At 62.1% G+C, this 226,243-nt stretch carries 219 protein-coding genes, 2 tRNA genes and 1 other RNA gene (2 of these 222 only partly in view); 102 read left to right on the plus strand and 120 right to left on the minus strand.

Features of this window, described 5'->3' with window-relative positions:
- Positions 1 to 1,215 carry the 3' portion of an HAL/PAL/TAL family ammonia-lyase gene (locus LAC81_RS14950; protein ID WP_223725430.1) on the plus strand. 267 nt of this gene lie to the left of the window's left edge, so only the last 1,215 of its 1,482 coding nucleotides appear in the window; its start codon lies off the left edge, out of view; the stop codon is at positions 1,213 to 1,215.
- On the plus strand, positions 1,212 to 1,787 hold the full coding sequence (locus tag LAC81_RS14955; RefSeq protein ID WP_223725431.1) for a HutD family protein: 576 nt from the start codon (positions 1,212 to 1,214) through the stop codon (positions 1,785 to 1,787). Before LAC81_RS14950 ends, LAC81_RS14955 begins: the two co-directional genes overlap by 4 nt.
- 21 nt (positions 1,788 to 1,808) lie before the next feature.
- Here LAC81_RS14955 and LAC81_RS14960 read toward each other — a convergent pair whose 3' ends face one another.
- Positions 1,809 to 2,249 (minus strand): acetyltransferase, encoded by a 441-nt coding sequence (locus LAC81_RS14960; RefSeq protein WP_223725432.1) that lies wholly within the window; start codon positions 2,247 to 2,249, stop codon positions 1,809 to 1,811.
- Between the two features lie 313 nt (positions 2,250 to 2,562).
- On the opposite strand from LAC81_RS14960, the gene LAC81_RS14965 reads away from it, so the two are divergent.
- Complete coding sequence (locus LAC81_RS14965) at positions 2,563 to 2,721, plus strand: hypothetical protein (protein ID WP_162768803.1); 159 nt, start codon at positions 2,563 to 2,565, stop codon at positions 2,719 to 2,721.
- An 84-nt stretch (positions 2,722 to 2,805) separates the two neighbouring features.
- Here LAC81_RS14965 and LAC81_RS14970 read toward each other — a convergent pair whose 3' ends face one another.
- Positions 2,806 to 3,741, minus strand: coding sequence for a hypothetical protein (locus tag LAC81_RS14970; protein ID WP_223725433.1), 936 nt, complete (start codon positions 3,739 to 3,741; stop codon positions 2,806 to 2,808).
- Positions 3,742 to 3,873: 132 nt separating this feature from the next.
- Between LAC81_RS14970 and LAC81_RS14975 the strand changes: the two genes are divergently transcribed.
- Complete coding sequence (locus LAC81_RS14975) at positions 3,874 to 4,287, plus strand: hypothetical protein (RefSeq protein ID WP_223725434.1); 414 nt, start codon at positions 3,874 to 3,876, stop codon at positions 4,285 to 4,287.
- A gap of 46 nt (positions 4,288 to 4,333) precedes the next feature.
- Here LAC81_RS14975 and LAC81_RS14980 read toward each other — a convergent pair whose 3' ends face one another.
- Positions 4,334 to 4,546 carry a hypothetical protein gene (locus tag LAC81_RS14980; RefSeq protein ID WP_223725435.1) on the minus strand — a complete coding sequence of 71 codons (213 nt, stop codon included), beginning with the start codon at positions 4,544 to 4,546 and terminating at the stop codon, positions 4,334 to 4,336.
- A gap of 307 nt (positions 4,547 to 4,853) precedes the next feature.
- Here LAC81_RS14980 and LAC81_RS14985 point away from each other — a divergent pair, with 307 nt between their 5' ends.
- Positions 4,854 to 5,672 (plus strand): toll/interleukin-1 receptor domain-containing protein, encoded by an 819-nt coding sequence (locus tag LAC81_RS14985; RefSeq protein ID WP_223725436.1) that lies wholly within the window; start codon positions 4,854 to 4,856, stop codon positions 5,670 to 5,672.
- Positions 5,673 to 5,741: 69 nt separating this feature from the next.
- Here LAC81_RS14985 and LAC81_RS14990 read toward each other — a convergent pair whose 3' ends face one another.
- Complete coding sequence (locus LAC81_RS14990; RefSeq protein WP_223725437.1) at positions 5,742 to 6,404, minus strand: hypothetical protein; 663 nt, start codon at positions 6,402 to 6,404, stop codon at positions 5,742 to 5,744.
- A 171-nt stretch (positions 6,405 to 6,575) separates the two neighbouring features.
- Between LAC81_RS14990 and LAC81_RS14995 the strand changes: the two genes are divergently transcribed.
- Positions 6,576 to 7,331 carry a hypothetical protein gene (locus tag LAC81_RS14995; protein ID WP_223725438.1) on the plus strand — a complete coding sequence of 252 codons (756 nt, stop codon included), beginning with the start codon at positions 6,576 to 6,578 and terminating at the stop codon, positions 7,329 to 7,331.
- Between the two features lie 134 nt (positions 7,332 to 7,465).
- On the opposite strand, the gene ligD (LAC81_RS15000) is transcribed toward LAC81_RS14995, so the two are convergent.
- Positions 7,466 to 8,461, minus strand: coding sequence for a non-homologous end-joining DNA ligase (gene ligD / locus LAC81_RS15000; protein WP_223725439.1), 996 nt, complete (start codon positions 8,459 to 8,461; stop codon positions 7,466 to 7,468).
- A 93-nt stretch (positions 8,462 to 8,554) separates the two neighbouring features.
- On the opposite strand from ligD (LAC81_RS15000), the gene LAC81_RS15005 reads away from it, so the two are divergent.
- The gene (locus LAC81_RS15005; RefSeq protein WP_223725440.1) at positions 8,555 to 8,941 is read left to right on the plus strand and encodes a hypothetical protein; all 387 of its coding nucleotides are present in this window, start codon (positions 8,555 to 8,557) and stop codon (positions 8,939 to 8,941) included.
- Between the two features lie 6 nt (positions 8,942 to 8,947).
- Here LAC81_RS15005 and LAC81_RS15010 read toward each other — a convergent pair whose 3' ends face one another.
- The 4 genes from LAC81_RS15010 to LAC81_RS15025 form a co-directional block, all read right to left on the minus strand.
- Complete coding sequence (locus tag LAC81_RS15010; RefSeq protein WP_223725441.1) at positions 8,948 to 9,319, minus strand: DUF1515 family protein; 372 nt, start codon at positions 9,317 to 9,319, stop codon at positions 8,948 to 8,950.
- Positions 9,319 to 9,558 (minus strand): hypothetical protein, encoded by a 240-nt coding sequence (locus tag LAC81_RS15015; RefSeq protein ID WP_223725442.1) that lies wholly within the window; start codon positions 9,556 to 9,558, stop codon positions 9,319 to 9,321. The genes LAC81_RS15010 and LAC81_RS15015 overlap by 1 nt, the downstream gene beginning before the upstream one ends.
- A 120-nt stretch (positions 9,559 to 9,678) precedes the next feature.
- Entirely contained in the window at positions 9,679 to 10,047 is a 369-nt protein-coding gene (locus LAC81_RS15020) for a DUF6527 family protein (RefSeq protein ID WP_223725443.1), read from the minus strand.
- Entirely contained in the window at positions 10,047 to 11,021 is a 975-nt protein-coding gene (locus LAC81_RS15025; RefSeq protein ID WP_223725444.1) for a peptidoglycan-binding protein, read from the minus strand. The genes LAC81_RS15020 and LAC81_RS15025 overlap by 1 nt, the downstream gene beginning before the upstream one ends.
- A 163-nt stretch (positions 11,022 to 11,184) precedes the next feature.
- Between LAC81_RS15025 and LAC81_RS15030 the strand changes: the two genes are divergently transcribed.
- The 3 genes from LAC81_RS15030 to LAC81_RS38425 are packed head-to-tail and all read left to right on the plus strand — an operon-like array spanning position 11,185 to position 12,881.
- On the plus strand, positions 11,185 to 11,436 hold the full coding sequence (locus LAC81_RS15030; protein ID WP_223725445.1) for a hypothetical protein: 252 nt from the start codon (positions 11,185 to 11,187) through the stop codon (positions 11,434 to 11,436).
- Positions 11,426 to 12,241 (plus strand): class I SAM-dependent methyltransferase, encoded by an 816-nt coding sequence (locus LAC81_RS15035; RefSeq protein ID WP_223725446.1) that lies wholly within the window; start codon positions 11,426 to 11,428, stop codon positions 12,239 to 12,241. The genes LAC81_RS15030 and LAC81_RS15035 overlap by 11 nt, the downstream gene beginning before the upstream one ends.
- Before the next feature lie 10 nt (positions 12,242 to 12,251).
- The gene (locus LAC81_RS38425; RefSeq protein ID WP_273700179.1) at positions 12,252 to 12,881 is read left to right on the plus strand and encodes a CatB-related O-acetyltransferase; all 630 of its coding nucleotides are present in this window, start codon (positions 12,252 to 12,254) and stop codon (positions 12,879 to 12,881) included.
- A 6-nt stretch (positions 12,882 to 12,887) separates the two neighbouring features.
- Here LAC81_RS38425 and LAC81_RS15045 read toward each other — a convergent pair whose 3' ends face one another.
- From LAC81_RS15045 to LAC81_RS15210, 34 genes are all read right to left on the minus strand, one after another.
- Complete coding sequence (locus tag LAC81_RS15045) at positions 12,888 to 13,178, minus strand: hypothetical protein (protein WP_223725447.1); 291 nt, start codon at positions 13,176 to 13,178, stop codon at positions 12,888 to 12,890.
- Between the two features lie 13 nt (positions 13,179 to 13,191).
- Positions 13,192 to 15,285 (minus strand): hypothetical protein, encoded by a 2,094-nt coding sequence (locus LAC81_RS15050; protein WP_223725448.1) that lies wholly within the window; start codon positions 15,283 to 15,285, stop codon positions 13,192 to 13,194.
- A 76-nt stretch (positions 15,286 to 15,361) separates the two neighbouring features.
- Positions 15,362 to 16,717: a glycine-rich domain-containing protein gene (locus LAC81_RS15055; protein ID WP_223725449.1), complete on the minus strand. Its 1,356-nt coding sequence runs from the start codon at positions 16,715 to 16,717 to the stop codon at positions 15,362 to 15,364.
- Between the two features lie 17 nt (positions 16,718 to 16,734).
- Positions 16,735 to 17,517 (minus strand): putative phage tail protein, encoded by a 783-nt coding sequence (locus LAC81_RS15060; protein ID WP_223725450.1) that lies wholly within the window; start codon positions 17,515 to 17,517, stop codon positions 16,735 to 16,737.
- Positions 17,507 to 18,589, minus strand: coding sequence for a baseplate J/gp47 family protein (locus LAC81_RS15065; RefSeq protein WP_223725451.1), 1,083 nt, complete (start codon positions 18,587 to 18,589; stop codon positions 17,507 to 17,509). Before LAC81_RS15065 ends, LAC81_RS15060 begins: the two co-directional genes overlap by 11 nt.
- A 26-nt stretch (positions 18,590 to 18,615) precedes the next feature.
- The gene (locus tag LAC81_RS15070; RefSeq protein WP_223725452.1) at positions 18,616 to 19,152 is read right to left on the minus strand and encodes a phage GP46 family protein; all 537 of its coding nucleotides are present in this window, start codon (positions 19,150 to 19,152) and stop codon (positions 18,616 to 18,618) included.
- A gap of 3 nt (positions 19,153 to 19,155) precedes the next feature.
- Positions 19,156 to 19,641, minus strand: coding sequence for a hypothetical protein (locus LAC81_RS15075; RefSeq protein ID WP_223725453.1), 486 nt, complete (start codon positions 19,639 to 19,641; stop codon positions 19,156 to 19,158).
- Positions 19,638 to 20,702, minus strand: a complete 1,065-nt coding sequence (locus LAC81_RS15080) for a phage baseplate assembly protein (protein ID WP_223725454.1) — start codon at positions 20,700 to 20,702, stop codon at positions 19,638 to 19,640. Before LAC81_RS15080 ends, LAC81_RS15075 begins: the two co-directional genes overlap by 4 nt.
- A gap of 1 nt (position 20,703) precedes the next feature.
- Positions 20,704 to 21,786 carry a DNA circularization N-terminal domain-containing protein gene (locus LAC81_RS15085; protein WP_223725455.1) on the minus strand — a complete coding sequence of 361 codons (1,083 nt, stop codon included), beginning with the start codon at positions 21,784 to 21,786 and terminating at the stop codon, positions 20,704 to 20,706.
- A 9-nt stretch (positions 21,787 to 21,795) separates the two neighbouring features.
- Positions 21,796 to 23,571 (minus strand): phage tail tape measure protein, encoded by a 1,776-nt coding sequence (locus LAC81_RS15090; RefSeq protein ID WP_223725456.1) that lies wholly within the window; start codon positions 23,569 to 23,571, stop codon positions 21,796 to 21,798.
- A gap of 58 nt (positions 23,572 to 23,629) precedes the next feature.
- Positions 23,630 to 24,004 carry a hypothetical protein gene (locus tag LAC81_RS15095; RefSeq protein WP_223725457.1) on the minus strand — a complete coding sequence of 125 codons (375 nt, stop codon included), beginning with the start codon at positions 24,002 to 24,004 and terminating at the stop codon, positions 23,630 to 23,632.
- A gap of 5 nt (positions 24,005 to 24,009) precedes the next feature.
- Positions 24,010 to 24,384: a phage tail tube protein gene (locus LAC81_RS15100; protein WP_223725458.1), complete on the minus strand. Its 375-nt coding sequence runs from the start codon at positions 24,382 to 24,384 to the stop codon at positions 24,010 to 24,012.
- Between the two features lie 27 nt (positions 24,385 to 24,411).
- The gene (locus LAC81_RS15105) at positions 24,412 to 25,890 is read right to left on the minus strand and encodes a hypothetical protein (protein WP_223725459.1); all 1,479 of its coding nucleotides are present in this window, start codon (positions 25,888 to 25,890) and stop codon (positions 24,412 to 24,414) included.
- The gene (locus tag LAC81_RS15110) at positions 25,880 to 26,047 is read right to left on the minus strand and encodes a hypothetical protein (protein ID WP_223725460.1); all 168 of its coding nucleotides are present in this window, start codon (positions 26,045 to 26,047) and stop codon (positions 25,880 to 25,882) included. Before LAC81_RS15110 ends, LAC81_RS15105 begins: the two co-directional genes overlap by 11 nt.
- A 33-nt stretch (positions 26,048 to 26,080) precedes the next feature.
- Positions 26,081 to 26,806 carry a hypothetical protein gene (locus LAC81_RS15115; RefSeq protein WP_223725461.1) on the minus strand — a complete coding sequence of 242 codons (726 nt, stop codon included), beginning with the start codon at positions 26,804 to 26,806 and terminating at the stop codon, positions 26,081 to 26,083.
- Between the two features lie 2 nt (positions 26,807 to 26,808).
- Positions 26,809 to 27,228 (minus strand): hypothetical protein, encoded by a 420-nt coding sequence (locus tag LAC81_RS15120; RefSeq protein ID WP_223725462.1) that lies wholly within the window; start codon positions 27,226 to 27,228, stop codon positions 26,809 to 26,811.
- Between the two features lie 2 nt (positions 27,229 to 27,230).
- The gene (locus LAC81_RS15125; RefSeq protein WP_223725463.1) at positions 27,231 to 27,566 is read right to left on the minus strand and encodes a DUF2190 family protein; all 336 of its coding nucleotides are present in this window, start codon (positions 27,564 to 27,566) and stop codon (positions 27,231 to 27,233) included.
- Between the two features lie 62 nt (positions 27,567 to 27,628).
- Positions 27,629 to 29,131: a hypothetical protein gene (locus tag LAC81_RS15130; RefSeq protein ID WP_223725464.1), complete on the minus strand. Its 1,503-nt coding sequence runs from the start codon at positions 29,129 to 29,131 to the stop codon at positions 27,629 to 27,631.
- A 69-nt stretch (positions 29,132 to 29,200) separates the two neighbouring features.
- Entirely contained in the window at positions 29,201 to 29,830 is a 630-nt protein-coding gene (locus LAC81_RS15135) for an HK97 family phage prohead protease (RefSeq protein WP_223725465.1), read from the minus strand.
- A gap of 11 nt (positions 29,831 to 29,841) precedes the next feature.
- Complete coding sequence (locus LAC81_RS15140; RefSeq protein ID WP_223725466.1) at positions 29,842 to 31,314, minus strand: phage portal protein; 1,473 nt, start codon at positions 31,312 to 31,314, stop codon at positions 29,842 to 29,844.
- Entirely contained in the window at positions 31,314 to 31,523 is a 210-nt protein-coding gene (locus tag LAC81_RS15145; protein WP_223725467.1) for a phage head-tail joining protein, read from the minus strand. The genes LAC81_RS15140 and LAC81_RS15145 overlap by 1 nt, the downstream gene beginning before the upstream one ends.
- Positions 31,524 to 31,532: 9 nt before the next feature.
- Positions 31,533 to 33,566 (minus strand): phage terminase large subunit family protein, encoded by a 2,034-nt coding sequence (locus LAC81_RS15150; RefSeq protein WP_223725468.1) that lies wholly within the window; start codon positions 33,564 to 33,566, stop codon positions 31,533 to 31,535.
- Positions 33,566 to 34,195, minus strand: coding sequence for a winged helix-turn-helix domain-containing protein (locus LAC81_RS15155; protein WP_223725469.1), 630 nt, complete (start codon positions 34,193 to 34,195; stop codon positions 33,566 to 33,568). Before LAC81_RS15155 ends, LAC81_RS15150 begins: the two co-directional genes overlap by 1 nt.
- A 136-nt stretch (positions 34,196 to 34,331) precedes the next feature.
- On the minus strand, positions 34,332 to 34,868 hold the full coding sequence (locus LAC81_RS15160; protein WP_223725470.1) for a hypothetical protein: 537 nt from the start codon (positions 34,866 to 34,868) through the stop codon (positions 34,332 to 34,334).
- A gap of 202 nt (positions 34,869 to 35,070) precedes the next feature.
- Positions 35,071 to 35,730: a transcription termination/antitermination protein NusG gene (gene nusG / locus LAC81_RS15165; protein WP_223725471.1), complete on the minus strand. Its 660-nt coding sequence runs from the start codon at positions 35,728 to 35,730 to the stop codon at positions 35,071 to 35,073.
- Positions 35,714 to 36,961 (minus strand): helix-turn-helix domain-containing protein, encoded by a 1,248-nt coding sequence (locus LAC81_RS15170; protein ID WP_223725472.1) that lies wholly within the window; start codon positions 36,959 to 36,961, stop codon positions 35,714 to 35,716. Before LAC81_RS15170 ends, nusG begins: the two co-directional genes overlap by 17 nt.
- Positions 36,958 to 37,665: a hypothetical protein gene (locus tag LAC81_RS15175; RefSeq protein ID WP_223725473.1), complete on the minus strand. Its 708-nt coding sequence runs from the start codon at positions 37,663 to 37,665 to the stop codon at positions 36,958 to 36,960. Before LAC81_RS15175 ends, LAC81_RS15170 begins: the two co-directional genes overlap by 4 nt.
- Positions 37,662 to 37,955: a hypothetical protein gene (locus LAC81_RS15180; RefSeq protein ID WP_223725474.1), complete on the minus strand. Its 294-nt coding sequence runs from the start codon at positions 37,953 to 37,955 to the stop codon at positions 37,662 to 37,664. Before LAC81_RS15180 ends, LAC81_RS15175 begins: the two co-directional genes overlap by 4 nt.
- On the minus strand, positions 37,952 to 38,623 hold the full coding sequence (locus tag LAC81_RS15185) for a hypothetical protein (protein WP_223725475.1): 672 nt from the start codon (positions 38,621 to 38,623) through the stop codon (positions 37,952 to 37,954). The genes LAC81_RS15180 and LAC81_RS15185 overlap by 4 nt, the downstream gene beginning before the upstream one ends.
- Positions 38,620 to 39,159 (minus strand): hypothetical protein, encoded by a 540-nt coding sequence (locus tag LAC81_RS15190; protein WP_223725476.1) that lies wholly within the window; start codon positions 39,157 to 39,159, stop codon positions 38,620 to 38,622. Before LAC81_RS15190 ends, LAC81_RS15185 begins: the two co-directional genes overlap by 4 nt.
- Positions 39,159 to 40,517 (minus strand): SAM-dependent methyltransferase, encoded by a 1,359-nt coding sequence (locus tag LAC81_RS15195; protein ID WP_223725477.1) that lies wholly within the window; start codon positions 40,515 to 40,517, stop codon positions 39,159 to 39,161. Before LAC81_RS15195 ends, LAC81_RS15190 begins: the two co-directional genes overlap by 1 nt.
- Positions 40,517 to 40,747: a hypothetical protein gene (locus LAC81_RS15200; RefSeq protein WP_223725478.1), complete on the minus strand. Its 231-nt coding sequence runs from the start codon at positions 40,745 to 40,747 to the stop codon at positions 40,517 to 40,519. The genes LAC81_RS15195 and LAC81_RS15200 overlap by 1 nt, the downstream gene beginning before the upstream one ends.
- A gap of 2 nt (positions 40,748 to 40,749) precedes the next feature.
- Positions 40,750 to 41,232 carry a hypothetical protein gene (locus tag LAC81_RS15205; protein WP_223725479.1) on the minus strand — a complete coding sequence of 161 codons (483 nt, stop codon included), beginning with the start codon at positions 41,230 to 41,232 and terminating at the stop codon, positions 40,750 to 40,752.
- A gap of 234 nt (positions 41,233 to 41,466) precedes the next feature.
- On the minus strand, positions 41,467 to 41,724 hold the full coding sequence (locus tag LAC81_RS15210; protein ID WP_223725480.1) for a carph-isopro domain-containing protein: 258 nt from the start codon (positions 41,722 to 41,724) through the stop codon (positions 41,467 to 41,469).
- Here LAC81_RS15210 and LAC81_RS15215 point away from each other — a divergent pair.
- Positions 41,723 to 42,520: a LexA family transcriptional regulator gene (locus LAC81_RS15215; protein WP_223725481.1), complete on the plus strand. Its 798-nt coding sequence runs from the start codon at positions 41,723 to 41,725 to the stop codon at positions 42,518 to 42,520. The genes LAC81_RS15210 and LAC81_RS15215 overlap by 2 nt on opposite strands.
- Here the strand turns inward: LAC81_RS15215 and LAC81_RS15220 are convergent.
- Positions 42,517 to 42,819 (minus strand): hypothetical protein, encoded by a 303-nt coding sequence (locus tag LAC81_RS15220; RefSeq protein WP_223725482.1) that lies wholly within the window; start codon positions 42,817 to 42,819, stop codon positions 42,517 to 42,519. The two genes, LAC81_RS15215 and LAC81_RS15220, sit on opposite strands and share 4 nt — an antisense overlap.
- Before the next feature lie 377 nt (positions 42,820 to 43,196).
- Between LAC81_RS15220 and LAC81_RS15225 the strand changes: the two genes are divergently transcribed.
- The 11 genes from LAC81_RS15225 to LAC81_RS15275 all read left to right on the plus strand — a co-directional run bounded on the left by LAC81_RS15225 (position 43,197) and on the right by LAC81_RS15275 (position 49,496).
- Complete coding sequence (locus tag LAC81_RS15225) at positions 43,197 to 43,418, plus strand: hypothetical protein (protein WP_223725483.1); 222 nt, start codon at positions 43,197 to 43,199, stop codon at positions 43,416 to 43,418.
- 3 nt (positions 43,419 to 43,421) lie between these two features.
- The gene (locus LAC81_RS15230; RefSeq protein ID WP_223725484.1) at positions 43,422 to 43,610 is read left to right on the plus strand and encodes a hypothetical protein; all 189 of its coding nucleotides are present in this window, start codon (positions 43,422 to 43,424) and stop codon (positions 43,608 to 43,610) included.
- 18 nt (positions 43,611 to 43,628) lie between these two features.
- On the plus strand, positions 43,629 to 43,979 hold the full coding sequence (locus LAC81_RS15235) for a hypothetical protein (protein WP_223725485.1): 351 nt from the start codon (positions 43,629 to 43,631) through the stop codon (positions 43,977 to 43,979).
- Positions 43,980 to 44,015: 36 nt separating this feature from the next.
- Positions 44,016 to 44,927, plus strand: coding sequence for a DUF2303 family protein (locus LAC81_RS15240; RefSeq protein WP_223725486.1), 912 nt, complete (start codon positions 44,016 to 44,018; stop codon positions 44,925 to 44,927).
- Positions 44,928 to 44,999: 72 nt separating this feature from the next.
- A complete protein-coding gene (locus LAC81_RS15245) occupies positions 45,000 to 45,338 on the plus strand; it encodes a hypothetical protein (RefSeq protein WP_223725487.1) in 339 nt (112 codons plus the stop codon).
- Positions 45,335 to 45,679 carry a hypothetical protein gene (locus LAC81_RS15250; protein ID WP_223725488.1) on the plus strand — a complete coding sequence of 115 codons (345 nt, stop codon included), beginning with the start codon at positions 45,335 to 45,337 and terminating at the stop codon, positions 45,677 to 45,679. The genes LAC81_RS15245 and LAC81_RS15250 overlap by 4 nt, the downstream gene beginning before the upstream one ends.
- Positions 45,672 to 46,868, plus strand: coding sequence for a phage Gp37/Gp68 family protein (locus LAC81_RS15255; protein WP_223725489.1), 1,197 nt, complete (start codon positions 45,672 to 45,674; stop codon positions 46,866 to 46,868). The genes LAC81_RS15250 and LAC81_RS15255 overlap by 8 nt, the downstream gene beginning before the upstream one ends.
- Complete coding sequence (locus LAC81_RS15260) at positions 46,861 to 47,028, plus strand: hypothetical protein (protein ID WP_223725490.1); 168 nt, start codon at positions 46,861 to 46,863, stop codon at positions 47,026 to 47,028. The genes LAC81_RS15255 and LAC81_RS15260 overlap by 8 nt, the downstream gene beginning before the upstream one ends.
- Positions 47,025 to 47,360 carry a cell division protein FtsQ/DivIB gene (locus LAC81_RS15265; RefSeq protein ID WP_223725491.1) on the plus strand — a complete coding sequence of 112 codons (336 nt, stop codon included), beginning with the start codon at positions 47,025 to 47,027 and terminating at the stop codon, positions 47,358 to 47,360. The genes LAC81_RS15260 and LAC81_RS15265 overlap by 4 nt, the downstream gene beginning before the upstream one ends.
- Positions 47,360 to 47,779, plus strand: a complete 420-nt coding sequence (locus LAC81_RS15270) for an ASCH domain-containing protein (protein WP_223725492.1) — start codon at positions 47,360 to 47,362, stop codon at positions 47,777 to 47,779. Before LAC81_RS15265 ends, LAC81_RS15270 begins: the two co-directional genes overlap by 1 nt.
- Positions 47,780 to 47,882: 103 nt before the next feature.
- A complete protein-coding gene (locus LAC81_RS15275; protein WP_223727834.1) occupies positions 47,883 to 49,496 on the plus strand; it encodes a recombinase family protein in 1,614 nt (537 codons plus the stop codon).
- Here the strand turns inward: LAC81_RS15275 and LAC81_RS15280 are convergent.
- The 3 genes from LAC81_RS15280 to LAC81_RS15290 all read right to left on the minus strand — a co-directional run bounded on the left by LAC81_RS15280 (position 49,453) and on the right by LAC81_RS15290 (position 51,858).
- Positions 49,453 to 49,529, minus strand: a tRNA-Met gene (locus LAC81_RS15280). The genes LAC81_RS15275 and LAC81_RS15280 overlap by 44 nt on opposite strands.
- 135 nt (positions 49,530 to 49,664) lie before the next feature.
- Positions 49,665 to 50,918 carry a tRNA 2-thiouridine(34) synthase MnmA gene (gene mnmA, locus LAC81_RS15285; RefSeq protein ID WP_223725493.1) on the minus strand — a complete coding sequence of 418 codons (1,254 nt, stop codon included), beginning with the start codon at positions 50,916 to 50,918 and terminating at the stop codon, positions 49,665 to 49,667.
- Between the two features lie 190 nt (positions 50,919 to 51,108).
- Entirely contained in the window at positions 51,109 to 51,858 is a 750-nt protein-coding gene (locus LAC81_RS15290; protein ID WP_223725494.1) for a helix-turn-helix transcriptional regulator, read from the minus strand.
- Positions 51,859 to 52,338: 480 nt separating this feature from the next.
- Between LAC81_RS15290 and LAC81_RS15295 the strand changes: the two genes are divergently transcribed.
- Together LAC81_RS15295 and LAC81_RS15300 are read left to right on the plus strand one after the other, a co-directional pair.
- Positions 52,339 to 52,614, plus strand: coding sequence for a DUF1153 domain-containing protein (locus LAC81_RS15295; RefSeq protein WP_003527546.1), 276 nt, complete (start codon positions 52,339 to 52,341; stop codon positions 52,612 to 52,614).
- Positions 52,615 to 52,817: 203 nt separating this feature from the next.
- The gene (locus tag LAC81_RS15300) at positions 52,818 to 53,099 is read left to right on the plus strand and encodes a GNAT family N-acetyltransferase (protein WP_223725495.1); all 282 of its coding nucleotides are present in this window, start codon (positions 52,818 to 52,820) and stop codon (positions 53,097 to 53,099) included.
- A 297-nt stretch (positions 53,100 to 53,396) separates the two neighbouring features.
- On the opposite strand, the gene LAC81_RS15305 is transcribed toward LAC81_RS15300, so the two are convergent.
- Entirely contained in the window at positions 53,397 to 53,747 is a 351-nt protein-coding gene (locus tag LAC81_RS15305; protein ID WP_034806460.1) for a flagellar export protein FliJ, read from the minus strand.
- Between the two features lie 441 nt (positions 53,748 to 54,188).
- On the opposite strand from LAC81_RS15305, the gene ctrA reads away from it, so the two are divergent.
- Positions 54,189 to 54,890: a response regulator transcription factor CtrA gene (gene ctrA, locus LAC81_RS15310; protein ID WP_025424706.1), complete on the plus strand. Its 702-nt coding sequence runs from the start codon at positions 54,189 to 54,191 to the stop codon at positions 54,888 to 54,890.
- Between the two features lie 289 nt (positions 54,891 to 55,179).
- Here ctrA and LAC81_RS15315 read toward each other — a convergent pair whose 3' ends face one another.
- Positions 55,180 to 55,542: a response regulator gene (locus tag LAC81_RS15315; protein WP_113538666.1), complete on the minus strand. Its 363-nt coding sequence runs from the start codon at positions 55,540 to 55,542 to the stop codon at positions 55,180 to 55,182.
- 259 nt (positions 55,543 to 55,801) lie between these two features.
- Positions 55,802 to 56,446, minus strand: a complete 645-nt coding sequence (chpT, locus tag LAC81_RS15320; protein ID WP_223725496.1) for a histidine phosphotransferase ChpT — start codon at positions 56,444 to 56,446, stop codon at positions 55,802 to 55,804.
- A gap of 275 nt (positions 56,447 to 56,721) precedes the next feature.
- Here chpT and LAC81_RS15325 point away from each other — a divergent pair, with 275 nt between their 5' ends.
- Both LAC81_RS15325 and LAC81_RS15330 read left to right on the plus strand, forming a co-directional pair.
- Positions 56,722 to 57,312, plus strand: a complete 591-nt coding sequence (locus LAC81_RS15325) for a DUF1134 domain-containing protein (protein ID WP_223725497.1) — start codon at positions 56,722 to 56,724, stop codon at positions 57,310 to 57,312.
- Between the two features lie 158 nt (positions 57,313 to 57,470).
- Positions 57,471 to 58,637 (plus strand): hypothetical protein, encoded by a 1,167-nt coding sequence (locus LAC81_RS15330; RefSeq protein WP_223725498.1) that lies wholly within the window; start codon positions 57,471 to 57,473, stop codon positions 58,635 to 58,637.
- 98 nt (positions 58,638 to 58,735) lie between these two features.
- On the opposite strand, the gene LAC81_RS15335 is transcribed toward LAC81_RS15330, so the two are convergent.
- Complete coding sequence (locus LAC81_RS15335) at positions 58,736 to 59,572, minus strand: TrmH family RNA methyltransferase (protein WP_223725499.1); 837 nt, start codon at positions 59,570 to 59,572, stop codon at positions 58,736 to 58,738.
- A 4-nt stretch (positions 59,573 to 59,576) separates the two neighbouring features.
- Positions 59,577 to 59,960 (minus strand): hypothetical protein, encoded by a 384-nt coding sequence (locus tag LAC81_RS15340; RefSeq protein WP_223725500.1) that lies wholly within the window; start codon positions 59,958 to 59,960, stop codon positions 59,577 to 59,579.
- Positions 59,961 to 59,989: 29 nt separating this feature from the next.
- On the opposite strand from LAC81_RS15340, the gene LAC81_RS15345 reads away from it, so the two are divergent.
- Both LAC81_RS15345 and rpoH read left to right on the plus strand, forming a co-directional pair.
- On the plus strand, positions 59,990 to 61,018 hold the full coding sequence (locus LAC81_RS15345; RefSeq protein ID WP_223725501.1) for an RluA family pseudouridine synthase: 1,029 nt from the start codon (positions 59,990 to 59,992) through the stop codon (positions 61,016 to 61,018).
- A gap of 213 nt (positions 61,019 to 61,231) precedes the next feature.
- Positions 61,232 to 62,137, plus strand: a complete 906-nt coding sequence (rpoH, locus tag LAC81_RS15350; RefSeq protein WP_113538660.1) for an RNA polymerase sigma factor RpoH — start codon at positions 61,232 to 61,234, stop codon at positions 62,135 to 62,137.
- A 139-nt stretch (positions 62,138 to 62,276) separates the two neighbouring features.
- Here the strand turns inward: rpoH and LAC81_RS15355 are convergent, their stop codons facing one another.
- The 3 genes from LAC81_RS15355 to LAC81_RS15365 all read right to left on the minus strand — a co-directional run bounded on the left by LAC81_RS15355 (position 62,277) and on the right by LAC81_RS15365 (position 67,818).
- Positions 62,277 to 63,974, minus strand: a complete 1,698-nt coding sequence (locus LAC81_RS15355; protein ID WP_223725502.1) for a hypothetical protein — start codon at positions 63,972 to 63,974, stop codon at positions 62,277 to 62,279.
- A gap of 163 nt (positions 63,975 to 64,137) precedes the next feature.
- Positions 64,138 to 66,456 (minus strand): hypothetical protein, encoded by a 2,319-nt coding sequence (locus LAC81_RS15360; protein ID WP_223725503.1) that lies wholly within the window; start codon positions 66,454 to 66,456, stop codon positions 64,138 to 64,140.
- Between the two features lie 63 nt (positions 66,457 to 66,519).
- The gene (locus tag LAC81_RS15365) at positions 66,520 to 67,818 is read right to left on the minus strand and encodes an adenylosuccinate synthase (protein WP_113538658.1); all 1,299 of its coding nucleotides are present in this window, start codon (positions 67,816 to 67,818) and stop codon (positions 66,520 to 66,522) included.
- Between the two features lie 206 nt (positions 67,819 to 68,024).
- Between LAC81_RS15365 and LAC81_RS15370 the strand changes: the two genes are divergently transcribed.
- Complete coding sequence (locus LAC81_RS15370; RefSeq protein ID WP_223725504.1) at positions 68,025 to 68,906, plus strand: DMT family transporter; 882 nt, start codon at positions 68,025 to 68,027, stop codon at positions 68,904 to 68,906.
- A gap of 126 nt (positions 68,907 to 69,032) precedes the next feature.
- Positions 69,033 to 70,844 (plus strand): methyl-accepting chemotaxis protein, encoded by a 1,812-nt coding sequence (locus LAC81_RS15375; protein WP_223725505.1) that lies wholly within the window; start codon positions 69,033 to 69,035, stop codon positions 70,842 to 70,844.
- Between the two features lie 58 nt (positions 70,845 to 70,902).
- Here the strand turns inward: LAC81_RS15375 and LAC81_RS15380 are convergent, their stop codons facing one another.
- From LAC81_RS15380 to tolQ, 14 genes are all read right to left on the minus strand, one after another.
- Positions 70,903 to 71,409 carry a GNAT family N-acetyltransferase gene (locus tag LAC81_RS15380; protein ID WP_223725506.1) on the minus strand — a complete coding sequence of 169 codons (507 nt, stop codon included), beginning with the start codon at positions 71,407 to 71,409 and terminating at the stop codon, positions 70,903 to 70,905.
- A gap of 118 nt (positions 71,410 to 71,527) precedes the next feature.
- Complete coding sequence (gene serA / locus LAC81_RS15385; RefSeq protein WP_113538654.1) at positions 71,528 to 73,123, minus strand: phosphoglycerate dehydrogenase; 1,596 nt, start codon at positions 73,121 to 73,123, stop codon at positions 71,528 to 71,530.
- 133 nt (positions 73,124 to 73,256) lie between these two features.
- A complete protein-coding gene (locus LAC81_RS15390; protein WP_223725507.1) occupies positions 73,257 to 74,435 on the minus strand; it encodes a phosphoserine transaminase in 1,179 nt (392 codons plus the stop codon).
- Between the two features lie 255 nt (positions 74,436 to 74,690).
- Positions 74,691 to 75,524 (minus strand): outer membrane protein, encoded by an 834-nt coding sequence (locus LAC81_RS15395; protein WP_223725508.1) that lies wholly within the window; start codon positions 75,522 to 75,524, stop codon positions 74,691 to 74,693.
- Between the two features lie 188 nt (positions 75,525 to 75,712).
- On the minus strand, positions 75,713 to 76,537 hold the full coding sequence (locus LAC81_RS15400) for an outer membrane protein (protein ID WP_223725509.1): 825 nt from the start codon (positions 76,535 to 76,537) through the stop codon (positions 75,713 to 75,715).
- 366 nt (positions 76,538 to 76,903) lie between these two features.
- A complete protein-coding gene (gene glmM / locus LAC81_RS15405) occupies positions 76,904 to 78,256 on the minus strand; it encodes a phosphoglucosamine mutase (protein WP_223725510.1) in 1,353 nt (450 codons plus the stop codon).
- Positions 78,257 to 78,571: 315 nt separating this feature from the next.
- Entirely contained in the window at positions 78,572 to 80,515 is a 1,944-nt protein-coding gene (gene ftsH, locus LAC81_RS15410; RefSeq protein ID WP_113538650.1) for an ATP-dependent zinc metalloprotease FtsH, read from the minus strand.
- 101 nt (positions 80,516 to 80,616) lie between these two features.
- Positions 80,617 to 81,957, minus strand: a complete 1,341-nt coding sequence (tilS, locus tag LAC81_RS15415) for a tRNA lysidine(34) synthetase TilS (RefSeq protein WP_223725511.1) — start codon at positions 81,955 to 81,957, stop codon at positions 80,617 to 80,619.
- Positions 81,947 to 82,987: a tol-pal system protein YbgF gene (ybgF, locus tag LAC81_RS15420; protein WP_113538648.1), complete on the minus strand. Its 1,041-nt coding sequence runs from the start codon at positions 82,985 to 82,987 to the stop codon at positions 81,947 to 81,949. The genes tilS and ybgF overlap by 11 nt, the downstream gene beginning before the upstream one ends.
- A gap of 239 nt (positions 82,988 to 83,226) precedes the next feature.
- The gene (pal, locus tag LAC81_RS15425; RefSeq protein WP_113538647.1) at positions 83,227 to 83,760 is read right to left on the minus strand and encodes a peptidoglycan-associated lipoprotein Pal; all 534 of its coding nucleotides are present in this window, start codon (positions 83,758 to 83,760) and stop codon (positions 83,227 to 83,229) included.
- A gap of 182 nt (positions 83,761 to 83,942) precedes the next feature.
- The gene (gene tolB / locus LAC81_RS15430) at positions 83,943 to 85,253 is read right to left on the minus strand and encodes a Tol-Pal system beta propeller repeat protein TolB (RefSeq protein ID WP_223725512.1); all 1,311 of its coding nucleotides are present in this window, start codon (positions 85,251 to 85,253) and stop codon (positions 83,943 to 83,945) included.
- Positions 85,254 to 85,332: 79 nt separating this feature from the next.
- Positions 85,333 to 86,415, minus strand: coding sequence for a cell envelope integrity protein TolA (locus tag LAC81_RS15435; protein WP_223725513.1), 1,083 nt, complete (start codon positions 86,413 to 86,415; stop codon positions 85,333 to 85,335).
- Between the two features lie 9 nt (positions 86,416 to 86,424).
- Positions 86,425 to 86,877 carry a protein TolR gene (gene tolR / locus LAC81_RS15440; RefSeq protein ID WP_112807350.1) on the minus strand — a complete coding sequence of 151 codons (453 nt, stop codon included), beginning with the start codon at positions 86,875 to 86,877 and terminating at the stop codon, positions 86,425 to 86,427.
- A 27-nt stretch (positions 86,878 to 86,904) separates the two neighbouring features.
- Positions 86,905 to 87,627 (minus strand): protein TolQ, encoded by a 723-nt coding sequence (tolQ, locus tag LAC81_RS15445; RefSeq protein WP_113538644.1) that lies wholly within the window; start codon positions 87,625 to 87,627, stop codon positions 86,905 to 86,907.
- 295 nt (positions 87,628 to 87,922) lie between these two features.
- Between tolQ and LAC81_RS15450 the strand changes: the two genes are divergently transcribed.
- Positions 87,923 to 88,231, plus strand: a complete 309-nt coding sequence (locus tag LAC81_RS15450; RefSeq protein WP_223727835.1) for a hypothetical protein — start codon at positions 87,923 to 87,925, stop codon at positions 88,229 to 88,231.
- Complete coding sequence (gene ligD / locus LAC81_RS15455) at positions 88,231 to 89,856, plus strand: non-homologous end-joining DNA ligase (RefSeq protein ID WP_223725514.1); 1,626 nt, start codon at positions 88,231 to 88,233, stop codon at positions 89,854 to 89,856. Before LAC81_RS15450 ends, ligD (LAC81_RS15455) begins: the two co-directional genes overlap by 1 nt.
- A 26-nt stretch (positions 89,857 to 89,882) precedes the next feature.
- Here the strand turns inward: ligD (LAC81_RS15455) and ybgC are convergent, their stop codons facing one another.
- On the minus strand, positions 89,883 to 90,338 hold the full coding sequence (ybgC, locus tag LAC81_RS15460; RefSeq protein WP_223725515.1) for a tol-pal system-associated acyl-CoA thioesterase: 456 nt from the start codon (positions 90,336 to 90,338) through the stop codon (positions 89,883 to 89,885).
- A gap of 124 nt (positions 90,339 to 90,462) precedes the next feature.
- Between ybgC and LAC81_RS15465 the strand changes: the two genes are divergently transcribed.
- The 3 genes from LAC81_RS15465 to LAC81_RS15475 are packed head-to-tail and all read left to right on the plus strand — an operon-like array spanning position 90,463 to position 93,427.
- Positions 90,463 to 91,683 (plus strand): NAD-dependent epimerase/dehydratase family protein, encoded by a 1,221-nt coding sequence (locus LAC81_RS15465; RefSeq protein ID WP_223725516.1) that lies wholly within the window; start codon positions 90,463 to 90,465, stop codon positions 91,681 to 91,683.
- Positions 91,680 to 92,540: a glycosyltransferase gene (locus LAC81_RS15470; protein ID WP_223725517.1), complete on the plus strand. Its 861-nt coding sequence runs from the start codon at positions 91,680 to 91,682 to the stop codon at positions 92,538 to 92,540. The genes LAC81_RS15465 and LAC81_RS15470 overlap by 4 nt, the downstream gene beginning before the upstream one ends.
- Positions 92,537 to 93,427 (plus strand): NAD-dependent epimerase/dehydratase family protein, encoded by an 891-nt coding sequence (locus tag LAC81_RS15475; protein ID WP_223725518.1) that lies wholly within the window; start codon positions 92,537 to 92,539, stop codon positions 93,425 to 93,427. Before LAC81_RS15470 ends, LAC81_RS15475 begins: the two co-directional genes overlap by 4 nt.
- 94 nt (positions 93,428 to 93,521) lie before the next feature.
- On the opposite strand, the gene LAC81_RS15480 is transcribed toward LAC81_RS15475, so the two are convergent.
- The 5 genes from LAC81_RS15480 to ruvC form a co-directional block, all read right to left on the minus strand.
- Positions 93,522 to 94,187 (minus strand): hypothetical protein, encoded by a 666-nt coding sequence (locus tag LAC81_RS15480; RefSeq protein WP_223725519.1) that lies wholly within the window; start codon positions 94,185 to 94,187, stop codon positions 93,522 to 93,524.
- 472 nt (positions 94,188 to 94,659) lie between these two features.
- Positions 94,660 to 95,562: a metallophosphoesterase gene (locus LAC81_RS15485; RefSeq protein ID WP_223725520.1), complete on the minus strand. Its 903-nt coding sequence runs from the start codon at positions 95,560 to 95,562 to the stop codon at positions 94,660 to 94,662.
- A complete protein-coding gene (gene ruvB, locus LAC81_RS15490) occupies positions 95,563 to 96,603 on the minus strand; it encodes a Holliday junction branch migration DNA helicase RuvB (RefSeq protein WP_065375272.1) in 1,041 nt (346 codons plus the stop codon).
- A gap of 94 nt (positions 96,604 to 96,697) precedes the next feature.
- Positions 96,698 to 97,315 (minus strand): Holliday junction branch migration protein RuvA, encoded by a 618-nt coding sequence (ruvA, locus tag LAC81_RS15495; RefSeq protein ID WP_223725521.1) that lies wholly within the window; start codon positions 97,313 to 97,315, stop codon positions 96,698 to 96,700.
- Between the two features lie 116 nt (positions 97,316 to 97,431).
- Positions 97,432 to 97,944: a crossover junction endodeoxyribonuclease RuvC gene (ruvC, locus tag LAC81_RS15500; protein WP_223725522.1), complete on the minus strand. Its 513-nt coding sequence runs from the start codon at positions 97,942 to 97,944 to the stop codon at positions 97,432 to 97,434.
- 170 nt (positions 97,945 to 98,114) lie between these two features.
- Here ruvC and LAC81_RS15505 point away from each other — a divergent pair, with 170 nt between their 5' ends.
- A complete protein-coding gene (locus LAC81_RS15505; RefSeq protein WP_223725523.1) occupies positions 98,115 to 99,116 on the plus strand; it encodes an LLM class flavin-dependent oxidoreductase in 1,002 nt (333 codons plus the stop codon).
- Positions 99,117 to 99,125: 9 nt separating this feature from the next.
- Here the strand turns inward: LAC81_RS15505 and LAC81_RS15510 are convergent, their stop codons facing one another.
- The 8 genes from LAC81_RS15510 to LAC81_RS15545 all read right to left on the minus strand — a co-directional run bounded on the left by LAC81_RS15510 (position 99,126) and on the right by LAC81_RS15545 (position 108,881).
- Positions 99,126 to 99,755: an HAD hydrolase-like protein gene (locus tag LAC81_RS15510; RefSeq protein WP_223725524.1), complete on the minus strand. Its 630-nt coding sequence runs from the start codon at positions 99,753 to 99,755 to the stop codon at positions 99,126 to 99,128.
- A 165-nt stretch (positions 99,756 to 99,920) separates the two neighbouring features.
- Entirely contained in the window at positions 99,921 to 100,667 is a 747-nt protein-coding gene (locus tag LAC81_RS15515; protein ID WP_043625539.1) for a YebC/PmpR family DNA-binding transcriptional regulator, read from the minus strand.
- An 84-nt stretch (positions 100,668 to 100,751) separates the two neighbouring features.
- Positions 100,752 to 101,234: a hypothetical protein gene (locus LAC81_RS15520; protein WP_223725525.1), complete on the minus strand. Its 483-nt coding sequence runs from the start codon at positions 101,232 to 101,234 to the stop codon at positions 100,752 to 100,754.
- Between the two features lie 17 nt (positions 101,235 to 101,251).
- Positions 101,252 to 102,085, minus strand: coding sequence for an MBL fold metallo-hydrolase (locus LAC81_RS15525; protein ID WP_223727836.1), 834 nt, complete (start codon positions 102,083 to 102,085; stop codon positions 101,252 to 101,254).
- 278 nt (positions 102,086 to 102,363) lie between these two features.
- Entirely contained in the window at positions 102,364 to 105,543 is a 3,180-nt protein-coding gene (locus LAC81_RS15530; RefSeq protein ID WP_223725526.1) for an efflux RND transporter permease subunit, read from the minus strand.
- Positions 105,540 to 106,694 (minus strand): efflux RND transporter periplasmic adaptor subunit, encoded by a 1,155-nt coding sequence (locus LAC81_RS15535; protein WP_223725527.1) that lies wholly within the window; start codon positions 106,692 to 106,694, stop codon positions 105,540 to 105,542. The genes LAC81_RS15530 and LAC81_RS15535 overlap by 4 nt, the downstream gene beginning before the upstream one ends.
- 576 nt (positions 106,695 to 107,270) lie before the next feature.
- Entirely contained in the window at positions 107,271 to 108,095 is an 825-nt protein-coding gene (locus LAC81_RS15540) for a TIGR00282 family metallophosphoesterase (protein WP_034806196.1), read from the minus strand.
- Between the two features lie 213 nt (positions 108,096 to 108,308).
- Complete coding sequence (locus tag LAC81_RS15545) at positions 108,309 to 108,881, minus strand: 5-formyltetrahydrofolate cyclo-ligase (protein WP_223725528.1); 573 nt, start codon at positions 108,879 to 108,881, stop codon at positions 108,309 to 108,311.
- Between the two features lie 360 nt (positions 108,882 to 109,241).
- Here LAC81_RS15545 and LAC81_RS15550 point away from each other — a divergent pair, with 360 nt between their 5' ends.
- On the plus strand, positions 109,242 to 109,451 hold the full coding sequence (locus LAC81_RS15550) for a transcriptional regulator (protein ID WP_223725529.1): 210 nt from the start codon (positions 109,242 to 109,244) through the stop codon (positions 109,449 to 109,451).
- Positions 109,452 to 109,471: 20 nt separating this feature from the next.
- On the opposite strand, the gene LAC81_RS15555 is transcribed toward LAC81_RS15550, so the two are convergent.
- A complete protein-coding gene (locus LAC81_RS15555) occupies positions 109,472 to 109,690 on the minus strand; it encodes a hypothetical protein (RefSeq protein WP_223725530.1) in 219 nt (72 codons plus the stop codon).
- A 111-nt stretch (positions 109,691 to 109,801) separates the two neighbouring features.
- Here LAC81_RS15555 and LAC81_RS15560 point away from each other — a divergent pair, with 111 nt between their 5' ends.
- Complete coding sequence (locus tag LAC81_RS15560) at positions 109,802 to 110,671, plus strand: LysR family transcriptional regulator (protein WP_223725531.1); 870 nt, start codon at positions 109,802 to 109,804, stop codon at positions 110,669 to 110,671.
- Between the two features lie 22 nt (positions 110,672 to 110,693).
- Here the strand turns inward: LAC81_RS15560 and ssrS are convergent.
- The 3 genes from ssrS to LAC81_RS15575 form a co-directional block, all read right to left on the minus strand.
- Positions 110,694 to 110,851: non-coding RNA, 6S RNA (gene ssrS, locus LAC81_RS15565), on the minus strand.
- A gap of 56 nt (positions 110,852 to 110,907) precedes the next feature.
- Positions 110,908 to 111,285, minus strand: a complete 378-nt coding sequence (locus LAC81_RS15570; protein ID WP_223725532.1) for a cell division protein ZapA — start codon at positions 111,283 to 111,285, stop codon at positions 110,908 to 110,910.
- Positions 111,286 to 111,296: 11 nt separating this feature from the next.
- The gene (locus tag LAC81_RS15575) at positions 111,297 to 111,566 is read right to left on the minus strand and encodes a DUF4164 domain-containing protein (RefSeq protein ID WP_065375262.1); all 270 of its coding nucleotides are present in this window, start codon (positions 111,564 to 111,566) and stop codon (positions 111,297 to 111,299) included.
- 339 nt (positions 111,567 to 111,905) lie between these two features.
- Here LAC81_RS15575 and tkt point away from each other — a divergent pair, with 339 nt between their 5' ends.
- The 6 genes from tkt (at position 111,906) to LAC81_RS15605 (ending at position 119,189) form a co-directional block, all read left to right on the plus strand.
- Positions 111,906 to 113,888, plus strand: coding sequence for a transketolase (gene tkt / locus LAC81_RS15580; RefSeq protein WP_223725533.1), 1,983 nt, complete (start codon positions 111,906 to 111,908; stop codon positions 113,886 to 113,888).
- Between the two features lie 72 nt (positions 113,889 to 113,960).
- Positions 113,961 to 114,971, plus strand: coding sequence for a type I glyceraldehyde-3-phosphate dehydrogenase (gap, locus tag LAC81_RS15585; protein WP_223725534.1), 1,011 nt, complete (start codon positions 113,961 to 113,963; stop codon positions 114,969 to 114,971).
- Positions 114,972 to 114,976: 5 nt separating this feature from the next.
- Positions 114,977 to 115,567, plus strand: coding sequence for a putative glycolipid-binding domain-containing protein (locus tag LAC81_RS15590; RefSeq protein ID WP_223725535.1), 591 nt, complete (start codon positions 114,977 to 114,979; stop codon positions 115,565 to 115,567).
- Positions 115,567 to 116,763 (plus strand): phosphoglycerate kinase, encoded by a 1,197-nt coding sequence (locus LAC81_RS15595; protein WP_223725536.1) that lies wholly within the window; start codon positions 115,567 to 115,569, stop codon positions 116,761 to 116,763. Before LAC81_RS15590 ends, LAC81_RS15595 begins: the two co-directional genes overlap by 1 nt.
- A gap of 241 nt (positions 116,764 to 117,004) precedes the next feature.
- Positions 117,005 to 118,030 (plus strand): class I fructose-bisphosphate aldolase, encoded by a 1,026-nt coding sequence (locus LAC81_RS15600; protein ID WP_223725537.1) that lies wholly within the window; start codon positions 117,005 to 117,007, stop codon positions 118,028 to 118,030.
- 229 nt (positions 118,031 to 118,259) lie between these two features.
- Positions 118,260 to 119,189, plus strand: coding sequence for a PhzF family phenazine biosynthesis protein (locus LAC81_RS15605; RefSeq protein ID WP_223725538.1), 930 nt, complete (start codon positions 118,260 to 118,262; stop codon positions 119,187 to 119,189).
- Between the two features lie 111 nt (positions 119,190 to 119,300).
- On the opposite strand, the gene LAC81_RS15610 is transcribed toward LAC81_RS15605, so the two are convergent.
- Positions 119,301 to 119,843: a TetR/AcrR family transcriptional regulator gene (locus tag LAC81_RS15610; RefSeq protein ID WP_223725539.1), complete on the minus strand. Its 543-nt coding sequence runs from the start codon at positions 119,841 to 119,843 to the stop codon at positions 119,301 to 119,303.
- A gap of 104 nt (positions 119,844 to 119,947) precedes the next feature.
- Between LAC81_RS15610 and LAC81_RS15615 the strand changes: the two genes are divergently transcribed.
- Complete coding sequence (locus LAC81_RS15615) at positions 119,948 to 121,462, plus strand: MFS transporter (protein ID WP_223725540.1); 1,515 nt, start codon at positions 119,948 to 119,950, stop codon at positions 121,460 to 121,462.
- Positions 121,463 to 121,493: 31 nt separating this feature from the next.
- On the opposite strand, the gene LAC81_RS15620 is transcribed toward LAC81_RS15615, so the two are convergent.
- Together LAC81_RS15620 and LAC81_RS15625 are read right to left on the minus strand one after the other, a co-directional pair.
- Positions 121,494 to 123,434 (minus strand): tetratricopeptide repeat protein, encoded by a 1,941-nt coding sequence (locus LAC81_RS15620; protein WP_223725541.1) that lies wholly within the window; start codon positions 123,432 to 123,434, stop codon positions 121,494 to 121,496.
- 111 nt (positions 123,435 to 123,545) lie between these two features.
- A complete protein-coding gene (locus LAC81_RS15625; RefSeq protein ID WP_113540881.1) occupies positions 123,546 to 123,701 on the minus strand; it encodes a hypothetical protein in 156 nt (51 codons plus the stop codon).
- A gap of 305 nt (positions 123,702 to 124,006) precedes the next feature.
- On the opposite strand from LAC81_RS15625, the gene LAC81_RS15630 reads away from it, so the two are divergent.
- The 3 genes from LAC81_RS15630 to LAC81_RS15640 all read left to right on the plus strand — a co-directional run bounded on the left by LAC81_RS15630 (position 124,007) and on the right by LAC81_RS15640 (position 126,356).
- Positions 124,007 to 125,308 carry an MFS transporter gene (locus LAC81_RS15630; protein ID WP_113540904.1) on the plus strand — a complete coding sequence of 434 codons (1,302 nt, stop codon included), beginning with the start codon at positions 124,007 to 124,009 and terminating at the stop codon, positions 125,306 to 125,308.
- Entirely contained in the window at positions 125,295 to 125,483 is a 189-nt protein-coding gene (locus LAC81_RS15635; protein ID WP_113540880.1) for a DUF1192 domain-containing protein, read from the plus strand. Before LAC81_RS15630 ends, LAC81_RS15635 begins: the two co-directional genes overlap by 14 nt.
- A 354-nt stretch (positions 125,484 to 125,837) precedes the next feature.
- Positions 125,838 to 126,356, plus strand: coding sequence for a DUF1465 family protein (locus tag LAC81_RS15640; RefSeq protein WP_223725542.1), 519 nt, complete (start codon positions 125,838 to 125,840; stop codon positions 126,354 to 126,356).
- 67 nt (positions 126,357 to 126,423) lie between these two features.
- Here the strand turns inward: LAC81_RS15640 and LAC81_RS15645 are convergent, their stop codons facing one another.
- Positions 126,424 to 127,638: an MFS transporter gene (locus LAC81_RS15645; RefSeq protein ID WP_223725543.1), complete on the minus strand. Its 1,215-nt coding sequence runs from the start codon at positions 127,636 to 127,638 to the stop codon at positions 126,424 to 126,426.
- A 238-nt stretch (positions 127,639 to 127,876) separates the two neighbouring features.
- On the opposite strand from LAC81_RS15645, the gene LAC81_RS15650 reads away from it, so the two are divergent.
- Positions 127,877 to 129,388, plus strand: a complete 1,512-nt coding sequence (locus tag LAC81_RS15650; protein WP_223725544.1) for a winged helix-turn-helix domain-containing tetratricopeptide repeat protein — start codon at positions 127,877 to 127,879, stop codon at positions 129,386 to 129,388.
- A gap of 83 nt (positions 129,389 to 129,471) precedes the next feature.
- Here the strand turns inward: LAC81_RS15650 and rpmE are convergent, their stop codons facing one another.
- Positions 129,472 to 129,693, minus strand: coding sequence for a 50S ribosomal protein L31 (gene rpmE / locus LAC81_RS15655; protein ID WP_034806140.1), 222 nt, complete (start codon positions 129,691 to 129,693; stop codon positions 129,472 to 129,474).
- Between the two features lie 110 nt (positions 129,694 to 129,803).
- Here rpmE and LAC81_RS15660 point away from each other — a divergent pair, with 110 nt between their 5' ends.
- Positions 129,804 to 131,702 (plus strand): ABC transporter transmembrane domain-containing protein, encoded by a 1,899-nt coding sequence (locus LAC81_RS15660; protein WP_419195780.1) that lies wholly within the window; start codon positions 129,804 to 129,806, stop codon positions 131,700 to 131,702.
- 238 nt (positions 131,703 to 131,940) lie between these two features.
- Complete coding sequence (locus tag LAC81_RS15665; protein ID WP_223725546.1) at positions 131,941 to 132,933, plus strand: Bug family tripartite tricarboxylate transporter substrate binding protein; 993 nt, start codon at positions 131,941 to 131,943, stop codon at positions 132,931 to 132,933.
- Positions 132,934 to 133,157: 224 nt separating this feature from the next.
- On the opposite strand, the gene LAC81_RS15670 is transcribed toward LAC81_RS15665, so the two are convergent.
- The 6 genes from LAC81_RS15670 to LAC81_RS15695 all read right to left on the minus strand — a co-directional run bounded on the left by LAC81_RS15670 (position 133,158) and on the right by LAC81_RS15695 (position 140,272).
- Complete coding sequence (locus LAC81_RS15670) at positions 133,158 to 134,804, minus strand: FAD-binding dehydrogenase (protein WP_223725547.1); 1,647 nt, start codon at positions 134,802 to 134,804, stop codon at positions 133,158 to 133,160.
- 151 nt (positions 134,805 to 134,955) lie between these two features.
- A complete protein-coding gene (locus tag LAC81_RS15675) occupies positions 134,956 to 135,987 on the minus strand; it encodes a peptidoglycan -binding protein (protein ID WP_223725548.1) in 1,032 nt (343 codons plus the stop codon).
- Positions 135,988 to 135,990: 3 nt separating this feature from the next.
- Complete coding sequence (locus LAC81_RS15680; RefSeq protein WP_223725549.1) at positions 135,991 to 137,091, minus strand: flagellar motor protein MotA; 1,101 nt, start codon at positions 137,089 to 137,091, stop codon at positions 135,991 to 135,993.
- A gap of 256 nt (positions 137,092 to 137,347) precedes the next feature.
- Positions 137,348 to 138,148, minus strand: coding sequence for an inositol monophosphatase family protein (locus LAC81_RS15685; RefSeq protein WP_113540871.1), 801 nt, complete (start codon positions 138,146 to 138,148; stop codon positions 137,348 to 137,350).
- A 315-nt stretch (positions 138,149 to 138,463) separates the two neighbouring features.
- Positions 138,464 to 139,615: a tetratricopeptide repeat protein gene (locus LAC81_RS15690; RefSeq protein ID WP_223725550.1), complete on the minus strand. Its 1,152-nt coding sequence runs from the start codon at positions 139,613 to 139,615 to the stop codon at positions 138,464 to 138,466.
- 9 nt (positions 139,616 to 139,624) lie between these two features.
- The gene (locus LAC81_RS15695) at positions 139,625 to 140,272 is read right to left on the minus strand and encodes a thiamine phosphate synthase (protein ID WP_223725551.1); all 648 of its coding nucleotides are present in this window, start codon (positions 140,270 to 140,272) and stop codon (positions 139,625 to 139,627) included.
- A gap of 107 nt (positions 140,273 to 140,379) precedes the next feature.
- Here LAC81_RS15695 and LAC81_RS15700 point away from each other — a divergent pair, with 107 nt between their 5' ends.
- Complete coding sequence (locus tag LAC81_RS15700; protein WP_223725552.1) at positions 140,380 to 141,159, plus strand: sulfite exporter TauE/SafE family protein; 780 nt, start codon at positions 140,380 to 140,382, stop codon at positions 141,157 to 141,159.
- Positions 141,160 to 141,260: 101 nt separating this feature from the next.
- Entirely contained in the window at positions 141,261 to 141,521 is a 261-nt protein-coding gene (locus LAC81_RS15705; protein WP_057254652.1) for an ArsR/SmtB family transcription factor, read from the plus strand.
- A 161-nt stretch (positions 141,522 to 141,682) separates the two neighbouring features.
- Here the strand turns inward: LAC81_RS15705 and LAC81_RS15710 are convergent, their stop codons facing one another.
- Positions 141,683 to 141,856, minus strand: a complete 174-nt coding sequence (locus LAC81_RS15710) for a YdcH family protein (protein ID WP_113540867.1) — start codon at positions 141,854 to 141,856, stop codon at positions 141,683 to 141,685.
- A gap of 213 nt (positions 141,857 to 142,069) precedes the next feature.
- Here LAC81_RS15710 and LAC81_RS15715 point away from each other — a divergent pair, with 213 nt between their 5' ends.
- The 6 genes from LAC81_RS15715 (at position 142,070) to LAC81_RS15740 (ending at position 146,419) form a co-directional block, all read left to right on the plus strand.
- Positions 142,070 to 142,273: a YdcH family protein gene (locus tag LAC81_RS15715; RefSeq protein ID WP_057254651.1), complete on the plus strand. Its 204-nt coding sequence runs from the start codon at positions 142,070 to 142,072 to the stop codon at positions 142,271 to 142,273.
- A gap of 53 nt (positions 142,274 to 142,326) precedes the next feature.
- Positions 142,327 to 142,791 (plus strand): 5-(carboxyamino)imidazole ribonucleotide mutase, encoded by a 465-nt coding sequence (gene purE / locus LAC81_RS15720; RefSeq protein ID WP_162768953.1) that lies wholly within the window; start codon positions 142,327 to 142,329, stop codon positions 142,789 to 142,791.
- Positions 142,788 to 143,843 carry a 5-(carboxyamino)imidazole ribonucleotide synthase gene (locus LAC81_RS15725; RefSeq protein WP_223725553.1) on the plus strand — a complete coding sequence of 352 codons (1,056 nt, stop codon included), beginning with the start codon at positions 142,788 to 142,790 and terminating at the stop codon, positions 143,841 to 143,843. The genes purE and LAC81_RS15725 overlap by 4 nt, the downstream gene beginning before the upstream one ends.
- Before the next feature lie 171 nt (positions 143,844 to 144,014).
- Positions 144,015 to 144,140, plus strand: coding sequence for a type B 50S ribosomal protein L36 (gene ykgO / locus LAC81_RS15730; protein ID WP_034806120.1), 126 nt, complete (start codon positions 144,015 to 144,017; stop codon positions 144,138 to 144,140).
- A 74-nt stretch (positions 144,141 to 144,214) separates the two neighbouring features.
- Positions 144,215 to 144,829 carry a hypothetical protein gene (locus LAC81_RS15735; protein WP_223725554.1) on the plus strand — a complete coding sequence of 205 codons (615 nt, stop codon included), beginning with the start codon at positions 144,215 to 144,217 and terminating at the stop codon, positions 144,827 to 144,829.
- Positions 144,830 to 145,402: 573 nt separating this feature from the next.
- The gene (locus tag LAC81_RS15740; protein ID WP_223727837.1) at positions 145,403 to 146,419 is read left to right on the plus strand and encodes an alpha/beta fold hydrolase; all 1,017 of its coding nucleotides are present in this window, start codon (positions 145,403 to 145,405) and stop codon (positions 146,417 to 146,419) included.
- A 27-nt stretch (positions 146,420 to 146,446) separates the two neighbouring features.
- Here LAC81_RS15740 and pyk read toward each other — a convergent pair whose 3' ends face one another.
- Together pyk and LAC81_RS15750 are read right to left on the minus strand one after the other, a co-directional pair.
- Positions 146,447 to 147,886 (minus strand): pyruvate kinase, encoded by a 1,440-nt coding sequence (pyk, locus tag LAC81_RS15745; RefSeq protein ID WP_223725555.1) that lies wholly within the window; start codon positions 147,884 to 147,886, stop codon positions 146,447 to 146,449.
- A complete protein-coding gene (locus LAC81_RS15750) occupies positions 147,886 to 148,362 on the minus strand; it encodes a DUF1036 domain-containing protein (RefSeq protein ID WP_113540860.1) in 477 nt (158 codons plus the stop codon). Before LAC81_RS15750 ends, pyk begins: the two co-directional genes overlap by 1 nt.
- 193 nt (positions 148,363 to 148,555) lie before the next feature.
- Here LAC81_RS15750 and LAC81_RS15755 point away from each other — a divergent pair, with 193 nt between their 5' ends.
- The 3 genes from LAC81_RS15755 to LAC81_RS15765 all read left to right on the plus strand — a co-directional run bounded on the left by LAC81_RS15755 (position 148,556) and on the right by LAC81_RS15765 (position 150,086).
- Entirely contained in the window at positions 148,556 to 149,344 is a 789-nt protein-coding gene (locus LAC81_RS15755) for an N-formylglutamate amidohydrolase (protein WP_223725556.1), read from the plus strand.
- Positions 149,345 to 149,390: 46 nt separating this feature from the next.
- Positions 149,391 to 149,696 (plus strand): DUF1244 domain-containing protein, encoded by a 306-nt coding sequence (locus LAC81_RS15760; protein WP_223725557.1) that lies wholly within the window; start codon positions 149,391 to 149,393, stop codon positions 149,694 to 149,696.
- A 126-nt stretch (positions 149,697 to 149,822) separates the two neighbouring features.
- Positions 149,823 to 150,086, plus strand: a complete 264-nt coding sequence (locus tag LAC81_RS15765) for a DUF2312 domain-containing protein (RefSeq protein ID WP_034806111.1) — start codon at positions 149,823 to 149,825, stop codon at positions 150,084 to 150,086.
- A gap of 163 nt (positions 150,087 to 150,249) precedes the next feature.
- On the opposite strand, the gene LAC81_RS15770 is transcribed toward LAC81_RS15765, so the two are convergent.
- Positions 150,250 to 152,097, minus strand: a complete 1,848-nt coding sequence (locus LAC81_RS15770; protein ID WP_223725558.1) for a DUF882 domain-containing protein — start codon at positions 152,095 to 152,097, stop codon at positions 150,250 to 150,252.
- Between the two features lie 180 nt (positions 152,098 to 152,277).
- Complete coding sequence (locus LAC81_RS15775; RefSeq protein ID WP_113540856.1) at positions 152,278 to 153,822, minus strand: sigma-54-dependent transcriptional regulator; 1,545 nt, start codon at positions 153,820 to 153,822, stop codon at positions 152,278 to 152,280.
- Between the two features lie 189 nt (positions 153,823 to 154,011).
- Between LAC81_RS15775 and LAC81_RS15780 the strand changes: the two genes are divergently transcribed.
- From LAC81_RS15780 to LAC81_RS15790, 3 genes are read left to right on the plus strand one after another with little or no spacing between them, the layout of a single operon-like run.
- Positions 154,012 to 155,871, plus strand: a complete 1,860-nt coding sequence (locus LAC81_RS15780) for a M3 family oligoendopeptidase (RefSeq protein WP_223725559.1) — start codon at positions 154,012 to 154,014, stop codon at positions 155,869 to 155,871.
- Between the two features lie 45 nt (positions 155,872 to 155,916).
- Positions 155,917 to 157,116, plus strand: coding sequence for an aminodeoxychorismate synthase component I (locus LAC81_RS15785; RefSeq protein WP_223725560.1), 1,200 nt, complete (start codon positions 155,917 to 155,919; stop codon positions 157,114 to 157,116).
- Positions 157,113 to 157,745 carry an aminotransferase class IV family protein gene (locus LAC81_RS15790; RefSeq protein WP_223725561.1) on the plus strand — a complete coding sequence of 211 codons (633 nt, stop codon included), beginning with the start codon at positions 157,113 to 157,115 and terminating at the stop codon, positions 157,743 to 157,745. Before LAC81_RS15785 ends, LAC81_RS15790 begins: the two co-directional genes overlap by 4 nt.
- Here LAC81_RS15790 and LAC81_RS15795 read toward each other — a convergent pair.
- Positions 157,710 to 158,660, minus strand: coding sequence for a GGDEF domain-containing protein (locus LAC81_RS15795; RefSeq protein ID WP_223725562.1), 951 nt, complete (start codon positions 158,658 to 158,660; stop codon positions 157,710 to 157,712). The genes LAC81_RS15790 and LAC81_RS15795 overlap by 36 nt on opposite strands.
- Positions 158,661 to 159,174: 514 nt before the next feature.
- Here LAC81_RS15795 and LAC81_RS15800 point away from each other — a divergent pair.
- The 7 genes from LAC81_RS15800 (at position 159,175) to LAC81_RS15830 (ending at position 167,747) form a co-directional block, all read left to right on the plus strand.
- Positions 159,175 to 160,626, plus strand: coding sequence for a homospermidine synthase (locus tag LAC81_RS15800; protein WP_113540851.1), 1,452 nt, complete (start codon positions 159,175 to 159,177; stop codon positions 160,624 to 160,626).
- A gap of 173 nt (positions 160,627 to 160,799) precedes the next feature.
- The gene (gene omp10 / locus LAC81_RS15805; RefSeq protein ID WP_223725563.1) at positions 160,800 to 161,168 is read left to right on the plus strand and encodes an outer membrane lipoprotein Omp10; all 369 of its coding nucleotides are present in this window, start codon (positions 160,800 to 160,802) and stop codon (positions 161,166 to 161,168) included.
- Between the two features lie 314 nt (positions 161,169 to 161,482).
- The gene (locus LAC81_RS15810) at positions 161,483 to 163,369 is read left to right on the plus strand and encodes a 5'-nucleotidase C-terminal domain-containing protein (RefSeq protein WP_223725564.1); all 1,887 of its coding nucleotides are present in this window, start codon (positions 161,483 to 161,485) and stop codon (positions 163,367 to 163,369) included.
- A gap of 146 nt (positions 163,370 to 163,515) precedes the next feature.
- Positions 163,516 to 164,535 carry a ferrochelatase gene (hemH, locus tag LAC81_RS15815; protein ID WP_223727838.1) on the plus strand — a complete coding sequence of 340 codons (1,020 nt, stop codon included), beginning with the start codon at positions 163,516 to 163,518 and terminating at the stop codon, positions 164,533 to 164,535.
- 196 nt (positions 164,536 to 164,731) lie between these two features.
- Positions 164,732 to 165,730, plus strand: a complete 999-nt coding sequence (locus LAC81_RS15820; RefSeq protein WP_223725565.1) for an SPFH domain-containing protein — start codon at positions 164,732 to 164,734, stop codon at positions 165,728 to 165,730.
- Positions 165,731 to 165,733: 3 nt separating this feature from the next.
- Positions 165,734 to 166,192 carry an NfeD family protein gene (locus tag LAC81_RS15825; protein WP_223725566.1) on the plus strand — a complete coding sequence of 153 codons (459 nt, stop codon included), beginning with the start codon at positions 165,734 to 165,736 and terminating at the stop codon, positions 166,190 to 166,192.
- Between the two features lie 109 nt (positions 166,193 to 166,301).
- Positions 166,302 to 167,747, plus strand: a complete 1,446-nt coding sequence (locus tag LAC81_RS15830) for an outer membrane beta-barrel protein (RefSeq protein ID WP_223725567.1) — start codon at positions 166,302 to 166,304, stop codon at positions 167,745 to 167,747.
- A 128-nt stretch (positions 167,748 to 167,875) separates the two neighbouring features.
- Here LAC81_RS15830 and galU read toward each other — a convergent pair whose 3' ends face one another.
- Complete coding sequence (gene galU, locus LAC81_RS15835) at positions 167,876 to 168,763, minus strand: UTP--glucose-1-phosphate uridylyltransferase GalU (protein WP_113541196.1); 888 nt, start codon at positions 168,761 to 168,763, stop codon at positions 167,876 to 167,878.
- 396 nt (positions 168,764 to 169,159) lie between these two features.
- Between galU and LAC81_RS15840 the strand changes: the two genes are divergently transcribed.
- Together LAC81_RS15840 and LAC81_RS15845 are read left to right on the plus strand one after the other, a co-directional pair.
- Positions 169,160 to 170,380 carry a lytic murein transglycosylase gene (locus LAC81_RS15840; RefSeq protein WP_113541195.1) on the plus strand — a complete coding sequence of 407 codons (1,221 nt, stop codon included), beginning with the start codon at positions 169,160 to 169,162 and terminating at the stop codon, positions 170,378 to 170,380.
- A 135-nt stretch (positions 170,381 to 170,515) separates the two neighbouring features.
- Positions 170,516 to 171,769, plus strand: a complete 1,254-nt coding sequence (locus LAC81_RS15845; RefSeq protein WP_223725568.1) for a DUF459 domain-containing protein — start codon at positions 170,516 to 170,518, stop codon at positions 171,767 to 171,769.
- A 94-nt stretch (positions 171,770 to 171,863) separates the two neighbouring features.
- Here LAC81_RS15845 and LAC81_RS15850 read toward each other — a convergent pair whose 3' ends face one another.
- Positions 171,864 to 173,321, minus strand: coding sequence for a glutamate synthase subunit beta (locus LAC81_RS15850; protein ID WP_113541194.1), 1,458 nt, complete (start codon positions 173,319 to 173,321; stop codon positions 171,864 to 171,866).
- Positions 173,322 to 173,429: 108 nt separating this feature from the next.
- Positions 173,430 to 178,154 carry a glutamate synthase large subunit gene (gene gltB / locus LAC81_RS15855; protein WP_223725569.1) on the minus strand — a complete coding sequence of 1,575 codons (4,725 nt, stop codon included), beginning with the start codon at positions 178,152 to 178,154 and terminating at the stop codon, positions 173,430 to 173,432.
- Positions 178,155 to 178,709: 555 nt separating this feature from the next.
- On the opposite strand from gltB, the gene LAC81_RS15860 reads away from it, so the two are divergent.
- Positions 178,710 to 179,756 carry a threonine aldolase family protein gene (locus LAC81_RS15860; protein ID WP_223725570.1) on the plus strand — a complete coding sequence of 349 codons (1,047 nt, stop codon included), beginning with the start codon at positions 178,710 to 178,712 and terminating at the stop codon, positions 179,754 to 179,756.
- Positions 179,757 to 179,829: 73 nt separating this feature from the next.
- Here LAC81_RS15860 and LAC81_RS15865 read toward each other — a convergent pair whose 3' ends face one another.
- On the minus strand, positions 179,830 to 180,687 hold the full coding sequence (locus tag LAC81_RS15865) for a LysR substrate-binding domain-containing protein (RefSeq protein WP_223725571.1): 858 nt from the start codon (positions 180,685 to 180,687) through the stop codon (positions 179,830 to 179,832).
- 97 nt (positions 180,688 to 180,784) lie between these two features.
- Here LAC81_RS15865 and LAC81_RS15870 point away from each other — a divergent pair, with 97 nt between their 5' ends.
- Positions 180,785 to 181,774, plus strand: coding sequence for a bile acid:sodium symporter family protein (locus LAC81_RS15870; protein WP_223727839.1), 990 nt, complete (start codon positions 180,785 to 180,787; stop codon positions 181,772 to 181,774).
- A 74-nt stretch (positions 181,775 to 181,848) separates the two neighbouring features.
- On the opposite strand, the gene LAC81_RS15875 is transcribed toward LAC81_RS15870, so the two are convergent.
- On the minus strand, positions 181,849 to 182,310 hold the full coding sequence (locus tag LAC81_RS15875) for an Hsp20 family protein (protein ID WP_223725572.1): 462 nt from the start codon (positions 182,308 to 182,310) through the stop codon (positions 181,849 to 181,851).
- Positions 182,311 to 182,699: 389 nt separating this feature from the next.
- Here LAC81_RS15875 and LAC81_RS15880 point away from each other — a divergent pair, with 389 nt between their 5' ends.
- The gene (locus tag LAC81_RS15880) at positions 182,700 to 183,665 is read left to right on the plus strand and encodes an alpha/beta fold hydrolase (protein WP_223725573.1); all 966 of its coding nucleotides are present in this window, start codon (positions 182,700 to 182,702) and stop codon (positions 183,663 to 183,665) included.
- A gap of 72 nt (positions 183,666 to 183,737) precedes the next feature.
- On the opposite strand, the gene hisN is transcribed toward LAC81_RS15880, so the two are convergent.
- Positions 183,738 to 184,511 (minus strand): histidinol-phosphatase, encoded by a 774-nt coding sequence (gene hisN, locus LAC81_RS15885; RefSeq protein ID WP_223725574.1) that lies wholly within the window; start codon positions 184,509 to 184,511, stop codon positions 183,738 to 183,740.
- A gap of 419 nt (positions 184,512 to 184,930) precedes the next feature.
- Positions 184,931 to 185,812 (minus strand): N-formylglutamate amidohydrolase, encoded by an 882-nt coding sequence (locus LAC81_RS15890; RefSeq protein ID WP_113541186.1) that lies wholly within the window; start codon positions 185,810 to 185,812, stop codon positions 184,931 to 184,933.
- 198 nt (positions 185,813 to 186,010) lie between these two features.
- Between LAC81_RS15890 and cpdR1 the strand changes: the two genes are divergently transcribed.
- From cpdR1 to LAC81_RS15905, 3 genes are all read left to right on the plus strand, one after another.
- Entirely contained in the window at positions 186,011 to 186,376 is a 366-nt protein-coding gene (cpdR1, locus tag LAC81_RS15895) for a response regulator CpdR1 (RefSeq protein WP_034786813.1), read from the plus strand.
- 262 nt (positions 186,377 to 186,638) lie between these two features.
- Positions 186,639 to 186,713 (plus strand) — tRNA-Val (locus LAC81_RS15900).
- Between the two features lie 270 nt (positions 186,714 to 186,983).
- Entirely contained in the window at positions 186,984 to 187,676 is a 693-nt protein-coding gene (locus LAC81_RS15905; protein WP_223725575.1) for an alpha/beta fold hydrolase, read from the plus strand.
- Positions 187,677 to 187,810: 134 nt separating this feature from the next.
- Here LAC81_RS15905 and LAC81_RS15910 read toward each other — a convergent pair whose 3' ends face one another.
- The 6 genes from LAC81_RS15910 to LAC81_RS15935 form a co-directional block, all read right to left on the minus strand.
- Entirely contained in the window at positions 187,811 to 188,491 is a 681-nt protein-coding gene (locus tag LAC81_RS15910) for a peroxiredoxin-like family protein (RefSeq protein WP_113541184.1), read from the minus strand.
- A 129-nt stretch (positions 188,492 to 188,620) separates the two neighbouring features.
- The gene (locus tag LAC81_RS15915) at positions 188,621 to 191,896 is read right to left on the minus strand and encodes an adenylate/guanylate cyclase domain-containing protein (RefSeq protein ID WP_223725576.1); all 3,276 of its coding nucleotides are present in this window, start codon (positions 191,894 to 191,896) and stop codon (positions 188,621 to 188,623) included.
- 223 nt (positions 191,897 to 192,119) lie between these two features.
- Positions 192,120 to 192,380 carry a hypothetical protein gene (locus LAC81_RS15920; protein ID WP_223725577.1) on the minus strand — a complete coding sequence of 87 codons (261 nt, stop codon included), beginning with the start codon at positions 192,378 to 192,380 and terminating at the stop codon, positions 192,120 to 192,122.
- 33 nt (positions 192,381 to 192,413) lie between these two features.
- Complete coding sequence (locus LAC81_RS15925; protein ID WP_223725578.1) at positions 192,414 to 192,602, minus strand: hypothetical protein; 189 nt, start codon at positions 192,600 to 192,602, stop codon at positions 192,414 to 192,416.
- A gap of 108 nt (positions 192,603 to 192,710) precedes the next feature.
- On the minus strand, positions 192,711 to 193,646 hold the full coding sequence (gene dapA / locus LAC81_RS15930; RefSeq protein WP_223725579.1) for a 4-hydroxy-tetrahydrodipicolinate synthase: 936 nt from the start codon (positions 193,644 to 193,646) through the stop codon (positions 192,711 to 192,713).
- Between the two features lie 11 nt (positions 193,647 to 193,657).
- Entirely contained in the window at positions 193,658 to 194,152 is a 495-nt protein-coding gene (locus LAC81_RS15935) for a hypothetical protein (RefSeq protein ID WP_223725580.1), read from the minus strand.
- A 301-nt stretch (positions 194,153 to 194,453) separates the two neighbouring features.
- Here LAC81_RS15935 and ilvD point away from each other — a divergent pair, with 301 nt between their 5' ends.
- Positions 194,454 to 196,292, plus strand: coding sequence for a dihydroxy-acid dehydratase (gene ilvD, locus LAC81_RS15940; RefSeq protein WP_223725581.1), 1,839 nt, complete (start codon positions 194,454 to 194,456; stop codon positions 196,290 to 196,292).
- A gap of 159 nt (positions 196,293 to 196,451) precedes the next feature.
- A complete protein-coding gene (locus tag LAC81_RS15945) occupies positions 196,452 to 196,880 on the plus strand; it encodes a lipocalin-like domain-containing protein (RefSeq protein WP_223725582.1) in 429 nt (142 codons plus the stop codon).
- 21 nt (positions 196,881 to 196,901) lie between these two features.
- Here LAC81_RS15945 and LAC81_RS15950 read toward each other — a convergent pair whose 3' ends face one another.
- Complete coding sequence (locus tag LAC81_RS15950; protein WP_223725583.1) at positions 196,902 to 197,306, minus strand: GFA family protein; 405 nt, start codon at positions 197,304 to 197,306, stop codon at positions 196,902 to 196,904.
- 363 nt (positions 197,307 to 197,669) lie between these two features.
- Here LAC81_RS15950 and LAC81_RS15955 point away from each other — a divergent pair, with 363 nt between their 5' ends.
- Positions 197,670 to 198,143 (plus strand): MarR family winged helix-turn-helix transcriptional regulator, encoded by a 474-nt coding sequence (locus LAC81_RS15955; RefSeq protein ID WP_223725584.1) that lies wholly within the window; start codon positions 197,670 to 197,672, stop codon positions 198,141 to 198,143.
- Positions 198,144 to 198,154: 11 nt separating this feature from the next.
- Here LAC81_RS15955 and LAC81_RS15960 read toward each other — a convergent pair whose 3' ends face one another.
- Positions 198,155 to 198,601 (minus strand): MarR family winged helix-turn-helix transcriptional regulator, encoded by a 447-nt coding sequence (locus tag LAC81_RS15960; protein WP_223725585.1) that lies wholly within the window; start codon positions 198,599 to 198,601, stop codon positions 198,155 to 198,157.
- Between the two features lie 61 nt (positions 198,602 to 198,662).
- On the opposite strand from LAC81_RS15960, the gene LAC81_RS15965 reads away from it, so the two are divergent.
- The 4 genes from LAC81_RS15965 (at position 198,663) to LAC81_RS15980 (ending at position 202,976) form a co-directional block, all read left to right on the plus strand.
- Positions 198,663 to 199,391 carry a DUF899 domain-containing protein gene (locus LAC81_RS15965; RefSeq protein ID WP_223725586.1) on the plus strand — a complete coding sequence of 243 codons (729 nt, stop codon included), beginning with the start codon at positions 198,663 to 198,665 and terminating at the stop codon, positions 199,389 to 199,391.
- Positions 199,392 to 199,493: 102 nt separating this feature from the next.
- Positions 199,494 to 199,970, plus strand: a complete 477-nt coding sequence (locus tag LAC81_RS15970; RefSeq protein WP_223725587.1) for a DUF1579 domain-containing protein — start codon at positions 199,494 to 199,496, stop codon at positions 199,968 to 199,970.
- 121 nt (positions 199,971 to 200,091) lie between these two features.
- Positions 200,092 to 200,859, plus strand: coding sequence for a VOC family protein (locus LAC81_RS15975; RefSeq protein ID WP_223725588.1), 768 nt, complete (start codon positions 200,092 to 200,094; stop codon positions 200,857 to 200,859).
- A 299-nt stretch (positions 200,860 to 201,158) separates the two neighbouring features.
- The gene (locus tag LAC81_RS15980; protein ID WP_223725589.1) at positions 201,159 to 202,976 is read left to right on the plus strand and encodes a GGDEF domain-containing protein; all 1,818 of its coding nucleotides are present in this window, start codon (positions 201,159 to 201,161) and stop codon (positions 202,974 to 202,976) included.
- Here LAC81_RS15980 and LAC81_RS15985 read toward each other — a convergent pair.
- Positions 202,948 to 203,859, minus strand: coding sequence for a LysR family transcriptional regulator (locus LAC81_RS15985; protein ID WP_223725590.1), 912 nt, complete (start codon positions 203,857 to 203,859; stop codon positions 202,948 to 202,950). The two genes, LAC81_RS15980 and LAC81_RS15985, sit on opposite strands and share 29 nt — an antisense overlap.
- Positions 203,860 to 203,994: 135 nt before the next feature.
- Between LAC81_RS15985 and LAC81_RS15990 the strand changes: the two genes are divergently transcribed.
- The 14 genes from LAC81_RS15990 to nudI all read left to right on the plus strand — a co-directional run.
- On the plus strand, positions 203,995 to 205,029 hold the full coding sequence (locus LAC81_RS15990; RefSeq protein ID WP_223725591.1) for an aldo/keto reductase: 1,035 nt from the start codon (positions 203,995 to 203,997) through the stop codon (positions 205,027 to 205,029).
- Between the two features lie 161 nt (positions 205,030 to 205,190).
- A complete protein-coding gene (locus LAC81_RS15995) occupies positions 205,191 to 208,517 on the plus strand; it encodes a DUF2126 domain-containing protein (RefSeq protein WP_223725592.1) in 3,327 nt (1,108 codons plus the stop codon).
- Positions 208,518 to 210,926, plus strand: coding sequence for a circularly permuted type 2 ATP-grasp protein (locus LAC81_RS16000; RefSeq protein WP_223725593.1), 2,409 nt, complete (start codon positions 208,518 to 208,520; stop codon positions 210,924 to 210,926).
- A 10-nt stretch (positions 210,927 to 210,936) separates the two neighbouring features.
- Complete coding sequence (locus LAC81_RS16005; RefSeq protein WP_223725594.1) at positions 210,937 to 211,815, plus strand: transglutaminase family protein; 879 nt, start codon at positions 210,937 to 210,939, stop codon at positions 211,813 to 211,815.
- A 178-nt stretch (positions 211,816 to 211,993) separates the two neighbouring features.
- Positions 211,994 to 213,235 carry a TadE/TadG family type IV pilus assembly protein gene (locus tag LAC81_RS16010; RefSeq protein ID WP_223725595.1) on the plus strand — a complete coding sequence of 414 codons (1,242 nt, stop codon included), beginning with the start codon at positions 211,994 to 211,996 and terminating at the stop codon, positions 213,233 to 213,235.
- A gap of 222 nt (positions 213,236 to 213,457) precedes the next feature.
- Positions 213,458 to 215,920, plus strand: a complete 2,463-nt coding sequence (locus LAC81_RS16015; RefSeq protein WP_223727840.1) for a glycogen/starch/alpha-glucan phosphorylase — start codon at positions 213,458 to 213,460, stop codon at positions 215,918 to 215,920.
- The gene (gene glgB / locus LAC81_RS16020) at positions 215,917 to 218,127 is read left to right on the plus strand and encodes a 1,4-alpha-glucan branching protein GlgB (RefSeq protein ID WP_223725596.1); all 2,211 of its coding nucleotides are present in this window, start codon (positions 215,917 to 215,919) and stop codon (positions 218,125 to 218,127) included. The genes LAC81_RS16015 and glgB overlap by 4 nt, the downstream gene beginning before the upstream one ends.
- Positions 218,128 to 218,247: 120 nt before the next feature.
- The gene (glgC, locus tag LAC81_RS16025; protein ID WP_077959708.1) at positions 218,248 to 219,510 is read left to right on the plus strand and encodes a glucose-1-phosphate adenylyltransferase; all 1,263 of its coding nucleotides are present in this window, start codon (positions 218,248 to 218,250) and stop codon (positions 219,508 to 219,510) included.
- 10 nt (positions 219,511 to 219,520) lie between these two features.
- On the plus strand, positions 219,521 to 220,963 hold the full coding sequence (gene glgA, locus LAC81_RS16030) for a glycogen synthase GlgA (protein WP_223725597.1): 1,443 nt from the start codon (positions 219,521 to 219,523) through the stop codon (positions 220,961 to 220,963).
- Positions 220,964 to 220,969: 6 nt separating this feature from the next.
- Positions 220,970 to 222,598: an alpha-D-glucose phosphate-specific phosphoglucomutase gene (locus LAC81_RS16035; RefSeq protein WP_223725598.1), complete on the plus strand. Its 1,629-nt coding sequence runs from the start codon at positions 220,970 to 220,972 to the stop codon at positions 222,596 to 222,598.
- Positions 222,599 to 222,875: 277 nt separating this feature from the next.
- Positions 222,876 to 224,840, plus strand: coding sequence for a glycogen debranching protein GlgX (glgX, locus tag LAC81_RS16040; protein WP_223725599.1), 1,965 nt, complete (start codon positions 222,876 to 222,878; stop codon positions 224,838 to 224,840).
- A gap of 74 nt (positions 224,841 to 224,914) precedes the next feature.
- On the plus strand, positions 224,915 to 225,403 hold the full coding sequence (locus LAC81_RS16045) for a MaoC family dehydratase (protein WP_223725600.1): 489 nt from the start codon (positions 224,915 to 224,917) through the stop codon (positions 225,401 to 225,403).
- A 265-nt stretch (positions 225,404 to 225,668) separates the two neighbouring features.
- Positions 225,669 to 225,953: a GNAT family N-acetyltransferase gene (locus LAC81_RS16050; protein WP_235693176.1), complete on the plus strand. Its 285-nt coding sequence runs from the start codon at positions 225,669 to 225,671 to the stop codon at positions 225,951 to 225,953.
- Between the two features lie 143 nt (positions 225,954 to 226,096).
- Positions 226,097 to 226,243, plus strand: the 5' portion of a protein-coding gene (nudI, locus tag LAC81_RS16055) for a nucleoside triphosphatase NudI (RefSeq protein ID WP_223725601.1). Its footprint extends 291 nt past the window's final position; only the first 147 of its 438 coding nucleotides appear in the window; the start codon lies at positions 226,097 to 226,099; its stop codon lies off the right edge, out of view.

Raw genomic sequence — 226,243 nt, forward strand, 5'->3', positions numbered from 1 at the left:
CCGCTCGCCCGGCCGGAGGCCCGCGCGGTGATGGCTGCCCAGATCGCCAACTTCGCCCACGGCTATTCCGGCGTGCGCGTCGAAACGGTCGAGGCACTGCTTGCGCTCCTGAACGCCAACCTCATTCCCGACATCCCCTCGCGCGGCTCCGTCGGGTACCTCACCCATGCGGCGGCGATCGGCCTCGTGCTGATCGGCCACGGCACCGTCGATGACGGCAAAAGCAAGATCGGCGGCGCCGAGGCGCTGGCGCGAGTTAGGCTAAAGCCGCTCACGCTTGAGGCCAAGGAAGGCCTGAGCCTCGTCAACGGCACGCCCTGCGCGACCGGACTTGCGGCGCTGGCGCTGTCGCGCGCCGCCCGCCTGTTCGACTGGGCGGATGCGGCAGCGGCCATGACCTACGAAAACCTCGGCAGCCAGGCCAACGCCTTTGCCGCCGCCCCGCTGGCGCTTCGCCGCTCGAAGGGTCTCGAAGAGGTCGGAGCCTCGCTGCGCGATTTTCTCGCCGGCAGCCCGATGCTGGCAGAAACCGCCGGCACCCGCACGCAGGATCCCTTGAGCCTTCGCGCCGTGCCGCATGTGCATGGCGCTGCACGCGATGCGTTCGCCCAGGTCGCCGAAGTGGTCGATCGCGAACTTGCAAGCCTCACCGACAATCCGGCCGTGTCCGGCACGCCTGAGGCGCCGGAGGTGCATTCACAGGCGCACGCGGTGGGTGCTGCCCTTGGCCTTGCCATGGACAGCCTGGCGGTCGCCGTCGCCGAGGTCGCGGCCATTTCCGAGCGCCGGATCGACCGGCTGGTCAATCCGCTGGTAAGCCGCCTGCCGGCCTTTCTCGCCGGCGACAGCGGCGTTTCCTCCGGCTTCATGATCGCACAATACACGGCAGCTTCCCTTGCCGCCGAAAACCGGCGGCTGGCCGCACCCGCAAGCCTCGACGGCGGTATCACCTCGGCGCTGCAGGAGGATATCCTCACCCATGCGACGCCGGCGGCTTGGAAGACGCTTGCGATCGCCGACAATCTCGAAACGATCCTTTCGATCGAACTGCTCGCCGCGGCGCAAGCCTACGACCTGCAGCCAAGAGGTCGCGCGGCGCGCACCGATACGCTCTACCAGCGCATCCGCTCGAAAATCCCCGCTTATGCCGACGACCGTCCACTGAACGGTGATTTCGCCCGCATGCGCACCTTGATCGAAGAAAGCACGCCATGAAGATTCTGCGCGCCAGCAACCACAAGCGCATGCCCTGGAAGAACGGTGGCGGCGAGACGGTGGAGATCGCCGTCTTTCCTGAGAGAGCTTTGCTCGGCGATTTCGACTGGCGTGTGAGCATGGCGACGGTCGCCAGCGACGGCCCCTTCTCCAGTTTCCCCGGCATCGACCGTACGCTCGCGATCCTTGAGGGCAAGGGCATGCGGCTGATGATCGAGGGCCGCGAACCGGTCCTGATGACCGGCGAGACCGCGCCGCTCCCCTTCCCGGCCGACGTGGCAACCTCGGCGACGCTCGTCGACGGTCCGATCGTCGATCTCAATGTCATGACAAGGCGCGGCAAGCTCGCGCATGAGGTCCAGCGCCTGACGATCGACGCCCCCGGTACGATCGAGGGCTCCGTAGAAACGACGCTGCTTCTCTGCCACGCCGGCGCGCTGCGGCTGACCGTGGCCGGCGAAGAAAGCGATCTCGCACCGGGTGACGCGGCGACCCTTCAGGGCCCGGCCGCTATCACCGTCGAGCCGGCATCGACGTCCATTCTCTTCGTGATCCGCATCGACGAGGCCTGATCCGCCGTCGGTGCATCGGCCTTATCCGCGGCTGAGATGCAGCAATGGATAGGGCCGGCCGGCGTCGTCGACCGGCGAGCGTCCCACGATTTCAAACCTCAGGCGCTGGTAGAACCCGACGCCGGACGCGTTCTGCTCGTTGACGTCGACCGTCAACACCGGATGCAGCGATATCGCATGTTCGACGAGCCGCCGGCCGACGCCACGGCCGCGCGCATCGGCATGGACGAACAGCGAGTCGATCTGTGCCCCGCTCATACCCATGAAACCGAGCGACTGATCGTTCTCGTCAGCCGCAATCCAGAACTCGGCAGCCGGCAGATACTGGTCGCGAACCATCACCTCGATGGCAGCGAAGTCCTCCGGCGTCAGGAAATCATGGGTGGCGAGAACGGCGCTGCGCCAAATCTCGAAGGTGCGCGGAAAATCGTCGGGACGAGAGGGGCGAATGGAAATGGTCATGCAACAATCACTTTGGAAATGGGACGCCGATGGGAATGGCGGCACTTCAGGTTCGGCCGAAGCAGTGCGTGGGGCGCGCCAGAGGTGAGAATGTCCGAACTTGAATCCCGTCCGGCAACAAGCGCGCACCTTAATCGAGAGCGCGCCGATCGCAAGCCATTTGGCCAGTCGTGCTTTTGAGGCAACCCGGTTAAGTTTTCGGTAACCATATCTCATGTTCCCCGGGGAACAGCACAATTGACGCCACACGATAGTCTGCATGTCACGGTTCTTAACCACACATCAACGAACGCAGGGACTGGAGGACAAGGACATGATCAAAACCGCTTTCGGCGTCAACGTCACCGTACTGGTCTTCTCGATCACCGTGATCGCCATCATGCACTTCGCCCTGTCCCAATATCGCGCAGCCGAAATCGCCAACATCGACCTGCCGGACTACACGACGATCACGTCTTCGATCAGCAGGTAATCGTTTCGGTTTCCGACAGTTGCTTCGGGAAACGGCTCTCAACCCGTTGCGATGAGCGCCAGCTTCCGACCGCTACCGCAAAGCTCAATTTCCGCCGACGCAATCCCAGAGCCTTGCAACCGCGGCCGGCGCGCCTTTCAAGTCGACCCTGACCTCAGCGTTACCGAGACGGAGCATGAGTTGGACGCTTTGCTCGATTGGCGCCTGGAAGCCACCTTCCTCACTCCCGCTTCGCACGACCAGTTGCTGCGGCGTGAGAACCTCGACACTGACTGCGGAATAAGGCTTGCCATCGAAAAGCAATTCGGCGTTCGGAGGCGTCTCAGTCTTGAATGACCAGGCTTCGTTGTAAAATCCAAGATCAAATGCCTCGTTGACGTTCGCATAGACCATGAAGGTCGTCGCTCCATCGGTGTCTCGCGACATCACGCAGCCATTTGCGCTGTCGCCCTTCAGGCGCGCACCACTCCAAACGCCGAACTTGAAAGCGCGATCCGCGTCCTTGGCAGTCTCCTCGATCCCATAGTTCAGGAGCTTCGGCGGCGTGCCATCCGTCCTGAATTGCAGGACGTAGGCACCTTTCTCGGCATCAATACCTTCGCATTTGGTCGTCGCCGGCCCTTTAAACGGATTCTCGTAGAAACATCCACCGCTCACCTCTTTCGAGCTTATGGGCTCGCCGTCCTTGCCGCGGTTCACGATGACCTTGTCGACACTCTGCAGCTGGCTGTCGGCATTCGGCTTTTCACCTTCGATGCCGCTAAAGGTAATGGCGCCGCCAGAGCCGATATTCACGGTGAAGCCCGTCCGGCCAGTGCGGTAGATAGACTGGATAAGCCGACCGACGCAGGTTGCCGTCAGGTCTTCGCCGGCAACGACCAAACGCTCGCAGGTGCCGGTCACCGTCGCCACGCCAGTCAGGTCGCCCATGCCTTGCGCGGCGGCCGGCAGACCGACTAGGCCGCCCGCCATCACGGTTGCGGCCATCAGACCGGAACGGAGGCTGGCCGTCGCACGCATTCTCATCTCCATAAATCGCTCGAATATCCACGGTTGCAATTCAAGCTATAAAGCATTTGGCTGATCCGCCAGTGCCGTCAGCGCCCGTATGAAGTGGATTGAGCGATGGATTATGATACGGAACGCTGATCGATGAACCCGTGCTCGGAAGAAGCGCGAGCAGAACGTGCAGAAAGGCCAGACAAAATGACGGATCCGCAAAGCGAGCTGAAGCTCAGTGCCTTCAAGTTCCACGAACAGGCGGTCCGCGCATCCGTCGGCAGCAAACAGCTGACACTCGACGCCCTCGAACTCGGCGGAGAAATCTTGGTCGTTCTGACATGGCTCGGCAATTCCGAGAAGGGCATGCGCAAACCCGAATATGTCCTGCCCTTGAGCGCGGTGGCCCATCAGGAACTGGGCAACGACCCGGACGCAAAATACAAATGGGCCATCGCCACGCCGTTGCCCCAATCGCTTTTCGACGGCACCGCATCACGGCCGTTCAGAAGGCAGTTCGGAGTCAAGAGCGGGCCGGCTCTGACATTGCCGCTGGAAATCAAGTAACCGTGAAGTGGCACCAAAGCTGCCGGCATCGATGATTCTGAAGGCCCTATCTCGCCTTGGGTACGTCATTCGGGAATATGGCGTGAGCAAGAGGGATAAGCCATGCATCGACCAATGCCTCGCCTGTCTTCGTCATTTGCCATCGGTCGTTTTGCCAGATGAGATGACCTTCCGCTTCGAGAGCTTCCGATATGGTGCATCTGCGGCAAACCAAGCGCTTGAAGTAGATGTCGATTAGTCGGGAGAGTTGTGCTGTCATTTAGACCTCCAGTGTTGTCTGGAAGGTCTGATAGCGCTTGAAAGGTTGCCGTCGCCAATCGACGCCGAGGATCGCTTTTTTGTAGATCGAAAATTCTAAAAGCCGGTGTCAAAAAATCAGAAACGCGTGGCGCGCTACAGCGGCAACAATCAGAGGAAGAAATGGTAGCGGAGGACCGTCTCACGCCATCCCCCCGTTTCTCAATCAGGCGATTGGTCGCATGATTGGCGGTCCCGAGCGCGGCTTGAGTACCGGTACCGATTTCTGATAACTGGTGCCCAGTTGAGGCAACTCTGGGGAGGTACCGTTGACCGGCAAAGTGATTTTTCTATCCCATATTCATCAAGAGAGTAAGTTGGCAGTCGAATTCAAGACAGCCATCGAGGATGAATTCAGCGGGTTCGTAGACGTCTTTGTCTCTTCTGACGGCACATCGATTCCCGCGGGAGCAAATTTTCTCAATCGAATTGAGCAGGGTCTAGTTGCTTGCGTCGGCGCGATCTATCTTATCAGCCCGAATTCGGTAAATCGAAACTGGATAAACTTTGAACTTGGGGCAGTATGGATCCGGAATGCTATTGATATTGCCTCGGGGAAACAGCCAATTCCTGCAATACCGATCTGCCACTCTGGTATCAAACCTTCCGCTCTACCGATCCCCTTGAACAACCTCAACGCTATCGTTGGAACCGAAGCCTCCCAAATCGAAAGCGCATTTCGCTCACTACAGACAGCAGTTGGCGCCAAGGGAAGACTGAAAACCGACTTCGACGCGCTGGCCGCTGCGGCAATCTTGTTCGAGCGCAATTACACCCTTGGCGACAACATTGCGAAGATGATGGCGTTGGGAGTGGAGAAAAATCAGCGCAATGTTGCTATCGACTTCGCGAGATCCAACGCAAATTCTTCATCCATTACAATGAACTTTGCCGACCTGGATATGCCGAGCGTCGACGAGATAATCAGAATGGAAAAAGGCGTTCTCAAGGGTATTATTTCTACTAAGATTAATGGATCCGGGATCGGCTTTGGCTCGGCAGGAACACGTAATATCGCGAACTTAGAAGTATCGGTCGATCCGAAATTGATCATTGAATTTGCTGAGATGATCAGAAACGCAGCATAGGTAGCGTGGACCGCCATACGCGATCCCCCATATATTTCATTTGGCCGTTTCGACGCCTAGCTGACCAACTTACGGTGCGACTTGGATGGACCACTGATCCATCAGCGTAAACATGTTCGGACCCTCAATCCTGCGACGTAACGGCCGCTTGTTACGCCGATGAATCATTATGAGGTCGAGAGGAAAGCCTACCTCGATGGGATAGCTTGCCATCTTCTTAAGAGTCGTCTGGAACGCCCAAAGGTCAGCAGGAAGTCGATTGCCTTGAATTAGTGCTTGCGCTGTTTCAGTTGCGATCGCTTGCGCTACCTCGGTATTCGTACCGAGCCCTGTGACAAAGCCGGGCTCATCTTTAACTAGATACTGATCGAGCCCAGGGGCATTTACAAAATATGTCGGTCGCCTAGACTTGAACCCGGCGGCCAGGCTGAAGACGTTTTGTGGGGTGATACGCTCTGCAAGCGCCTGCGCAATGTAGCGCTCATTCACCTCTATCGAACCCTTGACGATAGCGTCATTTAGATCCTTCAGGTCACCAACCCGGGGCAACTTGGGCTCAATTTCATCATTCGCAGTCGAATACCCTCCAGTCGCCCATGCCGCACGATCTCGCCAGATGCGAATTTTGTCTACTGGCACTGATTTGATCTGCCGAGTCGCGACCGTGTGCGAGCGCGTATCGGCCGCCAAAACAACGGCATCGACACCCGTTACAGCCAATAGAATTGTCATCTTGTTCCTAAACTGCGCTGGTAACCGAAAGAAGCGTGCAACGCGACGCCTCAATCAGTCACCTTATATTTCTAGCCGGCAACCGTGCAAGGCGGAGCATGTCCCACATTGTCGTGCGGATGAGCTGATGGCAATGTACGCCTAACCAAAACAAAGTGGAGCGCGATAGCAATGCTGTTGGAATGGACGCGTCCAGGTACCTTCATCGGAAGCAGGCTCCGTCAAAAGACCGATATGGAGCACCGTCAGGATCGCGAAGCGCAGCAACACTTCCGTCGCATAGAAGAAAGCCTCATTGACGCGAATATTTGTATGAACTTTTACAAAGAAGCGGAGAGAAATAGCTGGGGGTCTGAAGCGGAAGCAGACCAACCGGCAGCCTCAAACGAGTTCGACGCCGAGCATGGTCCGGTCGCGTCTCACACTCAGGCGGGAAGTGAGCGATATGCCGAAGTACTCGCGGCATCAACACGGCGACGATGGGACGAAGGTCAGCTTCCTGATAGTCACAAGAATAGATTGGTCCATATTTATGCCCAAGCTTTCATATCCGCTATCGATATGTTCGGTCGACTCTTGGAGCAGACCATACCTCCAGACGGCAAGGAACAAGCGCTTTCTGAAATCGTGGACGAATTTAGGTCGAATCATCCTCACGTTCGTGGTGTTCGAAATACCATCCAGCACATGGATGAACGGTACAAAGGACTGAAGCGCGAAAGAGGTAGACTGTCGCCAATAAATCTTCAGGAGGGAATGCTAATGCTTTCTATGCCGACAAGCGAGACCTATGGTGGAACGATGGACAACGGCGCCTATGGTCAAGTGGAGATTTCCTTCTACACTCTTCTATCGATGCGTGACGCATTGATCAAACTGTACGACCTATACGAATGGGATCTACAGCCGCACCCTATGCCAGACTAATTGGCAAGCGATGTCATTGGCATAAATCTACACTAAGAATGGCAACCGGAGGCGGGCCACCTGAAGTGGCCGAAATCAATTACTTACGCGAAGGCTGGACACTCACATGTCCAGCCTTTTCATTATGTTTTTTCTCAAGAGTGTCCAGCCTCCGCGACCCTGATTTCATAGACTTCAGCCGGCCCTTCCATCTCCCGCACGCCCTTGAACGAAGGATGCCGGAGCTTTCCGTCTTGCGTCCACGCGCGATACTCGATGTCTGCGACGAGCATGGGCCGACAGAAGAACGGTCCCTTGCGAGCCAGCGTGACCGCCGGCTTGTCGGCAGGGATCGAATTGAGAACTTCGCGAAGCATCGCCGACTCCTGATAGGTCCAGCCTGTTCCGCACCCACCGACGTAGACGAACCCATCTTCCTTTCTCGCCGCCAGCAGCAGCCTGCCGATCGCTCCAGGCAAAGATGACGGCTCGTAACCGACGATCAGAAATGCATCTCGACGTACGCATTTGATCTTGAGCCACTCTGGCCGGCGACCTGACCGATAGGGCGCATCCCGACGCTTGGCGATGATGCCTTCGAGGCCGAGATCGCAAGCAACGCGGAAGAATTCCGCGCCATCGGCGTCGACCTCCTCAGAAAGGCGGATCGCCCCGTCGCGGCCGACCAGAAGCTGCTCGAGATGATGCCGGCGTTCGGCGTAAGGCAGCCTGCGCAGGTCGCGGCCGTCGAGATAGAGGAGATCGAAAGCGAAGAGGAGGATTTCGCCGGGGCCGTGCACACCCGGCCGGCGCCCGAGGGCGCGCTGCAGCAAGCCGAAGTCGGATCGGCCCTTCTCGTCGAGCACGACGGCCTCGCCGTCAATGATCGCAGTGGTGGCGCCAAGGGTTGGCGCATCTGCTGCAATGGAGGGGAAGCGGTCAGTCCAGTCATGGCCGCCGCGCGTCAGGATGTGGATCCGACCGGGCTCGATATGGAGCGCTGCGCGATAGCCGTCCCATTTCACCTCGAAAGCCCAAGCGGGGCCCGCGGGCGGCTTGTCGACCAGCGTTGCGACACAAGGATCTACGCGGATCGGCATCGGATCTGCCGTCAGCGCTGGAGGCGGTTTCTGCTTCACGGTTCTGGCCATGCGGCCATTAACGCACAGTTCCGCGAAATCGTCTCATTGACTCTTGCGCCAATGAGAACACATTAGGAACAAAATCCCATCGGAGCGGAGACCGTGACAGAAAAGATCGAACTCAAATATCGCTGGCGACGGCTGCCGGATGACCCGGAAACCCTCTTCCATGGCGACGACGGCGACCGTCGCATGGGCCGCGTCGAGAAAGGCGTCACTGGAAGCCACTATCTGTGGTTCATGAACTTCCAGCATGGTGTCAACGATCCCGCCATCGCCGTTACCTTGAACGGCGCCGCCGAGAGCGCGAGAGAAGCCGCAGCAGCCTGCGAGCGCTGCTATGAGGCCGTATTGAATGCCACATGGCCAGGAATGACGGTGGCACTGCGCGACCGCCTTCTGGGGCACGAGCAGGACATGAAGGATCGCAAGGCGCAGTGGGAAAGAGAGAAGCGCCGAGAGGAGATCGGCTTGACGGTTATCCGCTAGAAACGGTCAGACCTTTCCGATGATGACGAACACGATCCGCCGGATGGCCTCGGCGAAACTCACGCCCAGCGCCATAGCGGCAATACCGGTGACGCCGAGCGCGCCGATACCCATCAACTTCCAGCGCTTCACGTCGTCGGTAACTGGCTTCATCTCCGAGACGTCTTCCCCGATCGTGGCAACTGATGCCTCGACGTGTCCGACACGGTCGACAAGCTGATCCATGCGCTGATGCACGGCGGCGCGGCTGGTCGCCGCCTTGTCTTCCGCCCGCATCGATCCTTCTTCTAAACGCCGAATAGATTCCTGCAGGCTCCGCATGCCTGCCACCAGCTCGCCGAGCTGGCGATGTACTGCCGCATCTTCAGATGGCGCCATTAGCCCCGTACCCCGTGCCTCTCACATTCCGCCTTTGTCCAAACCGTCGCGGCGCAAACGCCGACGACGGTCCGGTCAATCTTCCGCTGATCTTCCGGCGTCGCCCCTCGCGCACCGATTAGATCAGTGCCGACCACCCGCCGCAGGCCGTCGACACTTGCCGGCGCGGAAGTCCCACAGCCCTGGAGGGCAAAGGTCAAAGCGAGAGCGGACATCGTCCGCAGTGCGACCAGCTTCATTGTTCTGCCTTTCGATGGAGGTTCTGACATCGTCGCCGCCTCGCCAGTAGATCCAGAGGAGAAAGCTGGCGACGGTTGCAAGCGCGGCTACAGCCGCAATAGCGCGTGGCGTAGTGAACATCACGCATCCTCCCAATCCGGGATCTCGACAGTCTGGCCGGCCAGTTCATGCGTGCAGTCGCCAAGAAACTGGATGCGGCCATCCGTCACGAAAGAGTGGCAGACCGAGCACTTGAATGGGGCCAGGCCATCAGGATGTTCGGCGTTGTAGGTACACCAGCAACTCTTGCCTTCCTGACCGGGCACATAGTGTCCGGAGCGGACCAAGACAGACGGCGTGAACGTCGGAAGTTCCGGGTCTCCGTTGTAACCCCAGCGTGGCCCAGGCCCTTCGCCGATACAGACCTGATGAGCGCCGTCGCAGCCAGGACACCAAAACATGAGCCGGCCGCCTTCGACGCTTCGGAGCTTTTTTGAGAGAGCAGCCATCACGCCATCCTCTCAACCTGTTTCGCGACCGCCTTCCGGTCGGCGTTCTTCCGCCAATAAAGGAAGCCGGCGATGCCGCCGAGAGCGAGGAGAAGGATCAGCAGGTTCTGCCAGGGAATCCCACCGATCGCGGTGAGGATCGACGCGCCGCCGCCGCTGACGGCCGGGACGATGACCTCTTTCGACTTCCACCACGGCGCATCGAGGCTCGGCGGCGTCACCGGGACGGGAACCGGTACCGGCTTCTCCTCGGTCACCGGCGCTACCTTAACCTCCGGCCTGGCAGCCTCGCCCGGTGTGAGCGCTACAAGCGCCTTGTGCATGGCGGATCGCGTCTTCGGGCCAACGTCGCCGTCAACATCGAGGCGCTGATCAGCCTGGAACTGCCGAACATTGTCGGCGCGATAACCGAGAAGGACGAGCGAGATCCGCGCGAGTCGGTCGAAGCGGTCGGCCAGACCATTCTTCCCACCGTTGATCTTCTTCGTGATCGTCTCGGCGTCGCCCTCATCGGCCCAACGGTTCAGTCCACGGGTGTCCCAGTAAAACAAGGGGACGAGCCCTTCCCAAGGGTCGGTGTTGACCGCTTCCGGATCCTTAACGAAGTCCGGGCAGGCCAAACCGGCAGCGCAGCACCAATCTCGGAACTGGCGATAGTTGTCCTTGCCGGTCAACTGCATGCCGGTACGGCCGCGATAGAGATAGCCGTCGCCATCCTTTTCCGGCGTGTTGCCGAGATCAGGGCGAGTGTCGTAACGCTGCTGCGCCGGCGTCGGCCCCCAGATTTCGCGATCGTACCTGAAGTCGCCGCTTTCGTGCATCAACTGCGCGAAGTACTGGGCGAGCCGGTGCGGTCGATCCATCCCGAACTTGCTGCCGTATTTGTCCAGAGCCACAAGCACGGACGCAAGGTTGCTCTCGTTCACTTTGCCCTTCGAGGCATCGCGAACCTGCTGAGCGGTGATGACATTCATCGGTTACTCCTGATTGTTGTTGGGGGGGGGTGGCAGGCAACGAGATTAGGCGACGGGAAGAGTTTTCCCCGGCCACGTGGCTCACCTTTGTTGTTTGAGATAGGCTCGTTGCCTACGGATTGAGGTCCGTGCTACGGGACAACCAGCCAAGGGAGGGAAAGAGATGTACGTAAAAGCACTCACACCTGAGGAAGAGGGCATGGAGCTAATCAACGAGACGCCGGAAGCTTTGCGCTACCGCGGCGCTGACGGACGAACTGCTACCGTGTTCAAGAGCCACGACATGGGGCCGTCTGAATACGACTATGATCCGAATAAGGCCGAAACCGCTCGCACTGCCTCTCCAAGCGATCAGCCGATCGTTTACGAAAATCACGACATGGGCCCATCGGCCGGAGACTATGATGCAAACTGAATTTTCTAAGCTTACGGATGACCAGTGGTTTGACAAAGTCATCGGCAAGGATGGCCCTGCCCTGTTCGGCCTTCCTGAAGATCGCATTCAGATCAGCACCACCGGGCGAGCCGGAGAACCAGTTCTCCGTGATGGTTTTCGGTTCTATCAGTTCGCCCGCAGGATGCTGCAGGAACATGGCAACGGTCTGAGTGAGGACACTGCCGTTATGGACTTTGGCTGCGCCTGGGGCCGTATCCTTCGGTTCTGGCCCCGCGATATCCAGGCGAAGAACCTCTTCGGCTTTGAAGTTCAAGAGCGCTTGCTGGACTACGCCCGCCAGCAAGTGCCGGCTGCAACGTACCGTGTCAGCCAGACGCGGCCGCCGCTTCCGAACAACGGCCAGAAATTTGACCTGATCTATGCGTTCTCGGTCTTTTCCCATCTGCCGGAAGCGCTGACCAACGAGTGGATCGAAGAGTTTTCCAAGGTGTTGAAGCCGGGCGGCATCGCATGCCTCACCACCCGACCGCGTGCTCACATCGAGATAGCCGGGACGGCTGCAAGCAAGGGCGCCCATTCGAGTTTCTATGCTGGCCTGATCACTGACAAAGACGAAGCTCTCGCCAGCTACGACAAGGGAAACTTCATCTTCTATCCGGCAGATGGTGGCGGCTCCCTCAGTGCTGCCGATTATGGCGAAGCCATCATCCCGCTAGCCTATGCCGAAGCCAACTGGTCTCAGCACCTTGAGGTATTGGGGTTCTTTGAGAGGTATTCGGAAACCTACCTCCAACCGTGCTTCGTGCTCAGAAAGCCGCGTTGAGTTTGTGTAAATGACCCCGAAAGCAGTATTCCCCGCCCACGCGGCAACCAAACTCCAGCTCGCCAAGGTTATCCCGCCCTACATGAAATTCGTGTGCGGCGATTACACATATGGAGCCCCGCGGCTCCTGACCACGAAGGACGACGCGCCCCGCATTCTGTCCATAGGCAACTACTGCAGCATTGCTGAGGAAGTGACGATGTTCGTCGGCCGATTTGGCATCCACAAGATGGAAACCCTGACAACGTTCCCGTTGGGAATGTCCCTGCCAGGCCATGATCTGAAGGCGCTCGGCGGACTGAACACCCAGAAGCTTCCCGACAACCTGGACCTGATCATCGGCAACGATGTCTGGATAGGCTATCGAGCGATCATAAAGGCAGGTGTTACGATCGGAACCGGCGCTGTGATTGGCGCCGGCGCCATCGTGACGAAGGACGTTGCCCCTTACTCGGTCGTTGCCGGCTCGCCAGCCCGCCACATCAAATATCGGCATGAGGAGCATATCCGAGCAGGTTTACTGGAGAGCGGATGGTGGGAATACACGCCTGACGAATTGGCCGGTATTTTGGGCGATGTAACCCTGAGCACCGACATGGAAAAGATAGTCAAGCGTTTGCGCGATCACAAAAACCCATAGGTAGGTCTATGCGCTTGGCGAAAACTCGCGGGTGAAGGCGTCGGGCTTGATCATTACCGGCTCCGCATTATCGCCAACAACGATCCAATCGTTGGGGCAGACGGTGGCAACGCCTTCCTTAGTGGAAATGTTGCCGTGATAGTGCATCGGCTTTCCGCACTGCGCGCAAGGCCACTCGCCGACAATCGCTGGGTTTCTGAACGGCAAAACTTCAACGCCACCTGGCGTTTCGTCGCCGACTTTAAACCAAGGCAGCGCATCAAAGACGCTGCTAGCTTTGTTTTGAAATTTCGCCATTGTCTTCCGTCCTTTAGAGGTTCTTAACGGCAACTTCGGCCGTAACTTGTAACGTGAGAGCGGCAGCTCCGGCGACCACGACGCGGAGTTCGCCGGAGATCTGCGAAGAAGACGTTGCAGTGACCATCAGACTATCCCACTGCAAGTTTGCGTCGAAAGCAATTCTGACGGCCTGAAACTGCACGTCCTTGACATCCGGCGTGAACGGCAGGCCGTGATTGAACGTAAACGTCTTCCGCCCTGTCGAAGCCACGTCAACCGCAGTCCCCAACGCGATCTTATTGTATGTTACTAAACCGAGAACATCGCGAACGCCGGTTCCAGTGCCGCTATCGACAAGGGCAGTTGTGACGGATAGCGCTTCCCCGCCAAGGATCTTGGCGGCAGTTACCCCGCCATCAACTCGAAAGCATGTCGTTGAGTTTCTGCCGATGCACCCAATAAGTTGCGTTCCGTCCGCATCCCATCCAGCCGACACATCCGCAATCAAGCGGTAATCGATATCGCAATCCCACATGAGATTACCCTGGTGGATCATGTTCGGCGCCGACGCCCTATGCCCTTCGGCCATACCTTTGCCTTGGGAATTAATAAGCCGGGCGCCCTTGCCGATTGTACGGAAGCAAACGGTTTCTGCATTGCGCCCATTACCAAGGACGCGGCAATTATCGACGATAGTCGGGTTGACGCTTTCGGCAAAATCAAGCGCGTATTGCGCCCGAATACCCACACGGGCGCCGGTAAACACATCAGTGTACTCGACATCGTTGTCGTTGACCCGCCAGCCGCCTCGCACGTCAATGCCCGATTGTGGCGAAAGGAAATCATTGCCGCCGTCGCCGCAATTGATAATTCGGACCCTTTCGATGACGTTGCCCTTCGAGAGAGTGGCAAAGTCTTTTGCGTCGAAACCATCCGCCTTGCAGCCGCTGATCGTCATGTCATGAACGTGGCAGTTCTTGAACCCGAGAGGCAAGCCATCGCCGCCTTCATAGGCAGCGCCGTAATAGGCTGAGTTGTAGATCCAACCTCCGCCCAATTCGACGTCTTCAGAACCAGTGAACGCGATAAAGCCCGCCGGGTGATCCTTATCGCCGGTGGCCGGTGTCTGGTTCGACCCGTTCATATCGATCTGCCATCCATTCCCAATCACCCGGGAATTGCGCACAGAGATAGCCGGGATAGGCACGCCAATACCGGACATGCTCAAATTGAACTGGCCTACCTGGATGGCGTGACAGTTTTCGCCGTTGCCAACCTTGAGCACCACACCTTGCCCGAGACGGAGTGTGATGTTGTCGTAAGGGATCCAGATCGCACGGCGGTTCGCCCACCAATTCGCATCGCTTTCGCTAAGCCCCGGATAGCTTGCAGATGGATAAGGATTGGTGTTCCCGAGAAGATAGGTGCCTGGTCGGTCAACCCGAACCTCGCCGCCGCCTCTCATGTGCTGCACTAAGATAGCGGCGTTGAATGCTGAAGAGTTGATGGCCGCCGCTGCACTTGTGGCCGCACCAAGCATCTCAGCAAAGATCACTGGCTCGTCGATCACCCAATAGCCGCCGTTCGTGCCATCCGTAGACTCATCAGGCATGAACCGATCAGTCGAGCGGAAATAGGACAGAGCCGGATAGGACCCGAGATTAGCAAGACTTTCGCGCCGGTAGTTGGCGCCACCGTTGCGGTTTGCCGTCGCATAGAACTGGGTACGCAGGCGCTTGTTCCTGGCCGCGATCGTCGCGCCTTGTGCGGTCGACACGTCAGCGAAGATGGCCCCAACCTGAATGTTGTCCTGAGCCGCGCCCTTGTCGTCGAGGTCCGCAAGGTTCTGAGGCTTCTGCATTGCGCCTTCGATCCGTGCGTCGTCGCCGGCTGCAACCGTACCCGTGCCCGTTCCGACGTCACCGGGTTGAAGCGCCGTCTCGGCCAGACTTCCTTGCTCGAGCGAAGCCGCACCGATGTTGGACCTTATCACGGATTTATCTTCATCCGAGAAATCCTGCGACGCATCAGAGCGCAGAAGGCCCAGCCCACCAAGCGCATCGACGAGCAAACTACGGTCGCCTCCGGGATATGCAAGATAATTGGTGAGAGGATTTTCTGACATCAGTTTCCGCCTTGGCGAGCTGTCGGAAGACGCTCGTCTATGTGTTCAACCAGAGAATTTTTGTTGGCGCAGAAGTTCAATATTCGATGACGACAAGCCCATTTGCGCCTGGTGCACCGGCATAAGACCCGGCCGACCCGCCATTGCCGCCGCCCCCAGGGAAGAGACCGGGGGCACCGACGCCTCCAATCGAGATCGTCGGCGACCCAGAGCCCATTCCCGCACTTCCACCTATGCCCGCCGCCGGCGTCGTCCCGACAAGGAATCCGATACCGGCGCTCGCTCCAGAGACAGAAAATGGCCCGGAGCCAGTGCCGCCGACTCCGGCTTGGCTCGTCTGGAGAGCGTTGTTCCCGGCGTAGCCTCTTCCGCCGCCCGTCGCGCTGATAAGGCCACCGAATGACGACGACCCACCATTCTGCCCATCCGTCGGCGTGGAGGCTCCACCCGCCCCCCCACTGCCGACCGTGACGGCGATAACCTGACCTGGAGTAACCTCGACGATACCTTCGGCATAGCCAGCGCCGCCGCCACCGCTGCCAGCGCCATTGGCGCCGAATGATCCACCCGCTCCACCGCCGCCGCCCCATACGCGCGCCTTGACGCGGTACACGTCGGCAGGAACAGTGAAGCTTCCGGACGCCGTAAACTGCTGGGTATTGCGGGCGGGAATGTTGGCCGGCGAGAAATTTGCGATCTGGAATTTTGCGCCATCGTAGACCAGCAGCGCGTCCTGTCCTGCAACCAGATCGTTAGCCCTGGTCGGGGCACCGTTGGCTCTCGCTATACTCTTTACGCCCGCTCCGAAGTTCGCCGTCGAAGCGCCGGTAACCGCATTGGCAACCTTGATGCTGTAAACGCTTCCCTGCTTGTACTCGCTTACAGCAGGAACAACGGATGCAACGATCGCGTTGGCACTGCCAGTGTCTGTCCCGACATGAACGAGCGTCTGCTCAGCAGGCAATGCATCGAGCAGCTGGAAAAACTCGCCATCATAAGAGAAGGCGACCAGATCGCCGTCAGACCATTCTCCCCCGGCAAGCGCGCCGCCGCCTCGCCGGACAATACCAACAACTGACAGCCCCGCTACCCGCAGCGTTGCAGGTCCAGTTGGAGCCAGGGACGCCAGCACAATCAGCGGCATGCCGACGATGTCAGAGTAAGATGACGGCGCAGGATTGAGAGTGACGACAATCGCGTTCGCAGTACCCGTTGCTTCTGCGAAGTTCATTTTCTGGCTCTGAATAGCCTTCGCCAGCTGCAGCAGATCCGCCGGCGCGAACCCGGATTGGCTGATGACATCGACGATTTCCCGCTGCGGATCTTCGATTGCCGCCGCTGGAGGCACGGACCCCCTGATCGCAGCCGCCGTATTTCGGTCGACGTAGGGCGCGTCCGCATCAGTGGAGCCAAAAGGCGCATGATATTTCATTGGTGTTCCTCAAAGCTTTAGATTGCACCGGATATCAGGTAGCGACCGTCACCATCGGTGAGGCGGTTGCCTTGCCCATCGATCAGGTATGCGAAGAAGGACAGCACCGGCGTTGTCCATGCCGGCGAGATGCGATTCAGGATGCAGAGCAAACGCTCCCCATCGCCGATATCGAACAAGGGATCGACGCTAAGTTCGCTTTCCCCGACGCGGAAATAATCGATGGCCAGATCAAAAACGCGCGCGATCCAGAAGGATTCCTGACGGATATCACCAAGGGTGTGTTCTCCGCCGCATTCCGAAAAGCCGCATTCAAACATAGCCGGCTCCTCGATCGAGATCGAAAAGCCATAGGAGCTCGCAATCCGGATGATGTCGCCAGGCGTGACCGTCGCCTGACTGAGGACTTTGGCTTCCAGCGCGCGAAGCCGTTCGGATCGTGTCGACGGCCCCTCAATGCACGTATCCGGAAGCCCGTACTCCGCCTCCCATTCCGGCAATAGATCAAATACACCACCACTCACGGTCGCTTCGCGCCAAAGCTGAAAGGCCCGGGCGTAGAGCCATTCGAATGAGTCGATCAGCACGCGAGTAAAGCGGGCGAGATTGCTATTCAGGCTCACCGCCTGACCGTCTGGCGATCCCCACGCCGCCCCCTGTGGCCAGAGCGATATCGCCGCCGAGACGAGATCATCGTTACTTGGCATTGACAGGCTGTCTTGGGGAGCAGGAACGGAGACCGGCTGAAGCCCGATCGAAGCAAGCGTCGTCACCGTGTTAAGAGCCGGGTCACGCGCCATAGGTCACGACCCCCAGAACCGGAAACTGCCCATCCGTGAGGACGATGTCGCCCGATGGAGCAAGCAGCGTATGCCGGTCTTCACCCGTGGTCTGGGAAATCGTCTCAGAAATCCACGACCGCGACAGGACGAACACGTTTGCCGGAATGCCAGGCCTGCACCGATCACGAAACATTGCCGTCAGGTTTTCGGAAATACGCGCCCGCAGCTCCTCCGTATCCACGGAAAGCCCGGATATGGTGATATCGACCGGTCGTGCGATCGGGGCCTGGGCAACGCTGTCGTCAACCCTGATCAGCCTTTGTGCATCGATCGCCGCCTGCACTGCATCGACGTCAGCAGGCAACGGGATCAGATTGGGGCGACCTTCGAAGAGAAAGAAGACGACAACGAAACCCGGTGACTGCGTATCCCGATAGGCCCAGGCTTTCGCGACTCCAGACACGGATAGTGCAATGCGTTCGTAATCAGTCAGCGTGCCACCACCTGGCGGGTTGCGCTTGCGCTGAAGTCCTCGCGTTCGCAGCGATTCATCGCTTTCGATGTCTGCACCACCGCCAATACCGCCAGCCGCCACAGCCCATTGCGTATCGAGATCGGGCCACAAACCAGGATCGGCAAGTGTCATTGCGCCGTCCGCATCACGATTGGCAGACGCTGCAAACTCGAGCGACGTCACCGCCAGACTTAGCTGTCCCCCGGCCGCCGCTGTCGCCGGCGCCGTCGAAACATAGGTGTTTCGACCAGACACAAAACGGATACCGGCGGGGTAGACGGTGCCCGCAAGCCCCAGTCCTTCAATCACACCAGACGCCGATGCCGCCGGCCGGCGATAGATACCGACATCTGATGCATGCAGAGCAAGATACGGACCGCTCGCGGTCGACAGAAACAACTGTCGCGCCAGCCAGCCCATCCGCAGTTCGAATTCGTGACTGATGCCCGCCAGCACCTTTCCGGTCACCGTCACGAAGTTGTTTGCCAGTGCCGAATCCGTGCCCGGCAGGTATTGTCGAAAGGCGCCACGAACGCGCGCAGAGGTCTCGCCGAGAGAGCGGATCGTCCAGGCCATGAAAATTCCTCGAATGAAGATGGGCGTCAGCGCGCCAAAGGACTGACGACGCCGTCGAGCTGCCGCCACATGATGTCGAACTTGCGCTCGTAGACGCGCGCACCATCCCGCCCGTAGAGAGAGGCGGTGTAGTCGACGCGGCTCGCTGTTCTATCAACCGAAACCTCGACCCCGACCGAGGCGACCGCACCCTGGTCGATGAGCGGCTGCAGCGCCTCGCGAACATAGTCTTCGACCACAGTCTCGATACCGTCGAAGATGCCACGACGGCGCAGAAGCCACAGGCGGGAGCCAAGCGGCTGCTCGTCATTCATCAGGTCGAAACTGTCACCGATCCAGCCGCGGTTGTCCTCACCATCCCGAAGCTCGCTAGCCTCGACGCGTCGATCAGTCTGAAGGTGGATGAGTACCTGCGTCGCCAGCCCCTGTTCGGCCCGCAGATCTCCGGGCGCTTCCGCGTGATCGAGAGGGTTGACGGCCAGATCTCCGGCCACGCCATCCCAGAGCAGGTCCGGCGAACGATACGGCTCTTGCTGTTCTTGGATGGGGACAATTCTGACCATGGATCACCCGCCCGCCGGTACAGAGGTCTGCGAGCCGCCCGGGGATACGCCGCCATGTCTATGCGTTTTATCCACCGGCACACCATCGTTCCAGATTCCGCCGCCGTACACCTTCAGGCCTTCGTCATCGATAACCACCGATACTCCACCCTTCCTGATCGTGAAGGACGATCCCGCAAGATCAAACGTGACCCCGTCGCCCATGACAAACTTGATGATGTTGCCGCTAGAATCGTAAAGCGCCGTGCCGCCCTGCGGCAAATCTTCCGGACGGCTGCCGGGGTTTTCGCCACCGATCAGAAAAGCCAGGTCTGGATTTTCCGGCATTGGAAACAACAAGCCCTTCGCGCCCTTGACGGGCATCGAGGCAAAGCCATGTGGCTCAATGCGATGAATAGAGGTCCATGCGTCTCCGAAGGCGCCCCGGCCGGAAGCAAACTGCTGTCCGCCACGCTCTTCAAGACGGCCATCGAATTCGAACCGCCTCATTCGTCCTCATACTCCGCTTCGATAATGCCCGGGGCTGCATAACCCGCCGAAGTCTTGCCGCGCGGGTTTTCACCGCCGAGCGCCCGAGGGTCTGCAAGCGACAGCGTCGCCCATGTCCGCTCACCCTGACTGAAGACCACACTCTTGATGATCATCTGCCCCTCGATCCCAAGCCAGTCGTCTTCAACCTGAATAAGCCAGTTCGGCGACCAGAGCTTGCCGCCATCGTCGCGCCAGCCGGTGACAAGAAGTGAGGCGGTTACACTGTTGCCGGCCGCGCGACGCGCTTGCCAGATCGCACGCTGACGCATCGCGTCAACAATGGCTTCGCCCTCGTAAGGCAGGATGAGCACGCGCTTGCGTGTCACGCCACTGTCCGTCACCTTCGTTTGCGGACGCAGTTGCTGCTTTTCGACGCCGGCACTTTGCTGACCGCGAACTCGGATTTCCGAGTATCGCCCCGCTTCCGTCAAGGAAGCACTGGAGCCAGGAAGGATGTTGACGCCGCGCTTCAGCGTCCCCGCATGGACGCCCTCCGGTTTCGTGGCGATCTTTAGCCGCCCCTTCGCGGTATCATAGATCAGCGCCCCACGGCCACGCGCTCTCCGCTCGATCGACGAGAATGCACTCTCCCCAAGCTGCAGTTTATGCCGAGGCTCAGGAGAAAACGCCGCTCCATCCGTCTCAATGCCAACCCCGTAGCTATCCAGCTCCTTGGCAATAGCAACGAGGTCCTTGTTCAGGATCTCCCCGCCATCATGAACGGCAGAGGCTTCGATCAGATCTATGGTTTTGGACACAAACGAGCAGGACAGACTGCGGTCTACTTCCCCATAGGACGAATTGACGTCGCGAACGAAACCCGTCAGCAACAGATCGCCGCTGGCGCGAATGGTTGTCGGAAGCCCCGGAACGACAGGAAGACCGCGCCCGACCAGAACGAAATCGCCGCTTGCCGTTCGGGATGCCTCTTCTGCCGAGACGTTGATCTCGATCGATTTCAGCGGTGGCAATCCATCGACGCTGACCTTCTCCAGTGGTCCTGAACTCGATGGGCGCATGTCAACTCTCCAGCGCGTCGAAAGCGATCGGCATCAGCATAGGCGTTCCGGATCTCGCTATGTCGACGACATCACCCGCACGATCCGCGCTGCCATAGAGGCGATAGGCCAGCACCGTCGAAGGCAGAGAGACACCAGTCTCCACCCTCACGACCGGCACGGCGTCGGCCGCCTGGTCAGATACGATCCGAACGGCAACTTCGACGAGCTGGGCAACAAACTGGTAAAGGTCGACCGCAATGGCGCCTTTCTCCGAAACCACCGCAAGGGCTGCCTCGCCGACAGATCTGATGCGGTTACGCGCAGCGCGCGCCTGCGGCCTTGTCACCCACGCGACACGTGGTGCTGCAATGCATAGACCTTGAGCAAGCAGGATACTCGCGGCATCAACCGTCGTCTGGTCACCGCCTTCGGGCAAGCGCAAGGTATCGAAGCCGGAAGGGTCGACGACGCTCTCCCCAACGATCCGCATGACGTCCATCGTTTCGCGGGCAAAACCAACGGTGCCAAGTTTGACGGCCGCCGCAATCTTCTGGCCGAGCGAAACGTTATCAAGATCATCAGTGACCAGCACCGAAACGGCCGACGTAAGCCAATCGGCAACAAAAGGAATGTCGGCAGATGCCGGGAAGATCGAGGCAAACACATCCGCCGCCGACCCAAGACGAGAGGCGACAACTGCACTCAGGTCACCGACACCAAGCACGCCGCCAGGCTGATTGGACAAAGGTATGACAGTGAAGTCGAAGGCGATATAGCCGCGCCGGTCACGCACTCGGCTCCTTCGGAAACCCTCGATATAGGCTAGCTGTCCAGCATCAATCGGCAGCACAAGCCGGCCAGGACCGGCAGCCAGACAGGCAGACGTAAGGCTCCGCGAGGCGCTGTCGCTGTCGTCACCAATCAGATAGGCCGTGACATCATAGGATGCAGTCGCAAGCCCCATCTCTTCGAGATAGGTGTATCGACCGCCGGCATACTCGTGCCGTGCGATCCGCTTTCCAGCGGAGAAGTCTTCCGCGTCGACCCAGAAGTCGACACCGCGGAAGCTCGCCTTGCGCAGCCGCACGGCCCAATCCTTCATGACAGTATCCTATTTGAAACTACCAGCCGGTCGCCCGGCGGAAGGCGGCATGCTGCGCCCCGTATCCGCATTCACTGCCGGCCGCTGACCGGGATTGGCGTAACTGCCCACCGCACTCATCTTCGAGGCCGCACTGGCGAGATCGCGCGCCGCATTGGCGATGGCAGCACCCACATCGTAGCCGGCAACCTTGAAGAAGGCCGCAGACTCCTCGATCGCCTTGCCGGCTTCCTTGCCGCCATCCGCGACGGCTGCCCCCGCCTCCTCCCCCTGACGCTTGAAGCCGAGGTCGATTTTCAAGGCAGCCTTGAAGTCTTCCTTACTCGGAACCGTGACCAGGTCGGAAAGCCCGAGGCCCGGCGCACTCGTCGGAGCGAACCCAGCTGGGATTGCATTCACCTTAGCGGCAACGGGGGTGCCCCGGCTGTGCCGGCCGACCGAAGGGTTATTAGCCTCGCGCTCGTACCGGCCCCTCTGATATTCTGCGATGGCGTCCTTGTTGCTGTAGCCGCCCTTGATCGCCATCTGCATTTTTTCGTCGTCGGAACTGGTCAGGCCCCACTTCGTCCGGTTCCAGAAACCGTTGACGCCGTTCTTCTCCAGCCCGGCATTCACCGCGGAATGATAGTCAAGTCTATCCGACATCCCGTTCAATGCTGCCGTGGCATCTGGCGCAATAGCGCTGCCGAACGAAGTCTTCAGACGCTCCCAGCTATTCGACATCTGGTCGATCGACGATTGCGTATCCGTCATCACGCGCTGCACGTCTCGCCACACAGCACCGTCGACTTCCGCTGAGTTCATCAGCTTCAAAAACCGCTCAAAGCTGTCCGTGCTGGTCATCAGCGACTGCATGCCAAGCCGGAATTCCTGGTCGGAGAACAACAACGGCAACTTGGAAAGGTCACCTTTGATTGCCTCCTTCGAGATCCGCACGAAGGCCGCCACGGCATCTTCACCGGCTTTTCGGGCCTCAGTCATCTCCTTGCGAAGGTTGATACCGAAGTCCTTGAACTTGTTTGCGGTCTCTTCGGAATACATCTTGCCGAAGATGTTCTGCGCCTGCGTCGCCGCCGAAGAAGCGTCGCCAGTATCCTCGCGGATGGTTTGCAGCATGGCGACCAGCTTTTTCAGGCCATCCTCACCCTCGTAACCCAGCGTCGCAAAGCTGTTTGCAAGGCCGGGAATGTATTGGGCCATATCCTTCAATTCGAACTGACCGGCCTTGCCGCCGACGACCATGACGTCGAAAGCCCGCTGCAGTTGCGCCGTCTCGATCTTCAGAGCGTCGGCAGCCTTCAGACCGGTATTGGCTATGTCCGCAGTCGCGGCACCCGACGCTTGCGCCGTCGCCAAAACGGACGGAAGAAAAGCCATTGCCTCTTCCAGAGATTTGCCGGACGAAACCAGCGTGTCGAGCGCCTCGATCGCGGGAGCAACGCTGTCGAACTTCAGATCCTTCGACACCTTTTGCGCCAAGGCGAAAGCGTCCGCCGTCTGCTTCGACGATGCGTCGGCCGTGATCCCGATCCGCGTCATTTGCCGCTCAAGTGCTGCGAAATCCGTCAGCGCAACCTTCGCCCCGTAGGCGATCGCTGCCGGCGCAGCATACCGAGCAATGGTCGCATACATCGCGGAGGTGGATCGCGCGAAGACGCCCTGCTGCCGGTTGAAGGCAGCAGCACGTTTGTTGATGCCATCCAGCTTGTCCGCGACGGACTTGTGCGCACTACCCGTCTTGTCGACGGCCGTGTACTTCAGTCGTGCTTCGATTTCGCGGTTCATGATCTACTCTTGAAAGCCAGAGCGCGACGAGACCACCAGGCGATCTCGCCGATTGTCATTAGCTGGACGCGGGCGGCGTCCCATCCGAGCCGGAAGACAAGGGTGTCGGCGACGCCGGCGAGGTTGTCGAGGCCACCCGCTTGGAGAAAAAACCGATGATCTCGTTTTGCAGATCGAGAGCGTCGCATGCTTCCAGCTGCGTGATGCAGCTGTAATCCGGGGAGCGCAAAAGCCGCTGCACATACTTGTCGACGACCGAGTGGTAGACGACAACCATGAAACCGCCAGCCCCGTTAGGCTGCCTTTCGGCAGGCTCTCCGAGGCCGTCGATGAAGATGTCCTGATAGACAGGGGCACGAAGCACAAGCTTGTCGAACGGCTCATGTCCGGGCACCTCGTACCTTTTCGAGAGAGGAACGGTCTTGTCTGCCATGGAGATCAGCCGCCCGTACGACGATAGGTGTCACCGACAATCGTCAGGCCGCTCACCTCGCCATTGATGCGGTTGTTTTCCGATTCCCCGGAAAAGAACGCGTCGATGAAGTGGTGCGTCACACCAGTCATCTCTTCCGTGATGACGATGTTCTGACGCGGCGCCTCCATCAGTGCGGCCAGATCAATGCCACTATCCTTGAAGGTCACGTTCGCACGCGGCGCGGTCGGGGTGCCGACACGATCGGTCGAACCATCCTGGTTGGTCACCGCCTCGATCGACTGGCGACCCGCCAGAACCGAGAAGGTGCCCCGCAACGAAAGCGGCACGCCGCCCGAAAGGCGAACCTGCATACGGCCGCCGAAATCCTTGCCTGCCATGGCTTATTTCTCCAGAGGTAAAAAGTGTCAGATTTCCGCGTAGACGCGAGCGAGGCCTGCGAAGATGTCGAGCGGGTTGGCCCGGTCCATCGGCAGGACGATATCAACGCGGCTGGGATTGTCCGCGTTGCGCACGACCGTGATCTGGTCGAGAGCATCCTGCCCCGCCTCGAGAACGCCGCGCCGCGAAAGCTGGATCGTTGAGTTCACCAGGTTGGCGCGGATGTCGTTCGGCCTGACCAGCGTCGGAAGGTTGGCCGGATTGTCGTCGACGATGGCCTTGTTCGAAAACTCATAGGCCAACTGCGCGCGATAGAACTTCAAGGCGTAGGTCGTCTGATAGATCGCCTGGATGTCGCGCAGCGCCGTATCCGGCACGCCGTTCGTCGTCTGCTGCTGCGTCACCGCCTTGTCGATCGTGACGTTGCCGGAAACATCGACCTTCCACGTTGAAACGCCGTTCGTCACCAGGCTGTTGCGCGTCGCGTAATCGGGCCAGTAGTCACGGTCGCGCGGCGCGATCATATCGACAAGCACCAGGCCAGACTGGTTTGCCGAGACCCGGCCATCCGAACCGCCATCGAGATACGATGCAATGGCGCCGACATAGGCCGACACGAACTCGTAGTCCGGCCGCGCCATGGTCACCAGCACCGGGATCAGCGAAACATGCCAGCTGTCCTTCGCGAGCGCCGAGGTGACGATCTCGCTCACCGTGCCGCTCTTCGGATAAAACACATGGCCATAGAGCTGCTGCAGGTACGACCAGCGGCCCTGTGCATTGTCGTGAAACGTGTCGAGCCGCGTCCGGTTCGTATCGTCACCAAAGGCCGAGACGACGATCTCAAAGGGATTGTCGCCCATGCCCGCCAGAACCGCCGAGACATCCGGCGTTCCGGCGCCGGCGGTCGAAGTGGCAAAGGTCAGAACGCCCTTGAAGGCGTTGATGCCCTCAAGCATCGGCAAGTAGATGTCGATGCCGGACGCATAGGCGCCCTTGTGTCGAGCCGTCAGGGTGACAACGTTTGTGGCAACCGTGGCCGTGAACGGCAGCGAGATTTTCGTGACCGGGTTGATGTAGGCGTTGATGGCTGCAGCGATTGCCGACGCAACGGCATTGGCCGTATCGCCTGCCGCGATGCTGATCGAGACATCCTCACCCGCAATCGTCACCACACCCTGACCGCCTGCAGCAGGAACCACACCGACCGTGATCGTGCGCACTTCTGCGGTCGCACCTTCCTCGACACGACCAAGCCAGATTTCCTGCGCATTGGCATTGCGCCGCATGCGGATGAACATCGCTTCCAGCATGGAACCACGCCCTGCGAGGTAACGCGCCTGCTCGACACTCGCGCAGAGCGCGACGCCACCGGCAGCCAGAGCACCGGCTGCCAGGCCGAAGCCAAGAAGGATCGCCCGGTTCTCGGAGGAAAACTGCCCGCCGCTTTCGACATCGAAGGCAAGCAGGGGCGCGACAACGCCGCTCGGAATTTTAGTCGTCATTGGCATCGTCCTTCTTCTTCGCTGGCTTGGCAGCTATGAGATCGCCGTCTTTGACCATCCGGCGGTGAAACTGGGAAAGTTCGTCGATCGGCCGACCATCTTCGGGCCAGCCGCCGGGGATCGCGCGGCCGGGCGCCGCTACGTATTTCGTCGACATGAAATGCCTCCGCAAAAATGATGGGTGGAAAAATCAGGAGGAAAGGCTTGAGACGCCGACCGTTAGGTCTACGCGCTCTGTCACATGCGCTGTCCCGGCAATCTCCTGCAGAGCCTCCGGGCTCTCCGCCAGGAAGTAGGCGCCGAGCTGCTGCAGCTTGAGCTTCGCGTAGCTGCCATCCGGCAAGGTTGCCGCGACGCTGCGAATGGGCTCCGGCAATCCGCCATCCTCGCAATAGGTGTCTGGCGCGATCTCGATCGTATAGCGCAGCGTCATGCGCTGAAACCGCAGACCGAGATCCGGTACGGAAAAAGGCATCTCTTCAAGATTGACCACCCGCCGCACCAACCGGCGCCAGGCGACGCCCTTCTCGCTGAATTCCAGAAGGTAGCGAATGCGCGAGCAAAGCGCGGCCAACACGAGGCGCGCGGTCGGGTCGGTCCCGGCCATGGCGTCGGCAAATTCACCCTGATTGTCTTCCGCGACCACAGCCAATTCGACGACGATGTCGATTACCGCCTGCTGTTCGACATCGGAAAAATCCGTCAACTCACCGCGCGAGGTAATCCGGGCATCGTTGCCATGAACCGCAATGACTGGTGTAAAGTCCCGATCCCGGTCGATATCCTGCACCGGGATCTCGCGGCTGTCATAGACGAGATTTCCGGCCACGGTCGGAAACGCTTCCGTTCCCGCGATCGCCGCAGTCGGGCAGAGAATTTCCACGATCAGCAGCCGAAGCGCCTCAGGTGCCAACATGATCAGGGTTCCTCGTCGACCACGATCTGCGGCTTGGCGAGAGCCACGACCGCAAGCACGGTTCCAAGCCCATCAGGGTCGAAACTCGAAATGGAGTACCACGCATCATCCTCGTGCCGACGCATGAGGAAACCAGCTTTCAGCGCTTTCCCGTCGATGAGACGGATGGAAGCCTGGGCCTGCAGCGCACGGTGCATGATCCGCCGACCATCCGCCGAAGGTTGCGCCCGCCGGTCGGATTCCATCATCGTGTTCTCGAAGAACACGGCCGACGTCTCCCATGCGGCCGGATCGGCAAGCGCCACGGCCGGTGCGGCATTCACGCTACCGCCCCCGACCGGATAGATCGTGACGGCCTTGCCGTGCACCCGCTCGACGGTCTGGCGGCTCACCGCCGCCAGCCGATCAAACACATTACCCATCGTCAGACCGTCGTCGCGCCGAGCTTGACCGCAACGGTATCGGACGGGTTGGCCGCAGCTTCGACGGCGGTACCGAGAAGCGTGTTGCCCGAAGCCGTCTTGTTCACCACCTTGGCCGCGTTATCCCAATAGACCTTGTCGCCGATTGCGATTGCCAAGGCAGAAGTCTTGGGCATGCGGAAAACGCCGTTGGTCTGAAGCGCGAAGGTCACGCCCTCGGCCGCCGTGGACGAGGCCACACCGACGAGAGATCCAACGACGACCGCGGCGCCCGAGACGACACCACCGGCCGGCGCGGGGATGTCGATCGCATCCCCTGGCTGAATGAAGTTTTTCATAGTCCACATCCTCTTGATTTCAGGAGGGCCTCAAAGAGGCTCCGATGGAGAGTGACCGGGGCTTATGCCCCGGCGTTCTTGTAGCCGCCGCGGAAGTCGGTAGCGCCGCAACCGAAATCGTGCTCGACAGACATGGCGAAGCCCTGCTGCCCAAACGGCTCGTCGAACCTCACGCGCGGCGCCTCGTAACCGTCGAGGTAACCCCAGCGATAATTCGAGATGCCGGCGGCCGGGTCAGCAAACATGTGCCAGGCGTTGCCTTCGATCTGCGCTGTCTCGACCGGCTCCAGGCGTCCGGAGAAGATGTTGACGTTGGAAGCCGTTGCCGGCGTGATCGATGCCACCAGCTTTTCCGCCTCGGTGATCTTGTCGGGACCGACGAGAAGGATGCGTGCACGGTTCTCCAGCAGCGGATTTTTGTCGAGCGACTTCTGCTTCGACATAGCCGCGCGACCCAGGGCAACCGAGTCGACAGAGATCGCGGCAGCCGCGCCGGCCAGATTGGCATGGTCGGCATGGAACACGTCCTTGCCATCCGCGAGCTTTCCATTGAAAGCGCTGGCGTAGAAGGTCGTTTCCTCGAACAGAGCGACCGTCGAACCGTAGCTGCCGAGCAGTTCCGAGATCGCGCCGAGATCGTCGTTGATCAGCATCTGCCGCGTAATGCGCAGGGCGATCGCATAGCTGAATACCGAGATCTGTTCCTTGCCTTCCGAGAAGGTGCCGTACTTGATCTCGCCGTCTTCAGCGACCTTTTTCAGCATCGGGAAATCGCCGAGCTTGACCGAGGTATGCGGGCGGAAATCACGGAAATTCCGCTGGCGAGAGATCCGACGATAGGTCGGCTGCGCCAGAGCGTAACGCGCTTCGAGGGTTCGATTGACGGAACCTTCGAAGATCGCCGGAAAGTCCGACGTCGTGTGCGATGCACGCGTGTAGATCTCGTCGACCTGGCGGGCATTCAGCATCAAACCGCCACGGTAGCCGACGCATTCGGCAGCGATGTCGATCAGCCCGCGAGACATGTAGCCGCGAGCTGCTTCGCTCGGGCCGGCCTGCGGAACAGGAACGCCCATGCGATAGGCAAGGGCTTCGGTCATGGCCGAACGGCGCGTTTCCCGCTCGTCGAGAATAACGCGTGCCGGAGCCGTGGGGTTGGCGGAAGACCGTGCTGCGAGGTGTTCGAAAGCACGGACGCGAAAGTCCGCGACGCTGGATCCGTTGCGCAGCGCCTCGGAGATCGCATCATCAGCCATGCCAGCCTGGCGACCCAGCGCCAGAATTTCGGCAGAGCGCTGCCCTTCACCTGCAGGCGGTGTCTGGGTTGCCTGCGGTGCGGGCGCGGTCGGGAGCGGGGTGCCGGCGCGCTGGTCGAGACCTTCGAGTTCGGATTCGCGCTTGGCGATCTTTTCCTCGGTGTCGCCGATTTCCTTGAGGATGCCCTTGTGTTCATCCTCGATGGAGCGCGCCGCATCGGCCTCCATGCCGTCCTTTACTTCCGCCAGCTTGGCAGCGGCGCGAGCCTTGAGCTTGGCAAGGTGCTCCCGCAATTCTTTGAGGGTCATGATAATATCCTTATTCATGAAGCCGCGCCCCTGACGGCCGAAGATGGGGCAGATGGCGGTGCGGGATCGCTAGCGCGCCAATTGGTTTTGAGCGGCAGCCATGCGCATACGGATGCGCACGATCTCGCTCACATCAGCCGCGCCACCGATGACGCGGCAGGCAAATGTTTCTGAAGCATCGCCGCCAGAGCGAACCTGCGCGCCGGCGTCCGCAGGGATAGGGACAGCAGAGATTTCCCACGGCTCCCAATCGATCACCCGATGGATCGGGATTTGGCCGGCCCGCTCTTTCTTTTCGACAGCGTGAATGCGGTAGCCGACCGAGATGTTCGACACGACGCCTTCGACGATCTTGGCGACCCGATCCGCAGCGCCCGGCGCCTTGGAAAGCTGCACCTTCGCAACGCCGACGCCGTTCTCGATCTTTGCCGATCCACGGACAACCGAGCCAATCACATCGTCGAGGCTGTACTTTGAGTGCGTGTCGAGAAACGGCGCACCGCTGTTAAGACGACCGAGCCGGACACTCTTCGCGTTGACGATCAGCTCCTCGTCGAACTCGCCCTCGATCCAGGACACACGACGGAAGGTCGCCCCCGTAGTCCATACAACCTCGACCGTGTTCGCCGCTTCGTCGAACGAAGCCGAACGCACTTCCGCATCCCGAATGAGCTTCGGGAGCTGAATAACATTGCTCATGATGGGTGGCCTCACTCTTGCGGTGGCTGGTCGTTTCGGGGCGCCTGCCCGTTTTGTGGTCGACGCGGGTCGATATCGAGCACGATCTTGTTCTCGTCGGCGAAGGCGAAGAAAGACTTGAAGTCGGCAACCACCGTCCGCCAGTCATTGCCCCAGGCAGACACGAAGTCTTGCGGCGACAGTCGACCGGATCGAACCGCCAGAATATCGGCCTCAAGATCCTTCTTCGGATCGATGGGCTCGACCGCCGGCATAACCAGCCGGAACTGATAACCATCTTTCCGGCGAGGAATTCGACCCGAGAGAACGGCTCTGTCAGCGAAGCGACGCGCGACCGGCATACACAAACGTGGCCCGACAATATGCCACTGGATCTGCTCGACGAGCCGACGGAACTCGATCTTGCCAGCCCGAAGGCTCGAATAATTTGCCTGACGTAAATCTCCGGTCAGCTGGTCATAGGTGAGGCCGGCACCTGCGGCCATGGCCTGCATCCCAGCGATATAGGTCTCGGCAAAGGCAGACTGCGATGATGGGTTCGCAAATGCGATATCGGCCTCACCGATATCGGCGATCATGCCGGGCTCAATCTTCGTGATCTTCTGCCCTTTGTCGTCCTTGCTCGATGCAAGGACATTCATCCCGCCCGGCTGGCGCTTGATGAAGCCGGCAAAACTTGCCTGCGTGCGAGCCTGCACTATCGCCGCCTCCATGAGATCCTGTATCTCGTTGGCCGTTAGCAGGATCGGCGCAAACCAGCTGATACCGCGAACCTGCCCGAAACGCAGATGACGATAGAGATGGCAGACGTCACCCCAGTCGACGAGCGACGACCCCTCAACGGCAGAGGCGTAAGAATCGCCGGGATGTTCCCTGAAAAGCCAAAGGCCTTTGCGCCGCCCCCACTCCCCCAGCTCGACACCGAGGCGAACATTGCTCCCCGCAAAACGATCACGGGAGGTGTCGATGCTGTCGCCCTCAAGGCCCTGCAGTCGGAACGGCACAGTGCCGTCCGCCTCATTCATGGTGAGGTCGATCATGCGTGTGACGCAATCGCCACCCTCGACCATCGAACGAACCGTGAGCGCCTGGTGCGCGCCGAAATTCATCACCCCTTCAACGTCGCAGATTTCCTGCCATTCCCCGAAGGCGGAATTGAACGCCTTGTCGGCCCGGTCGCTGCCCGTATCGGCAACAACAAGGATGCCGGTCCCGACCACGTGCGAAGCCAAAACATCGAGAATGCGTGTGCCCATCCACTTGTCGCGGACAAAGGCGCGAGCCCTATTGCGAAGTGTGGAGAGCGCCCCGCCGACCTCGACATTCGCCGAGGTCGCACGCGCCCGCCAGGAGCGGTTACGGCGGCCAGCTTGCGCCGCGGCGTAATCTCGCTCCCGGTACTGATCAAGAACCGTCCGTGCAGCAGCACGCCGCACGCCAGATTCCGGGCTAAAGACCGAAACAAATTTATCCAGCAGGTTCATCAGTAGCCACTATCGTACTGGGCAAACATCACGTTGCTGCCGGTTTCGGGTGTGGTAAGTGCGTCACGGATTGCATCGCGTGCGGTCAGAAGTTCCTTGATCGAGTGGTACTCGACTTCGTGGGTCTGGAAGCGCACCCGCTTCGCACCCGTTGCAATCGCCGCCTCGATGGCGACGAGATCTGCTGCAGTCCAACTGGTCGTGGTCACGGGTTAACCTCAAAAATCGTAATCGCGATCCCCAAACTCATCAGGGTCACGGGTGCGGGTCATTGAGACGGCGGCACTATCGCCCTCCGAGACCTCATCGAGATCGTCGTTCTCAGCGACAGGTGTCGGCGCAACGGATGCTGCTGAAGCGGCCTGCGCGACGAGCGGAGCCGGCGCAAACAGATCCTGCGTAAACACCTGTTCGGGCACGCCGCGCATGGCGATGAGCCGCTGCCATTCGTCTGGCGTCATGCGCGCGATACCGAGATAATCACCCAGCGCCTCGCCATAGACTTCGCAGTCGAGCAGGTGGTTTTCATAACCGACGCGCGGTATCCACTTCTGGCGCGACCGGCCCTTGAACTTTTCGGTACCGAGATATTCGGACGTGATCTGCTTGAAGTAGATCTCATCCATCCAGTCGCCGAAATGACAGTATCCCGGCGGGTCGGCATCCTTGCCGGCGGCTCGACCCTCTTTCCGAAGGTTGGCGTAGAATGCACCCTTGATCGACCAGGTGCCCACACCCCAAAGCATCACGCCGTTGCGGATGCGCTTGCCGTTGAAGTTGATGTCCATCGCCTTCGGCTGCCCGATTGGCGGGCGGGACCATCCGTCGAGACCGTCGAGTGCGAACACACCGGCCTTGCCCCGACACCAGGTATAGACGACGTGGCTGCGGTAACCCGTGTCCACGCCGAAGGCATCGACCTTGCGGGTGCGGCCGAACGCGTCCGGCCATTCCTTGCTGCGCAGCTCTTCAAGTTTGAGGAAGGCGCCACCATGTGGATCGTCGGTCGCGCCCTCGATGTAGCCGGCATCGACACGCCAACTCTGGCGATCCGGCCCCCAGGCCTTGAACAGGTACCAGATCCCGTTCATCTGCACGTCGGCGGTACCGACAAACACGATGCCCTGCGCCGGAATATGCCCGCGCTTAAGCCCGGTTTCCCGCCGTTCCATCAGCCTGACATGATCGGGCGCGTCGCCCTTCATGTCGAAGGGCAGGCCGAGCGTCAGGTTGAAGAACGTCTTCAGCTTCTGCGGATCGCCGTTGCAGGCGACGAAACGTTCCGCGATCTTTTCCCACGGAACGAACGGCGATGTCAGCGCATCGAAATGGTAGGACGGATAAGCGCCTGGCCGGCTGGCCTCGGCGATCCACTTGCCTTTCCGATAGAGCGAAACCTTCTCATGGCTCTGCACGATCGAGCCGCAGCACGGTGTGGCGTAGTACGGGTCGTGCGGAAAGGCATCGTTGAACTTGAAGTAGCGGCGATCGAACTCAAACTTGAAATGCGCGCCACAGCCAGGGCACGGCATGTTCCAATACCGCTGGTCGCCGGCCATGAACTTGTCGTCGATCTTCGACGAGCCCTTGACCGTGGGCGTGGACACATAGGCCCGGAACCAATCGCCGGACGCCAGGAAGGATTCCTGACGCGCTTCGATCATGCCGAATGGGTCGCCCTGCCCGTCGAGATCGTCCGGATATTCGTCGATCTCGTCGCAGAAGGCTTTCTTGATCGTCGAAGATCGAAGGTCAGCCGCAGAATTGGCGATCGCCAGTTTCAGCGAGCCGCCGGGAAACCGCTTCGCCAGCGCGGTCGAGCCTTCGCCCGAACGGCTGGTTTGATCGCGCACCAGCTTCTTCAGCGCCTTTGACTGCTGCAGCATGACAGTCAGCTTCTCGCGGTTGAATTCCGCAAGCGCGTTCGTCGTCGGCTGCACGATCATCATGCGGCAGGGATCCTGCGCGATCGTGTAGGCTGCAGAACAGAGCAGCAGGGTTGTGAAGCCGGTCTGCGCCGACTTCCTCACCGCAATCTCGTTGTGCCCGCTCTCGACCATGGTCATGAGCAGCGGCTCGCGGATATGCGGGGTCAGGCTGTCATCCCAGGTGTCACCGCTGCGCGGTCCATCCGGCACGACCACATTGTTGCGGGCATATTGGACCGCGTCGACCTTTTCCGGCGGCATGATGGCAGCCGCCAGCGTGGCAGCGATTACTGCAACTGCCGAGCGCTTCAGCGCGATATGCATCAGTCGTCACCATCGAAATGAACGTTGATGTCGATGCCCTGCGCTTCGGCCCTCGACGCCTCGCCGGAAAGCTCAAGCAGATGCTCGGCAACAACCTTCCGCTGTTCTGCGATCTTGGTGCGCATCAGCCGGCGAAGGTGCGGCTCGCCTTTCCGCGAAGCCTCCATGATCTCGTCGATCCATTGCATCGGCATGCCGAGATCGCGCACGACATGGTCGCAAACCTTGATCAGCGCAGCCTCGATACCGTGCTCACCCTTGATCGGTACGACCTGCCCAGTCCGCTCGGCAAAATCCAGCGCCTTAAGGCGGGTCTCGTACTTGGCCTTCTCCGCCTGGGCGTCGCGCAGAGCACCGCCGTTACCTGAGGCTTCGTCGACAGACTTTTTCGTAGCGGCGCCGATCTCGCGCGCGGCGTCGCCGATCTGTCCGACGAGACGGTCGTATGTGGCAAGCTCGACCATCCGCAGACGGCCATTCTTACGGGTCGACAGCCGGCCTTCACTTTCGAGTTTTGCAACCTTCTCGCTTGCGGTCTGCCGGCTGATGCCCTTCAGCTTCGCCAGCTCGGAGACGCTGATCCAATGGCCTTCCGGCATCGCTTCCATCTGCTGGACGAGATCGCTCATGTCAGGTTGTCAGCCCCTTTGTCAGGGTTGTCAGGTCAGCTTTTTTGCCGCCGTCACTAGCGAAACTTCGGGGTCGCCCCGGCCCGCTTGGCGGGGGGTGGCGGGGAAGGACCCAAAGGGGGGTGGGGTGGCATGGTCACCGAGGGAGGAGGCGACCGACCTCATGAAGGAAGCGAGGTGCGAGGTGCTCGGCTATCAGCTCAGCCATGACTTCGAGGTAGACGTCCGGATTGTTGGTCACCGCATGCGCAGGGTTGGCACCGAACAACTCACGGATCGGCAACCTCTTGTCACCGACCCTTCGCATGACGCCTCGATGACCGCTCTTGAACCCAGCCAGAAAAGCTTGCTCGTAAGATCCGCGACCACGCACCGAAACGCCCTTGCGCGTTTGCCTTGCACCCAGCCGAAAGAGCGGTATCCACCCAGATTTCAGAACAACCTCGATCGAGTTGCCACCAGCGTTGTAGTAGGCCCGCGTCAGCTTGCTGACCATGTTGCGCGGCAAAGCCGTATGCTCGGCACTGCGATTAACAATCCTGGTTCTCGCCATCGACCGCATGCGCGTCATTGCGCGCGCCATGGCCTTGACCTTGATCTGCTCGGGCAGTCGATGAATGGCGCGGGAGAGCGCCAATACTTCCGATGTGTCCAGTCTCAGCTCAGCGGTCATACTCTTAGAACGCAAAAGGCGACCTTTCGGCCGCCTTCATCTGGTCATAGCTTTCGCACTGGCCTTGAGTCTATGTCCGCTTCGGGACCGTCAAGGCGTGGGGCTGACCGGTGTACCGACCTCAGGCTTTACGCCCCGCACTCTCATGCGTTCTCAGAGGCTCACTTCAGGATCATCAGCTTGTCCAATGGCGAAATGACTCTCACAACTTCCTCAGCAATGCAAGAGGCACCGTCACGGGCACCTCACGCCCCATGAACATGATGGCAATCACCACATCTCCACGCCCGTTGCGGTTCGGTGTCACCACGATTCCCTTCTGATCGCGGAAGTGCCCTTCGGTCACCCAGACCGGTTCTCCAGCCTTCAGAACGAGATCAACGGGACGCTCCCAATCATACACGCCACCACAAGCCAGAACGTTGAATCTGTTCACCTCCGCGTCGGTCAAACGCATAGGCTGCTCGCATCCACCGAGCACGTCGATGGCGTGTTCAACACCCTTCAAGCCAGCCAAATACTCAGGCACCGCCATCATCTGGACAAGCACGTAGCCGTGGATGACAGGCATCATCGAGCCCTCAATGACACGTCCACGACGCCGCAAATACGGCCCTTTGCGCATCGGCACCAGGGAGCGCACGCCCATCGCTTCAAGCGTTTTTTCCACCGACTTCTCTCGACCAGTCCAGACCCGGAGCGCAAACCACGGCGCGTAACCGCCATTGATTCGGTAATTCACGGTCAGAAGCGCGCCCTCGTCGAGCATGCTGTCTGTGATTCGGCGCATCCGTTCCTTGAAGCCTTCGGCCGAGCCAACCGCGATAGGAGCACCTTCGAACACGTTACGCTGCATGATCATCGCCCTTGCTCCTTACGGTGAGAAAATCGGAAATCTGGTCTCGGTAGCGGTCGACGGCCGAGGCAACGGCGCGGTCGAGATCCTCGTCGGCATCGAGCGCCGGGAAGTAGATCCAGTCAGGCAACCGACCATCGAAGAACGGCCAGCCGCGGCGTTTGTGTTCGCGTCGCCATGCTTCCATGCGGTCGGAATCGCGGTGCACCTGCTCGAAGCCCTTGGCCGGCTCCTCGATCGAGAGCGGGCACACCCAGCCCTGCCGGTCTCTGGCGCGCTCATGCATCGTGTTCACCGTCGGCCACCCGCTGCGCATGCGCTTCTCAGCCATGACGTCAGCGAGCGTCGTCTTGCCGTTGTCGATCTGGAGCTTGTCGAAAGCTGTCGGGCCCGCGATGGGACCGGTCGACGGGCACAGCAATTCGGCAATGCGGGTCGCATTCCAGAGCTTGCCGTAAGGGCCAGCCATGACGCTGGTCGGCTTATCCGCCTCAGCCGCCGATGGCACGTCCTGCCAAAGCTTTTCGCCGAAATAGGTCGAGGGCGCCGGCACGTGGGACTTCTTCTGCGCCTTGAGAAGCGCCAGCCAACGTGGAAAGCGTTCTGCAGCCTCGTGACGCTCATCTGCGGTCAGGAGATACCAGGCGCGGCGAGCCGGCTCTTTCGGCATTCCGGCGAAGCCCGGCCAATCCTTCACCAGCGCCCAGAAGGCCTTATCGATGACCGCCGAGCTTTCGGTCGGGCATTCCTGACCTTCCGCCTCGCGCTCGCCCTCTCTCAGATTCTTATAATCAGTTTTTGCTGAATCTAAGTTATTACTATGTGCCGATTTTGCCGGCGACGGCTCAGCCGTCGACGGTTTTGCCGTCGCCGGCAAATCAGTCTGCGGCAAAGATGCAACACTCTCTGAAACGCCGGCTGGCGGCATCACCTTCGGCTCATCGAAAATGACCAGCGACGAGGCGTCAAACTTGCCATTTTTCCGGTTCTGTTCTTCGCGTTCGGCATAGCCAAACTCGACCAGCTCGGCGATCATCTTGCGTGCCTTGTCGCGCCCGCAGCCGCCCTTCTTGATGATGTCGCCGATGACCACGGTCCAATTGTCCGGCTTCGAAAGCAGGTAGCCGAGCAGCCACCGCGCCTCCATGGAAAGCCTGGCATCTTCAAAGACATGGTTCGGTATCGCCGCATACCGCGCATTTCGCACGCCACGGCGAATGGTCGCCTCCTGGCTCATTCCGCCGCCTCCTGCATTGCATGCCCGCCCCATTGCTCCGCCATCGCCGCCGCGATGCCCGGATAGGTGACGGATCTCAGTTTCCAACGGTCAGGCCCCGGTGTTGCCCGGTGTACCTTTGACCACTGTTTGTGCTCTTCCGTGCCGGACGCTGGCGGCGTCAGGCGGGTCGCCGCCGCGAGCTTCGGAAGCCCGCGCAGATAGAAGGAAGTCGCCTTGAACGCCGGATCACCGAACCACCATGGCTGCACCGTCTGCGCCGGCTGCTGGTAGTTGCGGATGCGCTCTTTCGCGTATCGATGCATGACCGGGTTTTCGACTGCCACCCGCGCGATCGGCGCGTTCCAGCAATCCGAGAAGAGCGCGGCGCCTTCGTCGAGCAGCCGGTGCATGATGACGCGGCGCTCATCGATCGACAGGCCAGCCCATGCCAGCTTCTCGGCAGGGCTGGCCTCGTCCGGCGGGTTCTTCTGGACCGGATCGTTGAGCCAGCGAACACCGGAATTGCACAATCGGGTGCAGGGTGGATGCATGACGGCCAGCAGATCCCAGTCGTCGCCGAGCAAGTCGCGAACGTCACCGACAATGTGCCTGTTGCTGCCATCGTCGGCCGGCAACAGGTCACAAGACCACGCATCGTGCCCGAGAGCATCAAACGCACGCCGTACGACGCCGGACGTCTCGCAGCCGACAAGGACCCTCATACCGGCCTCCCGCGCGCCGCAACGCCGAGAACGATGCGCGCAGTTTCCCGCATCGAGCGCGTGGTTGCAGGCGCGAGGCCGTCGCTGCCGCGAACAGCGCATAGCGACGCAATCTCAGCTTCGAGATAGGCCAGACCCTCCGGGAAATTGGCTTTCACCAGCGCCTGGCGGATATGCACGCGCTCACGCGCCAGCACGTCGAGCGGCACAGCCAGCAGCCAGTGAGCACGTTCCGAATGATCGGTTGCGTCGAACAATTCCTCGACGATCGGGAGGAGAGCCGCCGTCATCGGCCGATCTCCTTTTCAACCCGCTTGGCAAGCACAGCGAGGTCGCGCGCCTTGGCGTCGAGATCGTCGAGCCGGCGTCGCAATGCCGCCCCTTCTTCGAAGTGCCGTTTCCGCAACTCCACCAACACCTGGCATTCGCGATCGAACTCCGCCTTTGCTTTCAGAAAGTCGTCGAGCAATGGGTTGGAGCCTTCCGCGCCGAAGAACTGGTCGCGGACCTCGCGCACCCACGCGAGCGGCACGTTGAGATCATCGGCCACGCGCTTATCGGTCCAGCCCGCGCTGTAGGCCTCGCCGGTATAGTGGTCCGAGATCTTGGCAAACACGATCTGCCGGTCGGCACGGCTCATCTCCGGCGGCGGTTCGGCCTTGAGCGGCACGACCGTTGCCACCGGCCCTTTCTGGGTCGTCGTCATCGTTGCGGTCTCCTCTGTGGTGGTGGCTCGTTTCCGGCATTCCGGGCAACGGTCCTTCCGGTCCGTCGTGCCCACCAGCCAGCCGTAGCTGCGGAAATGTGTCGGGATGGATTCAGGCGTGCGCCGCTTCACGCCGCGCTTCAGCGGATAGAAGCCGACGGCGCCGCAGGTGCAGCGGATGCGGTAGCCAAGCGCCGCATTGCCGGTATCGGTGGTGCCGATTCTGTCGACAGGGAACGTGCGCGCGCTCATGCCGGCCTCGCACGCATGTAGAGATCATAATCGCCTCGCAGCTTGCGGAACCGCGCCGCGCAGGACGCGTCATCGTCGAGCTGCTTTTTCGACTGGATATTGAGCAGGAACTTGAGGCGGGTATCGGCCTCATCGGCCGAGCGGACCGCTCCGCCTGCCCCTCGCCCTTCCAGGAAACGATGAAACGTCGGTTTGCCGCAGAGGATCGCGGCGACCTGGCTTGCAGGACGATTCGCCCGCGCGCGGCCCTCCAACTGCCCGCGAAGATCGAGCACCGTCGCCGCCGCGCGATCCTGCAACGACAAGAACAGCCGCAACAGTACAAGGCCGCTCGACAGCAACTCGAGTTCCGACGCCAAGGCGTCGGCATGAATGGTGCAGAGCGCGACGGCCTCTCCGGTCGAGCGCTTCGCGATAATGCGCGTCGCCGAGCCATCGACGTCGATCTCCCAATCGTCGCCCATCAGCCGGTCGGCGATATCGCGGAACCGGGCCAGTTGCGTCTTTTCGCGGGCGCGATCGGGAGAAACGGCCATCACTGGCTATCCTCCTCCTCGTCTTCCGGCACGGTGTCCGGGTTCCAGGTGTAGGCCCAATCGACCCGCTTGATGATGGTCGTGTCGCCATAGGTGCCGTCTTCCTGCAACTCCCAGACGCACCACATCGTGTTCATCTGGCTGGACGCCTTGTTTCCGTCCCAGCCGTCGCGGTGCATCATCGGCACCCGGCGCTTCATCACGTAGATCCGCGCCGGCGGGCACGTCTCCATGATGTAGTTGCGGTCAGGATCGTCGAACCCGGCGAGCACATTGAGATTGAGCAGGAGCGCCATCTTGCGCGGCTTGCGAACCCGCAGCGCATGCGCGATGCAGGAGTTCATGTCGTCGCCATAGGGCGGGTTCGAGACGATATCGTGCGACGGGCCTTCCGTTTCGCGATAATCGCCGATGTCCTGCACCACGCCGTCTTTCGTCGTCGTGCCATAGTCGACGAGATCGCCGAGAACGACGTCATAGCCTGCAGTTTCGAGCACGCGAACGATGGCGCCGCGACCGCAGAAAGGCTCATCAACGGTTGCGGAAAATTGCTCAAGCGCAAGTATTGCGCTAGTCGCTTCCTCTGCCGTCTCGTAAAGATTGTTCCCGCGCTCTTCCTTGGTCGCCGTCCTGGTGCCGATCGCGTGCTTCAGGTTCGCCCGCGTCGGCGCGAGACCGGCCGCAACACGCGCAGCGATGGCGCGTTCGGCGATGCCCGGCGTCTTTTCTTCCGCCGCCGCCAGCTTGCGGGCGTCGTGAATTTCCTGCCGGGTAAGTCCCGCTTCCGCCTGCTTGAAAATGTCGTCAGTTGCGACATTTTTCGGACGTCCCTTTTTGGACGCCTGCCCCGCCTGCTGCGCGGCGTCATAGGCCTTGGCAAGCTCGATCTTGCAGCGCGTTTCCATCAGCAACGCGTCGCCCTGGAGCTGCCGGAACTTCGGCACAAGCTCACGCGTGGCCGCATACTTGGCCGCGAAACGGGCTTCGGCTTGTGTCAGGTCATAGGCGCCATCGGCAATCACCAACGCGCGCTGGATATCACCTTCATCGAAGAGCCGGGCGGCAGTTTCCAGCATGGAAACGATCTGCGGGACCTGCGCCCGCTGCGGCATCTCGACGATAGCGGTGCTCGGCGCCGGTGCAGCGTCGAGCAACCCGAGCGAGCGAGCCGCGGCAAGACCGGTTTCCGTGGGGAAGCAAAGCGCAACGTCGGTGTCGTGCCGGCGCACGAAACCATGCTGGTGCAGCCGCTGAATGCGACGCTTGGCGCCGCCGTCCGGTGCCCGGTACTCACCGGTGGCGACCGCACGAAGGATGTCTTTCTGTTCGGGAGAGAGCGAGGCGACGATATCCAGCATCAGTCTGCCCTCATTATCCGGTCGAGGTAGTACTCGCCCGGCGCCGCAATGGCGAAGTGATGCGGAAGCACCGCATGGCGGCGCGCATAGCCGATCTGCACGAGCGCGCAGGCAGCCAGCTTGTCGCGCAGGCCGGTCGCCATCAGGTACTCGCCGTCAACCTGGTTGAGCCGGCGCAGGAACGAGCGCTGATCGGGCTTGAGCGGTGAAATGGTCGGAGCGCGGCGCATGGTCAGGCCTCCGCCGTCGCGGCTGCGACCCGTTCGAGCGCCCGGATCGCCTCAAGCGCCTCGCGGTGAATCGTCCGCTTTTCGAGCGCGTCATACTTGCCGTCAGCGCCGGCATCGATGATCGCCTTCGAGACATCCATGGTCTGCGAGAGGACGCGGTGCGCATCGAGTTCGGTAAGAGGCTTGACCCCTTCCCGCCCAGCCGAAGGCACGAGATCGAAACCCAGCATCTTCGCCGCTTCGGATAGGATGATCGGTGAGCCGGCCCGCAAGTCCGCCTCGACGGCAATGTCGATCGGGATCATCGACTGGCCGTGCTCATAGGAGCCATCCTGCCGGCGCTCGCCGAGAGTGGCATATTTGACGAGGCTGGAGACGGCGACACGCGTCAACAGCGCGAACGAAGTGACGCCACCACCCAGGCGGTAGCAGGCATCCGTTACGCCCTTCAGGGCAAGGATCTGTTGTTCGGAAATCAGGCGCACGAAAACACCCCACTGAAAGCAAGGAAAGAAAACCGGAGAAGGATTCGGTGAGTGACAGCGATCGCGCTGCTACCAATGGGCCATCAGATCAGGGAGGCCCGCATGGATAGGCAGATGCAAAGACAGAGACAGGGACGCGGCGTGCACGGGCAAAGCCACCGCGCCCCCGCCAGGTGGCAAGGCTCGCGGGAGGGAGGGCCACCGCGCTTCTCATGCCTTGCTTCAAAAACCGTTTCATTCCGCCGCCTCGATGAGGTTGAGAATCAACTCAGTGGGAACGGATCGAGCCGCACAGTTGGCCTCGTACAATTCAGCCGGGCCGTGCTCGGTGAGCGCGATAATGACAGGCCAGTGGCGGTCCGGGATGCCGGTCTTCGTCCACTTGTAAACGGCGTCCTTAGAGATATCGCCGCCCAAACGGACGATGGTCGAGGCGATCACCTCGGCGCCGCCCGCATCCTTAATAATCTGCCTTATCGAAATTGTGCTCATGCATGCACCAATAGTGGATTTTAAATCCAACTTCAAGGCACGCGAAATCCAGACCGGAAATTATTTCCGAACTTATGATGGCGGAATGACGATGACCTGGTGGAAACGACTTGATGAACGGCGAAAAGAACTCGGCTGGAATAAAGCCGAGCTATCCCGGCGTTCCGGCATCCCATACGACAACATCAACAAGTATCTGCGCGGCGACATCGACCAGCCACGCGGCGATGTTCTTGAAACGCTCGCAGAGACGGTCAAGCGACCCCTGTTGTGGTTGCGCGACGGCATCGACGCAGCGCAAAGCGAGCTTACCCTCGTGCCCGGCCGCATGGTGGCCGCGCCGGTTGTGGGCCGCGTCGAGGCCGGAGCATTTCGAGAAGTTGATCCTTTCGACCAGTCGGAACGGGAACTGATCTCCGTACCGCCGGATGAGCGGTTTCCCCATGCCCGCCAACTCGTCTTCGACGTAACTGGCGACTCCATGAACAACTTGCGGCCACGCCCGATCTTTGACGGCGACCGCGTGATTGCTGTCGCGTATGAAGACGTCGCCAGCGAGGCGGTGCTGCGAGATGGAATGGTTGTCGTGGTCGAACGAACTCGCGATGGCGGCCACACCCGCGAATGGTCTGTGAAGCAAGTGGAGATCTACGAAGGGCGAACAGAGTTTCACCCGCGATCCAACAACCCAAAGCATCGGCCAATCGTTGTAGAACGTGACGCCGAGGCCGACGACGGCACGCGGGTTGAAGTGATCGGCCTGGTTCGTCGAGTTCAGAATGACCTTGCGTTCTAAGCCGCAAAGCACATGCGCACGTCGAAAGAACTGCAGACCTTCCGCACTTCGGTAAGCAACCAGGTCGGCGGCTCGACGCACATGTAGCTGCGATTGTCGGCACCAATGAAGTTCATAACCGGATAGACGCCAAACCGCCCCTCACCATCCGCCGGCCCAATCATCGTGACCTTGAAGGAGTAGCCGGGAAAGTGCCGCTGCAGGTAGTCGATGAAGCGCTCCTTCGCCGGCATAATCTCATCGCCCCGCTCTCTTGGCGGCACGATGATGAACTCTGTGACTTCTCTTGGATTACGCATAGTTTTTCTCCTGGCTAACGCCGATCACTCGGCCGACTTGGCAATCGCAATGACGACAGCGGTAGAGGAGCGTGTCGAGAAACCCGCTCTCAGCCAACTCATCGGCATCGCACGGCGCATCGTCTACAGGCGGGATCTCGATCACCCGTGAAGTCTCTCTGAGGCAGTTGTCGCAACGGATGAAAAGACCGAAGACGCGCGGCTTATGCCGAAGTGCTACCGTCATGTTTGTTCTCCTTTGGTTCTCATAATCCAGAGAAACAGCCCTGAGTCGAGTCGAATTGCGAATATGGAAAATAAATCCAATTCACCAATTGACGGCTCTCCAAGTTGGATTTAATTTCCAGTTCGCAATGCAATTCCAACCGGAGACTGACATGCTCAAGAATCGCTTCGACAACGCCACCCCTGACCAGCTCACCGAGGCCATGGCGGACGCCATGCGGCGTCACGGCGACGGCTGCACCCGCAACCAACTGAAGTCTGACGGCTTCTCCAACGAGCAGATCGACCACTACGGCGACCGTGCCCGCGAACACGCCACGGCGCTCGCATCGAGCACGATCCGCGCCCGCGTTCCTGCCGCCAAGGCGGCCTAAGCCATGGCGCCGAAATCACGCCTCGCGGGAAATCGCTCGCGCTTCCCCTTCCCCAGCGCCGAACTCGAAGCAGCCGCAGCGAGGATCGAGCGCGCCGATCGCCAGAGCGAGTTCCTTGGCGGCGTGATCTTAGGCGTTCTCCTCACCTTCGCTCCCGTTGCCCTTGCCGCCGTCTGGCGCCTCGCGGCCTGACCCGAAAGGAAACCCCTCATGAAGAAGATCCGCGATTTCAGCCAGATCATCGGTCTGCTCGAAAACGGCCAACTCAACCCGGCGCTTTCGGCTGAAGTCGCCGACACCCTTGAGAAGCTCCACGACCTGTCAGAGGCCAGCAATGGCGCCGCAGTCAAAGGCTCTACCACGCTGAAAATCGACTTCAGCGTCAAGGACGGCATGGTGACCATCGCCACCGACTTCACCTCTAAGACACCAAAGCGCCCGCGCAAGAACTCCGTCTTCTGGGTGATCGAGGACGGCGCCCTTTCGACCGAGCATCCGCGCCAGCACGACATGTTCCCGCGGCCGGTCTCCTCCGAAGAACCGAGCCGCCAGAGCCAGTAAGCCCCTCACCCCTCCAACGCCACGAAAGGAAACACCGTGGAACAATTGGACAAAGGCGCGGTCGATGCCGTCGCCAAACTCGCCAAACTATCCGAGACCAAGGTCGTCTCGATCAGCCTGCCGGAAAAGATCAACGGCCTGCCGTCGTCGATCCCGGCCATTCTGCATGCCGACACAGGCAAGGCCACCGGCCTCTACGATCTTCTGGCACCCTGGCGCACCAAGCCCGAGCGCAAGGTCGGCACGGCCCGCGTCGAAACGCTCGAATCCTTCATCGAGCTGATCGACCGGCACAAGCAGGAAAACAGCGTCATCTTCGCCAAGACCGATTGGAAGGAACCGGCGCTGACCGCCGTCATCGACTATCACAGCGCCGATAGTCCGGATAACGGCAAGCACCGCATTCACTACCAGTTCCCGCTCTCCGAAGAATGGAAGGCGTGGCTCAAGGTCGACAGCAAGGGAATGGAGCAGGCGGTGTTCGCCGAGTTCATCGAAGACCACATCGCCGATCTTTCCTCGCCGGATCTCAACGAATCCGAGGATTTCGAGCGCATGTTCGGCGCAAATGTCGGCTTCCCGAATGATATAGTCATGCTGTCGCGCGGGCTGCAGATCAACGCCGAGACCCGCGTGAAGCAGGCAGTGAAGCTCCAGACCGGCGAAAGCCAGATCATGTTCGAGGAGGATCACAAGAACGCCAACGGTGAGCCGTTAACCGTTCCCGGCGTCTTCATCCTGCAGATCGCGCCGTTCTTCATGGGCGAAGCAAAGCGCATTCCGGTGCGCCTGCGCTACCGCCTGCGCGATGGCGCCCTCACCTGGATCTGCCAGCTTTACCGGCCCGACCGCTACATCACCGAACAGGTTCGCTCTGACCTGGACAAGGCCGCCGAGGAAACCGGCCTGCCGAAGTTCGAGGGCGCGCCGGAAATGTCCGCCGGCTAACGGCGCAGCAGGGCGGCTCCGGCCGCCCTCACCTCTTCTCACAATTGAACCTGACCGATTGAGGATAGAACCATGTCCGCAAGCAGCCTCCCCGTGCCCGCACGCACGAGGTCCTTTCCGCACAACCTCACCCCCGCCGATGTCGACAAGATTCGCCGCATGGTGCTTGCCGGCAACTCCACCGCCGAGATCGCAGCAACCTTCGGTACCACCGAACGCCGCGCCGAAGTGTTCCTCGGTATCCGCCGGCCCCGCTGGCTGCGCTACCGCGATGAAGGCCGCATCGAATTCATGCCCGGCAAGACCGTCTTCTATCGCTGGCGCTCGCGTGACGACGGCGGCCGCGACCTCCGCCCCTTCTCCGTCGCCGCCATCTCGATGCACCGCGACGCGCTGGAGAAGCGAACATGAGCGCCAAAAACGTCATCACGCTCTGGAAGCCAGAACCCGACGTCATCCTGCACCAGGCGCTCGGCAAGTGCGCCGAGGAGTGCGCCGAGCTTTCCCAGGCTCTGGCCCGCTGCTTGATCCAGGGCTTCCACGAAGCCGAACCGGTCACTCACAAACTCAACCGGACCCAGCTCTTTGAGGAAGTGGCCGACATCAAGGCGGCTCTCCGGTGGCTTTTTGAGGTCATCGACGAGCCTTTCAAAGGCGAATCCGAACGCGAACGGCGAAAATTCGACGGCTTCAAGCGCTGGCAAGCGATGCTTGAGGCTGAGATGAGCCCCGAGGAGCAAGCCCATGGCTGACGGCACCAAGATCGAATGGACGGATGCGACGTGGAACCCGGTCACCGGCTGTTCCGTCGTGTCCCCCGGCTGCACCAACTGCTATGCCATGAAGCTCGCCGGCACGCGGTTGAATAGCCACCCGAGCCGGGAAGGCTTGACCCGCGATACGAAGGGCGGCCCGGTCTGGACCGGCGAAGTGCGCTTCAACCCGCAATGGCTCGACGAGCCGCTACGTTGGAGGAAGCCGCGCATGATCTTCGTCTGCGCCCATGGCGACCTTTTCGCCGAGGGCGTGCCTGACGAGTGGATCGACCAGGTATTCGCCATCATGTCGCAGGCGCCGCAGCACACGTTTCAGGTGCTCACAAAGCGCCCAGAGCGTATGCGGAGCTATCTCACACGCCCCCGGCTTGAGCATCACCTTGTCAACGCGCTCTTGCCGCTCACGTTTCCCATGCCAGAGCCCGGCCGCTGGCCGCACCGGCCGCTTCCGAATGTCTGGCTCGGCGTCTCGGTCGAAGATCAGAAGCGCGCCGCCGAGCGCATTCCAATCTTGCTCGACACCCCCGCCGCTATCCGCTGGATCAGCGCCGAACCATTGCTCGGCCCCGTAGACCTCACGAGGATTGACCAACCGAACGGCGGGTTCGGCCCCTATTGGATCAACGCCCTCAAAGCCGGCGAGAGTGGGTGGTTTGCAGATGAGGCCGCAACGGTCAGAACCGAACCCGACCCGCTGGCTTTTTCTGGCCTTGCGTCTCTCGATTGGATTGTCGCGGGTGGCGAGAGTGGCTCCGACGCTCGGCCGATGCATCCCGTTTGGGCGCGTTCGCTGCGAGATCAGTGCGCAGCAGCCGGCGTGCCGTTCCTGTTCAAGCAATGGGGTAGTTGGAAACCCATTTGCGAAATGCCGGCTCACGAAGTCAACGGCTGCTACCGCAGCAACCGAAAGGCCTGCGCCGACGAGGATCAGGCCATCATTGACGAGATGCACGGCACAACCTGCCTCGTCGAACAAACCGTGCTGCATCATGATGCCAGTCGACACGACTACCTGTCGCCCGGAGCCTTCGCGGATCGACACTCGATGACGATGTACAACATCGGCAAGAAGGCCGCCGGGCGCCTCCTCGACGGTGACGAGCACAACGGCTTTCCGAACCGGAAAACGCGGCCTCAAGCCGGAGGAGAACTCTCCGATGTCTGAGCCGGCCACGCCCCTCCCCACCTTCCGCGTCTTCTTCCACGACGGAAAGACGTTCGACTTCGAGGCCGGCCACCCGCTGATTGCTGAGAAGAAAGCCCGCGCCGCCCATCCCGGCGGCTTCGTGAAGAAGGTCAAGATCCTAAAGGGAACCGCGAAATGACAGCAGCTCTGCTCGAAACAGCCGCCGCCTCTCATCTTTGGGAAGCCCTGATCACCGACGAGGGCGAGCCCTTCGCCGCCTTCATGCGGGGCCACGTCAACCCGTTCACGCTCGCGGGAGACGCCGAGGAGGCGATCATCAAAGCCTTCAACGATCTCTCGCCCGATTTCGCCGCCGACGTGAGCGAGATCCTCGAAAACGCGGGCGGCGCAGTCATTTCACAATTTTGGCTGCGCCCCCACGGAGAACCGTCCGATGAGCTGGCGTACTACGAGCTGGCCACCGCCGACCAGCGCCGCGCCTTCCCCGTGACCGGCGTGAGGTTTCAGTGATGGATAGCATCCCGCAGTTCGCCCTTTCCGTCCGCCAGCCGTGGGCATGGTGCATCCTGCACGCCGGCAAGGACATCGAGAACCGCTCCTGGGGAACCCGCGTGCGTGGCCCGATCGCCTTGCACGCCGCGAAGGGCCTGACGCAAGCCGAATTCGCTGATTGCCTGGAGACGATCCAGACCCTCAGCGAAGATGCACCATTTCCAGCGGGCATCACCATGCCCACGCTCGAGGAGCTACAGCGCGGCGGCATCGTCGGCGTCGTCGAGATCGTCGATTCGGTGCAGCAATCCTCCAGCCCGTGGTTTTTCGGAAAATACGGCTTCCGTCTCGCTAATCCCCGCCCCGTCGAGTTCGTGCCCGTGAAGGGCGCGCTCGGCTTCTTTGACTGGCGCAAGAACCTGGCGAAGGCGCGATGAAGTCGACCGTTGATCCGCAGCTGCTTGCATTCGTGCGCGCTTTGGCGAAAGCTGACGCCCGCCGAGACCGCCTGCGCGGATCGAATGTCCGCGAGGAAACAGAATGCAAAGAAGACGCGCCGCAATCTATGCCCGGTTCTCAACCGATCTGCAAAGCGAAAGGTCTGTCGACGACCAAATCGAACTGTGCCGCGAATTCGCGACACGGCAAGGCTACATCGTCGCCCGCTCCTACTTCGACAAAGCGCGTAGCGGCGCGTCGATCTTCGGACGAGACGGCCTACTCAGTCTCATGGACGATGCCCGCGAAGGTAAATTCGACGTTGTCGTCGTAGAAGCGCTCGACCGCCTCTCTCGCGACCAGGAGGATCTGGCCGGGCTGCATAAGCGCCTCACTTTTGCCGGCGTCGAGATCGTCGCGGTGCATGACGGCACGGCCGACGCGATCCAGGTTGGCATTCGTGGCCTAGTCTCAACCCTCTTTCTAGCCGATCTCAAAAACAAAATCCGCCGCGGCATGACCGGCGTCATTCGTGACGGCCGGCACGCCGGCGGCCGCGCCTACGGCTATCGCCCGACGCCCGGCCAGCCGGGAATGTTGCAAATCTTCGAACCGGAAGCCGAAATCGTGCGCCGGATCTTCGCGGAAACGCTCGGAGGTTCCTTGCCGAGGGAAATTGCAGCCGACCTCAACCGAGATGGCATCTCCCCACCTCGCGGCCTCAACTGGAATGCAAGCACGATTAGCGGCTCAGCGCAGCGCGGCAACGGCATCATTCGCAACCCGCTCTATTGCGGCCGGATCGTCTGGAACCGCATCCGAATGGTTCGTGACCCCGAGACCGGAAAGCGCGTGAGCCGGCCGAATGATAGCTCGGAGCATAGGGCGGCCGACGCGCCGCACCTGGCGATCGTCGACGTGATAACTTATGAGGAAGCACTGGCGACGCTGGAAGGCCGAGCAAAAAAGGCTCAAGGCGGCCAAGACACCAGACGCCCCAAGCGTCTGCTGTCTGGCTTGCTTCGCTGCGCGCACTGTGGCGGCGGCATGTCGATGCACGATCGCAGTGGCGATATCATCCGCATCCGTTGCAGCCGCTCGAAGGAGAGCGGCACTTGCGCCAATCAGCGCCGCTATAACCTCAACAAAATCGAAGCGGCAGTCATCTCAGGTCTTACCGATCAACTGCTGCATCCCGAACTGCTCGCCGAGTATGTTCGCGTCTATCACGAAGAGCGCCGCGACGAGGTCGCCAAGGCGGCCCGCGAGAGAACCAGCAACGAACGCCGGCTAGCTGATCTCCACGGGCAGCTTGAACGCCTTATGCAAGCGCTCGCCCGCGGCATCCTGCCGATCGAGGCCGTCGAGGGCCAGTACAAGCCGCTGCAGAATGAGAGAGATCGTGTCGCCGCCGAACTGGCGCTTATCCCCAGTGCGCCGGTGTTGGAGTTGCACCCGCACGCGGCGAATCAATATCGGAAAGCCGTCGAGAACCTCGCGGCCCGCCTGAACGAACTGGACCCCAAGGCAGACGCCGGCGCGCTCGCCGAGTTCCGCAGCCTAGTTGACAGCGTGATCGTGCATGATCGCAAAGACGGCGGCGTTGAAGTCGAGGTGATCGGCCATCTGTCGGCGCTCGTTGGCGCCAAGGCCGAGCTGCTGGGGGGACGGATGGTAGCGGAGGAGGGATTCGAACCCCCGACACAAGGATTATGATTCCTCTGCTCTAACCTACTGAGCTACTCCGCCGGGTACCGCGTCAAGGCTTCGAAGTGGAAGCCGTCTTGACTGGACGGGCGGCTTATACGGCCCGCTTCCGGCCAGTGTCAAGCCAAGTCTCCGGGAAAATGTGAAGTTTTCACAACGGCCCGGAAATCCACCGCTTCAGGCGGCGGCCTGGGCCGAAAGTAGTGCCCTCAAAGCGGCTTCCGCGCTTGCTTCACGCTCCGATTTGCGAATGAATCCGCCGCCATAGACGCGCGCGTCCTCGCCGACGCCGGAATAAAGCGCACAGGCCTGGCCAGGCGCGATGCCGGCTTCGCCTTCGGCGAGCTCGACATAGATGCCCTCGTCATCCTTCGCCAGCACGGCAGGCGCCGGCTGGCGGGTGGAGCGCACCTTGGCGAAACAGTCGAAGCCTGCGGCCGCCACGTCTTCGAGATCCTCGTCGCCCAGCCAGTTGACGTCGCGCAGGTAAACGCGGCGCGTTTCCAGCGCTTCCTTGGGGCCGACGATGACCCGACGCGAGCGGGCGTCGAGATAGACGACATAGAGCGGCTCGCCGGTCGCCACACCGATGCCGCGGCGCTGGCCGATCGTGTAGTGCAGGATGCCCTCATGCGTGCCGAGCACGCGGCCGTCGAGATGCACGATCTCGCCGGAGAGTGCTGCGTTCGGCTTCAGCTTCGAGACGATGTCGCTGTACTTGCCCTGGGGCACGAAACAGATGTCCTGGCTGTCGGCCTTCTGGGCGACGACGAGGCCCATCTCCTCTGCGAGCTTGCGGGTTTCTGCCTTGGATAGATGCCCCAAGGGGAAGCGCAGATAGTCGATCTGCTCCTGCGTCGTCGCAAAGAGGAAGTAGCTCTGGTCGCGGTCGGCATCCGTCGGGCGGTAGAGTGCCCGCTGGCCGGCGTAGCGCGGGTTCGGGCTCGGGCGCGAACGGATATAGTGGCCGGTCGCCAGCGCGTCGGCGCCGAGCTCCTTGGCTGTCGCCAAGAGATCGGCAAACTTGACCGTCTGGTTGCAGGCGACGCAAGGGATCGGCGTCTCGCCAGCAATATAGCTTTCGGCGAAGGGATTGATCACCGTTTCGCGGAAGCGCGCTTCGTAGTCGAGCACATAGTGCGGAATGCCGAGCGTTTCGCAGACGCGGCGTGCATCGTCGATGTCCTGGCCGGCGCAGCAGGAGCCGGCACGATGGACGGCGGCGCCATGATCATAGAGCTGCAGCGTGATACCGAGAACGTCGTAGCCCTCGCGTTTGAGCAGGCCAGCGACGACAGAACTGTCGACGCCGCCGGACATGGCAACAACGACACGCGTATCTTCGGGCTTGCGGTCAAAATCGAGACTGTTCACGGGATCCAATCCGGCCTTCGGGCGGCAACCTTGCGCCTGCCCTGTTTCACGCTTCATGCGATGCTTGGCCGAAAAACCCTCGGCTCACGGCATGCTCGGCTCTACGGCACCGCGCATCCTATGAGACGCACAAAGGCAGCCGTAGCACTTCCATTCCCGCGACATATAGAAACTTGTCCGTCCGGCGGCAAGGCCGGCCGCCAGACCGGCGAAAACGCGCGTCCTTAAGACGCGCCATGCTTCGGCGTCAGATCAGCTTCAGCCGCATGGCGCGGGCGATCGCCTGCATGCGGTTGACCGCATCGAGCTTGCGGGTCGCGCTCTTGAAATAGCTGCTGACCGTATAGGTCGAAATGCCCAGGATGATGGCGATCTCGTCGCTGCTCTTGCCGGCCGCTGCCCAGCGCAAGCATTCGACCTCGCGGCTCGACAGTTTCTCCCGTGCCGAACTGCCGGTGTCGAAGGTACGTTCGAGGCATTCGAAAAGCTGGACCAGTGTCAGATAGAGCGTCGCGCGTTCAACACCCACCGGGGCCTCGCGCCGGCCGGAGAGCATGGCGACGAAGGGATCGCCATTGCTGGTGTGCAGGAGCACGGCGAAGTGACGTGCCATCTCCGGATGGGCGTGCAGCCGGTGCACCATCGCCTCGTCCACCGGCTTTGCGACGACGTCCAGCAGTTCGGGCCCGCCGGTCACCGGCAGCTTCGTAAACCGCAGCCGCTCGACCAGCGTGCTCGACTGGAAGGTTTCGCAGGCATCGTATTGGCGCACCAGCTCCGACGGCCAGTTGCTGAGCACCAGCCGCTCGGAAAAGCGCTGCTGTTCGGCAAGCGGCATGCGCGCGATCATGAAATGACCAAAGCCATAGCGGGCGATCAGCCGCCGCATGAGATGCAGAAGTTCGTATTCGGTGCGGACGGCAGCCGTATCGACGTCCGAGAAAATGTCCGCCGTTTCAGCCTCGCGCAGCAAGGCCGGTTCGTTCGATTCCTTCATCTGCGATCACCACATCCCCAGGCGCCACCGCGCCCGGTCGAGAGAATACAAAAACGCCTCAGATCACCTGAAGCATGAACTTCACCCCGGCAAACGAAATACAGCCGCCGCTACCGGCCTGTCCGCGCAAGAAACGCGTCCGGTTGTGAAAACTATGACGATGCACCAAGAATGATTGCGGGAGCGCACATACGACGCTCATCCTTATTTCAGCGCCTCGTTACCAAAAATTTTAGTTAAAGTGAAATGTGGTAATTGCATGGCTCCCATGACAATTCCGGGATAATCCAGGCTCTTCTCAAAGCAATTCACAAGGATAGGCGCACAGCCCCATGAATTGACCCGGGGCGGATCATCGATATGGCGCCTCGCCGAAGTGTCTCAAATTATGAGCAAATTGTTACTTGCTGCTTAGGCAAATGTTAAATGTGGCAGGCTAAGGTCACGGTCATATGGTCTTGAGTTTGTGTAGAGAGTCCCATGACCGAAATGATGCGACCACGCGTAAAATATGTCATCGGCCCCGATGGCAGCCCTCTGACGATTGCGGATCTGCCGCCGGCCAATACCCGGCGCTGGGTGATCCGCCGCAAGGCAGAGGTTGTTGCCGCCGTGCGCGGTGGCCTTTTGAGCCTTGAGGAGGCGTGCGAACGCTATACCCTCACGGTGGAAGAATTCCTGTCCTGGCAGTCCTCGATCAACGATCATGGTCTTGCCGGCCTGCGCACCACTCGCATCCAGCAGTATCGCCACTAGTTCGCCCATTACAGGGCCATAGGTCGAGCGGCGGCTTCGGATTCCCCGGAGCCGCCGCCGTCGTTTTGCGTTCTGCGGCTGCTCGGATTGGTGCTTTTTCGGGAACAGTCTGTGTTTCCGGGATACCAGGTAGACGGATTCCGATTTCCGGAAATCTGCGCTAGCTTCCAGACAAAGAAACTGGTTCGCCAAGGAAGGCTGTCATGGAAATCGTACTCGAGGAAACTGGATCGCACGGCCGCTACTCGACCGTGGTCGAGGGGCACACCGGGGAAATGACCTATTCGCGGACGTCTCCCCAATTGATCATTGTCGATCACACCCTCGTTCCGGACGCCCTGCGCGGCAAGGGTGTCGGCCAGGCGCTTGCCAAACATGCAATCGAAGAAGCCCGCAAAGGCGGCTGGAAGATCATCCCGCTCTGCCCGTTCATGAAGGCGCAGGCGATGCGGCACCCCGAATGGCAGGACGTCATCCAGGGATGAGGCACGGCTGAGATCCGGCCTATCCTGATCTTCAACAAATTCAAACTGATCTCAAAATGAGATGACCCGCCCGAACGCCAAGGCGTCGGGCGGGTCTCTTCGTCTTGTCACGATCGTGCCGGATCGGGTCATGCCAAACGCATGACCCGACAAGGCTGGAAATATCTGCCCCGAAACGGGCGACCTGCCTGACCAGCGCACAAATTCCCCAGACCGGAACCGACCTGGGGTCAAACCGTCCGTTGGATCAAGGCGTTGCGGCTCCGCTGCGCCCGATCGAGGCGCAAGAGCCGCAGCTTATGCCCGCAGGCGGGTCGATGTGTCCCGCTCTTCGAGGGCCGCCGCCTTCGCGTATTCAGCCTGCACTTCTTCGAGCGCGAGTTCGGCAGCATCCTGCTGCGTCTTCAGTTCGCGAATGGAAACCTGAAGATTGTCGGCTCTCTGACGTGCGGCCTTGGCGAAGGTGGGATAGGCGAAGTGCTGGGGATCGGAGATACCCGACTTCTTTTCCTCGAAAATAATCTGATTTTCCAGATCCTTAGTCATCCGTTCGAACTCAGCCATCATCATCTGAAGCTGGTTCAGCTGACGCTGCTTCTCGCGGACCTGAAACTCCTTCAGGCGGACAAGGCTCTCACGTGCTTTCATACGCAATACTCCCGTGGATAACGAGACCCCGGTTACTGATTTGCCCGCAAGCCGGCCCGAACAGGACCGGAAACGAAAAATCTTCAGCGATATTAACAAAAGCCTACCGCTGGTAACCTTTCGTTTACGGGCATCGTTAATCATAGGCGTGATGATTTAAGGCTCCGTAAATGCTGAGGCACGAAATGTGACCGCCCTGGCATTAACGAGTCGGAAGAGTCAGATAGCGGGATTTCCTCATGTTTCACATGAGATTAGCCGTTCGGGATTCACGTTTGAAATCAGGAGACTGCTAAAAATATTTAACAATCTCGATACACCTTGCCAGAGGGAATCAGAATTTGTTAACCATTTGGTGGCAGCCTCCAAATCAGGCAACGACTGGATCCGTATCGCGTAAGGGTGCCACGACGACCTTGGGCGGCGGAAAAGGGGAAGAATATGCGGGTTCTATTAATTGAAGACGACAGTGCAACGGCTCAGAGCATTGAGCTGATGCTCAAGTCCGAGAGTTTTAACGTCTACACCACCGATCTCGGTGAAGAAGGCGTCGATCTCGGCAAACTTTATGACTATGACATCATCCTTCTCGACCTCAACCTGCCGGATATGTCCGGCTATGAAGTCTTGAGAACGCTGCGTCTTTCCAAGGTGAAGACCCCGATCCTGATTCTTTCCGGCATGGCTGGCATCGAAGACAAGGTCCGCGGCCTGGGCTTTGGCGCCGATGACTACATGACCAAGCCCTTCCACAAGGATGAGCTGGTTGCCCGTATTCACGCCATCGTCCGTCGTTCCAAGGGTCACGCCCAGTCGGTCATCTCCACCGGTGAGCTGATCGTCAACCTGGATGCCAAGACGGTCGAAGTCGGCGGACAACGCGTCCACCTGACCGGCAAGGAATACCAGATGCTCGAGCTGCTTTCACTGCGCAAGGGCACGACGCTGACCAAGGAAATGTTCCTGAACCACCTCTACGGCGGCATGGACGAGCCGGAACTGAAGATCATCGACGTCTTCATCTGCAAGCTGCGCAAGAAGCTTGCAAACGCTGCCGGCGGCGCCAACTACATCGAGACCGTCTGGGGCCGCGGCTACGTGCTGCGTGAGCCGGATGGCGCCGAGTACGCCGAAACTGCCTGATTTCCCGCCAGGGCTTGCACCGACCCCCGCATGATGCGGGCCCGACATTTGAGATTTTCACAGGACCCGCCAATTGAGGCGGGTTTTGTTTTTGGACGACCCGATCGCGCTGCGCAGCAGCGCTCTTCGAGCCTACGAGGCGTCCGGTCGCCGGCAATATTTACCCTCTCCTCTCCCGTCGCACCCAACGCCGCTCAACGCTTGGCCTGCGTTGGCGGCACCAGGCAACAAAAAAGCCGCGGCAAAGGCCACGGCTTCGTTTCATTTCGAAAGATCGGGGTAAGGCGGCTCAGGCCGCCATCGACTGGCTCGCGAAAACGCTGGTCAGGATCTTGCGGTCGAAAGGCTTCAGCAGGAAGTCGTCGGCGCCGGCACGCTTTCCGGCCATCATCTTCTTGAGATCCGCCTCGACGACACAGTAGTAGATCCGAACTGCCGGACCGTTCGGAAGCCGCCGGATGTTGCCGATGAGTTCGAGTGCGCCATCCAATCCGGCGTCAATGATCAGGATATTCGGGAGCTCTGCTTCGCAGCGGACAAGCGCCTCGAGGCTGTTCGATGCCTCGTAAACCATGAAGCCCATGCCGGACAGGATACGTTTCCCAACTTTCCGGACCACATCCGAGCCGTCGGCAATCATCAAGCGCCGCATGTCCTACTCCCTTCGCAACTTACCTATACGCGTACTCGCAGGCTGGAAACAACTCTATACAAATTTGGGAAAGAATTCGTTACGGAGCTTGCTTAACGGCGCCTTTCTTTGCCGACTCAACCATCTGAAAACATTAATTTTTCCAGAACTGGACGCAAGTGACGAGAAACGCGGCGCACGCGTACGGCCCCACGCCAAGACGCGGAGCCGCACGTTTTCAGGACTTGGATCGAAGTGCCTGTAGCCGAAAAATGAAACCTCAGGCTGCAACGCGGGTGGTGAAGATGATCTCTTCACCGGTCGATGCAACCTCGATCGTCATGCCGGCTTCCTCGCCGAGCAGCACGGTGTAATACGGCTGGATCGAATGCGCATCGACTGCTTCTTCCGGCGTGCCGCACAGGAGTTCCGTCAGTCTCGGCGGCACGCGCATCATGCGCCCCTTCGCGACCAGGGTGAAGACAGCGTCGAGTTCCGGGTTCTCGAGCGTCACGTCGATCGAACCGCCACGCGGGATCGCGCCGTAGGCGATGAGGAAGAGGTTCAGCAGCAGCTTGACCCGGTTCTTGGCGATGATCGCGCGCGGACCGTGCCAGTTGACCTCGGTCTTCTTCTCGGCAGCCGCAAAATCCTTGGCGGCCTTTTCCGCTTCGCCGGTGTCGATCGACGCACCAACCGAGCCGGAGGCGCCGAAAGCGAGACGGGCGAACTTCAGGCGAACCGATGCGTTCAGCGCGCTGGTCCGGATCAGGTCCATCGCATCCGCGTCGGCACCGCCTTCATCAAGCAGTTCCAGGCCGTTGTTGATGGCACCAACCGGCGAGATGATGTCGTGGCAAACGCGGCTGCACAGAAGCGCGGCCAGATCGGGTCCCGTCAATGTCAGGTTCGGATTCGTTGCCATCGTGTATCCTTATTGGTTCCGCCGGCCCACCGCTTGGGGGCACGCGCCATCGTGACGCCGGTAAAGCCTCACGCGAAAAGACGCAAGTCATGGGCTGCCCGGCGCAGCCGTTCATCAGTGGATCATAATGACACCACATTTGGTAAACCGATTGTTAAGACCATCGGTTCAAATTGCATGGAATTGGTCCAGACCCTTCACTGGCCGCACAGTGATCTGACTGGCGGCCGCTGCAAACCCGCAAGCGAGCAATTTCGCGCCTGACGGAGGAAACGATGCATCAGATCATGAAGGCAGCCACGCAGGCTTGCCGTGTTGTCCTGGCCACGATGTTCCTGGTCGCTGCTGCCCAATCGACGGCGCATGCCCAGTCCGCGAACAACAGCCAATATACGATGCAGGAAATCGTCGACGCCGGTCACGGCTTCTTCGGCGAAACCTCCGGCGGTCTGGCGAAGGTCGTCGAACGCGCCTTCGAGCGTTACGGCCTGCCCAACGGCTACATTCTCGGGCAGGAAGGCTCAGGCGCATTCATCGCCGGCCTCACCTACGGCGAAGGCGAACTCAACACCAAGAACGCCGGCCAGCATAGCGTCTTCTGGCAGGGCCCGTCGCTCGGTATCGACTGGGGCGGCCAGGGCAGCCGCGCCATGATGCTGGTCTACAATCTGCCGAGCGTGCCGGCCCTCTACAAGCGTTTCGGCGGTGTCTCCGGTTCGGCCTACGTCGTCGCCGGCGTCGGCATGACGGTTCTGACCGACGAGCAGATCGTCGTCGTTCCGATCCGCACCGGTATCGGCGCACGGCTCGGCGTCAACGTCGGTTACCTGAAGATGACCCAGACGCCCACCTGGAACCCCTTCTGAGGCACTGGTCGCGCTGGCGTGGGCAAAATCCCGCGCCAGACACTTGCAGCGCACGAAACGTCATGTTTAGTGCAAGGAAGCGGAAATGCGCAGCGCCTGCCGGACCGCGAGGTCCGGCAGGCGCTGCGGTTCCGATACAGTTTTGAAACGGCCAGCTCGTGATACAATTCGCGCTTCTCTTTGCCCTGGGCTTTCTGACGGCGATCATCATCGGTCTGCTGGTGGCCCCGGCGATCCACCGCCGCATCGTGCGGTTCGCCGAGGACCGCTTGAAGGCGACCATGCCGCTCAGCCCGCAGGAGGTGCGTGCGCAGAAGGATGCAGCCCGCGCGGCCTACGCCGCCGAAAATGCGCGCACGCAGCAGGCCCTCAAGCGCGAGCGCGACAAGGGCGTGGCGCTGATGCTGACCAACGAGAAGAGCTTGCAGGAGGCGCGGCGCCTGACCGGCGAGAATTCCGACCTGAACGCCCAGCTTGCCGACATGAACGTCGAAGCGGCAGATATGCGCTCCGCCATCCGGCAATTCGAACAGCGCCTGGAACGGATGAAGACAACGCTCGACGGCGTCGAGCGCGACAATGCCGCTAAAGCCGACGAAATACAGAAGCTCGGCGTGCACCTCGCCCATCATGGCGCCGAAATCGACAATCTCAAGATCACCCTGGCGGCGCGCGAGACCGAGGTCGAGCATCTGAAGAGCCGTATCGCCACCTTGCGCGACGAGCGAGAAGCCCTGCGCGGCGATCTCAAGGCCGAGACGACCCATTCCAAGGAAATGGAGCTTCGTCTTTCACATGACGAAACTCGGCTACACCGGTTGGAAGACAAGCTCGCGCGTGAGATGGCCACCAGTGCCGACCGCGAGAGTGCGCTGGAGCGACGCGCCGGCGAAATCGAACGACTGAAGACCAAAGTGAAGGATACCAACCAGGAAATGCGCGACGCAGCCAAGGCCCTGCGCGCCGCCGGCATCGCCTTCCCGCTGAGGAAGGAACGCCGTCCGGCCACCGAGCAATCGGGCAACCGTTCCGCGGCCGCCGTTGCGCCGGCAACCGAAATTCCAGGTTCTGCCACCGCCGACGATCTGCGCAACCGCGCTACCGCTCTTTCGGAGCGCCTGACCAATTCCAAAACTGCCGCCCATGACGACGCCCTGCGCGACGAGGTCGCGTCAATCGCTGCCGGCATGGTTGCGCTGACGGCAACGAACGAAGGCCCCTCCTCCCCCATTCTCAACCTGTTGGCCGGCGACGGGAACGAGGAAGCCACGACCAAGCGAGAGAGTTTGGCGAAACGGGCAAAGGACATCCTGCCGCGCGAATAGACGGCTAGACCGCCTTACGGTGGACGCTTGACGCGCGTCGGCCACCACTGGCGGGCAGGCGAGCCTCTTCCTGTCGCTCGAAGCTTGAGAACGCGGCGTCAGATCCGGCCGTTGATCAGCGCCACCTGGTGAAGGGCGATACCGGCTGCGGTCGAGACATTGAGACTGTCGAGGCCCGGGCGCTGGCGGATGCGCGCCGTGCGGATCGAGGTCAGCACCGATTGCGGCAGCCCCTCGCCTTCGGTTCCCATGAGAAGCGCGGTGCGCGCCGCCGGCGGGATCGCGCCAAGATCGGTTTGGCCGGCGGGCGAGAGCCCCCAGATCGCAAAGCCTGCCCCCTGCAGCCGTTCCAACATGGCAGCCACGGAGCCTTCGCGCGCGAAGGGAACGGTCAGCACCGAGCCGACGGAGACCCGGATCGCCTTGCGGTACATCGGATCGCAACTCGTCTCATCCATCAGCACGGCATCGACCCCAAAGGCCGCGGCGTTGCGGAAGAGAGCCCCCATGTTGTCGTGGTTGGAAATGCCGCAAGCCGCCAAAACGAGGCTCGACGTCGGCAAGGACGCGATCAATGCATCGCGGCCTGGCTCACCTTCGCGGCGACCGAGCGCCAGCACGCCCCGGTGCATGTTGAACCCGGCGATCGCGTCGAACACCCCCGCCCCCGCCACATAGACGGGCACCGTCGGCGGGAAGCGCTCAAGAATATCCTGAACGCCGGCCAGACGATTTTCGAGCAGCAGGATCGCCTCGGCGGCAAAACCGCGCCCGGCTTCGTGCGCCGCTGCCAGCATGCGCAACACCACCGTGCCTTCGGCGATGAAGCGGCCATGCCGCCCGGTCAGATCGCGCTCCTTGATCGAAACGAAGCCAGCAATCCGGGGATCGGCGGGGTCATCGATGCGCTGAACGGGCGGGAGGGCGCTCGACATACGGTCAGTTGGTCCTGACGGTAATGTCGGCGACGATGCGACCGGTGCCGATATCGAACACGATGGCACGCGGCTCCGATCCCGGAAGGTTGCCATAGAACAGCACCTGGGAGCCGGAGAGCGCCACGTTCGTCACCGTGAAGCCGGCGGGAAGTGCCGCGACCGCATTGACCGGTGCTTCGCTCGGAACGACGGCAGCGGCAGCCTGGACGGGTGCCTTGGCGTCCGTGCGCGTCAGCTTGTAGACAATCGTCCCAAGGACGGCCATAAGCATGACCAACATGACGCCGGCCGAGACGAGCTGAAGCTTCACCATCTTGCGGCGGACATTTTCCATGGCCGGATCTAGCGGCTTGTCTTCCTGGTCATCGGGCTCGATTGCGGTCATGGTTGGCCTTTTTTCGGATTTGGAACGGAATGAACGACCCCTTTAAACAAGCGACGGCCAATAGGAAAGTCCTGACGGCGGGCGAGGATGCCGCAGGACGCCTCGATTCGTTCCTGACCGACGCACTTTCGGGTGAATTCTCCCGCAACCGGATCAAGAGCCTGATCGAACAGGGCGCGGTGTCGATCAACGGCAAGCCGGTAACCGAACCGAAAAAGAAGGTGCATCCCGGCGACATCTTCGAGATGGACCTGCCCGAGCCGGAAGATCCGGAACCGAAGGGCGAAGACATCCCGCTCGACGTGCTCTACGAGGACGATCACCTGATCGTGCTTTGCAAGCCCGCCGGTCTCGTCGTGCATCCCGGCGCCGGCAACTGGACCGGCACACTGGTCAACGCGCTCATCCATCACTGCGGCAGCAGCCTGTCGGGCATCGGCGGCGTCAAGCGCCCGGGCATCGTCCATCGCCTCGACAAGGAGACGAGCGGCGTCATGGTGGTCGCCAAGAATGATGCCGCCCATCGCCATCTCTCCGAACAGTTTGCAGACCACGGTCGCACCGGCCCGCTCGAACGCGCCTACCGGGCCGTCGTCTGGGGGCGACCGCGGCAGCTGAAGGGAACGATCGACGCGCCGCTCGGACGGGCCGGCGACCGAACGAAACGCGCGGTCAAGCGCGAGGACAGCGACGACGCCCGCGAAGCCATTACCCACTATGAAGTCGTCGAGCGTTATCTCGAAAAACCCGACGGCACCTGCCTGGCATCAACGGTGGAATGCCACCTGGAAACGGGGCGCACGCACCAGATCCGCGTCCACATGGCGCATATCGGCCATCCGCTGATCGGCGATCCGGAGTATGGCGCTGCCTTCCGCACCAAGGCGAATTTGTTGCCGGATGCAGCCAAGGCCGTCGTCAATCAATTCCACCGCCAGGCCCTGCATGCCTTCATGCTGCAGTTCGAGCATCCGGCGACCGGCGAGACCATGCACTTCGAAGCACCCATGCCGGTCGACATGGAGCAACTGATCGAGGCCCTGCGCACCGAGGCGTGAGCCGGGCCCTTGAATTCCGGCAGTGGGATTCCAATCTAAGGTTCAGTCTCTGTTCGTGACATTCCCGTCGCCCGGCCTCACACATTGGTGAAACCGGACTCCTTGAATCATGCTTTCGCCGTACTTATTTTCTAGGCTCGTGGGGTCTTGACGAAGACCCACATGCCCGGCTTGCCGACCGGAGGCCGGAGACTATTAAGGGGGGTGCTTCATATGGCCCGAAACAATTTGCCAACCATTGCCGCTGGAGAAGGCGGCCTCAATCGTTATCTCGACGAAATCCGCAAGTTCCCGATGCTGGAGCCGCAGGAAGAGTACATGCTCGCCAAGCGGTACCAGGAACATGACGACCGCAAGGCGGCGCACAAGCTGGTGACCAGCCACCTTCGTCTCGTCGCCAAGATCGCGATGGGTTATCGCGGCTACGGCCTGCCGATCGGCGAAGTCGTATCCGAAGGCAATGTCGGCTTGATGCAAGCCGTCAAGAAATTCGAACCCGATCGCGGTTTCCGCCTCGCCACCTACGCCATGTGGTGGATCAAGGCGGCGATCCAGGAATATATCCTGCGCTCGTGGTCGCTGGTGAAAATGGGCACGACCGCCAACCAGAAGCGGCTGTTCTTCAACCTGCGTCGCCTCAAGGGCAAGATCCAGGCGCTCGATGAGGGCGACCTGAAGCCGGAACACGTCAAGGAAATCGCCACCACGCTCAAGGTGAGCGAGGATGAAGTGATCTCGATGAACCGCCGCCTTTCCGGCGACGCTTCGCTCAATGCCCCGATCAAGGCGAGCGAGGGTGACTCCGGCCAGTGGCAGGACTGGCTCGTCGACGACCACGACAACCAGGAAGAAATCCTGATCGAGCAGGACGAGCTTGAAAGCCGCAGGGCATTGCTCGCCAATGCGATGAAGGTGCTGAATGACCGCGAACGCCGCATCTTCGAGGCGCGCCGCCTGACGGAAGAGCCGCTGACGCTCGAAGATCTTTCGGCCGAATTCGATATCAGCCGCGAGCGCGTACGACAGATCGAGGTTCGTGCTTTCGAGAAGGTCCAGGACGCTGTGCGCAAGGCCGCCCTTGAGCGCGCCAATGCATTGCGGGTCGTCGAGGGCGCATAACGCTCTTCACGCCATGCGGGCGCTAATGCGCCCGTGTACAGAGCCAAACAAAAAACCCGGCGGATCGCTCCCCAGCCACTTACTTAAATGTGGAATCGACTTTCGGGTCGATTCCACATGATTTAGCTCTCTCTAAAATTCAGTCGAAATAGAGGATATCCTCGAAGCGAACTGGCCCCTTGGCGAGGCCCAAGCGCATGGCTGGTGTTTGGCCGTCCTTGCCCTTGGCGATGAAGTTGAAGTAGGTGCGGAAGATCACCAGGCACTTCTCGACCATGTCGGGGGAGTAGAACCCGTACAGGTACCATTTTCGCGCCGCACGCCTCGGATACGACGGCGCTCGTTCCAGCCCGGCGATGCTGCGGCGGACCTGCATGAAGAACCTGTCGACCTGGTGGAGCGAGACATCGTGGAGCACCCTTGCGATCTGCAGGCCAGTCCGTCTGCCGTCGTCCGTTAGCAGGCGGACGCGCTTTCCGGGTTCTGACTTGTTGATGTACGGGTAATCGACCTCGGTGGTCCTGAGGTGCTCGCTTCGCTCCGAGGTGCTCATCCGATCCAGCCCGCTAATCTGCAGGAAGAATGTCAGCCAAGCCACGAATGGATGAAGGAAGGGATAGGCCTCCTCGGCGAGCGCCTTGATCTTGTTGGCCGCCATCACCCGCTCGTTCTTCTCGTCGATGGTGGAATTCTTGTCGAACGACATAACCGCGACGTCGAGCTTGCGGGCCATGGCCTTGTCGACCCAGCCCGCCAGGACGGCGGTCGGGAGGCCGGGGTCAGCGTCGAGCGAAAAGTACACATGGTCGGCGCGGCCGAGCAGATGGCGGAGATATCGGAAGTGCCCTATTGCCAGATAATCGATGTGAACCATCGCCCCCTGCCTGGGTAGCTGGCGGTCTTCGGTCATGTGCTCTGGCGACTCCTGGTCCTCGCGGACTGGTCGAAACACGTTCGATGGAAGCGACAGGGCGCTGGCGTAATCCTCGAAGTTCCAAAGGCGGGCGTACTCCCGGAAGGCGGGCCGCTTCAGGAGATCGTCGCATTCCTCGACGAGCTGCTGGACCTCCAGCGTATTGAAACGTAGATCGAGCTGCGGGTGGCAGGCGAGGACGTATCCGGTGTTGAGGCAGCTCGTCACGATTGCCCGGAACTGGATCGTCTTGCGCATCGCCTTGGTCGGCCAGTTGACCATGTAGTCCTGCATGTCCGTGCAGAGACGCATGTCGCCCAGGTCCATCGTGGGAAGGCGACGCTCGCGGTCCGCGACGAACTTGGCGCACTGGCCGTGGATAAAATCGATCTTGTCGTAAACCGTCTTGATATTCAGGCCCGTGACCTGCGCGATCTTGGCAAGGGCGACCTTTGCGACGAGAAGCTGGAAGACGGTCTTGTTCTCGTGCGACTTCCGATGCCTTGCATGCCGCCTTGCCGCCGAAAAGGTCGTCCGGCATTCACGGCATCGGTATCGTGGGTCGCCGCTCGCGTTGGTGCCGTGGCGGTAGTATTCTCCGGGATGCGAATCAAGCGGCTTCGAGTGGTTCGAGCAGGTCTTCTTCGTGCACCTGTGGCCAAGAGGTGCGGCGAGCGACTGTAGGTGTCGGTCGAACTCCTCCCAAACGGCCTTGTTGCTTTTGACGATGGAGGACGTGCCGCATGTCGTGCACCTGAGGACAGCGTTATCGTCCCTCGCTGAAACCTTATACGGTGTCCGATTGTTGTCTGATCGGGATCGCCCTCGACCGTCCTCCAGCTCCGCTGCAACGCCGAAGTTTGGGCAGTGCGGATTTTTACAGAAGTTGACGTTCACTCCCTGGAAGGGGAGAGGCAGTCGCAAGCGTTTTTGGGTCTCCGAAAAAATCTCCGGCATACGCAATACCCCCGATAACCGGGGTTATAAGGGGTATTGCTGAAGACGGTCCTAACGATTCCACATTTAAGTAAGTGGCTGGGGATCGCTCCAGCCGGGTTTTTCTTTGCTCTTCGGATCTCTCTCCGGATTACTGGCTGTTGGTCGCCGCGTCCGTTGCCGGTGCGGCCGCCCAGGCGCGCAGCACCTGGTTGAAGGCGTCGGTTCCGCTCGGGCCCTTCTCCAGCGTCAGCAATGCGCGGCGCCCGTTCCTGTAGGTCAGCGGAATATCAATCCAACTGCGGCTGCGCAGCAACTCCGTGTTGTTGCCCATCGCGTCCTTCGAATCGTTCAGCGCGATCATATGGAAATCGTCGGTGATCTTGGCCGGAACGGCGATCAACGCATCGCCGCGGTCCTGCTCCGTACGCTTCATCGAAACGCGCTGTACGCTGTCGATCGCGCCGCCTTCGAAATTCGGAGGCAGCGAGAAGACGAATTCGATGACATGGCTTGCCGGCAACGACTCGTCAGCGTTGCGCTTGATCGTCATCAACGCAGTCAGGCCCCGGTCCGGAATGGTGATCTGCGCCTGGACGGCCGGTTCAGGCTTGGCGTCGCCGCCAGGCGATTCTTCCTTTACCGACCACGCAACGGTTCCCGGAATGGCCGTCGGCGAAGACTGGCCGAGACGCTCTTCGTAGAGGAACATCTTCTCGCCGTTGGCGATGGCAATCTCCGGCGTTGTCGGCTGGCCACCGGGCTGCGTGCCTGCTGCCTGCCCCGCCGTTCCACCCTGGGCAGTGGCTGCTTCCACAGGCTTGCTCGCCTCGGTCTGCTGCGCTACCGACTTGCCTTCCTGCGCGGCACCTTCGGCGCTCGCGACGGCAGGGCCATTGTCGACTTCGGATCCGTCACCCAGAAGCCGCTGCGTAAACTTCGTCGAATTGTTGTCCGGGACCGCCGTGTCGTCGTGCTGTACCGGTTGCTGCTGCGTCGTCTCGCCCTGGTTTGCTGGCGGAGGAGCGCTCTTTTCTGCCGGCGATCCTCCGATGTTTGAAACGGCCGAAGTAATCGATGCGACGATGCCCGAAAGCCAGGCGTTGCCGGCTTCCCGGTTCTTCCAATAGGCAAAACCGCCGCCGCCGAGCGCCAGCAGAACGAACGCAGCGATGGCGAGACGCTTGATGCTGAAGCGCGATGGTTTCGGCGTGGCCCGGTAAGATGCCGGTCGCGATGCCGCGGGCGCCGCTCCGTCGGCGCCACGATCCGGCTCGCGCGCAACGGTGGATGCCGCTGCACCCGCCGTCGCCGCAGCCGCGGCGCCCTCCAAGCCGAGCAGGTCGTCGATGTGGTCCCAGGCCGTGCCGGCACGGTCTTGCTGGCTCTGGGGAGCATCCGCAGCGGCAGCCTGTCCGGTCCTTTCGACGGGCCAGGACCAATCGGCAATCTCCGGCTCAACGCTCTTTTCGGTTCGCCGTTCCTCGAACGGCGCAAACGGGTCGTTGTCATCGAACGACCAATTACCTGCAGAAGCGGCCTTGGGGGCCTCGACCGGCGCCTCCTGCTGCGGTTCTTCGACCGGATGCATGCCCAGAAGCTCGGGCGTACCGGCCGGCTCATGCACGTCGCGCGCAGGCTCATGCGCCGGGACAGGTGCCGCTACCGGCGTTGCAGTGTCCCATTCCGGCAGATCCCATTCGGATACGGCCGGCTTATGTTCATCGACCGCCGGGGCCTCGTGCCACGTCGGCTCTTCGACCGGACGAGGCTCGTCGTCTACGGACGGCGGCGCGACGGTCTCTTCATATGTTTCAGCATAGGTTTCGACCGGAGCGGGCTCAGAATATTCCTCAGCCTCGTAGGCTGGGGCAACGGCGTGTGCCTCTTCGACGACGGGAGCGTTCGTCTCCTCGACCGGCACCTCGGTCGTTTCGATGTATTTAGCAACCGGTTCTTCTGCAGACGGTTCGGCTGGAGCTACCTCTCCGGCTTCGGCCTCGTGTTCGGCGTGCTGCGTCGGCTCCTGGTAGACCTCGGCACGGTGGTCGAGTTCCGTGCTGCTTACCGCTTCCGGTGCCGCTTCCTCAGCGGCTGCAACCGGCTCGCTTGCAGCAACCGGCTCGGGCTGCGCTTCGGGTTCGGGTTCGGGTTCGGGTTCGGGTTCGGGTTCGGAAACGGCTTCCTCGACTGGCGGCTCAACGGCTACGGCTTCGGACGTGTCCTCCACCGCCTCCGTTTCTTCGAGAGCCGGCAAGGCTTCGGCATATTCGCTGTCGACCTCGACGATGGCGTTTTCGAGTTTCGCCAACTGGCGATTGATCATGTCGTCCGACGGACGCGGGTTCATGTTTTCGAGTTGGCGGCGCACGGCCGCGCGCGCCTTCTCGTATACCCTGTCCCGCATTTCGGGTGTGTTTTCCGACAGGCCGTCAACGGTCCTGCGAATAACTGCAACAAAATCCGCCATTAGTACTTTCTCATACGCCCAGGTATGTCTTTGCGATCGCGACGCAATGTCATTTCGCCGACACTAGTCCTCAAAGGGGTCCGTCACAAGTATCGTGTCGTCCCGCTCCGGGCTGGTGGAAAGAAGAGCAACCGGCGCGCCGATCAGTTCTTCCACCTGGCGAACGTATTTGATCGCCTGTGCCGGAAGATCCGCCCAGCTGCGTGCGCCAACCGTCGATTCCTTCCAGCCTTCGAGTGTAACATACACTGGCTTTGCCGAAGCTTGCTGCGCCTGGCTTGCCGGCAGATGGTCGATCTGCTGTCCGTCCAGAGTATAACCGACGCAGATCTTCAGTTCGTCAAGACCGTCGAGCACATCGAGCTTGGTGAGCGCGATACCGGTGATGCCGTTGGCGGCGACCGACTGGCGCACCAGTGCGGCGTCGAACCAGCCGCAACGGCGCTTGCGACCCGTCACGGTGCCGAACTCATGACCCTTTTCGCCGAGGAACTGGCCGATTTCATCGGTGAGCTCGGTCGGGAACGGGCCTTCGCCGACGCGCGTCGTGTAGGCCTTGGTGATGCCGAGGATGTAGCCGAGCGAGCCCGGGCCCATGCCCGAACCGGCGGCAGCCTGGCCGGCAACCGTGTTCGACGAGGTGACGAACGGATAGGTGCCGTGGTCGATGTCGAGCAGCGTGCCCTGCGCACCTTCGAACAGGATGCGCGCGCCCTTGCGGCGGGCCTTGTCGAGCAGAACCCAGATGGTGTCCATGAACGGCAACACCTTGGCGGCAACAGAAGAAAGCTCCTGCATGATCGCATCGTGGCTGATCTCGGCTTCACCGAGCCCGCGACGCAGCGCGTTGTGGTGCGTCAGCAGGCGGTCGACCTTGGCCGGCAGGGTGTCAAGATCGGCGAGGTCCATGACGCGGATGGCGCGACGGCCGACCTTGTCTTCGTAGGCCGGGCCGATGCCGCGGCGCGTGGTGCCGATCTTGGTGCCGCTGTTGGAGGCCGCATCCTCGCGGATACCATCGAGTTCGCGGTGCAGCGACAGGATCAGCGTGGCGTTGTCGGCGATGCGCAGGTTGTCCGGCGTGATCGCGATGCCCTGCTTGCCGAGCTTGTCGATCTCGGCGATCAGCGCATGCGGATCGATGACGACGCCGTTGCCGATGACGGCAAGCTTGCCGGGACGGACGACGCCCGAGGGCAGGAGCGACAGCTTGTAGCTGACGCCGTCGATTACCAGCGTATGGCCGGCGTTGTGACCGCCCTGAAAGCGCACGACGATATCGGCGCGCTCGGAGAGCCAATCCACAATCTTGCCTTTGCCTTCGTCACCCCATTGGGAGCCGACCACTACGACGTTCGTCATAATTCTCTTCCTGTTCAGGCGCGCAAACGAGGCTGCGCTGTTCTCAAACCCGCGCATCTATACTGTGTTGTCATCTGGAAAGCGACCCCGTTGTGTCCGGCGTTCCGCCCTTTTTGCATGACAAGGCCGGGATTTAGCACCTATATCTTCGCCTTTCCCCGCCATCGCGGCAACAGGTCGCCCATCTCCACACAGGTCAGAGCATCGTGAATTCCAGGGCCTATTTCTATCTCTGCATCACCGCGCTCTTCTGGGGCGGCAATTCTGTCGCCGGCAAGATGGCGGTCGGACACGTGAGCCCGATGATGCTGACGACCTTGCGCTGGGTATTCGCTCTGATCGTCATCCTGGTGCTGATGACGCCGCAGATCCGCCGCGACTGGGACAAGATCCGCCAACATTGGCTGCAACTGCTCGCCTATGGTGCGATCGGCTTCACCACCTTCAATGCCCTACTCTACTCGGCGCTGAAATATACGAGCGCCATCAACGCCGTCATTCTCCAGGCCGGCATCCCGATGCTGATCTTCCTGTTCAACTTCGTCCTCTTCCGCACGAGGGCGTCGATCGCCCAGGTGATCGGCTTCACCGTTACCCTGATCGGCGTGCTGGTGACTGCCGCCCATGGCGACATTTCGAGCCTGCTGACGCTGGAGTTCAATTTCGGCGACGCCCTGATGATCGTCGCCTGCGTCGTCTATGCCGGCTACACGGTAGCGCTCCGCTACAAGCCGACGATGCATTGGCAGAGCTTCATTGCGGCACCGGCCTTCGGCGCGCTCCTCAGCGCCCTGCCGCTGCTCTTCTGGGAAATCGGCAGCGGCACGGCGGTCGTGCCAGACACCACCGGGTGGGTCATCGTTCTCTATGCGGCGATCTTCCCTTCGCTGATGTCACAGGTACTTTATGTCCGTGGCGTCGAGATGATCGGCGCGAACCGGGCGGGCCTGTTCATCAATGCTATCCCCGTTTTCGGAACGCTGCTTTCCGTTATGCTGATCGGCGAGACCTTCCATCTTTTCCATCTCGTCGCCCTCCTGCTGGTGCTTGGTGGTATCGCCGTTGCCGAGAGGGGTCGCCCGCGCTGAAGGGCTTCACGCCTGCCGGGCAAGCGTCGCGCGATGCAATCGCTAGAACTCGGGAGTTGGCTTAAGCCTTGGTTAGCAGATGAGTGTTTCTGTCCCCGCCAGGATATTCTCCCTGGGGCTAAGGCAGTGAAAAATATTAGAATTTCGACACGTATCTATTTATTGACGGCGATGGCGCTGGTCTTCATGGCAGCAGCCATGGCCTACAAGACGCAGGTTGCCAACTCCGAAGTCAGCGACGAGCGCCGGCAGATGCTGCGCAACGTCACGGAGGCAGCGATCTCCACGATCGCAAGCTTCGAGGAACAGGAACGCAGCGGCGCGCTGACCCGGGAAGAAGCCCAAAGCCGCGCCATTTCGGCGGTCATGGCCATGCGCTTCGGCCAGGACGGTTATTTCTTCATCAATAGCTTCGACGGCATGATGGTCGCCCATCCCCTTGCCAAGCAGCTCGTCGGCACCGACATCCGCGGCCTGAAGGACACCAACGGCAAGGCCTTCAACGTCGAACTCATCGCACTCTCCCAGAACCCGGGCAGTGGCATCGTAAACTATTATTGGGACAAGCCCGGCCACGAGGAACCGGTCGAGAAGTACTCCTACATCCAGGGCTTCAAGCCCTGGGGTTGGGGGGTGGGTACCGGCGTCTATGCCGACGATCTCGCTGCCAAATACAATGCGTCGCTGCTGATGACGATCATCACCACGGCGATCGCTGCGATCGCAACGCTTGCCGCCGCCATGGCGATCGGTCGCTCGATCAGCCGGCCGATCAACCGGCTGAAGGACGTCATGCTCGAAGTGTCGAACAACGACACCCGTTCGGAAGTTCCAGATACCGACCGCCGCGACGAAATCGGCCACATGGCGGATGCGCTTGTCGTGCTGCGCGCCTCGGTGATCGAACGCAACGCGCTCGAAGTTCGCCAGCGTGAGCAGCAAGTGGCACTCGACGGCGAGCGCAGCGCGAACGAGGAAATGCAGCAGGCAACCGCCCGCGTGCAGGCCCATGTCGTCAGCACCATTGGCGGCGCGCTGGAAAGGCTCGCGAGCGGCGACCTCACCACCAACGTGCCGGATCTTGGTTCCGACTACGAGAAGCTGCGCCAGGACTTCAACACCGCCGTTGCCGCGTTGCGCTCGACCGTGAGCGCAATCGCCGATTCCACCTCTGTCGTCACCGGCAATGCCAACGAGATAAGCCGGGCAGCCAACGACCTGTCGCAGCGCACGGAGCAGCAGGCGGCATCGCTCGAAGAAACGGCAGCCGCCCTCGACGAGATCACCTCTGCGGTCCAGAACTCCACCAACCGCGCCGAGGAAGCGACCCGCATGGTCGCCGAAGCCCGCCAGGGTGCGGCCGCCTCGAGCGAGGTCGTCCGTGACGCCATCCATGCGATGGGTCGCATCGAACATTCGTCCTCCAAGATCGGCGAAATCATCGGCGTGATCGACGACATCGCCTTCCAGACGAACCTGCTCGCACTGAATGCTGGCGTCGAGGCCGCGCGGGCGGGTGACGCTGGCAAGGGCTTTGCCGTGGTCGCGCAGGAGGTGCGTGAACTGGCACAGCGTTCGGCGACGGCTGCCAAGGAGATCAAGGGGCTCATCACCGCTTCCGGCGTCGAGGTTTCGGCCGGCGTACGTCTCGTCGAGGCGACCGGTTCGGCGCTCGGCGATATCGAACGCCGGGTCAACGAGATCAACGAGCGCATCGTCGCCATTGCGACCGCGGCGCGGGAACAGTCTGTCGGGTTGCGTGAAATCAACACCGCCGTCAACCAGATGGACCAGATGACTCAGCAGAACGCGGCCATGGTCGAGCAGACCTCGGCGGCGAGCCAAGCTCTGGCCGGCGAAAGCAACGTGCTGTCCGGTCGGCTTGCCCAGTTCACCGTCGATGAGAGAGAGTGGCGCCCGACTCGGCGGGCCGCCTGAACTCCCATCAATCAAGACAAAGAGAAATGGCGCCGGTTTCCGGCGCCATTTTCATTTCTCAGGCAAGCAGCCGCTCCATGTAGAGCGCTTCCTCGCCGTAGCTTGAGAGCTTCAGCGCCAGCCGTTCGTCCATGCGCACTTCAAACCCTTGCCTCTCCCAGAAGCCGCGGGATCCGTTGACCGAGACGAGCGACATCGACCGCAAGCCTTCCGTTCTGGCAGCATCTTCCAGAAAGGGAAGAATTCCGCCACCCGCTCCGGAGCCACGCATCTCCGGCAAGAGCGCGAGATCATGGATGTACCAGGTATCGGCGGCATCAGGAATCTCGCCGAGCATGGTGTTCAGCGACGGCGGCGCGCCGCGGAGCCAAGGATGGCTCAGCACGTAGCCGCGGGACTGCCCCTCTGCGTCGAGCATGAAGCAACCGGCAGGGCTAAGCGCGATGCGGTCAGCGAGCACGGCGTCGTCCTCGGGAAAGGCCTGGTGAACAACGAGCTGGATCTCCGACACGGAGGCAAGGTCAGGCAGGCTTGCCTCGCGCCAGTGGAATGTCATTTCGGTCATTTCTCGTCACATGCGTTCAAACAGGAAAACGCACCGGCGGTCAGCCGGTGCGTCCTCGCTATGTCCCGTGATTGGGTCGGCAAAGCGGCAGCCCGTGCTGCCGCTTGCTGGGCTGGCGTCAATCGATGTTGAAGACCAGCGGCTTTGCCTGGCGAATTGCCTGATTGGCGCGCAGCTTGTCAAGCACGGCCTCCGAAACCGCACCGTCGACATAGAGCAGCGCGATCGCGTCGCCGGCTTCCTTCTCGCGGCCGAGCTGGAAGTTCGCGATGTTGACGCCGGCATCGCCGAGCGTCGTGCCGATGAAGCCGATCATGCCGGGGACGTCGGTGTTGGTGATGTAGACCATGTGGCTACCGACATCCGCATCGAGGTTGATGCCCTTGATCTGGATGAAGCGCGGCTTGCCGTCCGAGAACACCGTACCGGCGACCGAACGCGTCTGGTTCGCCGTCTTCACCGTCAGCTTGATGTAGCCGTCGAAGACGCCGGTCTTGTCGCGCTTCACTTCGGACAGGATGATGCCCTTTTCCTTGATCATGACCGGCGCCGAAACCATGTTGACGTCGGCAACCTGCGGCCGGATGAGGCCGGCAAGCACGGCGCTCGTCAGCGCCTTGGTGTTCATACCTGCGGTCGAGCCGTCATAGAGGATCTCGATTTCCTTGATCGCGCTTTCGGTGACCTGGCCGACGAAGGCGCCGAGGACGTCGGCAAGCCGGATGAACGGCTTCAGGATTGGCGCTTCCTCAGCGGTGATCGACGGCATGTTGATGGCGTTGGAGACGGCACCCTTGACCAGGTAGTCCGACATCTGCTCGGCAACCTGCAGCGCCACGTTCTCCTGGGCTTCCGTGGTCGACGCGCCGAGATGCGGGGTGCAGACGACGTTCGGCAGGCCGAAGAGTGGGCTCTCGGTCGCGGGCTCGACTTCGAACACGTCGAAGCCAGCACCGGCGACGTGGCCCGACTTGATCGCTTCGGCAAGCGCCTTTTCATCGACGAGACCGCCGCGAGCGCAGTTGACGATGCGTACACCCGGCTTGGTCTTGGCGAGTGCCTCGGCGCTCAGGATGTTGCGGGTCTTGTCGGTCAGCGGCACGTGCAGGGTGATGAAATCAGCCTGGGCGAGCAGCTCGTCGAGCTCGACCTTGGTGACGCCCATTTCCTCGGCACGCTCCTTGGAAAGGAACGGGTCATAGGCGAGAACGTGCATCTTCAGGCCGATGGCGCGCGAGCAGACGATCGAGCCGATGTTGCCTGCGCCGATGACGCCGAGCGTCTTGCCGGTGATTTCGACACCCATGAAGCGGGACTTTTCCCACTTGCCGGCCTGCGTCGAGGTGTCGGCAGCCGGAAGCTGGCGGGCAACGGCAAAGAGCAGCGCGATCGCATGTTCGGCGGTCGTGATCGAATTGCCGAAGGGCGTGTTCATCACGATGATACCGCGACGCGAAGCGGCCGGGATATCGACATTGTCGACGCCGATGCCGGCGCGGCCGATGACCTTGAGGTTGGTCGCAGCCGCGATCAGCTTTTCGGTCGCCTTGGTGGCCGAGCGAATGGCGAGACCGTCGTAGTTGCCGATGATTTCGGCGAGCTTGTCCTTGTCCTTGCCGAGCTTCGGCTGGAAATCGACTTCGACGCCGCGATCGCGGAAGATCTGGACGGCGGTTTCCGACAGTTCGTCGGATACGAGAACGCGAGGTGCCATGGGAGGCCTCCTTAAAGATCAGGTCTGAATGGGAATGCGATTAGCCAGGCCTCGCCCCCCATCGGGAGCGAAGCGGATCACTCAAATCAGTGTGAGATGCGGGCGAAGTTCATTGTCCTCACCCCTTGTCCGATCAGGCCGCAGCCTGCGCCAGCGTTGCCTTCTGGGTCTCGAAGGCCCAGGTCAGCCAGGGCATCAGCGCCTTCATGTCGGCGGTCTCGATGGTGGCACCGGCCCAGATGCGAAGACCGGACGGTGCATCGCGGTAGTGGCCGATGTCGAAGGCAACGCCTTCCTTTTCGAGAAGGGCAACCACGCCCTTGGCAAAGGCTGCCTGTCCGTCGGCGTCGAGCGCGAGCACGTCCTTGTCGACGATCTTCAAGCAGACCGAGGTGTTGGAGCGGGTCTCGTCCTTGACCGCCAGGTTGGCGATCCAGTCATTGGCGGCAACAAACTCGAAGATCGCCTGCGCATTGGCATCAGCCCGAGCCATCAGGCCCTTGAGCCCACCGACCTGCTGCGCCCAGACGAGCGCATCGATATAGTCCTCGACGCAGAGCATCGACGGCGTGTTGATGGTTTCGCCAGTGAAGATGCCTTCGATCAGCTTGCCGCCCGAGGTCATGCGGAAGATCTTCGGCAGCGGCCAGGCCGGCACGTAGGTGAGCAGGCGTTCAACGGCGCGCGGCGACAGGATGATGACGCCATGGGCGCCTTCGCCGCCAAGAACCTTCTGCCAAGAGAAGGTGACGACATCGAGCTTGGCAAAGTCGAGGTTCTGCGCGAAGGCGGCAGAGGTGGCGTCGCAGATCGTCAGGCCCTTGCGGTCGGCCGGGATGAAATCGCCGTTCGGCACGCGCACGCCCGAGGTCGTGCCGTTCCAGGTGAAGACCACGTCGCGGTCGAAATCCACCTTGGAAAGATCGGGAAGCTCGCCGTAGCCGGCTTCGAACTTGCGAACGTCGGCGAGCTTCAGCTGCTTGACCACGTCGGTCACCCAGCCGGCGCCAAAGCTTTCCCAGGCGACCATGTCGACGCCGCGTTGACCGAGCAGGGACCAGAGCGCCATTTCGACGGCGCCGGTGTCGGAAGCGGGCACGATACCGATACGGTAGTCGGCCGGCACTTCAAGAATGTCACGGGTAAGATCGATGGCCTGCTTCAGCTTCGTCTTGCCGATCTTGGCGCGGTGCGAACGACCGAGCGGAGCATCGGAGAGAGCGTCGAGCGTCCAACCGGGGCGCTTCGAGCAAGGGCCAGAAGAGAAATGGGTATTGTTCGGACGGAGGTCCGGCTGTGCAGGCTTTGCCATGTGCTATCCTTCCAGATAGATAGCCCTTCGTTGGGGAAGGGTGTCCCGCCGTCGTCGATATTGTGAGCGGGACCGGAAGTCAAGCGCTTTGTCGCAATCGAGAAAATTTATGGCGTCGCGGGCAACATCTGCAAAAGTGGAACAATGCCCGCCGACCGATTGTTGCCGGGCGTCACTTTCTTCCGAGCAAGAGGCTGAGACATCAGGCGGATCAGCATGATCCGACTTCCGCCGAAACCGTGGCGCTTCAAAGCGTTAGAAGGAGAAGCGCAGGCCCGCGCGAATCTCGTGACGGGAAAGCCCGTCGTCGAAGCCCTTGTCACCGGTAGCGCCCACCAGAGCCTCGGCCCCGAAACCGAACATCTCACCATCGGCGATATGGGAGTAACGATAGCCGACATCGAGCTTCAGCTGGTCGCTGAGATCATAGGAGACGCCCGCCATCAGCGCATAGGTGAAACGCCAGCTGTCGCGTCCCTCGTAGGAGGCAGCGGTGGGCGAACCGGCGCAGGCGCCTCCACCGGCCACACAAGTGGCGCTTTCGACTGCCGTGTCCCAGTTGAGGCGCGTCGCGCCGATGCCGCCGCCGACATAGGGCGTGAAGCCGGCGAGCGTGCCGAAATCCATGTAGGCGTTCACCATCAACCCGAGGGCGGAATAATCGGCAGCGGTCGAGAAGGCGCAGGATGTCCCTGCCCCCTGCCCGGCGCACGGACTAGCAGACGCAGACGATCCGCTGAACCGGCCCTCGAAATAGTCGGCCGTCAGGTCGGCGCGGAACGTATCGGTAAACTGGTAACCGACGCCGAGCGAACCGGAGAACGGCTTGTCAAAACGCGCATTGTCGAAGGGAACGCTGTCGTAGCTCAGCGTGCCCGCATCGAAGGTGCGATAATAGGGATCGCCTTCGCCGCGCCAGGGCGCATAGCCGATATCGCCACGCAGGTAGATCCCGCCTGAACTGGCCGCTTCTTTTTCGATGGTGATCTCCGGGGCATTCAGCAGATCCTCGTCGGCCGCCAGCGCGGCGCCCGAAAGAAGCAGGCCGGCACCAAAAGCGGCTCCGCAGAACCCGTTTCGCCAATCCATGCCCATGCCCTTTCACCGCTGCTATTCGTGCGGGATGGAGCCATGCCGTCACCGCTTCGTTCAGCGTTAACTATTGGCAGTCAGTGGTTAACCCCTGGTTAACCATGCTTGTTAGGGAACAGGCAAAGATTGGTGACAACGAAAAGGCCACCCGAAGGTGGCCTTGGTATTTCCCCGAGACGATCCGATTACTTGTAGACGATCGGCGGCGGCTCGTAAGGCACTTCGCAGGTATTGCCGAAGGAATAGCGCAGACCGGCGCGCGCTTCGTGGATGTAGAAGCCGTCGTCGAAGCCCGGACCGCCGCCGTTGGCGTAGCCGAACATGTCGCCATCATCGACCTGGCGGAAGCGATAACCGATATCCGCCTTCAGGTTGCAGGTCAGGTCGATCGCGGTGCCGGCCATGAGGGCGTAGGTGAAGCGCCAGCTGTCTTTGCCACCATGATTGGTCGTCGGGTCGCATCGGGTGGGGTCGCCATCTACGCAGCTCGTGTTGCGCAGTCCGTCCCAACTCACACGCGTCGCACCGATACCGGCGCCGACGTACGGAGTGAAAGCACCGTAGGTGCCGATGTCGACATAGGCGTTGGCCATAAGGCTCCACGCGGAAACCGAGCTAATGTCTCGCGAAACGCAAGGCTCACCCGGGAAGAGCCCGCAGCCGCCGCTGGTCGAGCCGGCAAAGTCGCCGTTGCCCCAGTAGTCGGCCGTGATATCCGCACGCAGGTAGTTGTTGAACTGGTAACCGACACCGCCGCCGATCACCCAGGAATCATCGATATCGGCCGAATCGAAGTCCGCGATCGAGCCACTCGGCCCACCCTGGTAAAAATTCGCGCCGCGCAGATGGTTCCACGCATAGCCAACGTCACCGCGCAGATACCAACCGCTGGTCTGAATGACCTCGACGGGCTGCTCCGGCACCGGCTCCATAGGTTGGTAGACATCCGCAGCAAAAGCTGCCGTGCCGCTGAGCAAGATAGCCACAACGCCACTCAAAATTCTCTTCATGGCCCACTCCAATACATTCCGTTGCTTGGTTCACCATGAAACCGGTGCCCAAATCCCGATGTTGGTTATGGATAATGATGAGGAAAGGTTAAGTTCCGATTAACTACAAACGTTTACCGAGATTGTTAAGATACCAACCTATTCTTGTGGTTGCTGTGACGCGTTACTGTCCGCCCTGTAGTTCCCTTAAGGTGGAGCTAAATAAAGCGGCAAGACAGTGCGCTGGATCGCCTTTCAGAGCCAACAATTCTGCGGATCGGAATTCCAATCATGGGACAGCACGCCCCGCGCCCCCGATCGAGATGCAGACAAAAAAGAGGCCGGTGCGTCGCACCGGCCCTGGAGGGAAATCAATCGCTGAATGTGTCAGGCGGCGTTGCGCACGCTGCCGATGACGTTGACCAACTCGTCGACGATGCGTTCGATCTGGCCACGATCGTCACCTTCCGCCATCACGCGGATGAGTGGCTCCGTACCGGATGGCCGGATCAAGAGCCGGCCGGACTTGGCAAGCTCCGCTTCCGCGTCGGCGATCGCCTGACGCACCGTCGCGTCCTCAAGCGGCTTTCCGGCGGAAACGCGAACATTCTTCAGGACCTGCGGCACCGGTTCGAAGCGGTGGCACACTTCGCTCACCGGCTTGCCCTGGCGCTTGATCACCGCGAGGATCTGCAGAGCGGCCACAAGGCCATCGCCCGTCGTGCCGAAATCCGAAAGCACGATATGGCCGGACTGTTCACCGCCCACATTGAGGCCGTCCTGACGCATCTGCTCGACGACATAACGGTCGCCGACCTTCGTGCGCCGCAGATCGATGCCGCGCCCCCGAAGGTAGCGCTCGAGACCGAGATTGGACATGACGGTCGCCGCCACCGCACCGCCGCGCAACATGCCGTCTTCCGCCCAGCTGTCGGCGATCACAGCCATCAGCTGGTCGCCGTCGATCACCGTGCCGTTCTCGTCGACGATCAGCACACGATCGGCGTCGCCATCGAGCGCGATGCCGATGTCGGCGCGCACTTCATGGACCTTCTTCGACAGCGTGGCCGGATGGGTGGAACCACAATCAAGATTGATGTTGAGACCGTTCGGTTCCGTTCCGATGGTCACGACTTCCGCGCCCAGTTCCCAAAGGGCGGTCGGCGCCACCTTGTAGGCCGCGCCATTGGCGCAATCGACAGCGATCCGGAGCCCCTGCAGCGTGACGTCACGCGGCAGCGTGCGCTTGGCGTGTTCCAGATAGCGATAGATGTCACCATCGACGCGTTTCGCCCGGCCGATGTCTTCCGATTTCGCCAACTGCCCCGAAAGATCCTGGTCGAGCAGGGCTTCGATCTTCTGTTCAATGTCGTCGGAAAGCTTGTAGCCGTCGGGACCGAAAAGCTTGATGCCGTTGTCCTGGTAGGGATTGTGCGAAGCGGAGATCATCACGCCGATATCGGCGCGCAGCGAGCGGGTGAGCATCGCGACGCCCGGCGTCGGGATCGGCCCGAGCAGGAAGACGTCAAGACCGGCCGCCGTAAAGCCCGCCACCATCGCGTTCTCGAGCATGTAGCCTGAAAGGCGCGTATCCTTGCCGATCACCACGCGGTGGCGGTGAGCGCCATTGCGAAAGATCGTACCGACCGCGATGCCAACCCGCATCGCCAGGTCCGGTGTCATCGGAAACATGTTGGACTGGCCGCGGATGCCGTCGGTGCCGAAATACTTTCGCTTCATAAGAACTCCATCGTTCTGCCGGGTCAGTGCTGGTTTGGCCAGCTCCGCCTGTCTGCGTTTTGCGCGACTGGGTTTCATTGACCGGACCTCATTTCATGCTCTTGGATGCCGTCTGTCTGGCGACCGGCGTTCCGTTCAAGGGCAGCCATCGCAAACACGTCCTGTCTTCTTTGACACAAAAGCATCGGAAACGGCAGCGAGCGTAACATCAGAAATCATTACATCCCGTTACCAAATGCCAGACGCCAAGTCGGCAACCAAAAGCCGCCGCTCCACTTAAGGAACGGCGGCTCGGATGCATCTCTAATCGTCGCGCTATTGGGGCTGCGGCTCGAATCCGCCTTCGGATTCTTCGCCCTTGTTGCCCGCCGGGCCTTCCTTCTTGGAACCAGCCGAGGGAACGGCCGAGCCGCGATGCGGCGGCGTATCGTCGCCAAGGTCGCGTGCCGGCTTCTCGCCGCGGATCAGCGCCTTGATTTCTTCGCCGGTCAGCGTTTCGTATTCGAGCAGCCCTTCGGCAAGTGCCACGAACTCGTGGTTCTTCTCCGTCAGGATTTTGCGCGCGGTCTCGTAGGCCTCATCGATCAGACGACGGATTTCGTTGTCGATCTTCTGGGCGGTCGCTTCCGACACGTTCTTCTGCTGGGCAACGGAATGGCCGAGGAAGACTTCCTGCTGGTTTTCACCGTAGGAGACCTGGCCGAGCTGGTCGGAGAAGCCCCACTGGGTCACCATCGCGCGAGCAAGCTTCGTCGCCTGTTCGATGTCCGACGATGCGCCCGAGGTGATGTTCTCCTTGCCGAAGGTCAGTTCTTCGGCAACGCGTCCGCCCATCATGATGGCAAGGCGCGAGACCATCCACTTGTAGCTCATCGAGTAGCGGTCGCCTTCCGGCAACTGCATGACCATGCCAAGCGCCCGGCCACGCGGGATGATCGTTGCCTTGTGCAGCGGATCGGCCGAGGGAACGTTGAGCGCCAGGATCGCGTGACCGGCTTCGTGATAGGCGGTCAGCTTCTTTTCGGCTTCGGTCATGGCAGAGGAGCGACGCTCCGCGCCCATCATGATCTTGTCCTTGGCATCCTCGAACTCGAGCATGGTGACAAGACGCTTGTTGCGGCGAGCCGCCATCAGTGCCGCCTCGTTGACGAGGTTCATGAGGTCGGCACCGGAGAAGCCGGGCGTACCGCGGGCCAGCACCTTGAGGTCGACGTTCGGTGCCAGCGGCACGTTGCGCACATGCACCTTGAGGATGCGTTCGCGACCGTTGATATCCGGGTTCGGAACGACAACCTGCCGGTCGAAGCGGCCCGGACGCAGAAGCGCCGGATCGAGAACGTCGGGACGGTTGGTCGCGGCGATCAGGATGATGCCTTCGTTGGCTTCGAAGCCGTCCATCTCGACCAGCAACTGGTTGAGCGTCTGTTCGCGTTCGTCGTTACCGCCGCCGAGACCGGCGCCACGATGGCGACCGACGGCGTCGATTTCGTCGATGAAGATGATGCAGGGCGCATTCTTCTTGGCCTGTTCGAACATGTCGCGCACACGGCTGGCGCCAACGCCGACGAACATTTCGACGAAATCGGAACCGGAGATGGTGAAGAACGGCACGTTCGCTTCGCCTGCAACTGAGCGGGCAAGCAGCGTCTTACCGGTGCCCGGAGGGCCGACGAGCAGCACGCCGCGCGGAATGCGTCCGCCAAGACGCTGGAACTTCTGCGGGTCACGCAGGAATTCGACGATTTCCTCTAGATCCTGCTTGGCTTCATCAACGCCGGCGACATCGTCAAAAGTGACGCGGCCGTGCGCTTCCGTCAGGAGCTTGGCCTTGGATTTGCCGAAGCCCATGGCGCCACGCGAACCGCCCTGCATCTGCCGCATGAAGAACAGCCAGACGCCGAGGATCAGAAGCATCGGAAGCAGCGTGCCGATATAGCTCAGGAAACCGGACGAGCCGTCGGTTTCCGGGCGAACCGTGACCGTCACGTCCTTGGCTTCGAGGCGCTCGGTCAGCGCCGTATCGACTGAAGGCGCGTAGGTTTGGAAGGTAGCGCCGCTTTCGGAATAGCTGCCGATCACTTTCGAGCCGGTGATCACGACTTCCTTGACGCGGCTCGCATCCACGTCCTTGAGGAATTGCGAGAACGGAATCTCGCGCGAGCCGGTGCGCTCCGTCGGCTGCTGGAACATGCTGAACAACGCGATCAGCAGAAGCGCTATGATTGCCCAAAGGGCAAGATTACGAAAATTAGGGTTCATCGAACTCCCCGGAACCTGTCACGACCCACACATTTCGCCGGGCCGCTGTCTTGCTCCCTAACATAGGGTTCTGGCGACGCATTGCCAAGGCAAACCGCCGTCTACCATTCCATTTCTGTCAATAGATCGTGAACCGGTAGCGGCAGATAACGCTGGCGTCCGAACAATCCGGCGATGCTGTCTGCCATGATCCGGTCGAAACCCGGCAAAAAGGTGTCGTAGAGGCCGATCCGCGCCTCGATCATGGCGGATGCGACAATTTTGACGTCTTCGGAAACGATACGGGGCGCCGTGAGCGACGCACGACCGGCAACGCCTGGTGGCAGGCCTGCGGCAATAAGTCTCTGCTGTTGTGGTCCGCGACCGCCTTCCGCCGTCACCGTGAGGGGGACTCCACCAGGATTGCGGACCAGAAAGCGATCATCCCAGTTACCGGCTTGCCCTGTCTGCAATGTCAAATCTTCGACATCGCGCGCCTCGCGATAGAGATAGAGACCGGTCGAGCGCCGGTCGAAAACGACGCGCCCGGCGGTTAGCCGGCCCGCTGCCCCCTTCTCCAGGAACGCCGTCAGCCGCTCCGCCGTCTCGGCGGCAGGCAGATGCGCGCGGCCGCCGATCACGGTCGTCAGCGCGAGCAACGCCCTCTGCCAATCGATGTTCCGGCACTGGCCGGCCATCTGAGGCGCGATCTCAGCGACCAACCCCGCATGCACCCGCACATGCCGGTCCAGCAGTGTGGCGGCGGTGGCCGACGATTGCGCCCGGGACTGCGCGTCCCAAATGCCGGCACCGATCTTGGCCGATGACGCCAGCGAGGCCCGCGCGCGGACCCGCTCGAAGCGTGGGTTCACATTGCTCGGATCATCGAACCAGCCGACCTTCCGTTCGGTGAGAAAGGCGCGGATGGCCGTACGGTCGACCGCAAGGAAGGGTCGCAGTACCCAGATGCGTCGGTCATAGAGCGTGGCCCCGGCCATGCCCGCAGCGCCGGGCCCCTCCCCCCGCTGGGCTCGCATCAGGATCGTCTCACGCTGATCGTCGAGCGTGTGACCGGTGACGATTGTGGATGCTTCTAGACGCTGTGCGGCGGCGGCCAGCAAAGCGTAGCGTGCCTCGCGGGCCGCCGCCTGAATGCCGGAACTAGGTTTCGCACCGTCCCATCGGGCAGTGATATGCGGTACGCCCAGGCTCTCGCAAAACGCAGCGACACCGCGCGCCTCTCCGGCCGATTCCGGCCTCAGCGCATGATCGACCGTGCAGGCGGCCAGGGAAAATTCTGTGGGCTTGGTTGCCTCGATCGCCTCGTTGAGAGCGAGAAGCAGTCCCTTCGAGTCGCTCCCGCCGGAGACGGCCACGAGGATGCGTGCGGGTCTATCGAAGGAGGCAAGAAATCGTTTTGCCGTCTCGACAACGGCGATTGGCGGGTGGGCCTCAGCAGCCAAAGCGGCTCTGCTCGCTCGTCACCTTTGCCTTTACCGCCGGCGAAGCCTTCGGGTAACGCTTGTTGACCTCGCGCAGTGTCGCGCAGGCCGTTTCCTTGTTGTCGAGTGCGCCAAGCGACATGCCGAGCTTCAGCAGCATCTCCGGCGCCTTCGGCGACTTGCCGTGGGCCTGGTGTGCGTTCAGGAAGGTCTTGGCCGCATCACTATATTTGCCCTGCGAATACTGCGCCTCGCCCAACCAGAAGCTGGCGTCGGCCGCCTTGTCACCCTGCGGGAACGCTGCCAGATAATCGCCGAACTCCTGTTCCGCCGTGCCGTAGTCGCCCGAGAGGACATGGCCGTAGGCCGACTGGTAGAGATCACCAGGATTGTCGAGTGACGCCGTCTGCTGGTTGCCCGGATTGCCGTTCAGGCCGCCATCGTTGGCGGGCAGACCAGCACCGGCATCGACGCCGGGCGGTGTCGCATTTGCACCGGGTCGCGCATCGGTCGTGGTCGAGACCGGATTGCCGCTCTGGTCGAAGACGATCTGGCCGAGCGTGGTCGGCGGAGCGGCACCATTGGCGCCCTGGTCACCACCGGACGGAAGGCCGGAGGAAGCCATGTCGTTGCCGCCACCTGCCGGCGGTACGGCCTGGCTATCCGTCACCCCGGGGGTGACGGACGCCTGATCGCTGGTCTTCGGCGTCTGCAAAGCGCCGCTCTTCTTCGGGGAGGCCTTGCCACTTTCCAGATCCTGGAAGCGGAATTCGTTGTCCTCCTGGAACTTCCGGATCTGCTCCTGCATCTGCAGGAGCTGGAAGCTCATTTCTTCGATACGCCCGTTGAGCGAGCGGATCTGTTCCTCAAGCTGGCCAATCCGTGCGGTCTCGGCCGACTGTACCTTCACCACGGGCAGCTTCTGCTGCGCGCCGGCTTGAGCTTCAGTCGTTCGGGCCAGCAGCCCTGAAAGCGGCATGGCGTTCGCCGTCTGGCCCAGGCCCACAAGGGCCGTCAGACCGATCAGTCCCGCCACGACAAATCTCTTCATTTCATTTGTCCTGTTCGAATACCGGTTGTCCCACCCTTGAGCCGGGGCCCGCAATACATCTCGCCGAGTCAATTGGGTGATTGCCGCACAGTTTTCCAATTACCCTGAAAAAGCAACGGAGTTCGGCCAAAGTGTGGTAAAAAAGCAAAGGGCGGCTGAGAGCCGCCCTTTTAATTTAGCAGTCTGTGATCTTGCGATCACACGTGCAATCGGAGCCGTGCCGAAGCGCGGCCGCGAGATTACATGCCGGCACCACCGAGAACGGTAACTGCGCGACGGTTCTGCGACCAGCACGAGATGTCGTCGCAGACGGCGACCGGCTTTTCCTTGCCGTAGGAGATCGTCTTCATGCGGTTGGACGGAACGCCCTGGCTGATGAGGTAATCGCGGGTGGAGGCTGCACGGCGGGCGCCGAGTGCAAGGTTGTATTCGCGCGTGCCGCGTTCGTCGGCATGGCCTTCGATGGTGATCGCGTAGTTCGGGTACTTGGCGAGCCACTGAGCCTGACGGGCGAGCGTCTGCTGCGCGTCGGCACGGATCGAGGTGGAGTCGGTGTCGAAGAAGATGCGGTCGCCGACATTGACGGTGAAGTCCTGCTGCGAACCCGGCGTTGCGGCGCCCGCGCCGCCGAGGCCGAGCTCGTTGGCGTTGTTCGGCATGTTCTTCTTCGATGCACAGCCAGCGATGGCAAGCGTCATGACCAAAGCGATCATGACGGGGTTGCGAGCGATGGTCTGCATGCGGCCTACGGCCGGGGTGTCAATTCGGCTCATGCGCCGGTCTCCTTGGAAGTGTCTGAATTCACGGTTGCCAGACTGTAACCGGAAGCGGTTAATCGCTTTTCAACAGTTATGGTTAACAAATCGATAATTTCGGCTCGGCGCCTGCTAGACCAGCACTTTGCGGCGAGAAAGCGGCATCGTTGCCACATTTTCCCGCCGCAAATTGGATCAGCCTATTCGAGCAACGGCGACCAGGCCGGGTCGGAGGCGAAGCCCTGGGTCGGGATCTGCTGCTCGTTGTAACCACTCAGATCGATCGAATAGAGCTGCGGACCACCGGCGCCGGAGTTCTGGCGGAAGAACATCAGGACGCGGCCGTTCGGCGCCCAGGTGGGGCCTTCGTTGTGGAAGCCGGTCGTCAGGATGCGCTCGCCTGAACCGTCGGTCTTCATCACGCCGATCGAGAACTTGCCGCCCGACTGCTTGGTGAAGGCGATGAGGTCGCCGCGCGGAGACCAGACCGGCGTCGAATAGGAGCCGTCGCCGAAGGAGATGCGGCGCTGGCCGGAGCCGTCGGCGCCCATGACGTAGATTTGCTGGCGACCGCCGCGGTCGCTTTCAAAGGCGATCTGGCTACCATCCGGTGAATAGGACGGCGCCGTGTCGATCGCGGCCGTGTTGGTGAGGCGCGTCGTCGTGCGCGAGCGCAGGTCCATCGTATAGATATTGGCGTTGCCGTCCTGCTGAAGACTCATGATGACCCGCTGGCCATCCGGCGAGAAGCGCGGCGAGAAGGTCATGCCGGGGAAGTTGCCGACGACTTCACGCTGTCCGGTTTCCAGCTGCAGCAGGTAGACGCGCGGCTGCTGGTTTTCGAACGACATGTAGGTGACTTCCTGACGGTTCGGCGAGAAGCGCGGCGTCAGAACGATGTCGTTGGAATTGGTGAGCGCACGGGCGTTGAAGCCGTCCTGGTCCATGATCGCGAGCTGACGCTTGCGTGCGGTCTTCGGGCCACTTTCGGCGACATAGACGATACGCGTATCGAAATAGCCCTTTTCACCGGTGACGCTCTCATAGATGGCGTCGGCGATGATGTGGGCGACGCGGCGCCAGTTTTCCGGCTGGGTAAAGAACTGCTGGCCGGTCATCTGCTTGCTACCGAACGTATCCCACAGGCGGAACTCGGCCTTCAGCCTGCCGTCGCCTTCCTGCGTCACGCGGCCGGTGACGAGCGCCTGCGCATTGATGACCTTCCAGTCCTCGAAGCGCGGCGTGGCGTCAGGATTGCTGATCTTCTCGATGAAGGCGCCCTTGTTGATCGGCGCAAACAGGCCCGAGCGCTTCAGGTCGGCAGCGACCACATCAGAGATCTTCTGACCGAGTTCACCCTGAAGGAAATCGGTAATCGCGATCGGCAGGGGTTCGACATTACCCTTGTTGATGTTGATTTCGACGACGGCGTTCGCCGGTGTCGCCGCGACAACCGCGGCTAACATGCCCGCGGCCACCATCAGGGCACGGAAAAGAGAGACCTTGATCATTGAGACAAGCCTTTCAGCTTAATACGAAGGGTTTGTGCGGTAGTGTTGGCTATCCGGCATGGTTCCAATCCCGGCAGCTCTAGAGTGCGAATTCCGAGGGATCGAAGTTCAGCACGAGGGTATTCCATCCTTTTTCGCCATCATATTTTTCAGGTGGCAGGTTCTGTAGAGGCGACGAGCGACGGAGCGCGCGCAGCGTGCTGCTTTCGACAGCGCGGCGCGTTCCCTCAGGCCCGCCAGTTGCAGTGACCTCGGGCGTACCGACGATGTTGCCGGCCGGATCCAACTGCACCCGGATCGAGACGCGGACTTCCTGAACGCCGGTCAGGCCGGGCGTCAGCGACCAGTTGCCCTGGATCTGACCCTTGACGCCGTCGATCTCGTTGGCGCTGAGGCCCACGCCGATCGTCTTCTTGCCACCAAGAGCAGCCTCCTGCGTCGAGCGCTTTGCGCCGCCGGCAGACGGATCCTGTCGGTTGAGCAGGGCCGCGATCTCGTCGGCGTTGAATTTGCTATCTTCGGTGGAGGCCGCCTTCTTCTGTTCCTTCGGCGTTGCCTCGTTCTTGCGCTCCGGCGTCTTGGCGCTCTGGGCGGGCGGCTTTTCGACCTTCGGCTTCGCCGCCGGCGTCGGAACCTTCTCGGGCAGCGCTTCGGCTTCCGGGTTCTCGGCCGGCTTTTCTTCGGCCGGGGCCGGATCGGGCTTTGTCTCCGGCTTCACTTCCTGCTTGGGCTCCGGCAGCGCCGCGACTTCAGTCGCGGGTTCGGATGCCGGCTTGGTCTCCTCGACCTTCTTGATTTCCTGTTCAACCGGATCAGGCGTCGGCTCGGGCTTCTCGTTCTTTTGCGGAGAGGCCGTGGCTTCGCTCTTCGACGGCTTGGCGTTCGGCGTCGGCGGCGTCTTCAGGTCGGTATCGTTGTCGCCGACGTTCTCGGCGGGCTGGTTCGTCTCCGGCCGCTTGGTCGGCACCGGTGACGACGTCTCCTTCTTCGGAGCCTTCTTGTCGCCCTGCTGTACCTGCGTCATTTCCGAATAGGGAACGATGTCGACAGGCAGAGCCTCGACGTCGGCGACCTGGAAGTCAGCCGGGCTGCCGAGCGACACCATCGCCCAGGTCAGAACCAGGGCGTGGAGGACAGCAGATGTAGCGAGACTGCCCTTCATCGTGGACGATCACTTTTCCTGTTCTTGCAGCGTGACGAGGCCGAGGTTCTTGAAACCTGCAGCCGAGATGCGGGCCATGACCTTCATGACCGTGCCGTAGTCGGCGTTGGTGTCGCCACGCACATAGATGCGCTCGTTGTAGCCGGTGGTGGCGATCGCCTCGAGCTTCGGCACGACCTCATCGATCGCGATCGGCGTTTCCTGCAGGTAGATCTCGCCGGCCGGGTTGACCGAAACGGTGATCGGCTGCGTATCGGAATTGAGCGCCTTGGCCTGCGTTTCCGGCAGATCGATCGGCACACCGACCGTCATCATCGGTGCTGCCACCATGAAGATGATCAGCAGCACGAGCATGACGTCGACGAACGGCGTGACGTTGATTTCGCTCATTATGGCTTTCTTGCCGCCGCGACGACGACGACCGCCGCCCGAACCTTTGGCTCCGCCAACCGACATACCCATCAGCGTGGTCTCCGTATTCTCTGGCGATTACTGCGCGGCCTGGCGCGGGTTCTGCAGCTTCTCGTCGATCTGCCGCGACAGGATGCCAGAGAACTCGTCGGCGAAAGCTTCCATGCGTGCCGACAGCTTGCCGGCGTCTGCGGAGAACTTGTTGTAGGCGATAACCGCCGGGATAGCGGCGAGAAGGCCGATCGCGGTGGCGAGCAGCGCTTCGGCGATACCGGGCGCCACGACCGCGAGGTTGGTCGACTTCGAGCCGGCAATCGCCTGGAAGGAGGTCATGATACCGACGACCGTACCGAAGAGGCCGATGAAGGGGGCAGCCGAGCCGATCGTTGCAAGCGAGCCGAGGCGGGCCTCCAGCGATTCCGATTCCCGTGCGAGCGTCACGTCCATGGCGCGGTCGATACGCATCTGCAGGCCGATCGGCGACCGGGCCCCGCGCTCGAAGCTCTTCTTCCATTCGCGCATCGCGGAAACGAAGATCGCTCCCATGCCGGCGGTCTGCCTGTCGGCGAGCGTCCGGTAGAGTTCTTCCAGCGACTGGCCGGACCAGAACACCTGCTCGAAGCTGTCGAGCTGACGGCGCACGCGGCCGTAGTTCAGCGTCTTGTCGACAACGATCGCCCAGGTCCAGACCGAGGCGGCAATCAGCCCCAGCATGACCAGCTTCACGACAAAGCCCGCTTGCATGAACAGCGACCAGAGGGTCACATCGTGCGTCGCAGCGGCCAATCCAACCTGTTCCATCGTCTTCAGTCCCCGAATCCAAACACCCGGCAAGAGCGGTTCATGCTCGTGACCGGGTAGCCCAAACGTCCTGTTTGCAAGAGTGCCCGGCACCGCCGCAGATCGCACCATCGCGACCTTAATTAGCTTTAGGTTGCCTTCTTGCCGTCAATTTTGGTCAAAGGATGACGTGCACTGCACAAATCCTGATGCAGTGATTAAGACACCATTATGGTTAAGCAACCGTTACCGTGCTGTGTCTTTGCAGTATCACTTGGCTGCCGGAACTTACGTGGGCGAGGCACGTTTCTTCGCCATGGCCCAGCAGACGACACGACAGCGCGACAAACGCTCTTCCCCACCGCATTTCGATCCGCGGGACAGGCTGATCCTGGCGCTTTATGCCAAACTCAGGGCCGAGCGTGAGACTCGCGCGGCCCTGGAGGACGCGCTTGCCCACGGGGTGCTGTCGACAGACGTTCTTCAGGCAATCATCGCCGATCCGGTTCCAGTCGTTACAAGCGACGACATCGCCCATATCGAACGGGTCCTCGCCCGCGAGCCTCAACCGGCCGTACCCGTTGATAAGATTCCAACCCTCCGACGCCTGGGTGGGGGCGGGTGATGGCCGCACGCCGTGACCCGCTCGCCGAATACAATAAGCGCCGCGACTTCACCTTGACCCGCGAACCCAAAGGCAACCCCGGTCGCAACCACTCGGGCCGCAAGCGCTTCCTCGTGCAAAAGCACGACGCCACGCGTCTGCACTACGATTTCCGGTTGGAATGGGACGGCGTGCTGAAAAGCTGGGCGGTGACCCGCGGACCGAGCCTCAACCCGGAAGACAAGCGGCTTGCAGTCAGAACCGAAGATCATCCTCTTGCCTATGGCGATTTCGAAGGAACGATCCCAGAGAAGCAATATGGCGGCGGCACCGTCATGTTGTGGGACACCGGTTGGTGGGAGCCGGACGAGGATCCCAATCAGGGACTGCGCGACGGCAAGCTCACGTTCAATCTGCATGGCGAACGCATGCAGGGCGGATGGGCATTGGTGCGCATGCGCCCGCGACCGGGCGAAAAGCGCGAGAACTGGTTGCTGATCAAGGACGTTGACGACGTAGCCTCGCAGGATGGCGAGGCTTTGCTGGAGGATCACCAGACGAGTGTCGCCACCGGCCGCACCATGGACCAGATCGCCTCGGGAAAGGGCGAAACGAAGAAGCACGTCTGTGCCTCCAAAGAGGAGGACAAGGAGGGAAAGGCCGTGACAGCCGAAACGACGAAAGCTGCAACGAAACCTCAGGGCAAAGCGACAAAGCCGGCAAACGCGAAGCAAGCCTCGTCCGACGAAACCGTTCTCGGCGTGCGCATCACCCACCCGGACCGCATCCTGTTCGAGGGCCAAGCGATCAGCAAGCTGGACCTCGCCCGCTACTACGCGGTGGTTGCCGACCGCATGCTGCCCTATGCCGCCGAACGGCTCCTGTCGTTGGTGCGTGCCCCACAGGGCGTCAGTGGGCCACGCTTCTACCAGAAGCATGCAAGCGACGGATTTCCCGACGAGATCAAGGAAGTCGCGATCACGGAAGGCTCAGGCGAGACGGAAAACTACATGTATGTGCGCGATGCCAAGGGATTGGTCGCCGCTGTCCAGATGGGCACGCTGGAGTTGCATATATGGGGATCGCGCGTCGACAAGCTGGAAAGTCCCGATCGACTGGTCTTCGATCTTGATCCTGATGAAGGTCTCGACTTCGAACTGGTCAAGGGCGCGGCCATGGTCCTGCGCGATGCGCTCGATGAGATCGGGCTGAAATCGGCTCCCATGGTCACGGGCGGAAAGGGCATCCATGTCATCGTGCCGTTGACGGCACGCGTCAACTGGCCGCAAGCCAAGGCCTTTGCCAAAACCTTTGCGCAAGGTTTCGTCGATCGTGAACCCGACCGCTTCATCGCGACCATGTCGAAGGAAAAGCGCAAAGGACGCATCTTCATCGACTGGCTGAGGAATGAGCGCGGCGCGACCGCCATTGCCCCTTACTCGACCCGGGCGCGCGCCGACGGACCGGTCGCAACACCCGTCAGTTGGGACGAACTTGCCAATCTCAAGCCCGCCAACCGTTTCCACATCCCCGACATTCTCGAACGGATCGAAAACGGGACGGATCCCTGGCAGGACGTGGCAAAGGTTAGGCAGTCCCTGACCAGGAAGATCATGGACAAGCTCGGGGTGGACGAGCCGGACTGAGCCGTGTTTGCTGTAGTCGTGCCGGGCTAGCCGGCGCTCTCTTTTGCATGCTGGAACTTGTAGGCCAACGCCTCCGGCAGCCGCCGCGGCCGGCCCTGGCCGTTGATGACGGCGATGATCACCTTGGCGGCGATCAACAACTGCTCGCCGCGGCGGATTTCCTGTTGCAGCACCATCTTGGCGCCGCCGGCCTTCTCCGTGACCGTGGTGATCGTCAGGATATCGTCCATGCGCGCCGGCAGCTTGAAGTCGATCTCCATGCGATGCACGACAAAGACCAGGCCTTCGGTGTCGCCCTCGATCGCCAGCGTTGCCTGTTCGACGCCGAGCAGCCGCAGAAAATCCGTTCGGGCGCGCTCCATGAAATGCAGGTAGCGGGCGTGATAGACGACGCCGGAAAAATCGGTGTCTTCGTAATAGACGCGCTGGATCAGCCGATGGCCGCTTTCGGTCAGTTCGCCTGCGAGCGAAATCAGGGACATGCTCTTCTCCGACAAGAATTCCCGATTCCTGTGCAGGAACCAAATGCCATTTGCAAGCATTGCAGCGCTGTCACAATCCTATCCTATCACGTGACGGACTTCCTTTGCGATCAGGAGAACGTGCATGAAGATTGCAATTCTCGGCGGCGACGGTTTCGTCGGTTGGCCCACGGCCCTTCACCTGTCCGATGCCGGCCACGACGTCCATATCCTCGACAATCTCTCCCGCCGTTGGATCGATACGGAACTCGGCGTGCAATCGCTGACGCCGATGGATTCGATCCAGGAACGCACCCGCATCTGGCACGCCGAAACCGGCCGCCGCATCCATTTCAACCTGATCGATCTTGCCCGCGACTACGAACTGCTCAAGAACTGGCTCCACGAGCACCGCCCGGATGCGATCGTGCATTTTGCCGAGCAACGGGCCGCGCCCTATTCCATGAAGAGCGACCGCCACAAGAACTACACGGTCAACAACAACGTCAACGCCACCCACAATCTCCTGAATGCCCTGGTCGAGCTCGGGCTCGACGCACATCTCGTGCACCTCGGCACCATGGGAGTCTACGGCTACTCCACCGTCGGCGCGGCGATCCCCGAGGGATACCTGCCCGTCGGTATCGAAACGATGGGCGGCGAGACCGTCAGCCAGGAAATCCTCTATCCGTCCAATCCCGGCTCGATCTACCACATGACCAAGTGCCTGGATCAGTTGCTCTTCCAGTTCTATGCGAAGAACGATGGCCTGCGGATCACCGATCTGCACCAGGGCATCGTCTGGGGCACCCACACCGAGCAGACGCGCCGCCACCCGCAGTTGATCAACCGCTTCGACTATGACGGCGACTACGGCACCGTCTTGAACCGCTTCCTCATACAGGCGGCAATAGGCTATCCGCTGACCGTACACGGCACCGGCGGCCAGACGCGCGCCTTCATTCACATCCAGGATTCGGTCCGCTGCATCGAACTGGCGCTCCAGAACCCGCCGGCCCGCGGCAGCCGCGTCGAGATCTTCAACCAGATGACCGAGACCCACCGCGTGCGCGACCTCGCCGAAATGATTGCATCGATATCAGGCGCGCAGATCGCCTGGCTACCGAACCCGCGCAAGGAAGCGGCCGAGAACGAACTCGTCGTCCACAATGAGAAGTTCCTGGCACTCGGCCTCAACCCGACCCGGCTGCGGGACGGGTTGCTTACAGAAATCGTCGATGTCGCGAAGAAATTCGCCTATCGTGTCGATAGAACGCGCGTGCCGGCCGTCTCCGCCTGGACCAAGGACATCGCGCCGCTCATCAACCACGACCCAGAGGGCAAGCGGCTGAAATCCGTTTCATGACATCGACCGACCCATCGGAGGGGCTTAGCCCCTCCTCGCCGCCTTCCGCCGACCATGCCTACGTGACGCTCGTCACCAATACCGACTATGCGCTCGGCGCTCGCGCGCTCGCGCGCTCCATCCGGCTCACAGGCACCAGGGCGGATATCGTCGTGCTCCACACCGCCAGCGTTTCGATCGAAGCGCTGGCGCCGCTTGCAGAATTCCAATGCCGGCTGGTCGAGACCGACCTGTTGCCACTCTCCGACGCCTTTAACGAGCGTCATCAGCGCCGGAACGTGCATGAGAAGGCGCCCTTCACCAAGGGCCGCAAGCCGGAGTTTCACTCACCGCTCGACAATTTCTGCAAGCTCCGGCTCTGGCAGCTTAGCGAATACCGACGCTGCGTCTTCATCGACGCTGACGCGATCGTGCTCAAAAACATCGACCGGCTATTTGCCTACCCGGAATTCTCTGCCGCGCCCAATGTCTATGAAAGCCTCGCCGACTTTCACCGGCTGAATTCCGGCGTCTTCGTCGCTCAACCGTCGCGGACGACATTCGCGCAGATGCTCGCCCGCCTCGACGCCCCCGACGCCTTCTGGCCGCGCACCGACCAGACCTTCCTGCAGACTTTCTTCCCGGACTGGCACGGCCTGCCGGTAACGATGAACATGTTGCAATATGTCTGGTTCAACATGCCCGATCTCTGGGACTGGCGCTCGATCGGCGTGCTGCACTTCCAGTATGAAAAGCCCTGGGAGAAGGATCACCCCCGAGCCGAGATCCTGCAGCCGCTGATCGACCTCTGGTTCGCCTACTTGACCGGGAACGGCATTCCGGAAATCGCCTCCCTACCCAATCCGGCATGCCGATGAGCCGGGTACTTGTCTCCGGCGGCACCGGCTTCGTCGGCCGCTTCATCGTCGAGCACCTGGCCGACCACGGCTACGAGGTCGTCGTCGGGGCACGCACTCCGCCGGTAACCGGGCACTTCCGGGCCCCGACCGCATTTCAGCCGCTGGCACTCGATGCGACGCGCGATCAAGGTCCAGCCTTCGCGAATATCGACCATTTTGTCCACGCGGCCTTTGAACATGTGCCGGGACGCTACCGGGGTGGCGAAGGAAACGACCCCGAAGGCTTTCGCCTGGCCAATCTGGACGGCAGCCTTCGTCTCTTTCGGGAGGCGCGCACGAGCGGGGTGAAAACCTGCCTGTTTCTGTCGAGCCGTGCCGTCTACGGCGAGCAGATGCCGGGCCTGGAACTCATGGAAGAAACGCCGTGCCGGCCGGAAACGCTCTACGGCCGCCTCAAGCTCGAGGCTGAACAGGCGCTGGCCGCCATGTCCGGCCGGGAATTCAGGCCCGTCAACCTGCGGGTCACCGGTGTCTACGGCGAGACGCGCCCCGGCACCCGCCACAAGTGGCAGCAACTCTTCTCGGACTACCTCGCCGGACGCCCGGTCTTTCCGCGCGCGGGCACGGAGGTGCATGGCGACGATGTCGGCGCAGCGGTCCGATTGGCAATCGAAAGCCCGCGTGAACCTGCCGGGTGCGCGACCCTCAATGTCTCCGACGTGCTTGTCGAAAACCGCGCGCTCCTTGCCATTGTCAAGGAGATCACCGGCAGCACGCATGCCTTGCCGGATACAGCGCCCGTAGCGTGCTTCAATGCCATGGATACCCGAAGGCTGAGAGGAATGGGCTGGCAGCCGGGCGGAATCGAGCGGTTGCGGCGAACGATCGAAGCTCTGCTCGCCTGACATCATGCGGAAAGGCCCAGCGTCGCGGACGCCGGGCCTTTCTTGTCGCGCCGAAACCAGCGCCGATCGGGCAGTCGATCAGCTGCCGGGGCGGTCAGGCGACCGCGGGAAGTTCCATTTCCGGCTCAACGCGCGAAGAGGACCTGGCTCTCACTGCCGAGCCCGGTACGACGAAGAGCAGACTGTGCGCAAAGGCAATGGCTGCGGCGAGCAGCACCGCATAGGCCATCAGGATGGCAGTCATCGGTACAACGAAGTTGAGTTGCGGCAGCGCGCCGAGCATCAGCGGCACATACCAGGATGTGGCCGAGACGGCGCCGGAGACGAGGAAAACGCTGCGCTGCGTCGTCGACATGCCATCCATCAGCGACGAACCGATCTGCGCCTTCACCTTCGGCAGGATGACCGCGTGGATGAACGCACCGTTGATCGTCAGGATGGCGACGATGGTCATCTTCGCCCAGACTTTTTCGTTGCCGAGCTTGATCGGCTCGAAGAAGCCGTAATAGGCCAGGAAGCCGAAACCGGTGACCCAGAGGAGGATCAACCCCCAATTGACGATCTTCGACCCGAAGTGAAACACAGCGAAGTGCTCCGGTGACACCTTGCCCTTGATGAAGAAGCGCAGGATCATGAGGTCGAGAACGGTGGCGGCACCCAATCCGAGCGCAAGGCCGATGAAATGAAGGATGCGCAGGCCTGTTTTCAGTCCGATGACGAGATCCAGGCTCAGGGTATTAATCAGAAACGTGAGTCCCATTAGAAAAGTACCTTCCGATGTCGTTAGCATCACATGGGAACGGCACCCCCCACTAATTTGGCGCCTCTTCGTGTTCCCTCAGACCATGTGAAATAACGCTGAACGCAATACGCTTCCGTCTGTCCCTAGGCGGCATGTGATACTGTTACGCCCGTTGTCGCCTTAGACGCTAGTCCATACTTTGCCGCATTTTTGACACCTTTCAGCGTCTGCAAACTGGCCTTTGGACTAGGTCTGGCGTCGCCCGGGCTCTAGGTACGGGCGAAATCGGCTCAAAGCGCGGCATCGCTGTGGCGAGATTAAGAATATTGTAAAATAGTCACATTGAATACGAATTCGCAGATCGCAGCCGTTACCCCTTGAAACGGCCAGGCACATCACCAACGACGGAGACAGGCGACGCTTGGCCCGCCCCACGGCAACCCCGTCCGACAAGGGTGGCGGACACCCGTCGCGCACGGCGCGGGCGTGATTACCCGAGATCGATGACGACGATCTCCGGCGGGACGCCGAAACGGACAGGCGCGAGAGAGCAGCCGAGCCCGCCCGAGACAATCAGGTTGCGGTCGTCCTCGACCATATGGCCATAGGCGTAGCGATCGCCGAAGCGCGAAGGCACCACCGGCGCATAGCCGAGAAACCGTACCTGGCCACCGTGGGTATGACCCGACAGCGTCAGCGCGACCCGCGCGGGAACGCTCGGGAAGATGTCCGGCTCGTGGGCAAGCAGAATGACAGGATCACCGTCGGCCACCTGGGCAAGCGTGCCGTCGAGATCGTCGAGACCTGTCATGCGCTGGCGCTGCCACTTCTTGCCCGGCACCAGGGCAAGCTGGTCTTCGAGACCGGCAATCCAGAAGCCCTGCCCGTCCTTTTCAAGCCGGATCGCCCGATTGCTGTAGACGTTGATGCCGACATCCTGCAGCGCCTTGTGCCCGAAGGTCGGACCAGCGCCATTTCTCTGCGCCGTCTTGTCCTCCCACCAGTCGTGATTGCCCATGACGGCATGAACGCCGAGCGGTGCCGTGAGCGTGGCAAGCGCTTTCGACCATTCGCTGGAATGCACGTAGCTGGTGACGAAGTTCATACCGGCGACATAGTCGCCGAGGAGCACCGTGACATCGCCGCCGAGACTGTTGGCCTGGCGGCAAATCGAAGCGATGCGGCTCGCCGGCATCCACGGCTCGCAAGCATGGATATCCGTGAGCATGACGACACGAAGCTTTAGGCCGGGCGTCCAACCGGGCGGCGTCACCGCGTAACGGGTCACGCTCAGACGAGCCAGTGGTTCCACGGCAAAGGCGTAACCGCCGAGCGCCGCCATGCTGGCGATCCCGCCGCCGATCACTTTCAATAATCCGCGGCGTGTAATCATCTATTCGTCCTCGAGTGTCAGCCGAAACTGCGTCGCCTCGACCTCTTTCGGCGGGTTGAGGCCGATATGTTTCCAGGCATTCGCGGTCAAGATACGGCCGCGCGGTGTTCGCTGGATGAAGCCCTGCTGGATCAGGTAGGGCTCTATGATGTCTTCGATAGCATCGCGCGGTTCCGAGAGGCCAGCGGCGATAGTTTCGATGCCGACAGGACCGCCGGCGAAATTCTGCGCGATCATGAAGAGGTAGCGACGGTCGAGCTGGTCGAGCCCCATGTTGTCGACAAGCAGCCGCGTCAGCGCTTCGTCGGCAATCTGCTTGGTCACGGCTTCGGCGCGCGCCACTTCGGCGAAGTCGCGCACTCGGCGCAACAGCCGGCCGGCAATGCGCGGCGTGCCGCGGGCGCGGCGGGCGATTTCGCGCGCACCGTCGTCGGTCATGCCGAGGCCCATCAGCCTGGCGCCACGCCGGACGATCGATTCCAGTTCCTCGACCGTATAGAAATTGAGCCGCACCGGAATGCCGAAGCGGTCGCGAAGCGGCGTCGTCAAGAGACCGAGGCGGGTCGTCGCCGCCACCAGCGTGAATTTCGACAGGTCGATCTTCACCGAGCGCGCCGCCGGGCCCTCGCCGATGATGAGGTCGAGTTGGAAATCCTCCATCGCCGGATAGAGAATCTCTTCGACGGCAGGGTTGAGCCGGTGGATTTCGTCGATGAAGAGCACGTCACGCTCTTCGAGATTGGTGAGCAGGGCCGCAAGGTCGCCGGCCTTGGCGATGACCGGACCGGAAGTCGAGCGGAAATTGACCCCGAGCTCCTTGGCCATGATCTGCGCAAGCGTCGTCTTGCCGAGACCTGGCGGGCCGACGAAGAGCACGTGGTCCAGCGCCTCGCCGCGGTTCTTGGCCGCCTCGATGAAGATCTTCAGGTTGGCGCGCGCTTCCGCCTGGCCGGTAAACTCGTCCAGCGACTGCGGACGCATGGTCGCGTCGAGATCCTCACCGCGTTTTTCCGGCGTTATCAGACGTGCCGCGTCAGTCATGCATTCGTTCCAGTTGGTCGGTCGTCATGGCGCGGGCACCCACCGGTGTCCGGCCTCTTCCGTTCTGCCTTCTGCGCCCCGCCAAGGCAAGCGCTCATCGCGCCAGTTCCTTGAGGCCGAGGCGAATGAGCTTGGCGCTGTCGCCGCCCTCGCCGCCGTTCTTCAGCGCAGCCGCAACCGCATTGGCCGCCTGGTCACGCGAGTAGCCAAGATTGGTGAGTGCCGAGACAGCATCGGAGACCGGCGCGGACGCGACGCCGTCTCCAAGCTCTTGCTTGAGGCCGATCGACGACGACATTTCACCGGCAAAGGACGGCGCCTTGTTCTTGAGCTCGGTGACGATGCGCACCGCCACCTTCGGGCCGACGCCCGGGGCGCGCGAGACCGAAGTTTTGTCCTGCAGCGCAATGGCATTGGCCAGTTCGCCCGGCGTCAGGGTCGAGAGCACTGCGAGCGCCACTTTCGAGCCGACGCCCTGCACGCTCTGCAACAGCCGGAACCATTCCCGCTCCAGCGCAGTGAGGAAGCCGAAGAGCTTCAACTGATCCTCGCGCACATAGGTCTCGATGAACAGTATCGCCGCCTCGCCGGCGGAGCCAAGCTTGGACAGCGTGCGCGCCGAACAAAAGGCGACATAGCCTACGCCATGCACGTCGAGCACGACATGATCCTCGCCGATCTCGTCGATGGTACCCTTCAATTTGCCGATCATATGGCGTCTCTCGCGGTGGGGGATGGTCGCCCAGACCATCGGAAGATATCTTGTCTCCAGCGTCGCGCGTCTTTCAAGACGCGTAGGGTCGCCGTCATATTTTAGATCTACTGCAACTACGCCATCAATGCGGCGAGCCGGCTGGTAACAGATTGCCGGTTGTGGGCATGGCAGATGGCGATCGCCAACGCGTCCGCTGCATCGTTGCCCTTGAACTCGACCTTCGGCATCAGAACCCTGATCATCATGTGGATCTGCTGCTTCTCGCCATGGCCGACGCCGATCACCGCCTTCTTGACGGCGTTCGGCGCATATTCGGCAACTCTCAGGCCGGCACGCGCCGGCACCAGCATGGCAATGCCGCGCGCCTGGCCAAGTTTCAGCGTCGCGGTCGCGTCCTTGTTGACGAAGGTCTGCTCCACTGCCGCCTCGTGCGGCTGGTAGCTGTGCACCACCTCGGCAAGGCCGTCGTGCAGCTGGCAGAGTCGCGAGGCGAGATCCATGTCTCCATCGGAAGTGACCGTGCCCGAGGCCACGAAGCGCAGCGAATTGCCAAGCGTCTCGATGATGCCCCAGCCAGTGCGGCGCAAACCCGGATCGATGCCGATGATGCGAATCGTATTCTGCATGAAATTCACCCTATGATGCCAGTCTGGACGCTGCCAGCAAAAAGTGAACAAAACAAAAACATACACACAGGCGAGAGGACCCGCGGGGATTTCTTCGCTACCGCCCTTGGATTGAGGAAAATTGAGCTTACATAGCTTTCCATCAATTTCTCTCAATGAAGGCCCTTACCATGGCGACTTTCTCCGTCCTCGATCTCTCCCCGATCACGCAAGGCGGCAGTGTCGCCCAATCGCTCGAAAATTCGCGCCGGCTGGCCCAGGCTGCGGAGGAAAACGGCTATCAGCGCTTCTGGCTGGCAGAGCATCACGGCATGAAGGGCATAGCCAGTGCGGCGACCTCACTGGTGATCTCGCACGTGGCTGCTGCCACCAAGACAATCCGCGTCGGCTCCGGCGGCATCATGCTGCCCAACCACTCGCCGCTGGTGATCGCCGAACAGTTCGGCACGCTGGCAGCTCTTTATCCGGGTCGCATCGATCTCGGCCTCGGCCGCGCGCCCGGCACCGACATGCGCACCGCCCAGGCGCTTCGGCGCAACATGGAGGCGAGCGGCAACAATTTCCCGAACGACGTCGTCGAACTACAGGCGCTGCTCGGCCCGGTGGCCGAAGACCAGAAGATCATCGCCGTTCCGGGTGCCGATACCAATGTGCCGATCTGGCTGCTGGGCTCCAGCCATTTCAGCGCCCATCTCGCCGGCATGCTCGGCCTCCCCTTCGCCTTCGCTTCGCACTTCGCGCCAGACATGCTGCTCTCGGCGCTAGAGATCTACCGCGAACGCTTTACGCCGTCGGAAACACTCGAAAAGCCGCACGTCATGGTCGGCGTCATGGGTGTCGCCGCCGATACGGACGAGGAGGCGAACTACCTTTTCACCTCGATGCAGCAATCCTTTGTCGCGCTGCGTCGCAATGCGCGCGGGCAGTTCCCGCCGCCGGTCCAGTCGATGGATGGACTCTGGAGCTATGATGAAAAGATCTTCGTCGACCATTCGATGATGTATGCGGTGGTCGGCGGGCCAGAGACGATCCGCCGCAAGATCGCGACCTTCCTCGAGCAGACAAAAGCCGACGAGCTGATCATCTCCATGCCGATCTTCGACATGGACGCCCGCCTGAATTCGCTTCGCCTTTTCGCGGACGCGCAGAAGGAGCTCGCCAAGGCCGCCTGACGCTAGGGATCAGTTCACGCCGAAGGCCGGTGCGATCTCCTCTACGCTGGCGAAGAACCGATCCGGCCCGAGCTTCTGCAGGAAAGCCGGGTCGGCATAGCCCCAGGCCACGGCACCCGCGGCAATGCCGGCCTTGCGCGCCGCCTCGATGTCGCGCGCCTCGTCCCCGATCGCGAGGAACCGGGCGGGATTCAGGCCGGAGTATCGGATCGCCTTCTTGAAATGCTGCGCCTTGCCGAAGAGAGCGGCGCCGCATTCGAACAGGTCCACAGCGGCAGCTACTTCTCCGAGCGCAGCGCGAATGCCCTCTTCCGCGTTCGAACTGACGATGGCGATGCCGATACCGGCAGCCTTCAACCGCGCCAACAGCTCGGCAACGCCCGGAAACAGCCGGACGGAGGCGGCCTCGGCCGCCATGGCCCGGCGCATGAAGGTGGCAATCTGCGGCAACTTCCATACGGGCACGCCGAGATGCGCGATGATTTCGCGGTTGCCCATAGTTCTCAGCGACTGGAATTCCGCAATGGAAAGCTCCCGAAAGCCGTAGCAACGCGCAGCGCTGTTGCAGGCGGCCATGAAGCTCGCCGCCGTATCGGCCAGCGTGCCATCGAAATCGAAGATCGCGAACTGATAGGTCATCAGCGCCACATTAACGTTCAAGCGGAAACGCTGGAAGCGGGAAGACGCTCTCGAATCAAAGTGCTAGGGCGTATTTTGCGCGCTCGTCCCGGCGCACGACGCCCAAAGAAGAACCCGTGTCCTTTCGGACACGGGTGAATATTCCGGAACTTGCCGGGCGTCGGATCAGGCCGACAGCTTCGCCAGGATCTCGTCCGACACTTCAAAGTTCGAATAGACGTTCTGGACGTCGTCGTCGTCTTCAAGGATGTCGATGAGCTTCATCAGCGACTGCGCCTTTTCCTCGTCGACCGGAACGGTGTTCTGGGCCTTCCAGATCGCCTTGACCGTTTCGGCTTCGCCGAGCGTGTCTTCGAGCGCCTTGGAGACTTCGCCGATCGCCTCGAAGCCGCAGATGATCGTGTGACCGTCCTCGTCGGTGGTGACGTCGTCGGCACCTGCTTCGATCGCCGCGTCCATCACCTTGTCGGCGTCACCGACCGAAAGCTTGTAGGTGATCTCGCCGACACGGTCGAAGGAGAAGGAAACCGAACCGGTTTCACCGAGCGCACCGCCGGCCTTGGTGAAGGTCGAGCGCACGTTGGAGGCGGTACGGTTGCGGTTGTCGGTCAAGGCTTCGACGATGACGGCAACGCCACCGGGGCCGTAACCCTCGTAGCGGACTTCTTCGTAGTTCTCCGCGTCTCCGCCGGAGGCCTTCTTGATCGCCCGTTCGATGTTGTCCTTCGGCATCGACTGCGCCTTGGCGTTCTGGATCGCCAGGCGCAAGCGCGCGTTCATCGCCGGGTCGGGCATACCGGACTTGGCGGCAACCGTGATTTCGCGCGCGAGCTTGGAAAACATTTTCGAGCGCACCGCATCCTGACGGCCCTTGCGGTGCATGATGTTCTTGAACTGTGAATGGCCAGCCATGGCACCCTCTGCATGCATGATTATGTAGGAATGGGGCGCCTTATAGTTTTATTGCCGCTTTTCGTCCAGCCGGGGCGCGGCTTTTCAGTCGGCCGATACCTGCGCGCGGCTCAAGAGGAAGCTGTGTCCGTCATCGCGACGGCACGAAAGGCCGGTGCGTTCGGAGGCGCAGGAAAACGGCCCCCGCACCCAGCTTTGCCCATAGTCGAGCACCGGGCCGGAGGAACAACAGCTCGGATCGCCGACGGCGTGATCAAGCATGGCTGCACCCGTACGGCCCATTGTGGCCCGAACGTAATGCGGCGTGACGATATCGCAGGCAAGCTCGGGGCCGCCGTCGGCGGGCTGGTAGACCGGCGTGCCGCCGGCCGGCGTATAGACGCAGCCGATATTGCCCGAGGGCATCACGAACACCTCCTGCTTGCCCGCCGGTCGCACCGTGGTTTCAGGTGGGTTCTGCAGTTGTTGTCCTTCGGGAGAGGGCATGCGGGGCGGAGGCGCGCCGCCTGCCTCGGCAAGGGTCGACAGGGACAGGAAAAGCGAAACGCCAACTACAAGCAACTTCATCGGGCGATCCTGAAAGTTCAGACGCCCTGCAGAATATAAATCAGAGGTTTGCTTGGCAAGGAACGCAACGAGACTTTGACGCTGGCACTCTCCGCGAAGCGTTTGTCGTAGTCTTCGCCGAACATATCGAGGAAAGCATCGATTGGCGGGCCGCGGCGGTGCATCGGCAGGATCAACGACGAGCGCAGCCGGCTGACCACCCGGCTCATGCTTTCCGCCCCCATGGTCAGGCCACCATCGACAGGTACCATCACGACGTCGAGCCTGCCGATCTGGCGATAGTGGCTGTCGTCGAGTTCGTGGTGAAGATGCCCGAGATGGCCGATGCAGAGATCCGCCACCTCGAAGATGAAGATCGAGTTGCCGTCGTGCTCCATCCCGCCGGCGGCGCGAATATCGGTGGTGACGTTGCGAATGTAGGCGTCGCCAACCACGAGATCGTGACGGGCGGGCTTGCCGCTGTCGCCCCAGCCGTGCAGGACGTTCCTGATCGCCGGGTCGGGCGAAAGCGTGTAGTGGCTCGAATGCGCCTTGTTCATCGTTGCGACCGTCGGCGGCGCCGAGGGCGCGAACCAGCCATTGTAGTCGGTTGCGATCGACACGCCGCCGGGTGTCTCGATCAGGAAGGTGGAATGGCCGAGATAGGTTATCGTCACCTCGGCGACCGCCGCCTGTCTCTTGGCGGCAGCAGCGGGAGTGAAGCTGGCGAAGGTCGCCTGGGGTATAGCCTCTGCAATCGCCTGGCATTGGCTGGCGTGGCTTGGCGGTTGTTGCGCATGCGCGACCGAAGGCCAGAACGCATGAATGAGCCATATGGCGGCGAACGTGTAGACAAGGTACCGGAGCATCAGCCTTCACCTCTCTCACTTTGCTTGACCTCGGGCCTGAGAGCCGCGTGGAGTGAAGCCGTTGAACAGCGAATGGAAGCCTTTGCCTTCGCTCGGCCTGATGATGGCGTCACGGGCGGTGAGAGAATTGTTCAAGCTTTCGGCCTCGTCCAGTTACAAACGGCAGGCTCTGCTCACGTTTTCGTCACCGCGCCCAATTGCGAGCCGGGAAATGGCCCCTGTTCAACGGCAAATGCCCCGGCATTGCTACCGGGGCATCGCCACTTTCTAGGGGGCCTTCGCTACTCCGCCGGATGGGTGGCGGGCCCTGTCGCCACAACCGGTTTGCGCCGCCGGAACGACCTGAGCGCCACGTAAAAGACCGGCGTCAGGAACAGGCCGAGGAACGTCACGCCGAGCATGCCTGAGAACACCGCGGTGCCGAGCGACTGGCGCATTTCAGCACCCGGGCCGGTGGCGATCATCAGCGGCACCACGCCGAGGATGAAGGCAAAAGCGGTCATCAGGATCGGCCTGAGACGCAACTGGCTTGCCTCCACCGCCGCCTCGATCGGCGTCTTGCCTTCGTCCTCGCCTTGCCGCGCGAACTCGACGATCAGGATCGCGTTCTTGGCCGCAAGGCCGATCAGCACGATAAGCCCGATCTGGGTCAGCACGTTGTTGTCGAGGCCGCGGACGAACACGCCGACCAGCGCGGCGAGCACGCCGAGCGGTACGATCAGGATGATCGCCAGCGGCAGCACCCAGCTTTCGTACTGGGCCGACAGCGCCAGGAACACAAAGACCACCGACAGCGCGAAGATGAACACTGCAGTATTGCCGGTCTGCCGTTCCTGGAAAGCAAGCTCCGTCCATTCGAAGGTCGTGCCCTGCGGCAGGATCTGGGCGGCCAGTGCCTCCATCTTGTCGAGTGCAGTGCCCGTCGAGACGCCGATACCGGGGTTGCCCTGGATCGGAACAGACACATACATGTTATAGCGCTGAACCAGCGTCGGGCCGGCGGTGTCCTTGATTTCGACGAGCGTCCCCATCGGCACAAGCGCGCCGGTGGCGGAGCGAACCTTCAAGGCAAGGATGTCGTCACGCTCGATGCGGTACTGCTGATCGGCCTGCGCCCGTACCTGGTAGACACGGCCGAAGGCGTTGAAGTCGTTGACGTAGGAGGTGCCGAGGTTGATCGACAGCGCCTCGAAGATATTGGGGATCGGCACGTTGAGCGTACGCGCCTTGTCGCGATCGATCGCCAGGAAGTATTGCGGGCTCGAGGCCGAGAATGTGGTGAACACCCCGGTCAACCCCTCCGTCTGGTTGGCAGCACCCATCATCTGATAGGCGAGTCCCAGCGCCCGGCGCATGTCGGAGCCCTGGCGGTCCATGATCTGCATCTTGAAGCCGCCGGAGTTGCCGATGCCGCGCACCGAAGGCGGCGGCACGGCGATGATGAAGGCCTCCTGGATACTCTGCAGGCTGCCGTACAGCTGACCGATGATCTGGTTGGCGCCCTGCCCGTGCTTCAGTCGTTCCTCGAAGCTTTCGAAGGATGCGAAAACCACGCCCGAATTGGATGCGTTGGTGAAGGTCGCACCGTTGAAGCCGGCAAAGGCAACGGCACTCTTTACGCCGGGCACATCCTCGATGATCTTCGAGGCCCGCTTGACCACGGCATCGGTCCGGTCGAGCGAGGCCCCGTCCGGAAGCTGGATGACGACGATCGCATAGCCCTGGTCCATCGTCGGCACGAAGCCGCGCGGCACGATCTGCGCCATGTACCAGGTCGCTCCGAGCAGGCCGACGAAAACGATGAGGGCCGCGGCCAGCGCCGTCTTCGTCGAAACCAGCTTGCGCACGATAAAGGCGTAGCCTTCGGCCATGCGGTCGAAGCCGTTGTTGAAGCCGTTTGCCAGTGACCGGCCGAAACGCGTGATCGGATTGCGGCTCTCGTGGTGGCCGTTCTCATGCGGTTTTAGAAGAATCGCTGCCAGTGCGGGCGACAGCGTCAGCGAGTTGAAGGCGGAAATGACCGTTGCGACCGAGATCGTCACCGCGAACTGCAGATAGAACTGGCCGGCGATACCGGGGATGAAGGCCGTCGGCACGAAGACGGCGGTCAACACCAGCGAGATGGCGATGACCGCAGCCCCCACTTCGTCCATGGTCACATGCGAAGCCTCGCGCGGGGTCATGCCGCGCGCCAGATTTCGCTCGACGTTCTCCACCACCACGATCGCATCGTCGACGACGATACCGATCGCCAGCACCAGGCCGAACAGCGTCAGCATGTTCAGCGAGAAGCCGAAGGCGTAGAGGAAGGCGAAGGTGCCGACGAGCGACACCGGGATCGCGACGATCGGGATGATCGCCGTGCGCCAGGACTGCAGGAAGACGAGAACGACGATGGCGACGAGAATCGCCGCCTCGGCGATCGTCTTGTAGACCTCGTTGATCGATTCCGAGATGAACTCGGTCGGGTTGTAGACGATCCGGTATTCGAGGCCGTCGGGGAAATCCCGCGACACGTCGGTCATCACCTTCTGGATCTGCTCGGCGGCGTCGAGCGCATTGGTGCCCGGCCGCGAGAAGATGCCGAGCGCCACCGCCGGGCTACCGTCCAGATAGCTGTTGTTGACGTATTCGCGCGCGCCGAGCTCGATGCGGGCGACGTCCTGCAGCTGCACGAGGCGACCGGTTTCGGTGGCCTTGACGATGACGTAGCGGAATTGCCGCGCATCGCTGAAGCGGCCGTCCGTGGTGACGGTATACTGGAACGCGCTGTCACCCGGCGCCGGCGGACCACCGATCGAGCCGCCGGAGACCTGCACGTTCTGTTCGCGAAGCGCCTGCACGACATCGCCCGCCGTCATGCCATAGGCCGAAAGCTTTTCCGGATCGAGCCAGACGCGCAGTGCATATTCGCGCTCGCCGAACAGGATGACGTCGCCGACGCCGTCGAGCCGCACCAGCAGGTCGCGAATGCGCGTGCGTGCATAGTTCGAGACGTAGAGCTGGTCGTAACGTTCGGTCGGCGAGAGCAGATGCACGACCATCATCAGGTCGGGCGAACTCTTCGCCGTGGTGATGCCGATGCGCCGAACCTCTTCCGGCAGGCGTGGTTCGGCGATCGACACGCGGTTCTGCACCAGCACCTGCGCCTGGTCGAGATCGGTGCCGAGCTTGAAGGTGATTGTCAGCGCCATCGAACCATCGGCGGTCGAATAGGAGGACATGTAGAGCATGTTCTCGACGCCGTTGATTTCCTGTTCGAGCGGCGTTGCCACGGTATTGGCGACCGTGTCGGCGTCGGCGCCGGGATAGGCCGCCCGCACGACGATGGTCGGCGGGGCGATTTCCGGATACTGCGCCACCGGAAGCTGGAAATAGGCGATGCTGCCGACGATCAGGAGAACGATCGAAAGCACCGATGCGAAGATCGGTCGGTCGACGAAAAAGTGAGCGAACCTCATTGCGCCGTCCCCGCCGCTTGCGCCTCGGGGGGAAGCTGAACCATCTCGGGCTTCACCTTGGTGCCGGGGCGTGCCCGCATCAGGCCGTTGACGACGATGGTCTCATCACCGGTCATGCCTGAGCGGATGACGCGATAGCCGTGCAGCTTCGGTCCAAGGCGCACCGGCTTGGTCACCACCGATCCATCCCCGGTCACCTCGTAGACGATGCGCTCGTTCTGGTCGGCGCCGATCGCCTCGTCCGGAATGAGCACGGCCTTGTAGGTGTTCGAGCCTTCGATCTGCACGCGGCCGAAGAGACCCGGCTGCAGAACCAGCTTCGGGTTCTCAAGACGGGCACGCACGCGCATCGTGCCGCTCTGCGGATCAACACGGTTTTCGGCAAAGTCGAGCTTGCCCTTGAACGGTTCTTCATTGGAGTCGGCGATGGTGACCAGCACCTCCAGCGCACCGCCGCCTTCCTGCAACGCACTGCCACGTTCGCGCGCGACCCGCGCATAGGAAAGCAGCCGCCGCTCGTCGACGTCGAAATAGAAGTCGATCGGGTCGAGCGAGACGATCGTCGTCAGGACGGTCTGATCGGCCTGCACAAGGTTGCCCGGCGACAGCAGACGCCGGTCGACACGACCGCTCAGCGGTGCGGTGATTGTGGTGTAGTCGAGGTCGAGCTTGGCGCGCTCCACCGCCGCTTCTGCGCCGCGCACCAGCGCCTGCGCCGAAAGCAGTTCGCGGCGATGGTCGTCGAGCGTCGATATCGATAGCGTGCCGGTGCCCGTCAACGATTGCGTCCGCTTGAATTGCGCTTCTGCGAATTCCAGCGACGAGCGCGCCGATTCCAGCGTCGACTCGGCCTGGGACAAAGACGTGCGATAGGGGCGCTGGTCGATGACGAAGAGCTTGTCGCCCTTCTTCACCAGGGCGCCATCGGTGAAGTTGACCTCGTCGAGATAACCGCCGATGCGGGCGCGAACCTGCACCTCGTCGACCGGTTCGAACCGGCCGATGAATTCGTCGCTGTCGATCACGTCACGCACCACCGGCTTGGCGACGGTCACGACGGGCAATTGCGCGTCCTGCGCTTGGGCACCAACTGCGAAAAGAAGGGAAAGAGAAGCGCCGACGATCATCGGCAAATGCCACTTAGACAACATGCATGCCCTCCGAATGCACAAGACCATTCCACCGGTCGCGAGACCTCCTGAAATGACCTAACTCTTTGAAACCACACCACTCCTGACGAAATCGCCTCAGACGCCTTCCGGAGTCGCGCTATCATCGCGATGAACGGCCTTCCGGTGCACCATCGCGATCGCCTTGATTGCTCCAGAGCAAGACGTGGAGAGGAACGCTTCCCACCCGCATTGCGCTCTGCACAAATTCCCGGGCCGGCAGCGACCCAAGTCACAAAGTCATGCAAATCAAATGTTGCAGCGGTCTCCGCTCAGGGCCGGCGAACGCTGTTGGATCGAGATCGCCGGGCAGAGAGCACCTGCTCCCGATTGTCCGGTGACGGCAGCACAAGCCCGCAATCCATGACTGCGGACGGTATTCATTCTTGAAAACGCTCGAATGCATCACGCCCCGGCCCGGCGTGATTTCGCGATAACCTGCCATCATTTGATGGGGTTGTCACCTTGAAAAAAATCAATTCCCGGAAGGCGATACGTGGTGGAACGCGCTTCAACCAGAAGCGCGTTCGCCAGGCCGGAAATGCGGCTGGCTTCGCTTTAGGACCAGAAATCCGGGATCGTCTCGGCCAGTCTTGGGCCGAGGCGCAAAGGCGCGATCTTTTCGGCAAGACCGGTGCGATCGGAGATCTCGACGCCGAGGCCGCAGATGGTCGCGGGGCCAGAGGCCGCCTCGAAGCGTCCCTTCGGCATCTTCGAGATGAAGCGGTTGAGCGGCTCTTCCTTGTCCATGCCGAGCGAGGAATCGTAGTCGCCGCACATGCCGGCGTCGCTCATATAGGCGGTACCGCCGTTGAGGATCTGGTGATCGGCGGTCGGCACGTGTGTGTGCGTACCGACGACGAGGCTGGCGCGGCCGTCGACGAAATGGCCGAAGCACTGCTTTTCGCTGGTCGCTTCCGCATGGAAATCGAAGACGATCGCATCCGCCTGCTCGCCGAGCGGACAGGCGTCGAGGATCGCCTCAGCCGACTTGAAGGGATCATCGAGTTCCGGATGCATGAAGACGCGGCCCATGACATTGGCAACCAGAACGCGGGCGCCGTTGCGGGCAAAGAACAGGTTGGAACCGCGGCCGGGCGTGCCGGCCGGGTAGTTGGCCGGGCGAAGAAACTGGTCGTGCCGCTCGCAGAAGACCACCGCTTCCTTCTGGTCCCAGACGTGATTGCCCGTGGTCACCACGTCGGCACCGGCGTTGATCGTCTCGAGGAAGATGTCTTCGGTGATGCCGAAGCCGCCAGCGGCATTTTCGCCGTTGACGATGACGAAATCGAGCTTGAGGTCACCGATCAGTCCCGGAAGCCGCTCCCAGACCGCCGTGCGGCCCGTCTTGCCCACCATATCTCCCAGAAACAGAAGCCTCATGCTCGCTCAAATCCCACCAGGGCAGTTCCGGCGGAAGCGCGTCAGCGATCGTGGCGTCCGGACCTGCGTAAAACAAAGAGGTAGAGCGTCTACACGATCCTGACGCTGCAGGAAACGCCCAAGATCAATTCCAGTGATCCCGTGAAACGGCTCACCGTCTCGACCTTTGCGATATCAGAATGTTAGGCCATTCGGAGGTTTCGGCAAACGATCTTAGAAATGCCGAAACCCGCTCTCCGTGAGCACCGCATCGAGCGCCACATCGTGCGGTTCGGACGGCACCGATGCGACCTCCTGGCAATCGAACGCTATGCCGATCAGCTTTGGCAGGTGGCCCTTGTTGCGCAGCCGGTCGATGGCGCGGTCGTAAAAGCCGGCCCCATAGCCGATGCGGTGGCCGGTCGAATCGAAGGCGGAAAGCGGCACGAGCATGATATCAGGATCGACCTCCGGCGCCTCCGGACCAGGTCCGGTGGTGCCGAAACCCGTCGCGATGACATCGGCACCGTCGAGCAATTCGCGGAAAATGATCGTCCGTTTGTCCAAGACCGCGGGCAGGCAGAGCCGGGCGCCGCGCTGCTTCAGCCGCGCCATCAGCGGCCGGATGTCGACCTCGGAGCGGATCGGCCAGAAGCCGGAAACGACGTGCCCGGGGTCGAGCGCGATGACGTCGCCGGCGTGATCGGCCATGGTCAGGCTCGCTTCGATCCGCATCTCCTGCGACATTGCATCACGCAACGCCAGCCTCTCCTTGCGCAGAGCCGCCTTCAAATCCTTCGGTGACATCCGATCCTCTCCTGCCAGTTCACCGCATGCCATCGTCACCGGAGAAAATCACTTCCCGAAATGGCACAAGCTCCCCATCTGTCGCCGATTCCCGGGCCGGCTGCCAGTCTGTTTAGGCGATCGCACCTTTCTCCCTCCTACCAGCATCGCCGCATTTGCAACGGTTTGCGACAGTCATGCCGCCCTCTTCCCACTTCAGTACAGCATTAGCTTTCCATTCATCATGGGCAAGGGTTCTGCTTTCATGGAGCCTGGGGCACGTGCAAATAAGGACACGATTTCAAATAATTAGCAGGAACTAATGCCCGCGCTCGATGTAAGGACGCGATCCTGCAGGCAGCAGTGGAAAAGCCGACGTCCATGAAGGACCAGATGAACGAACTCGAACCCTTGGAACTGCGCTGTCTGACGCTCGCCGCCCGCGGTCGCACACGCCAGGACATGATGCGCGAGACAGACATTCCTCTCGACCGGATCGATCGGGCACTGGCGGATGCCATGCGCAAGTTGCAGGCGGGCAATCTCGCCGAAGCGGTGTTTCGCGCCGCCAGACTCGATCTCATCTCCTGATCCCGCACCAGAAAAATCGCTTACAGCAACCAGTGCGACCGGTAGACGCTTGCCAGACTTTCGCGCCGCATCATCCCGGCAGCCTCCTGACAGATCCCCGCATCGCGCAGGAGCGCCGGTCTGCCTGACGGCACATTCACCAGCGCCACAGGAAGCAGAAGGTCGCGGGACCATCGCGTCACGCGACGCCGCAGCGCGATGGAGGCTTCGGAGAAGGCGAAAACGGCAAGCACGCTCATGGGGTATGCCCTGCGCAAGATGATCGGATCACGCGATCTTCGTCCTTGCGTTGACATCTGACAAACGAATTGCAAGCATGGCTTCCATCAGAACTTCTGATGGTTACAGCCATGTCTCTTCCGCTCGACAGCGACCTGCTCCGAACCTTTCTTGCGGTGGTCGACACCGGCAACGTCACGCGCGCCGCCAATATTGTCGGGCGCACGCAATCCGCCGTCAGCATGCAGATCAAGAAACTCGAGGACATGCTCGGCGACACCCTGTTCGAGCGACACTCGCGTGGTGTCGTGCTGACACCGCAGGGATTGCGACTGCTCGACAATGCGAGACGCATCGTGACGCTGCTCGACGATACTTCTGCCGCGATGCGCCAGCCTGCCCTCGACGGCGCGGTCCGCATCGGCATTCCCGAGGAGTACATCAACTCTACCCTGCCGAAAGCGCTCGGAACCTTCGCCGCCATCCACCCCGGCGTCGAAGTCACCGTGCAGCAGGGCGCCTCCATGACCAACATCGCAGCACTGGAAGCCGGCGAAATCGATCTCGCCGTCGTCTTCGAGCCCGGCGGGCGGACGAAGAATGAAGTGCTGATGATGGACCCGACCGTCTGGGTGACCTCCGAGCAGCACCGCACCGACGAGCGGCGGCCTCTGCCGATCGCCACCTATACCTATCTGGAGGGCGGCTGGTGCGACGACCTCGCCCAGCGCAATCTCAGGAAATGCCGCCTTGAAAGCCGCGTCGCCTATGTCAGCCGCACGAGCGGCGGCCTGATGGCGGCCGTGGTGTCGGGCCTTGCCATTGCGCCGCTCGCTCGCAGCAGCATCCCGGCCGGGTGCCGCGAACTGACGGCCGATGACGGCTACGAGGTGATCGACCACTCGAACGTCGTGCTGCGGATATCGAAAGCTGGAAACGGCAAGGACCGGATCGTCGAGGCCATGGCCGATGCCATCAGGCGGGCCTTTGCCGGAGATTGAGCGGTCACATAAAGAGGGAGAGGTGCGATCCACACAACCGATGGATATTTTACGATCCCGGGTGCCTACAAAGTAGGTGGGCGCCATGTGTCCAGACCCACGAGCCCGGACAGGGACAGCTCCCTTGAGATCGAGTATGGCCCCGGGGATTGTGGTTCCTGTCGGGAAGCGCAGACCGCACCCGATATATAAAGTGTCTCGGTGCTTCGCGCCAGAGGCTTCCCGCCGAAACCTTGTCAGCCTGCCGGCGTCGTCGGTCGGCCGTTCAGCTTGGCGGCAATGCTGTGGATCTGTTGGGTGACTTCGCTGAGGGCGGAGGCCAGCGCTTCCTCGCTCTTCATCTGATCGGACATGGCGGCGTCGCGCCCGTTGGTCAGGTTGCCGACCTCGGTCTCGAGGTTCTTCAGCCGGCGATTGACCTCACTGAGTTCGTCCATGACCATGATGCCGGCCATGACGGTGAGGCGCAGATCGCCGATCTCGCCGAACTGGCTCTTGAGGTGCCCGACATACTGATCGAAATTGGTGGCAAGCTCGATCAGATGATCCTCCTGCCCCTCCTCGCAAGCCATCCGGTAGGCCTTGCCGTCGATCGATACTGTGACCTGCGCCATGTCGCTTGTTCCTAGCGGTCGAGCACCGCCCGAATGGTTTCCATCGCCGTCACGAGGCGACGGGAAACCTCGCGGTTGACCTCCTCGAGCCGATTTGCCCGGAACTGCGACTGATCGAGCTCCTGTGCGAGCCGCGAGCGGTCGGTGTTGACGCGCCGCACCTCGCTTTCGAACTCGCCGAAATCCCGTTCCCTGTCAAACCGACCGTCGATCGCATTCTCCAGGGACTGCACCGCGTTACGCAGTTCGTCGATCGCCGCTTTGACAGTCTTTGCCGGCATGTGTTCCGAATACCTCGCCCGTGAGGCCGAATCGCCCGAATCCCGTCCGCCGCTTCGGCTCGATCTTTTTTAAACCTATTACGTAAGTCTCAACAATGCCAAGCTCCGCAAACAACTACGGAAGCTGTGGATGGATTGCGTAGCCGGCTTTCTTCAACGGCGGTGCGAAAGCGTTGTTGCATTGCGGGACAAGGCCCGGAACAACCTGCCGTCAAATGGCCGCGGAAGGCCCGTATTTATTGACTCGCACGGCGCACCTGCTATGTGTCAGCCGCTTCTTGCGCGGTCTTTGGAGGATAGAGACCGTTCCCTGACCACCGAACGCAAAACGGAACAGTCATGATCTCTCGCGAAAAACACGACCGGATGGCAAATGCGATCCGATTCCTCTCCATGGATGCCGTCGAGAAGGCAAATTCCGGCCACCCTGGCCTGCCCATGGGCGCAGCCGACATAGCGACAGTCCTCTTTACGCGCTATCTGAGCTTCGACCCCAAGAACCCCTCCTGGCCGAACCGCGACCGCTTCGTGCTGTCGGCCGGCCACGGCTCGATGCTGCTCTATTCGCTGCTCTATTTGACGGGCTACGAAGACATCTCGATCGAAGAGATCAAGAATTTCCGCCAACTTGGCGCCCGCACCGCCGGCCACCCGGAATACGGCCACGCCGCCGGCATCGAGACGACCACGGGTCCGCTCGGCCAGGGCATTGCCAACGCTGTCGGCATGGCGATCGCAGAGCGCAAGCTGCGTGACGAATTCGGCTCCAACCTGATGGAGCACTATACCTATGTGCTCGCCGGTGACGGCTGCCTCATGGAAGGCATCAGCCAGGAAGCGATCTCGCTTGCCGGCCACCTGAAGCTCAACAAGCTGATCGTCTTCTGGGACGACAACAACATCTCGATCGACGGCCCGATCTCGATCGCCGACTCGACCGACCAGCACGCCCGCTTCCGCGCCAGCAACTGGAACACGATTGCCGTCGACGGCCACGACCCGGACGCGATTGCTGCAGCGATCGACCAGGCCCAGAAGTCCGACAAGCCGACGATGATCGCCTGCAAGACGACGATCGGCTTCGGCGCACCGAACAAGGCCGGCACCCACAAGGTCCACGGTTCGCCGCTCGGCGCCGAGGAAATCGCTGCCACCCGCAAGGCACTCGGCTGGGAAGCCGAAGCGTTCGTCGTTCCCTCCGACGTGCTCGACGCCTGGCGTCTGGCCGGCCTGCGCTCCACCAAGGCGCGCAAGGAATGGGAAGAGCGCCTCGAAAAGAGCGATGCCGAGAAGAAGGCCCAGTTCGTTCGCCGCTTCTCCGGCGAACTCGAAGGCCGTCTGTCCTCCGCCATCGACGACTACAAGAAGAAGCTCGCTGAGACCAAGCCGTCGCCGGCAACCCGCAAGGCTTCCGAAGACGCGCTCGAAGTCATCAACGGCGTTCTGGCCGAAACCATCGGCGGCTCGGCCGACCTGACCGGCTCGAACAACACCAAGACGAGCCAGACCAAGTCGATCACGCCGGACGATTTCTCCGGTCGCTATATCCACTGGGGCGTGCGCGAACACGGCATGGCCGCTGCCATGAACGGCATGGCGCTGCACGGCGGCGTCATCCCCTATTCCGGCGGCTTCCTGATCTTCTCGGACTATTGCCGTCCGTCGATCCGCCTTGCCGCGCTGATGGGCATCCGCGTCATCCATGTGCTGACGCATGACTCGATCGGCCTCGGCGAAGACGGCCCGACGCACCAGCCGGTCGAGCATATGGCAGCCCTTCGCGCCATCCCGACCCTTCTGATGTTCCGCCCGGCCGACGCCACGGAAACGGCAGAATGCTGGCAGCTCGCGCTCGAAAGCCACAACCGCCCGTCCGGAATCGCGCTGACGCGCCAGAACCTGATGGCCGTTCGCACCGAGTATGAAGAAGAGAACCTGTGCGCCCACGGCGCCTACGACCTGATCTCGGCCGCCGACGCCAAGGTCACGATCTTCGCGACCGGCTCGGAAGTCGAAATCGCCGTCAAGGCCTGCCAGACGCTGACCGCCAAGGGCATCTCGACCCGCGTTGTCTCCGTTCCCTGCTTCGAGCTTTTCGCCGAGCAGAGCGAAGATTACCAGCAGGCGATCATCGGCAACTCGCCGGTCAAGATCGCCGTCGAAGCCGGCATCCGTCAGGGCTGGGATCACTTCATCGGCAGCGATGGCACCTTCATCGGCATGTCGTCCTTCGGTGCCTCCGGTCCCTATAAGGAGCTTTACAAGCACTTCGGCATCACGCCCGAGGCGGTGGTTGCCGCGGCTGAAGCGAAGCTCGCCTGATCAATCTGCGGGGCGCGCCGAAAGGTGCGCCCCGCTTTTTTCGTACCACGTCAGTCAGACAGGGAGAGACCCATGACAGTGAAAGTCGCCATCAACGGTTTTGGCCGCATCGGCCGCAACGTGCTCCGCGCGATCGTCGAATCCGGCCGCACCGACATCGAAGTCGTTGCCATCAACGATCTCGGCCCCGTTGAGACCAACGCTCACCTGCTGCGCTACGATTCGATCCACGGTCGCTTCCCGGCCGAGGTCAAGGTCGAAGGCGACACGATCACCATCAACGGCGGCAAGCCGATCAAGGTGACCGCGATCAAGGATCCGGCAACGCTGCCGCACAAGGAACTCGGCATCGACATCGCGATGGAATGCACCGGCATCTTCACCGCCCGCGACAAGGCTGCAGCCCACCTGACGGCAGGCGCCAAGCGCGTCATCGTCTCGGCTCCGGCCGACGGCGCCGACCTGACGGTCGTCTACGGCGTCAACCACGACCAGCTGACCAAGGACCACCTGGTCATCTCCAACGCATCCTGCACGACGAACTGCCTGGTTCCGGTCGTCAAGGTCCTGAACGATGTCATCGGCATCAACCATGGCTTCATGACCACGATCCACTCCTACACCAACGACCAGCCGTCGCTCGACCAGATGCACAAGGATCTGTACCGCGCCCGCGCTGCCGCTCTGTCGATGATCCCGACCTCGACGGGTGCCGCCAAGGCCGTCGGCCTGGTTCTGCCGGAACTGAAGGGCAAGCTCGACGGCACGTCGATCCGCGTCCCGACCCCGAACGTCTCGGTCGTCGACTTCAAGTTCGTCGCCAAGCGCAACACCTCGGTCGAGGAAATCACCAACGCCATCAAGGCCGCCTCCAACGGCGCGCTGAAGGGCGTCCTTGGCTACACGGAAGAGCCGCTCGTTTCGCGCGACTTCAACCACGACAGCCACTCCTCGATCTTCGCGATCGACCAGACCAAGGTTGTCGAAGGCAACTTTGTACGTATCCTCACCTGGTACGACAACGAATGGGGCTTCTCGAACCGCATGGCCGACACGGCTGTCGCCTTCGCCAAGCTCATCTAACGCAGATGTTTCGCGCCCTTTCTTCAACAACGGTCCGCTGGCGTCCGCTTGAAGGAGAAGGGCTCGAACACCTGACGCTGACGCAAACCGAAACTACCGACGGCGCGATCATCCGCGCCGTTGGCGTTCTCATCGGCCACCGCGGCGGTACGCCCTACGGCGTACGCTACCGGATCGATTGCGACGAGGCCTGGCTGGTTCGCAAGTTCATGGTCGACACCACCGATGGCCGAAGCCTGCATCTGCGCTCGGATATTCCTGGCGAATGGGCGACGGCGCGCGGCACGCCCCTCCCCGAATTCGACGGCTGCATCGACATCGACCTCGCCGGCACGCCCTTCACCAACACGCTGCCGATCCGCCGGCTCGGCCTTACCCGCCAGTCCGGCACCGCCAGGCTGAAGATGCTCTACGTGCCGTTCGACACGTTCGAGCCCGTCGTCGACGGCCAGCACTACACCTGCCTCGAAGACTTCAGGCTCTATCGCTACGAGGCGGAGGACCGCAGCTTTGCCGCGGACCTGCCGGTAGATGAGGACGGCCTCGTCATCGATTACCCCACCCTTTTCCAGAGACTATCACCGGAGACTATCTGATGACTTTCAAGACCCTCGACGATCTGACCGACATCGCCGGCAAGCGCGTGCTGGTGCGCGTCGATCTCAACGTGCCGGTCAAGGACGGCGTGGTCACCGACGCGACCCGCATCGAGCGCGTCGCGCCGACCATCCGCGAATTGTCCGAGAAGGGCGCCAAGGTCATCCTGCTGGCCCATTTCGGCCGCCCGAAGGGTGAACCGGTCGCTGACATGTCGCTGAAGACGATCGCTCCGGCCGTCGAAGACGTGCTCGACCAGCGCGTTCACTTCGCCGCCGACTGCATCGGCGACAAGGCGAAGAACGCGATCGCCGAAATGAGCGACGGCGATGTGCTGCTGCTCGAAAACACCCGCTTCCACAAGGGCGAGGAGAAGAACGAAGCTGAGTTCGTCAAGGCGCTTGCCGCCAACGGCGACATTTATGTCAACGATGCCTTCTCGGCCGCCCACCGCGCCCATGCCTCGACCGAGGGCCTTGCCCACCACCTGCCGGCCTATGCCGGCCGCACCATGCAAGCCGAACTCGAGGCGCTCGAAAAGGGCCTCGGCCAGCCGAAGCGCCCGGTCGTTGCCATCGTCGGCGGCGCCAAGGTCTCGACCAAGATCGACCTGCTGCAGAACCTCGTGACCAAGGTCGACGCGCTCGTCATCGGCGGTGGCATGGCCAACACCTTCATCGCTGCCAAGGGCATCAATGTCGGCAAGTCGCTCTGCGAGCATGACCTCGCCGACACCGCCAAGGCGATCATCGCTGCCGCCGACAAGGCCGGCTGCGCCATCGTGTTGCCGGAAGACGGCGTCATCGCCCGCGAATTCAAGGCCGGTGCCGACAACGAAGTGGTCGATATCAGCGCCATCCCTGCCGATGCCATGGTTCTCGACGTCGGTCCGAAGTCGATCGCAGCCGTCAATGACTGGATCTCCAAGGCCGAAACGCTCGTCTGGAACGGCCCGCTCGGCGCCTTCGAGATCGCCCCCTTCGACAAGGCGACAGTCGCCGTTGCCAAGCATGCGGCCGCCCGGACCCGGCAGGGTTCGCTGGTATCCGTTGCCGGTGGCGGCGATACCGTCGCAGCGCTGAACCATGCCGAAGTCGCCGACGATTTCAGCTACGTCTCGACCGCTGGCGGCGCCTTCCTGGAGTGGATGGAAGGCAAGCCCCTCCCGGGCGTCGACATCCTCAAGCAGAAGTAAGCCGTGCAACCGGCGCGTGGGGACAGCCCACGCGCCGGCAATCAAGAAAAAGCCTCATTTATTCAACCGATTAAAAAATTTTAAATCGTTTTAGTCGATTTTCTCGCCATTTTCCTGGACAATTTCACCTGTTACTCGCGCCCTTGTTTGGAGCGTGGCGGTTGCTCCGTGCGCCGTCGGTCCGAAACTGTTTCAGTACTCGCCCCGATCCTGGTGATCGGCGCTGTCTAGGGAGAAAAACATGAGCGAAAGACTGGAAGACATCGCTGTCGCCATGGTCGCCAACGGCCGGGGGCTGCTCGCCGCCGACGAGTCCACGGCAACGATCAAGAAACGCTTCGACACGATCGGCCTGGAATCCACCGAGGCATCCAGGCGAGACTATCGCGAGATGCTGCTGCGCGCCGACGAGGCAATGCGCAAATACATCTCCGGTGTCATTCTCTATGAGGAAACCCTGTTCCAGAGGGCGGCAGACGGCACGCCGCTCGTCGACATCATCCGGGCCGCCGGCTCGATCCCCGGCATCAAGGTCGATGCCGGCGCCAAGCCGATGACCAACTTCCCGGCCGAGACGATCACCGAAGGCCTTGATGGCCTCGCGCAACGGCTGGCCAGATATCACGAAGCCGGCGCACGCTTCGCCAAGTGGCGCGGCGTGATCTCCGTCTCCGATACGTTGCCGACCGCCGGCGCCGTTCGCGCCAACGCCCATGCACTTGCGCGCTATGCCGCCCTTTGCCAGGACGCCGGCATCGTGCCGATCGTCGAGCCGGAGGTGCTCATGGATGGTGCGCCGGGCGACCATTCGATCGATCGCTCCGAGCACGTGACGGAGTGGGCGCTGCGCGTCACCTTCGAGGAGCTGGCGGCAATGCGGGTCAAGCTCGAAGGCATGATCCTGAAACCGAGCATGGTGATCGACGGTAAGAAGGCGCGCAACGCTTCCGTCGCCGAAGTGGCCGAACGCACCATCAAGGTGCTGAAGCGCACCGTTCCCTCGGCCGTGCCGGGCATCGCCTTCCTCTCCGGCGGCCAATCGACCGAAGAGGCGACCGCCCATCTTTCGGCGATGAACATCGCCCGCGACCTGCCGTGGAAGCTGACTTTCTCCTATGGCCGCGCCCTGCAGCAGGAGGCGCTCAACGCCTGGAACGGCAAGGCCGAGAACGTCGCCGCCGGCCAGCGCGCCTTCTCGCACCGAGCCGAAATGTGCAGTCTTGCGGCCAAGGGCGCCTGGAAGAAGGATCTCGAGAAGGCCGCCTGAGTGCCACTCGACAGAAGGCAAGCGAAGGGGCCGCAAGCCGGCCCCTTTTCGTGTTCCTCGGCCGCATGATGGCGTCATCGGCATCGGGGAGGTAACGGACAGCAAGGGAAACCTAAGCGCACGCCGCCGCCCCGATCGAACTTGTCACCGGAACAAGTTGGCGCCTTTGCCCGTCGCGGGCGCTGGCTTAAGGCTTGGCTTCGCATCCAACGCCAGCGAAAGCCGAGCCATGACCGCAGCCTCGCCATCCATCGCCTATGTCACCGTCGACGTCTTTACGGCCGAGCGTTTCGCCGGCAATCAACTTGCGGTCATTCCGGATGCCCGGGGCTTGAGCGGCGGGCAGATGCAGGCGATCGCGACCGAATTTGGTTACTCGGAAGTCACCTTCGTGCTGCCGCCGCGCGACCCCAGCAACACCGCCGAGGTCCGGATCTTCACCCCGACGATGGAAATTCCCTTTGCCGGCCACCCGAATGTCGGCACCGCCTTCGTGCTCGGCAGACAGAATGAAATCTTCGGCCGTGTGCCCGGCGACATCCTGCGCTTCGAGGAAAAGGCGGGCCTGGTCGAGGCGACGTTGCTGCGGGAGCAAGGCGAAGTCACCGGCGCCCGTATCGTGGTACCGCGGAGCTTGACGGCAGGCCCGGAAATCGACGCCGAGACGATCGCTGCCTGCGCGTCGTTGACATCGGAAGCCGTCAGCACACGCACCCACACGCCGATCCGGCTTTCGGTCGGCCTGCCCTTCGCCGTTGCGGAATTGAGCGATGTTGCGACGCTTTCGGCAGCGAGACCGAACGTCACCGCCTTCCATGCGGCCAATGCCCGCTACAAGCCGGAGGAGGACAGCTTCAGCCTGTTCCTCTACGCGCGCTCCGAGGACGCGCCGTGGCAGATCCGGGCGCGCATGTTCGCCCCGCTCGACAACGTCAACGAGGATCCCGCCACCGGTAGCGCCTCGGCAGCTCTTTCCGCCCATCTCGTCGCGCTGCTGCCGGATCAGGATATCGATATCGAGATCACCATCGAACAGGGCGTGGAGATGGGCCGGCGCAGTCTCATTGGCGCCTCTGTCCGCAAGCAGGGCGGCATCGTTCGGCAGGTCAGTCTCTCCGGCAATTGCGTCAGCGCGATGCGTGGGCTGATCGATCTGTAGTGCTTTCCGCCTGGTGGCCGTCAGCGGCGATCACCGGGGGTTCAGCCTCGCACGCCGTAACGCGCCGAATGCTGTGTAATTTCTTGCTTGGATCGATGCCGATCTAAGGAGTTACACAGTAGGCAACAGCTTCAAGATATCACCGAACATGTCCCGCCATTCGGCATCGTCCATCTCGACGAAGCCGAAGCCGCGCAGCAGAAAGACGCCTTCCGTAGCCAGGAAGGCGAGCCGCGCACGGCGCCCCTCCTCCGTCGACAGGTCGATGCCATCGAGACGTGCACGGTACCAGGCACGGTTCTTCGCCATATGCTCTTCGCGCTGCAAGAGTGCCGCCATCATGCCGGATGTGCGCGCCCTGTCAGCTGTGTTCATCCGGGCGGTCACCGCCGCATGCGCGCGCATCGCCTTCACCGGATCGGCGTCATCGCCGCCCTCCGCGGCAACGGCGCTATCGAATTCGCTGAACCAGCGCTCCATCATCGCGTCGATCAGCCCGTCCTTGTTGCCGAAGCAATATTGCACGCCGCCCTTGGTAATGCCGGAAGCCTTGGCGACGGCATCGATCGTCAGACCGGCTGCACCAACCGCGTTCACGATCGCCTCCGCAGCATCCAGCACCTTGTCGCGATCGATCGTCCGTCGTCGTCCCATTCTTGATTTTCCCTTTCAATTCCATACGTATGTATTTATATAGCTGCCCTGATGTTAACAAGGCCTTGCCCTCAATTGATCCTGGGCGGCCATAGAGGTGTACCATGCATCCGCAAAATCGCTGGCTCATTCTGGCCATCGTATCGAGCGCACTCTTTTTGATCGTCGTCGATATGACGGTGCTCTATACCGCCCTGCCCCGCCTGACCCATGACCTCGGCGCCACCGCGTCGGAGAAGCTCTGGATCGTCAATGCCTATGCACTCGTCGTAGCCGGGCTGCTGCCTGGCCTCGGCACGCTGGGAGATCGGCTCGGGCACAAGAAACCCTTCATTGTCGGCCTCGCCGTTTTCGGCATCGCCTCGCTGATCGCCGCCTATGCCCCCAGCCCGACGATCCTGATCGGCGGCCGAGTGCTGCTTGCCGTCGGCGCTGCGCTGATGATGCCGGCGACGCTGTCGATCATCCGCCTCACCTTCACCGACGAGCGCGAGCGAGCGCTGGCGATCGGCGTCTGGGCCGCCATAGCCTCCGGTGGCGCTGCCATCGGTCCGGTTCTTGGTGGCTTCCTGCTGGAATATTTCTGGTGGGGCTCGGTCTTCCTGATCAACGTACCGATCGTCGCGATCGCTCTGCTGCTCGGTGTCGTCGTACTGCCGAACAACGCCGGCAATCCCAAGCATCCGTGGGACGCGCTCGGCTCGTTCCAGATCATGGTCGGCCTCATCGGCCTTGCCTATGCCGTCAAGGAAACGAGCAAGCGCGAACCGTCACTGGAAGCGGGCCTCGCCGCAGCCGTGATCGGCGCGATCGGCCTCGTCCTCTTCGTCCGGCGGCAACGGCGCAGCGTGCACCCGCTGATCGATTTCAGCCTGTTCCGCAACGGCGCGTTTTCCTCGGGTGTCGCGGCCGCCCTGGTGGCATCGGCCTCCATCGTCGGGATCGAACTGGTGCTGAGCCAGCAGTTGCAGCTGGTCGAGGGCTTTTCGCCGCTTCAGGCGGGCCTCTTCATCTTGCCTATCCCGCTTGCCGCCTTTGTTGCTGGTCCGCTCACCGGCGCCCTCCTGCCCCGTCTCGGAGCGGAAGTGGTGCTGCGCTCCGGCCTCATTCTCGCGGCCCTCGGCCTCGGGGGATACCTGTTGGTCCACGGGTCCGGCGCGCTTGCCCAGATTGCCAGCCTCGTCGTTCTCGGCCTCGGCATAGGCGCCGCGATGACCGCCGCCTCCAGCGCCATCATGTTCAATGCCCCGCCGGAGCGGGCCGGCATGGCGGCCTCCATCGAGGAAGTCTCGTTCGAGCTCGGCGGCGCAATCGGCATCGCCGTTCTCGGCAGCGTGATGTCGCTCGTCTACACCGCCTTCCTCGTGCTGCCGGAAGGTGCCTCCATTTCGGCGATAGCACGCGACAGCCTCGACGAAGCCCTGCTTCTCGCCGAGAAGCTGCCGGCGGATGTGGCCGGCGAACTGGTGACGCGCGCCAGGCTCGCCTTCGAGCAGGCCTTTACCGCGGTCGTGATCGTTGCGACGGCCATGCTCTTTGTCACCGGTGCGGCCATCTGGTGGCTGACGGGCGGCCGCAGCACAGCGCCGGCGGCATCCCGTCAGGCAGGGCACCACTAAGGGTGAACGCCGGGCGATCCCGCCCGGCGGTTCATCGCAACAGTCCCGCCTCGCATTTCGCGATCGCCTCGACCATCGCCTGAAAGCGCACGTGGTGACGCACGGGATCAAGATCGGAATCCTGCTTGAACCAGAGCAACTGATAGCAGGAACTATGCGGCAGCAGGGTTTCGAGGAGATCGAGCGCCGCGTCGATGTCGCCGAGAAGGGAATAGACGCAGGCGGTGTTGTAGCGGGCGACCACGTCATCAGGATCGATCGCGAGCGCCCGGGCCGCCCATTCGCGCGCCCGATCCGCCTCGCCCATGTGAGCGAGTGCGAGCGCGCCGCGATGCGCGGGGCCGGAGTTTTCCGGGTTGAGCTCCAGCGCCCGTTCCGCGCGCGCGATGCCGATCCTTGCCCATTGCGCCCGTTCGGCATCGCGGCCGAGCGATTTGTAGGCGCTCATCAGATGGATCGGCGACAGATAGTCGTCCGGCCGGATGTCGGCGGCCCGCTTGAAAAACTGGATCGCGGTTTCGAAGGCACCTTGCATGAACAGGAAACGCGCATAGTGGAAGTTCGCCTCATAGAGGCTGGGGTCCAATGTCAGCGCCTGCTCGAACTCGGCCACCGCCGCATCGTCCTGCCCGTCCTGGTGCAGGACCAGGCCACGGGAGGCATGCGCCTCCGCCAGGTTCGGATCGATATCCAGCGCCTTGTCGGTCATGAACAGAATGCTTTGCAGCGGAAACTCGTCCTCGTGCCAGTCGCGCAGCGCCGACTCGCAGTCGGCGATACCGGCATAGGCACGGGCGAAGCTGGGGTCGAGCTCCACGGCCTTCAGGAACATGCGACGGGCCAGCAGCAGATAGGACCGGGTCCAGGCATGCGAAAACTGGCGGCCGCGCAGGTAATAGGTATAGGCCTCGACGCTCGTGGTCGGGTCGCTTTCGATCGCCCGCCGTTCCGCCGGCAGCAGCTTGACCCGGAGCTGATCGACGATGGCGTGCGTGATCTCGTCCTGAATGGCGAAGATGTCCGTCAGGTCGCGATCGTAGCGGTCGGCCCAGAGGTGCGTACCGGTCAAGGCATCGATGAGCTGGCCGGTGATGCGCACCCGTGAACCCGCCTTGCGCACGCTGCCTTCGAGGATGTAGCGCACGCCCAGCTCCTGGGCCACCTGCTTCACCTTCACCGACCGCCCCTTGTAGGTGAACACCGTATTTCGGGCGACGACATGCAGCTTCGAGATCTTTGAAAGATCCGTGATGATGTCTTCGGTGATGCCGTCGGAGAAATACTCCTGTTCCGGGTCATGGCTCATATTGGTGAAGGGAAGCACGCCGACCGAAAGTCCGTAGCCGTCATCGAGCACGATGGGCCCGGCACCGCTGGGTGGCGCCGCAACCTTCGTCGGCGCCCCGAGTGCCACCGAATAGACATGCACACCGGCTGCAATGTTCTTCAGCGTGTGCTCGCCCTTGTCGATGAAGCCGATATCGAGGCGGCTGCCGACGTGGTCGCGCACCGTGGCGGAAACGGCAACACCGGATGGCTCCGCCAAGCCTTCGAGCCGGGCGGCGACGTTGACGCCGTCGCCGAAGATATCTCCGTCCTCGACGATAATATCGCCGAGATGCACGCCGATGCGCAGTTCGATGCGCTTCAGCGGTGGCACGCTTTCATTGCGGATGAGCATGCCGCGCTGGATATCGACAGCACAAGCGACCGCGTTCACGACGCTTGCAAACTCGACGAGAATGCCGTCGCCGGTCAGTTTGACGATACGTCCCTTGTGGCGGTTGATCTTGGGATCGACGAGTTCATTCTTGTGCCGTTTCATCGCGGCCAGCGTGCCGGTCTCGTCAGCCCCGATCAGACGGCTGTAGCCCACGACATCGGCGGCGAGAATGGCAGCGAGACGGCGTTCCAAGAAACCCTCGAATTCACTTCCCGAGTGAAAGAGGTAATCTAGCGCGTTATTCCCCATCTGTCCTGCGCCCTTTTGTAGTTGTAACGAATATACGTACAACCCAATAGCATCGGGCAATCGGCGCCGGAGTTTCCAAGGAAACGGGTACTTAGAGACAGGATGAGCTGGCTAGGGCCGGATCAGTACCGTCACCATCATCATCACGATGGCGAAAACAGCGATCTTCCAGAAATCGCGACGGCGGCGCAAACCCGGAATGCCGAGCGGCCACAGGAGCTGGATGCCCATTGCCAGGAGCAGGATAAGCGCGAGCGCCTTCTGCATGTTGCCCTCGTCTTCCGGGAGGCTGCCTCAGCCGGCAAAGCGTTCGCAACGCCGGCACTATTCGTCGCACGGAGCACCGCCTCCCCCAAGGACTAGCGATACGCTGCGCTTGGCAAAAAGGGCTAGTGTTTCCGTGAGCGATTTGCAATGACCGGCGGCCGCATGTTTCCTCCAATCGTCACCGATCGAAGGAATTATACGGCCACTCAAGGCACTGTAATCAAAGCGCTGTATAGAGAAACCGGCTGGCAATTCATGAGGCACCGCCCTAACTTGCTGACGGCAGAACGAAATTCGGATGGATGATGAGAAAGAACCTGCTTCCGGTCGCCGCCCTCCTGCTCGGCACGCTGTTTCTCTTTCTGGGCAATGGTCTCCAGGGTCTGCTTCTTCCCGTGCGCGGCACCGCTGAGGGATATCCGACCACCATCCTTGGCCTGATCGGCACGTCCTGGGCAGCCGGCTTCGTTCTCGGCTGCTTCTTCGCCCCGAATATCGTCAAGCGCATCGGCCATGTGCGCGCCTTCAGCGTCTTTGCCTCTCTCATCGCCATCGTCGCGTTGTTGACCGGCATCATGATCGATCCGACCTGGTGGCTGATCCTGCGTGCGCTGACCGGCTTCGCCACCGCCGGCACCTCGATGATCATTGAAAGCTGGCTGAACGAACGCGCCACCAACGAGAGCCGTGGCGTCATTTTCTCGCTCTACATCGCCATCACGCTCTTCGGCGTCGTCGGCGGCCAGATGATGATCCCGTTCGGTGATACCTCGACCAGCATCTTCTTCATGATCTGCGGCATTCTCTATTGCCTTGCCATGCTGCCGACGCTGCTGTCCAAAGCCGCCACGCCGCAGCCGCTGAAGCAGGTCCGCCTCGACCTGCGGGCGCTTTACCGCAATTCGCCGGTCTCCTTCCTCGGCATCCTGCTTGTCGGCATCGCCAATGGCGCCTTCGGCACGCTCGGCGCCGTTTTCGGTCGGCAGGCCGGTCTTTCCGACAGTACGGTCGCAGCGATGATGAGCGTGGCAATCTTTGCAGGCGCGGTGATGCAGCTTCCGGCAGGCCGCCTCTCCGACCGCATCGACCGGCGCTATGTGCTGGCCGCGCTTGCCGGCGTCGGCGCCTTCGCCGGCCTGCTGATCTTCCTGATCGAGCCGAGCCAGGTCTGGATCGTGCTGACGCTGATCGCGATCTACGGTGCTGCTGCCAATGCGCTCTATCCGATCGCCGTTTCCCATGCCAACGACTTTGCGACCGCCGAGGACTTCGTGAAGGTTTCCGGCGGCCTGTTGCTGCTCTATGGCATCGGCACGATCATCGGCCCGACGATCGGCGGTCCGGTCATGACGGCCGCCGGTCCCTACGGCCTGTTCATGATTACCGCCTGTGCCCACATTTTGATCACGGCCTATGCCATCATCCGCAGCCGGATGCGCGCGCCCGTGCCGGTCTCCGACCGCGATGCCTTCTCGCCGGTCAATGCCGGCGCGCCGACGACACCGGAAAGCCTGCAGCTTTCGCCGCGCGCTGCCCCGCTCGAGGAAGCGCGTAACGAACCGGACAACAACCAGAAATGGGAGGATCAGACGGATGAGCCTGTTTGACGACGACCGACCACAAAAGAAGCTGGTGCACGAAATCGGCAGTGATCTTTCGCTGCTTTCAGTCGATGAACTCACCCAGCGCATCGCGTTGTTAACCGAAGAGATCACCCGGCTCGAGGCCGAGCGGACGCGCAAATCCGCAAGCCGGTCCGCCGCCGAGAGCCTGTTTCGCTGAGGCCTTGCAGCAGGGGTTGCAGCGCAGCAAATCGGGGCGTGCTTAACGGCAAATTAAGCATTATCTGCGATTGTCAGGGCATCCGGAGCTTTCCGGTTTCAGACAATTTCTCCGACTGGCGAATGGGTCTGATTTTTCTCCCTGTTTTACCTTGAGAGCCGCTTTCCGCGGCTCTTTTTTTATTTTGGCATAGCTTTCGCTAAAGAACTGTGGAGATTAACCCTTTCTTAAGAATGCCCTTGCGCGAAATGCGCTATCGGATCATTCTTCGAGCATAGAGATGGCAAGGATTTGTTTCCTATAGTCATCCACTACCTGACTGTCGTGATGCGTTTGAACCAGGGAAAACAGGTCATGTCCGAGAGAGGATTGAATACGGTCAGTTTCGCAGGACACGCAGCGTCCTCGGCACAATTCAAGACGCTCTATTCGGAAGGCATGGGTCTGGTCGAGGAAACGGCCACCTATCTCGATGGTTCCGGACGCGCCGCCTCGAAGGTTCTGCCGCGCATGGCATCGGTACTCTATGCGGCCGAGTCCATGCGGCTCACCACCCGCCTGATGCAGATGGCCTCGTGGCTGTTGCTGCAGCGCGCCGTGAACAACGGCGAGATGAGCCGCGACCAAGTGATGTCGGAAAAGAGCAAGGTGCGCCTCGACAGCTTCAACGTCGACCGCGCTGCTCCGGGTTGGGCGGACCTTCCGGAATCCTTCCGTGACCTGATCGAACGCTCGCTGCGCCTGCAGAACCGCGTCGCCCTGCTTGACCGCGAAATCTACCGTCCGCACGAAGCCGCTGCGATCGTTCCGGACAACCAGAATGGCGTCAAGGCGCAGATCAAGCTTCTGCAGACGGCCTTTGGCACCAACTGATTGACCCTTCAGAATACCGAAACAGGACCCGGCCATCGCGCCGGGTTTTTTGTTGTCTGGCGCGTCGTCACGATCGCGAAAGTCGCAGCTTCGCCACCAGAAACAACACCAGCACGGAGCTAAGGAAGCCTAGAGCCAGCGGCAGCCCCTGATGCCCGATGCACTGCATGACCAGGCCCGTCGCAGGCGACGCCACCATGCCGCCGAGACCCCAAGCAACCGCGAAGGCCGCATTGCCGGCGATCAACGCTTGGCCAGCGAACCGTTCGCCGAGTTGGATCAACGCCATCGTGTAGATGCCGAATGAGACACCGCCCCAGAAGAAAACGAGCGGCCAGACGAGCCAGGAATTGAAGGCCCACGGCAGCAGCAGGCATCCGGCCAACGAGACGATCACACAAAACAACATCGCCCGCATCGAGCCTACCTGCTCGGCCATGCGTCCGAGAAAGACCTGAAGCAGCGCATTGCCGGCAATGAAGCAGGTGAGGAGTGAGGCGATCCGCTCCTCGGCACTTGCGAGCGTCGCGCCATAGGTGGCGAACAGCGAAAGCAGGGTCTGCTCGAAAGCGGCAGCGGTGAAAACCGCAAACAGGAGGAGCGGCGCCAGTGCCAGGAAGCCGCCGACGGACGTTGCCTCGCCGTCATGCGGCATTTCAGGCAGGCGCGGCACGATGGCGAGCAAGATCATGCCGCAGAGGACGAAGGCCACGATGCCGATCAGGAAGGGCGGCCAGCCATCGGCGCCGAAGAGACGGAGCGACAGCGGACCTAGGGCGAAGCCGCCCGAAACGATCGAAGAATAGAGACCCATGATGCGGCCCCGGCGCGACGGTGGAGTGATGGTGATCAGCCAGGTTTCGCTGATCACCGAAAGCGGATTGGCAAAGAAACCGAGCAAGAAACGCAGCGGCATCCAGACCCAGAGGTCCAGCGTCCAGGCGATGGCGATCAGGATGAGCGCGGCGCACATCGAGCACAGGATGGCAACACACGCCGCCCCCAGGCGCCGAACCAGCACCGGAATGAGAGGCGCGGAAACGATGAAACCCAGCGGCGTCATTGCCGCCGACAGGCCGATCAATCCCGGCGTCGTTCCCTGCCGCTCCAGGATGAAGCTGAGCAGCGGATAGGTCAGCCCCTGGGCAACCGCGAACACCGTGACGGTCGCGATCGTGCCGGCGATCGCCGCCCACAGGATCGGCTGCTCCTGCGACAAGGTTATGTCGCGCAATGGACGGCGCACCGTTGCGACAGACGGAGACTGTTGATCCGTAGTCATTCCGGCAGCCGCCCCATGCCGGCAAGAAACGTTTGGCGACCTCGATCTCGACCTGCCGCCTTGTGCGGGGCAACCGACGGCACCGCCCGGTGTCGGTCTACAGATATAGGAATGTGGTTCATGGCACCCTCCATAGTCGGCCCGAAAGACCGATGAATTCTGCAGGACACGAACCGGAGCGTAATTAAGCGCCTCCAAAAAGTTCTCAAAAACGTCCAAACGCACTATAGATTCGCCCATGCAGGTAGCGCGCTTCGCCTTTGGTCCCTTTGTGCTTGATCCGGGTGCGGGAACGCTTCTCCGAGGCGAGGATCCGGTTGCCATCGGCTACCGAGGATTGAGATTGCTTGCAGCGCTCGTCGGACGCCCCGGCGAGATCCTGGGCAAGGCCGAGTTGATGGATGCCGCGTGGCCGGGAACAGCTGTCGAGGAAGGCAATCTCACCGTCCAGATCGCGCAGCTGAGAAAGCTGCTTGGCCCCGCAGCCGATGGTGGCGAGTGGATCTCGACGGTCCCACGTGTCGGCTATCGCTTCACCGGAAACACGAGGAAGCTCGGTGCGGCAAAGCGACACCCGCTCTCCCTGCCGGACAAACCGTCGATCGCCGTTCTCCCCTTCGTCAATGTCAGCAAGGATCCCGAGCAGGAACCCTTCGCAGACGGGCTGACCGAGGATCTGATCACCGACCTTTCCAGGATCCCCGGCCTGTTCGTCATCGCGCGCAATTCGTCCTTTGCCTACAAGAGCAAGGCGGTGGACGTTCGGGCGATCGCGGATGATCTCGGCGTGCGGTACCTGCTGGAGGGCAGCGCCAGGCGTGCTGCCGGACACGTGCGCATCAATGCGCAACTGGTCGACGCGCAGAATGGCGAGCAACTCTGGGCGGAACGTTTCGATCGCAGCCTGGAAGACATTTTTGCCGTTCAGGACGAGGTCACGGCGAGGATCGTGGAAGCGCTGCTCGGACATCTGCGTCCACTGTCGCGACCCCGCAACCGGCCCAACAACTTAGAGGCCTATGATCTGTGCGTGCGCGCCCGCAGGCTTATGGACGATACGCCGCAGGCAGCCCAGGAAGCACACCTGATGCTGAGCCGTGCGGTTTCGCTCGACCCCGATTATGCCGAAGCCTACCGCTGGCTGGCGATGAACCACTGGATGGGACGGGTGCATGCCCGCGGACCAACACAAGACGCCCGCAGCGCTGCCGTGGCGCTGGCGCGAAAAGCCGTAGCGATCGACCCGGACGATGCCGGCAGCCGATGGATCCTGGCCTACCTGCTCGCCTACGAGCACAGCTTTGCGGAAGCGGATGCGGAATTCGCCAAGGCGATCGAGCTCGATCCGAACGAGGCGGACGCCTGGGCGGCATTGTCCGACATTGACGTTCTCGCCGGGCGGATCGAAGAGGGCCTCGCTCATATTCGCAAGGCGTTCCGGCTCAACCCTTTCCCAACAAGTTGGTACTATCTGGCGCTCGGTCAGGCGCAATATGCTGCCGGCGACTATGAAGCCGCGATCGAGACGCTGCGGGGCGACGAGACCTACCGCACGAGTTCACGCCGGTTTCTTGCGGCAAGCCTCGCCCAACTCGGCCGCCTCGAAGAGGCGCGCGCGGAGGTGGACCTGTTTCTCGTCACCAACCCGGATTTCACGATCCGCCACTGGGCCGCGACCGAACCGTTCCGCGACGACGCGGTGCTTGCGCATTTCGTCGATGGCTTTCGCAAGGCCGGTCTTCCCGAGTGACGGCAAGCGCTCCGACCTGTCGATCGGCCAACAAAAAACCCGGCGCGATGGCCGGGCTTTGAGAATGCCGAAGAGGCGTTCGATTAGAGGCCGAGGCCTTCGAAGCGCTTCTTGAACTTGGAGACGCGGCCGCCGCGGTCCATGAGCTGCTGGTTGCCGCCCGTCCAAGCCGGGTGCGACTTCGGGTCGATTTCCAGGTTCATGGTGGCGCCTTCAGAACCCCAGGTCGAGCGGGTTTCATATTCGGTGCCGTCAGTCATGACTACCTTGATGACGTGGTAATCGGGATGGATGTCTGCCTTCATAACGATCTTCCTAGAGTTCCAGGGTCCAATTGTCGCAAGGCATTGCGACTTCGAGACCGAACACGTAAATGAAGCCGCGGACCGCCTGAAGGCCACGGCTTCCCAATTCGATGCCGTGCCTATACATCAAGGTCTGCGGGATAACAAGTGCCGCGCGGAAGACTCATGGGCAAACCCTTTCCTCCGTGGTCGGCGAAAGGGGTCAAGTGTCAAAACGAGAAATCCAGGCGCCGGCGCGCAAATCCATCCGCCCTCTCGCCACGCTTCTGCCGTATCTCGCCCGTTACCGCCATCTGGTCATCGGCGCAGGCGTTTCGCTGATCCTCGCCGCGGTGACGACCCTGGCGCTGCCACTTGCGGTCAGGCGCATGGTCGACAACGGCTTCTCCAGTCCCGATAGCGGTTTCATCAACACCTACTTCTCGATGCTGATGATGCTCGCCATCGTGCTCGCCCTGGCGAGTGCGGCGCGTTACTACTTCGTCATTACGCTGGGCGAGCGCATCGTTGCCGACCTCCGGCGCAACGTATTCGACCGCGTCACCCGGCTTTCCGCCTCCTTCTTCGACGTCAATCAGTCCGGCGAGATCGTCTCGCGGCTGACGGCCGATACGACCCAGGTCAAGTCCGCAGTCGGGGCCACCGCCTCGGTGGCGCTGCGCAACCTGATCCTGTGTCTCGGCGCCATAGGCATGATGGTCTACACCAGTCCCAAGCTTTCGAGCCTGGTGCTCATCGCCATCCCGATCATCGTCTTCCCGCTCGTCGGCTTCGGCCGCTCCGTCCGTCGCCGCTCGCGTGAGGCACAGGATACGCTTGCCACCGCATCGGCTTTTGCCGGCGAAGCGATCGCGGCATCCCGCACCGTGCAGGCCTTCAATGGCGAAGCACTCGCCAACAACCACTTCGGCGCCGCCGTCGAGGATGCCTATGGCGCTGCGCGCGCCGCCATCAAGGCGCGCTCGGTGCTGACCGCCTTCGCCATTACCATGGTCTTCGGCAGCGTCGTCGCCGTGCTTTGGTTCGGGGCGCATGATGTGCTGTCGGGCAACCTTTCCGCCGGCACCCTCGGCCAGTTCCTGCTCTACTCGGTCTTTGCCGCCGGCAGCCTCGGCTCGCTCTCGGAAGTCTGGGGCGAACTTTCGCAGGCCGCCGGCGCCGCCGAGCGGCTCAACGAACTGCTGACCGAGGTCCCCGAGATCCAGGCGCCGTCAAACCCCGTTGCCATGCCTGTACCGGCTTCCGGCGCCATCTCCTTCGACGAAGTCTACTTCGCCTATCCGGCGCGACCCGATTACAAGAGCCTGAATGGCCTCAGCTTTGCGATCAAACCGGGCGAGACCGTCGCGATCGTCGGTCCTTCCGGCGCCGGCAAGAGCACGGTTTTCTCCATGTTGCTGCGCTTCTACGATCCTGCCAAGGGCGCGGTGACGGTCGATGGGCTCGATGTTCGAACCGTCGATCCGAAGGAGCTGCGCGACCGGCTGGCGATCGTGCCGCAGGATGTCACCATCTTCGCGTCGTCCGTCCACGACAACATCGCCTTCGGCATGCCCGGCGCGACCCGGGAGGCGGTGCGCGCCGCAGCCGCGGCTGCCCAGGCTGACGAGTTCATCAACCGCCTCGATAACGGCTACGACACGCGCGTCGGCGAACGCGGCATCACGCTGTCGGGCGGCCAGCGCCAGCGCATCGCCATTGCCCGCGCGATCCTGAAGAACGCGCCGATCCTGCTTCTCGATGAGGCCACTTCGGCGCTCGATGCCGAAAGCGAGACGCTGGTGCAGAAGGCCCTCGATGGCCTGCTGCGCGAGCGCACGACCGTGATCATCGCCCACCGGCTCGCGACCGTGCTGAAGGCCGATCGCATCCTGGTCATGGATCACGGCCGGATCGTCGAGGAAGGAACACACGTCTCCCTCATCCGCCAGGGCGGCCTCTACGCCAAGCTCGCGCGGCTGCAGTTCAACCATGGCGCCGAGGCGCTGTTCGTCACGACGCAGAGCTAAGCCGCCTGTGGCGGTTCGGACGCCGCCCATTTCGATTTTACACCAGACGGTTGTCCGCCGACGGCCGCGCCCTATAGTTATGGGGCCGGCCTGCGGCGCCGCGCGTGCGTTCGGACGCGCCAAGGTTGCTGCAACTCACTGAACGGCTGCATGATTTCGCCCCTGAACCGATCTCGATTTAGGGTGTCATGCAGCGCGGGCCGGTTTGCTGTTTGCTGAACGAGTGGGAGGAATTAGCATGGCATTTTCGGACCTGACCCGGCGCGCAACCCTGACGCTGGGCCTGATGGCGCTATCGGCGCTGCCCTTTGGCACCTCGGCCCTGGCGCAGGGCTTCCCGGACCGACCGATTACCATGGTCGTTCCCTTCGCCGCCGGCGGCTCGACCGACGTGGTCGCGCGCATCGTCGCACAGAAAATGTCGGAAGACCTCGGCGAACAGGTGATCGTCCAGAACGTCGCCGGCGCCGGTGGCAATCTCGGGGCGGCCAATGTCGCGCGCGCCGATCCGGATGGCTACACGATCCTGATGGGGACCGTCGCCACCCACGCGCTCAACCCGCTGATCCTCAAGACCAGGCCCTACGATCCGGAGAAGGACTTCGCGCCAATTTCGCTGCTGGTGATCGTGCCCAACGTGCTGGTCGTCAATCCCGAGCTTTCCGCCAAGAATGTCGAGGAACTGCTGGCGCTGCTCAAGACCAAGCCCGACGAATACAGCTACGCGTCCTCCGGCAACGGCACGCCGCTGCATCTCTCCGGCGAACTGTTCAAGAAGATGGCCGGCGTCAGCATGCAGCATATCCCCTACAAGGGCGCCGGCCCGGCGCTGAACGATGTCATCGGCAACCAGGTGCCGATCATGTTCGACAACCTCCCCTCCTCCTCCGGCCACATCAAGGCGGGAACGCTGCGCGCGCTTGCCGTAACCACGGCGGAACGGGCGCCCTCCTTCCCCGATGTGCCGACCGTCGCCGAAGCCGGCATCCCGGGCTATGAGACCTACACCTGGAACGCGCTCTTTGCCCCGGCGAACACCCCGCAGCCGGTGGTTGCTCGCCTCAACGAGGCGGCAAACAAGGCCATGAAGGATCCCGCCGTGATCGAACGCATGAAGGAGTTCAGCGCCAAGATCGTCGGGTCGACGCCCGAGGAGCTCGGCACCCACGTGAGTGCGGAACTCGAGAAGTGGACCCCGGTCGTTCGCGACGCGAATGTGCAGATGGATTGATCGACAGGCATTTGATTTGACTTAGCGAAATCGCCCCTCATGCATGCGGTGAGGGAAGGCTGCCGCCACCTTCTCCCCGGGGCGAAGGGGCCATTGGTGCGCACTCGTTCCAAAATCACCATCCCCCTCACCCAGATGAATGGGGAACTCAGCCGGAACACTCGTGCCCTCTCCCAGCAATGCGGGGAGAGGGTTAGGGTGGGGGTCTTTCGAACAGCGGCCAGTCATGCCCCCGCAGCACCTCGCCCCGCCATCCGGCCCGAGAAGATGCAGCCGCCGAGGAAGGTGCCTTCGAGCGCATTGTAGCCATGCATGCCGCCGCCGCCGAAACCGGCGACCTCGCCGGCGGCATAGAGGCCCGGGACCGGCTCGCCCGATTGTTCGAGCACCTGGCCCGAGAGGTTGGTCTGCAGGCCGCCGAGCGTCTTGCGCGTCAGGATATGCAGGCGAACGGCGATCAGCGGCCCGGCGTTCGCATCGAGCAACCGATGTGGCTTGGCGGTGCGCAGCAGCCGATCACCGCGATAGGCGCGAGCGCCGCGGATTGCGGTGACCTGCGCATCCTTGGAAAACGGGTTGGTGATCTCGCGGTCGCGCGCCTCGATCTGCTGGCGAAGATGGTCGAGCGACAGCCGATCCTCGCCCGTCAGCGCGTTCATCGCCGGCACAAGGTCTTCAAGCCGCTCCCGGACGATGAAATCCTCACCCTTGTCCATGAAGGCCTGGACCGGGCCTGGCGGGTTCTTGCCGAGCCGTTTCAGAAGCAGCGAAATGCTCTTGCCGGTCAGATCCGGGTTCTGTTCCGAACCGGAGAGCGCGAATTCCTTCTTGATGATCGCCCGCGTCAGGATGAACCAGCTGTAGTCGTGACCGCTGTCGCGGATCGCCTGCAATGTGCCGAGCGTATCGAAGCCGGGCATCGCCGGGGCGGAAAAGCGATTGCCATCCGCGTCGCACCAGAAGGACGATGGGCCGGGTAGGATGCGGATGCCATGTTCCGGCCAGATCGGATCAAAGTTTCTAACCCCCTCGGTATAGTGCCACATGCGATCCGAGTTGATGACCGAGCCGCGTGCGCGACTGGCGATCTCCAGCATGCGCCCGTCGACGTGATGCGGTACGCCCGAAACCATGGTTGCCGGCGGTTGACCGAGCCGCTTGCGCGGCCAGTTGCGGCGAACGAGATCATGGTTGCCGCCGATACCGCCCGAGGTGACGATGACAGCCGCTGCCGAAATCTCGAAATCGCCGTCGACGTCGCGGGAACTGCGCTCGCCGCGCCCGACCAGATCTTCCTTTAGCAGCGCACCGCGGGTACCCGTCACCTTTCCATCGGTGACGATGAGTTCATCGACCCTATGGCGGAACCGGAAGCGCACGAGGCCGCGGCTTTCCGCCTCTCGCGTCAAACGCACGAAGGGCTCGAGCACCGCTGGCCCCGTGCCCCAGGTGACGTGGAAGCGCGGCACCGAGTTGCCGTGACCATGGGCAAGCCCGCCACCGCGTTCGGCCCAGCCAACGACGGGGAACCAGCGCATGCCGAGGGAATGCAGCCAGCGACGCTTTTCGCCGGCGGCAAAGTCGAGATAGGCTTCCGCCCAAAGCCGCGGCCAATGGTCTTCGGGACGGTCGAACTGCGACGACCCCATCCAGTCCTGCAAGGCAAGCTCCCGCGTGTCGCGGATGCCCATGCGGCGCTGCTCGGGACTATCGACGAAGAACAGACCACCCAGCGACCAGAACGCCTGACCGCCAAGGTTCTGTTCGCCTTCCTGATCGAGAACGATGACCCTGCGGCCACGGGCAGCCGCCTCCGAGGCGGCGACGAGGCCGGCAAGGCCAGCGCCGACGACCAACACATCGCAATCCATGAAATGCCCTCCCCTGCATCCCAGACAGCGCCGCGCGTCTATTCAGACGACCGAGAACTGCCGCCGCCCACGAACGGCTGCAGAAACTGTTACGCGTACGTCAAGGTCAATTCAAGAGTCGGCGCCGACCGCTGCGTGTTTCGGAAGCGTCCTATTTTTCGGTCAGCTTGAGCTCGATGCGGCGGTTCTGGGCCCGGGCCTCCGGGGTTTCGCCGGGTGCAATCGGCTGGTATTCGCCAAAGCCGGCTGCGACCAGCCGATCAGCAGGAACCCCCTTCGAGATCAGGAACTTCACCACCGAGGTCGCACGCGCCGAAGAAAGCTCCCAGTTGTCGGCATAACGGCCGGTTCCGGAGAGTTGGACGTTGTCGGTATGGCCGTCGACGCGCAGCACCCAGTTGATCTCCGCCGGGATCTCCTTGGCAAGATCAAGCAATGCCGAAGCAAGCTTCCCCATCTCCGTCTGCCCGTCGGGATTGAGATCGCTGCCACCGGACGGGAACAGCACTTCCGACTGGAACACGAAGCGGTCGCCGACAATGCGGATGTTTTCGCGATCGGAGAGAATTTCCCTCAAGCGTCCGAAGAAATCGGAGCGGTAGCGGTTGAGTTCCTGTACCCGCTGGGCAAGCGCCACGTTCAGGCGACGGCCAAGGTCGGCGATCTTCGTCTGCGATGCCTGGTCCTTCGCTTCCGATGCCTGAAGCGCGACCTCGATTGCGGCGATCTGGTTGCGCAGCGCCGCGATCTGCTGGTTCAGAAGTTCGATCTGGCTCATCGCCCGGGCGCTGACATCACGCTCGTTCTCGAGCTCGGTGCCGAGCCGTCCGATCTTCTGGTTGGCCGCGTCGCTGCTGCCGGCGCCCTGGTCGAGCAGCGCCTGGAGCCGTGAACGTTCGCCTTCCGACTGGGAAAGCGATGCCTGGAGATTGGCGAGCGAATCCTCGAGATCCTGCTTGCCGCTTTTCTCGAGCGCCAGGAGTTGAGTAAGTTCGTTGATCTGGCTGTTCAGCCTGGTCAGCACCTCGTCCTTGCCGCTGATCTCACGGCTCAGCAGAAACTGCCCGAGAACGAAGACGGTGAGCAGGAACATGATCGAAAGCAGGAGCGTCGACAGCGCATCGACGAAGCCCGGCCAATAATCGATCGTGCGCTGCGAGCGGCCTTTACGGGCGAGCGCCATGGATTATTCTCCTCCGGTCTCGTCCAACTGTCCGACCTTGGCCGGCACAGACGACCTCTCGCTGGTGACGGCGATGCGATCGCCGCCGATGCGGGACGACAATTTGTCGAGCGTCCTGCGCATCGCCTTGGCCTCTTCCTGCTGCGCTTCGATCCAGTCCCGGAGCATCTGCTGCTCGCCACGCATGTTTTTCACCAGCCCCTGGATGCCTTCGGCAAGGCTTGCCATGGCGGCAGTCGTTCGCTGGCTCGAGCCGCCCTCCTGATTGAGGCGTACCAGCTGATCGGTGAGCTTCTTCAGCTCCTCCACCGGGGCGCCCGATGGCGCATCGAGCGACGACGTCAGCTCCGAACCGACATCAGTGACGGAGGAAAGCCAGTTTTCAAGCTCGGTGTAAAAACGGTTCTGCGCGCGGCCGGCCTGCAGGTCGAGGAAGCCGAGGATCAGCGAGCCGGAAAGACCAAAGAGCGACGTCGAGAACGCCGTACCCATGCCCGTGAGCGGCGCCGACAGGCCGCTTTTCAGGGCCGCCAGAATGTCCTCGGTGGTTCCCGAACCTGCATCCAGCGATTGGATGACCGTGTTGATCGAACCGATGGTGCCCAAGAGACCCCAGAAGGTGCCGAGCAGGCCGAGAAACACGAGAAGGCCGGTCAGGTAGCGCGAGATATCGCGGGATTCATCCAGGCGGGTCGCGATCGAATCCAGGATGGAGCGCAACGCCGTCGTCGAGATCGCCGTCTGGCGGGCACCGATCAGTGCCCGCATCGGCGCCAAAAGCACCGGGTCGCGGCCCACCTTGTCGGCGCTACCGGCGGCGCGGAAAGAGTTGAACCAACGCACTTCGGGACGCAAGCCCAGCACATGGTTGAAGACGAGCAGGATGCCGATCAAGAGCACCCCGAGGATCAAACCATTGAGGCCGGGGTTGGCCAGAAAGGCGTTGTGTGCCTGCCGAAAGAGGATTGCGCCCACGAAACCGACGATGATCAGGAAGACCACCATGATCCAGAAATAGTGCATGGGGCTCGAAAGCTTGTGCGGATTATAGCCTTCTTCCACGCCTTCCCGACCGTTCCACCCGGACAGATGCAGTTGCGTCATGGGTATAAGTATCTCCCGGTTTTTACTTGACGGAACGGCGCCGCGCCGGCCCGGAGCCTACTGCATAATTCCCGAAACCGAAATCGATTCAAGGATGAAATTCAGCCGTTTCTCAAAGTGAGGCAACGGCTGCGACCGCCTTAGATAGGCACAGGCATGTGGCGCTGTCGTGTTGCCTCATTCCGGATCAACCGGAAAAACAAGGCCTCCGACGCGGGTGAGCGCCGGAGGCCGAGCACAGGAATGGGATCGCTGCTTACTTCGTCGGGACCGGACGGTGCACGACGTCCTTGAGCGCCTTGGTGATGTATTCGTTGCCACAAACGATCGAGCCATCTTCGACCGGCTTGGCGCCACCGTTGATGTCGGTGGTCCAGCCGCCAGCCTCGCGGATCAGCAGCACGCCGGCAGCAATATCCCAGGCGGCGAGGTCGCGCTCCCAGTAACCGTCGTAGCGGCCGGCTGCGACATAGGCGAGATCGAGCGAGGCGGCGCCCATACGGCGGATGCCTGCGACTTCACCCATCACGTGGCGCAGTTCGATGAGGTACTTGCCGTGGTTGCCGCGGCCGAGATGCGGCGTGCCGGTCGCGATCACGGCATCGGAAAGGTGCTTGCGCGCTGCGACGCGCAGACGGCGGTCGTTGAGGAACGCGCCGCCACCACGCTCGGCGGTGTAGAGTTCATCCGTCGCCGGGTTGAAGACAACGGCGCCGACGATTTCGCCCTGACGCTCGAGCGCGATCGAAACGGCGAAATGCGGGATGCCGTGCAGGAAATTGGTGGTGCCGTCGAGCGGATCGACGATCCAGCGATGCGCGCCATCGGTGCCGATGATCTCTTCGCCTTCCTCACCGAGGAAGCCGTAGGTCGGGCGTGCCTTCAGAAGTTCTTCGCGGATGAGCTTTTCGGCCTTGCGGTCAGCCTGCGAAACATAGTCGCCCGGTCCCTTGAGCGAGACCTGCAGGTTCTGGACTTCGCCGAAATCGCGGGCCAACGACTTTCCGGCCTTGAAGGCGGCCTGAACCATGACATTGAGAAGAGCTGAACGGGCCATCTGGCGATCCCTTGAAAACGAAGGCCGATCGAGCGCACTCGATCGGACGTTGAACCTGCTTGACGGAACATGGGCCGCATTGCCGACCCCACTGCAATTCCTTCGATCGGATACGATCCAAGGACTGAGGGCAAGCTGCAGATTGAGCTCCGTCGTCAAAAAACCGAGTGAATTCTCACTCCGCTCGCCGTCGCCGCGAACAGTCGCGGCACCACGAGCAAAACCGCGGCCTCAGAACCACAAATGGCCCGCAAATTCAAGCGAAATAGCGTTTCGGCCAAAGGCTACGGTCGATTCCGCCGCAACCAGGGCCGTTCAGCTCCGGCGAAACTTGTTGGCGGCGCTGAGCGCCTGCTTCTGCTGTTCTTCGTTGAGGCCGAGATAGAAGTCTTCGAGCGCGTCGTCCTTGAGGCCGGCGCGGCGCGAAAGCACATACCATTTCGCCGCCTCGACCGGATTGGGCCTTGTGCCGATGGCATTGACATAGAGATGCGAAAGCCGGTTCTGCGCAACCACGTTGCCGCCCTCGGCGGCCCGCCGCATCCAGCCAAAGCCGTCTTCCAGGTTCCGGTCTCCGGCGATGCCCTCGATCATCCAGATCGCAATGTCGAGCTGCGCAGTGTCGAAGCCCGCCCGTGCCGCGCGGATCAGCCATTCGCGCGCCCGCGCCCGCTTGCTTTCCTCGATGCCATCGACATTGACCAGGATCTGCGACAGCGCATATTGCGCGTCCGCGATGCCCTGTTCGGCCGACTTTTCATAATAGGGCATCGCCAGCTTCAGCCCCTTGGGTCCGGGATTGTCGGCGACGAGCGTCTGGCCGTAGTTGAATTGCGCCGAGCCATTGCCGAGATCGGCCGACTTCTTCATCAGGTCTTCGGACTTCTTCCGGTCGCGCTTGACGTAACGGCCTTCCATCAGGATCAGCGCGTATTTGAACATCGCGGCGGGATCGCCTTTTTCCGCGGCCTGGCCGTACCAGAAGGCGGCCTGCTGGGGATTGCGCACGACGCCCAGGCCCTGCTGCAGGATCTCGGCGATCAGCGTCTGTGCCGCCGGGTCGCCGAGCTGCGCCCGCGGCAGCGCCAGGTCCATCGCGGTCAGGTAATAGCCACGCTGGAACGCGCCATAGGCGTCGTCCACCTTGCCGGTAAAGGGCTTTTCCGCTGGCAATGCCGGCAATTCGGCACCCATGCGATCGAAAACACCGACGCCGGAAGATGGGACAGTACCATCGGCAGGCTTCTTGCCGGGACCACCAGCCGACTTGTCATCTTTGTTGCCGGTCGGCGTCGCGCCCTCCGGCATCGCCGCCCCGTTGAAGGGCGTAATGCGACCACGCTTTTCGACGCCGGCGTCCTCGCCACCACCCTTCTGCTCCTGCGCATGCGCCGGCAGCGCCAGGGCGACCGCCATGGCAACAAGGGAAAGACCTCGACTCAATCGGGAAGGCAGACGGCTCAACATCGAAACGTCTTAATCTTCAAACCGTGGCGCTTTTTCGTCAAGAAGTGCGTTGACCGCAGCAACGACCGAAGGCGCCTGTCCCGGTTCGCCGAAGACGGCAAGACGAAGCGCCACGAACTCGGCGCCGGTCTCCGCTACCGCCAGTGCCGATTCCGGGTCCGTGCCTCCCATGACGATGCAGGGGATCTCGATCATCGAGGCCCACCACTCCGCCAGCGCCAGGTTCTTCGAATGCGCCTCCGGCTTGATGTCGCCGTCGGTCTTGCCGAAGAACACGTAGTCGGGGCGCACTTCGCCGATCTCAAGCGCATGGTGACGATCAGCCGCGTTGCCCCCGCCGACGATCAGCTTCGGCGTGTGTTTCTCGACCGCATCGCCAAGCGCTTCCGCATTGCCGGCAATGTGCAGGCCGTCGGCCTTGGCGCGACCAGCGACGCGAGAGTCACCCTCGATGAGCGCGGCGGCACCAGCCTCCTGGATGACCGGAACCAGGCGCTCGGCATGTTTCTGGAACTCGGAATCGTCCAGCCCGTATTGCGGAACGATCACCGAGGCGACGTCACCGCCCTTCAGCGCATCGGCAAGCACATTCGCGCGTTCGGCCGCATCGGGCATATCGGGCGCAATCAGCACCAGGCGGCAACGTTCTGTTGTCATATCAAGACATCCATTTCCGGCTGCATCCGCCAGGGTGGCGAAACCAGCGCTCGATTTCATTTGGGAAAACCGATAGACGGAGACTGCAAAAGGATCAACCGCCACCCATGCTTCCTGATCTCGACTTCTATCTTATCGCCATTCCGGCAGTTCTGCTCGTTGGCCTCAGCAAGGGCGGCATGGGGGAAGCGCTGTCGCTGATGGGCGTCCCGATCCTGTCGATGGCGGTGTCCCCCGTCCAGGCGGCCGCCCTTCTTCTCCCGATCCTGATCGCCATGGATCTCGTCTCGCTCTGGATGTGGCGCAAGCATGGCGATCGCACCACGCTCTTCATGCTGCTGCCCGGCGCCATCGCCGGCATCGTCATCGGCTGGGCGACCTCCGCCTATGTTTCGCGTGACCTCCTTCGCCTGATCATCGGCCTGATCACGGTGCTCTTCGTGCTCAGATACGTCTACAATGTCTGGCGCACGCGCCTTGGCATCACGATTGCGCCGAAGGAACAGCGCGCCGGCCCGGCGGCACTCTGGGGTTCGTTTGCCGGCTATGGCAGCTTCGTCGCCCATGCCGGCGGTCCGCCCTTCCAGATTTACGCGCTGCCGCTGCAGCTCGACCCCCGCGAATATACCGGCACGATCGTCCGCTTCTTCGCAATCCTGAATGCGGTGAAGCTCATCCCCTATTTCGCCCTGGGGCAACTGGATCTCAGCAACCTGAAAATCTCGGCGACGCTCTTCCCGCTCGCCATCGTCGCGACCATGTGCGGTGCCTGGATCGTTCGCCGCATGAAGCCGCAGATCTTCTACCCCTTCATGTATACCATGGCCTTCCTTGCGGGATCGAAACTGCTCTGGGACGGTATCAACAGCCTCGCTGCCGGCGGCTGAGGCGGGGCCCAAAGTATTACGGAAATATTGCAAAGCAAAATTAGCATTTCGCATTGCACAAATTTCTTGCTGCTTTGCAAAATTTCGCCTAACGTCCGCCCATGACGATCGCGGACCCTTTCGATGCCATTGCGGACCCGAACCGGCGCCACCTGCTGGAGGAACTGCGGCGCGCGCCAAGGACGGTGAACGAACTGGCGGAGGGTCTGCCGATCAGCCGCCCGGCCGTATCGCAGCACCTGAAGGCCTTGCTGGATTGCAATCTGGTCTCGGTTTCGGCAAGCGGCACCCGGCGCATCTACGCGATCAACAGGCCCGGTTTCGACCGCCTCAATCTCTGGCTCGACCAGTTCTGGTCCTGAGCCCGGCAGCCGCCAACGCGCAGCGCCAAAAAACAGACCGGGCGCCAAGCCCGGTCCAGCATTCCGTATCTTCCGTCGTGGGGGATTGGTTCTAAACCTTGTCGCGCCTACTCAGAGGGGAGATGGCGCTTCCCGATAGTCCTAGGAAATACCGTTGATAATCAGTGAGTTGAGGAGCGAAGCCTTTCGATTTCGTCCTTGATGCGCAGCTTCCTTCGCTTGATGTCAGAGATCAGTTCGTCTTCCACCGACGGCTGATTCAGTGCCGCATGGAGCTCCTGCTCCAGGACGCCATGTTTTTTCTCAAGCGTTGCAAGATGAGCCTCAACAGTCATTTGGCAGTCCCTTCCTTTTGCTTGCATCCGGCATGCAAATGCCGGATGTTCCATGGTTGTAACCTTACTACTCTGCCACGCCATTTTTCATTTGTCGAAGGCGAAATGATGACGACGGATAACTTCCCGTTACCGCCCAAGATGTGATAGAGCGGCGCATGAAATTCCGGTTCGAGGAGGACTTCGCAACCGGGCTGATGGGGATCGCTTTGCATGCCGGACCAGGACCAGGCCGAACTCAGACTGACCGCCGCACGGCTGAGGCAGGAACATGAAGACTACGACGCTGCCATTAATGCCATGATCGAGACCGGCTGCGACGCGCTGAGGATCCAGCGCATGAAGAAGAAGAAGCTGGCGATCAAGGACAAGATCAGCAAGATCGAAGACCAGATCATCCCCGACATCATCGCCTGAACCGGAACAGGATAGACGTGATCGACACCACAACCCCACCCGTCGCCATCATCATGGGAAGCCAGTCGGACTGGGAGACGATGAAGAACGCCGCCGATACGCTCGACGCGCTCGACATTGCCTATGAGGCTCGCATCGTTTCCGCCCATCGCACCCCCGATCGGCTGGTCAGCTTCGCCAAGGGCGCCCGCGACGAGGGCTTCAAGGTGATCATTGCCGGCGCCGGCGGCGCAGCCCATCTGCCGGGCATGTGCGCCTCGATGACGCCGCTGCCGGTCTTCGGCGTGCCGGTGCAGTCGAAGGCGCTTTCCGGGCAGGACAGCCTGCTCTCGATTGTCCAGATGCCGGCCGGCATCCCCGTCGGCACGCTCGCGATCGGCCGCGCCGGCGCCGTGAATGCCGCGCTGCTTGCCGCAGCCGTGCTCGCGCTCAGCGACGACGATCTCGCCGACAGGCTTGACGACTGGCGTGAGCAGCAGACGATTTCGGTCGCCGAATACCCGGTGGACGACGCATGACCACCATCGGCATTATCGGCGGCGGTCAGCTCGGCCGCATGCTGGCAATGGCAGCTGCCCGATTGAACTTCCGCACCGTCATCCTCGAGCCGCAGGTTGACTGTCCGGCGGCACAGGTGGCGAACGAGCAGATCATTGCTGCCTATGACGACGAAGCCGCGCTTAGCCAGCTCGCCGCTGTCAGCGACATCATCACCTATGAGTTCGAGAATGTGCCGGTCGCGGCTGCCGAACGGCTCGCCGCGAAACGCCCCGTCTTCCCGCCGCCCAAAGCGCTGGAAGTGGCCCAGGACCGCCTCGTCGAGAAACGCTTCATCAATGACTGCGGCATTGCGACTGCGCGCTTTCACGCTGTCGACAGCCAGGCAGACCTTGAGGCTGCCCTTGCCGATTTCGGCGGGACCGGCGTGCTCAAGACCTGCCGCCTCGGCTACGACGGCAAGGGACAGCGCGTCTTCCGTTCCTCCGATGACAGTCCGGCCGGCGCCTTTGCAGCGCTCGGCGGCGTCCCCCTGATCCTTGAGAGCTTCGTGCCCTTCGAGCGCGAAATCTCGATCATCGCCGCCCGCGCGACAGATGGCACGGTCGCCTGCTTCGATCCGGCCGAGAACGTGCACCGCAACGGCATCCTTCACACCTCGACGGTGCCGGCAGCAGTCGGCGACGCTACGGCGGACGCTGCCCGCAAGGCCGCTAAGGCGATCCTCGATGCACTTGGCTATGTCGGCGTCATCGGCGTCGAGTTCTTCGTACTCTCGGACGGCAGCCTGATCGCCAACGAGATGGCGCCGCGCGTGCACAATTCCGGACATTGGACCGAGGCGGCCTGCGTCGTCTCGCAGTTCGAGCAGCATATCCGTGCCGTCTCGGGTCTGCCGCTCGGCAATCCGCGCCGCCACTCCGACTGCGTCATGCAGAACCTGATCGGCGACGACCTCAACGAGGTTCCCGCATGGCTTGCCAAGGACGATGTCCTGGTGCACCTCTACGGCAAGACCGAGGCCCGCGCCGGCCGCAAGATGGGCCACGTCACACAGCTCCTGCACGGCTGAAAGCCACAGAAATGCAGGGCGAGACGCCAAAATGCGGCGTCTTGCGGTTGACACGTTAGGGGTGACACGGTATTTGCCATCCCACCTTAAAGGAGCGCGCTCACCGGCGCGCTTTTGATTGTTAGAGATACCGGGCGAATTTTCGTTCCCCGAAACCTGCGGATCAGGAAAATGAAGATCAAGAATTCGCTCAAGTCGCTGAAGACCCGTCACCGCGAAAACCGTCTGGTTCGTCGCAAGGGCCGCATCTACATCATCAACAAGTCCAACCCGCGCTTCAAGGCTCGTCAGGGCTGATCTCTGCGGGGATGCGGACTTCGCTTCGGCGATGTCCCAGATTTGATTATGAAGTTGTTCCATGGCGAGCTAACATGCTCGCCATGCGAGTTTTTGTACCCTTGATTCTGGCGTGTTCCGCCCTGCTCGCCACCTCCCTCGGAGCTGGCAGTTTCTCTTTCGCGGCGGAAACACCGGCCCAGACCGAATCCGCCAGCCTGACCACACCCAAGCAACGACTGGATGCCCTGTTCGCAGACCTCAAGAAGGAACGCGACGCAGACAAGGCGCGTGAGCTCGCCAACCAGATCCGTGTGGAATGGCAGGATTCCGGCAGCGCCACCGTCAATCTGCTGATGCAATGGGCCGACAAGGCCATCACCGACAACAAGCAGGCGGCGGCACTCGACATCCTCGATCAGGTGATCACGCTTGCGCCCAACTATGTCGAAGGCTGGAACCGCCGCGCGACACTGCACTACGCTATGGGCAACTACCGGAAATCCATGTCGGACATCAACCGGGTCCTGGCGATCGAACCGCGCCATTTCGGCGCGCTGGCGGGCATGGCCGCGATCCTCGACGCCTCCGGCAAGGACGAGCTTGCCATGCGGGCCTGGGAACAGTTCCTGGACATCTATCCCGCCGACCGCAAGGCGCAGGAGCGCCTGGGCGAACTCGCCGAAAAGCTCGCCGGCAGCAAGACCTGACCGCACGCGACATCGTCGATCGCAGCCCCCCTTCAACGTCCCTCCCCGCCCATGAAAACGCACTGCGCGAGATAGCGACGGCCGCGCGCCGTTCATGGAGCCAATCTGGCTGGAATGGCATCGGGCCTTGGGCCGCGATCTGCCGGCACTTGCCTCGCAATGGACCTGCGGCCGCTCAAGCCCGTTTCTCGCGCGGGCCTTGAGTACCGAAGGCTTTGATCCCCGTTGGGCCTCGGGCACGCCGCGCGCAGGCCCCAGCAAACGGAAATCGGTCCATTCGGCTTCTTCCACGAGGGCAGCTGGAAAAGCCACGCCTGGTTCGAATGCGACGACTTCATCGTCGAGATCACCGCCGATCAATTCGGCGCACCTTCGGTCCTCGTTGTCGATCGGACCGACACCCGTTACAACAGGGGCGAACGGGATACCGCGCTGCCCGAGTTCGGGCTTGCCCGCAGGCGCGCCGTGGACGACATCTGGCCACGATGGCAGCTGATGCGCTCACCGCCCGCTGTAACAGCGCATTTTCGCGCGCGCCAACGAGCCGCCGACGCCGGAAGACAGATAGAGACAATGTTTCCAGTCACCCTCCTTTTCATAGGACTGACACTTGTCGGCATCACCTACAGCCTGTGGCACGCACGGGTCTTCGCGCGGCGGTTTCCCAATGTCGGAGAACTCATCGACATCGGCGGTTACCGCTTGAACAGCGTGCACCTGCCGGCGAGCGGCAAGGCCGACCTGCCGCCTGTGGTTTTCATCCATGGCGCCAGCGGCAATCTGCTTGATCAGCTGCACGCCTTCGCGCCCGCCCTTGATAACCGCGCCGAGATGCTTTTCGTCGATCGTCCCGGCCACGGCTATTCCGAGCGCGGCGGAGCGGAGAACGATCTTCCGGACGGCCAGGCAGCGGCAATCGCAAGGCTGATGGACAAGCGCGGCATCGGTCGCGCCGTCATCGTCGGCCATTCCTTCGGTGGCGCGATCGCCGCGAGCTTCGCCCTGCATCATCCGGAAAGGACCGCCGGCCTCATCTTGCTGGCACCCGCGACACACCCGTGGCCAGGCGGCATCGACTGGTACTACCGTTTCACCGCGCTGCCCGTGATCGGCTGGCTCTTCGCCCATACGCTGGTGACGCCCTTGGGACAACGGCGGATCGAGGGCGGTACCCGCTCGATCTTTTCACCCAATCCGCGACCCGGCGATTACATCGACAAGACCGGCCCGCATCTGGTGCTGCGTCCCGCGACCTTCCGCAACAACGCGCGCGATATTGCCAATCTGCATGCCTACTTGACCGCGACTGCACCGCGCTACCGCGAGATCACTGCCCAGACAGTTATCATTACCGGCGACAGTGACGGCATCGTCCTTGCCGATATCCATTCCCGCGGGCTTGCGCGTGATATCCCCGGCGCGGAACTCCTGTGGATCGGCAATCTCGGCCACAAGCCCGACTATGTGGTCACGGACGTGGTCGTCGCCGCACTCGAAAAGATGGCGGGCCAGCCGACTGATCTCGAGCAAATAAAAAGGCGGGCCGAAGCCCGCCTGATCCCGTCTTCCGAAGCCATCAGTCAGAACTGACCCGCCTCGCACTTTCCCAATGCTGCGTCAGACGCCGCTCATGCCGTCGGAGCCGATATAGGCGATGCGCAGCATGTTGGTGGCGCCGGGCGTACCCAGGGGCACGCCGGCAGAGATGATGACGCGTTCGCCGGGCTTGCCGAAGCCTTCGGCCGCCACAATGCGGCAGGCGCGGTTGACCATGTCGTCGAGGTCCGTCGCGTCCTCGGTGACGACGCAATGCAGCCCCCAGACGACCGAAAGGCGGCGTGCAGTCTGGACGATCGGCGAGAGCGCAATGATCGGAACCTGGGGCCGCTCGCGAGCGGCGCGCAGACCGGTAGTGCCGGACGAGGTGTAGCAGACGATCGCGGCAAGACGGAGCGTTTCGGCGATCTGGTGGGCAGCAAGCGAAATCGCGTCGGCACCGGTTGCCTCCGGCGGCGTGCGCTGCGCGTAGATGATGCTGGAATAGTGCGGGTCGCGCTCGACGTTGCTAGCGATCGACGCCATGGTCGACACGGCTTCCACCGGATACTCGCCCGAAGCCGATTCTGCCGACAGCATGACGGCGTCTGCGCCTTCGAACACGGCCGTCGCGACGTCGGAAACTTCGGCACGCGTCGGAACCGGCGCGGAGATCATCGATTCCAGCATCTGGGTAGCCACGACCACCGGCTTGCCGGCGCGGCGACATGCGCGCGTCAGCTGCTTCTGCAGGCCCGGTACGGATTCCAGCGGCATTTCGACACCGAGGTCGCCACGCGCCACCATCAAGGCGTCCGAAAGCTCGATGATCTCGTCGATCCGGTCGAGCGCCTGCGGCTTCTCGATCTTCGACATCAGGCCGACACGGCCGCGGGCGATCTTGCGAACCTCGGCCAGGTCCTCCGGACGCTGCACGAAGGAGAGCGCCACCCAGTCGAACTCTCCGGTCGCCAGAACTGCGTCGAGGTCGGCGCGGTCCTTGTCGGTCAGTACGCCAACGGCGAGCAGCGTGTCGGGCAAGCTGACGCCCTTGCGGTCGGAAATCTTGGTGCCGGCGACCACCGTCGTGACGATGCTCTTGCCGTCGGTCTTTTCAGCCTTGAGATGCAGCTTGCCGTCGTCGATCAACAGGCGATGACCGGGCTTGACCGCTTCGAGGATCTCAGGATGCGGCAGGAAAACGCGGGTGCTGTCGCCAGGCTCGTCCCTGTTGTCGAGGGTAAAGGTCTGGCCGACCTTGAGGTCTACCTTGCCTTCGGCAAACTTGCCGACGCGCAGCTTCGGCCCCTGCAGATCGCCGAGAATGCCGATCGGTCGGCCGCAACGCGCCTCGACCGCGCGGATGCGCTGGACCAGCGTGCGCATCACGTCGTGGCTCGCGTGGCTCATGTTGATGCGGAACAGATCAGCCCCGGCCTCGTGCAGCTTCTGGATCATCTGCTCATCGGAAGACGCCGGTCCGAGCGTGGCGAGGATTTTGACTTTTCTGTTCCGCTTCATCAATTCTGGCTTTCCTGCGTGCCGGGCGTTTCGGAGAGCTGAACCATCCAGCTCCCTTGCCGCCCCGTGTCGTATTCTTTGAATCCCATGCGCTGGAAGCCGCGGGCGAAGCAGTCCTGAACGCCCGTGATCTTGAACTCGTTCTCGGCGACGCACATGTTGACGTCACCGGTCCAGCGGCCACCACGGGCCGCGTCTTCCGCGTAGAGATAATAGTATCGTGACTGAAGCTCGCCCTCGATCAAGGTCGCGCAGGTGGTGGCCGGAACCTGCCACCAGCCCTCCGTTACCCAGCCTTCCTTGGCTCGGTAGCCGATCGCCACGCCGACAAGATTTTGCGTGCCGTTGCAGACGCGAAAATCGGCGCGCGCTTCGTCGGCAAAGAGAAATGAGCTTGAGGTTGCCAGGAAAAACAGGAGGATGCCTCCCAGTGTCGTCAGCCCCGGCTTCGCTTTGGAAAAAGGATTTCTGGACACGGTTTCCGATGGAACTCCGTTTTGATTTGCGTGGCACTTTCTTGCGACGGCCAGCCCCGAAAGTCAACGTAACTCTAATCGATTACAATCGCCAAATTGCTTTCAAATTGCGCTAAACAGTTGCGCGTTTCTTGCGATTGACGCGCGCGCATGCGATCAGCGAAGTCGAGGCTAGACAAGAGACTGGACCGGAATGCAACACTATTCTCCCTATGAGATTATCGAAGCCAAGCCTGCAACCGGGATCGTTTTGCTTGCCGACCACGCGATGAACCGGCTGCCGGCGGAATACGGCAGTCTCGGCCTGCCCGCTTCGGCATTCGAGCGGCATATCGCCTATGACATCGGCGTCGAGGCGCTGGTGCGGCAGCTTTCGCGAATGCTCGATGCACCGGCCGTGCTTGGTTGCTTCTCCCGGCTGTTGATCGATCCCAATCGCGGCGAGGACGATCCGACGCTGATCATGAAGATCTCCGACGGTGCGATCATCCCGGGCAACCACCCGATCAGCCAGGAGGAATGGGAGGACCGGCTGAACCGCTTCCACCGTCCCTATCATCGCGCCGTTTCCGAGACGATCAGCCGAAGCGCCGAAGCGCACGGCGCAGCACCGCTGATCATTTCGATCCACTCCTACACACCGGCCTGGAAGGGTGTCGCCCGTCCGTGGCACACCGCCGTCCTTTGGGACAACGATCCGCGCGCCGTCCTGCCGCTGATCGACAAGCTCGAGGCATCGGGCGACATCGTCGTCGGCAACAACGAACCCTATGACGGTGCACTGCGCGGGGATACCATGTTCCGGCATTGCATGGTGCCGGGCATTCCCCACGCCCTGATCGAGGTGCGCCAGGACCTGATTGCCAACGCGGCGGGAGTTGCCGCCTGGGCCGAGCGGCTGGCGCCAATCCTTGCGGGTCTCAACGCCATGCCCGAGTTGCATCGCTACGAGCGCCACGCCTCCCGCACCGGCGGCTATTGAGATATTTCCGCCGTTGGCGCGTAGCATCTGAAGAGGATCGACGTCCATGACCGAACTGACCCGGGACCAGCAGACCGCCTTCGAAGCGGCCGCCTTTCGCCGTCTCGTCGCCCATCTGCGCGAACGCTCCGATGTCCAGAACATCGACCTGATGAACCTTGCCGGCTTCTGTCGCAATTGCCTTTCCAACTGGTACCGCGAAGCGGCCGAACAGGCTGGCGTTCCTCTCGCCAAGGAGGAATCGCGCGAGATCATCTACGGCATGCCCTACGAGGAATGGCGCGAGCGCAACCAAAGGGAAGCAACCACCGAGCAGAAGGCCGCTTTCGAGGTCAACCGACCGAAGGAATAAGATCATTTCGCCGGCGCTTGCCACGGAAATGACCGCGTTGTTGCGCAATCACCCTTGACCTTGGCGGCCGTTCGCGGCACGTCACGGCACCCAAGAAATTCAATTCCCCGTATCAAGGAGAAGACCATGTCGGATGCTCACGGCGTCGCACGCGATCAGCTTCGTGCTTTCATCGAGCGGATCGAACGCCTGGAAGAAGAAAAGAAGACCATCGCGGACGACATCAAGGACGTCTACGGCGAAGCCAAGTCCACGGGCTTCGACGCCAAGATCCTTCGCAAGGTCATTTCGATCCGCAAGCAGGACCACGACGAGCGCATGGAACAGGAAGCGATCCTCGACACCTACCTCCAGGCGCTCGGCATGGTGCCGGCGGCCGACGAAGAATAAGCCGCTACTTGCAGGCCGCCGACAGGCGGCCTTCGTCCGGGTGCAATCCGGAACGCACTGCGCCTCGATCCTGTCCAGACGCGGCAGCACTCGAAAGCACGATGCAGAATCAAAAAGCCCGCCGGACCGGCGGGCTTTTTCGGGTCTGCTTGGAGGCCGAAGCTCAGTTCGTGCTGAACTTCTTCACTTCCATGAAGTTGACTGCAGTGCCGCTGAACCGGGCCGTGTCCACCGTGCCGGCGCTGCTGGAGAAGCCAGCGGCGTAGACCGTGGTCGGTGCGGCGCGGAGCGACTTGCTGACGAAGCGCGGCGCCTTGACCGGCTTGGAAAGCGTGGCCACACGCCCCGTCGTCAGCGCCCATTCGGAAATGATCTTCTGGGTCAGCTTCGGTTCGGTGCGGACCGACGAACGGGTCGCGGCGTCGGCGTCGTTCTTCTTCGGGCGGCCGCCCTTTGCCGGCGCTTCGGCCTGTGTGTCGAAGGCATTGTCGAAGACTGCCGCACGGGCATTCGTGTTCGATTGCGGCGCATAGGCCGCCATTTCGATCGGCTGCTGCGATACCGGCTCGCGCTGGGCGGGCGTCGGAGCCGCAAGCGCGACACGGGTCGACGCTTCGGCGGCAACGTCACGCGGCGGCTCTGCGGACGCGACAACCGGACGTTCCGCGAAGGACGGAACCACGACCTGTGCATCGGCAACTGCGGCAAGGGCCACGTCACCTGCGGGCCGTACTGCCGGAACCGGCACGAAACCAAGCGCCTGCACATCCGCGGAAGCATCTGCCGAAGCGACAAGCGTGTTCATGTCGCGACGATCAAGCATCTGCGGCACCGGCACCTTCATCGAGCCGAGATCGGCGAATTCGCTCGGCATTTCCGAGGTCTGCGGCAGGGCAGCGGCAAGCGCATCCTGGGCCGCGTTCTTCTGCGGCGCCACCAGCGCAACGGCTACGCCGCCATCGGCAGGCGCATCCTTGAAGGCAGGACGGACAGCCGGGACTGGCGCATTGATGTTCTGTTCGGCAGCAACCGCCGGTTCGGCGGCAACAGAGCCGGCGACACCGGGCAGCGCCTGTTGCGCAGCCGGAGCGGAAGCCGTCTGGACCGTAGCCGGCGCAGCGCCGCCTTCGTCGTCGGCGCCCGGACCAGCCGCAATCGCCGAGGGTTCTTCATCCTCGTCGCCACCGCCGCCAAAGAGCATGGCGAACAGGTTGCCGCGACGCTTGCCGCTTGCCGTGTCGCCCGAACCTGTCGCGCCGCCGCCGGCGACTTCGATCGCCGAGGCACCAACGCGACGCTTGTAGTCAGCGACCGCCTGCTCATAGCCGGGCAACGGTTTGCCGTCGGAAGGCAGGTGCATAGTCTTGCCGTCAGGGAAGAGGCGCGCAAGTTCGGCGCGCGACATGCGCGGCCAGGCGCGGACACCGCCGACGTCCATGTGAACGAAAGGCGAGCCGGAAGTCGGATAGAAGCCGACGCCGCCCACCTGGAATTTCATGCCGATCTCACGCACGGTCTTCAGCTTCACATCGGGAAGGTAGAAGTCCATCGCCTTGCCGAGCATGTGCTGGCTCTTCTTGGCAACGCCCTTCGAACGCGAGCGCAGCATGCCGTTGGTTGCAGGCGAACGATAGGCCGAGACGACGTGGATGTAATCGCGCGAACCGCTCTTCTGGTAGACTTCCCAGACGAGATCGAGCAGGCGCGGATCCATCTTGGTCGGTTCGTTGCGACGCCAGTCGCGCAGGAAGCGGTTGATCTCCTGCAGGCCCTTGGGGTCGTAGCGGCCGTTGCGCTTGAAGGTGATCTGCGCTTTTTCCTGGGTATGAATGAAATAGAGCTTCAGTGTCCGGGTCTGGCCAGCGGCCTCTACGGGAGGTGCAAAGCCCGGCGTCACGAGGGTAGCCGCAATCGCAACGGATGTAAGAACCTGCGGAACCTTACGGGTAAACGCCGCGCAGACTCTCGCTAAGGAGCCGAGCGGCTTCTTAAAACCGAACAAATTTGGCATTCAATCCCCGTCCGACGGACAACCGTACTTCGCTGTCTCAGATGACTGTCAAATAAGGTGACAGCATGGCAAATATGCCACAGTCGTCACCGCCCCTTATAATATAGTGAACACTTCACTAACAAGGTCTAAACGGCGGTGACGGAATAGCAGGGCTAATGAATCGTGAATGCGTCGATTTTATGCCGCCTCCCTCAACGGGTTCTCGGGATCGATGCCATAATCCTTCAGCTTGCGGTAGAGCGTAGACCGGCCAATGCCGAGCTTGCGAGCCACCTGACTCATCTGTCCGCGGTAGAACTTCAGCGCAAAACGAATCAGTTCCTCTTCCACTTCGGCAAGCTTGCGCACGTCCCCGCCCTCGTCGACGCTGGCAATCGCGTTCTCCATGCGCGGATCGTGTCCGGCATCGCCTTCCATCGATTTCGCCGCACTCGCAAAGTCCGGATAGACGTTCGGCACGTGCTCCGCCGGCGCGTTTTCCCGCTCCGGACCGGCTTCGCCCCAGGAGAAACCCGAGCGGTCGGAAACCACGTAACCCGGGATCTGGGTGGCGATCTGCGGGAAGTCCTTCACCGTCAGTTCGTTGCCTTCGGCAAGCACCACGGCCCGGAAGATCGCGTTTTCCAGCTGCCGGATATTGCCCGGCCAGTCATAGGCGGTCAGCAGCGCCAAGGCACCGCTCGATATGGCAAGCGGTGCATGCAGCCGCTGTTCGGCGGCGAAACGCTCGACAAAGGAACGCACCAGAACGGGAATGTCTTCCTTGCGCCGGCGCAGCGCCGGAATGGTAATCGGGAAGACGTTGAGGCGGTAGTAGAGGTCCTCGCGGAACCGCCCTTCGCGCACTTCGTTGATCAGGTCCTTGTTGGTGGCGGAGATCAGTCGGACATTGACCTTCTGCGGATGGCGCGCGCCGATCGTCTCGATCTCGCCCTGCTGCACCGCACGCAGAAGTTTGACCTGTACTTCGAGCGGCAGGTCGCCGATCTCGTCGAGGAACAGGGTGCCGCCGTCCGCATCGACGAACTTGCCGCTGTGTTTTTCCGTCGCGCCGGTAAAGGCGCCCTTTTCGTGACCGAAGAGAATGCTCTCGACCAGATTGTGCGGGATCGCGCCACAGTTGACGGTGACGAAGGGCTTGCCGACCCGATCGCTCGCCGACTGGATGGCGCGGGCCACCATTTCCTTGCCGACGCCGGACTCGCCTTCGAGCACGATCGGGATGTTGGACTGGGCGGCACGGCGCGCCAGGTCGATCACACGGATCATCGCCGGACTTGCCGAAACGATATCTTCGAAGCCGACGGCGCCGCCGCGCGGACGGCGCGAGGTTTTGACCTTGCCATCGCGGCTCGCCATTTTCAGCGCATTGCCGATGGCAACCGATAGCCGCTCCGGAGAAACCGGCTTCACCAGAAAGTCGAACGCCCCCGCCTGCATCGCGTGAACGACGGTCTCGATCCCACCCTGGCCGGTCTGCACGATGACAGGCGTATCGACGCCGCGCTCGGCGAGCGCGTCGAGGAAGCCGTGGCCGTTCATCTCCGGCATCAACAGGTCGAGCAGGATGACATTGATCATGCCGCCCTTGCGCTCCAAGAGCTCCAGGCCGCTGCGGCCGTTGTCGGCGAGATGCGCCACATGGCCGAGACGCTCGATCATGTTCGTCAGCAACCGGCGCTGCACCGGATCGTCATCGATGACCAGAATATGTGATGTCACGGAAGCCTCCTGCTCTGGACACGCGGTACTTTTTGGCCAACCTCATGTGCCAAATCACGTCAGGCATCTGTGCCATAAAGGGCTGAACATCATGTTTTGAGAAATGCTTGCATTTTATCCATTGCCGGCGATAGCAATGGGACCCATATCGCTTGCCTTCTTCCTGTCACGAACGAGAGAAATCCGACGATGACCTTCCGCCCCTTCGCTCCCGAGCAATCCGTCGTCCGTGCTGCCGCCGGGCAGTCCCATGGCGCCACCGCGGATCTCGGTGACCTGCCGTCCTGGCGGCTAGAGGATCTCTATCCGTCCGCCACATCGGATGCTTTTCGCAACGACTTGAAGAAGGCCGAGACCGACTCGATCGCCTTCGAGACCAAGTGGAAGGGCAAGCTGGCCGAGGCCGCGACGAAGACCGGTGACGCTGGCATCGGCGCCGCCGTCCGGGAGTTCGAAGCGCTCGAAGACGTCATGGGCCGCATCGCCTCCTATGCCGGCCTCACCTACTTCTCGGACACGTCCAAGCCTGAAAACGGCAAGCTCTACGGCGACGTGCAGTCGAAGCTCACCGACATGTCGGCGCATCTCCTGTTCTTCTCGCTGGAACTCAATCGCATCGATGACGCGATCCTCGACAAGGCGCTGGAAAACGATCCGCTTGCCGCGCACTACAAGCCCTGGCTGACCGACCTGCGCATGGACAAGCCCTACCAGCTCGACGACAAGCTGGAGCAGCTTTTCCTGGAAAAATCGATGACCGGCGCCGCGGCCTTCAATCGGCTGTTCGACGAGACGATGGCGAGCCTCACCTTCAACGTCGACGGTGAATCCCTGCCGCTCGAAGTCACCCTGAACCTGTTGCAGGATCCGGCGACCGAGGTTCGCAAGAAGGCGGCGATGGCGCTTGCAGAAACCTTCAAGGCCAATATCCGCACCTTCACGCTGATCACCAACACGCTTGCCAAGGACAAGGAAATCTCCGACAGCTGGCGTGGTTTTCAGGACATCGCCGACAGCCGCCATCTGGCGAACCGCGTCGAACGCGAAGTCGTCGATGCGCTTGCAGAAGCCGTCAAATCCGCCTATCCGCGCCTGTCGCATCGCTACTACACGATGAAGGCGAAGTGGCTCGGCATGCAGGAGATGGATTTCTGGGATCGCAATGCGCCGTTGCCGGAAACGCCGAACGCGCTGATCTCGTGGAACGAAGCCAGGGACACCGTGCTCTCTGCCTATAATGCCTTCGCGCCGGAAATGGCCGCGATCGCCCGCCGCTTCTTCGACGAGAGCTGGATCGACGCACCGGTGCGCCCCGGCAAGGCACCGGGCGCCTTTGCCCATCCGACGGTTCCGTCGGCGCACCCCTATGTGCTCGTCAACTATATGGGCAAGCCGCGCGACGTGATGACGCTTGCACACGAACTCGGCCACGGCGTGCACCAGGTGCTGGCCGGCGGACAGGGCGCGCTGATGGCGTCGACCCCGCTGACGCTCGCCGAAACCGCGTCCGTCTTCGGCGAAATGCTGACCTTCCGTGCGCTGCTTGACCGGACGAAGGACAAGCGCGAGCGCAAGGCCATGCTGTCGCAAAAGGTCGAGGACATGATCAACACCGTCGTGCGCCAGATTGCCTTCTACGAGTTCGAGCGCAAGGTTCACACCGCCCGCAAGGAAGGCGAACTGACGGCCGACGACATTGGCAAGCTGTGGCTGTCGGTGCAGAGCGAAAGCCTTGGTCCGGCGATCCGGATTTCCGAGGGCTACGAGACCTATTGGGCCTATATCCCGCACTTCATCCACTCGCCCTTCTACGTCTACGCCTATGCCTTCGGCGACTGCCTGGTGAACTCGCTCTACGCCGTGTACCAGAACGCGGAAAAAGGCTTCCAGGATAAGTACTTCGAACTGTTGAAGGCTGGCGGCACCAAGCACCACTCCGAGTTGCTCGCCCCCTTCGGCCTCGATGCTACCGATCCGTCGTTCTGGGCACAGGGACTGTCGATGATCGAAGGGCTCATCGACGAACTCGAAGCGCTTGATAAGGCCTGATCCGGGCAGAGGTTCGGATCGCGGAGCGATCGACAAGACAACTTTATGAGCAACACCACACCCTATGTGCTGTTCAGGGACGACAGCGAAAACCGCACCACGGTTTTCGCTGAGCCGTTGCGTGTCGTCACCGCGCGCACGAAGTCCGAATTCACCCGCGGCCTTGCCGAGCTCGAGCGCGCCCACAAGTCCGGCAAATGGATCGCCGGCTTCATGTCCTATGAGGCCGGGCACCTCTTCGAAGAGAAACTTTCGGGTTTCGCCGAGGAACGCCGCAAGACGCCACTGATGTCCTTCGGCATCTTCGACGCCCCCTCGGAAGACCATCCTCTCGCGGATCCGCAGCGCCGGACCGAGAACGAACCCTTCCTCAGCGCGCCGCGCGCCGACTGGAACTTCGAAACCTACCGCGAGCGTTTCGATCGTCTGCACCAGCACCTGCGAAAAGGCGATTGCTACCAGGCCAATCTGACGATGCCAATCCGTGCCCGCTGGTCCGGCGATCCGCGTGCTGCCTTCTGGTCGCTGATCGAGCGCCAGCCGGTAAAATACGGGGCGCTCGTCGCACTCGACGGGCCGGTCCTCCTGTCGCGGTCGCCGGAACTCTTCTTCCGCGTCGATGCGGATGGCTGGATTGAAACGCACCCGATGAAGGGTACGGCCAAACGCGGCGCATCGGCGGCAGAGGATGCCGAGATCATCGCTGCGATGCGCGCCGACGAAAAGACCCAGGCCGAAAACCGGATGATCGTCGATCTGCTGCGCAACGACATCTCGCGCATCACCGAAGTCGGCACGCTCAACGTGCCCAAACTCTTCGAGATCGAGACCTACCCGACCGTGCACCAGATGGTGAGTCACGTGCGGGCGAAGCTTTTGCCGGAGATCGGCCTCAGCGACATCTTCGCCGCGCTATTTCCCTGCGGCTCGATCACCGGCGCGCCAAAGATGCGGGCCATGGAAATTCTGCACGATCTGGAAGACGGACCGCGCGACGCCTACTGCGGCGCCATCGGCTTTTTCGCACCGAACGGCGTCATGCGCTTCAGCGTCGCCATCCGCACCATTTCGCTTTTTCCGGGCGGCGAAGCCGTCTTCAATGTCGGCGGCGGCATCGTCTTCGACAGCAACGCCCAATCCGAATACGAGGAATGCCTGCTCAAGGCTCGCTTTGCCGTTGGCGACGATCATATCGCGCTGGGCGACGACAAGGTCGCGCCGGGTGACGACGAGATCGTGCGATGACGGGCTTCTCGCTGATCGAGACGCTGCGCTTTGAGGGCGAAACCGGCTTTCTTCGCATGCGCCTGCATCTGGCGAGGCTGAAGCGATCGGCACGTCGACTGGGTATTCCAGGAGCCGAAGGTGCAGAAGCGGCCCTGCTGGCCGCGGTGGAAGGCGGCGACGGCGCGGCCGCGCGCCGCGTGCGGCTCGAGCTTTTTCCCGACGGGCGCATCGAGGTGAGGACCGCACCGTTCGTGCCATTGCCGGACGATACGATCTGGCAGGTGCGGATAGCCGCCACACGGCTCAACTCCCGCGATCCGCTGCTGCGCTACAAGACCAGCCGCCGGGCGACCTATGAAACGGCCCGCGGCGAGTTCAAAGCCAGCGAGGCCGACGAGGTTCTTCTGCTCAACGAAAAGGGCGAAGTCTGCGAGGGCACGATCACCTCGGTCTTCCTCGATGACGGCAGCGGCATCCTGAAGACGCCGCCGATTGCCTGCGGGCTGCTCGCCGGCGTGCTCCGCACCGAGCTCATCTGCCAACGGCGCGCCCGCGTCACGCGGCTTTCGCCGGCAGATCTCACAGGCGGAACGCTCTATGTCGGCAATTCGCTACGCGGTCTGATCCGGGTGGGCCTCGTGATCTGAACCCGGCAGGGTATAGCGTCTCACCCGATCCCGGCCGTCGCGCTTGGCGAGATAAAGCGCCTGGTCGGCGCGCGCATAGAGATCGCTGACCGAATCCCCATCGCGATATTCCGCAAGCCCTACCGAACAGGTGTAGAAGAATTCCGGAATGTTCTCGAGCGGCCGGGAGCTTCTGACCCTTTCAAGTAGCCGGTCAAGAATACGGTTGCCCTCGCTGATGGTGGTATCGGGCAGGATGAGCATGAATTCCTCGCCGCCGATGCGACCGAAGCAATCCGAGCGGCGCACGAATTCCTGCATCTGGCGGGCGAAATCAAGCAGCACCTCGTCGCCGCGCTGGTGTCCGTGGCGGTCGTTGATCGCCTTGAAATAATCGATGTCGATGATCGCGACGCAGCCCCACATATGCGGGTTCTCGGCGCAGTTGGCGATGAACTCGGTCAACCGCCCCATCGTGTAGCGACGGTTGGGCACGCTCGTCAGCTCGTCCACCTGGGCGGCTCGAAGCGCAAAGTCGCGATCCTGCCGAAGCTCGCGCTCGCCGGCGTGGATGGTGGTGACATCGACGGCGATGCACAGCATCCAGCCGTCCGAATCCACCGTCTCCGTCATCCATAGCCAGCGGCCGTCATGCAGGTCGGTTTCCATGGCGCGAAAAGGCACCTTGCCGCGCCGATGCGTCGTCGAGGCTATCCACGCGTTGACATCGTCGGTTTTCAGGACCGTGCCTTGCCCGGCGGCGTAGTTTCGGCGCATGATCTCCGCCCAGGTCGGGCTCTCGTCCGGACCGAGATGGTAGGCCGTGCGGAATGCCGGGTTGGCAAATCGCAGTCGATCATGCTGATCATAAAGCGCGATCAGTACGGGTGTTTTGCTCTGTAAGGCCGCAAGAGCCTTGAGATGACTACCGGTCACGGTCTGTCACGCCTCCGGGTCGGACAATATCAATCATGGCGCGAAGCGGATGCTTCAAACGAAGCTATAGCACGAAGCGCATGTGACAAGCGTTTACGCGGGCGAAACGATGGGGATATGGTTAAATCCCCCTTGGATCGCCCGATCTGCATGAAACGCTCGCCCCATGACGGCTTCTCCACACCGGTCACCATCGGCCTTTCCGGCCGGGTCCTTATCGCTGGATCGAGCCGGACGACCAGCTACGGTACAATCTCGTCGAAAAGAAGTGCCCTTTGTCGAAGCGTAGGACCATCACGGCTGCTTTCGATTGTCGGTTAAGCACACCCTCAAATGGCGGTTGACCCGCCGGCTCTTTATTGTGACAGCAATCTATGCTCTACAGCGCCCGCGTGCCGCATTCGGCACCACGGCCGCTTCGGCACATTCATCGAGCCAGAACAGCGGCGCCAGCCGCTCCTCATGCTTAGTCACCCAACGTCACAGGGAAAGTTTTCTCAGGAGAAAGACAAAAATGGCAGATACCACCTATCCGGTTTACGGCGAGATCACCGGTCCGATCGTCATGATCGGTTTCGGTTCGATCGGTCGCGGCACCTTGCCGCTGATCGAGCGCCACTTCAAATACGACAAGAACCGGTTGATCGTGGTCGAACCCCGTGAGGACGCCGCCGATAACGAGATTTTCGAGCGGCATGGCGTACGTCACGTTCGCGCTCATGTGACGAAAGACAACTACAAGGAACTGCTGAAGCCGCTGCTGACCGAAGGCGAAGGCCAGGGCTTCTGCGTCAACCTGTCGGTCGACACCGGCTCGCTCGACTTGATGAAGATGTGCCGCAAGCTCGACGTGCTCTACGTCGACACGGTCGTCGAGCCGTGGCTCGGTTTCTACTTTGACGCCGAAATGGACAATTCCGAGCGCACCAACTATGCGCTACGCGAAACCGTCCGCAAGGAAAAGGAAAAGAACCCGGGCGGCACGACCGCGGTTTCCACCTGCGGCGCCAACCCCGGCATGGTCTCCTGGTTCGTCAAGCAGGGCCTCCTGAACCTCGCCAACGATCTTGGCGTGAAGTACGAAGAGCCGCACCAGGACGACCGCGAAGGCTGGGCCAAGCTGATGAAGAAGGTCGGTGTCAAGGGCGTGCACATCGCCGAGCGCGACACCCAGCGCACCAAGAACCCGAAGCCCTTCAACACCTTCTGGAACACCTGGTCGGTCGAAGGCTTCATCTCGGAAGGTCTGCAGCCGGCCGAACTCGGCTGGGGCACCCATGAAAACTGGATGCCGAAGAACGCCAAGAAGCACAAGAAGGGCTGCAAGGCAGCGATCTACCTGGAGCAGCCGGGCGCCAACACCCGCGTGCGTTCCTGGTGCCCGACCCCCGGCCCGCAGTATGGCTTCCTCGTGACCCACAACGAGGCGATCTCGATCGCTGACTTCTTCACGGTTCGCGACAAGGACGGCGAAGTCACCTACCGCCCGACCTGCCACTACGCCTACCATCCGGCCAACGACGCCGTTCTGTCGCTGCACGAGATGTTCGGCAACGGCGGCAATGCCCAGCCGGTGCACCACGTCCTCGACGAAAAGGAACTGGTCGACGGCGTCGACGAACTCGGTGTGCTGCTCTACGGCCACGACAAGAACGCCTACTGGTTCGGTTCGCGCCTGTCGCTGGAAGAAACCCGCCGCATCGCTCCCTACCAGAACGCCACCGGCCTGCAGGTAACCTCCGCAGTTCTCGCCGGCATGGTCTGGGCTCTCGAGAACCCGAAGGCCGGCATCGTCGAAGCTGACGAGATGGACTACAAGCGGTGCCTTGAAGTCCAGCTCCAGTACCTCGGCCCGGTTGAAGGCCACTACACCGACTGGACCCCGCTCGACGGTCGACCGGGCCTGTTCCCGGAAGACATCGACACCAAGGATCCCTGGCAGTTCAAGAACATCCTTGTTCGCTAAGCTTTTGACGTAAAACGTCATCCGGCCCGGGGCACGAGCGTGTCCCGGGCCTTTTCATCTCTGCGGGAAAAGGCGACTGCCGCCCCCTGCCGCTCTTGCTTTCAACTCATGATCGCGGCATGGTCATGCCGGAATGAAACAGTCCGCTCGGCCCAATGCGGGGGAAATCGCCTATGAAGCCATTCGCAGTTCTGACCCTAATCGCAACCGCCGTGGCCTTGGCGTCCTGCCAGTCGTCGCCCCGGGTTATCGATGAGGGCGGGCCGTCGAGCCAGGCGACCGGCGTCGAAGGCTCCTGGGTGGATCCGAACGGTATCGTCTCTACCTTTGCTGGCGGAACCTTCTCGACCCGCACGACCGATACCAACCAGCTGCTTGCTTCGGGCAACTACACCAAGATGAGCCCCACGCTCGTCGAGATCAACATGACCTCGCTCGTGCGCAATACCCAGTCCAAGGTCAATTGCGCCCTGGTCACCCAGAACCAGCTCAATTGCACCACCGATGCCGGCGCGCAGTTCTCGCTGGCGAGGCGCGGCTAAAACAGCAAACAGGCAAATATCAAAGCCTCCGATCGGGGGCTTTTTTCATTTGCGCCCGCGACTTAACCTAGTTGCAAATCCGACAACCCAAGGATGGTTTAGCGCTTGAAGTCGCCTTCAAGTGATGAAAACATCCGCCCGGCAAAGCCACGCCCACCGCGGGGAACGGATCCATCTTGACGGCTCCGGATACGGTTGGCTGACACTGGAGCAATTGCAGCAAAAGTGCCGCGCGGTTTTGTGTTCGCTTGCGTGCAACGGGAGACAGAGTGCTTCGACCAATCCGGGCAGCGCTCTCAAAACAGGAGAACATCATGATCAGACACATCCGGACCGGCCTGATGACCGCGTCCATCCTTGCCCTCTCCTCGGGCGCAGCCTTCGCCGATTATGAGCTGAACATCCTGCACATCAACGACCTCCATTCCCGCATCGAGTCGATCAACAAGTTCGACTCGACCTGCTCGGCGGAAGAGGAAGGCAAGAACGAATGCTTCGGCGGTGTCGCCCGCCTGAAAGCCCTGATCGACCAGAAGCGCCAGGTCCTTTCCGGCAAGAACGTGCTGCTGCTCAACGCCGGCGACAACTTCCAGGGATCGCTGTTCTTCACCACCTATAAGGGGCTGGCCGAAGCCGAGTTCCTGAACTTGATGAAGTTCGACGCAATGACCGTCGGCAACCACGAATTCGACGAAAGCGAAGACGGCCTGGCCGGCTTCCTCGACAAGATCACCTTCCCGGTCGTCACCGCCAACGTGCTGGCGAGCCACAAGTCGAAGATCGGCGACCGCATCAAGCCGTCGATCGTGCTCGAGGTCGGCGGCCAGAAGATCGGCATCGTCGGCGCCGTCGCCAACGACACGCCGGAACTCTCCTCGCCCGGCCCGGACATCTTGATCGGCGACGACGTGGCCACCACCACAGCCGCCGTCGAAGAGCTGAAAAAGCAGGGCGTCGACAAGATCATCGCGCTGACCCATGTCGGCTATCCGCGCGATCTGGCGGCGATCGCCAAGATCCCCGACGTCGACATCGTCGTCGGCGGCCACTCGCACAGCCTCCTTTCCAACACCGATCCGAAGGCTGAAGGCCCCTATCCGACGATGGTCGACAATCCCGGCGGCTACAAGGTGCCCGTCGTCCAGGCCGCGTCCTACACCAAGTATCTCGGCGATCTCGTCGTGACCTTCGACGACAAGGGCGTGGTCAAGGCTGCCAAGGGCGATCCGATCCTGGTCGACAGCTCGGTGAAGCCGGATGAGGCCGTGCTGGCGCGCGTTGCTGAGCTCGGCAAACCGATCGAAGAGCTTCGCTCGAAGATCATCGCCAAGACGGAAGCGCCGATCGACGGCTCGCGTGAGAATTGCCGCACCAGGGAATGCGAGATGGGCAGCCTGCTCACCGACGCCATGCTTGATCGCGTCAAGGGCCAGGGTGTCACCATCGCCATCACCAACGGCGGCGGCTTGCGTGCGTCTATCGATGCCGGCGACGTGTCGATGGGCGAGGCAATTACCGTGCTGCCTTTCCAGAACACGGTGGCAACCTTCCAGATCAAGGGCGACGGCATTCGTGAGGCGCTGGAAAACGGCCTCAGCAAGCTCGAAGAAGGCGGCGGCCGCTTCCCGCAGGTGGCCGGCATGAAGTTCTCCTTCGACAAGTCGAAGCCGGTCGGCAGCCGCGTCGTCGCGGTCGAGGTGAAGGAAGGCGAGACCTACGTTCCGCTCGACCCGGCCAAGACCTATTCGCTGGTCACCAACAACTACATGCGCAATGGCGGCGACGGCTACGACGTCTTCAAGGAGAAGGGTGAAAACGCCTATGACTACGGTCCGGGCCTCGAAACCGTGCTCGCCGACTATCTCGCCGCTCACCAGCCGTTCAAGCCCTATACCGATGGCCGCATCACCGAGGTCGCTTCGGCCGCAGGTGCGGCACCGGCGGAACCGGCAACGCAAGCAAAGCCGGCGACCGGCGCCGACACCTCGGCAACCCAGCCGGCTGCGACCTCCGGCGAGGCAGCAGCACCGGCCGCAAGCGGTCCGCAGAAGCACGTGATCGCCAAGGGCGACACGCTGTGGGACCTCGCCAAGTCGTTCTACGGTGAAGGCGCGCTCTGGAAGAAGATCTCCGAGGCCAACGGCAAGCCGGCGCCGCGCGCACTGCATGTCGGCAAGGAACTGGAGATCCCGGCAAAGTAAGACAATTTGCCTCTACTTTTAGGGCCGGCGCGGGCTTCCCCGCGCCGGCTTTTCTTTTTAGAAGGACTGGAAACCGAAGGTTCCAAACGGAAGCGGCGTCCCAATGCGGGGACCCGACGAGGATCAAGATGACCGAGCAACTTGCCATGACCGCCCCTGCCAACCACCCTTCCGTCAAATCCGGAAAGGTCGGCGTCCTTTTGGTCAACCTCGGCACGCCCGACGGTACCGACTACACCTCGATGCGCCGCTACCTGAAGGAGTTCCTGACCGACCGGCGGGTGATCGAATGGTCGCGGCTGTTCTGGTATCCGATCCTGTTCGGCATCGTGCTCAACACCCGTCCGGGCAAGGTCGGCAAGGCCTATGAAACGATCTGGAACAAGGATCTGAACGAAAGTTATCTGCGTACCTACACCCGCAACCAGGCGGAGCTGATGGCCAAGACCTTTGCCGATCGTGCTGATGTGATCGTTGACTGGGGCATGCGCTACGGTCAGCCTTCGATCGCTTCGCGCATGGACGCGCTGCAGAAGGCCGGTTGCGAACGCATTCTCGTCTTCCCGCTCTATCCGCAATATGCCGCAGCCACCACGGCCACCGTGAACGACAAGGCTTTCGAAGCGCTCCTGAAAATGCGCTGGCAGCCGGCGCTGCGCACCGTCCCGCCCTACCACGACGACCCCGTCTATATCGATGCGCTGGCGACCTCGATCGAGCACCACCTGGCGACACTCGACTGGGAACCGGAAGTGGTGCTCACCTCCTTCCACGGCATTCCGAAGAGCTACTTCGACAAGGGCGACCCCTATTACTGCCAGTGCCAGAAAACCGCGCGGCTGCTGCGCGAAAAGCTCGGCTGGTCCAAGGAGAAGCTGCAGGTCACCTTCCAGTCGCGCTTTGGGCCTGAGGAATGGCTGCAGCCCTATACCGACAAGACCGTCGAGAAGCTTGCCCAGGAGGGCGTCAAGCGCATTGCTGTCCTCAATCCCGGCTTCGTTTCCGACTGTCTGGAAACGCTGGAAGAGATCGCCGAACAGGCAGCCGAAAGCTTCCACCACAATGGCGGTGAGAAGTTCACCCATATCCCCTGTCTGAACGACAGCGCCGAAGGCATGGCCGTGCTCGAGCATGTCGTGCGCCGGGAGCTTGCCGGCTGGCTTTGAGCCTCCCGCCATCCCACTTGAGAACGGCACGCTGATCACCACTTCAGGATGAAGGAGCTGCGCTCTTGCCCACCGGCGAGTGCGTCTTTCTAACATTTTGAATTTACGCGCAATCCGCGGAAAAGCGATTCCGAATGGAAACGGAATAAGCTAGACTGCAGCCACAAGCCGAGATTGCAATTTTAGGGGGTATGTCTTGGGCGGAATGGATATCGTCGTCATTGGCTTCGTGGTGCTTATCATCCTGGTCCTCTTCATGGGGATCAAGACAGTGCCCCAAGGCTACCGCTATACAATTGAACGCTTCGGCCGTTACACGAAAACGCTGGAACCCGGCCTCAACCTGATCGTTCCCTTCATCGATCGGATCGGTGCCAAGATGAACGTGATGGAGCAGGTCCTCGACGTTCCGACGCAGGAAGTCATCACCAAGGACAATGCCAGCGTCTCGGCCGATGCCGTCGCCTTCTACCAGATCCTGAACGCGGCGCAGGCAGCCTACCAAGTCTCTCATCTTGAAAACGCCATCCTCAACCTGACGATGACCAACATCCGCTCGGTCATGGGTTCGATGGATCTCGACGAGTTGCTCTCCAACCGCGACACGATCAATGACCGGTTGCTGCATGTCGTCGACGAGGCCGCCAGTCCCTGGGGCATCAAGATCACCCGCGTCGAGATCAAGGACATCGCGCCGCCGAAGGATCTGGTCGACGCCATGGCAAGGCAAATGAAGGCCGAACGCGAGAAGCGCGCACAGGTGCTTGAAGCCGAGGGCGCGAGAAACGCCCAGATCCTGCGCGCCGAGGGCGCCAAACAGTCAGCGATCCTGCAAGCCGAGGGCCAGCGTGAAGCCGCATTCCGCGACGCCGAGGCGCGCGAACGTCTGGCGGAAGCCGAGGCAAAAGCGACGAAGATGGTTTCGGACGCCATTGCGTCGGGCGACGTTCAGGCGATCAACTACTTCGTCGCGCAGAAATACACCGAGGCGCTCGCCTCGATCGGAACCGCCAACAACCAGAAGATCGTGCTGATGCCGATGGAAGCCTCCGCGCTGATCGGCTCGCTCGGCGGCATCGGTGCCATTGCCAAGGAAGTCTTCGGCGACAGCCAGACAGCGCCCGCGACCCGCCCGCGCCAATCGACGCCGCGCACCACGCCGGCCTTCCCGGCCGATCCTTCGCAGGGGAAGTAGGCGATGATCGAACGCGCCATTCAAGAACTCGGGCCCTGGAGCTGGTGGGTTCTGGGCTTCGTGCTTCTGGCAGCCGAGCTCGTCGCGCCTGGCGTGTTCCTGATCTGGATCGGCGTCGCCGCGCTCGTTGTCGGAATTCTCTCGCTTCTGCTCTGGGAGATCGGCTTCTGGACGTGGCAAGTCCAGTTCGTCCTCTTCGCCCTCTTCGCCGTGGTTGCGGTCGTTCTTGGCCGCCGCCTTGTTCTCTCCTCGTCCGAAGCTTCCGACGAGCCGTTGCTGAACCGGAGAGCGGAAAGCCTCGTCGGCCGCACCGCCGTGCTTGATAAGCCTATCGCCGAGGGGCGCGGCCGCATCCGGCTCGACGATACGTTCTGGATCATCGAGGGGCCGGACTTGCCGGCAGGCACCCGGGTGCGTGTCGTTTCCACGCACGGCCGAAACCTGACCGTCGAAAGCGCCTGAACGACAAGCGGCTGAACCCACGACGTTTTTTCCACTTGGAAACGATTGCTTAACCACGTCGCTTTACGATTGCGAAAGGATTGCAATCAGGCTCGTGGACAAACGGCATATGGTGCCAGGCTCATCTCGCTCGACCAAAGGAGACGCGCGGCGTTCGGCTTCGCTGGCGTTGCTGTTGGCCGGCACGGCGCTGTTTGCGCCGGCGTCACTGAGCGCCCAGACCGCCACGCCCGCCGCCACAACGAATGCCGTTGGCACCAGTACGGCAGCCGTTCCCGCAGCGACGCCGGCGATCACAGATCCGCAGACCACCGGTGCCGTCAGTGCAGACGACCTGACACCGGCTTCGAACGAGGATTTCGTTCGCCAGAACCAGCGCGAACCGACGATCGACGGCCTGCGGCTGCGGACCTATAACCCCGAGTACGATCGTTCGCCGGGCATCCGCATCGGCACGTTCACGCTGCGCCCGGGCGTCAGCGAGAGCATCAACCACGAATGGCGCAAGGACGGCGACACGAAGACGAACCGCGGCTACCTCGAAACCGGATTCCGCGGCACCTTGACCTCGGACTGGTCGCGGCACCAGTTAACCGTCACTGGCGAAGGCATCCTGCAGAACAATATCTCCGGCGAAGGCGAGGAAGAACCGCGCGCCGACGTCGACGCGGAACTGCGGCTCGATCTCTGGGATGAAACGATCGCGCGGCTTCGGGCCGGATACAGCTTCTACCGCGAAGACGCCGACGACCCGAACGCGATCTCGAACGCCAAGACCCAGTCCGCGGTCAACAACTACCGCCTTGGCGCCGCCATCGAGCGCGACTTCGGCCTGATCCGCGGTTCGGTCGGTATCGATTTCGACCGGCAAACCTATGGCGATGTCGAACTGGAGAACGGCACGAACCTCTCGGTCAAGTATCGCAATCGCAATACGGGCATCCTCACCGGCCGGGTCGGCTACGAGCTGTCGCCGGCACTGATCCCGTTCCTCGAAGCCTCCGTCGGCAAATCGCTCTACGATCTGCGCGAAGACCCGCTCGGTTTCGAGCGCTCCTATCAGACCTATGCCGCCCGCGGCGGTGTCGAGGTCGATCTCGGCGAGAAGCTCTACGGCGAACTGGGCCTCGGCTACGAAACCTACAATTTCGAGGACGACCGGCTTGGCGAGCTCAGCGGCCTCTCGGTCGATGGGCGCATCAACTGGTCGCCGCAACGCGGCACCGACGTCCTCTTCGCCGTTTCGACCGACCTCAACCCGTCGACGACACCGGGCGATGCGGGTTCGATCGACTACAACCTCACCAACATCATCACCCACCAGATGCGCTCGGATCTGGTGGCACGGCTGACGAACAGCCTGACGCTGCGCAACTATCCCTCCGACGCCAGCTCGTCGGACGAAACCACCTGGCGCACCGGCGCCGGCCTGACCTACGATATCAACCGCTATCTCGCCTTGACGGGCGACGTCAGCTACGAGCGTACGACCCGTGATCAAGGCGATACGACGGACATTACCCGTGTCGGCGTTGGGCTCACGCTGCGGCGCTAAAGCTATTCCAGGAAAAATGTGAAACGGTTGTCCGTCCTGAAGTGCGTCGTTTCAAAGCGCCTGCCATCTTCAACGGAAAAGGCCGCGCCCGAAGGACGCGGCCTTTGACATTTTCGGGACCTGACCGATTACTTCAGGCTGCCCAGCAGGGTCTTCAACGGACCCTCGACGCTCGGGCGGATATCGCCGCGCTCCAGTGCAAAGGCGACGTTCGCCAGGATGAAGCCGTCCTTGGCGCCACAGTCATAGGTGTCGCCACGGAAATGATAGGCGGCGAACTGCTGGCTGTCGGAGAGCTTGAGCATGCCGTCGGTCAGCTGGATTTCGTTGCCGGCGCCGCGTTCCTGCTTTTCGAGGATCGGGAAGATCTCCGGCTGCAGGATGTAACGGCCGTTGATGAAGAAATTGGACGGTGCCGTGCCCGGTGCCGGCTTCTCGACCATCTTGGTGATCTTGAAACCATCGCCCACCTTGTCGCCGACGCCGACGATACCGTATTTGTGGGCCTGGTCCGGTGCACATTCCTCAACCGCGATGACGTTGCCGCCGCTCTGCTCATAGAGCTCGACCATGCCCTTGAGGCAGCCCTTCTCGCCCTTCATGATCATGTCCGGCAAAAGCAGCGCAAACGGCTCGTTGCCGACGAGATCACGGGCGCACCAGACCGCATGGCCAAGGCCGAGCGGCGCCTGCTGGCGGGTGAAGCTGGTGGTGCCGGCCTTCGGCAGAATGCCGTCGAGCAACGCGATCTCGGCCTTCTTGTTGCGTTCGCGCAGCGTCTGATCGAGTTCGACCTGAATGTCGAAATAATCCTCGATCACCGCCTTGCTGCGGCCAGTGACGAAGATCAGATGCTCGATGCCGGCTTCCAGCGCCTCATCGACCACATATTGAATGACCGGCTTGTCCACCACCGTCAGCATTTCCTTCGGCACGGCCTTGGTGGCCGGCAGGAAACGTGTGCCCAGCCCTGCGACCGGGAATACGGCTTTGCGGACTTTACGCTTGTCGGTCATCGATACCTCCTTGATAGGACTTCACTCATAACTCTTGCCGGATGGCTCCGGACAGCAATCCGCCTGAACCATACAGCGCTCCGTAATGGAGCCGCAATCTCTATGCCGTTAGCTGAACAGAGCCTGAACCGACGGAACAATGCTTATGCGAACTCCACGACCATGGCTTGACATTTTCTGCAGCGGAAGACGCCACCACAATTTCATGGTAAAGGGTTTGTTGACCACGTTTCTGTAGATTCATTGCAATCCGGCAATGCAACAATCGCGGCCGGATCCGAAACAGGAGCCGCCGACGACTGCCCCCACCGTCCAGGCTGGCCCCAGACTGCCACCTTGCGGAGCGATTCGGGCCATGACGGCCGAAGCCCCGCAGAGAAACGGAACCGACAGCTGATGATCAGAAACCGCAGGACGTTTTTCCGTCATATCGCAGCCGCCCTCGTCCTATCCGCCGCAACTCTCGGCACCGCCCCGGCGCGCGCCGATGCCGGATTCCAGAACTGGATCAACGAATTCTACGCGACGGCCGCCAAGGCCGGCATCACCAAGGCAACCTATCGCCAGGCCTTCGCCGGCGTGAAGTCGCCCGACGAGACGGTGATCGAAAAGGCGAACTACCAGCCGGAGTTCAAGCACAAGATCTGGGAATACATCGATTCCCGCGTGAACCCCTACACCAAGCGCGTCGGCCAAGAGATGGCGACCAAGCATGCCCGCACGCTGAGCGCGCTGGAAAAGCATTTCGGCGTCGACAAGACCATCCTTCTGGCGATCTGGTCGATGGAATCCAACTACGGCGCCGTGCTCGAGAAGGATGACCGCCTGCACTATGTGCCGCGCGCGCTCGCAACGCTTGCCTATGCCGACCCGAAGCGCTCGAACTACGCCAAGAAGCAGTTGATCGCGGCGCTGAAGATTCTTCAGAGCGGCGACATCACCCCCCGTGAGCTGACCGGCTCCTGGGCCGGCGCCATGGGCCACACCCAATTCATTCCGACGAGCTACCTGCTCTATGCGGTCGACGCCGATGGCAACGGCCACCGCGACATCTGGAATTCAGTGCCCGATGCACTGGCAACGGCCGCCAACCTCCTGAAGAAGAACGGCTGGCAACCGGGCGAAACCTGGGGCTACGAGGTCGCGCCGCCGGCAAATGCCGCCAAATATTCCGGCCAGACGAAGACACTCGCCGAATGGGCATCGCTCGGCTTTGCCCGACCGAACGGCAAGGGCTTCCGCAATGGCAGCATGCGCGCTGAACTCAAGCTGCCAAGCGGTGGCGAAGGCCCCGGCTTCCTGATGACCAAGAACTTCTTCGTCATCAAGCGCTACAACGCCTCCGACAGCTACGCGCTCGGCGTCGGCCTTCTTGCCGACCAGATCGCCGGTTATCAGGGCATGCAACAGCGCTGGCCGCGTCCGGACGGATCGCTCGACATCAGCGAAAAGTTCGAGCTGCAGAACCGCCTGAAGGAGCTCGGCTACTATAGCGGCGAAGTCGACGGCAATTTTGGCTCCGGTTCGAAAGCCGCGATCCAGGCGTTCCAGTCGAAGAATGGCCTGGCTCCGGATGGGCAGCCGACCCAGATGCTGCTGCGCGCATTGCGCAACTAGCGGACTCGAAACGGTTTCACGATCGCCGTATCCGTGAGATAAAATACGCAAGAGCGCGCTGCACCCGTGCGGCGCGCTTACACGTGACAGCGGCTCGTTGCCGCCGCAACACGCCATGAACGGGTAAAGAACCAGATGATGAGCAAGCGCCGCGGGCACCAGAGCCGATCGCCGTTCGGGATTGCGACCATCTGCATCGCCGCGATGGCGATGGTTGTCGTCAGCCTATTTGCGAGCCTTGCCGAAGCACAAGAACCGGTGCAGCGGCGCAACCTGTTCCAGATGCTATTCGGCGGCCTGTCGCGCGAACGACCTGTTTATGACGATCGTGACTATTTTCCCGAGCAGCCGCGACCCAAACGCCAGCGGCAACAACAGCAGCAGCGCCAGAAGGGCCTAGGGCAACAGAAGCAGAAACCGAAGGCCACCGATACGCCAGCCGTCGTACCGCAGGTCGTCGAGAAGGCACCGGACGCCAAGAAGGTTCTGGTCGTCGGCGACTTCATGGCCGGCAGCCTTGGCGACGGCCTGAAGACGGCCTTCGAGATGACGCCCGGCATCGCCATCGAGACACGGGCAAACGGTTCGTCCGGCCTGGTGCGCGAGGACTATTTCGATTGGCCGGGCACCCTTCCCGGCTATGTCGGCGAAGTGAAGCCGTCGGTCATTATCGTCAGCCTCGGCGCCAACGATCGGCAGCAGATGCAGATCGGCGACGTCAAGGAGAAGTTCCGGACCGATCTGTGGACCGAAGAGTACCGCAAGCGCGTCAATGCGCTGGCTGCCTTGGCCCGCAAGGAAAAACTTCCGGTTCTCTGGGTCGGCATGCCGCCATTCCAGTCGGCGGCGATGACGGCCGACATGGTGACCTTCAACGGCATGTATCGCGAAGAGATCGAGAAGGTCGGCGGGCAGTTCGTCGACATCTGGGACGGCTTCGTCGATGAGGGCGGCAAGTTCGTTCTGACTGGTTCCGACATCAACGGCCAGCAGGTTCGCCTGCGCGGTGCCGATGGCGTCAACCTCACCAAAGCCGGTAAACGCAAACTCGCCTTCTATGTCGAGAAGGACATTCGCCGCTTGCTTGGAGATGCCGCCGCGACGGACAAGAACGTGCCGGGGGCCAACGAGTTGAAGGACCTGGTGGTGACGGCGCCGCTCGGCAACGAGGATATCGTCAAGACCCAGCCGATCGGCTTGACCGATCCGGCACTGGATGGCGCCACCTCCCTCCTTGGCAATGCCGCGCCGGACAAAGGCAATGGCAAGAGCCCGCGTGATCTGCTGGTGGACAAAGGCGATATCGCCACGGCGCCCGCCGGCCGCGTCGATGACTTCCGCCTGTCGAAGCCGAGCACGGTGATCAGCAATCCGGTGATCCGCAACTAGAAGCGGCCGCCGTTGGAAACAGCTGCTCCCGCAAGAGCCGACAAAAAAGCCCCGTCACGAGGACGGGGCTTTTTTCATGCTTGGGAGTAATGCGTTAACGCGGCAGGGTGGTCGAGCCCATCAGCGCCTCATCGATCGCGCGGGCGGCCTGGCGGCCCTCGCGGATCGCCCAGACGACCAGCGACTGGCCGCGGCGGACGTCGCCGGCAGTCCAGAGCTTCTCGACCGAGGTCTTATAGTCGCGCTCGTTGGCGACGACGTTGGTCGAGCCGCGGCGGTCGGTGTTGAGCGTCAGCTTGTCGCCGAGGTCCTTCAACACGCTGGTGGTGAAGGGGCCACGGAAACCGATGGCGATGAAGGCGAGGTCTGCCTTGATGATGAACTCGGTGCCGGCGACCGGCTTGCGGCGGTCGTCCACCTGGCAGCACTTTACGCCGGTGAGGTTGCCGTCCTCGTCGCCGATGAATTCGAGCGTCGCCACCTGGAACTCGCGGATGGCGCCTTCGGCCTGGCTGGAGGAGGTACGCATCTTCGTCGCCCAGAATGGCCAGACGGCGAGCTTGTCTTCCTTTTCCGGCGGCTGCGGGCGGATGTCGAGCTGGGTGACCTTGACCGCGCCCTGGCGGAAGGCCGTGCCAACGCAGTCCGACGCGGTGTCACCGCCGCCGACGACGACGATGTGCTTGCCGCCGGCAAGGATCGGCTGCGACGGCCAGCCAACGCTGTCGATGTTTTCGCGACCGACGCGGCGGTTCTGCTGCACGAGATAGGGCATCGCGTCATGCACGCCTGCGAATTCGACGCCGGGAATGCCGGCGTCGCGCGGCGTTTCGGAGCCACCGCAATAGAGCACGGCGTCGTACTCGTCGAGCAGGCGCTGCATCGGCACGTCCACGCCGACATTGATGCCGCAGTGGAACGTGACCCCTTCGCCCTTCATCTGTTCGACGCGGCGATCGATGAAATTCTTTTCCATCTTGAAGTCCGGGATGCCGTAGCGCAGCAGCCCGCCGGGCTTCGTCTCGCGCTCATAGACGTGGACCTCGTGGCCGGCGCGGGCAAGCTGCTGGCCTGCCGCCATACCGGCCGGGCCGGAACCGATCACCGCGACCTTCTTGCCGGTCTTGGTAACGGCCGGCTGCGGCACGATGTAGCCCATCTCATAGGCCTTGTCGGCAAGCGCCTGCTCGACCGTCTTGATCGCCACCGGCGTATCTTCGAGATTCAGCGTGCAGGCTTCCTCGCACGGCGCCGGGCAGACGCGACCGGTGAATTCCGGGAAGTTGTTGGTCGAATGCAGGTTGCGGATCGCCTCTTCCCAGTTGCCGTTGTAGACGAGATCGTTCCAGTCGGGAATCTGGTTGTGCACCGGGCAGCCGGTCGGCCCGTGGCAATAGGGGATGCCACAGTCCATGCAGCGAGCAGCCTGCTTCTGCACTTCCGGTTCCGACATCGGAATGGTGAATTCGCGGAAATGGCGGATGCGGTCAGATGCCGGCTGGTACTTTGCCACTTGCCGGTCGATCTCGAGAAATCCAGTTACCTTACCCATCGTACTATCCTGAAAGCTTTGCGTCTGAACAGGCGCTTTTCCCAAGCGCGCGTGAAGGGCCCCCGAACCAGTCTGTGATGAACCGGGAGCCTTGGTCACCGGGGCCTCCTATTCGGCCGCCTCTGCCATTTTCATGCGTTCCATATCCTCGAGCGCACGGCGGTACTCGACCGGCATGACCTTGCGGAATTTCGGCCGGTAATCCGTCCAGTGATCGAGGATCTCCTTCGCCCGGGGCGAACCCGTGTGGTGAAGGTGGTTGGAAATCAGCTGATAGAGCCGTTCCTCGTCGTGGCGCGTCATGTCGCCCGATACGTCCACCATGCCCTTGTGCATGATGTCGCCGCCATGGTGATGCAGCTTCTCGAGCATGTCGTCCTCCTCCGGAACCGGCTGCAGCTCGACCATCGCCATGTTGCAGCGACGGGCGAAATCGCCCTCCTCGTCGAGCACATAGGCGACACCGCCCGACATGCCCGCCGCGAAGTTGCGGCCCGTGCCGCCGAGCACGACGACGACGCCGCCGGTCATGTATTCGCAGCCGTGGTCACCCACACCTTCGACGACCGCGACCGCACCGGAGTTGCGCACCGCGAAGCGCTCACCGGCAACGCCGTTGAAGTAGCATTCGCCCGAGATCGCACCGTAGAGCACCGTATTGCCGACGATGATCGATTCCTGCGGAACGATCGTCGCGTTTTCCGGCGGCCGGACGATGATGCGACCACCCGAAAGGCCCTTGCCGACATAGTCGTTGCCGTCGCCGACCAGGTCGAAGGTGATGCCGCGTGCCAGGAACGCACCGAAGGACTGGCCGGCCGTGCCCCTGAGGGTAACGTGGATGGTGTCGTCCTTTAGGCCCTTGTGGCCCCAGCGCTTGGCAAGCGCACCCGCAAGCATCGCGCCGGCCGAACGGTCGACGTTCTTGATCTCGGCTTCGATTGCCACCGGCGCCTTGGTTTCCAGTGCGACCTTGGCCTTCTCGATCAGCTTGCGATCGAGGATATCGTCGATCGGATGCTGCTGGCGGGTGGTCCAGTAGGTCTCTTCCTTCTTGGCTTCCACCTTGTGGAAGATCTTCGAGAAGTCGAGACCGTTGGCCTTCCAATGCGTAAGCGCACCGTCCTTTTCGAGTAGCTCCGAAGCGCCGATGATCTCATCGAGCTTCTTGACGCCAAGCGACGCCAGGATCTCGCGCACTTCCTCCGCAACGAAGAAGAAGTAGTTGATGACATGCTCCGCCGTGCCCTTGAAGCGCTTGCGCAGGACCGGGTCCTGGGTCGCCACGCCGACGGGACAGGTGTTGAGATGGCACTTACGCATCATGATGCAGCCGGCGGCAATCAGCGGCGCCGTCGCGAAGCCGAACTCGTCGGCACCGAGCAGCGCGCCGATGATGACGTCGCGACCGGTCTTCAAGCCACCATCGACCTGCAGCGCCACGCGCGAGCGCAGGCCGTTCAGCACAAGCGTCTGCTGGGTCTCGGCAAGGCCGATTTCCCACGGGCTGCCGGCATGCTTCAGCGAGGTCAGCGGCGAGGCACCGGTACCGCCGTCGAAGCCGGCGACGGTGATATGGTCGGCGCGCGCCTTGGCGACGCCGGCGGCAACCGTGCCGACGCCGACTTCCGAGACGAGCTTGACCGAAACATCGGCTTCCGGGTTGACGTTCTTGAGATCGTAGATCAGCTGCGCCAGGTCTTCGATCGAATAGATGTCATGGTGCGGCGGCGGCGAAATCAGGCCGACGCCCGGGGTCGAGTGGCGGGTCTTGGCGACCGTCGCATCGACCTTGTGGCCGGGCAGCTGTCCGCCTTCGCCGGGCTTGGCTCCTTGCGCCACCTTGATCTGCAGCATGTCGGCGTTGACCAGGTACTCGGTGGTCACGCCGAAGCGGCCCGACGCGATCTGCTTAATCGCCGAACGTTCCGGGTTCATCGAACCATCGGGCAGCGGCAGGTAGCGATCGCTTTCCTCGCCCCCTTCGCCGGTGTTCGACTTGCCGCCGATCCGGTTCATGGCAATCGCCAGCGTCGTATGCGCCTCGCGGCTGATCGAGCCGAAGGACATGGCGCCGGTGGAGAAGCGCTTGACGATATCGACGGCCGGCTCGACCTCGTCGACCGAGATCGGCTTGCGGCCAAGGGCCTCGGCGCTCTTGATCGTGAACAGGCCACGGATGGTGTTCATGCGCAGCGCCGAGTTGTTCACCATCTCGGCGAATTCGCGGTAGCGGTCCTCTGCGTTGCCGCGAACTGCGTGCTGCAGCGAGGCGATTGCGTCGGGCGTCCAGGCATGGCTTTCGCCGCGCATGCGGAAGGCATATTCGCCGCCGATGTCGAGCGAGTTGGCGAGAACCGGGTCGGCACCGAAGGCCGCCTTGTGACGGGCGACGGTTTCGGCGGCGATCTCTTCGAGGCCGATGCCTTCAATCGTCGTCGCCGTGCCGAAGAAGAACTGGTCGACAAGCTTCGACGACAGGCCGACGGCGTCGAAGATCTGCGCGCCGCAATAGGACTGGTAGGTCGAGATGCCCATCTTGGACATGACCTTGAGGATGCCCTTACCGACCGCCTTGATATAGCGGTAGACCACTTCGCTGCCGTCGACTTCCTTGGGGAACTCGCCGCGCTTGTGCATGTCGGTGAGCGTATCGAAGGCGAGATAGGGGTTGATCGCCTCGGCGCCGTAGCCGGCGAGCAGGCAGAACTGATGCACTTCGCGCGGTTCGCCGGATTCCAGCACGATGCCGACCGACGTGCGCAGGCCCTTGCGGATCAGGTGGTGGTGCACCGCGGCGGTCGCAAGCAGCGCCGGGATCGCCACGCGGTCCGGACCCACCTGACGGTCGGACAGCACGATGATGTTGTAGCCGCCCTTTACCGCCGCTTCGGCACGCTCGCAGAGCCGGTCGAGCATTTCGGGCATGCCTTCGGCACCGCGCGAAATGTCATAGGTAAAGTCGAGCGTCTTGGTATCGAAACGATCCTCCGTGTGACCGATCGAACGGATCTTTTCGAGATCGCCATTGGTCAGGATCGGCTGGCGCACTTCAAGACGCTTGGCATGCGCCATGCCCTCGTGGTCGAGGATGTTCGGACGCGGGCCGATGAAGGAGACGAGGCTCATCACCAGCTCTTCGCGGATCGGGTCGATCGGCGGGTTGGTGACCTGCGCAAAGTTCTGCTTGAAGTAGGTGTAAAGCAGCTTGCGCTTGTCTGACATCGCCGAGATCGGCGTGTCGGTGCCCATCGAGCCGATCGCTTCCTGGCCGGTCGTCGCCATCGGCGACATCAGGATCTTGGTGTCTTCGAGCGTGTAGCCAAACGCCTGCTGGCGATCGATCAGGGACACGTCGCGGCGCAGCGCACGCGGCTCCACCGGCTTCAGCTCCTCGAGGATCAGCTGGGTGTCTTCGAGCCACTTGCTGTAGGGGTGTTTCTGCGCGAGCGAGGACTTCACCTCCTCGTCGGAGATGATGCGGCCCTGCTCCATGTCGATCAGGAGCATCTTGCCCGGCTGCAGGCGCCACTTCTTGACGATCTTGTCTTCGTCGACCGGCAGCACGCCGGCTTCCGACGCGAGGATGACGCGATCGTCCGAGGTGACGATGTAGCGGGCCGGACGCAGACCGTTGCGGTCGAGCGTGGCACCGATCTGGCGACCGTCGGTAAAGGCAACCGCGGCCGGTCCGTCCCACGGCTCCATCAGGGCTGCGTGGTATTCGTAGAAGGCCTTGCGTTCGGGCGACATCAGCTGGTTGCCGGCCCACGCCTCGGGGATCAGCATCATGACGGCATGCGACAGCGAATAGCCGCCCTGCACCAGGAACTCGAGCGCGTTGTCGAAGCAGGCGGTGTCGGACTGGCCCTCGTAGGAGATCGGCCAGAGCTTGGAGATGTCCTCACCGAAGAGTGGCGAAGAGACCGACGCCTGGCGCGCCGCCATCCAGTTGACGTTGCCGCGCAGCGTGTTGATTTCGCCGTTGTGGGCGACCATGCGGTAAGGGTGCGCGAGCTTCCACGACGGGAAAGTGTTGGTCGAGAAGCGCTGGTGCACGAGCGCCACCGCTGACTCGAACCGCGGATCGGACAGGTCCTTATAGTAGGCGCCAACCTGATAGGCGAGGAACATGCCCTTGTAGACGATTGTCGCGGACGACAGCGAGACGGGATAGAAGTTGCTCTCCTCACCCTTGTATTCGTCATAGATGCGGTTGGAGATCACCTTGCGCAGGGTAAAGAGACGGCGCTCGAACTCCGGGTTCGTCGCGGCATCGCGGCCGGCGCCGATGAAGACCTGGATGTGGCGAGGTTCGGTCGCGGCGATTTCCGGCGCCTTCGACAACGACGAATTGTCGACCGGGACGTCGCGGTAGCCGAGAAGGACCTGGCCCTCTTCGGTGACGACGTCCTTGATTGCCTGCTTGAAATGCGCGACCAGCGCATCGTCCTGCGGCACGAAGATATGACCGACGGCATATTCGCCGGCCTTCGGCAGGGTAATGCCCTGCTTCGCCATCTCCTCACGGAAGAAACGGTCGGGAATCTGCACGAGAATGCCCGCGCCGTCGCCCATCAACGGGTCGGCACCGACGGCGCCACGGTGCGTCAGGTTTTCGAGCATGAAGAGGCCATCGCGCACGATCTGGTGCGACTTCTGACCCTTCATATGCGCGACGAAGCCGACGCCGCAGGCATCATGTTCGTTGCGTGGATCGTAGAGACCCTGTTTTCGCGGCAGGCCGGACGGGAATGCGGGCGTTTTTTCAGCCGTCGCAACGCTGTGTGCGAGGTTGAGCCCAGATTGCTGTGATGGCGAATGATCCGTCATCGTTTTCCCTCCTGTTGAAACCCGGCAACGCCGGGCATGGCACCGCCCGCGCATGACTCTTCGTTGCGCGCAAAGGCGCGCCAAAAAGCCGGGGCACTCATCGTCTCATGATCCTGATCAGGTCGCAAATAAGCACGGCATCATCAGGCATTGACGTCTGCGACCATCCTGACGGCAGGCGATAACAACCGGATGAAATCCGGCCAATCCCCCCGCTTCGCACGCCGGGTGCCATTTTTTTAGGCACTTGCGGCGATTGTTCCGGTCCCTAGACCGAAATAGGACAGCAAACCTGTCCTATTTCATGTGCTCTATGCCAGAAACTCCCCCCCACCGCAAGAGGCATATCAGCAAATAATAGAGGAGATTTTGCCGAACATTGCCGGAAATTTCCGGCTTTTATAATTTAATTACGGCGTTTCGTCGTTTTCTTCCTTTTGGTTTCAAACTGGTCTCCTGTTGGCCTTTCGGACGCTGACCGTGATTGATCCGGCCGAGAACTCGGCTAAGGTCGGCGAAATCCGTCGAAAAGACTGTAGTACAGGGTGGAAAGTGATGATTTTTTCGTCTGACAACTGGGCTGGCGCCCATCCCGCGATTGCCGAAAGCCTGATGGCGCACGCAGGCGGATACGCGTCGGCCTATGGCACGAGCGATCTCGACCGGAAGGTGGAGAAGAAGTTCGCCGAGATTTTCGAAAGAGACGTCGCCGTCTTCTTCGTCGGCACCGGAACCGCCGCCAATTCGCTGGCGCTTGCGAGCGCCAACCGGGCGGGTGGCATCACCTTCTGCCATCGCGAAGCGCATGTCATTGCCGACGAATGCGGCGCGCCGGAATTCTTCTCGCACGGCGCCAGGCTGAAGCCTGTCGACGGGCCGCGCGGCAAGATGGAAGCGGCACGGCTCGAGGCCGAAATCAGGCGCTATCCGTTGGACAACGTCCATGGCGGCCAGCCGGCAGCCGTATCACTGACGCAGGCGACGGAAAGCGGCACGGTCTATTCGCTCGCGGAAATCGACGCGATCGCGGCCGTCGCCAAGGCGCACAAGTTGCCGGTGCATATGGACGGCGCCCGCTTCGCCAATGCGCTGGTCGGCCTTGGCGCAACACCGGCCGAAATGACCTGGAAGCGCGGCGTCGATCTCCTCTCCTTCGGCGGCACCAAGAATGGCTGCTGGTGCGCCGAAGCGCTGGTGCTCTTCGATCTCTCGAAGGCGCACGAGATGCATTTCCTGCGCAAGCGCTCGGCGCAGCTCTTCTCCAAGTCGCGCTTCGTCTCGGCCCAGTTCGATGCCTACTTCGCCGGCGATCTCTGGTTGAACCTCGCCCGCCATTCCAACGCGATGGCTGCGCGCCTTGCCGAGGGCATTGCAGCCTCCAAGACGAGCCGGCTCGCCTGGCAGGCGGATGCCAACGAGGTCTTCGCCGTCATCAGGAAAGACGTGGCCACGAAGCTTAGGCAGGATGGCGCCGTCTTCTACGACTGGCCCGTGCCGCATGACCTCGATGGCAGCCTCGCGGAGAACGAAGGCCTTTATCGTCTCGTCACGAGCTTCGCGACGAAGGCCGAAGACGTCCAGCGGTTCGTCGCCGGCTGCTGAGCCAACTCCGGAAAACGACGAACGTTACTCCGATTGAATCATCCTGCCGTCCGAGCGGGATGATTCCCCGGCATCAAGCCTGCCCCTGCAGCGTCTTCACATTGGAGAGGATCTCGGCCGAAAGTGCAGCACTCAGCTTTCGGTCGGCGCCCTTGCTCGGCACCAGCACGAACTCCACGTCTTCGAGCGGCGGCAAGGCACCGGCCGGTATCTCCTTCAACCCGGGCGGTACCATGCTGCGCGGCTGCACGAGCACGCCCATGCCGGCGCGCGCGGCGGCCGTCAGCCCGCTGAGGCTGCCGCAGGTGCAGACGATGCGCCACGGCAGGCGGTGCCGGTCGAGCACTTCGAGCGCGACGCTGCGGGTGATGCTCGGCGGCGGAAAGGCGATCAGCGGCAGCACCTTGTCACGGCGGATCCGTTCCGGGTCGCGGGCGAGCCAGACCAACGGCTCGCGATAGACGAGCTCGCCCCTGAGGTCACCGAGCCGCCGCTTGGCAAGCACGAGATCGATCTCGCCATTGTCCTGCATCTGATAGAGCACGCCGCTTAGTGCCACCGTGAGCTCGAGATCGACGGACGGATGCGCGCGCACGAAGTCTTCCAGCACCGCCGGCAGCCGGCTCATGACGAAATCCTCGGAAACCCCGAGACGCAAGCGCCCCCGGAGGCTGCTTTCTGCGAAGAGCGCACGCACCTCGCCGTCGATCGCCAGCATCGAGCGGGCATGGGCAAGCAGCGCCAGCCCATCCGCCGTCAGCGCCACGCGGTGCGTATCGCGCGCGACCAGGGTTCGCCCGAGCGAGGCCTCAAGCCGTTGAATATGCTGGCTGACGGTCGATTGCCCGAGCGACAGTTTTTCCGCCGCGAGCGTGAAGCTGCCCATCTGCTCAAGGGCGACGAAGCTGCGCAATTGCACGAGATCCAGCATGATCCATCTCAATTCGTGATAACTGTTATTCCTTGCATCCTGCTTCACAATGAACTTTTTCGGCAAGAGCCTTGATGCCGAGAAAGTGACGAAAGACATGCGCCGCTACCTTCCCGATACCTTCACTATCCTGCTTCTGGCGACGGTGCTGTTGGCATCCGTTCTGCCGATCCATGGTGAGGCCACAGTCTGGTTCGGCATGGCGACCAAGGTTGCCGTCGGCATGGTCTTCTTCCTGCATGGCGCGCGCCTGTCGCGCGACGTGGTGATTGCCGGCGTGCTGCACTGGCGACTGCATCTGACGATCCTCGCCTCGACCTTCGCGCTCTTCCCGCTGATTGGTCTTGCGGTCGGCTTCGTCCCGTCCTCGATCCTGCCGTCGACGCTTTACACCGGCATCCTGTTTCTCTGCGTGCTGCCCTCGACGGTGCAGTCGTCCATCGCCTTCACTTCGATGGCCGGGGGCAACGTACCGGCAGCGATCTGCTCGGCGTCGGCTTCCAATATCTTCGGCATGTTCCTGACGCCGTTGCTCGTCGGGCTGCTTTTTTCCGCCGGTGGCCATGGCGGCGTGACGCTCGATGCGCTGGAGCAGATCCTGTTGCAACTGCTCGCACCCTTCGTCATCGGACAACTGCTGCAACCCTGGATCGGCAGCTGGTTCCGGGCACGCAAGGGGCTGCTTGCGCCCGTCGATCGCGGCTCGATCCTGATGGTCGTCTATCTCGCCTTCAGTCAGGCGGTGACTTCAGGCCTCTGGCAAACCTACTCGCTGACCGATCTCGGCATCCTCGTCGTCATCGAGATCATCATGCTGGCGCTTGTCCTTGCCGTCACCATGTTCGGCAGCCGCCTGCTCGGCTTCGACAAGGCGGACGAGATCGCCATCACCTTCTGCGGCTCGAAGAAGAGCCTGGCGAGCGGCGTGCCGATGGCTAGTGCCATCTTCGCCGGGCAGAACATCGGTGCGATCGTGCTGCCGGTCATGCTGTTCCACCAGATCCAGCTGATGGCCTGTGCCGTCATCGCACAGCGCTATGCCGCCAAGAAGCAGACCTCCGCAGTGCCTGCGCCGGCCACGCCCTGATACGAAGACAGAAAAAGCGGCGCCCCCTTGGGGACGCCGCTCTGTCTTGGGAGATTGTTTCTGGCTGCGGCGGGTTAGAGGGTCTGAGCCTCGATCTGCTTTGCCTGCGAGGCGACGGACGAAATCTCGATCCGGCGCGGCTTGGCTGCTTCCGGGATCTCGCGGGTGAGGTCGATGTGCAGCAAGCCGTTCTTCAGCGAAGCGGACTTGATCTCCACGTGATCGGCAAGCTGGAAGCGGCGCTCGAAGGCGCGCTTGGCAATGCCGCGATGGAGAAACTGGCTTTCTTCGCCCTTTTCCTCGGCCTTTTCGCCCTTGACCGTCAACGTGTGCTCACGGGCCTCGATCGAAAGCTCGCTCTCGTCAAAGCCGGCAACGGCCATGGTGATGCGATAGGCGTTTTCGCCGGTGCGTTCGATGTTGTAGGGCGGATAAGTCTGGGCTTCACCCGGCTGGCCGAGGCTGTCGAGCATGGTGAACAGGCGATCGAAACCAACGGTGGAGCGGTAAAGGGGAGAGAAATCGAAGTGACGCATTGTGTCCTCCTTGGAGCAACGTTTGCGATGTCTGGTCGGCCACCCCATTCTGGCAGTGGCAGGACCGGTGAACGGACCCGTCTTCGGCGCCCGTGACCCTGATTTGGGGAGGCGAATTCACGACTTCAAGACGCGAACGCCCACGATTTTTCCCGTGAACCCGACATGAATGCCCGCTTCGGTTTCCGTTCAGCCTCAAGGGACTAGAAAAAAGCTCTGGGCGGCAACTCCCAGGCTGAAGTGATAAGTCCCTTCCTCTTCAGCAGCCGGAAACGGTGATCGTTCGGATTTCACCCACCGTTTCCGGCTTTTTTCTTTGACGGCGAAGACCCTGCCGCCTATCCCTTGATGCTATCGTTCAACGCGCGTTCAAGTCCGGCCACGACCTTATGACCTCGATCCTCCACGCGACACCGGACAATCCGATCCCGGACAATCATGTCGCGGGCTTTTTCGACGGTGTCGGCGGTCGCAAGATCCGCTATGCGATCTTCAAGACGAAGCAGCCGGTCGCGCGCGGCACCGTCGTCCTGCTGCAGGGACGCAACGAATCGATCGAGAAATATTTCGAGACGATCGCCGAGCTCACGGCCGCCGGCCTCTGGGTCGCAACCTTCGACTGGCGCGGTCAGGCGGGCTCGGAGCGGCTGCTGCCCCACCCCGGCCGCGGCTATGTCGACCACTTCTCCGACTATGAACGCGACCTCAGCACCTTCCTCGAACAAATCGTGCTGCCTGATACGCGCCTGCCCTTCTCGATCGTCGCTCATTCCATGGGCGCGCTCGTTGCCCTGTCGCTGGCACCGATGCTCGCAAGCCGCATCGACCGACTGGTGGTTCTGGCGCCCTTCGTCGGCCTCGGCGGCCAGGCGCTCGGCGAGCGCAGCATCGCGGCGGTTGCGACGCTCATGCGCTGCATCGGCCTCGGCACGCTGCCGGCGCACCCCGACAAGGGCAACCGCCCGTTCGAAAACAACGTGCTGACGGCCGACCGCCGCCGCTACCAGCGCAACATCGCGCTGACCGACACCCACCCGGAACTGAGGCTTGGGCCCCCGACCGCGCGCTGGCTGAGCGAGGCGTTCCGCGCCATGCGGCGCATCATTCGCCGCGAACACCTGACGCGCATCACCTTGCCGACGATCATCCTGGCGCCGACGGCCGACCGCCTGGTGCCCCATATCGCCGTCGAGTGGCTGGCGCGCAATTTCCGCGCCGCCCAGATGATCCCGATCGATGGCGCCCGCCACGAACTGCTTCACGAGGCGGATCGTTATCGCGCCCAGGCGATGGCCGCGATCCTTGCCTTCGTCATTCCCGAAGAGGGTGACGAGCGCGAAACCACGGCCGCCTGAACCAGGCGAGCACTTTGGCTAATCATTTGATTTTGCTGTTCACTTCGGTGTCAGCGCCGGAGCGGAATGGCATCAGCCCTTCAGGATTTCCAGCGCCTGCGCATGCAGTTCGGCGTTGCCCGCAGCGATGACTTCGCCGCCCATTTCCGCCGGCCCGCCCTGCCAGTTGGTGATGATGCCGCCGGCCTGCTCGATGAGCGGGATGAGCCCGCCGACGTCATAGGGCTTCAATCCGCATTCGATCACCAGATCGACATGGCCGGAGGCCAGAAGCGCGAAGGCGTAGCAATCGCAGCCATAGCGGAAGAGCCGGACCTTGCTCTGCAACGCCTCGTAGCGGGTCTTGAACGCGCCGGTATAGAGGTGCGGCGAGGTGGTGAAGAGCACCGCGTCGGACAGCGATTTGCAGGCGCGCGTCGAAAGCACCTGCTCGCCACCCGGTCCGCGGTAGAGCGACTTCGCGCCGTCGGCGAAGTAGCGCTCGCCGGTGAAGGGCTGGTCCATCAGGCCCATGACCGCCTCGCCGTTGCGATAGAGACCGATCAGCGTGCCCCAGACCGGCAAGCCCGAGATGAAGGCGCGGGTACCGTCGATTGGGTCGATGACCCAGACATATTCGCGGTCGAGCCCGACATTGCCATGTTCTTCGCCGAGGATGCCATGTTCCGGAAAATGCGTCTCGATCAGCGCGCGGATCGCCGCTTCCGCCGACTGGTCGGCCTCCGTTACAGGATCGAAGCCGCCTTCGAGCTTGTTGACCACGCTGGTACCGATCCGAAATCGCGGCAGGGTCTCTGCCTTGGCAGCTTCGGCAAGACGATCGAAGAAGGCGCGGTCAGGCAACATGGCTCTCTCTCAGGGAAACATGAAGGAAGGTACGTCCTGCATAGACGAAAATCACCGAAAGGCAAACGACCGAGCACGGCCATCTGCGGGCGTCGTCGGCGCTAGGGCAGGAGCGTCTCGCACCGCACCAAGGCGGCTTTAGTGAATTCAATCGGTTGATTTGCCATTTTCGGCTGAAAAACTTTTGACGCGACGCAAAAGTTTTCACCGGCAAACTTGACATTTGTGCAGTGCAATATTATTGTTTCCCTACAGTCACCTGTGACTGTAAATACCCTCCTTGGGTGTTTCCTCCCTAGACTTGACCGCGCCGTTGGCGCGGTTTTTTTTGAACCTCCCCGACAAAAAATACCAAGCGTCTCCAGCACCTTGCTAGATGCCGTCATGCTTTGCCGGTTCTTCCCGGTTTTTGGGGAAGGCTACTCGGCCGCCAGCGGGAGGTAGGCGCCGTAGTCTTCGACATGGCGGGAAAGCGACGCGACGAAGGTCGTGAGATCTGCGACCAGCGCGCCGAAACCGGGCTTTCGCACCAGCGTCGCCTCATCGACATAGAGCCCCCGGTTGATTTCGATCTGGAGCGCATGCAGTCCGCGCGTCGGCCGTCCGTAATGCTCGGTGATGAACCCGCCTGCATAGGGCTTGTTGCGCACGACGCTGTAGCCGAGCTGCTGCAGGAGATCGACGGCGGCGCGCGACAGTTCACCCGCAGCACTGGTGCCGTAACGGTCGCCGATGATGAAGTCGGGGCGCTGGGCACTGCCGGGCAAATGCACGTTTCCGGGCATCGAATGGCAATCGATCAGCACCGACAGACCGAACTGCACATGCGTGCGGGCGATCAGTTTGCGCAGCGTAGCGTGGTAGGGCTTGTAGATCGTCTCGATCCGCGTCAGCGCATCCTCTACCGGGAAGCGTCCGCGATAGATCTCCATGTTTTCGGCGACCAGCCGCGGGATCGTCCCGAGACCACCGGCGACGCGCATCGAACTGATGTTGGCGTGCGGGGGCAGCGGCCCGTCGAACATGCGCGGGTCGAGTTCATACGGCTCGCGGTTGACGTCGAGGAAGGCGCGCGGGAAATGCGCCAGCAGCATCGGTGCGCCAAGGAAGGTCGCGTTCTGAAACAGCTCGTCGACATAGTGGTCTTCCGACCTGCGAATCGAAACGGCGTCGAGCCGCGATTGATCGAGGAAGCTCTGGGGATAGGACCGGCCGCTATGCGGTGAATTGAACACAAAGGGAATGCGCTGGATCGGAGGTTCCAGGACCTCGAACAGTTCCCTCTCCGCAATTTCCCCCATCTGAACCCTTTTTTACCATATGCGGTTCTTACAATTGTCATCATGTTGCCAGTTGGTCCGCTCTGTGTCCATAGTGACCAATCACAGCTCCCGGGGAATTGACGTCCCGCGTTCACGAGATATTTACCGCGTTGGGGTTTGGATAAAACGCCGCAATCTACGCGCAATAACTGAATAAAGAGAAGCACGGCCCAATTCATGACTGCGAAAATCCTTCTTGCCGAAGACGACAACGATATGCGCCGATTCCTGGTGAAGGCGCTCGAAAAGGCCGGCTACAAGGTCATGTCCTACGACAACGGCGCCAGCGCCTATGACAGGCTTCGTGAGGAGCCCTTTTCGCTGCTGTTGACCGACATCGTCATGCCCGAGATGGACGGCATCGAACTGGCGCGCCGCGCGACCGAACTCGATCCGGACCTCAAGGTCATGTTCATCACCGGCTTTGCCGCCGTGGCGCTCAACCCGGATTCCAAGGCGCCGAAGGATGCCAAGGTTCTTTCCAAGCCTTTCCACCTCCGCGACCTCGTCGACGAGGTCAACAAGATGCTGGCCGCCGCCTGAACCACGACAGTTTTCCACAGGCGCGACCTGTCGCGACTGAAATGAATAGGAATTCCGTTCGACCGCCGCGATCCACAAGGGATCTCCGGCGGTCTTTTCGTTTCAATGCCTTAGCAGAAATCCAGGAAATGCAGGGCGCCGGGAACGGCATGCAAACCCGGCCCAGGGGAAGAAAAACACCTCCGCAGAATTTCTGTCAAAAAACCTTCGAAAACCCTATTGACGCGGCAACGGCTTTTGTGGTCTATGCGCCACATCGGATGGGCGTGTAGCTCAGCGGGAGAGCACTACGTTGACATCGTAGGGGTCACAAGTTCGATCCTTGTCACGCCCACCATTCGAATTCAAAGGGCCTTTCGAGAAATCGAGAGGCCCTTTTTCGTTCGGCCCATCATGCGCCGGTCGATGGCTCCTCCCCCGCGCACGCCTGTACGAAGTTTAATGTTTCCGTCATGGAAGAGCCCGGTTTCGCGCCCTAGCTTGCATTCGCAATCTGAACGTACCTGCAGACCATTACATCCGTAAACCAACGGGCGGCAACGCATCTCACGCTCGATGCGCGACGGCGACGCCGGCCGCAGCTTCTCTGAATGGGAAAGGAACGGACATGCCGGCAGTCAAGAACATCCTGCTCGTACACGGCGCCTGGGGTGATGCATCGCATTGGCGCCACGTGATCCCGCCGCTCCACGCCAAGGGCTACAGGATCGCCGCGGTACAGAACCCGCTGACGTCGCTGGCCGACGATGTGGAACGTACCCGCAAGCTCGTCGAATCGCTCGACGGCCCAACGCTGCTCGTCGGCCACTCCTACGGCGGCGCGGTGATCAGCGGTGCGGGCCACGCATCCAATGTCGTCGGCCTCGTCTATGTCGCGGCCTTCGCACCCGATGAGGGCGACAGCCTCGGCAGCATTTTCGCAAGGCGCGATCCACCCTCCGGTGCCGCCAGCATCCGGCCCGACAAGGACGGTTTCCTCTGGTTGGCGCAAGACACCTTCCGCCAGAGCTTCGGCCAGGACCTGAACGAAACCGATGCGCTGGTCATGGCAGTGGCACAGAAGCCGATTGCCGGGCGTTGCTTCGAGGACAAGGCCGGGCCGCCGGCCTGGAAAACGAAGCCGAGCTGGTACCAGGTCTCGCGCCACGACAACATGATCCCGCCGGAAACCGAACAGTGGATGGCCGAACGCATCAAGGCGAAGAAGATCATCACGCTCGACGCCAGCCACGCCTCGCTTGCCTCACATGCCAAGGAAATTGTCGCGCTGATCGATGAGGCGATCGCCGCGCTCGGCTAGGCCCGATGCGCAACTGCATCGCTTCAATAACAAGCTTGCCGCAACGACGAACCCCGTCGATCGCCGGATCGACGGGGTCTCGTTCCAGGATCACCGCCGAAACAGCCGACGGCCAATCGTCCAAGATTGAGGTCCTAGTGCACCATCGCTGAGGCAACGGACATCAGTTCCTCGCGCCGCGGGACGCCAAACAGATTCTGGCCGCCGCCCGGCACTTCGGTAAAGCTCCAGCGCACGACGCCGTCCCGATCGAGCAGGAACTCCCCGATGAGTTGCCCGGTCCCTGTCGCCATCATCCGTTCGTCAGCCTCGGTGATCTGGTAGTCCTCCACCTTATCGAGATAGGCCATGGCTGCAATCGGATCCATCGGTGCCGGCAATTCGCCCGGCAGGTCCACCTTCATCGCCATGATCGTCTTCTGGGCGACCTTGTACGGCCAGGCGTCCTCGTCCTCGGTAAATTCGAGGTTGGGGAGCCCGAATGCCCGATGCGAGACCCTTTCCGGATCGGCGGCGGCCATCAAGTTCGGCACGGGATGATAGCGGAAATAGAGGCGCGCCCGATCGATCGGCGTATTGACGACCGTCAGGCTCTCGATGCCCTTCTCCCGCAAGGCGCCGTCGAGTTGCGCCATGGCCGCGATCTGCCGCCTGCAAAACGGACAATGCAGTCCGCGGAACAGGCCAACCAGGACCGGTTTGCGGCCACGAAAATCGTCAAGGGCGATCTGACCTTCCTGCGTGATTGCGTCGAGCACCACATTCGGCGCCCGGTCACCCGGCTGCAATGGCCGTCCACTCAGCGGCTCAACCATGTTTCGTCTCCTTATCCCGGCCGGAATACCCCTGGTACGCCTTATGGCAAGGCAGTCGTTTTCTCTCCGGCAAGCTGTGTGCAGCAATTAAAAACGCGGACGCCGCGCCCCAGGGCGACGATCGGAATGTCAGTCGAGAAACGGCAAGATCATCAACGCTTCGGGATCAAGGCCATGTTGCGCACATATGTCTCGCGCCGAAGCGAAGTACCTTTCCGCTGCATCGAGATCGCCGGCGTCCAGGCAGAGCGTCGCCAAACCATCATAACACGGAAACAGGAGCTGCGCCTCTTGCGTTTCTCCGCAAAGATCGAGCGCCTCCTGATAGAGGCCGCGAGCAACATCTGATCGGCCATGACATTGATGGATCTGGCCGAGAACCAGCAGCGACACTGGCAGATGGTCGCGCTGGTCGAGTTCCCGGTCGATCGCAATCGCGCGCTCCGCTGCCGGCATACCGTCCGGCGCGCAACGATCGGTGAAGGTGCAATAGGCGACGGCGAGGTTGGCGAGCAGGCGTGCCTGAAAACCGAGGTCACCAATACGCCTCGCCATGTCAAAACCGCACTGACAAACCTCAATCGCGCGTTTCGGATCGGTGACCGCGTAGAAAACGGCCAGATTGGTGTAGCCGCGGCAGGCGGCGTTCAGCAGGTTCGCGCCTTCCGCCACCGCGACGCTTTGCTCGACGATACCGATCGCTTCTGCGCTACGGCCAAGGCGGGCAAGCGTCACGCCCTTGGTATTCAGCGCTTCGGCCGTGACCCGCATCGCCTCCCGTTCAGTCTCCGGGCTATCCGGCGCATAGGCTTCGATGCGATCCAGGGCGTCGTCCGCTGCCTTAAGGGCGCCTGCATAGTCGCCCATGCGGAAAGCGAGATGGCCGCACTCCTGTGAGAGATGCGCCCCTTCAATCGGCGCGCTCACGCCGTCGAGCAGCATGGAGGCTGCCGCGAAAGAAGCCAGAGCCTCATCGCGCCGGCCGGTTTCCCAGAGATGATGACCGAACTTGCGCCGGATCCGTGCCAAGGCGACACGGTCTTCCCTGACGCAGTAAATCTCCAGCAGTGCGCCATAGTGCTGAACCGCCGCTTCCCGCTGACCGGCCGGCCCCAGAAGGTCGGCGACGTATTCGCGCACGGCCAGCCATTCGGGCCCCTGTTCGCCTGTGGCCGCCAGTGCCGCCATGGCCTGTTCATAGAGCCGGATGGCATCATCATTGGCATAGAGCGCCCGCGCCCGGTCTCCGGCCGCGATCAGATAATGTGCGCCTTTGGCCTTCTGTTCGGAGAGGCCGAAATGGTGGCCGAGCAGCGCCATCTCCTCGAGCCTATCGGTATCCGCGCCGAACCGGCGCTCCAGCACCTTGCCGATCAAAGCATGCCCCTCCGTGCGCCGGCTGAGCAGCAGATTGTTGTAGACCACCTCCTGCAAGAGCGTTTGGGTAAAGCGATAGGTCTGTGCGCCCTGCAGTCCGCCGCCGTCTCTGGTTTCCTCGATGATCTCCGTGTCGCAGAGCAGATCAAGAACCGCATCCACGGGCGCCCGCCCCGACAGAGCCTGCAGCAGATCCACATCGAAGCGCGGCCCGATCATCGCAGCGTGGTGCAGCATGCGGCGGGCAGCCGGCGGCAGCCGATCGACGCGGCCAAGCAGCATCGCCTCGATGGTCACCGGAATATCGGCGGCCGCCTCGCGATCCACCACCCGCCAGACCGCGCCCACCTTCTGCACGGCGGCAACGTCGATCAGGCCGCGCACGATTTCCTCTATGAAAAGCGGATTGCCCCCAGCCCGCACCAAAATACGTTCGATCAGCGCCTGAGGCAGCCCCTCCTCACCGAAGAATGCTGCAAGCAGCAGTCGCCTGTCGGTTTCTGAAAGCGGTGCGAGCCGCAGCGCGGTCAAGCTCGTACGGCCGGGCCTTAACCGATCGGCATCGGCATCCGGGCGCTGCGTGGTCAGCAGCATCAACGGGCTGCCCTCCGTCCGGTCGAGCACGAAGGAAATGGCCTCGAGCGAGGCAGCATCGGCCCAGTGCAAGTCCTCGATCACGAGCAGCAAGGGCGCCCGCGACAGGCGCCGTTCAAATATCGCCCGTACTGCTGCAAAAAGCTGCCGGCGCATCTGTTCCGGCTCCACATGGCGCAACAGTTCGTCCTGGGCATCCATGCCCAGGATCTTCAGGAACAACGGCACGAGCTGTTCGAGCTTGTCTTGCGCAAAGCCGATCTCGGCGAGCCCGACGGCGAGCAGCTCAGTCGTCCGCTGCAGGCTGTCGCTCATCGAAATCCCGTAGGCACCGCGCAACACCGCCGCAAGAACGCCATAGGACGGCTCTCCGAGCGAAGAACTGCCGGCGCGGCGAACGACGACGTTCGAAAAGCGCGGATCCCCGTTTACGCGTTCAACGAATTCGTTGGCCAGCCGGGACTTTCCGAGCCCTGCCTCTCCGGTCAGGCGCACGAGTTGCGCCGTCCCGCCGCAGGCAAGCTCGAGGCAATCAATGAGGCGCTTCATCTCCGCCTCACGCCCGATCAGCGGCGCGCCCAGACCCAGAGCCTCAAGACCCCTTGCCGTGCGCGGCGCCTCCAGAGACTGCGTCAGCCTGAAGACTTCGACGCTGCCTGCCTTGCCGCGCAGCGTCATCGCACCAAGCGCCTCATAGGCAAAGGCGTGGCAGGTCAGCCGATAGGTCACCGGCCCGACGAGGATCTCCCCAGGCCCTGCCAGCGACTGCAGCCGCTGCGCCGTGTTGACCGCGTCACCGGTCACCGAATAGGCCTTGCCGTCGCCAGCACCCAGATGCCCCGCCACGACTGTCCCGGTGTTGAGCCCGATATGAAGGTTCAGCGGCTCGCCGATCCGCGGCTGCCAGCGTTCGCCGACTCGCCTTGCCCGGCCGGCCATGTCGAGCGCGGCCCGAAGCGCCCTCTCGGTATCGTCTTCGTGCGCCACCGGCGCGCCGAAGAGAGCAAGCAAGGCGTCGCCGATGAATTTGTCGACGTAACCACCGTAGGCCCCGACTGCTTCGGTCAGTTCTTCAAAGAGCTCGTTCTGGAAAGCCCTGAGGACTTCCGGATCCACCTGCTCGCCGAGACCGGTAAAGCCGCAAAGGTCGGCAAAGAGAATGGTGGCCGTGCGGCGGTCGGCACCCGCCTCCTGCTCCGGCAACGGCCCCTCGCCACCCGATCTTACCTGAGACGTTTCGGCTACCGTCGGTCGCGAAGCCGTCGGCTTGATGGAAGCTGGAGCCCCGAGCCGGGTACCGCAGGTGGGGCAAAACGAGAAGTGTGGCGGGCAAAGTGCGCCGCAACCGGGGCATGGGCCATGCTGCTTGGTGCCGCAGTTCGGACAAAACGCGAACCCGTCTTGGATCTCGCAACCGCACTCGTGGCAGTTCATCGACGACGAACCTTCGAACGAGCCCCGATTGGCTTGGCAGATGCTGGACCAGCCGAGGCATGTGGCTCGGCAAGAATGAACCTGCGTCAACGGCTTTGCAAGCAACAGCCATTTCAGAACGCAGACCACGGACGCGACCCGCCCCACGACACTGGCAAGCGGCGCATTCGACTGCGGATTTCCGATCGGTCGGTCGAAACTTGCCGACGAGCCCGACACACCGTCAGGAATGGGTCCGGCGCGCCTTTGGCGAGCGTGAAAACGTGTCGAGATCGATGGCCGCCCCCTCCGGCGCGCGGCACACTTCTTCCGGGTGCCGGTCGCTGGCCTCGACGGCGAAGTGGATCGCCGCGGTCTCATTGGTGAAGAGGCCTCCGACGACGCCTTTGCGGTCGGAAACGACCCACCAACCGTGCCGGTCGCGACCGACAACGAAACGTGCACGCGCGAGAAAACCGCGCCGGATCTGCTGCGTACTGCCCATGATGGAATGATCCTCGTTGATGTCAAAGGCGACTTAACCGGCAATCCACGGGATGACCGTCTGGATGCCATAGGCAAGTCCGAGCACGATACCGAGCCGGATGCCGATGCCGAGAAAGGCGTCGCGAACCGCGCTGTCGTTGCGGCGGTTCTGGACGTTTTCGTTGCCATGGGCGCGTCGGTTCAGGTCGGCGCGGGCGGCAAGATGCGGGAGGCGTGACATGGTTTGTCTCCTGGTGGACGAGATTCCGGCCACGCGCACGCCCGGGACGAAGAACTCCACGGGGCGAAAGACGAGGCTGGACTGGAATTTGCTCGGAATCATGGGAACTCAGCTCGCGAGCGCGATGCGGAGGTCGCGGCCGACATGGGAAGCGGGCGGTTCGATCAGCGGTTCGAGGGCCGCGCGGATCTCGGCCGCCGTTTCCGGCGCAACCGGCGTCAACGGCAGGCGCAGTTCGGGGCTGAGGGCGCGCGCCACGTGCAGCGCATATTTGACCGGTCCCGGATTGGTCTCGCGCTCCAGCGCCACCAGCAAGGGCCTCAACCGGTCATGAATGACAAGCGCCGCCCCGACATTGCCGGTCGCAATCGCCTGATGCATCGCCACGACCAGCCGCGGCACAACATTGGATGCCACCGATATGGTGCCGTGTCCGCCGCACAGATTGAAGGGCAGCGCCGTCTGGTCGTGGCCGGAAAATGGGTGAAGGCGGTCCTTCAGCGCAGCCGGCATCGAAAGAAGCCGACGGATGTCGCCGGTCGCATCCTTGATGCCGGCGATGCCTGGGAGCTCCGCCAGCCGCTCAAGCGTGCGCGGCGCAAGATCGACACCTGTGCGCGAAGGGACATTGTAGAGAATGACAGGCAGGTCGACAGCACCGACGATCGCCTCGAAGTGCCGATAAAGCCCCTCCTGCGACGGTTTGCTGTAATAGGGCGCGACCACGAGCGCCGCGTCCGCGCCGAGCGCCCTGGCCTCGGCTGTCAGGGCGATCGTCGTGTCGGTGCTGTTGGTGCCGGTTCCAGCGATTACGGGGATTTTGCGCTCGGCGACCTCGACGCAGCGCCCGATCACCAACGCCCGTTCGGCGCGCGACAGCGTCGGCGCCTCGCCGGTGGTGCCGCAAGCGACGATACCGGAAATGCCGTGGCGGATCTGCCATTCGACCAGCGAAATCAGGCCGACGACATCGACCTTGCCGTCGCGAAACGGCGTGACGAGCGCCGTGATTGCCCCTTCGAGGCGCAGCGAATGCCTGCTCATGGAAATGTCCTTCAGGCGGGAAACTGGCCGCGATCGGTCGCTGCGATGGCGAGCTGGTGGCCGCGACAGGAGCGTAGCAATGCGCCGAGAATGGCCGCCGCCAGATCGGCATGGCGGGCCTTGTAGGTGACCCGGCCGGAACCTGGCGGTTGATAGCGCAGCGCACAGGTCCAAATGCCCAGTTCATGGCCGAGCGTGCGCAGGCAGAGTTTTGCCTCGGTCGTCGAGGTCAGGTGGATGACCGCGTCGACCAGGGCGTCGGCCGCCATCAGTTCGCGGAACCGGGGCGATGGCCACGCGCCGGCGGCAACGTCCGGAAGCTCTCGGATGACCCGGACAGCCTCCCAGACGTGATGCTCGCGCAGGCGGCGAACGACAGTCAGCCGCAGCAGCAGCGCGTCGAGCTCATCCGGATGTGCCTCGTTGGCATCGGGTCGCTCTTGCGGAGCCACCTCCGGCGGAAGGATTGGGAGGTGACGGCGGAAGCGGAAATCATGAAGAGACATGGCACTCACCCGTGTTCGATGGGGAGAGGCTAGCCCCGTCAGGCGTCGGGATTCGATTCCGACTTCAAGCACCCGGCATAAGATTTCCGTAAAGCTCGCCGATTGCGGCTGTCCAAGCCGTCAGAGCCCGGCTAGATTTGCGTTTGAAGGTTGGTGGATCGAGCCGAAACCCGTGCGCACGGCGTCGAAATAATCTGACGCAAAAGATGACGCGCACGCAATTTTGCGCTAGGTAGCCCCTTCGGTGGCGATCGGGATCGCCATATCCGCGCAATACCCCCTGTCCGTGAAGGAACATGCCATGCCTGCCTATCGCTCACGTACCACCACCCACGGCCGTAACATGGCCGGTGCCCGCGGCCTCTGGCGCGCGACTGGCATGAAGGACAGCGATTTTGGCAAGCCGATTATTGCGGTGGTGAACTCGTTCACCCAGTTCGTGCCCGGCCACGTGCACCTCAAGGATCTCGGCCAGCTCGTTGCCCGTGAGATCGAGGCAGCCGGTGGCGTCGCCAAGGAATTCAACACCATCGCCGTCGACGACGGCATCGCCATGGGTCACGACGGCATGCTCTATTCGCTGCCGTCGCGCGAGATCATCGCCGATAGCGTCGAGTACATGGTCAATGCGCACTGCGCCGACGCCATGGTCTGCATCTCAAACTGCGACAAGATTACGCCCGGCATGCTGATGGCGGCGCTCCGCCTCAACATTCCTGCCGTCTTCGTCTCCGGCGGCCCGATGGAAGCAGGCAAGGTCGTGCTGCACGGCAAGACGCATGCGCTCGACCTGGTCGACGCCATGGTCGCCGCCGCCGACGACAACGTTTCGGACGAAGACGTCAAGGTCATCGAGCGCTCCGCCTGCCCAACCTGCGGCTCCTGCTCCGGCATGTTCACCGCCAACTCGATGAACTGTCTGACCGAGGCACTCGGCTTGTCGCTGCCCGGCAACGGCTCGACGCTCGCCACCCACGCCGACCGCAAGCGCCTGTTCGTCGAAGCCGGCCACCTGGTCGTCGATCTCGCCCGCCGCTACTACGAGCAGGAGGACGAAAACGTCCTGCCGCGCAAGGTCGCCTCCAAGAAGGCTTTCGAAAACGCCATGGCGCTCGATATTGCCATGGGCGGCTCGACCAACACCGTGCTGCACATTCTTGCTGCCGCCCATGAGGGCGAGGTCGATTTCACCATGGCCGACATCGACCGCCTGTCACGCAAGGTTCCCTGCCTGTCGAAGGTTGCGCCCGCCAAGAGCGACGTGCATATGGAAGACGTACACCGCGCGGGCGGTATCATGTCGATCCTCGGCGAGCTCGAAAAAGGCGGCCTTATCAACCGCGATTGCCCGACGGTTCACAGCGCTACGATCGGCGACGCCATCGACCGCTGGGACATCACCCGCACCTCGAGCGAGACGGTTCGCAACTTCTTCCGCGCAGCACCGGGCGGCATCCCCACCCAGGTCGCCTTCAGCCAGGAAGCCCGCTGGGACGAGCTCGACACCGACCGTGAGAAGGGCGTCATCCGCTCGGTCGAACATCCCTTCTCCAAGGATGGCGGCCTCGCCGTCCTCAAGGGCAACATCGCGATCGACGGCTGCATCGTGAAGACGGCCGGCGTCGACGAGAGCATCCTGAAGTTCTCCGGTCCGGCCCGCGTCTTCGAAAGCCAGGACGCATCGGTCAAGGCGATCCTCGGCAACGAGATCAAGGCCGGCGACGTCGTGGTCATCCGTTATGAAGGCCCGAAGGGCGGCCCGGGCATGCAGGAAATGCTCTATCCGACGAGCTACCTGAAGTCGAAGGGCCTCGGCAAGGCCTGCGCGCTGATCACCGACGGCCGCTTCTCCGGCGGCACCTCGGGTCTCTCGATCGGCCACGTTTCGCCGGAAGCGGCCAATGGCGGCACGATCGGCCTGGTGCGCGAAGGCGACATGATCGACATCGACATCCCGAACCGCACGATCAGCCTGCGTGTCGACGAAGCGGAACTTGCAAACCGTCGCGCCGAACAGGACGCCAAGGGCTGGAAGCCGGCCGAACAGCGCAAGCGCAAGGTGACAACCGCGCTCAAGGCCTATGCGGCTTTCGCCACCTCCGCCGACCGCGGCGCAGTGCGCGACCTCGGCGAGCACTGAGCCGCCTGCAGATAACGACGATGAAAGGCTCCCGGGATCCGGGAGCCGTTTTTCTGGCGTCGGTTTTGCGGCCGCATGGCCGCGATCGGTGCCGTGCCTCCCTTGCCGGAAGGAGTGTATCTGTTATTTTAGCCTACCCTAAGATTAAGAGGGCGGGACATGGCAAACACATCCGAACTGCTCGGCACGTGGAAGATGCTCTCCTGGAAGCGCGAGGTCGTCGCGACAGGCGAAACCAGCGATGCGATGGGTGCCGATCCGATCGGCTATCTCTCCTATGACGGGGATGGCCGCGTCACCGCCGTCGTGGTGAAGCGCGATCGCCCGAAGCTGAAGGGCGCCGTGCCGACGGACGACGAAAAGGCGGCGTTGTTCGATTCAATGCTGGCCTATGCCGGAACCTACAGGCTCGAAGACGGCCGGATCATCCACCACCTGGATGCGAGCTGGAACCCGGCCTGGGGCATGTCCGATCTGATCCGGCCCTTCGTCGTGGAGGGCGACAAGCTGGTGATCTACGGCGCACCGGCCATCGACCCGAGGACCGGCGAAGAAGTCACCTACCACCTCGAATTTCGCAGGATGTGAACGCCCAGCCGTCCCCGGGCGTCAGAGGTGACGCGTCTCGGTGGGCGCATGGAACCAGTTGTTGTTGCGTCCGTCCATGTATTGCACCGGCGCCTCGGCGAGCACCGCCGGATCGAGATCGTCGAGGCAGGCAAGATTGACGGAGTAGTAGGCGCCGCCGATTTCCTCGATGTAGCCATGACCGAAAGCGGCAATGCCGCAGGTCTTGCAGAAGCGGTGATGCGCGCTTTTGCTGGCGAACTGATAGTCGGCGATATTTGCCTCATCGCACTGCAGGCGAAAATCATCGGGCTTGACAACCACGCCCCAGTAGCGCCGCTTCCAGCAGATCGAGCAGTTGCACTTGCCGGTGCCCGCGTCGAGGTCGATATCGGCCTCGTAGCGGATATTTCCGCAGTGGCAGCTTCCCTTGTAGGTCAATTTCATCGCCATCGCTCCTGCTAGCTGCGAGCCCGGTGGGCTTTGATTGATACCTTCCCATCATGAAGTAGGGGTATGCATACTCCATTGCCATATTGACAATATGTTGTCAATATCAGTGAACGCGGCGCACTCGTCACAGATAACAAACCTCGGCATGTCTTTCGTGCCATCAATCGCAAATCGTACCGTCGCGCTAACATCGGGAGCGGAGCCCGCCGCGTATCGTAGCTTGCCACAGTGGCAGCCGCGCCCCTACAGCACTCTCCACCATGCTCGTTTCGCTCGCTAAAATGACTTGCTGGAATAAGCGAACCATGACAACATAATGTCAATAAATGCCGTCAAATAACGGGTGACACCGTCAACATGAACGACCCTGAACGAACGCCCGCCGGAGACGCCTTTGCCGAATTTGCCATATCGGTGCTGCGGCTTGCCGGTCCGCTGACGCAAGCCGGCGACGCGCTCGCCAAACCCTCCGGACAGACGAGCGCCCGCTGGCAGGTGCTGGCCGCGGCAAACCATGCTCCCATGTCGGTCGCCGATGCCGCCCGCGCACTCGGCCTCGCCCGCCAGGGCGTGCAGCGAATTGCTGATCTGCTGGTGGCGGAAGGCTTGATTGCCTACAGGGACAATCCGGTCCACCAGAGGGCGAAGCTCATGGCACTGACAGCGACCGGCGAAACAGCGCTTGACGAGATCCAGGAGCGGCAGGCCGCCTGGGCCGACAGGCTTGGTGCCGAGTTGGGTGAAAGGCGCCTGCGGCAGGCCTCGGCCCTGATCGCCGAGATCATTGAAGTGCTCAAGGAACGCTCTTCGCCGGAAGACCCGGCCGCCTGAGCCGAGACGGCTCAGGCCAGCGTCAGGAGGTCCGCGCGCAGGCGATCCGGCCCACCGTAGCCAAGCACCGGATCGAGCGCCGCATGCAACGCCTTCCAGATCGGTAGCGCGCGCAGCAACAACGCTTCACCTTCCTGCGTCAGCCGCAGCCGCCGCGACCGCCGGTCCTCCGGATCGGGAAAGCTCTCGATCAAGCCACGTCGCTCCAGCGGTTTGAGCGCTGCCGTAAGCGTCGTCCGATCCATCGCAAGCAGCGACGCCACCGAACCCATGTTCGGCGGCTCCGGGCGGTTGAGCGACATCAGCAGCGAGAATTGCCCGTTGGTGACGTCGAGGGGGCGCAATGCCTCGTCGAACCGCCGGGCAATGGCGCGCGCGGCGCGCTGCACATGCAGGCAGAGGCAGCTATCCTTCACATGCAGGGTGGTCTCGAACGGGATCGAAGGCATCTTTGACATGCCTGATTAATGTTGATATCAACGTAAATAGTCAAGTGCAACGTTGGAAGGAGGAACGGGCATGAGACAGGACCACGCCGTCGTATCGCCTCAGGAGTGGCTGAAAGCGCGCAAAGACCTGCTGGCGCTGGAAAAGGAACACACCCACGCGCGCGACAGGGTGAACGCCGCCCGGCTGGCTCTGCCCTGGGTGAAGATGGACAAGACCTACGTCTTCGACACCGTTGCCGGGCCCAAGTCACTGTCCGAGCTTTTCGACGGCCGCAGCCAGCTCATCATCTACCATTTCATGTTCGGCCCCACCTGGGAGGCCGGTTGCCCTGGCTGCTCGTTCATGGTCGATCATTTCGCCGGTATGCTGCCGCACCTCAACCACCACGACGTGACGCTGATTGCCGCATCGAACGCACCGCTTGCGAAGATCGAAGCCTACAGGAAGCGCATGGACTGGCACTTCCCATGGGTCTCGGCCGAGAGCAACGGTTTCAATCGGGATTTCCACGTCGCCTTTTCTCCGGACGAACTGGCAAGCGGCAAGGTTGCCTACAATTTCACCGAGACCGAAAGCGCCAACGCCCATGAGGAACTGCCGGGACTGAGCGCCTTCCAGAAGGACGAGGATGGCACGATCTATCACACCTATTCGTCCTATGCCCGCGGTCTCGAGGAACTGGTCGGCACGCTGATGCTGCTCGACCGCGCGCCGAAGGGCCGCAACGAAGATCGGACAATGAGCTTCGTCCGTCGCCACGACGAATACGACCGGGAACCCGGACGCAAGGCAGGCTGACCCGCCGCGTCGTCGCAGGCGGAACCTTTCGCCTGCGAAATCGTTTTCAGAACGCTCGCAGGCCGGGTCGATGACCTGCGCCCGGACCAAGAAGGAAATGCCGTGAGAGCAGAACCGGAGGAAGCGCACCGCTGGCTCGAGCAACTGCTGGGCGACTGGCAGGTTCGCACGGCCGGAGCCGATGGCCAACCCGACGGCAGCGGCCCGTGGACCGAGCACGTTCGCTCGCTTCAGGGTCTCTGGATCGTCTGTGAAGGCCAGGGAACGATGCCGGGCGGCAGCTTCGGCGAAACGCTGATGACGCTGGGCTACAATCCCCAAACGAAACGCTACATCGGCACCTGGGTCGGTTCCATGCTGACCCACATGTGGGTCTATGACGGCGAGTTGAATGCTGAAGGCACGTCACTATCGCTTTACTGCGACGGACCGGATTTCGAAAACCCGGGCAAGACCGCACGCTACCGGGACGTCATCACGCTCATCGATCAAGCCCGGCGGTTGCTGCAGGCGCAGATGCAGGCACCGGACGGAAGCTGGAAAGACATGATGACGGCGGAATACCTGCGCCGGGATTGAAGGGGCGGCGATCTGCGTTCGATTTTCGGCTGCAGTCCGCCTGCTCGATCCGAAAAGGGCTTATTCGAACATGCAACCAAGCGGCGCGACAGGCGCTGCCCAAGCAAACTGGAGGAAGGCAATGGCAGATCACGGAAAATTCGTTTGGTATGAACTGATGACGACGGACATGGCCGCGGCCGAGACGTTCTACAAGGACGTGGTCGGCTGGGATGCCCGCGATTCCGGTATGCCCGGCATCAGCTATACGCTGTTCAACGTAGGCGAGATCCCGGTTGCCGGACTGATGACGATGCCGGAAGGCGCACTCGAAATGAAAGTGCCGCCTGCATGGCTCGGATATGTGGGTGTCGATGATGTCGATGCGACCGCCGCCAAGATTGCTGCCAAGGGCGGCAAGGTTCACCGGGCGCCGGACGATATCCCCGGCATCGGGCGTTTTGCCGTCGTGACCGACCCGCACGGCGCCGTGTTTGCGATCTTCAAGGGAACGGGCGATCCGCCGCCGGTCACCGATCCGATGGCACCCGGTCTCGTCGGTTGGCATGAGCTTGCGTCCGGCGACCTTAACACCGCCTTCCCATTCTACTCCGAGCTCTTCGGCTGGACGAAGGACCACGGCATGGACATGGGCGACATGGGCATCTACCAGATCTTTGCCCATGGCGGCGCCCCGATCGGCGGAATGATGACCAAGCCGAAGGAAGTACCCGCACCTTACTGGCTCTACTACATCAACGTGCCCGCACTCGACGCGTCGATCGAGCGCATCAAGGCCGGCGGTGGCAAGGTCGTGCTCGAGCCGATGGAAGTGCCCGGCGGCGCCTGGATCGTTCAGGCGCTCGACCCGCAAGGCGCCCTTTTTGCTTTGGTCGCACCGAAACGCTGAAGCGCGCGCCATCGACGCTCGCATGAGACGGGGCCTGCCTCCCATCCGGAGGCGGGCCTTTTTTCGATCCGCGGGGCGCAATGCGTTGACGGAGCACATGCCTCTGCTCTGCACCACGCGCATCCCTCGGTTGCAGCATGGCCCCTAGTATTTCAGGGTATTTCAAGCTTATTTAACACCTTATACGATAACAGGGGCAACGAGCACACTGATTTCGAATGGGTTTCTTGTCACCCGACAAGAATTGTCGCGACAGCCAAAGCGATGAGCGGCGACATGAGTGGAGCAACTTCGCGTACATGAAGAACAATGGTGGCAGCTATACGCCCCCGAAAACGGGCGTTGCAGAAGCGCGCACGGCGAAGGCGCTGCGTCGCAAGCTCCAATGGCTCCTCGCCATCGTCGTTGCCTGTACCGGCGTACTCGCCACCGAAATCATTGCCGCATCCTATAGCGACTTCGTCATCGCCCGCCGCAACCTGACCGAGGTCATGGCCTTCTGCCGGGTGCTCGACGCCGCAAATTACCTCTCGGCCGAACGTGGCCCGTCCAATGGCGTGCTCGGCATCGGCGTGGCCCCCGGGTCACCGGTCCAGGCCCGCCTTGCCGAGTTCCGTGCCCGCAGCGACGCAGCACTCGCCAGGCTCACCGAGGACATCGACAATGCCAGCCGCTCGGAGCCGGCCGGTGCCCTCTCACCCATTCTCGTCGAAGTTCGCCGCCGCCTGATGCTGGCCCGCACCGAAATCGACCGCATCGCCGCGCTTCCGCCCGAACAGCGGGACCTGACGGAAATCCAGGCGACGATCGAGGCGATGTTCGGCGTCATCGACGCACTTCGCCCGGCGATCGACTGGAACATTCAACGCTTGACCAACACCGACCCGAACCTCGCCGGCATCGCGCTTGCCGCACAGATGCTCAGCAATCTGCGCGAGGACGGCGGCCGCCTCGGCTCGCAGGTCATGGCTCCGGTTGCCGTCGGCCAGCCGCTTGCGGCAAAGAACATCGCCGACAGCGAGCGCACCCGCGGCAGGCTGCAGGAGATCTGGTCCATTGTCGGCAAGCCCGGCGCCCTTCCCGGCCTGAAACCGGCCAACATCGCGGATCTCGCCAGGATCGACCACGATTTCTTCGGCGATGGATTTGCGATCATCGACGGCATCGTTGCCATCGGCAAGAAATCGGGCGCCTACCCGATGACTGCCGAGCAGCTGACCGACCGCTTCGTCCCGAAGATGAAGCCACTCGAGGATCTGCGCCGCGCCTTCATGGATGCAACCGTCGAGCGACTTGCGGCAAACAAGACACGGGCCTCGGTCAAGCTGGCCGTGGCCAGCCTCGCGACCTTTGCCCTGTTCCTGGTGCTGCTGGTCCTGATGCGCCGCGCCCGTTCGCTCGTCTTCGAGCCGTTGCTGATCGCCCGCCACAGCATCATCGAGCTCGCCAATGACAGGCCGATCGCCCGCCTTCAGGGCAAGGGCGGCGAAGGCGAGATGGGGCGCCTGTTCGATGCGATCGACGTGCTGCGCAAGCGCCTCGACGAACGCATGCTGCTGATGCAGCACCTCGAACGCCAGGCGGAAACCGATGAACTGACCGGCCTGCTCAACCGCCGCGCCCTCGAACTCATCGGCGGAGCGCAAGACACGGCCGACAGCAACCAGGATGCCTGTCTGATCCTGATGGACATCGACCACTTCAAGCAGATCAACGACACCCACGGCCACCTCGTCGGCGACATCGTGCTCAAGGAAACGGCCCGCATCATCCGCAATTCCGTGCGCAACACCGATCTGGTCGCCCGTTTCGGTGGCGAGGAGTTCGCGATCATCACTCCCGGCGACAGCATCGAGTCGGCCCTTGCGCTGGCGGAACGGATAAGGGCCAATCTTGCGCGCGAGCCGATCGTCGTTGCGGACGGGCAGGAACTGAACGTCACCGCCAGCTTCGGCGTGGCGGAGGGCCGCACGGCAGATGGCGGCTGGAAACACCTGATCGAGAGCGCCGACATGGAGCTCTATCGCGCCAAGTCCGAAGGTCGCAACCGCGTCTGCGGCCAGCCGGCCGAGGCAAGCCTTTCCCACTTCACGACGACGAAATCCGCGCGCGCCTAGCCAGAAAATCGAGCACGACCCGCACGCGCGACGGCAAGGCTCCGCCTTGGCCGAGAAACACGGCGTGGAATGTTTCGGCGTCACCGGGATTGAGATGCTCGACCAGCGGCAGCAGCCGGCCGGCGCGGATATCCTCCCTGACTGTGAAGGTCGGAAGCCGGACGAGGCCGACGCCGGCAAGGGCAAGTTGGCGCAGGCCCTCGCCATCGCTGACCCGCACCCGTTCGGTCGGCGGCAGGGCGATCTGTTCCGCATTCGAAAGCAACGGCCAACCATCGATCGCCCGCGCGTAGCTATGGCTCAGCCGGTTGTGCGCCTCGATATCCTCGATGGTCTGGGGCACTCCGAAGCGATCGAGATAGGCTGGAGCCCCGACGATCGTCATCGACGTGGTGCCGAGTTTGCGTGCGATCAGGCTCGATGTCTTGAGCGGACCGGCGCGCACGGCAATATCGACCCGCTCCGCCATCAGATCGACGACGGCGTCCGTCTGCAGGATGTCGAGGGAGACCGAGGGAAATTCCGCCAGGAATTCCGGCAGCACCGGCATCAGTGCATGCGTCGCGTAGGAGGCGCTGACATTGAGCCGCACGCGGCCCTCCGGCGTTTCCCCGGCCCCCGCGGAGCGTTCCGCCTCGTCGATATCGGCGAGGATGCGCACGACCCGTTCGTAGAAGGCGCAGCCTTCCGCCGTCAGTTGCAGCCGCCGCGTCGACCGGTTGACGAGCCGGACGCCCAATCTCTCCTCCAACCGCTGGACGAGCTTGCTGACGGCCGAGGGCGTCATGCAGCAGACCTTCGCTGCAGCCGAAAAGCCGCCAAGCTCCACCACCTTGGCAAAAACTGCCATCTCCCCCGAACGATTGATCGTCAAGCGCGACATGTGACTTCAACTCACAAATGATGTTCCTTCATCCGGTCTACATCCCAAATGCTGCCAACACCACCTTCCTCCTTGAGGCGAGCCGCTGACAACCGGGGTCGCTCAACAGGCAGAGCCAACGAGGAGTTTGAAGACATGGAATACAGACGGCTTGGATCATCGGGACTGAAGGTGCCGGCCTTGAGCTTCGGTGCGGGAACCTTCGGCGGCAAGGGCCCGCTCTTCAGTGCCTGGGGCAACAGCGACGCAGCGGAAGCGCGGCGACTGATCGACATTTCGCTCGAAGCCGGCGTCAACCTCTTCGATACAGCCGACGTCTATTCCGACGGCGCCTCCGAAAGCGTGCTCGGTGCGGCCATCAAGGGACGGCGCGATGCCGTGCTCGTCTCCACGAAGATGGCATTGCCGATGGGCGACGGGCCGAATGACGCCGGCACGTCTCGCACACGTCTCGTCAAGGGCGTCGACGATGCCTTGAAGCGGCTCGGCACCGACTATATCGATCTCCTGCAACTGCACGCCTTCGACGCCGGAACACCGGTGGAGGAAACACTCTCGACGCTCGACGATCTCGTCACCGCCGGCAAGCTCCGCTACGTCGGGGCCTCCAACTTCGCTGGCTGGCAGTTGATGAAATCTCTGGCCGTCTCGGAGAAGCACGGCCTCGTGCGCCATGTCGCCCACCAGGTCTACTATTCGCTGGTCGGCCGTGACTACGAGTGGGAGCTGATGCCGCTCGCAGCGGACCAGGGTGTCGGAGCGCTTGTCTGGAGCCCGCTCGGCTGGGGCCGCCTCACCGGCAAGATCCGTCGCGGCAAGCCGTGGCCGGAGGGCAGCCGCCTGCACGACACGGCCGCCTTCGGCCCGCCGGTTGACGACGAGAAGCTCTACGATGTCGTCGACGTGCTCGACCAGCTGACCGAGGAAACCGGCAAGACGATCCCGCAGATCGCCATCAACTGGCTCTTGCAGCGCCCAACCGTCTCGAGCGTCATCATCGGCGCCCGCAACGAGGAGCAGCTTCGCCAGAACCTCGGTGCCGTCGGCTGGTCGCTGTCGCCGGAACAGATCGCCCGCCTCGACGCGGCGAGCAACACGACGCCGGCCTATCCCTACTTCCCCTACTATCGGCAGGAAGGTTTTGCACGGATCAATCCGCCGCTCGTCTGACCGTCAGGCAAGCGCTTTCGCACGCCCCACACCGGCGTGCGAAAGCATTGCGGCGCCTCGATTTTCCCGACGCGCTTTCGCGCTTGCATTCTCGATTTGCATTGCACAAACTTCGTGGCGATGGGGGCACCAGACCTCCCACGAAGGGGATCAAATCCGGCATGTCGATCAAGGCCAGTATCTATCACCTGACCCACTATACCTATGACCGTCCCGTAAGACTGTCGCCGCAGATCATCCGGCTGAAGCCGGCGGCCCACTCCAAGACCAAAGTCATCAGCCACTCGCTGAAGGTTTCGCCCGCCAACCATTTCGTCAATTTGCAGCAGGATCCCTACGGCAACTACCTTGCCCGCTTCGTCTTTCCCGATCCGGTCAGCGAGTTGAAGATCGAGGTCGACCTCGTCGCCGACATGACAGTCTACAATCCCTTCGACTTCTTCGTTGAAGAGGAAGCCGAACACTGGCCCTTCCCCTACCCCGAAGACCTCGGAGACGACCTCAAGATCTACATGACGCCGGAACCGGTCGGCCCGGCACTAAGCGCCTTCATGGCGACCGTCGACCGCTCGCGGCAACGCACCATCGACATGGTCGTCGGCCTCAACGCGCGCCTGCAAAACGAGATCGGCTATGTGATCCGCATGGAGCCGGGTGTACAGACGCCGGAGAACACACTGACGTCGGCCCGGGGTTCCTGTCGCGATTCGAGCTGGCTGCTGGTACAGATCCTGCGCAATCTCGGTTTCGCCGCCCGTTTCGTTTCCGGCTATCTCATTCAGCTCACGCCCGACCTCAAGGCGCTCGACGGCCCGTCGGGCACCGACCACGACTTTACCGACCTGCACGCCTGGGCCGAGGTTTACTTGCCGGGTGCCGGCTGGGTCGGGCTCGATCCGACCTCGGGCCTGTTGACCGGCGAAAGCCATATTCCGCTGGCCGCCACACCGCATTTTCGCAACGCCGCACCGATCTCCGGCGGCTTCTTCGGCGACCCCGATACCCGCACCGATTTCGCCTTCGACATGAAGGTGACGCGTGTCGCCGAACATCCGCGCATCACCAAGCCGTTCTCCGACGAGAGCTGGGAGGCGCTGAATGCACTCGGTGAAGAGGTCGACCGGGTTCTCCAGGAAAACGACATCCGCCTGACGATGGGCGGCGAGCCGACCTTCGTTTCGATCGACGACTTCGAGTCCGAGGAGTGGAACACTGAAGCGGTCGGCCCGACCAAGCGCGAGAAGGCGGACACATTGATCCGCCGTCTGCGCGAGCGCTTCGCGCCCGGCGGCTTCCTGCACTATGGCCAGGGCAAATGGTACCCCGGCGAAAGCCTGCCGCGCTGGACGTTCTCGCTCTACTGGCGCAAGGACGGTGTGCCGATCTGGCGCCGCCCCGATCTCATCGCCGAGGAGACCGGCCACCATGACGTCACCGAGAAGCACGCCGAACGTCTGTTGCATCTGATGGCAGGCGAATTGAGCGTGCCGACCGAGATGGTCCAACCGGCCTTCGAAGACCCCGCCGACTGGCTGCTGAAGGAGGCAAACCTCCCTGAGAACGTCGATCCCTCCAATTCCAAGCTGAAGGACCCCGAAGAGCGCAGCCGCATGGCTCGCGTCTTCGAACGCGGCCTGACGACGCCGACCGGCTACGTGCTGCCTGTGCAAGCCTGGAATGCGCGTGCCACCGGTGTGCGGTGGATGAGCGAGAAATGGCAGACGCGCCGCGGTCGCATCTTCCTCGTTCCCGGCGACAGCCCCGTCGGTTACCGCCTGCCGCTCGGCGCCCTGCCCTATGTCGCGCCCTCCGCCTATCCCTATATCCATCCGGTCGATCCGACCGTTCCCCGGGACGATCTGCCTGACTTCGCCGAAAGCAGCGCCCGCCCGCAGCATTCCCGCTTTCAGGCCGCCGAAGTACCGGAGACCCCGCAGGCGCAGCCACGCGACGAAATAGCCGGGCTGGTGCGCACCGCCATCAGCGTCGAGCCGCGCGACGGCAGGCTCTGCGTCTTCATGCCGCCAATGGCCAGCATCGAGGAGTATCTCGATCTGATCGCATCCGCGGAACGCGCCGCAGCCGCGATTGGACTGCCCGTGCACATCGAGGGCTACACGCCGCCGCAGGATGAGCGCATCAATGTCATCCGCGTCGCGCCGGACCCCGGCGTGATCGAGGTCAACATCCATCCGGCTGCCAGCTGGCAGGATTGCGTCGACATCACCACCGCGGTTTACGAGGAGGCGCGGCAGAGCCGGCTTGGCGCCGACAAGTTCATGATCGATGGACGTCACACCGGCACCGGCGGCGGCAACCATGTGGTCGTCGGCGGTGCCAATCCCAACGACAGCCCGTTCCTGCGCCGCCCGGATCTTCTGAAAAGCATGGTGCTGCACTGGCAGCGGCACCCGTCGCTTTCCTATCTGTTCTCGGGTCTCTTCATCGGTCCGACATCGCAGGCGCCGCGCATCGACGAGGCCCGACACGACCAGCTTTACGAGCTCGAAATCGCGCTCGCCCAGGTGCCGATGCCGGGATCGGCGACGCCGCCCCCCTTGCCCTGGCTGATCGACCGGTTGTTCCGCAACCTGCTCGTCGACGTCACCGGCAACACCCACCGGGCCGAGATCTGCATCGACAAGCTGTTCTCACCGGATGGTCCCACAGGCCGTCTCGGCCTCGTCGAGTTCCGTGGCTTCGAGATGCCACCCAACGCCCGCATGTCGCTCGCACAGCAATTGCTGGTGCGGGCGCTCATCGCCCGCTTCTGGAAACACCCTGTTGATGGCCGCTTCGTACGCTGGGGCACGACGCTGCACGACCGCTTCATGCTGCCGCACCACGTCTGGCAGGATTTTCTCGAAGTGCTCGCCGACCTCAGGGCCCATGGCTTCGACTTGAAGCCCGAATGGTTCGAAGCCCAACTCGAGTTCCGCTTCCCCTTCTGCGGCGAGGTCGAGTACCACGACGCCAAGCTCGAAATCCGCCAGGCGCTCGAACCCTGGCATGTGATGGGCGAGCAGGGTGCGATCGGCGGCACCGTGCGCTATGTCGACAGCTCGGTCGAGCGCCTCCAGGTGAAGCTCGATACGGCCAACCCCGAGCGCTACACGCTCGCCTGCAACGGTCGGCCGGTACCGTTGACGCGCACCGGCTCCAACGGCTCGGCCGTTGCCGGCGTCCGCTACAAGGCCTGGCAGCCGGCCTCGGGATTGCATCCGGTGCTATCGGTCAACACTCCCCTTACATTCGATATCTATGATACATGGTCGAATCGGGCGATTGGCGGATGTGTCTACCATGTCGCCCATCCGGGTGGGCGCAGCTACGACACGTTTCCGGTCAACGGCAACGAGGCCGAAGCGCGGCGACTGGCGCGGTTCGAGCCCTGGGGCCACACGCCCGGAGGTTACCCGCTTCGCCCGGAAAGTCCGTCGATGGAATTCCCGATGACGCTTGATCTCAGGCGTCCGCCAGGAGCGTAAATGGCGAAGAAGCAGACAGCTGCCGCGAACCATCCGGGCACCGAGGACGATCCGGTCTTCGGTTACCGCGCCCTTCCTGACATCGCCGACGAGATGCTCGACCGGGAAGGCAATGTCCGCCCTGTCTGGCAGCGTCTGCTCGCGACCCTCGGGCGGCTCGACGAAACGGAACTCGCCAATCGTTTTGCCCGTGCCGACCGCTATCTGCGCGACGCCGGTGTGTTCTATCGTGTCTACGGGGCCAAGGAGGCCTCTGACCGAAGCTGGCCGCTATCGCATATCCCGGTCCTCATCGACGAGAAGGAATGGGCGGCGGTTTCGCAAGGGCTCGTCCAGCGCGCCGAGCTTCTGGAGAAGGTGGTCGCCGATATCTACGGCGAGAACCGGCTGGTGCGCGAAGGCCTGCTGCCGCCGGCGCTGGTCGCCTCCAATCCCGAGTTCCTGCGGCCGCTCGTCGGCGTGAAGCCGGCCGATGGTCACTTTCTGCATTTCGTTTCCTTCGAGATCGGCCGCGGTCCCGACGGCAACTGGTGGGTGCTTTCGGACCGCACCGAAGCGCCCTCCGGCGCCGGCTTCGCCCTGGAGAACCGGGTCGCGACCACACGGGCCTTCTCCAATCTTTATGCGGAAACCCATGTCCATCGATTGGCGGGTTTCTTCGGAGAATTCCGCGACGCGCTTCAGAGCCGCAAGCTGCATCCGGATGATCGCATCGCCGTGCTTTCGCCCGGCATCGCCAACGAGACCTATTTCGAGCACGCCTACATCGCCCGCTACCTGGGTTTCATGCTGCTCGAGGGTGAGGATCTGACGGTCGTCGGCGGCCGGGTGATGGTGCGAACCGTCGCCGGCCTCAAGCCCATCGGCGTCCTCTGGCGCCGCCTCGACGCCGCTTTTGCCGACCCGCTCGAACTCAACCAGTCTTCGCATATCGGCACCCCCGGCATCGTCGAGGCGCTTCGCGCCGGGTCGGTCTCGATCGTCAACGCCCTCGGGACCGGCATCGTCGAAACACGCGCCTTTCTCGCCTTCTTGCCCGCGATCTGCCGCCACCTGCTCGGCGAGGAGCAGAAGCTGCCCTCGATCGCCACCTGGTGGTGCGGGCAGCCGGCGGAGCGTGAGCAGGTCGCTGCCAACCTCGATCGCATGGTCATCGGTCCGGCCTATGCCACACGCCCCTTCTTCGACGACAACGGCCAATCTGTGCTGGGCGCGACGCTCGACGAGGAAGCGCGTGCATCGATCGCCGATTGGCTTGGCGCCGAAGGCGGCAAGCTCGTCGGCCAGGAGGTCGTCACGCTCTCGACAACACCTGCCTGGGTTCGCGGCCGACTCATGCCGCGCCCGATGAGCCTGCGTGTCTTTGCAGCGCGTAGCCGTGACGGCTGGCAGATCATGCCCGGCGGTTTTGCCCGTATCGGCTCCGGCGACGACGTCGCCGCGATTGCAATGCAGGCGGGTGGTACCGCCGCCGATGTCTGGATCGTCAGCGAAAGGCCGGTCGAACGCACCACGCTGCTTCCGGCCGAAGAGAGTTTCACCCGCAACATGCCGGGAAGCCTGCCGAGCCGGGCGGCCGACAATCTCTTCTGGCTCGGCCGCTACATCGAACGTGCCGAGGGGGCACTGCGCATCCTGCGCGCCTGGCACGGCCGCTTCGCCGAAACCGCCGATCCGGATCTGCCGCTCCTGAGGGACGTCAGCGACTATCTCGCTGCCCTCGACATCGACACCCGCCAGCCGGTGCCCGACAGCCTGCTTGCCAACATTTCCAGTGCCCTTTTCAGCGCCGGAAACATCCGCGACCGGTTTTCGCCGGACGGCTGGCTGGCGCTGAACGATCTGTCACAGACGGCGCGCAAGTTCCATGCGACGGTGCAGGTCGGCGACGACGCGACACGGGCGATGACCGTGCTCTTGCGCAAGCTCGCAGGTTTTGCCGGTCTCGTGCACGAAAACATGTATCGCTTCACCGGCTGGCGTTTTCTTTCGACCGGCCGCTATCTCGAGCGCGGCCTGCATATGACGCGGCTGCTGGGGCACATGTCAGGCCCGGATGCGCCCGACGGCGCTTACGACATGCTGCTTGAGATCGGCGACAGCGTGATGACTCACCGCAGGCGCTACAATGTCAGCACCGCCGCATTGACCGTAACCGACCTGCTGGCACTCGACCCGCTCAACCCGCGCTCGGTTCTCTACCAGTTGAACGAGATCAAGACTGAGGTCGAACTGTTGCCGAACGCTTTCGTCAATGGGCAGATGTCACCCTTCTACCGCGAGGCAATGCGCCTGCATTCGGGCCTGGCCGTGATGACGCCGGAAGCCATGAACCTCGGCGTCTACAATCGGTTGGAGCAGGACCTCGAAAGCCTGTCCAACTTGCTCGCGCGAACCTATCTCGGCTAGGGCGCAACCATTGCTTTACGATATCAGCCTGAAGATCACCTATGACTACGAAGTACCGGTCTCCGGCGGTCGTCACCTCGTGCGGGTGATGCCTGCGACGCTTCCCGGTCGACAGCGGCTCATCGTCGGGTCGCTGAGCTGCCAGCCAACGCCGGCCGAGCGCGCGGAAAGCATCGACTTCTTCGCCAATCCTTTCACGTCCATCCTGTTCCGCTCTTCCCATGCTGATCTGACGATCCGCATGCAGGCGCGGGTCCAAGTGGAACCGCAGCCGCTGACCGCCGACTTTTCTCCAGGCCTCGATGGTCTGCCGGCCGAACTCTCCGCCTGCTGGTCCGTCGACGCCGAAGCGCCGCACCATTTCACGGGGCCGAGCCCGCTCCTGCCGGAAGTTCCGGACATCGCGGCCTACGCGCAATCAATCGTCACCGACACCATGACGGTCCGACAGATCGCCACTGCTCTGTGCGAGCGCATCCACCGCGATTTCACCTATGACGGCGAGGCAACGACGGTGAACACGACACCGGGCGAGGCGTTCAAGCTGAAACGCGGCGTCTGCCAGGATTTCGCCCATGTGATGATCGTTGCGCTGAGAAGTCTCGGCATCCCCGCCGGCTATGTGAGCGGCTTCCTGCGGACAATCCCTCCGCCCGGCAAGGAACGCCTCGAAGGTGCTGACGCCATGCATGCCTGGGTGCGGATCTGGTGCGGCACCACGGGCGGCTGGCTCGAGCTCGACCCGACCAACAACATTACTGCAGGAACCGACCATATCGTCGTCGGTCATGGCCGTGATTACGGCGACGTCGCCCCCGTCATCGGGGTCCTGAAGAGCTACGGCAGCCAGACGACGAAACAGGCCGTCGACGTCATTCCGGTGCCCTGATCCGATTTGACACAGCCCCATTCCCGATTCCGGACAGGGTATGTGCAGCGGAACCCGCTGTAAGCACTGGTTTTCCTGTATTCCGTTAAAATTGCAGCGATTGCGGGAACGATATCGTAAGCCATCGACGCTATTGATGCCCTCAAGCTTGCAACGTGTTCCTTTGGGGTGTGCAAAGATGGGAAGACGATACACGGTAGGCCGGACCTTCGTAGCGATGCTCAAGGACCGGGGTGGCAATTTTGGCATGATGGCTGCACTCGCAACGCCATTGATATTGGCGGCCGGCGGCGTCGCCATTGATATGGCCGGCATGATGACGGCGAAGAACCAGATGCAGGACGCAGCGGATGCCGCAGCGCTTGCGGCGGCCTCTTCGCTGGTTTCAAAGGATCCGCCAACGATTGCCAAGGCAAAGGAGATAGCCGCGGCCTTCCTCAAGACCCAGACGGGCGGCTCCGCCGTCGACAGCCCCGGCGCGAACGATCAAAGCGGTACGAGCTCTGCGGCCAAGACCGGTTTGCCGGAAGCCTCGACGGCCAGCCAGCCGACCATCGACATTATTGAAAGCAGCAATGGCCCGACCGGCAAGGCCTACAATGTCACGGTCCTGAACAAGCAGACGTTCCAGTTCAACGCGCTGACACGCCTGCTCGGGAAGTCATCGATCGACATCGAAACCCGCGCAACGGCCGAAAGCGCGACGGAAAGCAAGAATGCTCTTTCGATGTACCTGGTTCTCGATCGATCCGGCTCCATGGCCTGGAAGACCAATACAAAGGACACGACAAAGACGTCGTGCCCCAACTACACCGAATCGAACTGGAGCAAGTATCCGAACCTGAAGGCAACCAGCCCCTGCTACGTGACGAAGGTCGACGCGCTGAAAACCGCCGTCAGCGATCTGCTCAAGCAATTGAAGACCGCCGATCCCAATACTCTGTATGTCCGTACGGCAGCCGTTTCCTACAACTCGGCGCAGGACACCGCAGGGAATCTCGACTGGGGCACAGCCGGTACTTCGACCTATGTGAACGCCCTTGTCGCAACAGGCGGCACCGCATCGGGTAACGCCTTCAAGACGGCCTACAGCCGCGTGACCGCGACCACCGAGGACGCAGCCCACAAGGCCAAGAACGGCCAGGTTCCCACCAAGTACATCGTCTTCATGACCGATGGCGACAACAACAACACGAGCGACGACACGACGACCCTGGCGTGGTGCGACACCGCTCGAAAGAACAACGTTCAGGTCTACACCGTCGCCTTCATGGCGCCGGACCGCGGCAAGTCCTTGCTCAAGGCCTGCGCGACGACCGAAGCGAACTACTTCCAGGCGGAAGAAGCCTCCGATCTGATCGCAGCCTTCAAGGCGATCGGCGAAAAAGCCTCGGCCATGGCGACGCGCCTGACGAAGTAAGGCGTCAACCTGCACCCTTCAAGCCGCCCGGTTCTGCCGGGCGGCTTTTGCGTTTAGGGATTACGAGGTCCCTCCCGCCAGCGACTTCCAACAGCTTGAGACAGTTCTAATCCATTTAAAAACATCTGTTGCAAGCGCTTCGGATCGATGCATAAATTGCCTCATCCCCGGTCGGTTCCGGCCTGCGACCTCCCAACGCAAAAGGGTAAAGACAGTTTCATGATGAACAGGCTCTCCACCAACGAAGTGCCGCAGCCCGCCCCAAGGTCGTCCGAACCCGGCCAGCTTGCCGTCGAAATCCTCGAACGCCTGAAGTACCGCATCGGCAAGGATCCCAAGGTCGCCAAGCCCCACGACTGGCTGACCGCAGCGATCCTGGTCGCGCGTGATCGCATCACCGACAAGTGGATGGATTCGACCCGCAAGACCTACTCGACGGGAGCCAAGCGCGTTTACTATCTATCGCTCGAATTCCTCATCGGTCGCCTAATGCGCGACGCCATGACGAATATCGGCCTGATGGACGAAATGCGCGATGCACTCGCTTCTCTCGGCGTCGACATCGACGTCGTTGCCGAACTCGAGCCGGATGCGGCGCTCGGCAATGGCGGCCTCGGTCGTCTCGCCGCCTGCTTCATGGAATCGATGGCGACCGTCGACGTGCCGGCCTATGGCTACGGCATTCGCTACATGCACGGCCTCTTCCGCCAGCAGATGGCCGACGGCTGGCAGGTGGAACTGCCGGAAACCTGGCTTGCCCACGGCAACCCCTGGGAGTTCGAGCGGCGGGAAAGCTCCTACGAAATCGGCTTCGGCGGTGTCGTCGAGACGGCAAATGTCGACGAGGAAATCCAGCGTTTCGTCTGGAAGCCGGCCGAACGCGTCATTGCCACCGCCTTCGATACACCCGCTGTCGGTTGGCGGGCAAAGCGGGTCAACACGCTGCGGCTTTGGACGGCGCAGCCGATCGACCCGATCCTGCTTGCCGCCTTCAATGCCGGCGATCACATCGGCGCCCTTCGCGAAAGCAACAAGGCCGAAAGCCTGACGCGCGTTCTCTATCCGGCCGACGCGACGCCTGCCGGTCAGGAACTGCGTCTGCGCCAGGAGTACTTCTTCTCGTCCGCCTCGCTGCAGGACATCCTGCGCCGGCATCTGCAGCAATATCCGGACTTCTCCTCGCTGCCCGACGCGGTGGCCATCCAGTTGAACGACACGCACCCGGCCGTCTCCGTTGCCGAACTGGTGCGGCTCTTGACCGACGTACACGGCCTCGATTTCGAGCAGGCCTGGGACATCACCCGGCGGACGATCTCCTATACCAACCACACGCTTCTGCCCGAGGCGCTGGAAAGCTGGCCCGTACCGCTCATCGAGCGCCTGCTGCCGCGCCACATGCAGATCGTCTACGCGATCAACGCCAAAATTCTTATCGAGGCGCGCCGGCAGAAGGGCGCGACGGACGACGAGATCCGCAACATCTCGCTGATCGACGAAAGCGGCGAACGCCGCGTGCGCATGGGCAACCTTGCCTTCGTCGGCTCGCATTCGATCAACGGCGTTTCGGCACTGCATACGGAACTGATGAAGGAAACGGTCTTTGCAGACCTTCACCGGCTCTATCCCGATCGCATCAACAACAAGACCAACGGCATCACTCCGCGGCGCTGGCTGATGCAGTGCAACCCCGGTCTCTTCGGGCTGATCCGTGACGCGATCGGCGACGAGTTCATGGACAACACCGAGGCGTTGCAAGCGCTCGACACCTTCGCCGACAAGCCGGATTTCCAGGAGCATTTCGCTGCCGTCAAGCGCGCCAACAAGGTGCGCCTCGCCCAACTCGTGCAGAGCCGGCTCGGCATCAGGCTCGATCCGTCGGCGATGTTCGACATCCAGATCAAGCGCATTCACGAATACAAGCGCCAGCTTCTGAACATCATCGAGGCGGTCGCGCTCTACGACCAGATCCGCTCGCACCCGGAGCTCGACTGGGTGCCGCGCGTCAAGCTCTTCGCCGGCAAGGCGGCGCCGAGCTATCACAATGCCAAGCTGATCATCAAGCTTGCCAACGACGTCGCCCGCGTCGTCAACAACGACCCGGCGGTGCGCGGGCTGCTGAAGATCGTCTTCGTCCCGAACTACAACGTCTCGCTCGCCGAGATCATGGTTCCGGCCGCCGACCTTTCCGAGCAGATCTCGACGGCGGGCATGGAAGCGTCCGGCACCGGCAACATGAAGTTCGCGCTCAACGGCGCGCTGACGATCGGCACGCTTGACGGCGCCAATGTCGAAATGCGCGACTGGATTGGCGAGGAAAACATCAAGATTTTCGGCATGACCGCCGAAGAGGTGACGAGGGCACGCGCCGAAGGCCACAATCCGCGCGCGATCATCGAAGGCTCGCGCGAGCTGTCGCAGGCGCTGCAGGCAATTGCCTCGGGCGTCTTTTCGCCCGATGACCGCAACCGCTTCTCCGGCCTCGTCGATGGGCTCTACAATCACGACTGGTTCATGGTGGCCGCTGACTTCGAGGCTTACGCCAAAACGCAGCGGGAAATCGACCAGCTCTGGACCAAGCCTTCCGACTGGTATTCGCAGGCGATCCGCAACACCGCACGGATGGGCTGGTTCTCGTCCGATCGCACCATCCGGCAATATGCCGGGGAAATCTGGAGAGCTGGATGACGCCTTCGGCCGGCAAGGACCCGGAACCCGCAGCTTCAGGTCTGCTGTCAGCGCCGGACATCGCGGCCATCCTCTCGGGCACGCACGAGAACCCCTTCGCGGTCCTTGGCGTGCATCCAGCCGGTAAGACCATCCGCGCCCGATGCTTCGTTCCCGATGCTGAGACGGTGACGGCGGAGACGCTCGCCGGCAAGGAACTCGGCGCGCTCGAACGCCGCGACGATGCCGGCTTCTTCGAAGGTGCGGTGTCGCTGAAGAAGCCCCAGCCGGTGCGCTACCGCGCCCGCAACCAGGGCGGCGAATGGATTGTCATCGATCCTTACAGCTTCGGTCCGGTCCTCGGCCCGATGGACGACTACTACATCCGCGAAGGTTCGCACCTGCGGCTGTTCGACAAGATGGGCGCGCATCCGATCCATCACGATGGCGCCGAGGGCTATCACTTCGCCGTCTGGGCGCCCAATGCCAAGCGCGTTTCGGTTGTCGGCCAGTTCAATGACTGGGACGGCCGCCGGCACGTCATGCGGCTGCGCGCCGACACCGGCATCTGGGAAATCTTCATCCCCGGGGTCGAAGGTGGCCTCGCCTACAAATACGAGATCCTCGACCGCAATGGCGCCTTGCTGCCGCTGAAGGCGGACCCGTTTGCCCGACGCTCCGAACTGCGCCCCAATACCGCCTCCGTGACGACCCCGGAGATCGCGCAAACCTGGGAGGACGAAGCGCATCGCAAGCATTGGGCGACGGTCGACGCACGGCGCCAGCCGATTTCCATCTACGAGGTCCATGCCGGTTCCTGGCAGCGCCGCGACAACGGCGAGATGCTTTCCTGGGACGAACTCGCCGACCGGCTGATCCCCTACTGCGTCGACATGGGCTTCACCCATATCGAGTTCCTGCCGATCTCGGAGTTTCCCTTCGACCCGTCCTGGGGCTACCAGACGACCGGCCTCTATGCACCGACCGCCCGCTTCGGCGAGCCCGAGGGCTTTGCCCGTTTCGTCAACGGCTGCCACAAGGTCGGCATCGGCGTCATTCTCGATTGGGTGCCGGCCCATTTCCCGACCGACGAACATGGGCTTCGCTGGTTCGACGGCACCGCACTTTACGAACACGAAGACCCGCGCCAGGGCTTTCATCCCGACTGGAACACGGCGATCTACAATTTCGGCCGCCAGGAAGTGCTGTCATTCCTCGTCAACAACGCGCTCTACTGGGCCGAGAAATTCCACGTCGACGGCCTGCGCGTCGACGCGGTCGCCTCGATGCTCTACCTCGACTATTCGCGCAAGCACGGCGAGTGGGTGCCGAACGAATATGGCGGCAACGAAAATCTGGAGGCCGTCCGCTTCCTCCAGACGATGAACACGGAAATCTACGGGGTGCACAAGGGCATCCTGACGATCGCCGAGGAATCGACCTCCTGGCCGAAAGTCTCGCATCCGGTTCATGCCGGGGGTCTAGGCTTCGGCTTCAAGTGGAACATGGGCTTCATGCACGATACGCTGCAGTATCTGTCGCGCGAGCCGATCCATCGCAAGCACCACCACAACGACCTGACATTCGGCCTGCTCTATGCCTTCAGCGAAAACTTCGTACTGCCGCTGTCCCATGACGAGGTCGTGCACGGCAAAGGATCGCTGATCGCCAAGATGGCCGGCGACGACTGGCAGAAGTTCGCAAATCTCCGAGCCTATTACGCCTTCATGTGGGGTTATCCCGGCAAGAAGCTCTTGTTCATGGGCCAGGAGTTCGCACAGTGGCGCGAGTGGTCCGAGGACCGCGCGCTCGACTGGAACCTGCTCGAGTACCACCTGCACGAGGGCATGCGGCGACTGGTGCGTGACCTCAACGGCACCTACCGCGCCAAGCCCGCTTTGCATGCGCGCGATTGCGAGGGAGACGGTTTCGAGTGGCTGCTGGCCGACGACCGCGACAATTCGGTGTTCGCCTGGCTGCGCAAGGCGCCCGGCGAAAAGCTCGTCGCCGTCATCACCAATTTCACACCGGTCTACCGGGAGAGCTACTCCATTCCGCTGCCGGTCAAGGGTCGCTGGAAGGAGATCCTCAACACCGACGCGGAGATCTACGGAGGAAGCGGCAAGGGCAACGGCGGTGCCGTTTATGCCGAAAAGAGCGCCACGGGAGCGACAATGGCCAACATCACGCTGCCGCCTCTGGCGACACTGATGCTGGAGCAGGAATAGACTTCATCCGCTCTGCCGGACAAATCCGGAAGGTGGAATGGGACAGTAAAATTCGAGGGCCGCAAGGCGTCGCCGAAAGCCGCCGTGACGACCCCGCAAGTCAATGATTGGGGAGGACAAATGGTGGAAAAGCGTACGCAACCTCTGGCACGTGATGCCATGGCCTATGTTCTCGCTGGCGGTCGCGGCAGTCGCCTGAAGGAGCTGACCGACCGACGGGCGAAGCCGGCAGTCTATTTCGGCGGCAAGGCCCGTATCATCGACTTCGCGCTTTCGAATGCGCTGAATTCCGGTATCCGCCGTATCGGCGTCGCCACCCAGTACAAGGCGCATTCGCTGATCCGCCACCTGCAGCGTGGCTGGAACTTCTTCCGCCCCGAGCGAAACGAAAGCTTCGATATTCTCCCGGCCAGCCAGCGCGTTTCCGAAACGCAATGGTACGAAGGCACCGCCGACGCGGTCTACCAGAACATCGACATCATCGAGGACCATGGCGTCGAGTACATGGTGATCCTTGCCGGCGATCATATCTACAAGATGGACTACGAATTGATGCTGCAGCAGCACGTCGATTCCGGTGCCGACGTCACCATCGGCTGCCTCGAAGTGCCGCGCATGGAAGCGACCGGCTTCGGCGTCATGCATGTCGACGAGAAGGATCGCATCATCGCCTTCGTCGAAAAGCCCGCCGATCCGCCCGGCATTCCCGGCAATCCGGAGATGGCGCTGGCATCCATGGGCATCTACGTCTTCCACACGAAGTTCCTGATGGATCTTCTGCGCCGCGACGCCGCCGATCCGAAATCGAGCCGCGACTTCGGCAAGGACATCATTCCCTATATCGTCGACAACGGAAAAGCGGTTGCCCATCGCTTCGCGCAGTCCTGCGTCCGCTCCGATTTCGAGCGCGAGGCCTATTGGCGCGACGTCGGCACGATCGATGCCTACTGGCAGGCCAATATCGACCTGACCCATGTGACGCCGGAACTCGACATCTATGACAGCACCTGGCCGATCTGGACTTTCGCTGAGATCAAGCCGCCGGCCAAATTCGTGCATGACGACGAAAACCGCCGCGGCTCGGCGACCTCGTCGCTCATCTCCGGTGACTGCATCATCTCAGGCGCTGCACTCAATCGCAGCCTGTTATTCACAGGCGTCCGCGTTAATTCATATTCCCGTCTGGAGAATGCCGTAGTTCTTCCCGATGTGAAGATCGGTCGCCATGCGACGCTGCGCAACGTGGTCATCGACAGTCGTGTCGTGATCCCGGAGGGCCTCGTCGTCGGCGACGATCCGGAGCTTGATGCCAAGCGTTTCCGGCGCTCGGAAAACGGTGTCTGCCTGATCACGCAAACGATGATCGACAAGCTGGGGATGTAGGCTGCCTTCCATGAAAGTCCTGTCCGTTGCGTCCGAAGTGTATCCGCTGGTCAAGACCGGGGGGCTCGCCGATGTCGTCGGCGCGCTTCCCGCGGCGCTTGTGCCACACGGCGTCGAGACCCGTACTCTGGTGCCCGGCTATCCCGCCGTGCTGCAGAAGCTGAAAAAGAAAAAGAAAGTCGGCGCCTTCGAGAATCTGTTCGGCGATCGGGCAACGGTTCTTTCGGCTGAAATCGACGGGGTTGACCTCCTGGTTCTCGACCAGCCGGCGCTCTACCAGCGCGATGGCGGCCCCTATGTCGATGCGACCGGCCGCGACTATGTCGACAACTTCCGCCGCTTCGCGGCCCTGTCGCTCGCAGCCGCCGAGATCGCCGCGGGCGATGTCGTTTCCGGCTGGAAGCCGGATATCGTGCACGCCCATGACTGGCAGACGGCACTGACGCCGGTCTACATGCATTTCAGCCCCGCCGCCGCCACGCCGACGGTCATGACGATCCACAACATCGCCTTCCAGGGCCAGTTCGGCGCTTCGGTCTTCCCCGAACTCGCCCTTCCCCCGGAAGCCTTCTCGATGCAGTTCGTCGAGTACTACGGCGATGTCGGGTTCCTGAAGGGCGGCCTGCAGATCGCAAGCGCCGTCACAACTGTCAGCCCGTCCTATGCCCAGGAGATCCTGACACCCGAGTTCGGCATGGGCCTCGAAGGCCTGTTGAAGAGCCGCGTCTCCGATCTCAGTGGCATCGTCAACGGCATCGACGCCGACATCTGGAATCCGCAGACGGATCCCCATATTGCCCAGAATTTCGGCGCCGCGACCTTGAAACAGCGCGCCGGCAACCGGCGAGCGCTGGAGGAGCGCTTCGGCCTGGAAAAGGGCAGCGGCCCGATCTTCTGCGTCGTCAGCCGGCTCACCTGGCAAAAGGGCATGGATCTCGTCGCGGAAGTAGCGGATGAAATTGTTGCCATGGGCGGCAAGCTCATCGTGCTCGGCTCCGGCGATGCGGCCCTCGAAGGCGCGCTTCTGGCGGCGGCCTCGCGCCACCGCGGCCATATCGGCGTGGTCACCGGCTACAACGAGCCTCTGTCCCACCTCATGCAGGCAGGATCGGACGCGATCCTCATTCCGTCACGCTTCGAACCCTGCGGGCTCACTCAACTCTATGGCCTGCGCTACGGCTGCGTGCCGGTCGTCGCGCGCACCGGCGGGCTTGCCGATACGATCATCGACGCCAACGAGGCCGGGCTTGCAGCCAAGGTCGCCACCGGGTTCCAGTTTACTCCGATCACGGCCGACGGGTTGCGGCTTGCGATCAGGCGCGTAATGCGCGCATACAACGAACCCAAGGTCTGGGCACGAATTCAGACCCAGGGCATGAAATCGGACGTTTCCTGGGCCACAAGTGCCGAGCGTTACGTCTCTCTTTATTCCGGTCTTCTCGGGAAAGGTTAAGTCAGCATGATAAGAACGGTTACCACAACCCCCTACGGCGACCAGAAGCCTGGCACGTCAGGGCTGCGCAAGAAGGTCCCGGTCTTCCAGCAGAAGAACTATGCCGAGAACTTCATCCAGTCGATCTTCGATTCGCTCGAAGGCTTCAAAGGCGAAACGCTGGTGATCGGCGGCGACGGCCGCTACTACAACCGCGAAGTCATCCAGATCGCCATCAAGATGGCGGCGGCCAGCGGCTTCGGCCGTGTGCTCGTCGGTCGCGGAGGCATTCTGTCGACGCCGGCTGCCTCCAACGTCATCCGCAAGTACAAGGCCTTTGGCGGGATCGTGCTTTCAGCCAGCCACAATCCCGGCGGCCCGACCGAAGATTTCGGCATCAAGTACAATATCGGCAATGGCGGCCCGGCGCCGGAAAAGGTCACCGACGCGATCTATGCCCGCAGCAAGGTCATCGACAGCTACAAGATCGCCGATGTCGCCGACATCAATCTTGACGCTGAAGGCACCCAGGAAATCGAAGGCATGACGGTCACCGTCATCGACCCGGTCGCCGACTATGCCGAACTGATGGAAAGCCTGTTCGACTTCGACGCCATCCGCAAGCTGATCGGCGGCGGTTTCCGCGTCGTCTTCGACGCCATGAGCGCCGTCACCGGCCCCTACGCCAAGGAGATCATCGAGAAGCGCCTTGGCGCGCCCAAGGGCTCGGTGATGAATTTCATTCCGTTGCCGGACTTCGGCGGCCATCACCCGGATCCGAACCTGGTGCATGCCCGTGCGCTCTACGAGACGATGATGGGACCGGATGCCCCGGATTTCGGTGCTGCCTCCGACGGCGACGGCGATCGCAACCTCGTCATCGGCCGCGGCATCTTCATCACTCCATCCGACAGTCTGGCGATGCTCGCCGCCAATGCGCATCTGGCACCCGGCTATGCCAAGGGCATCGCCGGTATCGCACGCTCGATGCCGACGAGCGGTGCCGCCGACCGCGTGGCCGAAAAGCTCGGCATCGGCCTCTACGAGACGCCAACCGGCTGGAAGTTCTTTGGCAACCTGCTCGACGAGGGCATGGCGACGATCTGCGGCGAGGAAAGTGCCGGCACCGGCTCCAACCACGTGCGTGAGAAGGACGGGCTCTGGGCCGTGCTGCTCTGGCTCAACATCCTCGCCGTGCGCAAGGAAAGCGCCCTCGATATCGTCAAGAACCATTGGGCGACCTACGGCCGCAACTACTATTCGCGCCATGACTATGAGGAGGTCGATTCCGATGCGGCCAACGGCCTGATCGCCAATTTGCGCAACCAGCTTGCCACGCTGCCCGGCAAGTCCTTCGGCGCACTCAAGGTCGCGACAGCAGACGACTTCGCCTACAACGACCCGGTCGACCATTCCGCCAGCAAGAACCAGGGCATCCGCATCCTGTTCGAGGGCGGCTCCCGCGTCGTCTTCCGCCTGTCGGGCACGGGCACATCTGGCGCGACGCTGCGCGTCTATATCGAGCGCTTCGAGCCGGACGCTTCGCGTCACGACATCGAGACGCAGACGGCGCTCGCCGACCTCATCGCCGTCGCCGACGAGATCGCCGGCATCAAGACCCGCACCGGCCGCACCGAGCCGAGCGTCATTACCTGAGACACAGCATGTCGGGGCCGCTATATGCGGCCCTTTTTTTTGCAGCTTATCCCTCTGCCCTGCCGGGCATCTCCCCGGGGGAGATCGACTTGTGGCAGCCTCCCATTCCACCGCCAAACCGATGTATTGGTTTACGGGTAATGAGGCACTGCAACGTCAATGCCATCTTAGGGCAAAGCCGTGCCGCGAGCCGATCTCCCCTTGTGAGGGAGATGCCCGGCAGGACAGAGGGGAGTGAGCCACACATACCTTCGATACCAGGAAGAGAGCCGCCTTCATGCCGACGATCGGAAATCCACCCCTCGGTGCCACCGTCATTTCCGAAGGCACGCAGTTTGCGGTCTGGTCCCACAATGCCGCCCGTATCGACCTCTGCCTGTTCGACAAGACCGGCACCAAGCAATTGCGCCAACTGCCGATGACACGGAGCGGCGACGTCCACAGCGTGACGGTTGCCGACGCACCGAAGGGAACGCGCTACGGCTTTCGCGCCGATGGCGTCTATTCGCCGGATCATGGTCTCTGGTTCGATCCATCCAAGCTTCTCGTTGATCCCTATGCCTTGGAACTCGACCGCCCGTTCCGCCACGATCCGCGACTGACTATCTTTGGCGAAGACACCGCCGACCTCGTGCCGAAGGCCATCGTCACCGAGGCAAAGCCGGCCAAGGTGAAGGCGCCGCTCTTTCGCGCTGGCGGCCTTGTCTACGAAGTCGCCGTCAAGCCTTTCACCATCCTCCATCCCGAAGTGCCCGAAGCCAAGCGTGGCACCGTGGCCGCCCTCGCCGAGCCCGCCATCATCCAGCATCTGAAGCGCCTCGGTGTCTCGGCGATCGAGTTGATGCCGATCGTCGCCTGGATCGACGAGCGCCATCTGCCGCCTCTCGGGCTGAAAAACGGCTGGGGCTACAATCCGATCGCTCCGATGGCACTCGATCCGCGGATCGTGCCGGGCGGTCTCAAGGAGTTGCGCAAGACGGTCGAAGCGCTGCGCGAGGAAGGCATCGGCGTCATCCTCGACCTCGTCTTCAACCACTCCGGCGAAAGCGATCGCTTCGGCACAACCTTGTCGATGCGCGGCCTCGACAATCTCACCTATTACCGCCATGTCACCGATCGCCCGGGCGAACTGATCAACGATACCGGCTGCGGCAACACGATCGCCTGCGACAACCCGGTGGTCGAGGCACTGATCCTCGACAGTCTGCGCCATTTCGTTCGCGCTGCCGGCGTCGACGGCTTCCGCTTCGATCTCGCCTCGATCCTCGGGCGCGACATGGGTGGCTTCCATCGCGATGCCCGGCTTTTCGGGGCGATTTCAGCCGACCCCCTGCTTGCAGACCGGGTGCTGATCGCCGAGCCTTGGGACGTCGGCCCGGGCGGCTACCAACTCGGCAACTTCCCCGCCCCGTTCCTCGAATGGAACGACCGCGCGCGAGACGACATCCGCATCTACTGGCGCGGAGACCGCCATTCGGTGGGCGCCCTGGCGACGGCTCTCGCCGGCTCTTCAGGGAGCTTTGCCCGCTGGGGCGAAAGCGCGACCAGGACGGTCAACTTCATCGCCGCCCATGACGGCTTCACACTTGCCGACCTCGTTTCCTACGCGGGCAAACACAACGAGGCGAACGGTGAAGAAAACCGCGACGGCCACAACGAAAACCACTCCTGGAACAACGGCGCGGAAGGTCCGACAGCCGATGCGGAAATTCTGGCTGCCCGCCGCCATGACGTGATGGCGCTGATCGGCACGCTGTTTTCCTCCCGTGGCTCCATCATGCTGACGGCGGGCGACGAAGGCGGACGGAGCCAGAAGGGCAACAACAACGCCTATTGCCAGGACAACACGACCACCTGGCTCGACTGGGCGGCGATGGACGACGAGATCGTTTCCCACACGGCAGCACTTTCGGCCATGCGTCGGCGCTTCGGGGTGTTCGACGAGACCGCCTTCCTGACCGGAACGGGCGATGTCGAATGGCGCCGCCTTGACGGTCAGCCGATGGCGACGGGCGACTGGGAGCATCCGGCAACGGACAATCTGATGATGGTGCTCGCAACCCGAGACCACAGCCAGAAACGGGCGACGCGGCTTGCCGTCGTCCTCAATCGCAGCCATGCGCCGCATCCCGTCCGCTTGCCCGACAGTGTCAACGGAAAATGGCAGGATGCGCTGACGGCGTCGGTCCCCGCCGATCACGTCGCGCCGCGCTCGGTCGCCTTCTTCGTCGAGGTTTTCTAAAGCTTTTCCACCACTTGCAGGTTGCAACGGGCGAGCCTATAGATCGCTCGGGGGGCTTGCTTCGAGGCGTTCACATGCTGCAGGACATTTCACTTTCTGAGATCAAGGACCTCGTCGGCAAGGAGGTCGGCGTTTCCGACTGGATCACGGTCACTCAGGAAACGATCGACAAGTTCGCCGAGGCAACCGGCGACTATCAGTACATCCACGTCGACCCGGTCCGCGCCGCTGCCGAGACGCCCTTCGGCGGCACCATCGCGCACGGCTTCCTGTCGCTCTCGCTGCTCTCGGCCATGAACTACAATTGCTTGCCGAAGATCCGCGAGCAGACCATGGGCATCAATTACGGCTTCGAGAAAATGCGTTTCGTGGCGCCGGTGAAGAGCGGCGCCAAGGTGCGCGGCCATTTCATCATGGCGGACGCACGCTTCCGCGGCGCCAGCATGCTGATGATCACCTACGATGTCAGCGTCGAAATCGAAGGCGAGCGCAAGCCGGCGCTGACGGCGACCTGGCAGACCATCATCCAGTTCGACCCCAAGGATCGCCCCGCCGATGCCTGAAGCGGCGTGAGCGACGACCCCCAATGAGCGAAACCGTATCCGTGGCCGATGCGCGTTTCGTCAGCGACTTTGCCGGCTGAGATTTCTCCTTCGAGATCACGGCGGTGGCGCCGCCACCCTTCCTCGGCCCCGCTCTTGGCGCTATTGCTCCCCTTGAGAGCTACATCAAGAACGATGAAACCGATCCGGAAGAGCTCGCGGAGGCCGCCACTGAGCCGCCCTCTTTGCTGCGCGCATCGATGGCAAGCTCGCCGGCTACATCGCGCTGTCGAAGGCGTGGAATGGCTTTGCCGTAGTCGACGACATAGCAGTCGACAAAGCCGCCCGACGGACCGGTGTCGTCAGAGCTCTCGTGGACCGGGCGGTATCATGGGCAAGGGAACAGGGCCTGCCCGGTATCCGGCTCGAGACCCAGTCGAACAATGTCGGGGCTTGCCGGTTCTACGAACGTTACGGCTCCGAACTCGCCGGCTACGACCGGCATCTCTATTCCGCGCTGACGCCTGGAACCCGCGAGATCGCGCGCTACTGGTACTTGCGCTTCGCCTGAAAAGTCGGAGCTCCAAAATCCTCTCAATGGATGACGACGCAATCTTTGCGAGCGACCTGTTCTCGAGAGCTGCGCCATGGCAAGAACGACGATGATCTTGGAAGCGGCACTCTTGGTCGCCCAGTCAGCGAATGGAGAAGTAATTGCGTCAGCGTGTGATTGTGTGCCCCCTCATTCAGAACAAAGGTGCGTATTTACTCTGCAAGATGCCGCCCGATCGCGGCGTGTTTCCCGGGCAATGGGCACTCTCCGGCGGCGGCCTCGAGCCGGGGGAACGGCTGGAGGAAGGC

The organism is Ensifer adhaerens (assembly GCF_020035535.1).
Taxonomy (GTDB): Bacteria; Pseudomonadota; Alphaproteobacteria; order Rhizobiales; family Rhizobiaceae; genus Ensifer.

Bases quoted from the DNA above. Each gene is read 5' to 3' on its own strand.
- LAC81_RS14955 (WP_223725431.1), top strand. From the start codon at position 1,212: ATGAAGATTCTGCGCGCCAGCAACCACAAGCGCATGCCCTGGAAGAAC.
- LAC81_RS14960 (WP_223725432.1), bottom strand. From the start codon at position 2,249: ATGACCATTTCCATTCGCCCCTCTCGTCCCGACGATTTTCCGCGCACC.
- LAC81_RS14965 (WP_162768803.1), top strand. From the start codon at position 2,563: ATGATCAAAACCGCTTTCGGCGTCAACGTCACCGTACTGGTCTTCTCG.
- LAC81_RS14970 (WP_223725433.1), bottom strand. From the start codon at position 3,741: ATGCGTGCGACGGCCAGCCTCCGTTCCGGTCTGATGGCCGCAACCGTG.
- LAC81_RS14975 (WP_223725434.1), top strand. From the start codon at position 3,874: ATGAACCCGTGCTCGGAAGAAGCGCGAGCAGAACGTGCAGAAAGGCCA.
- LAC81_RS14980 (WP_223725435.1), bottom strand. From the start codon at position 4,546: ATGACAGCACAACTCTCCCGACTAATCGACATCTACTTCAAGCGCTTG.
- LAC81_RS14990 (WP_223725437.1), bottom strand. From the start codon at position 6,404: ATGACAATTCTATTGGCTGTAACGGGTGTCGATGCCGTTGTTTTGGCG.
- LAC81_RS14995 (WP_223725438.1), top strand. From the start codon at position 6,576: ATGCTGTTGGAATGGACGCGTCCAGGTACCTTCATCGGAAGCAGGCTC.
- ligD (WP_223725439.1), bottom strand. From the start codon at position 8,461: ATGGCCAGAACCGTGAAGCAGAAACCGCCTCCAGCGCTGACGGCAGAT.
- LAC81_RS15010 (WP_223725441.1), bottom strand. From the start codon at position 9,319: ATGGCGCCATCTGAAGATGCGGCAGTACATCGCCAGCTCGGCGAGCTG.
- LAC81_RS15015 (WP_223725442.1), bottom strand. From the start codon at position 9,558: ATGAAGCTGGTCGCACTGCGGACGATGTCCGCTCTCGCTTTGACCTTT.
- LAC81_RS15020 (WP_223725443.1), bottom strand. From the start codon at position 10,047: ATGGCTGCTCTCTCAAAAAAGCTCCGAAGCGTCGAAGGCGGCCGGCTC.
- LAC81_RS15025 (WP_223725444.1), bottom strand. From the start codon at position 11,021: ATGAATGTCATCACCGCTCAGCAGGTTCGCGATGCCTCGAAGGGCAAA.
- LAC81_RS15030 (WP_223725445.1), top strand. From the start codon at position 11,185: ATGTACGTAAAAGCACTCACACCTGAGGAAGAGGGCATGGAGCTAATC.
- LAC81_RS15035 (WP_223725446.1), top strand. From the start codon at position 11,426: ATGCAAACTGAATTTTCTAAGCTTACGGATGACCAGTGGTTTGACAAA.
- LAC81_RS38425 (WP_273700179.1), top strand. From the start codon at position 12,252: ATGACCCCGAAAGCAGTATTCCCCGCCCACGCGGCAACCAAACTCCAG.
- LAC81_RS15045 (WP_223725447.1), bottom strand. From the start codon at position 13,178: ATGGCGAAATTTCAAAACAAAGCTAGCAGCGTCTTTGATGCGCTGCCT.
- LAC81_RS15050 (WP_223725448.1), bottom strand. From the start codon at position 15,285: ATGTCAGAAAATCCTCTCACCAATTATCTTGCATATCCCGGAGGCGAC.
- LAC81_RS15055 (WP_223725449.1), bottom strand. From the start codon at position 16,717: ATGAAATATCATGCGCCTTTTGGCTCCACTGATGCGGACGCGCCCTAC.
- LAC81_RS15060 (WP_223725450.1), bottom strand. From the start codon at position 17,517: ATGGCGCGTGACCCGGCTCTTAACACGGTGACGACGCTTGCTTCGATC.
- LAC81_RS15065 (WP_223725451.1), bottom strand. From the start codon at position 18,589: ATGGCCTGGACGATCCGCTCTCTCGGCGAGACCTCTGCGCGCGTTCGT.
- LAC81_RS15070 (WP_223725452.1), bottom strand. From the start codon at position 19,152: ATGGTCAGAATTGTCCCCATCCAAGAACAGCAAGAGCCGTATCGTTCG.
- LAC81_RS15075 (WP_223725453.1), bottom strand. From the start codon at position 19,641: ATGAGGCGGTTCGAATTCGATGGCCGTCTTGAAGAGCGTGGCGGACAG.
- LAC81_RS15080 (WP_223725454.1), bottom strand. From the start codon at position 20,702: ATGCGCCCATCGAGTTCAGGACCACTGGAGAAGGTCAGCGTCGATGGA.
- LAC81_RS15085 (WP_223725455.1), bottom strand. From the start codon at position 21,786: ATGAAGGATTGGGCCGTGCGGCTGCGCAAGGCGAGCTTCCGCGGTGTC.
- LAC81_RS15090 (WP_223725456.1), bottom strand. From the start codon at position 23,571: ATGAACCGCGAAATCGAAGCACGACTGAAGTACACGGCCGTCGACAAG.
- LAC81_RS15095 (WP_223725457.1), bottom strand. From the start codon at position 24,004: ATGGCAGACAAGACCGTTCCTCTCTCGAAAAGGTACGAGGTGCCCGGA.
- LAC81_RS15100 (WP_223725458.1), bottom strand. From the start codon at position 24,384: ATGGCAGGCAAGGATTTCGGCGGCCGTATGCAGGTTCGCCTTTCGGGC.
- LAC81_RS15105 (WP_223725459.1), bottom strand. From the start codon at position 25,890: ATGACGACTAAAATTCCGAGCGGCGTTGTCGCGCCCCTGCTTGCCTTC.
- LAC81_RS15110 (WP_223725460.1), bottom strand. From the start codon at position 26,047: ATGTCGACGAAATACGTAGCGGCGCCCGGCCGCGCGATCCCCGGCGGC.
- LAC81_RS15115 (WP_223725461.1), bottom strand. From the start codon at position 26,806: ATGTTGGCACCTGAGGCGCTTCGGCTGCTGATCGTGGAAATTCTCTGC.
- LAC81_RS15120 (WP_223725462.1), bottom strand. From the start codon at position 27,228: ATGGGTAATGTGTTTGATCGGCTGGCGGCGGTGAGCCGCCAGACCGTC.
- LAC81_RS15125 (WP_223725463.1), bottom strand. From the start codon at position 27,566: ATGAAAAACTTCATTCAGCCAGGGGATGCGATCGACATCCCCGCGCCG.
- LAC81_RS15130 (WP_223725464.1), bottom strand. From the start codon at position 29,131: ATGACCCTCAAAGAATTGCGGGAGCACCTTGCCAAGCTCAAGGCTCGC.
- LAC81_RS15135 (WP_223725465.1), bottom strand. From the start codon at position 29,830: ATGAGCAATGTTATTCAGCTCCCGAAGCTCATTCGGGATGCGGAAGTG.
- LAC81_RS15140 (WP_223725466.1), bottom strand. From the start codon at position 31,314: ATGAACCTGCTGGATAAATTTGTTTCGGTCTTTAGCCCGGAATCTGGC.
- LAC81_RS15150 (WP_223725468.1), bottom strand. From the start codon at position 33,566: ATGCATATCGCGCTGAAGCGCTCGGCAGTTGCAGTAATCGCTGCCACG.
- LAC81_RS15155 (WP_223725469.1), bottom strand. From the start codon at position 34,195: ATGAGCGATCTCGTCCAGCAGATGGAAGCGATGCCGGAAGGCCATTGG.
- LAC81_RS15160 (WP_223725470.1), bottom strand. From the start codon at position 34,868: ATGACCGCTGAGCTGAGACTGGACACATCGGAAGTATTGGCGCTCTCC.
- nusG (WP_223725471.1), bottom strand. From the start codon at position 35,730: ATGATCATGCAGCGTAACGTGTTCGAAGGTGCTCCTATCGCGGTTGGC.
- LAC81_RS15170 (WP_223725472.1), bottom strand. From the start codon at position 36,961: ATGAGCCAGGAGGCGACCATTCGCCGTGGCGTGCGAAATGCGCGGTAT.
- LAC81_RS15175 (WP_223725473.1), bottom strand. From the start codon at position 37,665: ATGAGGGTCCTTGTCGGCTGCGAGACGTCCGGCGTCGTACGGCGTGCG.
- LAC81_RS15180 (WP_223725474.1), bottom strand. From the start codon at position 37,955: ATGACGGCGGCTCTCCTCCCGATCGTCGAGGAATTGTTCGACGCAACC.
- LAC81_RS15185 (WP_223725475.1), bottom strand. From the start codon at position 38,623: ATGAGCGCGCGCACGTTCCCTGTCGACAGAATCGGCACCACCGATACC.
- LAC81_RS15190 (WP_223725476.1), bottom strand. From the start codon at position 39,159: ATGGCCGTTTCTCCCGATCGCGCCCGCGAAAAGACGCAACTGGCCCGG.
- LAC81_RS15195 (WP_223725477.1), bottom strand. From the start codon at position 40,517: ATGCTGGATATCGTCGCCTCGCTCTCTCCCGAACAGAAAGACATCCTT.
- LAC81_RS15200 (WP_223725478.1), bottom strand. From the start codon at position 40,747: ATGCGCCGCGCTCCGACCATTTCACCGCTCAAGCCCGATCAGCGCTCG.
- LAC81_RS15215 (WP_223725481.1), top strand. From the start codon at position 41,723: ATGCATGCACCAATAGTGGATTTTAAATCCAACTTCAAGGCACGCGAA.
- LAC81_RS15210 (WP_223725480.1), bottom strand. From the start codon at position 41,724: ATGAGCACAATTTCGATAAGGCAGATTATTAAGGATGCGGGCGGCGCC.
- LAC81_RS15220 (WP_223725482.1), bottom strand. From the start codon at position 42,819: ATGCGTAATCCAAGAGAAGTCACAGAGTTCATCATCGTGCCGCCAAGA.
- LAC81_RS15225 (WP_223725483.1), top strand. From the start codon at position 43,197: ATGCTCAAGAATCGCTTCGACAACGCCACCCCTGACCAGCTCACCGAG.
- LAC81_RS15230 (WP_223725484.1), top strand. From the start codon at position 43,422: ATGGCGCCGAAATCACGCCTCGCGGGAAATCGCTCGCGCTTCCCCTTC.
- LAC81_RS15235 (WP_223725485.1), top strand. From the start codon at position 43,629: ATGAAGAAGATCCGCGATTTCAGCCAGATCATCGGTCTGCTCGAAAAC.
- LAC81_RS15245 (WP_223725487.1), top strand. From the start codon at position 45,000: ATGTCCGCAAGCAGCCTCCCCGTGCCCGCACGCACGAGGTCCTTTCCG.
- LAC81_RS15250 (WP_223725488.1), top strand. From the start codon at position 45,335: ATGAGCGCCAAAAACGTCATCACGCTCTGGAAGCCAGAACCCGACGTC.
- LAC81_RS15255 (WP_223725489.1), top strand. From the start codon at position 45,672: ATGGCTGACGGCACCAAGATCGAATGGACGGATGCGACGTGGAACCCG.
- LAC81_RS15260 (WP_223725490.1), top strand. From the start codon at position 46,861: ATGTCTGAGCCGGCCACGCCCCTCCCCACCTTCCGCGTCTTCTTCCAC.
- LAC81_RS15265 (WP_223725491.1), top strand. From the start codon at position 47,025: ATGACAGCAGCTCTGCTCGAAACAGCCGCCGCCTCTCATCTTTGGGAA.
- LAC81_RS15270 (WP_223725492.1), top strand. From the start codon at position 47,360: ATGGATAGCATCCCGCAGTTCGCCCTTTCCGTCCGCCAGCCGTGGGCA.
- LAC81_RS15275 (WP_223727834.1), top strand. From the start codon at position 47,883: ATGCAAAGAAGACGCGCCGCAATCTATGCCCGGTTCTCAACCGATCTG.
- mnmA (WP_223725493.1), bottom strand. From the start codon at position 50,918: ATGAAGCGTGAAACAGGGCAGGCGCAAGGTTGCCGCCCGAAGGCCGGA.
- LAC81_RS15290 (WP_223725494.1), bottom strand. From the start codon at position 51,858: ATGAAGGAATCGAACGAACCGGCCTTGCTGCGCGAGGCTGAAACGGCG.
- LAC81_RS15295 (WP_003527546.1), top strand. From the start codon at position 52,339: ATGACCGAAATGATGCGACCACGCGTAAAATATGTCATCGGCCCCGAT.
- LAC81_RS15300 (WP_223725495.1), top strand. From the start codon at position 52,818: ATGGAAATCGTACTCGAGGAAACTGGATCGCACGGCCGCTACTCGACC.
- LAC81_RS15305 (WP_034806460.1), bottom strand. From the start codon at position 53,747: ATGAAAGCACGTGAGAGCCTTGTCCGCCTGAAGGAGTTTCAGGTCCGC.
- ctrA (WP_025424706.1), top strand. From the start codon at position 54,189: ATGCGGGTTCTATTAATTGAAGACGACAGTGCAACGGCTCAGAGCATT.
- LAC81_RS15315 (WP_113538666.1), bottom strand. From the start codon at position 55,542: ATGCGGCGCTTGATGATTGCCGACGGCTCGGATGTGGTCCGGAAAGTT.
- chpT (WP_223725496.1), bottom strand. From the start codon at position 56,446: ATGGCAACGAATCCGAACCTGACATTGACGGGACCCGATCTGGCCGCG.
- LAC81_RS15325 (WP_223725497.1), top strand. From the start codon at position 56,722: ATGCATCAGATCATGAAGGCAGCCACGCAGGCTTGCCGTGTTGTCCTG.
- LAC81_RS15335 (WP_223725499.1), bottom strand. From the start codon at position 59,572: ATGTCGAGCGCCCTCCCGCCCGTTCAGCGCATCGATGACCCCGCCGAT.
- LAC81_RS15340 (WP_223725500.1), bottom strand. From the start codon at position 59,960: ATGACCGCAATCGAGCCCGATGACCAGGAAGACAAGCCGCTAGATCCG.
- LAC81_RS15345 (WP_223725501.1), top strand. From the start codon at position 59,990: ATGAACGACCCCTTTAAACAAGCGACGGCCAATAGGAAAGTCCTGACG.
- rpoH (WP_113538660.1), top strand. From the start codon at position 61,232: ATGGCCCGAAACAATTTGCCAACCATTGCCGCTGGAGAAGGCGGCCTC.
- LAC81_RS15360 (WP_223725503.1), bottom strand. From the start codon at position 66,456: ATGGCGGATTTTGTTGCAGTTATTCGCAGGACCGTTGACGGCCTGTCG.
- LAC81_RS15365 (WP_113538658.1), bottom strand. From the start codon at position 67,818: ATGACGAACGTCGTAGTGGTCGGCTCCCAATGGGGTGACGAAGGCAAA.
- LAC81_RS15380 (WP_223725506.1), bottom strand. From the start codon at position 71,409: ATGACCGAAATGACATTCCACTGGCGCGAGGCAAGCCTGCCTGACCTT.
- serA (WP_113538654.1), bottom strand. From the start codon at position 73,123: ATGGCACCTCGCGTTCTCGTATCCGACGAACTGTCGGAAACCGCCGTC.
- LAC81_RS15390 (WP_223725507.1), bottom strand. From the start codon at position 74,435: ATGGCAAAGCCTGCACAGCCGGACCTCCGTCCGAACAATACCCATTTC.
- LAC81_RS15395 (WP_223725508.1), bottom strand. From the start codon at position 75,524: ATGGATTGGCGAAACGGGTTCTGCGGAGCCGCTTTTGGTGCCGGCCTG.
- LAC81_RS15400 (WP_223725509.1), bottom strand. From the start codon at position 76,537: ATGAAGAGAATTTTGAGTGGCGTTGTGGCTATCTTGCTCAGCGGCACG.
- glmM (WP_223725510.1), bottom strand. From the start codon at position 78,256: ATGAAGCGAAAGTATTTCGGCACCGACGGCATCCGCGGCCAGTCCAAC.
- ftsH (WP_113538650.1), bottom strand. From the start codon at position 80,515: ATGAACCCTAATTTTCGTAATCTTGCCCTTTGGGCAATCATAGCGCTT.
- ybgF (WP_113538648.1), bottom strand. From the start codon at position 82,987: ATGAAGAGATTTGTCGTGGCGGGACTGATCGGTCTGACGGCCCTTGTG.
- pal (WP_113538647.1), bottom strand. From the start codon at position 83,760: ATGAGCCGAATTGACACCCCGGCCGTAGGCCGCATGCAGACCATCGCT.
- tolB (WP_223725512.1), bottom strand. From the start codon at position 85,253: ATGATCAAGGTCTCTCTTTTCCGTGCCCTGATGGTGGCCGCGGGCATG.
- LAC81_RS15435 (WP_223725513.1), bottom strand. From the start codon at position 86,415: ATGAAGGGCAGTCTCGCTACATCTGCTGTCCTCCACGCCCTGGTTCTG.
- tolR (WP_112807350.1), bottom strand. From the start codon at position 86,877: ATGGGTATGTCGGTTGGCGGAGCCAAAGGTTCGGGCGGCGGTCGTCGT.
- tolQ (WP_113538644.1), bottom strand. From the start codon at position 87,627: ATGGAACAGGTTGGATTGGCCGCTGCGACGCACGATGTGACCCTCTGG.
- LAC81_RS15450 (WP_223727835.1), top strand. From the start codon at position 87,923: ATGGCCCAGCAGACGACACGACAGCGCGACAAACGCTCTTCCCCACCG.
- ligD (WP_223725514.1), top strand. From the start codon at position 88,231: ATGGCCGCACGCCGTGACCCGCTCGCCGAATACAATAAGCGCCGCGAC.
- ybgC (WP_223725515.1), bottom strand. From the start codon at position 90,338: ATGTCCCTGATTTCGCTCGCAGGCGAACTGACCGAAAGCGGCCATCGG.
- LAC81_RS15465 (WP_223725516.1), top strand. From the start codon at position 90,463: ATGAAGATTGCAATTCTCGGCGGCGACGGTTTCGTCGGTTGGCCCACG.
- LAC81_RS15470 (WP_223725517.1), top strand. From the start codon at position 91,680: ATGACATCGACCGACCCATCGGAGGGGCTTAGCCCCTCCTCGCCGCCT.
- LAC81_RS15475 (WP_223725518.1), top strand. From the start codon at position 92,537: ATGAGCCGGGTACTTGTCTCCGGCGGCACCGGCTTCGTCGGCCGCTTC.
- LAC81_RS15480 (WP_223725519.1), bottom strand. From the start codon at position 94,187: ATGGGACTCACGTTTCTGATTAATACCCTGAGCCTGGATCTCGTCATC.
- LAC81_RS15485 (WP_223725520.1), bottom strand. From the start codon at position 95,562: ATGATTACACGCCGCGGATTATTGAAAGTGATCGGCGGCGGGATCGCC.
- ruvB (WP_065375272.1), bottom strand. From the start codon at position 96,603: ATGACTGACGCGGCACGTCTGATAACGCCGGAAAAACGCGGTGAGGAT.
- ruvA (WP_223725521.1), bottom strand. From the start codon at position 97,315: ATGATCGGCAAATTGAAGGGTACCATCGACGAGATCGGCGAGGATCAT.
- ruvC (WP_223725522.1), bottom strand. From the start codon at position 97,944: ATGCAGAATACGATTCGCATCATCGGCATCGATCCGGGTTTGCGCCGC.
- LAC81_RS15505 (WP_223725523.1), top strand. From the start codon at position 98,115: ATGGCGACTTTCTCCGTCCTCGATCTCTCCCCGATCACGCAAGGCGGC.
- LAC81_RS15510 (WP_223725524.1), bottom strand. From the start codon at position 99,755: ATGACCTATCAGTTCGCGATCTTCGATTTCGATGGCACGCTGGCCGAT.
- LAC81_RS15515 (WP_043625539.1), bottom strand. From the start codon at position 100,667: ATGGCTGGCCATTCACAGTTCAAGAACATCATGCACCGCAAGGGCCGT.
- LAC81_RS15520 (WP_223725525.1), bottom strand. From the start codon at position 101,234: ATGAAGTTGCTTGTAGTTGGCGTTTCGCTTTTCCTGTCCCTGTCGACC.
- LAC81_RS15530 (WP_223725526.1), bottom strand. From the start codon at position 105,543: ATGAGGTTCGCTCACTTTTTCGTCGACCGACCGATCTTCGCATCGGTG.
- LAC81_RS15535 (WP_223725527.1), bottom strand. From the start codon at position 106,694: ATGTTGTCTAAGTGGCATTTGCCGATGATCGTCGGCGCTTCTCTTTCC.
- LAC81_RS15540 (WP_034806196.1), bottom strand. From the start codon at position 108,095: ATGAGGCTTCTGTTTCTGGGAGATATGGTGGGCAAGACGGGCCGCACG.
- LAC81_RS15545 (WP_223725528.1), bottom strand. From the start codon at position 108,881: ATGTCACCGAAGGATTTGAAGGCGGCTCTGCGCAAGGAGAGGCTGGCG.
- LAC81_RS15550 (WP_223725529.1), top strand. From the start codon at position 109,242: ATGAAGGACCAGATGAACGAACTCGAACCCTTGGAACTGCGCTGTCTG.
- LAC81_RS15555 (WP_223725530.1), bottom strand. From the start codon at position 109,690: ATGAGCGTGCTTGCCGTTTTCGCCTTCTCCGAAGCCTCCATCGCGCTG.
- LAC81_RS15560 (WP_223725531.1), top strand. From the start codon at position 109,802: ATGTCTCTTCCGCTCGACAGCGACCTGCTCCGAACCTTTCTTGCGGTG.
- LAC81_RS15570 (WP_223725532.1), bottom strand. From the start codon at position 111,285: ATGGCGCAGGTCACAGTATCGATCGACGGCAAGGCCTACCGGATGGCT.
- LAC81_RS15575 (WP_065375262.1), bottom strand. From the start codon at position 111,566: ATGCCGGCAAAGACTGTCAAAGCGGCGATCGACGAACTGCGTAACGCG.
- tkt (WP_223725533.1), top strand. From the start codon at position 111,906: ATGATCTCTCGCGAAAAACACGACCGGATGGCAAATGCGATCCGATTC.
- gap (WP_223725534.1), top strand. From the start codon at position 113,961: ATGACAGTGAAAGTCGCCATCAACGGTTTTGGCCGCATCGGCCGCAAC.
- LAC81_RS15590 (WP_223725535.1), top strand. From the start codon at position 114,977: ATGTTTCGCGCCCTTTCTTCAACAACGGTCCGCTGGCGTCCGCTTGAA.
- LAC81_RS15595 (WP_223725536.1), top strand. From the start codon at position 115,567: ATGACTTTCAAGACCCTCGACGATCTGACCGACATCGCCGGCAAGCGC.
- LAC81_RS15600 (WP_223725537.1), top strand. From the start codon at position 117,005: ATGAGCGAAAGACTGGAAGACATCGCTGTCGCCATGGTCGCCAACGGC.
- LAC81_RS15605 (WP_223725538.1), top strand. From the start codon at position 118,260: ATGACCGCAGCCTCGCCATCCATCGCCTATGTCACCGTCGACGTCTTT.
- LAC81_RS15610 (WP_223725539.1), bottom strand. From the start codon at position 119,843: ATGGGACGACGACGGACGATCGATCGCGACAAGGTGCTGGATGCTGCG.
- LAC81_RS15615 (WP_223725540.1), top strand. From the start codon at position 119,948: ATGCATCCGCAAAATCGCTGGCTCATTCTGGCCATCGTATCGAGCGCA.
- LAC81_RS15620 (WP_223725541.1), bottom strand. From the start codon at position 123,434: ATGGGGAATAACGCGCTAGATTACCTCTTTCACTCGGGAAGTGAATTC.
- LAC81_RS15625 (WP_113540881.1), bottom strand. From the start codon at position 123,701: ATGCAGAAGGCGCTCGCGCTTATCCTGCTCCTGGCAATGGGCATCCAG.
- LAC81_RS15630 (WP_113540904.1), top strand. From the start codon at position 124,007: ATGAGAAAGAACCTGCTTCCGGTCGCCGCCCTCCTGCTCGGCACGCTG.
- LAC81_RS15635 (WP_113540880.1), top strand. From the start codon at position 125,295: ATGAGCCTGTTTGACGACGACCGACCACAAAAGAAGCTGGTGCACGAA.
- LAC81_RS15640 (WP_223725542.1), top strand. From the start codon at position 125,838: ATGTCCGAGAGAGGATTGAATACGGTCAGTTTCGCAGGACACGCAGCG.
- LAC81_RS15645 (WP_223725543.1), bottom strand. From the start codon at position 127,638: ATGACTACGGATCAACAGTCTCCGTCTGTCGCAACGGTGCGCCGTCCA.
- LAC81_RS15650 (WP_223725544.1), top strand. From the start codon at position 127,877: ATGCAGGTAGCGCGCTTCGCCTTTGGTCCCTTTGTGCTTGATCCGGGT.
- rpmE (WP_034806140.1), bottom strand. From the start codon at position 129,693: ATGAAGGCAGACATCCATCCCGATTACCACGTCATCAAGGTAGTCATG.
- LAC81_RS15660 (WP_419195780.1), top strand. From the start codon at position 129,804: ATGCCGTGCCTATACATCAAGGTCTGCGGGATAACAAGTGCCGCGCGG.
- LAC81_RS15665 (WP_223725546.1), top strand. From the start codon at position 131,941: ATGGCATTTTCGGACCTGACCCGGCGCGCAACCCTGACGCTGGGCCTG.
- LAC81_RS15670 (WP_223725547.1), bottom strand. From the start codon at position 134,804: ATGGATTGCGATGTGTTGGTCGTCGGCGCTGGCCTTGCCGGCCTCGTC.
- LAC81_RS15675 (WP_223725548.1), bottom strand. From the start codon at position 135,987: ATGGCGCTCGCCCGTAAAGGCCGCTCGCAGCGCACGATCGATTATTGG.
- LAC81_RS15680 (WP_223725549.1), bottom strand. From the start codon at position 137,091: ATGACGCAACTGCATCTGTCCGGGTGGAACGGTCGGGAAGGCGTGGAA.
- LAC81_RS15685 (WP_113540871.1), bottom strand. From the start codon at position 138,148: ATGGCCCGTTCAGCTCTTCTCAATGTCATGGTTCAGGCCGCCTTCAAG.
- LAC81_RS15690 (WP_223725550.1), bottom strand. From the start codon at position 139,615: ATGTTGAGCCGTCTGCCTTCCCGATTGAGTCGAGGTCTTTCCCTTGTT.
- LAC81_RS15695 (WP_223725551.1), bottom strand. From the start codon at position 140,272: ATGACAACAGAACGTTGCCGCCTGGTGCTGATTGCGCCCGATATGCCC.
- LAC81_RS15700 (WP_223725552.1), top strand. From the start codon at position 140,380: ATGCTTCCTGATCTCGACTTCTATCTTATCGCCATTCCGGCAGTTCTG.
- LAC81_RS15705 (WP_057254652.1), top strand. From the start codon at position 141,261: ATGACGATCGCGGACCCTTTCGATGCCATTGCGGACCCGAACCGGCGC.
- LAC81_RS15710 (WP_113540867.1), bottom strand. From the start codon at position 141,856: ATGACTGTTGAGGCTCATCTTGCAACGCTTGAGAAAAAACATGGCGTC.
- LAC81_RS15715 (WP_057254651.1), top strand. From the start codon at position 142,070: ATGCCGGACCAGGACCAGGCCGAACTCAGACTGACCGCCGCACGGCTG.
- purE (WP_162768953.1), top strand. From the start codon at position 142,327: ATGGGAAGCCAGTCGGACTGGGAGACGATGAAGAACGCCGCCGATACG.
- LAC81_RS15725 (WP_223725553.1), top strand. From the start codon at position 142,788: ATGACCACCATCGGCATTATCGGCGGCGGTCAGCTCGGCCGCATGCTG.
- ykgO (WP_034806120.1), top strand. From the start codon at position 144,015: ATGAAGATCAAGAATTCGCTCAAGTCGCTGAAGACCCGTCACCGCGAA.
- LAC81_RS15735 (WP_223725554.1), top strand. From the start codon at position 144,215: ATGCTCGCCATGCGAGTTTTTGTACCCTTGATTCTGGCGTGTTCCGCC.
- LAC81_RS15740 (WP_223727837.1), top strand. From the start codon at position 145,403: ATGTTTCCAGTCACCCTCCTTTTCATAGGACTGACACTTGTCGGCATC.
- pyk (WP_223725555.1), bottom strand. From the start codon at position 147,886: ATGAAGCGGAACAGAAAAGTCAAAATCCTCGCCACGCTCGGACCGGCG.
- LAC81_RS15755 (WP_223725556.1), top strand. From the start codon at position 148,556: ATGCAACACTATTCTCCCTATGAGATTATCGAAGCCAAGCCTGCAACC.
- LAC81_RS15760 (WP_223725557.1), top strand. From the start codon at position 149,391: ATGACCGAACTGACCCGGGACCAGCAGACCGCCTTCGAAGCGGCCGCC.
- LAC81_RS15765 (WP_034806111.1), top strand. From the start codon at position 149,823: ATGTCGGATGCTCACGGCGTCGCACGCGATCAGCTTCGTGCTTTCATC.
- LAC81_RS15770 (WP_223725558.1), bottom strand. From the start codon at position 152,097: ATGCCAAATTTGTTCGGTTTTAAGAAGCCGCTCGGCTCCTTAGCGAGA.
- LAC81_RS15780 (WP_223725559.1), top strand. From the start codon at position 154,012: ATGACCTTCCGCCCCTTCGCTCCCGAGCAATCCGTCGTCCGTGCTGCC.
- LAC81_RS15785 (WP_223725560.1), top strand. From the start codon at position 155,917: ATGAGCAACACCACACCCTATGTGCTGTTCAGGGACGACAGCGAAAAC.
- LAC81_RS15790 (WP_223725561.1), top strand. From the start codon at position 157,113: ATGACGGGCTTCTCGCTGATCGAGACGCTGCGCTTTGAGGGCGAAACC.
- LAC81_RS15800 (WP_113540851.1), top strand. From the start codon at position 159,175: ATGGCAGATACCACCTATCCGGTTTACGGCGAGATCACCGGTCCGATC.
- omp10 (WP_223725563.1), top strand. From the start codon at position 160,800: ATGAAGCCATTCGCAGTTCTGACCCTAATCGCAACCGCCGTGGCCTTG.
- LAC81_RS15810 (WP_223725564.1), top strand. From the start codon at position 161,483: ATGATCAGACACATCCGGACCGGCCTGATGACCGCGTCCATCCTTGCC.
- hemH (WP_223727838.1), top strand. From the start codon at position 163,516: ATGACCGCCCCTGCCAACCACCCTTCCGTCAAATCCGGAAAGGTCGGC.
- LAC81_RS15825 (WP_223725566.1), top strand. From the start codon at position 165,734: ATGATCGAACGCGCCATTCAAGAACTCGGGCCCTGGAGCTGGTGGGTT.
- LAC81_RS15830 (WP_223725567.1), top strand. From the start codon at position 166,302: ATGGTGCCAGGCTCATCTCGCTCGACCAAAGGAGACGCGCGGCGTTCG.
- galU (WP_113541196.1), bottom strand. From the start codon at position 168,763: ATGACCGACAAGCGTAAAGTCCGCAAAGCCGTATTCCCGGTCGCAGGG.
- LAC81_RS15840 (WP_113541195.1), top strand. From the start codon at position 169,160: ATGATCAGAAACCGCAGGACGTTTTTCCGTCATATCGCAGCCGCCCTC.
- LAC81_RS15845 (WP_223725568.1), top strand. From the start codon at position 170,516: ATGATGAGCAAGCGCCGCGGGCACCAGAGCCGATCGCCGTTCGGGATT.
- LAC81_RS15850 (WP_113541194.1), bottom strand. From the start codon at position 173,321: ATGGGTAAGGTAACTGGATTTCTCGAGATCGACCGGCAAGTGGCAAAG.
- gltB (WP_223725569.1), bottom strand. From the start codon at position 178,154: ATGACGGATCATTCGCCATCACAGCAATCTGGGCTCAACCTCGCACAC.
- LAC81_RS15860 (WP_223725570.1), top strand. From the start codon at position 178,710: ATGATTTTTTCGTCTGACAACTGGGCTGGCGCCCATCCCGCGATTGCC.
- LAC81_RS15865 (WP_223725571.1), bottom strand. From the start codon at position 180,687: ATGCTGGATCTCGTGCAATTGCGCAGCTTCGTCGCCCTTGAGCAGATG.
- LAC81_RS15870 (WP_223727839.1), top strand. From the start codon at position 180,785: ATGCGCCGCTACCTTCCCGATACCTTCACTATCCTGCTTCTGGCGACG.
- LAC81_RS15875 (WP_223725572.1), bottom strand. From the start codon at position 182,310: ATGCGTCACTTCGATTTCTCTCCCCTTTACCGCTCCACCGTTGGTTTC.
- LAC81_RS15880 (WP_223725573.1), top strand. From the start codon at position 182,700: ATGACCTCGATCCTCCACGCGACACCGGACAATCCGATCCCGGACAAT.
- hisN (WP_223725574.1), bottom strand. From the start codon at position 184,511: ATGTTGCCTGACCGCGCCTTCTTCGATCGTCTTGCCGAAGCTGCCAAG.
- LAC81_RS15890 (WP_113541186.1), bottom strand. From the start codon at position 185,812: ATGGGGGAAATTGCGGAGAGGGAACTGTTCGAGGTCCTGGAACCTCCG.
- cpdR1 (WP_034786813.1), top strand. From the start codon at position 186,011: ATGACTGCGAAAATCCTTCTTGCCGAAGACGACAACGATATGCGCCGA.
- LAC81_RS15905 (WP_223725575.1), top strand. From the start codon at position 186,984: ATGCCGGCAGTCAAGAACATCCTGCTCGTACACGGCGCCTGGGGTGAT.
- LAC81_RS15910 (WP_113541184.1), bottom strand. From the start codon at position 188,491: ATGGTTGAGCCGCTGAGTGGACGGCCATTGCAGCCGGGTGACCGGGCG.
- LAC81_RS15915 (WP_223725576.1), bottom strand. From the start codon at position 191,896: ATGAACTGCCACGAGTGCGGTTGCGAGATCCAAGACGGGTTCGCGTTT.
- LAC81_RS15920 (WP_223725577.1), bottom strand. From the start codon at position 192,380: ATGGGCAGTACGCAGCAGATCCGGCGCGGTTTTCTCGCGCGTGCACGT.
- LAC81_RS15925 (WP_223725578.1), bottom strand. From the start codon at position 192,602: ATGTCACGCCTCCCGCATCTTGCCGCCCGCGCCGACCTGAACCGACGC.
- dapA (WP_223725579.1), bottom strand. From the start codon at position 193,646: ATGAGCAGGCATTCGCTGCGCCTCGAAGGGGCAATCACGGCGCTCGTC.
- LAC81_RS15935 (WP_223725580.1), bottom strand. From the start codon at position 194,152: ATGTCTCTTCATGATTTCCGCTTCCGCCGTCACCTCCCAATCCTTCCG.
- ilvD (WP_223725581.1), top strand. From the start codon at position 194,454: ATGCCTGCCTATCGCTCACGTACCACCACCCACGGCCGTAACATGGCC.
- LAC81_RS15945 (WP_223725582.1), top strand. From the start codon at position 196,452: ATGGCAAACACATCCGAACTGCTCGGCACGTGGAAGATGCTCTCCTGG.
- LAC81_RS15950 (WP_223725583.1), bottom strand. From the start codon at position 197,306: ATGAAATTGACCTACAAGGGAAGCTGCCACTGCGGAAATATCCGCTAC.
- LAC81_RS15955 (WP_223725584.1), top strand. From the start codon at position 197,670: ATGAACGACCCTGAACGAACGCCCGCCGGAGACGCCTTTGCCGAATTT.
- LAC81_RS15960 (WP_223725585.1), bottom strand. From the start codon at position 198,601: ATGTCAAAGATGCCTTCGATCCCGTTCGAGACCACCCTGCATGTGAAG.
- LAC81_RS15965 (WP_223725586.1), top strand. From the start codon at position 198,663: ATGAGACAGGACCACGCCGTCGTATCGCCTCAGGAGTGGCTGAAAGCG.
- LAC81_RS15975 (WP_223725588.1), top strand. From the start codon at position 200,092: ATGGCAGATCACGGAAAATTCGTTTGGTATGAACTGATGACGACGGAC.
- LAC81_RS15980 (WP_223725589.1), top strand. From the start codon at position 201,159: ATGAAGAACAATGGTGGCAGCTATACGCCCCCGAAAACGGGCGTTGCA.
- LAC81_RS15985 (WP_223725590.1), bottom strand. From the start codon at position 203,859: ATGTCGCGCTTGACGATCAATCGTTCGGGGGAGATGGCAGTTTTTGCC.
- LAC81_RS15990 (WP_223725591.1), top strand. From the start codon at position 203,995: ATGGAATACAGACGGCTTGGATCATCGGGACTGAAGGTGCCGGCCTTG.
- LAC81_RS15995 (WP_223725592.1), top strand. From the start codon at position 205,191: ATGTCGATCAAGGCCAGTATCTATCACCTGACCCACTATACCTATGAC.
- LAC81_RS16000 (WP_223725593.1), top strand. From the start codon at position 208,518: ATGGCGAAGAAGCAGACAGCTGCCGCGAACCATCCGGGCACCGAGGAC.
- LAC81_RS16010 (WP_223725595.1), top strand. From the start codon at position 211,994: ATGGGAAGACGATACACGGTAGGCCGGACCTTCGTAGCGATGCTCAAG.
- LAC81_RS16015 (WP_223727840.1), top strand. From the start codon at position 213,458: ATGAACAGGCTCTCCACCAACGAAGTGCCGCAGCCCGCCCCAAGGTCG.
- glgB (WP_223725596.1), top strand. From the start codon at position 215,917: ATGACGCCTTCGGCCGGCAAGGACCCGGAACCCGCAGCTTCAGGTCTG.
- glgC (WP_077959708.1), top strand. From the start codon at position 218,248: ATGGTGGAAAAGCGTACGCAACCTCTGGCACGTGATGCCATGGCCTAT.
- glgA (WP_223725597.1), top strand. From the start codon at position 219,521: ATGAAAGTCCTGTCCGTTGCGTCCGAAGTGTATCCGCTGGTCAAGACC.
- LAC81_RS16035 (WP_223725598.1), top strand. From the start codon at position 220,970: ATGATAAGAACGGTTACCACAACCCCCTACGGCGACCAGAAGCCTGGC.
- glgX (WP_223725599.1), top strand. From the start codon at position 222,876: ATGCCGACGATCGGAAATCCACCCCTCGGTGCCACCGTCATTTCCGAA.
- LAC81_RS16045 (WP_223725600.1), top strand. From the start codon at position 224,915: ATGCTGCAGGACATTTCACTTTCTGAGATCAAGGACCTCGTCGGCAAG.